This window comes from Mariprofundus sp. KV (genome assembly GCF_013387475.1).
Classification (GTDB): domain Bacteria; phylum Pseudomonadota; class Zetaproteobacteria; order Mariprofundales; family Mariprofundaceae; genus Mariprofundus.
This window is the reverse complement of record NZ_VWNB01000001.1, coordinates 109,189-306,068: the sequence shown is the minus strand read 5'-3', so window position 1 is coordinate 306,068 and position 196,880 is coordinate 109,189. Positions and strand designations below refer to the sequence as shown.

Below are 196,880 nucleotides of genomic sequence, written 5' to 3'. Positions count from 1 at the left end.
CAGAAACGCCTCACGGCGCGTCTTGCGACGCTTGTGATCGTATTCCGCTTCCGCAAAACTCAACTGATCCATAACTCCTCCTGTTCGGAGAAATTATACAGGAATCGACGAGTTATTCAGAGTATCCCTAGATCGAAATAGTAAGGATGTAAGCATCGTAGCAAAAGATATTGTTCAAGAGGCAGATGGATTCCGTGCGGCACAACAAAACGAATTAGATAATCTTATTGAAAAATATAATGAAAACTTAACTAGCCTAGAAGGCAAGTTGGAAATGAAAATCCAAGAAATAGAAACCTTCTATGAAGAAAAGCTGAGAATGATGAAGCCAGTCGATTATTGGGTTAAGCAGCAAGTAGAGCATGCCAAAGAAAGGAAAACTGCTCGTGCCCATACAATTTGGGTTGGCTTGACCGGAGTCGCCGTAGTTTTGGCTTTATATTTTAGTATGTTTGGGCTCGAATTTAAATCAGGAGATCAATGGAGGCTTCTGCCTCTTGGTCTTGTTGCAGTGTTTTTCTATTGGCCAGTTCGACTGTTGGTTCGAAAGTACCTCAGCCATCTGCACATGGAGCAGGATGCTGGTGAGCGAATTGTATTGACCCAAGAATTCCTAGCTATGTCACGCGGCGATGACAACGAGGAGGGAATTGTGTTTTCTTCGGAAGAACGCTTGTTGATTTTAAATTCGCTCTTCAGGCATACGCAAACAGGCATTGTCCGTGATGATGGTTCTCCGCCAAACATTCTTGATTTAATCACTCGCCAGCCGAGGTGATGTCAAATCAGTCGATTGATTGAGTTCTGTCCTGTCACTGGCATGCCTTTAAAGTGACATAAGGGTGACTCACTTTTCTCTATTGTTCACAGCAAGAACGAATGAAAGGAGAGTGACATGACACCTGAAAGATTGAACCCGTCGTCGGCGCGGTTTGAATTTATGAAATGGGTAAGCGAGCGCAATGCGCATATTCCGATGTCGGAGTTGGAGTTTCTGATTGGTATTCCACCGTTTGGTGGCGATGATGATGAGTGGGAGGAGTGCAGCTGGGGCTGAAACAGGCCCTTTATCCTTTCTACAACTGAATAACCCTAATTTGTACCATATTGCTCCGGTATATAAACCGGACTAGAATGGTCGCCTTTAATGGAGGCGGCCTTTTTTGTTGGCCACTTCTCAAGGCTCAGAGCGAGCCTGTTCAGTATTTGAAGGAGTCGCCATGCTCAGATTGACCAAATTGACGGACTACGGAATCCTGCTGATGACACGTATGGTCTCATCCGAGCAGGAGCGTTTTACCGCTGGTGAACTTGCGGAGATTACCCGTATTCCTTCACCGACCGTCAGCAAGATTCTGCAGATGCTGCTGCATGAAGGGCTGCTCGACTCCACACGCGGTGCTAAGGGTGGTTATCGTCTTACTCGCCCGGCCACTGAAATCAATGTACGTGATATTATCAATGTGTTTGAGGGTTCGATTGCCCTGACCGAATGCAATCTCGATGACAGCAGCTGTGACCAGCACGATGTCTGCTCCACCAGCAATAACTGGAAGCGGATCAATCAGGCTGTGCGTCAGGCACTGCAGGATATCTCGCTGGCTGATATGACCGAGCAGGATTTCATCCCGATCTTCCGCCTGCAGCGCGGTATCGCCATCTCGAAGGTGCACTAATGAGTGAAGTGAAAAACAAAGAGAAAGTCGAAATTTCGGCCCAAGAGCATGCATCGCGTGAGTATGAGGCGGGTTTTGTCTCCGATATTGAAGCCGATACCCTGCCACCGGGACTCAATGAAGATGTGGTTCGCCATATCTCAGCGATGAAAGAGGAGCCGGAGTGGCTGCTGAACTGGAGGCTTGAGGCGTTCCGTCACTGGCAAACGATGACTGAGCCGCACTGGGCGCATGTGAGCTATCCGCCGATCGATTATCAGGCGGTCTCCTACTATTCGGCGCCGAAATCGATGAAAGACGGGCCGAAAAGCCTCGATGAAGTGGATCCGAAACTGCTGGAGACCTATGCCAAGCTGGGCATTCCACTGCGTGAGCAGGAGTGGTTGGCCGGTGTTGCTGTGGATGCGGTGTTTGATTCGGTCTCTGTGGCGACAACCTTTAAAGGCAAACTCAAGGATGCCGGTGTGATCTTCTGTCCGATCTCTGAAGCGGTGCGTGATTACCCTGAACTGGTGCAGAAGTATCTCGGCACCGTTGTACCTGCCGGTGACAACTATTTCGCAGCCCTGAATTCAGCGGTGTTTACCGATGGTTCGTTTGTTTATATCCCCAAGGGTGTGCGCTGCCCGATGGAGCTCTCCACCTATTTCCGCATCAATGCGATGAATACAGGCCAGTTCGAACGTACCCTGATTATTGCTGATGAGCGCTCTTACGTCTCTTATCTTGAGGGGTGCACGGCACCACAGCGCGATGAGAATCAGCTGCATGCGGCTGTGGTTGAGCTGGTGGCGATGGATGATGCGCAGATCAAATACTCCACCGTACAGAACTGGTATCCCGGTGATGAGAACGGTATCGGTGGTATCTACAACTTTGTAACCAAACGTGCTGACTGCCGTGGCCATCGTGCCAAGGTGAGCTGGACACAGGTGGAGACAGGCAGTGCCATCACCTGGAAATATCCAAGCTGTGTGTTGCGCGGTGATCACTCGGTGGGTGAGTTTTACTCGGTGGCACTGACCAAAATGTGTCAGCAGGCTGATACCGGCACCAAGATGATCCATATCGGTAAAAACACTCGCAGCACGATTGTATCCAAAGGTATCTCGGCAGGGCGTGGCAATCAGTCCTATCGTGGTCTGGTGAAGATTGGCAAAGATGCCGACAACGCGCGTAACTATACCCAGTGTGATTCACTGCTGATCGGTGACAAATCCGGTGCTCACACCTTCCCCTATGTTGAGGTGAAGAATGCCACGGCTACCATGGAGCATGAGGCGACTACCTCCAAGATTGGCGAAGATCAGCTCTTCTACTGCCAGAGCCGTGGTATCTCCGAAGAGGATGCGGTGAACATGATTGTGAACGGTTTCTGTAAAGATGTATTTAACGAGCTGCCGATGGAGTTCGCCGTAGAAGCGAACCGACTCATGGAAGTCTCTTTAGAAGGTGCGGTCGGATGATCCGCACATGGATGTGCGGCGGGCGTGAGCCCGTAAGCGAAGCAAAACCACGCTTTTGCGTAGCGTTTAAGGCTGAGGGCAGGAGCTCCGAAGCCGTATGGAGAAAGCATGATTAAGATTGAAAATTTACACGTCTCTGTAGGCGGCAAAGAGATCCTGAAGGGGATCAACCTGGAGATCGGCGATGGTGAAGTGCATGCCATCATGGGCCCGAACGGTTCGGGTAAATCGACCCTCTCCAATGTGATTGCCGGTCGTGACGGTTATGAAGTGACCCAGGGTTCAATCACCTACAAAGGTAAAGATCTGCTGGAGATGCGGCCGGAAGAGCGCGCCTGGGAGGGTATCTTCCTTGCTTTTCAGTACCCGGTTGAGATTCCCGGTGTGAACAACACCTACCTGCTGAAAGCAGGTGTGAATGCGCGCCGTAAACATCAGGGCGAGCAGGAGCTCGATGCGATGGAGTTCATGCAGCTGGTCAAAGAGAAGGCCAAGCTGGTTGAGCTTGATCAGTCGTTTCTCTCGCGTGGCGTGAATGAAGGCTTCTCCGGTGGTGAGAAGAAGCGTAACGAGATTTTCCAGATGGCCGTGCTTGAGCCGTCACTGGCGCTGCTTGATGAGACCGACTCTGGCCTTGATATCGATGCTCTGCGTATTGTTGCCAAAGGTGTGAACACCTTGCGTGCGGCGAATCGCTCCATTGTGATGGTGACCCACTACCAGCGCCTGCTTGATTATATTAAACCTGATGTGGTGCATGTACTGGCTGATGGTCAGATCCTTAAATCTGGCGATGCCTCCCTTGCGCTTGAGCTTGAGGAGCGCGGTTATGACTGGGTTCGCGCCGAAGCCCATGTTTAACTTCGGCTTTTCCTCCCATGCTGCGTTGAGCCGCGCCCTGCGCGGTTCACATATTGGCACATATGCTACACTGCTCGGTCACGACTCGCCTTGCCTGGAAGAAAAATCCTCGTTCATCAGGGGCTTCGAAAATGAGTAATGCATTAAATCATATCAGGGAATCGGCCTGGCGCACCTTTGAGGTCGACGGGTTGCCGAGCTCGCGTGATGAGGACTGGAAATATACCGATCTCTCACGCATTGCCGCTGTGCTGGGCGAGTCGTGGTGGAGCGCTGAGGCTGGCGAAGCCGTTTCAGCTGATGATTATCTGATTCCCGACCTTAACGCCTATCGTCTGGTGATCAGTAACGGTGTGGTTGATCTTGCGGCATCTGAAATTCCGGATGCGATTACCATTACGCCGCTGGCAGCACTGTTGCAGGATGATCCCGATGCGGCCGTTGAATTGATGCTGGATGATAGTGATGCCCCGTTTGCCAGTGGTGTTACCGCCTTGAACAGCGCCAGAGCATCCGATGGCTACTGCATCTGCGTTGCAAGCAACGTTAAACTGGATCGGCCACTGCATATACTGCATCTCAGCAGTGGCGGTGCTGCCCATATCAGGACAGGCATCACCATCGGTAACCATGCCGAGCTGGAGATTATTGAACACTTTGCCGGAAGCGATAGCGCGGCAGGAGTGACCAACAGTTTGACTGCGATCCGCCTGGCAGCCGGAGCCAAATGTGAGCACTACCGCCTGCAGCTGGAGAGCGGAAAACAGTGGCATCTTGGCCGTGTAGAAGTGAATCAGAAGGCTGACTCCTCCTATACCTTGCATGCCGTAGAGCTCGGTTCTGCACTCTCGCGTGTGGATGTGGTGGATGATCTCAACGAGCCGGGCGCTGAGTCTGAGCTTAACGGGCTGTTCGTGCTCTCCGGTCGTCAGCATGTGGATCATCACACCCGTGTTGCCCATGAGGCACCGCACTGCAGAAGCCGCGAAAACTATCGCACGGTTCTTGATGGTCGTTCCCATGCTGTATTCAACGGTAAAGTGGTGGTTGCCAAGGGTGCAATTAAAACCGATTCGGCGCAGTCCAATGCCAACCTGTTGCTCTCTAATCGTGCTGAGATTGATACCAAGCCTGAGCTTGAGATCTATAACGATGATGTGAAATGTGCACATGGTGCAACCGTGGGCCAGCTGGACAAAAATCAGCTCTTCTACCTGAAGTCGCGCGGGCTCTCCGAGGAGGAGGCGAAACAGCTGCTCACCTTCGCTTTTGCTGATGAGCTGCTGGCCAAGATGAAGAGCAGGGCTGTGCGCCGCTATATTGAGCGCGCCGCTTTTGCCAAACTTCCGAATCTCTCCGGTCTTGAGGGGATTTTAGTATGATTAATCTTCACCACGAAGGCACGAAGGCACAAAGAGAACATAAAATCATGTTTGTCTCTCCTTTGTGCCTCTGTCTCTTTGTGGTTAAAGAAGGGTTTTATGATGTTTGATATTGAGAAAGTTCGTGCTGATTTTCCTGTGCTGGATCAGCAGTTGTATGGCAAGCCACTGGTCTATCTCGATAACGCGGCGACAACGCAGAAGCCGCAGTGTGTGATTGATGCCATCAGTCACTACTACGAGGCGGATAACGCCAATGTGCATCGTGGTGTGCATACCCTCTCAGAGCGGGCAACCGCAGGCTATGAGGGCGCACGCAAGATCATCGCCGGTTTCTTTAATGCGCGCTGCGAGCGTGAGGTGATCTTCACGCGTGGTGCTACCGAAGCGATCAATCTGGTCGCCTCATCATGGGGCGGGGCCAATGTCAGAGCCGGTGATGAGGTGCTGATCACCCATATGGAGCACCACTCCAACATCGTGCCGTGGCAGATGCTCTGTGAACATGTGGGTGCCACATTGAAAGTGGTGCCAATCAATGCGCAGGGCGAATTGATTATGGAGGCGTTTGAAGAACTGCTCTCTGAGCGCACCAGACTGGTGGGTGTGGTGCACATGTCCAATGCACTGGGTACGATCAATCCGATCAGCACGATCATTGAGAAAGCCCACGCCGTAGGTGCCAAAGTGCTCGTGGATGGTGCACAGGCGGCGGCGCATGTTGCTGTTGATGTGCAGGCATTGGATGTCGATTTCTATGTGACCAGTGCGCATAAGATGTATGGCCCGACCGGTATCGGTGTGTTGATCGCCAAAGAGAGCATCCTCAAAACCATGCCTCCCTATCAGGGTGGTGGCGATATGATTCGTGTGGTCACCTTTGATAAAACCGAGTTTAATGATCTGCCCTACAAATTTGAGGCAGGCACCCCGCATATCTCAGGCGCCATCGGTTTCGGTAGAGCCATTGAGTATATTCAGAGCATCGGCTTTGATGCCATTGAGAAGCGTGAAAAAGAGCTGTTGGCTTATGCCACGGCCAAGGCAGAAGTCTTTGATGGCTTGCGCCAGATTGGTACGGCCAGAGAGAAGGCGTGTGTACTCTCCTTTGTGCTCGATGGTGTGCATCCGCACGATCTGGGTACGATTCTTGATCGTGAAGCTGTGGCGATCCGTGCCGGTCACCACTGCGCGATGCCGGTGATGGACTTCTTCAAGGTGCCGGCTACAGCGCGCGCTTCGTTCTCGCTTTATAACACCGAAGCCGAAGTGGATGCCCTGTTTGCGGCCCTGAAAAAAGCACAGGAGATTTTCGCCTAATGTTTGAACTACGTGACCTATATCAGCAGGTGATCGTTGATCACAACAAGAGTCCACGCAACTTCGGTAAACTGGAGAACTATAACCATGAGGCGGACGGTTATAATCCACTCTGTGGTGATCGGCTGCATGTCTATCTGAATGTGAACAGTGATGGTCTGATCGAGGCGGTCTCCTTTGAAGGCGAGGGGTGTGCGATCTCTGTGGCTTCTGCCTCCTTGATGACAGAAGCGGTAAAGGGCACGCCGCTCTCCGAATTCAGTGCGAAATTTGATATGTTTCAGCACATGGTTACCGCTGATCTTGAAGAGGTACCGGATGAAGAGGTGCTGGGTAAGCTGGCGGTTCTCTCAGGTGTGCGCGAGTTTCCCAGTCGCATTAAATGTGCTGTACTCTGCTGGCATACGCTCAAGTCGGCCGTTACAGATTCCGATGAGGTGGCAAAGACAGAATGAATAGTGCTGGCGATACAATCACAACTACCCGCGATGTCGATGCGATCCTGATTCCGCTCGGCACGCCGGTCACCATACCTGCAGGGGCACTGGTGCTGATCACCCAGGAGCTTGGTGGCAGCTATACCGTTAGTGTGGGCGGCAATCTGGCCCGCATTGAGGGCAAGGATGCCGATGCGCTCGGGCTGGGTGAAACTGATGAGCAGAAAGCGGCCTCGGCTGCGAAAACAGATGAGCACATAGCCGTGGACGGGCCGGTGGATGAACAGGATGTCTGGGCGGTACTGAGAACCTGTTACGATCCGGAGATTCCGGTCAATATTGTCGATCTGGGACTGGTTTACGATGTGCATGTTGTTGAAGATGATGAGGGCGGTAACCATGTCGATATCGTCATGACGCTGACAGCACCGGGTTGCGGTATGGGGCCATTCATTGTTGATGATGTGCGTGCCAAAACACTCTCTGTGGATAATGTCAGCGGTGTTGAGGTGGAGCTGGTCTTTGACCCGGCCTGGGATCGTTCGATGATGTCTGATGAAGCCCGCCTGCAATTAGGCATGTTTTAGCCTCAAGGCACTCTCTTTTACTCCATGCCTGCGTTGCTGCGATGCTCAAATCCTCACGTATGCTTCGATACGCTCCGGTTTTGTGCTTCTCGCGTCTTGGCATGAAGCAAAAGATAGCACCCTAACCTTTGGGTGTTTTACTATCGAACATAGATGCGACGTTGTTACTTTGTAACTAAGGAAGGTTAATCATGGCAGACACTGAAATTCCTATTGTTAAGTCTGTTATTCCTGATCAACCAAAAGGCTGGGCGCCGTTTGCTTTAGGGTTTCGCCCCTTCTTCCTGCTGGCTGGATGGTTCGCGATCCTGTTTATGGCTACCTCACTCGGTGGTTTTGTCACCGGCATCTGGCACTACAACTATTTTGATCTCTCGCTCTGGCACGCCCACGAAATGCTCTTTGGTTTTGCCGTCGCTGTTGTTGCAGGGTTCCTGCTCACAGCAGTGCGCAACTGGACGGGCATTGCTACCCCGAGCGGCTGGCCACTGGCACTACTGGTACTGCTCTGGCTGATTCCCCGCCTTGTTTCAGCGATTCCTATGGCAGCAGAGCTGTTTGCCCTGCTTGATCTGCTGTTTCTTCCAGTACTGGCCGTGGTGATATTCCTGAATCTGAAAAAGGCGAAGCAATCGCGTAACTACCCTCTGCCTGCTCTGCTTCTGCTGCTGGCAGCCAGCAATGCTGGTATCCACCTCGATCAACTTGGCGTGTTTGAAGGTTTGATTACGCCGATGTTACATCTGGCTGTACTGATAACGGTTGCGATTGTGGTGCTGATCGCCGGGCGCGTTTTGCCCTTTTTTATCGGCAAAACTACAGGTGGTCAAACCGGATCGATTCGCATGGTTGAGACTCTGGCGCTGCCTTCGCTGTTGGCTTTTGCAGCAATCAATCTGCTGCTTCCCTTCCCGCTACCGGTTGCCATCGCTGCCATTGCTGTTGCGCTCCTGCACGGCTTGCGTATGCAGCGCTGGTACAGAGCAGGTATATGGCAGGAGCCGATGCTCTGGGTACTCTATCTTGGTTATGGCTGGCTGGTTGCAGGCTTTCTCCTCTATGCAGCTGCGTTGATTCTGGATATCAGCCTTGGTCATGCCCTGCATGGCTGGACTATCGGAACGGTCAGCATGCTTACGCTTGGCATGATGGCACGCGTTGCGCTGGGCCATTCAGGGCGTCCAATCCGGGTGCTGCCGGGCATGCGGCTGGCATTCGGGTTGATGGTTGTCGCAGCTGCTGTCCGGGTTCTGCTGCCGATGTTTAATGGACAATGGCTTGAGATTGCCGTGCTGATCAGTGGCAGCTGCTGGACCGCTGCATTTCTGATTTTTGTGATGCGTTATTCGATGCTACTATTGCGACCACGTCTGGATGGTAAAGAGGGCTGAGCGGGCTTGAAGGCTCGAGCCGCAGGAGGGTGAGATGGCTGAGTGGATTGATGTAGCACAGGAGAGTGAGCTGCCGCCGGGAAGTCGGAAGGTGGTCAGCACCGCTTATGCCGAGGTTGCGGTGTTCAATCTTGATGGTGCCTATTACGCTATTGAGGATGTCTGCAGCCATGATGGCGGTGAGCTGGCCAGTGGTGCCTGTGAGGGTGATCAGATTATCTGTCCGCGCCATGGTGCCCGTTTCTGTATCCGTGATGGTCGTTCATTGACTCCGCCTGCCTATGAGAATATCGACACCTTTCCGGTCCGTGTAGAGAACGGCATGGTGCAGGTTGATCTGGACGACTGATGGCTGCAGCAGATCAACATGTAAAAAAACCGCCATGCCAGAGCTGCCGCTTCTACTTCATTACCTGGGATCAGGCCAAACCGCATGGCTGTCGCGCCTTCGGTTTTAAATCGAGTATTCTGCCCTGCTACGAAGTGCAGGTGGTATCTAACCTCAACTGCCTGAAATTTGAAGCCAAGCCGGGCAGAGGGTGAATCAACTCCTCTGCGCCTCCCTCAGGCAGGGTCGAATATGAAGTCATCATGGCTGGCGAGGGTGAGGACGCCATTCAGAAAAGTAGCAGCATCCGGCCATGAACATCAGGGTGATAGCAACCCTTCAGAGCATAGAGCGCTGACCATCCTTCTGGCTGAGGATGATCCGATCAATCAGCAGGTGGTCAGAGAGATCCTTAACCATAGCCGCTACCAACTGGAGATTGTCAGTGATGGCGCAGAGGCGCTTACGCTGCTGCGTAGTGGTAAACAGATCGATCTTGTTATTCTCGATATCAGGATGCCACAGGTCAGCGGCATTGAGGTGCTCAAGCAGCTGCGTTTGATGGCGTCCCGGGCTTTATTGCCGGTATTGATGCTCACTTCGGAGGCGTTGCCAAGCACCATCAGCGAGTGCATGCAGGCTGGTGCCAGTGATTATCTGATAAAACCTGTAGATGGTGCGCTGCTGCTGGAGAAGATTCGAGAGCATACGGCGCAACCGGGTGATGATGAATCAGCCGTGCTGGATAGCGAAGCTGTAACTGAACAGGATGAGGTTCTCGATGCGTCGGTTATCAACAGCCTCTGCAGGCTGATCACGCAGCCTGAAAAACGCCAAAAGCTGTTTGACGCATTTCAGAGTACAGGTTCAGAGCATCTTGTCCGCCTCAGAGAGGCGGCAGAGCAGGGTGACCGGCATAGCTACCTGATAAGAGTCCACAGTATAAAAGGGCCTGCTGCCACGCTGGGTGTCAGTGGAGTGGTCTCACGCTGTCGGGAAATTGAAGCAGTGGATGAGAACCTGAGCAGTGCCGATATGCTGCGCTTTTGTGCTGAGCTTGAACTCGCCTTTGGCCGGGCTATTGAGGCCCTGAAGTTTCATCTTCTTCTTTCCTGACGGAAAACTTCGACGCACTGCTTTTATAAGGTAAATTACGCGTTATGAGCCATTCTGAGAAAACAACCTATGCCAATGCGGATCAATGGCGGGCGGCCGCAATGGCCCGTTCGCTCACAATCCCTGCCGAGATTTCTGAGCAGCGCCAGCAGGCGGCTGCGTGCCACAATATACAAGAGGGTGTTACAGATAGTGACACACTACTGGATCAACAGCTCTATATCCGGGGTAAAATGGAGCTGGATGAGTATCAGGAGTATCTGCTGTTTAAACACGGACAAGCCGGTTAAGGCACAATATGGCTGAGATCGAATTAAGCCTGATCATCTATGGCCTGTTGGTCGGCCTGGGTGCTGGCTTGATTGGCGGTGTGCTGGCCGGCCTTGCAGGCATTGGTGGCGGCTTGATCTATGTGCCGCTCTTTTATGCTTTTATGCCCTCTCACAGCGAGGGTATGGCGATCTATATTTTTGCCAGCATGGTGGCGGTAGCGATTACAGGCTTTTTTTCAGCGCGTGCCCACTTTCGCCTGGGCCATGTCGACAGCAGCGCAGTATTGCTGCTACTGCCGGGACTGGTGATCGGGGCAGGGCTGGGCCTCTGGAGCACGCTGCAGCTACCTCAGTTCTGGGTGCTGTTGGGACTCTCCGCACTCAACGGCTGGGTGGCTTTCGATTATGGACGACACCTTAAAACAGGGCCGAGGCAGATCCATCTGATGCAGATGCTTGCAGGCCCTATCGGCTATATCTCCGGTCTTCTCGGCATCGGTGGCGGCACGATGCTGGTGCCGCTACTGCGCCGCTTTGTGCATCTCAGACAGGCCGTCGGTAGTTCGGCAATGTGCGGCGTGATCATGGCAATGGGGGCACTACTGCTTAATCTCTCACTGGAGTCCGACTGGCTCAGTTTGATAGAGAACCACTGGCAATTTCTTGTTGCAGCGTGGGCGGGCGTTGTGCTGATTCTTCCCTCGGCATCAGGCTGGTCGGCCAGGCTGCATGATCGTGTGGATGAATCGCTGATGAGGGTTCTGCTTAAAGCGATCTTTGTTTCGTTATCAGCGGCGATGCTGCTGGCCGCGCTGTTGAGTTAACAGACAGCTAAACCAGCGGGCTGCCAGGCCGTTGCCAAGGGATTAACTCTTTTGATTCAATGGCAACCCGCATCACCAGACCGAGGGCGGCCAGCATGGTCACCAGTGCCGAACCACCATAACTGATAAAGGGAAGCGGTAGCCCTACCACCGGCAATAGGCCGGATACCATGCCGATATTGACCGTAATATAGAGCACGAATACCGAGGCAACACCGATACAGATCAGTGAGCCAAAGCGGGTATGGGCACGATAACTGATGATCAGGATGCGGGTGATCAGAATGGTGTAGAGCATAAACAGGAACATTACCGCAATAAAACCGCCCTCTTCCGCCAGAACGGAGAAGATGAAATCGGTATGCTGCTCAGGCAGGAAGTGCAGTCGCCCCTGTGTGCCCTGCAGGAAACCTTTGCCGAACAGGCCGCCGGAACCGATGGCGATGGTCGACTGGATGACGTGGTAACCGGCGCCCAGCGGATCGGATTGCGGATCAAGCAGGGTCAATACACGCTGTTTCTGGTAGTCGTGCATGAAGTGCCAGAGCAGTGGCAGTGATGCCAGTGCCAGGGTGACAGCAAGGCCGAACCAGCGCCACGGCAGGCCAGATGCAATGAGCAGAGCGGTAGCCGCAAACAGCAGCACCAGCGTTGTACCCAGATCTGGCTGGATAATGATCAGTGCAGCCGGTGCAATGGCCAGAGCCAGAGCTACACCGAGATCCTGCAAGGTGTTGGCCTCGCGGCTGGCAAACCAGTTGGCCAATACAAACATCAGCGCCCACTTCATCAATTCCGAGGGTTGCAGGTTCATCACCCCGAGATCGAGCCAGCGGCGTGCACCCATCTGGACATCACCAACCAGCGGCACCAGCGCCAGCAGCAGCAGCGCCAGAATATAAAACGGCCAGCTGGCCAACCCCAGCAAACGCAGTGGAAGCAGACAGAGGATCAGGAACACAGAGAAGCCAACGCCAAGATAGATGATCTGTCGCTTCCATAGCCCTGTATCGCCCTGATAGACGGCGGCATAGAGGGTGATTAGCCCGAGCCCCAGCAGACAGAGGATAGCCGCCAGAAGTATCCAGTCGATACCACGCAGGGCTCTGATCACAGTGCTGCCGCCTGCTCTTTTGCCGCAAGCGTTTGGATGATAGCTGCGGCAACCGGTGCAGCATCACTGCCGCCATGGCCGCCGTGCTCCACGAATACGGCAATCGCCACCTTGGGATTGTCATAGGGAGCGTAACCCATGAACCAGGCGTGATCCTGATGTCGTTTAATAATCTGCTCCTGACTTAGTTTGGTACGTTTCTGGTTATCCTGTGCCATTTTTACCACCTGCGCTGTGCCGGTTTTACCCGCCACCTTCCAGGGTGCGGAAGCCAGCGCTCTGAATGCTGTGCCGCCCGGAGAGGAGACCACACTGCGCATCGCTTTACGGATAGTGTTCAGGTGTTCCGGCTTGACGTCGATCTGATGCTGAATCTCAGCTGGTGAGTCGGCCAGCAGTTGCGGTTTGAGTACCTTGCCGCCGTTGGCAATGGTGGCTGCAAGGCGGGCAATCTGCAGCGGCGTGGTGGTGAGCTGACCCTGGCCAATTGAAGTGATCATGGTTTCTCCACGAAACCAGTGTCTGCGCTTGGATGAACGACTGCTCATCTCCGCCATCATATAGGGTCGATGAGCAGGGATAATGCCGCGTGATTCCGGTGGCAGGTCGATGCCTGTTTTTTCCCCCAGTCCCCACTTCTGGGCAGTGTCACTGATCGCGGCCATGCCAACCTGATCACCAAGCTTGTAGAAATAGACATCACAGGAGTGCACCAGTGCTGAGTGCATGTCGACCTTGCCATGGCCTGTCCGTTTCCAGCAGCGCAGGTTCCGATCTGCCAGCTCGAGATAACCGGGGCACTGGGTTGTACCGGTGGCAAGATTTGCCCGCTGCTCCAGGCCGGCAAGGCCGGTAAGCATTTTAAATGTTGATGCAGGCGGATAAGCAGCCTGTGTGGCTCGGTTAAGCAGGGGTTTGTCCGGGTTGTTCAACCAGGCATCCCACTGCACCGATTCAAGGCCGGTAATAAAGCGGTTGGTATCATAACCCGGCTGGCTGAGCATGCTGATGATTTCACCAGTCTCCACATTCATTACCACAACAGCCCCGGTTCTGTCACCCAGTGCTTCGGATGCTGTTTTCTGCACATCAATATCCAGTGCCAGCTGCAGCTGATTACCCATTACCGATGGTGATCGCTTGATGACGGCGATGCGTCGCCCGCGCGCATCCACCTCCTCCTGCTGCGAGCCGGGAGTGCCGTGCAGGTAACTCTCAAACGATTTCTCAACGCCGGCGCGGCCAATGAATTCGGTAGAAAGGTAGCCTGCATCGAGATCGCTCTGTCGAGCGAGAGAGAGATATCCGATCAGATGGGCTGTTAAACTGCCGTAGGGATAATAGCGATAGCTTCCTGCTTCGACATCGATACCGGAGAAGTGGTGAAGGCGGGCGGCAATGGGTGAGACCTGCTGCCACTGCAGTTTGTCATCGAGCAGTACAGGGCGATCCGGTCGGCTTGATTTGATGCGTTTACGTATGTGGGTAAGTTTTTCGGGGCTCCACTCCAGGGTTTCGGAGAGCGATGCCAGTAGCTCATCAAGTGCATCTACGCGCTCTGGAATCAGCAGTACCCGGTAGGCGATCTTGTTCATTGCAATCCCCGTGCCGTTGGCATCGATGATCTCACCGCGTACCGGTAGCACAGGTACGATATTCAGCCGGTTCTCATCGGCTTGCAGGGCCAGTGCCTCATGCTGCAGCCATTGCAGCTGCAACAGGTGCAGGCTCAGACCACCGAGAAGCAGCGGCGTAATGGCATAGAAAAATAGCATGCGCATATCAAAGCGCTGCCGACTCTCAAGCTGGTTCTTGCGCATAGAGACCGGTTAGCAGGTGCCAGATCGGCACGCAGAGAGCGAGGGTGAGCAGCAGGGCTGTCGCATCCCAGCCCCAGTGAAGCAGGCTGAGAGTGGCAAGTGTCATCAATACAATGCGTTGTGGCAGCCCGGCCCCCAGATGTTGGTCGAAATAGATCATGGCCAGAGGAATAAGGGCAATAACAGCAGAGCTAAGGCCTACTGACCAGTACAGTACCAGATCATGCAGCACAATGCCGGGCAGCACCCATACCCAGTTATGGCGACGGGCCAGAATACCGGCCAGTAGCAGGGCCAGGGCCCAGTCCGGTTGTGTCAGTGATGTGGAGAAGGCGAGGTTGAGGCTGAGTCCCAGCAGCGCCAGCGAGGCAACAGTGAAGCCGATCATGGCGCAGGTGATGGCATGACAGGGGGCTGGTGAAGGTGTGAAGCTACTGCCAGCCAGTTATCGCGTTGCCAGTGTGCAACCGGATCGGCAGAGACTTTCACGAACAGCTCGCCCGGGACAGTTGTGACACTGTTGATGCGGGCTACTGCAATGCCCGGAGGGAAAAGACCGCCCGCGCCACTGGTATAAAGCACCTGTCCGGCACTGAGCAGGAACTCTTCAGGTACAAAGTCGATGGAGAGGCTCTCACCCTGCCCTCGGGCCAGTGCCGCCAGCGAGCTGCCGGGAATGGTGACCGGTACAGCCAGTGATGCATCAAAGATGGTGCGGACTGTGGCATGAGCCTCAGCAGTGCTGTCGACAACGCCGACCAGCCCCTCGCTTGATACGATCACATCATCTTTGGATACGCCATGAACCTGCAACAGAATACGCTGACTCATCGCTTCAGGGCTTCGGCCGCGAACCTTGGCCGCATGCCAGCGATAGCCGGTAATACCTGCAACATCAAGAATACTGCGCAACTGCCGGTTCTCTTCGCGCAGCGAATTGGCCTCCTGAATCAGTGAGGCCTGCTGCTCTGCTTTTTTGCGAAAGGCAAGATAATCGGCCTGCAGAGTCTGCTTCTCCGAGAACCAGAGGCTGAACTCCTGCCACCACTGTACAGGCCTTTGCAGGGCTTCAAGGGCTGGCCAACTGGCCAGCATCGGCCATGATCCGGAGAGGCGTGCAGAGGCAAAGAGAGCCGCAAAAACGATCATGCCAATCAGCCACAGCTTGTAGCGGTGTCTGACTTGTAGCATGAATTACTCCTCGAAGAGGACGCCTCGCATGCGATCGAGTTCATCAAGAACACGGCCACTGCCCAGCACTACACAGTCCAGAGGATTTTCAGCTACGGTCACAGGCAAACCTGTCTCTTCGCGAAGCAGTTGATCAAGGCCTACCAGCAGCGCTCCGCCACCGGTGAGCATGATGCCTTTATCGACAATGTCAGCAGCCAGCTCAGGCGGTGTGCGCTCAAGGCAGACTTTTACGCCCTCAATGATGGCATTCACCGACTCAGTCAGCGCTTCAAGAATTTCAGAATCATCAAGAAGCAGGTTCTTCGGCACGCCATTGATCAGATCGCGGCCTTTGACCTCCATCTCGCGGCGTGTCTCCTGCGGGAATGCACTACCCAGCTGCATCTTGATTCTTTCAGCAGTCGGAGCACCCACCAGCAGGCTATATTTGCGACGCAGATGATTGATGATCGCCTCATCCATCTTATCACCGCCAACACGAACGGAGCGCGAGTAGACGATACCGCCATAGGAGATCACGGCGATCTCACTGGTGCCACCACCAATGTCCACCACCATAGAGCCGGATGCTTCGGTTACAGGCAGCCCTGCACCAATGGCAGCAGCCATAGGTTCTTCGATCAGGTAAACCTCACGAGCTCCTGCCGAGAGCGCAGATTCGCGGATTGCGCGGCGCTCAACCGGTGTGGAGCCGTAAGGCACACAGATGACAATACGTGGATGAATACCCCAGGTGCGGTCATGTACCTTGCGGATAAACTGTTTGAGCATCTCTTCAGTGGTGACAAAATCGGCAATCACACCATCTTTCAATGGGCGGGTGGCCTGGATGCTGTCGGGGGTGCGTCCGAGCATGCGTTTAGCATCGGTACCGACGGCCAGAACCCTGCGGTGCTGACTGCCGCCGCCAATGTGCACGGCCACTACGGATGGCTCATTAAGAACAATGCCTTCACCACGCACATAGATCAGCGTGTTGGCTGTACCCAGGTCGATGGAAATATCACGAGAGAAAATCCCGAACAATCGTTGAAACATAAGAAACGAGCCTCCGAAAACTAAGCATGCGAGCCTAGTTGTTGAAGCAGGGCAGGTAAAGCGGCGTAATGATATAACCCAAAGCTCCATGATAAAAAATAAAATTGATAGTGATGGGGTTGCGATCTCGTACTGACAGGTCTGACAGAGGCATCAGTCTGAAGTGAGATCACTATTTATCCCCTGACAGAAATCTAGATTCAGGTCTGCTTTTGGATGTGCTATTCATCACGCTTTGCTGATCTGTTTTTTCTCTACAGTCAGCCGCTTTTTTCACTTGCGCCCTAATTGCCGACAATATGCAGGAAGATGTTTCTCGTATTGGCATGGGAGTGATGCTCGTAGAGGCAGACGGCCTGCCAGGTTCCCAATACCGGGCGGCCATTTTGTATTGGAATCGAAAGTGAAGGGGAGGTCATGGCCATGCGTGTGTGGTCATGCAGGTCGACCTCATGCAGATCCGCCCTAGCATGTGCCTCGTTGTCGTGATGGCCAGTCATAATCTCCATTCTGTCGCGGTTGCCCGGGGCATTTTTCTCCTGAACACTCAGTGAACAGCCCACATCCGGAGTGAACAGGGCGAGAAGGCCGCCGTCGAAATTGGCCTGATGTACCACCATTTTCAGTGCGCGTGTGAAATCATTAAAGCCCTGCTCATGACATTGAATGGTCAGTGTCTGCTGAAACTGTTTCATTGCTAATCTCCTTGTTCTTACTGCAAGCTCAGAAAAATTGATGCGCAGCACCTGTAATGATCTGCATGATTTATGATAGTCCACCCAGACTTAACAGGCCACTCAGGCAAAATTTACCCATACGGGGGCATGATCACTGGGCCGCTCTCTGGCGCGGTAGTCCGTGGCCACACCGGCAGTAAGCGGCTGCATGGCAGGGGTTACCAGCAGATGATCTATGCGAATCCCCCATTTTCGGCGAAAGGCATTCATGCGGTAATCCCACCAGCTGAACATCGGCGCATCGGGATGAAGTTCGCGCACGCTGTCTCTCAGCCCCAGATTCAGTAGTTGCGCAAAGGCTTCACGCTCCCGCTCAGAGCAGGTGATTTTGCCCTGCCAGCGGCTCGGATCATGCACATCAAAATCACCCGGTGTGATATTGTAATCACCGAGCAGCACCAGTCGGTTGTGGTTGTTTAGCTCACTCTGCAGGTAGGATTTAAAGGCGTCGAGCCAACGGAATTTGTAGGCGAACTTCTCCGAGCCGACCTCCTGCCCATTGGGGATATAGACATTGATGATGCGCACGCCGTTGATGGTTGCAGCCAGTAGTCGGCGCTGCGGATCATCCAGATCGGGGATTTCAGTAACAATATCGCTCGCCTTTTGGCGACTGATGATGGCGACACCGTTGTAGGTTTTCTGACCGGAAAAAACAGCCTGGTAACCGGCCGCTTCAATCTCTGCAGTCGGAAACTTCTCATCAGGAATTTTGGTCTCCTGCAGGGCGATAACATCAGGTTTGAACTCAGCCAGATACTCAAGCAGATGCGGCAGGCGCACGTTAAGAGAGTTCACATTCCAGGTGGTGATTCGCATCGGCTGATCATGAATGAGTTGCATCACAGTCTCAAGAAATAGTGCGAATTATAGTGGCGGCACGCTTTATGCTCATGTTGGATAGCAGTAGTACGATAGATAGATAAACAGTCGTACAACAGATGATAGATAAAACAGCCCGACGATCAGAGGAGAGAGCCATGAAAAGTAGCCGAGCTAAAACCATCGCAGCATCTTTTTCCCGTATCAGTTCTTTTGCCGTTGAGAGTGCAGGCAAGGGTATCTGTATTCATTATCTGGATAACCGCGCCTATTTTGTCCGCGAGGCCTGTTTCTGGGCATTTGCCTTCAGGTTGGGTTATGCCAACCATGAAGAGGGGCAAATAGCCGAGATCGAGGCTGAACTACTCGCCTGAGGCCTTTTCTCTGCCAATAAACAGTCTGCTCAGCCAGAGAAGACCTGCGATCAGCATCGCTGATGAGAGCAGCATACCCATCGTCACAGGCCCAAAGAGGAAGCCCAGCTGCTCATCAGGCTCTCTGAAGTTCTCACAGAAGATGCGTGCAACGGCATAACCGCTGAGGAAGATCGCCACGCGAGCCCCCTCCGGCCAGGCCCTGTTACGAAGCAGCCACAACACAATAAACAGCAGCAGCCCTTCCAGTGCCATCTCATAGAGTTGGCTGGGATGCCTTGGCAGAGGGCCTGCATGTGGGAAAATCACGCCCCATGAGACATCGGTGGTGCGGCCCCATAACTCACCATTAATGAAGTTGCCGATACGTCCGAACATCAAACCCAGCGGCGCAACGGTAAAAAAGCGATCAGCCAGCGCCAGAAACGGCAGATCATGTTTGTTGCAGTACCACCAGCCAGCGATCAGCGGGCCGACCATGCCGCCATGAAACGACATGCCACCCTGCCAGATATAAAATGCCTCAATCGGGTGATCGAGGTAGTAGTCGAAGTTGTAGAACAGTACGTAGGCCAGACGGCCACCGAGGATGACACCGAGAATCAGGGTGGTGAACAGCCCCTCGTAGGCATCGTGACTGACACGTGTTTCCCACAAGCCTGCCTGCTTAAGCTGCAGACGAACCAGATACCAGGTGCCGAAAAAACCGGCGATATACATCAGGCCATACCAGTGAATGGCCAGCGGCCCAAGCTGCAGGGCTACCGGATCAATGCCGCTCCATGTCATGTCAGTAGACCATCCAGAGCAGGACAGCGCCGAGCAGAATGCGATAGATTACAAAAGGGCCCATGCCGATACGCTGCAGATATTTCAGGAAATAGTGAATACAGAGATAAGCCGAGATAGCAGAGAGGCCATAACCGATCAGCAGTTCAAGCAGACCTGCGGCCTGATCAGGCTGCGCGATCCAGTCCCTGATTTTGATGGCGCCAGCCAGAATGATCACCGGGATGGAGAGTAGAAATGAGAAGCGCGCAGCAGTCTCACGGTTGTAACCCATCATCAGCGCAGCTGTCATGGTGATGCCGGAACGCGATGTGCCGGGAATCAGGGCAATGGCCTGCGCTACACCTACGATCATCACATCACGCAGGTTCCACGAGCTTTCTGTTTTGCTATTTTTATCCTCTGTGTCGGCCAGCCAGAGCAGCAGGCCGAAGATGATCGAAGTGGTGCCGATAACGGTCAGTGAACGAAAGTCATTTTCGATCATATCTTTAAACGTTAAACCGAACAGGCCGACCGGAATGGTGGCGAAACCGATCAGCCAGGCCATATAACCATCACGATCAGCAGAGATCGAGCGCTGCTTCACGGTGATGGTAAAGCCGGATGCCATACGCGCCAGATCTGCACGGAAGTAGAAAACCACAGCTGTCAGGGAGCCCAGATGTACTACACAATCAAAGGCCAGCCCCTGATCCGGCCAGCTTGTCAGCAGTGGCACCAGCGCCAGATGTGCTGATGAAGAGATGGGCAGAAACTCGGTGATACCCTGAATCAGCGCGAGGAAAATGGCCTGGATATAGTCAATCGACTCTGTGGCGATGTTTTGCATGGCGGCACTATACGTGATGTTTTTTCGAAACAACACTGCTACGCTAGCCGTATCTAGCAGCAATTAAGAAGGAACTGAAATCATGAGAAAATTCTTCAGTACATTGATGACCTGGCTTGACCGCTTTCGCCGGATTCTGGTCAACGGCTTCTTCCTCCTTTTTATATTGATCTTCATTCTGGCTGTAACAAGCGAGCAGGTCTCTGTACCCAATGATGCAGCGCTGGTGATTAATCCGACGGGTAAAATTGTTGAAGAGCTAGAGCTGCCATCGCCGGCACTGCTGCCCAGCGGCCTGAATGTCTCTGCCCCGAATCAGACCAATCTGCATGATCTCACCGCCTCGATCCGTTTTGCCGCTACCGATCCGCGCATTCGCCTGATGGTGCTTAAGCTGGATCAGATGGAGGCGACCTCGCTGCCCAAGCTGCAGGAGATCAGATCGGCGATTGAAGATTTCAAGAAGAGCGAGAAGATGGTGATCGCCATTGGTCCGAACTATAGCCAGTCGCAATACTACCTGGCCGCCACAGCTGATCAGATCTTTCTCAACCCTCTCGGTGTCGTGGCCATCTCCGGCTTCAGTGTCTACCGCAACTACTTCAAGGATCTGCTGGCCAAACTCAATATCGATGTACAGCTGTTTAAGGCAGGTGAATATAAATCTGCGGTAGAGCCGCTGGTCCGCAATTCGATGTCGGATGCTGATCGCCAGGCCAACAAGCAGGTGATTGATCAGCTCTGGAGTGAGTACAAACAGGATCTGGCGGTCATGCGTAATCTAAAGGCAGAGCGACTGCAGACCGTGCTGGACAGACCCTCCGAATTTCTTGCACAACACAACAACAGCCTTGCTGAGCTGGCCAAAGCAGAGGGACTGGTGGATGCGCTGGCTGATTATGGCGACATTGAGAATTACATCTCCGGGGCTATGGGCCATGAGGCAGGAGAATATCCTTTTATTGAGTTGCAGCACTATATGACAGCAGCCAGCAGCGAAGAGCCGCCTGCTAAAAAGGACCGCATCGGTATTATCACGGCCAGCGGCATGATCCTTGATGGCAAACAGCCACCGGGAACAGTGGGTGGCGATAGTATGGCTGAGTTGCTGGCGCAGGCACGCAAGGATCCCAATATCAGAGCTGTTGTGATTCGTGTCGATAGCCCCGGTGGCAGTGCACAGGCCTCCGAAGTGATTCGTGCCGAGGTCAAACGGCTGCAGGCCAGTCGCAAACCGGTCATTGTATCGATGGGCAGTGTGGCTGCCTCAGGTGGTTACTGGTTATCGGCAACGGCAGATGAGGTCTGGGCCTCCCCGACGACCATTACCGGCTCCATCGGAGCTTTCGGCGTGCTGGCCAATGTTGGCAGGGGTTTGAATGAGCTGGGTATTCATACCGACGGACTGGAAACAACCTCCGTTGCTGCCGGTATTCGTGGTGATCGTGCCCTGCCTGAAGAGTTGAGACGGGTGATGCAGCTCTCCATCGAATTTATCTATCAGCGTTTTCTGCAGGTCGTTGCAGATGGGAGAAAGATGCCAATCGAGAAAGTAGCTGAAGTGGCAGAGGGGCGCGTTTGGAGTGGTAAAGATGCGCTGCGTCTGGGGCTGGTTGATGCCCTAGGCAGCTTTGATGATGCGGTAGCCGCAGCGGCGAGAAGGGCCAATCTGGAGAGTTATAGCAGAGTCTGGATTGAGCAGCCGATGGGTCTGCGTGAGATGTTGTTGGTGAAAATGTTCGGCAATGCCGACAGCTACTTTTCGGGTATCTATTTCGCGCTGGAGCAGAAGCTGCTGGCGCTGACTGGTGTGCATCTGCCTGCGCAATCGCTTCAGCATATGGGGCAACTGGCAGAGATGATCGGCCTCTCTGATCGCCATCCGAGTGTCTTTGCCATCTGCAATGTGGAAGTAACACCCTGAGATAGAAGAATAACTTTCATGGTCTGTTCATCTTTATCTGCGTAACTTGAGCCGCATGTTGATTCGCAAACTGCATATGCGTGGCTTTTCCCGACTGATGGTCGGCCTGTTTGCCATGCAGGTTTTTGCCGCCGGATTCTGCCTGATGGTGCCCGATGCTCACGCCATGCCGATGGCCAGCTCCTCGCAGCAGATGCATGCTGATCACTGCGCCACAACAATGGATATGGTTCAGGGTTCAGGTTCACAACAATCGGCCTGTTCCCACTGCAATACCCCTGATCAGCTGCTGCAGAATCTACACACATCGGTTGATGCCGATCTGCTATTCATCAGTTATATAACCCTTCAACTGAATGAAATCCCTGTGCCTGATCCGACCCTGGGAGTGTTTGCTCGGCCTACAACCGGACCGCCAACAAGCGGCACTATCCTCTATGAGACAACACAACGCATTCTGATTTGATTCCTTTCATTTGACTGTAACGGCACAAGCTGTGTCGCGATCATATTGAAAGGAGTGTAGAACAGATGAATCGAATGAATCCCCTGCTGATGTCAGTAGTGGTAGCGGTGTGGGCGGCTACAGCCATGGCCGCTGAATATGAACTCACTGTTGATGAGAAGATGGTCAGTTTCTCAGGCGAGCAGGCCAGAGCGCTTGCTGTGAATGGCACAATCCCTGCGCCAACCCTCTACTTTAAAGAGGGCGAGGAGGTCGTGATTCGGGTGAGAAACCGCCTGAGTGAGCCGAGCTCTATCCATTGGCATGGCCTGATTATACCATCGGATATGGATGGTGTGCCGGGTTTAAGCTTTGATGGCATCCCACCCGGTAAAAGCTTCACCTATCGCTTCACACCGCAACAGAGTGGTACCTATTGGTATCACAGCCACTCCGGTTTTCAGGAGCAGCAGGGTGTCTATGGCGCCATCATTATTGAGCCTGCTGATCAGTCCGGTTCAGCTGTTGATCGGGACTACATCGTGATGCTTTCGGACTGGACGGATGAAAACCCCAATGATGTGCTCAAACACCTGAAATCAGAATCGGACTACTACAAGAAGCCGCGACGGGATCTGGTCAGTTTTTTCAGCAAGCTTGCTGCAGCTGATGCAGGCCAGCGGCAACAGATGTGGCGTGAACGGCGTGGTTTTGCCCGTATGCGTATGGATCCGAGTGATATCTCTGATGTTACCGGTTATACCTTTCTGATGAACGGGCAGAGCAGCAGAGATAGCTGGCAGGCAGCTGTTCAACCGGGTGAGCGGGTGCGATTGCGCTTTATTAATGCGGCAGCAGCCAGCTACTTCGATGTATCCATCCCTGGCTTAGTGATGTCTGTGGTTGCGGCTGATGGTCAGCAGGTTGAGCCGGTTAGTGTTGATAGCTTCAATATTGCGATTGCCGAGACATATGACGTTATTGTTGAACTCGCTCCGGATTCAGGGCCAAAGGCTTTTACAATCTTTGCACAGGCGATGGATCGCAGCGGTTATGTGCACGGCACACTGAGCACTCAGACAGGGCTGAAAGCCGGTATTCCAGCGATGGACCGGCGAAAAGTGCTGAAGATGGATGATGTGATGCCAGATCATGCCGGACACGGTTCAGCAAACGGAAATCACGCTATGGATCATCACGCAGATCATGATCATCACGCCAAACCTGTGAAGCTTAGTTACAGTGATCTGAAGTCACTGGAAAAAACAGATGGCGATGTAACGCGAGAGCTGACCATTCGACTTACAGGCAATATGGAGCGCTACTTCTGGTCATTTGATGATGTGAAATATGCGATGGCAGAGCCTGTGGAGTTTGAGTTTGGTGAGCGGGTGCGTGTACATCTGGTGAATGAGACGATGATGCACCACCCGATCCATCTGCATGGCTTATGGCAGGTGCTGCAAAATGGGCAGGGGCCCTATGCGCCTAAGCTACACACCATCGATGTGCCGCCGAAACAGACGGTAACAGTAGATGTTCCGGTGGATAATCGCGGTCGCTGGGCTTTTCACTGCCATATTCTTTATCACATGGCCACGGGTATGATGCGTGAAGTGAGGGTGAAATAGTGCGAGCCCTGCTTCTAACGCTTCTTATGCTCCCTTTCCATGCTCAGGCTATGGGTGATCGCCAGCTGTTTTCCAGCGGTTCTGTGGATGTCGATCTGACACGCCTTGGTTCTGAGATCATGGTTGAGTGGGATGGCAACTGGTGGCTTGGTAGTGATTACAACAAAATGGTTATCCGCTCCCGTGGTGAGGTTGGCAGGCAGCTGCATGCTCATCAGGCGCAGCTGCTCTATAGTCGTTATATCAGCCACTTCTGGGATGCCCGAATTGGTATGAGATATGATCAAAAGCCACTGCCGGGATGGCTTGGCGTGGCTGCAGTCGATGGCTTGGCACCCTATGGCATAGAGACAGGTTTCTCACTCTATCTCGGCGGCAAGCAGGCGCTTACAGGCGAGATTGAACTGGCATGGCCGCTGCAATTGACCCAGAAATGGGTGCTGGAGCCCTATGCAGATATCAGCTGGAGCGGACGAGAGTATATCGCTGCTGATGCCGGGGCAGGCATCAATCTGATCAATGCGGGTCTTATATTTCGTTATGAGTTTAATCGTCACATCGCAACCTATATTGATGTTTACTACGCCACCCACACCGGTTCAACGCGTTCACTTAAGCGTGTAGCTGGAGAAGATGTGGAGCGTGGCGGTGTGAAAATTGGCCTGCGTCTGTTTAATTGGTAATAGCAGGTTTTGGAGAGTTAAATTCTGCGGTAGGGTCTGTTCCTGCCGTTATATCTGAGGAGATCGTATGACAAAAACAACCCTTTCAACACCCATCTGGAGACGCTTTTTGCTCGCAGCTGTTGCCGCGCTACTGATGTCGTGCAATGCAAGTGAGCCGGTAATGGCTACAGAAATAACCATGTATAAGGACCCCAATTGCGGCTGCTGTGGAGCGTGGGCCAAGCATCTGCAAGCGGAAGGTTTCGCTGTTACAGAGGTGTTAAGTGATGATATGGATGCGATCAAGGCCAAGTATGGTGTGGCAGCGAAACTGGCCTCCTGCCATACGGCCATTATCGATGGTTATATCATTGAGGGGCATGTGCCTGCTGAAGATATCAAGCGCCTGCTTAAAGAGCGCCCTGCTGTGGTTGGTTTGACCGCGCCGGGTATGCCGATGCAGTCGCCCGGTATGCAGCCAGAGGGTCTGCCGGCGAAAAACTACAATGTTCTGAGTTTTGAAAAAGACGGCAAAACTGCTGTTTATCACGCCTACTAGGGGTCTATTGATGTCATTTCGTATGAAAAGCGGTTCTGTTGCATTGATGCTGGCAATTATGTTGGGGCTCTCTGCCTGTAGTGAAGAGGCCGCTCCGGTCGCCACCAAGGGTGAGAAGATGCCCAACTTCCCGATGATGTCGCTCTCCGGCGAGGTGGTTGATAGTGATAAGCTGTTTGCCGGTAAGGTGGTGGTACTCAATGCCTGGGCGACCTGGTGTCCGCCTTGTCGCAAGGAGATGCCTGATCTGGTCGCACTCTCCAACCTGCTACCTGCCGATAAATTTCTCGTGGTTGGCCTCTCTGTGGATAATAACCTTGAAGATGTGAAGAGGTTTGTTGATGAAGAGCATGTCACCTTCCCGATGTACTGGGATGAGGGCGGCTCCAAGATTGCCAACCGCATTCTCAAATCATTCCGTTTTCCGGAGACCTATATTCTCAATGCTGAAGGTGTGATTGTTGAGAAGGTGGCCGGTGCATTTCCATGGGCTTCACCTGAGATTATCTCCATCCTTAAGGTGATTCAGCGGACAGGTAAGGTTCCGGCTGTCGAGGAGCCTGCCGCGGCACTCTGATGGCATCAGGGATAGGCTGAAAGCTCAGGCTTTGTTTAACTCCTTCCCAGAATCAGCATGGTAATATCATCACTCTGGGTAGCCTGACCGATAAAGGCCTGAATGCGCTCAGTGAGAAAATCCATGCACGCCTCCGGAGTTTCCGGGCACTCGCCTAACCAGGCCAGCAGTCTGCCCGCACCGAGCATAATGTGGTCGCTATTGCGCGCTTCAGTGATGCCGTCGGTATAGAGCAGCACCATCTCTCCTGGCTCCAGTACCAGTCGTGTGAAATCGTAATCGGCATCGAGGATGATGCCTGCCGGTGGGCCTGATGCCTCATCGTGCTGCCAGATACTCTGGTTGAGTATGTGCACCGGAGGAAGGTGCCCGGCATTGGCAATCTCAAGCTCGCCGCTTTTTGCATCGAGAATCATCAAAATCAGGCTGACAAACATGCCGTTTTTGGCTTTTTTGCAGAGCGAAATATTAAAGCGGTTGAGAATGGATGCTGCTGTGCCGCCATGGGTTAGCTCCATGCGCAGATCACTAAGCACCGTGGACATGATCATCGCTGCCGACACACCTTTGCCGGAAATGTCTCCGATCAGATAGGCGGTACGCCCATCCTGCAGCTGAACGGTATCGTAGAAATCTCCGCCCACCTCAAAAGCCGAATTCATATGGTATGCAACCTGATAACCATCGATCTGCGGCATCTCATTGGGCAGGAACGACTCCTGAATGGATTTAGCCAGTTCAAGGTCATGCTGCAGCAGCTGCTGTTGCATGAGTCGCTCATGGATGCGGGCATTGTCGATGGCGATCGCCACCATCTGCACCAGCGACTCCATAAGCCGTTCATCTGCTGCCGTAAAATCACCATCCTCATGGTTAATCACCTGACTGATGCCGATCAGTTTGCCGTGGGCAATCAGCGGCGTGCAGATCATGTTGCGGGTAACAAAGCCTGTTTCACGATCAAATTCGGAGTTGAAGCGGGGGTCTGCATATACGTCGGTGAGGCGTACGGTCTGCAGGTTCTCTGCTGCCCAGCCAGCGATACCGCTGCCTTTGGGCAGGCGGCAGATCTCTCTGAGCTGATCCTCTTTGTCACCGGAGCAGGCGTGAAATACCAGTTCGCCACTCTTCTCATCATAGAGAAAGAGCGAGCAGCTCTCCGCCTGCATCAGTGACTGGGTAATCTCCATGATCTGCTTGAGCAGAGGACCAAGCTTCAGCTCACCGGCTATCAACTGGTTGATCTTCAGAGCAGTACGCAACCGCTCATTATCTTTTCTGAAGTGCTCCAGTAGCTCGGTTTCCCTATCCAATTCCCCTTCCTCTGTATGCCCGTTCTCTGTTCAGTCAAAAAAGTATGATAATACGTTTGTACTGGCTGTGCTATTGCTCACGTTTGCCCGGCCTGATGCGAGCCGGTGTCACACTGCCTTCACAATGGCTGCAGATCAGTTTGGTATCCAGCGGCTGGCCGCAATCGCTATGGATAAGCAGAGCGCCCTGTTCACCCTCGCTGAACAGCCAGCGGTTGCTCCAGCTCTGCATGGCAACCAGTACCGGAAAAAAGTCACGCCCCTTTGCAGTCAGCTGGTATTCAAAGCGTGGCGGCCGTTCCTGATAGGGGACGCGAATGAGCATTTCAGCCTCTACAAGTGAGTTTAAACGCTGTGATAATACCTTTTTGGAGATGCCGAGATGTTTCTGCAGCGCGTCAAAACGCCTGACACCGTAAAAGAGATCCCGTAGAATGAGAAAACTCCAGCGCTCACCTGTGATATCCAGCAGGCGGGTGATGGGGTCCAGTGATGAGGCCGATGATTCGCTGCTCATGGTGTTACTATAGCAGGTTGCAAAAAGAAACCTACTTTTTGATGTTGGTTTATAATAGATACTGACATTCTTACAACGGTAACTAAAGGAGACTTATGAAGGATTTATGAGTTTCCATTGTAAACCAACTGGCGGTCTGGCTGAGATGGATAGGAGGAGAAGCCTTGCGTCGTAGTAACTTACATCTTTTGGCCAAAATGCGCTTCCTCTCAGATCGCAGGCGTTTTGAGCTCTTTCCTCCCTTTTTCCTGATGCGTGCCAAGATAGATGAGCTGGCAGAAGACTGGAGCAGTGTGAGGATTCGCCTGCCGCTGAACTGGTTCTCAGCCAATGCTGCAGGCAATATGTATGGCGGTTATCAGGCCAGTCTGGCCGATCCGATCCCCTCGCTGGCCTGTCTGAAACGCTTCCCCGGTTACCGGGTAGCCACCAAAAAACTTGAGGTAGATTTTATTCGCGTCGGCAGTTCAGACCTTACCCTGCACTTTGATTTTGATGAGGCTCAGTTTCACGAGATCGAAAAAGAGCTGAAAGAGAGCGGTCGCTCCACCCCCACCTTTGAGATGCAGTTCACACGAGAGGATGGAAAGGTCTGCACACGCATCCTCAATACCGTCGCCATTCGCCCGGAAGGGTATGTCGCGCCACATGAGCATCACGATGACTAAGCGTATAGATTTCTATTTCGACTTTATCAGCCCCTACAGCTATCTGGCGGCAACACAGATCCCCGCTTTTGCCGAGAAGCATGCGGTGGAGGTTCATTGGTTGCCACTCAACCTGCCGCGTCTGATGAGCCTCTCCGGCAATGTTTCTCCTGCCACCATTAAGAACAAAGCGATCTACTCCCTGCGTGATCTCAAGCGCTGGGCTTCCTGTTTGGAAGTGCCCTTCAAAATGATCCGACCCGGCACCTTCGACAGCCGCCCTGCCCTGCGTATTGCCGGTGCGCTAAATGGTAATGACCGTATGACATTCTGTCTGGCCATCTTCGAATCGATCTGGTCAGGCTCAATCGATCCAACCGAACCGGATTGGCTGGAGCAGGTTGTCTCTCTAAAAGAGTTGCCCGCAGAGTGGTTGCAACATCAAAATGAAGATTTCGAAGCCAATACACACGCTGCACTCATGGCTGGCGCATTCGGTGTCCCCAGCTTTGTTCTCAAAAAAGAGAGTGGCCGCCCGGAACTCTTCTTCGGTGTTGATCATATGGACTTTCTTTCTCGCGCCTGTGAATGAACCTCAATGAGAGTTTCGGCCAGATGCGGAAGTTGGATTTAGTCAGTCTGTATCCACAAGGTGTGTCGAAACAGGAACCTGAATCATGTTGCCGGACTCAATGAATTTGACAGGAGAGAGGCCCTTTTGTTGGCAGGGGCCGGAGAGGCAGTCGCCGGTTAGTGGGTCGAAATGGGCGAAGTGGACGTGGCAGACAAGCTGTTGGCCATCTTCTGAGAAGAACTGACCGGGCATCCAGTCCAGCGGAGCTCCGGCATGCGGGCAGCTGTTTTTCCAGGCGCGGTACTGGCCTTGATGGCAGATAAGAAAACCCTGTTCGCTGATATCGGCCTGCTCACCATTGGAGAGGCGGACTCTGGCTTTGAGGTCAAAGCAGACAGCTTCGCCTTCGGCCGGTTTCGCAACAGATTGCCACTGTTGTTGGTCGCTCACATCCCCTCCGGAGACTGCCAGGATAAAATAAAACAGGCGGTTACCCGTCGGTAACCGCCTGACACCTCGAGAGAGGTGGAGATCTCTTGCATAACTATTTTAGACGACTCAGCGAGATTGTCAAAGTTACAACACTATCAGACTTCTAACGCACGTTTATATGCGTTGGCAGCATTCTCGAAATCACCTGCTTCACTGTACCAGTGCGCCAGACTCTGCCACGCATCAGAACAGTCGCCGCTTTCAGCCAGCGCAAGCATCTGCTCAAAAGCGAGGCCGTCGAGTTTGGCGGCATGGGCGAGTTCAGCACGCAGCCAGCGCTCAGAGAGGTTCATCTCGCTCTCTTTGCGTGATTCAAGTTTGCGATAGGCGCGCAGCGCATCCTGTTTCTGGCTGCTGAGCAGGGCGTCAGCGATATCGGGAGCATCATGCTTCTCCAGGTGTGCAAACCAGAGACGGGAAGCAGTAGGGGCTTCACCAGAGACTATCAGACCCAGGCCATAAGCCAGCAACACATCGCTATCTTCCGGCAGCAGGCGGTAAGCCTTGCGCAGATAAGTCATAGCCTGCTCAGGCGCTGCTTCCGAGAGTCGGATATAAGCCATGGCAAGGCGTGGTTTTACCGAATGGGATGAGCGGTGTCCCTGCTTCCACTCCTCTTCAAGCAGTGAGACAAGGCCACGCCAATCCTCCTCCTCTTCGGCAATATCAGCTTTGCGGCTGATGGCCAGCGGAGCACCGGGGTGCAGATGCAGCCATGCATCGATATGGGCTTTGCGGGTAGCAAGATCGGGTTTCTGGTGGGCGGATGGATCAGTGGCAATGCGTGCAGCAAGTACCGTGACCAGTGCATCCTTCTGCTCACTGTCTACCTGCTGATCCTTGGCAGGAATAGCCAGCACTTTAAGCATATCCATCGTCCAGTCAGGCAGTACACCCCTGGCACGTTTGATCGATTTAATACCGAAATCACCACGGTTATCGAGCCACTGACTCAAACCTTCACGCAGCTTTTTCTCCCGGCGTTTACGGCTGCCCATGCGAACCGAGCGCCAGAGAGTGCCCGGGCCTGAGAAGATGGCGCCAACAATGGCGCGCAGCAGGCCGATAATAAGCAGCAGTGCAAACAGCGCGATGAGGAATGCACCCTGGCGGGTTTCAAAAATCCAGCCGAAGGCTTCAATGCGGAGATGCTGATCAGCAATGTTGGGGAATGCGATCAGGGCAACAGCGGTTGCCAGTGCGATTATAAGCAGGAGAACAAGGCGCATTAATACTCTCCTTGAGGGGCCTGGGGCCAGAGTCGGGCGCTTTCACGCAGTGTATGCAGATCTTTCCTGATGGCTGCGAAGTTCTCCGGCAGACCAAGATCGGTGGCAGTTTCACTACTCTGCCCATGCATCGCTTTAACCTGCAGCAGAAGCTCAGCATGCAGGCTCTGCCACTCACCATCACTCGGCCACTTCTCAAGTGTCAGAGAACGCGATGCATCGAGAAGCCGTTCCCGCAGAGAGCCGAGGCGACGGGCCTCCTGCGTGGGTGCCTGACGCAGGTGAAACTGTCCGGTAATCCAGGCCAGCCACGGATGTTCAGGGGTTGGGATAATATCTTCATGCACAGGTGTGGTGAGCGTATCAGCCCATTTCTGCAGCGAGGCCTGCCAGTCACGCAGGCTTTGCACTGTGGCACGGGCCAGCGACTGCATCGATTCTGCCTGACTGCGCTGCTCACTGCTCAGTCCCGGCAGCAGCGAGATCTCCTCCCACGCCAGTTGAATTTGGGGTGCCCTGCTGGCCGGATCAGTAATCCAGCGCAGGCGTACCTGCAGGTTCATTCTCTGCTGTTCGATCAGGCCGTGTTGCAGCGAGCGTTGTGACGCTTCCATGCTCTGCAGTTCACTGCGCAGCTGCTCGATGGTTGAGACAAGCGCCTCCGCCTCTGCAGATGCGGCAGCTTTGCTGCTGGCAGCGACAACTTCAGGCTCAGGCTGCGGAGCAGGTTGATAGAGCGGAGCGTTTTCAGGTTCACTGACCACAACTTCAGGCTCAGAGCTCTGCTGGCTGGCAAACTTCGCCTGCAGTGATTCAAGCAGCGGCATTAGCTGACCATTGGCGGCTAGTCCGCCACCGATAATGATAAGAACCAGTATGATAAAACCGGCAAACCTGGCCAGACCACCAGAGGGTTTGTCTTCGCTGGCCGTCGCTTCAGACGGGGCGGCAGAGATGACGATCTCAGCCTCGCTCTTCTTCTCGGACATATCTTTTTCGTTCTCCATTATCCCTTATCTTCCTTCAGCCAGCGTGCCACGTCCAGCGCATGGTAGGAGAGGATCAGATCCGCACCGGCACGTTTAAAGCTTAGCATTGTTTCCAGTACAACGCGCTTCTCATCGATCCAGCCATTGGCTGCAGCAGCTTTCACCATCGCATATTCACCGGAGACATTGTACACCGCCATAGGCACATTGGTCGCATCTTTTACTTCGCGAATGATATCCATATAAGCCAGTCCGGGTTTGACCATCAGCATGTCTGCGCCCTCTTCAATATCGAGCCACGCCTCTTTCAACGCTTCGCGGCGGTTGGCCGGATCCATCTGATAGGTGGCCCGATCACCAAAACTCGGGGTGGAGTCGGCAGCATCGCGGAACGGTCCGAAATAGCCGGAGGCATATTTAACCGCATAGGACATAATAGGAATATTCTTGAAGCCTGCCTCATCCAGCCCGGCGCGGATGGCCGAGATCATGCCGTCCATCATGCCGGAGGGCGCAACAATATCGACACCGGCCCGGGCATAGGAGGCGGCCTCCTTCTGCAGGTTGAGCAGGGTCTCATCGTTATCAACATCTTCGCCATGCAGTACGCCACAGTGGCCGTGATCGGTGTATTCACAGAAGCAGGTATCAGCAATCACACAAGTTTCAGGGCTGGCCGCTTTGGCTGCACGGATCGCCTGCTGCACAATACCATTATCATCCCAGCCGCCGGAGCCGATGGCATCTTTCTCTGCCGGTATGCCGAACAGGATAATGCCCGGAATACCGAGCGCCGCTACTTGCTGAGTCATCTCGCCAACCATAGAGAGCGGAATGCGGGAGACACCCGGCATACTTTTCACTTCACGCGGTGAGTCGATGGTCTCATCAACAAAAATCGGGTAGATAAAATCGTCTGCAGAGAGTGTTGTCTCGCTCACCATTCGGCGCATGGTCGCGCTTCTGCGCAGGCGGCGGGGACGGACAATCAGATCAGGCAGGGACATAAGAGGGCACCTCTTCAGGGATTAGATTCAAAATACTCAGCCAAACCATCGAGCATGGAGTCAAAACTAGCGCTTTTTGCCACAACCTGCACGTGCAAGCCGAGTTGTTCGGTCTCCTCTGCCATGAATTGACTGATAACGACTACGACAGGGCGATTGGCAAGCTCATTGGAATGAATGCGCTGCAGGTAGTGGCGGGCGGTTTTTGTGCTGCCCAGAAGCACGGCATCAATCTGACCAGCGGCTAGCAGGGCAACGGTTTCAGTAGCATCAGCATCAGGACAGACGGTGTTATAGGCTTCTACCATTTTGACAACAGTTCCCTGCTGCTCCAGTGCCTCCGCGAGCTTCTCTCTGCCCTCTTTAGCCCGGAAGAAGAGCAGCTGTGCAGGCAGGCCATGTTCGCTATACGCGGCAATCAAACCATCCTGTGACGCGATCTCCGGGATGATATCAACACTGATATCCAGTGCTGCGAGTGCAGCAGCTGTTCTGTCACCCACTGCGGCAATGCGTTTGCCGGCCAGCGTGCTTTTCAAGGTGCGATTCTGCTCATGACAGAAGCTGGCCAGCGCGAGCACACCATTGGCGCTGGTAAAGAGCAGATCACTGAACTCCGGAAGTATGGCAACACCCTGCTTGAGCGCATCGGTATTCACCTGCAGCTCAAGGCATGGAAAAGGGATCGGTATAGCAGCGCTGGCGCGCACCATCTTCTCGATGCTGCCCAGCTGGTGAGCAGCACGCGTCAGCAGAATGCGTTTACCTTCAAGTGCAGAGGAGTTCATGTGTCTAATCATGCAATAAGTTCGATGGCTTCGCTATGCTGAATTGGTCAAAGACACTGCATTAAGAGAGGCGTATGATGCCATGCTCCACTCAAAACAGTTGCCAAGAATGCTGATCCGTGATGAAATAATAATAGGAAGCTGAAAATGGCAGTGATTAATCCCATGGACGGGTTCTCAAATTAACACTTACATTGAGTGATAAAGACCGGAAATTTCAGTTCTGGCAATCGACATGCAGCCCAGCAGAGAGCTGGTTGCAAGAGGAAGGAAATGGCTACAAAGAAGGTAAAAGAAGAAACCAGAAAAGTTCTCAAGGATATATTTGGCTACGATGAGTTCCGCCCTATGCAGGAGGAGATCATCTGTAACCTGATTGATGGCAAGGATGCCTTTGTGCTGATGCCAACAGGTGGTGGTAAATCGATCTGTTATCAGATCCCGGCTATCATGCGTGAAGGTACGGGTATTGTTGTTTCACCACTGATCTCTCTGATGAAAGATCAGGTGGATGCACTGACCGCCTGCGGTGTCAAAGCCGCCTATTACAACTCATCACTGAAAGCTGCCGATGCCAAGGATGTGCTGGAACGTTTCGAGTCCGGTAATCTTGACCTGCTTTACGTGGCGCCTGAGCGATTGCTCTCCAAGAGTTTTTTGCAGAAGCTGGAGAAGGTGAAGATCTCCATGTTTGCTGTGGATGAGGCGCACTGTGTTTCACAGTGGGGTCACGATTTCCGCCCTGAATATGTGCGCTTGGGTGAGCTGCGTGAAATCTTCCCAGATGTGCCGATGCTGGCGCTGACTGCAACAGCTGATGAGCATACCCGTGAAGATATCAGTGAACGTCTGCAGCTGACTAAAGCACCGCGTTTTGTGGCCAGCTTTGATCGCCCCAATATCCGCTATCTGGTGGCCGAGAAGCGTCAGCCACTGACCCAGATTCTACAGTTCCTGGAGGGCTGGCCTAATGCCTCCGGTGTGATCTACTGCCTGTCGCGTAAACGGGTGGAGGATCTGGCCGTGAATCTGCAGCGCCACGGCATCAGTGCTGCTGCCTACCACGCCGGTATTCCGGGTCGCTCACGTGAAAAGGTGCAGGATGATTTCCTGCGTGACCGTATCAAAGTGATTGTGGCGACCATCGCCTTCGGTATGGGTGTGGATAAACCCAATGTCCGTTTTGTGATCCATCATGATCTGCCGAAAAGTATTGAGTCCTACTACCAGGAGACAGGCCGTGCCGGTCGTGATGGTCTGGAGTCGGAAGCGTTGATGCTCTACGGCTCCGGCGATGTGAATCTGGTACGACGCCTGATTGAGAATGTTGAAAATATCGATCAGCGCCGCGTTGAGGTGCACAAACTCAACAGTATGGTGGCCTTCTCCGAGGCGCTCACCTGTCGTCGTCGCGTGCTGCTCGGTTACTTTGGTGAAGCGCTCGATGAGTCATGTGGCAACTGCGATATCTGCCTTGATCCGCCTGCAACCTATGATGCAACCGAATTTGCTCAGGCTGCACTGGATTGTGTGCGCGAAGTGAAAGGCCACTTCGGCATGGGTTATATTGTCGACGTACTGCGCGGCTCCACCAACGCCCGTATCCGTGAAAACAAGCATGATAAACTCAAGAGTCATGGTACAGGTTCAGACCTGAATGCCGATGAGTGGACCTCTATTCTGCGTCAGCTTGTGCATCACGGTTACTTTATCCAGGACGTTTCCAAGCGTGCCGCCATGCTGGCGACGAAGAAAGCCGAGCATATCGGAATCGGTGATCCGATCATTCTGGCCAAGTATCAGCCGGGTATTAAACGTCAGTTCAAACGTCTGGGTACCCCTCGAGACGAGCCGCTGTTCAAGAAGCTGGTCAAGCTCAGAGAGAGCATTGCCGAGAAAGAGGATCTGCCGCCGCATGTGGTGTTCAGTGATGTGACGCTAACCGAGCTCTCTCAGCGTAAACCGACCGATGATGATGCCATGCGCACCATCAGTGGTGTCGGCCAGCGCAAACTTGAGGCTTATGGCGCTGCGTTCATTAAGCAGATCAAGGAGCATGTCGAGAAGAACGATGGTGCACTGGAGAGCGTGGGTGGTAAGGATATTCCCAAGCTGATTGCCAAAGGGCCGGGCCTGAACGAGACACAGACCTATACCCTGTCGCTGCAGCGCAAGGGTGGCATGTCGATTGATGAGATTGCTGCTGAGCAGGGTGTTAGCCGGGCGACAGTACTCAAGCATTACGTGGCGATTATTCGAGCCGGACAGTATATCGATGTGCCGGGGCTGATTGGCGAAGACTTTGATACGATCATGGCTGAGCTGGATGATGCCGATCCCTACGCATCGCTGACCGAGATTAAACGTGATCTTACTGTCGATCTCGATAACGATGAATTCCGACTGATACTGGCCTGGCGAGAAGCAATCGGCGTCGCATAAGCTGCGATCAGGATTGGCCTATTTGGCGTTAAGCGTCGCTTCTCATGCCTTGATTCGTCTCATTAGAAGCACAAGGAAGCGTTGTAAATCAATAAAAAGCCCGGGTTTCCCGGGCTTTTTTATGCTTATAAAATATCGAGCACACTCTCGGGAGGTCTGCCTATGGCGGCTTTGTCGTCATGGATGACAATCGGGCGCTCAATTACCTTCGGGTAGGATAACATCAGTGCAATAGCCTCGGCACGATCCAGCGATTTACCTTTGATATACTCCCTGTAGTCAGCCTCGCCTTTGCGCATAAGCGCCTCCGGCTCCATATCGAGCATGGTCAGTATCTGATCCAGTTCCGCTGCACTCGGCGGTGTGTTGAGGTATTCGATAACCTCAGGTTCAAAGCCCTGCTCTTTGATCAGAGCAAGTGTCTGCCGTGACTTGCTGCAACGTGGATTATGGTAGATTTTCAGACTCATGGTTTCCCCTTCTATCTATTTATTAAATGGGCACTAAAGCGGCGTATTTGAGCATCAGTCGTTTGATGCCGGCACGTTTGAACTGCACGGATACACGTGATGCATCACCCGAGCCCTCAAGGGAGAGGATGACACCATCGCCGAAGCTCGGATGCATGACACTGCTGCCGATAGTGATGCCGCCGGATGTGGCTGCACTGTTGGTTGCTGCAGGGGCTGGATTCTCCTGGCCGAGAATCTCTGGCGAGAGCTGTTTGATAAAGCGGCTGGGTAGCGGATAGTGCGACTCGCCGAACATGCGGCGCAGTCGGGCTGAGGTGAGCAGCAGATGTTTACGGGCACGGGTGATGCCGACATAAAGCAGTCTGCGCTCCTCTGCGATACCCGATATTCCCTCATCAAGGGCGCGCTGATGCGGCAGCTGCCCCTCCTCAACACCGGGCAGAATGACACAGTCGAACTCCAGCCCCTTGGCGCGGTGCAGACTCATCATGGAGACAGCGTCAGGCTCTTCACTGTTATCGTCGCGATGCATCTCTTCACTGCTCTGCAGAAGGGCTGCCCGATCCATGAACTCCACCGGTGTTAAGCCCAGTGCCATCGACATCTCGATATACTCCTGCAGCGTCCTTATGTTCTCCAGGCGGGAAGCAGCTTCGATCTCTCCGAGCGCCTCGATGCTCTTCAGGTAACCGGACTCCTGCAGTATGAGATTCATGCCGCGATCAGGCATCTCATCCAGGTCATGCTGCAGTGATTGCATCAGGGCGGCGATGGGCTCCACCTTTTTGGCTGCCCCTTCAGCGCCGCCACTGGCGATCAATTGCAGCCAGTCACATGCCCTCAGTCCTGATGATGCAACCATCGCCATCAACTGCTCCTGTCCCTTCAGGCCAAGCCCGCGTTTGGGTCTGTTGCAGATGCGCAGCAGCTGCAGCGCATCGCCGCAGCCGTTCAGCAGTGACCAGTAGGCCAGTGCATCCTTGATCTCCATGCGTTCGAAGAAGCCGACACCGCCGATCATGCGGTAGGGGATTTGCGATTCACGCAGCACCTGCTCCAGCACCAGCGACTGGCGATTGGAGCGGAAGAGGATGGCCATCTCACTCCACGGATAACCGTGGCTGCGCCAGCGATCGAGCTGAGCTGCGATGCGGCGCGCCTCATCGTAATCATCGTTACACACCTTCCACTGCGGCCTATCGCCCTGTTCCAGGGTTGCTTTCAACACTTTTTCATGGCGATCAGCATTTTCACTGATCACCGCATTGGCCAGCTCAAGGATGGCGGCGGAGGAGCGGTAGTTCTCCTCCAGCCGGTGCAGACCTGCACCACTCCAGTGACGTTCGAAATCAAGAATGTGCGAGACATCAGCGCCGCGCCAGCCATAGATGCTCTGATCATCATCACCGACCACGGTCAGATTACGGTGTCCGCTGCAGAGCAGCATCAGCCACTCATGCTGGATCGGGTTGGTATCCTGATACTCATCCACCAGCACATGATCAAAGCGGCTGCGCAGCGCTTCGGCAATATCAGCATGCTCGCGCATCAGCAGCACGACATTGAGAATCAGATCAGAGAAATCCATGCGTTCATGCTGTTTGAGCTGAGCCTGGTACTCAGCGTAGAGCTCGCGCATATCGATACCGTTCCAGCCATGTTCAGGCGCCTGGGACGGAGTCAGCCCTGCATGTTTGCAGTGTTCGATCCAGCCGATCAGGTAGTTGGGGTGCAGCCGATCTGTGGCAATATTGCGTGCTTTCAGCAGCCGTTTGACCAGTGCCTTCTGATCATCGGAGTCGATCACCTGAAAGGAGCGCGGGAAACCGAGCGCATCGGCATAGCGACGCAGAAAGCGCAGAGAGAGTGCATGAAAGGTGCCGGAGGTTACACCGCCACCATCATCACCGATCAGCATGGAGAGGCGCGCCTTAAGCTCGGCTGCGGCTTTGTTGGTAAAGGTGACAGCGAGTATCCGGTGCGGGGCAAAACCACGCTCGGCAATAAGATGGCCAATGCGGTGAACAATGGTGCGCGTTTTACCTGAGCCCGCGCCTGCCAGAATCAGCTGCGGGCCGTCACCTGCAGAGGTTGCCTGCTGCTGGGCGCTGTTTAACTCACTCACGCTCACCCTCCCCGTGTTTGACGATCAGTTTGTGGTAGGTCGAGAAGATGGCGTTGCGGGACAGTATGCCGAGCACCCTTCGCGGATTGTCATCAGCGACCACCGGCATCTGTTCGAACTCCTCGCGATCAAGAATCTGTACGGCATCAAGCAGACTGTCGGATTCACGTACGGTAAGCACCTTGCGATTGGCCACCTCTCCGGCCACTACAACCTGATCCAGTGCAGGGTCAATCAGCCACTGCTGCAGATCGGCAAAGGTAACAATGCCGACCATATCACCGTTATCATCCACCACCTGCACACACCCCTTGCCTGAGCCGGTATAGACCTGTTTCAGCTCCTCCAGCTTGGCATGTTCCGATACGCGGGCAATCGAGCGCCAGGGGATCTGGGTGATCGGTACCGATCTGATCCATGACTGCTCCCTGCCCCAGTGGGTTTCAATGCCGCGCTCCTCCAGCACTTCGGTAAAAACAGAGGCCCGGCCAAAAGAGCGGGTCACCATGGTGGCTACGCTACAGGCGATCATCAGCGGTAGCATGATGTGATAGTCAGCCGTCATCTCAAATACGATCAACATCACCGTCAGCGGTGCCTGCAGGGCAGCTGCCGTTAACGCCCCGCACGCCACCAGTGCATAGGCACCATAACCTTCAGTGTAGGCGGGGGAGATGCTATGGGCGATATCACCGAAGAGCGCACCAACGGTAGCGCCGAGGAAGAGGGCCGGGCCGAACAGCCCACCGGGAAAACCGCCTGCGGCACTCAGAACTACGGCGATCGTTTTGCCGATCAGGATGATGGCCAGAAAAGCAGTTAACGGCAGCGCCACACCAAGCAGTTCAGGGTGGATGCGCTCCAGCAGCATATCCTCGACCACGCCGTAGCCGATCGACATCACCTGAGGAATGGCCAGCCCCATCAGGCCGATGGCGAAGCCGACAGCCGCAGGGCGCAGCTTGCGATTGGGAATCAGGTTGGCCAGCCAGGCACGTGTAGGTGCCATCGATTTGATAAAACCGCTGGCAACCAGGCCGCACAGAGCCCCCATGATCATATAGGCGGGAATCTCCCAGACGCTGATCAGGTGATATTCGGGGACGGTGAAGGCGGGGAAGTTGCCCACCTCGGAGCGGGCAATCACGGTCGCCAGTACTGAGGCAATAACGATCGGACTGAATGTGGCAATGGCGTAATCAGCCAGGATCACTTCAAGGGCGAAAAGCACGCCTGCAATCGGCGTGTTGAATGAGGCGGCAATGGCAGCGGCAACGCCGCAGCCGATAAGGATGCGCAACTGCTGTTCGGAGAGTCCTGCACGCTGGCCGATTTCTGAGGAGATCAGGGCGCCCAGTGCGACGGTCGGCCCCTCTCGCCCAAGACTGGCGCCACTACCGATGGCAATAGCGGAGCCGAAGGTTTCGGTAGCCATCTGATGGCGGTGTACTCTGGCTTTGCTCTCCACCATATCGGCCAGTACGCCTGATACGCCGCGCAGTTCACCACCGGGCAGATAACGCACGGTGATCCAGCCGACCAGCAGGCCACCCACGGTCGGGGCCACCAGATAGATATACCAGGGCAGGGTATCCATCGCTTTTAACCAGGTGCGTTCACCTGTCCAGAAGAGGCTGACCCACTCAATGGCGAAACGCAGCAGCAGTGATGCGTAGCCGGATACGACACCGACAACAACGGCCAGCAGCACAACGTAGAGTATCTCCTGGTTGCGAAGCCAGGTTTTCCACGGTTTGCGATCTGATGTATCCTTTATTGTCATGCGTGTTGGTTACCCTTGCTGTGATATTTTCCGGATAGCCCAACAGTAACAGAAAATGAGCCAAGCTCGATAGTAGAGGGCAGCTCAGCGTTGAAAAAGAGGCGGAGGGGCTTCAGCCGGTGATAGAGGTCAGATCAGGAGGGTTTTTATGCAGCGCTTTTTCAACCTCAATATAGATGGAGTCAAAAGAGATTCTGGCAGGCATGTTCTCGACAACAAAATGGGTGGCAATGTTACAGATTCTGGCCAGGGGCAGACTACTATCCGGATTATGGTGCTCTGCAACCACCTGACAGAGATCATCAGGAAACAGCCACAGACTAAGCAGCTGCTGACCTGCTTCGGCGTGATTGACACCATACAGTTTCTCCTCTGCCTTGATCAGAGCATCGGAGTGCAGATGGCCGAGTTCGCGCTCGAAATAGGAGAAATCGACACGCATGCCCAGAGCAGCCCGACCGATATCGTGCAAAAGTCCGACCATAAAAGCCCGCTCGTGATTGTATTTTTTACCTGTTGGGTCGATCTGATGTGCCAGCTGTTCACAGACCAGCCCCACCGCAAAGGCGTGGCTCCAGAAGGCGCGAATGTTTGCCATGCCGGTGGGTAGAATGATGCCGTACATCAGTGACATGGCGGTAGCGATATGTACGGTCTCTTTGGAGCCGAGTCGGGCGATCGCTTTGGAGAGTTCGCCAATGGCGATGCCGGAAGGGTTATAGGCTGAGGAGTTGGCAAATTTCAGGATCATGACCGTGGTGGCCTGATCACTTCTGATCACTTCAGCCAGATCATCAGCACTGGAGTTGGGATCCTGTGCAATTTTCTGAATTTTGATAAAGCGATCCGGCAGCGAGGGTAGATCCTCACTGAAAGCCAGTAGCTCCATGGTTGATACTCTGTCGAAAACTGCGTCATGCATAGCTTGATCCTCAAGCAAATATATTGCCAATATTAGGGATACTCTGAAAAAGTCAGCGTATCCGTGCAGGCCATGGATGGCCTGCCAAAATCATGCACAGTAAGTGCTCGGTTTTGTGAGCAAAGGCAAAGCCACGCTTTTGCCTTTGCGTACTGAAAAACTACATGGACGTGGTTTTTCAGAGATTCCTTAGCCTGCAAGTTGTATAGCACTGCTACTCAACCACTCGTAGACCGGATATATCATGAACGAGCCGAGCGATAGATCAAGTATCGGTGTGGCAACCAGTAGCGTCAGGCTAATCCATGTCAGCGAATTTCCACCCGGCAGAGGGGGAAGTTTGGGGCTTTTGGCGATGATCTCTCCCATCAGCAGCAGAGGTAGCGGCAGCAGATGCAGAAAGAGCATGCAGAGGTTAAAAAACATCAACACCTTGGCCCACCAGAGGTGCAGCGGCGGCAGGCCGACCGGAGCCTGAGAGGCAAGGCTCCAGGCATAGAGAAGAAAGCCGATAGCGCAGAGCAGCGCGTGGGCGATGAGGCGGGTGGCCGCAGCCTTTAAACCCGGCTTGAGAGGGTTGGGCAGTGCAATGATGACACCACGATGGAAGCAGAGTGCGGTTAAAAACGGAATCCAGCAGCCTCGCCAGGATATGGCATAAAAGGGGTGTGGCAGCCCACCTTTTATCAGTCGGGCTTCGAGCATGGTGACCAGAGTGATCGAAACAAGCACAGGCAGACTGTAGAGAATCAGCTGGCGAACAACGATAGTGAACCACTCATCCATGCTGTTTTACGCTTGTAATCAGAGGGTGGCGATCACGCATGGGGGGCGATGACGGGTTCATGGTTGTAAATGTGGACGAGTCGAATGATTCGCGCAAGCTAAGCCACCGTTTATTCATTCAGCATCTTCCCTTCCCGCCCGCCTGTTTGTTGGACGGTGATTTTATTTTCGCCTGCGATAGGCTGCGCATATGGACGCATACCTTCACTCTTTTATCGCTTATGCCATTGCGGCAAATATCGTTGCAATACCAATGATTCTTCTCGGTAGAAAGTTCTCTCTGCGCTGTCATCCGATTGAGTATGTGATGCTCTACTTCTGCTGGCTGGTGTTTGTTCTGCTGGTTGGATCTGTTTTTGACGACCTCAATCATGCGATGGTCAAGCTGGAGGTGAGCAGCAGTGAATTGAATACGGTATTCGCTATTGCCGGCTTTCTTGCCGGGCTCTCGCTACTACCTAAAATTTTCTTTGCCAAGAAAGAGGCCAATACCGTTCTGATTACCTCATTGACGGCAATTTTTGTGGCGGTGATCTGCTCCAAATTTGTTGTGCTCGCATTTCTGTTTACTTCCGAGGGTGTTTAACGCCATCGCTAACCGACACCTGATGATGGTCTAAGTTGCAGGCATGGTTACCCACGCATCCCTGAATCGCATTCGTCTCTTCTACGCAGCCTATTTTGCCGCCATGGGGCTGGTGCTGCCCTTCTTTCCGGTCTATCTCGATGGTCGAGGCCTTGATGCAGTATTGATCGGTTTCATGACCGGACTCATGGCACTGGCGAAAGTCGTGGCGCCGCCCTGGATCGGGCATCTGCTTGATAGCCGCCCACAGGATCAGGGGCACCGGTTTATTGTCATTGCCTCATGGCTGGCGGCCTTTGCCGCGCTGGTGATTGCGTTTGTGTTTAATGTTTACCTGCTAGCTGTGGTCATTCTACTGTTTGGTGTTTTATGGGCGGCAGTATTGCCGCTTGCCGATGGGCTCTCTGTCTCGGTGTCCGAATTGGAGATGGCCGACTATGGACGTCTGCGTGTCTGGGGTTCGATCGGTTTCGTTGTCGCCTCACTGCTCGGTGGTGTTTGGCTGACGGGTGAGCATGTCGCCAGCTTCCCCTATCTGCTTGCTGCACTGATGGTTGTGCTTGCCGTTGCTGCACGGGGTTTCCCCAGTGTCGAGCAGTTTCATGAACCCGAAAGTGGATTAACCCCATTCCCCAGGGTTTTCTATCTGCTGCTCGCCGTCGCCTTTATCATGCAGATCTCGCATGGTGCCTACTACGGTTTTTTCAGCCTCTATCTGGTCGATGCCGGTTTTTCGGGGTGGCAGATTGGCCTCTACTGGGTGATTGGCGTACTTGCTGAGATCGTTCTGATGTGGCGCTGGTCAAGAGCAGTGCAGCTGCGTGCACCGGCACTGGTATTCAGTATCTGTCTGGCGCTGGCCGCTCTGCGCTGGCTGGGCACAGGTTTAACAACCAATATGGTGCTGCTGGTCGGGTTGCAGCTGTTGCATGCGGCCAGTTTTGCTGCTTTTCATGTCTCTGCCATCGCCTGGGTCAAGAGGATTGCGCCGGATAACCGTCATGCTGCTGCACAAGGACTCTTTTCAGCAGCCGGTTTCGGACTGGGTACTACCATTGGCATCATGGGCTGCGGCCTGATTGTTGGAAGCATGGGATATGCAATGGCCTTTTATCTCTGTGCCGGGGTCGCTGTCATCGGCATACCGCTGGCGCTGATGTTGCCAAAACGTGGTTTCAGAGCCTCTTCAGATTAATTTTGACGGCGTCGATTCAGCCCTTTTTGTGGCTCTGGTCGGGTTTGAACCGGCGCAGGCGATTGGCGTTGCTGACCACGGTAAATGAGGAGAGCGCCATGGCTGCTCCGGCTATCATCGGATTGAGCAGCAGCCCCATGAACGGGAAAAGAACGCCTGCCGCTATCGGAATGCCCAGCGTATTGTAGATAAAGGCACCCAGCAGATTCTGGCGGATGTTGGCCATGGTTGCCCGGGATATCTCAATCGCGGTAAGCACACCCAGCGGAGAGGAGCGCATCAGCGTAATATCCGCACTGGCCATTGCAATATCGGTTCCGGAAGCGATGGCAAAACCGACATCAGCACGGGCCAGGGCTGCAGCATCGTTAATGCCATCACCGACCATGCCAACGATCTCTCCGGCCTGTTGCAGCGCCGCGATCTTTGCATCTTTATCCGCGGGCATCACCTCGGAGATCACATCATCAACACCTACAGCAGTTGCTACGGCAGCTGCTGTAGCGTGGCTGTCGCCAGTCAGCATCACCACACGTAGTCCCTGAGCCTGCAGTCGCGTTACCGCTTCCCTGCTCTCACTGCGGATCGGATCGGATATGGCCATCATACCGATCACCTCTCCATGCTCTGCCAGCAACATGGGGGTGCGCGCCTGTGCGGCAAGTCTGTTCACCTGTTGCTGGATCTCAGTAGTTAGCGTCACGCCGCGCTCTCGCATCAGTCTGAGGCTGCCCAGCAGCAGTTTGCGCCCGTCCACGCTGCCTTCCAGACCGAGCCCGGCATGGGCTTTGAACGCTTCACAGCTGCCAGCTTTTATGCCCTGCCCGGCGGCTGCACTTATGATGGCTGCAGCCAGCGGATGTTCACTGCCCGCTTCAAGTGCAGCGGCAAGGTAGAGCAGCTGCTTCTCATCAGCGGCAATCGCGATGCAGTCGGTAAGCGTGGGTTTGCCAAGCGTCAGGGTGCCGGTTTTATCCATCACGATGGTTGTAAGCTTGCCCGCCCGCTCCAGCGCCTCACCGTTTTTGATCAACACACCATGTTCGGCCGCTTTGCCTACCCCCACCATGATCGACATCGGTGTAGCCAGCCCCAATGCGCAGGGGCAGGCGATAATCAGCACGGTCATCGCCGTAACCATGGCATAGCTGATCTGCGGCTCAGGCCCGAAATAGAACCAGAGCAGAAAGGTGAGCGCAGCAATGAGCAGGATGGCGGGTACAAACACGGCTGCCACCCGATCCACCACCCTGCCGATACGCGGTTTTGAACTCTGTGCCTGCTGTACTGTTGCAACAATGCGGGCAAGCACGGTATCGGCTCCGATCCGTGTCGCCGTAAAGAGAAAACTTCCCCGCCCATTGATGGTGCCACCGACCACCTCATCCCCGACCGCCTTCTCCACCGGCATCGGTTCACCAGTCAGCATCGACTCATCCACCAGTGAATGGCCTTCGCTGAGGTTGCCGTCAACGGCAATCGTTTCCCCCGGGCGCACACGCAGAAGATCACCGATAACCACCGCTTCGAGGGGGAGATCAATCTCTTTTCCATCGCGTACGATGCGGGCTGTTTTGGGGGTTAGCCCCATCAGTCGCCGGATCGCCTCCGAGGTTTTTCCACGCGCCCGCATCTCCAGTGCCTGTCCGAGATTGATCAGGGCGATGATAACCAGTGCTGCCTCAAAATAGATGTGTCGCCCCATCGCAGGCACGGAGCCGGGCCATAGGGTGATGATCATCGAGTAGAGCCATGCCGAGCCGGTGCCGGTGGCAATCAGTGTATCCATATCGAACTGCAGACGGATAAAGCCACGCATGGCACCGCGATAGAAGTGGCGACCTGAATAGATCATCACCGCCAGCGTGAGCAGCCCCAGCACAATCCAGAAGATGTTGGTTGATTCGGTGGAGAGTTGCGGCAGCCAGCCGCTCATGCCTGCGATAAACAGCGGTGCGCCAACGGCTGCGGCAACCATGAACTGTTTGAGCAGTTGTTTGAAACGCAATTGATCGGCGATCTCTCTCTCTGATTCATCGGCGGCTGTGCGAATTTCACGGGCATCGCGTCCGGTTGCCCTGATTGCTGTAATCAGATCGGCAGTCTGCATCGCTCCTTCCACCAGTCCGCTACGCTGGGCCAGATTGACACTGGCATGGGAGACACCGGCCACACTGTTGAGTGCGGCCTCAACCTTGGCGACGCAGCCGGCACAGTTCATGCCATCAATCGCCAGTCGAACTATTTTTCTCTCACTCATTTTGCAATCTTAGTGGAGCAGGGGAAAAGTGCATCTATGAACTTGTTGGTTCTGGAACGTTTGAACAGCTATGAGCATCTCTGAAGGAGAGTGGCAGGGCTTGAGATGGAAGGGGGGGCTGCTCCGGCGGTTCGGATTACGCTTTACCTGAAGCCAGCTGCTCGCGGATGATTCGGCTGGCCGATGAAACTGCCCACGGTTTGCTGATAATAATCTCATGCTGTTCTGCAAGATGTTTGATCATCTCCTGATTGAGGTCATAACCGGTGGAGAAGAGCAGCTTCTGCCCGGGATTGAGCTTGCGGATATCACGGGCGGCATCAACGCCTCCCAGCTCCGGCATCACAATATCGAGAATCACCAGATCAATGGCATCACTCTTCTCTTTGTAGATATTAAGCGCCTGCATGCCGTTACTGGCGGTGATCACCTGATAGCCCAGAGATGAGAGGATATCGGCATAAGCGATAAGCAGCATCTCATCATCGTCGGCCAGCAGGATGGTTTCGCCATGTTCAGACTGTAGCTCTTCGCTCTCCTCATTCATCTCCTGTAGATCACTATGCTTGATTGGCAGGAATACCTGGAAGGTTGAGCCTTCGCCCGGCTGGCTCTTCACCTCTATGACACCACCGTGATCCTTGATGGTGCCGTAGACCATAGCCAGCCCCAGTCCCGTACCTTTGCCGGGATCTTTGGTGGTGAAAAAGGGCTCGAATACCTTACCCAGGTTCTCATGGCTGATGCCTGTGCCGTTATCCGTCACCTCAATCAGGGCAAATTCGTTGCCGGAGAGTTCCGGGTGTTGCTGTTTGAAGGTGAGATCAGATTCATATTGTTTCAGGCTGATGGTAACTTCGGGTTTCTGCGCATCAATGCAGGCATCGCGGGCATTATTGACCAGGTTCATCAGCACCTGCTGCAACTGTGCAGGGCTGGCCATAATGATCATATCCTCATCAGTATGGATCGATTTGAAACTGATATTGGCGGGCACACCCGGCTCAATCAGTTTGCTCGCCTCCTTGAACAGCGATTTGATTGGTGTCGGTGATTTCTCCACCACACCGTGACGGGCGAAGGTGAGCAGATGTTTGATCATATCGGCGGCCTGAGTTCCGAGCACCTCTGCGGTCTGAATCTTCTCTTTTGCCTGCTCCGGTTCAGAATCGATCCTGCGCCGGGCGATATAGAGCGAACCTGTTATACCGGCCAGAAGGTTATTGAAGTCGTGGGCCATGCCGCCAACCAGTGTGCCGAGCGCCTCCATCTTCTGCGCCTGCAGGAACTGCTTCTGCAGCTCTTTTTTATCGGTGATGTCGTGGGCGATGCCCTCTACCGAAAATACGGTGCCGGAATTATTGCTGACCGGTGATTCATTGATCTCCAGCCAGTGGCGGGAGCCATCTTTGGCGAAGATCTCAAGTTCGTAGGAGGGCTGGGTTTTGCCTGCAAGTGCCTGCTCGGTATTTTTGGTCACCGCTTTGTTGATCGGGTGATCCGTCAGATATTGCGCATAGTGGGTTCTAAACTCCTCCTGACTGTAACCGAGCAGATTGGTGATCGATGGACTGACATAGGTGAAGACACCGCTGGCATCATGTTCGTAGAGGAAATATTCGTTGCGCAGATTCTCGACCAGGCGTCTGAAACGGGTCTGGCTCTCCTCTAACGCAGAAGTTCGCTCATCAATCAGCTGCCCCATACGGGCGCGCAGACGATAGAGCTCAAGATGGGTGCGCACCCTGGCCAGCAGCTCCTGGCGCTGAAACGGCTTGGTGACGAAATCGACAGCACCGAGATCAAAGCCTTTGATGTGGCTCTCCAGCTCGACCGAGGCACTGAGGAAGATCACCGGCACATCACGGGTGATCTCATCGGCTTTGAGTTTTCGGATCACCTCAAAGCCATCCATGCCGGGCATGCGGATATCAAGCAGGATAAGCTGCGGCGGTTTGGCAACTGCTGAGTTGAGTGCGAGTTGACCGCTATTGGCCGGACGCACCTGATAACCTTCACCTCGAAGCGTTTCAGTGATCAGCTTCAGGCTGGCCGGGGTATCGTCAACGACAAGAATCTCGGAGGATGCTATCGACAGGCTATCATTTTCAACCATGACCATTCTCCTCCAGTACTTTAAGTATAGCAGAATAATCAAGCTGCCTGTGTAAGTTACGCAAGCTCTCTGCCAATTGCGGGTTGATCGCCTCCACCTCAGGCAGTGTGGCCTCAAATCCATCCATATCCAGCTCCAGAGCACACTGCTGTATCCGCTTTATCAACGCAGCCGGTAGCGCTCTGATAGCGGCAGCAAAGTCATCTTTATCCAGATGCTGCTTCTCTGTGTCAGCAGGCTGCCTGGCATCTTCTCCACCAGGGTAGCTGAATTCGATCTCAATATTGCGCTCGATAGCCTGGAATATCTCTTCAAAGGCGTAGGGTTTTTTGACCAGATCATCACAGCCGGCATCAAACATCTGTTGCCGCTCTTCACGGAAGGCCACGGCGGTAACAGCAATGATCTTCACATCACCCCCTCCCGGCTCCTGACGGATATGACGGGTGGCCTCTTTGCCATCCATGACCGGCATACGTCGATCCATACAGATCAGGTCGGGTTTCCAAGCCTTAAATTGTGCAATGGCCTCTTCACCATTGGCAACCACCAGCGTCTGCAGGCCGGCTTTGCGCAACACACTCTCGAGAATAATGGCATTGGCCGTGTCATCCTCGGCAATCAGCACCTTGATTGCTTTCTGACCGGCAGCCAGCCCGGTTGGCAGACCCTTCGTTGCGGGTGTAATCTCCTCTATTTCAGAGGCTGTCGCCTCTTTCACCCTGATCGAGAAGGTGAAGGTGGAGCCTTCATTGAGTTTGCTCTGCACTTCGATATGACCATCCATCATCTCAATGAACTGTTTGCAGAGGGAGAGCCCCAGCCCTGTGCCCTTCTGATCGATCTTCTCCTCACCCTTCTGCACGATCTGCTCGAAGGGGGCGAACACCTTATCCAGATCTTTGGCTGCGATGCCGATGCCGCTGTCGGTGACGCTGCCGGTGAGAGTGAATTCACCCTGCTCATTTGGCGCTTCAGTTGAGATGTGGAGGCTCACAGCGCCCTGCTCCGTAAATTTGACAGCATTGCTAAGCAGGTTGATAAGAATCTGACGGATTTTTGCGGCATCAGCATAGATAAATTTCGGGTAGTTCGAGTCGGCATCAAGCCCCAGGCTGATGCCCTTGCTGGAGGCACGAACCACCATCATATCAATGGCCTCACGTATCAGCTCATCAAAATTGAAGCTGTCATTCTGCAGGTCGATTTTACCCGCTTCGATCTTGGACATGTCGAGCACATCGTTGATCAAGGTGAGCAGGTGGGCGCCTGAGCGATTGATGGTCTGCAGGTTTGCCTTGCTCGCCTCACTCATAGCCGGATCCATCTGCAGCAGTTGTGAGAAACCGAGAATGGCGTTGAGTGGTGTTCTCAGCTCATGGCTCATATTGGCCAGAAAGATACTCTTGGAGCGGCTGGCCTGTTCGGCACCGGATTTGGCCTGCCTGAGCAGCGCCTCTTTACGGCGCAGTTCACTCTCTTTGGCTTTTCTTATCTTCACCTCATCCTGAAGTTCACTGTTCAGCGTTTCCAGAGCCTGCCTCGCCTCTTCGGTCTGATGGCGCTGAATATTGATATCTTCCATCACACTGATGGCGGCCAATCTCGATTTCTGCAGCGCATCGGTACGCTCTTTTATGATCTCTTCCATCTGATCGCGTGAGGCCATGGAGTCGGTGAGACTGTGTGCCATGCTGTTCAGGCTGGCTGCGACCTCTGCCAGCTCATCTTTTGATCGAAGGCGAATCGGTTCATGAAGATCGCCAGCTGCAAAACGTGAGATGCCTGATTTAAGAATATTCAGAGCGCGTATGATTCTGAGTAGCATCACGCCAGCCAGAAGCACAAGCAGGATGATTGCAGTGGCGGTGATCAACATCGAAGCTGTGCGGATGTTATGCAGCTCCAGAGTATAATGTTCATCAATGATATTGCGCATCGTGGTGGCGTGGGAGATGATCGATTGCACCTGCAACATCGATGCGCGCAGCTCCCGATTAAGACGAACTTGAAAATAGCGGCTGCCCTCGACCTCCTGACCCGCCTTGATCAGCCGCTGCAGCTGCAGCTGCATATCACTCATACTCTTGCGAAGCTGGATGATCGGTTGTTGCGTTCCTTTCACACTTTGAATTTGCGCATCCAGCAACAGCGCTTGCAGCTGTTGATAACTTGTCTGCCACTGCTGTTGCGCTCGCTGCTCTTTAGGCGTTGCGGCAATGTCCGTGGTAAGCATTGAGAGCTGATAGGCTTTACGCTCAATGGTATCGATGGTGTGCTCTGTTGCTATCGATGTCTCCATCACCCGATGGCTCCACTCCTGCAGGCCAAGTGAAGTCACACCGGCCGTGATAAACAGCAGGATAAGCAGTTGCAGGCGATGGCGGATGCTCAAATCATGCTCCTCTTCGCCTACCTGAAGACAGTAATGGCATTGGGTTTGATCTTTTCCAGCCCGTCAAAAACCATCATGCCGAGAAAGTTGGGTGTCTGCTGCCCCTCCTCTCCCGCACGCATCCAGCGGGAGATATCCTCAAGCAGTAGTAGCAGTGTCTGATCCATGCCGAGCCGGAAGCTGTATTGAGGCCAGGCTGCGGCAACAGATGCAACCTCAATGCCCAGCTTATCGGCCACAATGGCCTGTGCCTGTTTGGGCTGCTGCTGAACAAACTGTTCGGCCATCTGCAGTGCACGCACGAATTTTTCAACGATTTGTGGCTGCTGCTGTTGCAGCTCAGGCCTTACAACCACAATATCGAACTGTTTGTAGATGCCCGGCGCAGCAAAGATAAGATGATTGTTTGGCAGTCGCTGGGCGGCCTGACTGATGTAGGGTTCGCGCATCGAGAAGGCATCGATTGTGCCCCACTCCAGTGCAGGAGGAAGCGCTTCGGCTTTGGCAAAGGAGAGTTGGATGTCGGATTCGGAGAGGTTCTGCTCAAGCAGGAAGAGATGCAGGAAGTAGTGCACCGCCGAATCTTTCTGGGTGGCAATGCGCTTGCCAGCGATATCCGCTGCATTTTCGATGCCTGCATCCTTGCGCGCAATCAGGCGGTTGACGTTACTGGCGCTGAAGGTGGAGGCGACGATATTGAACTTCTCGCCACGCAAGGCGGCAGCGGCAATCGGTACCTCGGTTGCAAGAGCGATATCCACCTTGCCCGGCAGCAGCCCTTCGAGCAGGGCACGTTTGCCGCTGGGGTAGCTGCTTAGCTCAACATCCAACCCGCTCTGTTTGAAATAACCCTTTTCTGTAGCCACAAGAACCAGAGAGCTGGAGGGTTGCAGTGGCAGGCCCAGTCGCAGCTTGTCGATGCTTAATGGTTCGGTTTTTTCTGTGCACCCCTGCAGCAGCAGTGGCATGCAGGCCAGCAGCAGAAGCAGGCTCAGCCAGTGATAGTTTATGGTTTCACTTCTCCTGTAGCGCATCCCATACCTCCTTGTAAGGCAACGGCTCACCGAGCTTCCGGCTCAAGCGGTTCACCTCCTGCTTGACCTCGATCACCCGCATTTCGCGTTCAGCCATCAGTTCATTGAATGACTCCAGCCGCTTGTTGGTTTCGTTCAACTTGCCGGTTCGTTCGGCCACCTTCTGCTCCAGTTCGGCATTAAAGCGTTTGATCTCAGCTTCAGCCTCTTTGAGTTCGGTGATGTCGTGCACTGTTCCAACGGAGTAGAGCGCAATCCCTTCCTTATCAAAATTCGTCTCACACTGCTCCTGCACATATTTCACACGGCCATCTGGCATGAGCAGCCGATGCACGGTTTCGTAAGGCTTGCGATTCTGTAGTGACTGATTATAGGCCTTATTGACCATCTCCCGATCATCCGGGTGTATTGCATTGAGAAAGGCCTCATAGGTGGCTTCAAATTGTTGCGGATCAATTTCAAAAATCCGATAAATCTCATCCGACCACTCCAGCTTATTGGACAGTAGATCCAAGCGCCAGTTGCCCAGATGGCCCATGCGCTGTGCATCTGAAAGATTTCGTTCATTGATGGCCAGCGCCTCTTCCGCACGTTTCTTCTCGGCGATATCCCAGGCCAGATCGGCCAGAAAGGTGACTGTTTTCACATCCTCATCGTTGTAATCGCTCTGTTTGTTGCCGGTGCCAAGGATCGCCACGATCTGCTCACCCCGCTGTACAGGTACAACCAGCTCCCTGTTCACTTCGGCATGTCCTTCGGGCATGCCATGTTTATCGGGCAGTGATGCATAATCGTTGTGAATCAATGGCTCCATGTTGCGCAGCGCATCAGCCCAGACGCCGGCATCCGCTACCGGATAGTGCGCTCCTTTTCCCTCTGCCTTGCAGAATTCAGCTTTGGTTCGGGTTGACCAGTTCTGCAGCCAGAGAGTCTCCTGATCCTCTTCGACAAAGTGGAAGAAGCCGATGCAGCTACCGGTCAGCCGTTCCACTTCATTGAGTGTCTCTTCCAGCAGCTCATCCATGCTGTGATCCTGGGCGAATTGAAACAGATGCAGCCGGGCCTGTTCGACACGTTCGATATTTTTACGTTCTGTGATGTCTCGCGCAGAGGCATAAATGCTTGAACCTACAGGATATGAACGCCACTCAAGCCAGCGGTAGCTGCCATCTTTATGACGGTATCTGTTGGAAAAACTCAACACTGGGTTTTGATCAGAGAGCCTGGAGATAGCCTTTAGTGTCCCTTCCAGATCATCGGGATGAATCAGATCAAGAAACTTACGACCCACCAACTCATCCAGAGGATAACCTAGTGTATTCTCCCATTCAGGGTTGAGCTTGCGGAAATGACCATCTGTATCGGCAATGCAAAGCAGGTCCAGTGCCGAGGTGAAAAAGAGATCGAGCTCCTCTTTATTTTTCGAAAGCTCGGCTGTGCGCTCGGCCACAGCCGCTTCCAGTCCGGATTTGGCCTCTACCAGCTCCCTCTCTTTCTCTTTGCGCGTGAGCACCTCTCCTTCAAGGGTGAGGTTGGCTTTGCGCAGGGCGGATTCACTAAGAATCTCGTTCTTCAGGATAAGGGCGGCAAAGTTGAAGAAGGCGGGCAGATGTTCGTGCAGTTCACGCATGTTGATATGCAGGTTTTCCATCTTCAGTACGCCAATGACTTCACTGGCGGCTTTGAGTGGGAATATCCAGGTGTAGGAGTGGGTAAACTCGGGCGTATTCAGCAGCGTCTCTTCAAAGCTCCCCTCGATCTCCTCTGTCTGGCCGCTCTGATAGGCGCGCATGACAGCCTCATCATCAATCTGCGCCAGCTCTCTCTCTTCGCCGAGCACATCCGCATAGTAATATTTTCCGCCCATCTGGTAGTAGAGCTTGAGGTTACTGCCGCCGAGAATATCAACGGTGTTCATCAACAGGTTGTTGACCACGTTGCCCAGCCCACGGTTCTCGCTGATGCGGGTGATCATCTGCATAACCAGCTGATAGTAGGATTTCTCCATGGCCAGCTTCTTCATGCGCTGTTGCAGGCGGCTTAGCTCTTCATCCCTCTCTGGCGCTTGCTCAAGCTCGCTCATCAGTTAGCGACTCTTTAACTTCTTCTGCATGGTTTGATCGAGCGTTGATTCAAGATGCTCCAACCCTACATCCATCCACTGCAGGGGAAGTCCGACAATGGAGGCAACTTCCTGCGCCTCTTCACTGAAATCATCAGAGCAGGGAGTGCGGATGGCGAGGATATATTTGTGCGCCTCCTGAAATACCGAGCGGATCACCTCCGGGTTTTTACCGAACACCATCTCGGTGATCGGACTCCAGCGCTGGGCCCACTCCTCGAGCAGGAAAAAAGCGCCCCGCTCCAGTTCAAGATCAAACAGTTCGCGACCGAGCAGGATATCCACACAGTTCTGGCCGGGTGTACGGAGAGAATTGCCCTTTTCAATAATACGATCCATATCGGGGTGGCAGCAGCCGTAAAAGACGATGGTCTCACGATCAGCCCGTTTGGCCAGCGATCCGGTCAGCCCTTTCTCCAGCTTGCCGATATTGTTGTGCAGGGCGGAGCGCATGAAAGAGGTGTCCATCTGCCAGCTGTTTTTCTCGATCAGGTAGCGGATCTCCTTCTGCAGAATGCCGCATCCGATCAGCAGCAGTCTCTCAGGCTGTTCTGCGTTTTCAGTAACTGCCATATTCATAGGCTGCCTCCAGCATGGCTCTGATATTCTGTTTGGGAATATCATACGGCATCACCAGTGTGCCGAAGAGGAACTTGCCACCCGGCATGCCGGCCTCACACATGCGTTTGACCTCGGCACGGATCTCCTCGCGGCTCCAGCTCACCAGCTTGATGTCGTTGATCACACCGCAGGTGAGCGCACGACCGTTGATGATCTTTTTGGCTTCGGCAATATCATCCTTGGGGCTCAAGTAAAAGACACCGATACCGAGCTCTTTGATCATCATGTCGATCACGTTGTTGAAGGGAGAGCTGCCGCAGTAGTAGACAAGGCCACCGACACCTCCCGGTTCAATATCCATCTTCATCGATGGCAGCGTCAACTCCTTGATCAGCCGCATCGGCATGATGTCGGTTGAACCAAAGGGTTGAGAATAGACCAGTACATCCGCACCGGCTTTGCGGAAGGCATCAATCTCTTTCTGGAAAAACTCCGAGCATTTGGCAATCAACAGATCACGGATATCGGTTGGCCCCATAAGCAGCAGCTCCAGCCACTTGTCCATGCCCATCAGAATAGCAGGCAGGGTGATGCCTGAGGTGAGATAGGCGCAGATCGGCTGTTTACCACCTACCTCGCGCTTAAGGATATTCAGACATTTGAGATTCTCCTCAAAGGCGGGAAGTGCGGAGATATCGTCGGGAATCTCAAGGTTGACGATGTCGTCATAGTTTTTGATGACGTAATCCTCGACATTGGGTGGTCCGCCTTTGGAGAAGGTGATCTTCTCACAACCGAGCAGTTCAGCCTCTTTGCCGACATAGAAGAGACTCCATACGTTGTCGTAGCCATATTTCTCGCGCATCCTCAGCTGCGCTTCGGCGACATGTTCGCCATTTGCGTAATACTCCTGCAGTGATGCGATACCCAGCTCATCTGCACCCTGATCGAGCAGATTGCAGAAGACCGGAATACGGTCGGATTTTTCACCGTTGATGGCTGCAACCAGCCTCTCCATGCCGGTAATCATGAGCGGGACTCCAGAACAAATTTCTTGATCATTTCGCCTGCAGAGATGCCGTTATCAGCCCAGGCATCAGCACCAACAGTTTTGTAGAGATCGTTGTCCCAGCGGAAAGGAGCACCTCCGACAACAAGTTTGATTTTATCCTCAAGTCCGCGCTCTTTAAGGATTTCGCGCACCCGCAGGCAGCCGTTTTCACTGGTGGCGGTGTGCATCATCATCGAGGAGATGGCAATGACCGGGGCATTGATCTCAACGGCTTTATCAACAAAGGTTTCGGGTTTGACGTTTACCCCCAGATCCACCACATCGATCATCATCGAGCGCAGACAGCCGGATACGATGCGTTTGCCGAGTGTATGCATATCGCCAACCGAGGTGCCGATGACAATGGTGCCGAGTGATTCAGGAGGATTCTGGAAGCGCGAGATCATCTCCTCGGTCACTTCCGATGCGATCTGGGCAGCCATGAAATGCTGGGCAAGATTGGCGTCAAAATCCTTGCTGATCGACGCCATCATCGCTTCCATGGCGGGGATAATGACATCAAAGACGATCTGTTCGGGGGTTATGCCATCGGCAAGGGCGCGGTTAATCACCTCAAGGGCTTTGTCGCGATCCGTGTCATAGACCGCTTCGTTATAGTCCTGGATGATCTTATGTTGCATAAGCGCCCCCTGTTGCAGGTGTCAGGGAAGTTCTGCCTGCTCTTAGTTAGTATAGCATACAAGCAATATTAATGCCGTTATATCACAGGGGTTTAAGAAACAGTTTATCAACAAACAGCATATCAAATTCAGCTGCCAGTGACATATTGATCAGCCTGGCCTGTTGCCGCATGCATGCGAGCTCTCTCTTCTTCTCTGGCGCAAGCAGAAGCATCTCACAGCCGCAGAGGGCATGATCACTATGCAGCTCAATGATTTCAGCTTTAACATCGGGAATCAGCCCGATCATCGCCGCATTGCGGCAGTCCAGGCCGCTTCCGAAAGCACCGGTGATGCAGACCCTGTTCAGCATATTTGATTGCAATCCGGACTGTTCAAGAAGATAGGCTATGGCAGCACCCGTGGCCCCTTTGGCGCGCTGGAAGAGATCGATATCCCGGTTTCTGATACGAATCGAGCCGGATCGGTCCAGCGGCATACCCTCTTTGGCAAAGGCCTCTGCCAGACGGCCGACAATGTTGAGCTTGCCCTGCTTTAATAAGCAGGCAATCGCATCGACCAGACCGGAGCCACAGATGCCGATGGCAGCACCGCCACCAAGCACATCAAATTCAAACGCATCCTCGTCTTCACTGCCCGCGCTGATTTTATAAATCGCACCCTGCATCATCGGCATGCCACAGCTTAAACCACTGCCTTCAAAGGCCGGTCCGCCAGCGGCTGATGTGACCCAGAGCCTGCTGCCATCCCAGAGCGCCACCTCCGAGTTGGTACCAAAATCGATCAGAAGTGCTGCATCCTCAGATGCCATCAGATTGGTGGAGAGGATGCCTGCCAGCAGATCTGAGCCGACAAAACCGGCCAGTGGTTGTACCAGTTCAATCGTTGCATCCGCATCCGCGCCCCAGGCTTTTGCCCACGCTTGCGTATGGTCTGGTTCCGGCAGGCAGTCTACCGGTTTCTGCCAGTAATCGAGCTCCAGCAGGTGCTCATAATTTCTGCCGGCAAATAGCGCCAGCATGGCGGTATTGGCCACGATGGTGACTGCTTTGATTGCCGATGTGGGTAAATTGTGTCGCGAAGTGAGAATCTGAACGGCCTCTCCCACGGCATCTCTGGCCAGCTGTGAGAGCTGCTCCGCTTGCTCTGTTGAGCTTTTGGCTGCGGCAAGCCGACTAAGCACATCGGCACCGAATTTCGCTTGTGGATTAAGTTCTGTGATGCCATCAATCCGACTGTTGCTTTCGAGGTTCCAGAGCGTTGCCCGTATCTGTGTGGTACCAAGATCGATGGCCAGGCCGTAGTTCAGTCCATTGATCTGACCGTTGCTCTGACCATGCGCATCCGAAGCGGAGGGCTCTCCGGTGGATGCGCTGCTATCAAGCTCAGCCCAGGCTGTCGGATTGTCAGCCTTGTGAATGCTCAGACTGATATCAGCAAGTGGCTTTACCTGACAGGCCAGTCTGCCACCCTGTTTGATCTCCTCGGCAGTGAGTGTGCTCTGCTCAGAGAGGGAGAGTGGCGAGCAGGCACCGGATTCGATACGCACCATGCAGAGGCCGCATTTGCCCACACCACCACAATGGCTCGGCAGGGTGATGCCGTGTTGATCGAGCAGATCTTTAACAGATGCTGCGCCGGGCTCAAAAGAGATATCCAACTCGTCTTGATCGATGCTGATGTGTAGTTCAGGCATAACCGGTGACTCCTGAGGTTTAGCGGCGCATAGGGTAGTGTAAGCCCAAGCTCCTTTGGTTGTCGATAGATCTGATGCGGAAAGCAAAGCGATTGGCTTTTTAATGAGGAAGGCAGTATCGTGCGCCGGGATTTCTCATCTCTGGAAATGCGCGGTTAGCTCAGCTGGATAGAGTGTCGGCCTCCGAAGCCGAAGGTCACAGGTTCGACTCCTGTACCGCGCGCCATTTTCTTTAGTAAAGCCTCTCACATGCCAATTTTATCAAGATATTTTGCTATCTGTGAAATAGTTCACGCCTGTTTTTCCCCCTTTGATTATAGCATCCGCACCTGCATGGAAGGCTACGTATGAGCCCTCTTTGCGCATCTGATCATGCATTGGATGAGAGGAGGTTATATGCAGATGAATTTTAGCGTTAAGATCATGATCGTACTGACACTGATGGTGATAGCTTATCTCGCCATAGCCCCTACGTTGAACATGTGACAGCTGAGGCTTCAGCGCAGGCGATGAAAGATCACCTTTTTGCATTGAGTGCAGGGTTACTTCTGGTGACGTTTTCTGCTGGTTTTACCTACAACAGTTATGGGCCGACCTCACTGAATCACTGTGCGGATCTGCTTCAGCAGCAGCTCTCGCGTAGCGAACAGCGGCTGCATTACCCCGGTGCAAGCGTGAGCCAGACTGCCGATGATAAGGCATGGGCGCAGTGTGAGCCGATCATCAAAGCGGTGGCTGATCTGAAAATCAGCCATTGAGAGGCAGGTCGATCAGAGTCGCTGCCAGATCGCGAACATGGCGGCCTGGCCGCGATAATTTCCTGACCTGTCCAGCAGATTCCAGACCGTGGCATCCTCAATTTGAAAGCGGCTACCGCTTTTGGCAATACGCACGCCTGAGTAATCATCAATATAACCATTGTCAGTTACCCGTTTAAGCAGCGCATTGCGCTCCTCTTGCACCATTGCTTCTGCCGAAAATCGAGATGGCAGGCAGACAAACTCATCCCACCCCATCTCAAAGAGCTGCTGGGCAGTATGGTTGGCATAATTGATGATCGGATCCTCTTCGCTGCCGTGCGAGAGCAGGGCAAAGGGGGCGTAGTAGAGCCTGCGAGCTGCAATGATCGGATTGGTTTCATCATCCATCAGACCGCAGCCACTCCAGTGGGCCAGACTGTCACTGAGCAGTCGGATGTGATCGATCAGATAGTCGTTTGTGGCGGATGGCAATTCAGGAAGAGGCCTCATCTCAATCTTTCTCCCTGTTGCCCGACAGTAACCAGAAAAGCGTACCCACCATCAGATAACCGATCACAAAGGGCCAGCTGTTGGCAGGGCCGTAGCTGTTGAGTATGGCAAACTGGCCAACCTCATAACCGTGGATGATGCCAGTGCTGCTAAGCAGGGCGGCGGCAAAGGCCCAGTTGGCGGCGATCTTGTATCGGCCATCGAGAAGCGCAACGGTCATTGCAGCCAGCAGCATGGAGGTGAAGATGAAACCGCGCTCAAGCGCGATCATGCCCGCAATCGGAAACTGCATGGCAAGTGTCTCAATGCCGACCCCGCCAATCGAGGTTCCGGCGGCACGCAGCCCACTCTCCAGCATCAACAGACCCCATGCGGCGATAGCCGGAATCAGTCCGACAACCACGGCCGGGGCATGGTGGGAAGGTGTGTCTTTAAATGCCTGTGCCGCAATGATGATGCCGATCCAGAGCAGGATTGCTGCACCCGCCTCTATAGGAATCAGGGCACTGACAAAACCGACCAGCCCGAGTGTGCAGAGCAGGGTAATGACAACACCGTTGGCAATCGAATAACCTGCCCCTGCCCCCATATCCTTCCAGGCGGGATGGCCGATATAGATGGTGGTGGGGAAGCAGCTGCCGAAACAGGCGGCGACAATCGTGCCGATACCGTTGGCGGCCAGTGAAGGTTTTACCGCATAGCAATCACCTGCGGCCTCCGCACTCTCAAGGTTCTGCAGTGAGCCGATCAGATTGAACAGCCCCATCGGCAGAATCACTGCAATGAAACCGATCAGCTCAGGTGATGTGAAGGCTGAGAAAAGCTCGAGCAGTTGTGGGGTTGGCAGATGCAGTGAGATCGAGAAGGCGCCGGAGAGCGCTGCACCATCCATGCGACCCAGACTCCAGGCGAGAAGGGTGCCGACGATCATGGCGGCAAGGCCTGCCGGGATACCACGAGGCAGTGGCAAGCGACCGATATACTGCATAAAGATCAGCGCCAGCGGCGCAAAACCGATCAGCGGATCGGCAAAGATGCGGAAAGCAAAATCCATCGAGATAAAGGTGATGGCGATACCGGCCAGCGTGGCAAGCAGGGCTGCGCGCGGTGTCACCTTTTTAACGCGCGCTCCGATCCATGCACCGGCCAGCTCGATCAGGCCGGAGCCAAGGCAGGCGGCAAGGCCCATCTGCCAGGCCAGTTCAGGATCACCGGTGCTTTTCACCACCGGCAGCATGACAAACAGGACATAGGCAAACAGGGATACGGTATTCACACCATAGGGCAGCGCTGTGGCAGGCTGACCGGTTGCCAGACTCAGCTGTTTGGCCTGCCATGCATAATAGAGGTTGCCGATCAGCAGGCTGATTGCCACACCGGGCAGAATCTTTCCGAACAGTAGTTCTGGAGGGAAACCGAGCAGTTGCGTGCAGAGCACGGTGATCAGAATCAGTTGGATCAGGTTATCAACAAACAGACCGAAGAAACCATCAAGATCTCCGCGCCGCCACCAGCTGAAGCTGTTCATTTCAGCTGCCCGGCGGCGTGGCTTTCAAGGATTGTCATCAGAGGCGAGAGATATCCGCCAGATTGAGGAACAGTGTTCTCAAGCGGGAGAGCAGTGCCAGACGGTTGCCGCGCACCTTCTCATCCTCTGCCATCACCATCACATCATCGAAGAACTGATCTACCGGGCCTCGCAGTTTGGCCAGCTCAGCCAGTGCCGGAGAGATACTCGCTTCAAACGGGCCACTGCTTACTGCGCCACTGAAACCTGCTTCAGCTTCTAGCAGCGCATCAAAGAGAGCCTGTTCCGCAGCTTCAGAGAAGAGTGCTGTTTCAACGACGGAAGGAACGGATTTCGCTTTTTTGAGGATATTGGCAATACGCTTGTTGGCAGCGGCAATGGCCTGCCCCTCTTCCGAGCTTTCAAACCCCATCAGGTGACGGGCAATCAACGCTTCGCGGTAGAGCGGACGTGTTTCCGATGAGTTTACCGCTGCATCCATCGATGTTTTGGAGAAGCCGAGTGCATCACTCTGCCCCAGCAGGCGTTCAATAATAAAGGCGCGCACCTGCTGTTTGGTCTCATCCTGAATGGCAATGGTGACACGCTGCTGATTCCACTGTTTGGCGGCTTCGTTGATCACCTGATCCAGTGTCATCTCAACCGGCTGTGTGGTATCGGCAAGCAGTCTGATCAGGCCGATGGCAGCGCGGCGCAGGCCGAACGGATCGGCACTGGCAGTCGGGATACGACCGAGATGGAAGTAGCCGAGTAGCTTGTCGATGCGCTCAGCAATGGCGATCGCACGCGCTTCCGGAGAATCCGGCAGATCATCCTCGGCTCCTGCTGGCTGGTAGTGCTCAGCAATGGCCTGAGCTACAACCTCGGGCTCGCCATTCATGCGGGCATAGACGCCACCCATATAACCTTGCAGTTCAGGGAATTCATAGACCAGACCTGTGGTGAGGTCAGATTTACAGAGATAGGCGGCACGCTGTGCGGCATCAGCATCTGCACCAATAGCTTTGGCACTGTCGAGTACAAATGAGCGCATGCGGCGCACCTGATCGCCAACCATGCCAAGTCCCTCCTGGAAGGTGACACTGTTAAGTTTCTCAACACGGGCATCGAGTGTTTCAGATGGATCGCGATCAAAATAGAATGCTGCATCAGCCAGTCGGGCATTAACCACGCGGGCATTGCCTTCAGCTACCTTGCTGACATCTTTTGATTCAATATTGGCAACAGCAATAAATTTATTAGAGATGTTGCCTGCACTATCGTGGGTAACAAAACAGCGCTGATGTGCTTTGAGTGTAATGCGGATCGCCTCTTCAGGCAGGCGCAGATAATCACTGCCAAACTCTGCCAGCAGCGGCACTGGCCACTCGGTCAGGTCAGCCACCTCTTCTACCAGTTCATCATCAGCCACCACTTTCAGCCCTTCAGTCTGACAAAGGGTCTGCATGGCGTTGTTGATATGGTTGATGCGATCTTCACGCTTGGCCATCACTTTCTGCTCAGCCAGCCATGTGATCGGATCATTGAGATCCAGTTCACCAACCGAGCCGGAGATACGATGGCCACGGCTCTCGATGCCACTGCTTACGCCGGCATAGGAGAAGGGAATCACCGCATCACCAAGGCGCGCTACAATCCAGCGCACAGGGCGGATGAAGGCATCGTCACGCGTTTCGCCATCGTTCCATTTCATCTGTTTCGGGCTTGGCAGTTTGCGCAAGATATCAGGTAGCGCTTCTCCGAGGATGTCGGTCACATCACGGCCAGCCTTGTGAACAACCGCTTGCATGTAACGTGCTTTGCCATCGCCTTTATCTTCGAGCGAAAAGTCATCAATTGAGAGGCCAGATTTTTTAGCGAAACCTTCAGCTGCACGCGTTGGTTTGCCATCAGCATCAAAGGCTACCTTCTCAGGTGGGCCCCAGATGGTTTCATCACGATCAGGCTGTTTGGCCGGGCAGTCGTTGCTATGCACAAGGATACGGCGCGGTGTGCAGGCGTGTGTCCAGCTATCACTATTGAGTTCAATGCCGTTAGCCTTGAGTAGTCTGTCAACGGCCGTTACCAGATTGTTCTGCAGCTTTTCAGCCAGTCCAGCCGGGATCTCTTCAATGCCGATTTCAATCAGAAGTGGTTGTGTCTTCATGCGTCCACCTCCGCATAGGCACGGGCCACGGTTCTGGCGAGGCCTCGTACGCGTCCGATAAAGCGCTGGCGCTCAGCGACGGAGATTGCACCTCGCGCATCAAGCAGGTTAAACGCATGCGATGCTTTCATCACTTCCTCATAGGCTGGCAGAACCAATCCCTTTTCAGTCAGGCGTTTGCATTCGCCTTCGGCATGATCGAATTGTTTGTGCAACTGATCGGTATCGGCTTCATCGAAGTTGTAGGCAGAGAACTCCACTTCGTTGCGGTGGAATACCTCACCATAGGTGACCTTCTTGCCATCAGGGGTCTCCACCCAGACCAGATCATAGATGTTGTCCACGCCCTGCAGGTACATCGCCATGCGCTCAAGGCCGTAGGTGATTTCACCCGGTGTTTTGGTCAATTCAACACTGCCCACCTGCTGGAAATAGGTGAACTGCGTCACCTCCATGCCGTTGAGCCAGACTTCCCAGCCGAGTCCCCAGGCACCGAGAGTCGGGCTTTCCCAGTCATCTTCGACAAAACGGATATCATGCACTTCAGTATCGATGCCGATCTCATTGAGCGACTGCAGATAGAGATCGAGAATATTCTCCGGCGCAGGTTTTAAAATGACCTGAAACTGGTAGTAGTGCTGCAGTCGGTTGGGGTTTTCACCATAGCGGCCATCGGTAGGGCGACGGCACGGCTGCACATAAGCTGTGTTCCAGTCGTTATCGTCGAGCACACGCAGGAAAGTGGCGGGGTGAAAGGTGCCCGCGCCCATCGATGAGTCGTATGGTTGTTGAACCACGCAGCCTTGTCTGGCCCAAAACTGCTGTAAGGTGAGAATCAAATCCTGAAAAGTTAACACGCTGAGCTCCCTGATAAATTGGCGGCAAGCCTAGCTTCGCTTGCTGCCGCTTGCCAGAAGGCTGTTTTGTGGCGTTATCTGAAAATTTTCTTTTTCACGGCGTAATAGTTTTTGTACTGCAGCTTAAGCCCGGGGATTGGCCCTAGCTCCACCTCAATGTAGTCGAATTTCATGTCGGCGACCTCAATCTGTTTTTGCAGTTCACCGGCCTGGGAGAGGGCAATAATCAGTGCTTTGCCGATACTGTTGTCGCCAAGAGCTTGAAGTGTCTTCTCCATATCCAGTTTGATATCACCATCGTGATAGAAGTGGGGGATAAGTTTTGGCGGGATGCCGAGCTCTACCTCCATCTCAATGAGAATATAACCCGCCTTTTTCAGGTGTGGCAGGGCGTCGTTGAAATCTTTCATGAGTGTTTCGATGGAGAGGTCGGAGCTGAATACCTGCGCAACAGCAGCGGAGGCCGTGATTGAAAATTTCTCCGTAGCCAGATTGATATTGCCCTGTTTCAACTCATCGATCCAGGTGGGGCTGCCACTTTTGATGGTGGCCATCTCAATGGCGCGGATGGTTAGCCCTGCAGTGATAAAGATAAACAGCGCAATGGCAATCTGGCCCCAGAAGATAGCGCGACGTTTGCCTTTTTTATGGGGTCTCGGTTTTATCTGCCTCTGTTTGTTGTCGAGCCGACTTTCTGCTGCACGCTCATCGTGAGATTCATGCCCATGTTTGAGCTGCTGATGTCGCGCTCTGAGGCGATGGACAGCCTCACTCTCCTCATTACTGTGAATGTCGTAGTGATGCCCATGCAGAAGGGGGTGATTCTCGGCCTGTTTGTCATCGGTCTGTTTTGCGTGAGCCCCCTCACCTTCAGGTCTGTTATGCTCCTCAATCGCCATTGCAGCAATCTAAGGTAGCAGCCATAAAATAAAAGGGTCAACAAAACAAAGCGGCGATTCCTGTGGTTTCACCATGAGGTGGCTTGGATTAGTGTGTGCGATATTCGTGAATTTGGGGTGCTGCTTTGAGTACAAGTGATCTGGTTTTCTTTGGTGTCTTTTTCTGGGTGTTGTTTGTGGCAGCCCGGCTGGCTGTGTTTGCCATCAATATCGATATTCAACTGAAGAAGAAGCTCTGGCCGATGATTATCTTCTCTCTGGCAGGCGTGCTGCTGGCGCTGGCGTATGTGCTCAATTTTCCGCCCAAGGGTTACGCCATACTGCTGGTGGCGGTGGCAATTATTGTCTACAGCAACCTTAAAGGTTTCTATTTCTGCGAGTCATGCGGAAAGATGCTGGCCAATAAGAAGATTCTTACCACGGTAGAGGTTTGTGCCAAATGTGGCGGCAAGGTTACGCGCTAACAGATGCCAGCTGAATAGCCGGGGTTAGCGGCGCGAACGCCCACCGCCGCCACGGCTGTTGCGGTTGCCGCCCTGTCTGCCACCGGGTCTGCCTCCGGATTTCGGGCGATCATGCTGCTCGGCCTTATCCTCTTTTTTCAAACCTTCAGCGGTAGCTTCAGGATTGGTCGGCTTGCCGATCTGCAGCATCTCATGCTCGATATGGCAAAGTGGCACCTGGCGGCTGATGTAGGTCTCGATATCGGGCAGGCCAAAGCAGAACCTCTCACATGAGAAGGAGATGGCTGTGCCTTTGGCACCGGCACGGGCGGTACGGCCAATGCGGTGCACATAGTTCTCAGCATCTTCAGGAAGATCATAATTGAATACATGTGATACGCCGTCGATATGCAGGCCGCGACTGGCCACATCGGTGGCGACCAGTAGCTGCAGCTTGCCCTTGGTGAAATCTTCGAGAATGCGTGTGCGTTTCTGCTGACGCACATCGCCAGAGAGTATGCCGACAGAGAAGCCGTAACGGGCCAGATTGCGGGCTACCTTTTCACCGGTACGTTTCTCATTGATAAAGATCATGCCGCGTTTGACATCAGATTCGCGCAGCAGATGCACCAGCAGCGGAAATTTATCTTCCATGCTGGTGTGGTACATCGATTCGGTAATGCCGGAGGCGGTCAGGTCGCCCTCTTCAGCACGCAGCTTCTCTGGCTCATTCATGTGCTCATAGGCCAGCTCCAGTACGCGGTGCGAGAGGGTGGCTGAGAACATCAGGGACTGGCGCTGATCATACTTGGGCAGGCGATGCAGCATGAAGCGCAGATCATTAATAAAGCCGAGGTCAAACATGCGGTCAGCCTCGTCGATAATCAGCATGTCGGCTTTGGAGAGTGAGTAGACCCGTTTCTTCAGATAATCGATCAGGCGACCCGGCGTGCCGATCAGGATATCGACACCGTTATCAAAACCAAGGCGCTGCTTCTCATAATCGACACCGCCGTAGACGGTGTGCAGCTTCAGGCCTGTATGTTTTGCCAGCTTGGCAGCATCATCGGAGATCTGCACGGCCAACTCTCGCGTTGGGGCGATAATCAGTACGCGCGGGTGCTGTTTGTTACGCCCCTGTTTTGGCTCGGTGGTGAGTAGTCGGTTGATGGCGGTGATCAGGAAGGTGGCTGTTTTACCTGTGCCGGTGCGTCCCTGTCCTGCGACATCCTTGCCCTGCAGTGTCATCGGCAGGGCGATCTGCTGAACATCTGTCATCTCCGTAAAACCAAGATCCTGAATGCCTTGAAGCAGCGTTTCAGGGAGGTTGAGTTCGGTAAAAAGGGTCGGTTTGATGACAATGGTCTGTTTCATGGCGGCAACTGTACGCGCTCGGCGATTACCTTGCCACAAATGTTGATGCGATCGGTGCTTCATGATGGACAATTCCACATGCGGCTTGGGATTGCAGTCCTGGATTGTTGCCCCTAGTCTGCCACGCCTGCCGTGGAAACGACGGGCTCATGGCGCAATTGGTTAGCGCTACCGGCTCATAACCGGTTGGTTCCAGGTTCGAGTCCTGGTGAGCCCACCATTTCCAGAGAATAAATATAAAAGACAGGACGTTTATGACACCGACACCCGAAGAGATTGCAGTGATGGTTCGCCAGGGTCTTCCCGATGCAGTCGTGGATGTGCGCCTCTATTCCGGCGACGATCACTTCGAGATGGAGGTTGTCTCTGCGGCCTTTGCAGGTAAATCACGCATCGCCCAGCATAAGATGGTTTATGCGGCGCTGGGTGATCATATGAGAGAGGCGATTCACGCTCTGGCGTTGAAAACCTCAGTTCCCAAGGAGTAAACATGAGCGAAACCGTATTAGAGCAGATTGATCAGGTGATTAAAGGAAATGATATCGTTCTGTTCATGAAGGGCACTCCGGACTTTCCTCAGTGTGGTTTCTCCCAGCGCGTGGGTAGCATCGTATCCAGTTATGGTGTCCCCTTTGCTGCAGTCAACGTGTTGCTCAGCGAAGAGATCCGTCAGGGCATCAAGGATTACTCTGATTGGCCAACCATTCCGCAGCTTTACATCAAGGGTGAATTCATTGGTGGCTGTGATATTGTCTCTGAAATGCAGGAGAATGGAGAGCTGGCTGAACTGCTGGCGCCGCTGAAAAAAGAAGCGTAAGCTCTTCGAACAAGCTTCCGGTCACCTGTTTTGGCTTGTGGTTTTGTGCGATTTGAGTTATAACAAGGATGTTGATGGCACTCTATTTCTATTTCCAACACGACCCTACAAGCGGAGCTTCTCCGCAGCAGCAACCCTACAACCTGAACGGCAAGCAAATGATAGAAGCGGGCATTTTTTAACTGATGGAAACCAAGCTATCCCATAAACTCGGTCAGCGTCTGGCTCTGACGCCGCAACTGACTCAGAGCCTTAAGGTCCTGGCGATGAACTCGATGGAGCTGGAGAACTATCTCGAGGAGTCGATCGAGTGCAATCCGATGCTGGATATGGATCAGGGTTCATTCACTCCTCCGGAATCCGGTGCTCAGGAGCAGCGTGCTATTGAGATGGATGAGCGCGAGCAGTGGAAAGAGCAGGGTGACAACCGTTGGGAGACGCTCTACTCCTCCTCCAGTCGTGACAGCATGCCTGACCGTGAGCAGCTCTGGCAGGGTGAACAGAATCTCGGTGATTCACTGCATGAGCAGGTGGATCGACAGCCGATGAGTGATATCGAGCGCGAACTGGCCCACGCCATGATCGACTCCCTTGATGATGATGGCTATTTCCGCAACGATCCGAATGAATTCGCTGCTGAGATGGCTGAGCAGATGGATGTTGATGGTGAGATGGTTGAAAATGTGCTGACGCAGGTGATTCAGCAACTTGAGCCAGCCGGACTGGGGGCAAGGGATCTTACCGAGTGCCTGCTGATGCAGCTAGATGGCGAATCTGAGGTTGATCTCTGGGTGCAGCGGCTGCTGCTCCATTTTCCGATGGAGCTGTTTGGCTCCGATGCCGACCTGGCCAAAAAAGCGGAGTGCAGTGAGGAGATGATCGCTCAGGCACGCGCCCGTATGCGCCGCCTTGATCCGTTCCCCGGCCACGGCATGCACGGTGATAACAACTATTATATCCGTCCTGAAATTATCTTCCGTCGCACCAGCGGCAATGAGATTGAGGTGGAGGTGCCGGCATCAGGCTGGCGCGGCATTCGTCTCAATGAGCAGTGGCAGGACCATGAGTGGACCGGCAAAGATAAAGATTTTATGAGTCAGGCGATGAAGGAGGCCAAGTGGCTTCTGCATGCACTGGATCAGCGCAGTGAGACGCTGATGAAGGTCGCGCTCTGTCTGGCTCAGCGTCAGCGTGCTTTTCTGGAGTATGGCGTGCTGGGTCTGAAGCCGTTGACACTGCAGGATGTGGCTGAAGAGGTTGGCCTGCATGAATCGACCATTTCACGTGTTACCAATGGAAAGTTTGCAGATACACCGATAGGCATGATCGAACTGCGGCGTTTTTTCTCTGCTGGTCTGCCGACACGTGGCGGTGGTACTATCTCTGTCTATCGTGTGCAGCAGCGTGTGAAAGCGCTGATCGATTCAGAGCCGTTGGGAAGGCCGATCTCGGATCAGGCGATTGCGGATCGTCTGCAGGCCGAGGGGATCGAAATTGCCCGTCGCACTGTGGCCAAGTACAGGGAACAGTTAGGGCTGCCTCCGAGCAGTCAGCGCAGACGTGTCGCTAAAACACGTTAAGGCCTTTTAAAATAACGGCCGACCGATGATCTGAAGAGCAGTTCATCAAGCAACCGGGAGCGAGGCAGCAGGCGCGCTTCCAAAAGTAGAGAATCCATGGAAGGGTTTTCTGCTATATTCAATCCAATGTGGAGGTAACAACCATGCAAGTATCCATTACCGGACGTCATGTAGAACTCACGGAACCGCTTAAGGCGTATGTGGACGACAAACTGCAGCACCTGAAACACTCTTTCGACCATGTCGTAGATGTTCATGTTGTATTGTCGGTAGAGAAGTTTCGCCAGCGTTGTGAAGTCAGCATGCAGGCCAGTGGCATTAATATCCACGGCAGTCACGAGACGGAGGATATGTATGCATCGATTGACGGCGTTGTTGATAAGCTGAATCGTCAGCTCAAACGTTATCGTGCAAAACTTCGCCGCCATCGCGGTGATGCGGCGGGTCGCGAAATCAAGGTCTCCCATAAGGTTCTTGATATGGCCGTCGACAAGGATGAGCTGACTGAAGATCACCAGCCGGAAACCCTGCGTCATGAGCAGATTGATGCCAAACCGATGAGTGTCGATGAGGCAGTGATGCAGCTTGAACTGGGCAGTCGTGACCTGATTTTCTTCACCAATGGTCAGACCGAGCAGTTGAATGCGGTTTACCGTCGTCCTGACGGTGCTCTGAGCTGGATCGAACCTGAAGTCGCTTAATTAAGGAGCTTCTGAGCGTGGATCTGTTAACGCCCGAGCATGTGCTACTCGACTCAGCCGCAGCAAGTAAGCGGGGACTGATTACCGAGATGGCTAACCTGTTGGCCTCCATCGACCCGGATCGGGTGATGGAGGTCGTCATGGCCCGCGAGCATCTTGGCAGTACCGGCATCGGCCATGGTGTTGCCATTCCGCATGGGCGTATGCCTGACCTTCCGATGCCGATTCTGGCGCTGGCAAGGCATCCTGAGGGGGTCGATTTCGACTCCATTGATGGAAAGCCGGTCTATATCGCTGTGATGTTGCTGGTTCCCGATTCGGATGATCGCCAGCATCTTGAACTGTTGGCGCAGCTGGCCAGAACACTGCAGCAGGAGAGCATCAGGCATCAAGTCATGCAGGCTGAGAGCAGTGAAGCAATTGCAGCACTGTTTGCTGATCGTGTAAGGCTGGCCTGATGATTCAGGCCCGCCGGATCACGATTCGTGAGCTGCTGGCCGCACAGGGTGATGCTGCAAAAATGCAACTGGTGGCCGGTGAAGCCGGTCTTGATCGCTATATCGACCACCCGCGTATGCAGAAACCATCACTGGCATTTGCCGGATTTATTGAAAATTTAAGTGATTATCGTCTGCAGGTGATTGGAAAAACCGAGCTGAGTTATCTGGCTACCCGCTCACCTGAAGAGCAGAGGCGCGTTGTCGATGCGGTATTTGATCTGCGCCTTGCCGGCGTAGTGATTACGCGCAATCAGCAGCCCCCTGCGATCATTCTTGAAGCGGCCAGACGTACCGATACGCCGCTGTTGTTGTCTGAATTCCCCAGTTCAACCTTTATGACCAATATGATGCTCTACCTCTCCCATCGGCTGGCTCCGGTGGTCTATCAGCATGGCGTCTATATGGATATCTTCGGACTTGGTGTGCTGATCACCGGCTCCAGCGGTATCGGCAAAAGTGAGGTCGGGCTTGAGTTGATCTGTCGAGGCAATCGACTGATTGCCGATGATATGGTCGAGTTTTCACGAAAAAGCCCTACCGCCCTGGTTGGGCGCAGCCCTGACACCCTGCGATACCATATGGAGATCCGTGGTCTGGGTATCCTCAATATTCGAGACCTCTATGGTGCAGCAGCAATCACCGATGCCAAACGGCTTAGTCTGGTGGTGGAGATGGTGCCGTGGGATCAGGTGGCTGCAGAAGATCGCGTATTGGGTGAAGAGAGTGAGATCAAAATCCTTGAGGTGCCGATTGCCCGCGTTCCGATTCCGATTCGTACCGGCCGTTCGCTGGCCATCCTGATTGAGGTGGCGACACGTAATCAGCTGCTTAAACAGCGCGGCATCTACAGCGGCGAAGCTTTTGTGCAGTCTCTTCAGGAACGTATTCAGAAAGGTGGCTAAATGCTTCTGATCAGCGGGCTCTCCGGAGCAGGTAAAAGCACTGTGTTGCATGCGCTGGAGGATGCCGGATTTTTCTGCACCGATAATCTGCCGCTTGAGATGCTGCGAGACTGGTCGATGATTATGCAGGCACGTAAGCGTCCTGCCGCCGTATGCCTGGATGCACGCAGTGGTTTTACCGCCCAGGCGATCCGCACAACGATTGAAGAGAATCTGGCTGAGGATGAGTGGCAGCTGCTGTTTGTTGAGGCTGAGGATGAGGTGCTGCAGCGCCGCTTCTCAACCGTTAAACGCAGGCACCCCTATCCGGCGGGTGTCGATTTGATGGATTCGATCAGGCAGGAGCGTGAGAGCCTGTTGCCGATCAGAAGTATCGCTGACCTGATTCTTGATAGCAGTCATCTGACCCCTTACGAACTCTCTGAACAGGCTGAACAGTTCTGGCTTAAGCCGGGCTCGAAACGGCACCGCATGAACTGTACGGTGATCTCTTTCAGCTACAAACACGGATTGCCGGCCATGGCTGATATGGTTTTTGATATGCGCTTTCTGCCCAACCCCCACTATCTTCCGGAGCTGGCCCAGCAGACCGGACGTGATGCTGAGGTGATCGCCTTTCTTGAGGGTCGTGATGAGGTGGGAGAAGCATTCGAGAGGGTTCGGCAGTGGCTGGAATTTTCCTGGCCGATGATTCAGAAAGAGAGAAAACAGTATTTTACTATTGCCTTTGGCTGCAGTGGCGGCCGCCACCGCTCCGTGTATATGGCAGAGCGTCTGGCGGACTGGTTAAAGGGCGAAGCGATGGCACTGCCGGTGATCCAGCACCGCGAGCTGGCTATTGTCGAGCGCAGGCATGCCGGTGAAGAGGGAGAAGAGTCATGATCGGAATCGTATTAATCGGCCATGCCTGCATAGCATCAGAGATGCTAAAGGCGCTGGAGTATGTTGTCGGTGAGCAGCCGCTGATTGATGCCATTGATGTGGTGACAGGACAACCGCCGGAGCAGCTCTCCAAGGCTCTGGAAGCACGCATTCGCGCCTGTGATATTGGTGATGGCGTGCTGGTGCTGGCTGATATGTTTGGTGGCACCCCGTGCAATGTGGCAATGGGAACCCTTGCCAAGGGGCATGTTGAGGTGGTCTCCGGATTTAATCTGCCGCTGCTGGTTAAAGCGGCAACGCTGCGCAGCTCGGCAAACGACCTTGCTGCTTTTGCAGAGCAGGTTGTGGAGGCGGGCAGGATGTATATGCGTATCGCTCCGCATACAACCAGGGTGAGGAGTTAGAGCATGGCTGAGCGGCTGATCAGAATTCAAAACAAGCTGGGATTGCATGCGCGTGCATCAGCCAAGCTGGCTACTGAGGCAAGCCGATTTGAGTGCGAAGTGACGCTGGTGAAAGATGAGATCGATGTGAACTGCAAGAGTATTATGGGCATTATGATGTTGGCCGCCTGCAGAGGCACCGAGCTGCTGTTGCGCGCTGAAGGGCGGGATGCGGATGCTGCGCTGGATGCTATCGAAGCGCTGGTCAATGACCGTTTCGGAGAGGGTGAATAGGGGTGCCGGTTACCGAGATGCCATCTGTGCAGCAGAAGCTTCGCCGCGAAGGCAAGGCGACAGCATCAAGCTCCGGCATTGTTATCGGCCACGCACAGAAACTTCGCCATGGCAGGCAGCCGATTCCGGAGCGCTCGATTGAACCCTCAGAGGTTCGCTCAGAGGTTACGCGCCTGCTGGCTGCAATTGATGCGGCACGCTCCGAGGTCGATTTTGAACGCAGTCACCTGTTGAAAACCGGCACCAACGATATGGTGATTATGCTCGATGTGCATCGTATGCTGATTGCCGATCCCGAGCTTCTGAATCGAGCCAGTAACCGCATTGTTGAGAGTCAGATCAATGCCGAGTGGGCACTGCGCAAGGAGATGGATGCGATTCAGCAGACCTTTGAGCAGATCGAAGATGAGTATCTGCGCAACCGCAAGGATGATGTTGAACATGCAGGCAAAAGGATTCTGCGCCACCTTCTGGGCGACCAGCCCGCCAATATGCATGCCAGTCTTGAAGAGGCGAAAAATATCAGTAACGCCATTATCTATATCGGCGAAGATTTCTCTGTTTCCGATATGGTGATGATGTGGCGGCGCGGTGTCGCAGGTGTGGTGATTGAGCAGGGCGGCGTGGATGCGCACAATATTATTGTCGCCCGAGGCATCGGTCTGCCGGCGCTGGTGGGTGCGGTTGGTATCCTCAGAGAGATCGAAGATGGTGACCAACTAATCCTTGATGCTGAACAAGGAATATGGATCCACAATCCCACGCCTGAAGAGGCGGCGGCTTATGCCGCCACCATTGACTCATTCTGGCAGGCTCAGGTGGAGCTGGAGGTCTACGCCGCAGCAGTTTCACAGAGTCTGGATGGGCATCCGCTTAAACTGATGGCCAACATTGAGTTCCCCGAAGAGCTCGATGTTGCCGAGCAGGTCGGCATTGACGGCATCGGCCTCTATCGCAGTGAGTTCCTCTTCCTCAATGCCCCTGAGATACCCGATGAAGCGCAGCAGTTTGAGCAGTATGTCTCTCTTGTTCGTCGCATGGCCGGTAAACCTGTGACCATGCGTCTGCTCGATGTCGGTGGCGACAAGCCGTGGCACTACCACCGTCTGACCTCCAATATCGAAGGCGGCGCCAATCCTGCCATGGGGCTCAGAGGCGTACGCCTGCTGCTGCGCTGGCCCGATATTCTGCGTACGCAGTTGCGGGCGATGCTGCGTGCCGCTGAAGAGGGTGAGGTTCATATCCTTATTCCGATGGTCACCAACTGCGATGAGGTGAACAGGGTACGTGAGATTGCCCTGCAGTGCCGCGAGGAGTTGGGGCTGACCAAGCCGGTCTCTATCGGCACGATGATTGAGGTGCCTGCCAGCGCACTGATTGCCGATGATCTGGCCAAAGTGAGTGATTTCTTCTCCATCGGCACCAACGATCTTATGCAGTACACACTGGCCACGGATCGCACTGATGATGAGGTGGCCGGGCTCTATCAATCCGGCCATCCTGCGATACTGAGATTGATTAAACTTGCTGCAGAAGCAGCCAAAAAAGAGGGTATTCCGATCTCGGTTTGCGGTGAGCTCTCTGCCAAACCGGAGTGGACTGAAACGCTGCTTAATCTGGATATGGATGCGCTGTCGATGAGCCTGAACAAGCTGCTTTTGATTCGCCGCCAGCTTAGCCAGCTAAAATACAATCCAACGCTTTAGTCCCACCAGTTGTGAGCATCTGCACTAGCAGGGTTTAAGCAAACAGTGCTAGTGATCAATTCAACTTTTGCCCAAATGACTCCAGCCGTTTACGCTTCGCCACCCAGAGGTTAACCGGGTCTCATCTGACCCTTATAGCGTTAACAGCCCATTAGGAGAGAAGTATGCGTTTTGATTGGACAGTTGATGAGATTCAAGAGTTGTTTGAGCTGCCGTTCAATGACCTGATGTTCCTGGCACAGCAGGTGCACCGTGGCAACTTCGATGCCAATGAGGTTCAGCTCTCTACCCTGCTCTCCATTAAAACCGGCGGCTGCCCGGAAGATTGTAAATACTGTCCGCAAAGCTCGCGTTACAACACCGATGTTGAATCCGAACTGCTGATGAAAAAGGCGCAGGTGATTGAAGCGGCCAAAGCGGCCAAAGAGAAGGGCGCATCACGTTTCTGTATTGGTGCGGCATGGCGTGAACCAAAAGGTCGCGCTTTTGATCTGGTCTGCGACATGATCTCCGAGATCAAGGAGATGGATATGGAGGCGTGTGCCACACTCGGCATGCTCACCCCCGATCAGGCGCATAAACTCAAAGGTGCAGGCCTGGATTACTACAACCACAACCTCGATTCCGATCCTGAATACTATAAAGAGGTCATTTCAACCCGTACCTATGATGAGCGGCTCGATACCCTGAAGAATGTACGTGCTGAAGGCATGAGTATCTGCTGTGGCGGCATTGTCGGCATGGGCGAGTCACGCCGTCATCGCGCCGGTCTTGTGGCTCAGTTGGCACGCATGAATCCGCATCCTGAGTCTGTGCCGATCAATATGCTGGTGAAGGTTGAGGGCACGCCCGTTGCTGAAGATGAACAGTTTGCAGGCACGCTGGATAACTTCGAATTCATCCGCACCATCGCCGTCTCCCGCATCACCATGCCGGGCTCCCATGTGCGTTTATCTGCAGGTCGTGAAGAGATGAGTGAAGAGATGCAGGCGCTCTGCTTCCTGGCTGGCGCTAACTCTATTTTTTATGGTGAGAAGCTGCTTACCACCGGCAATCAGGAAGCGAGTAACGACCAGAAGCTGTTTGAGAAACTCGGCCTGCGCCCGATGGAGAAACCAACCCCATCGTCCCGCCGCATGGCCAACGCTTAATCCTGTAACAGAGTGATTGTGGCCTCACCCGAGGCCTTGTTGATATTGATCTGCACTTCACAGTGTTCATCCACCTCATCAACAGGTGTCGGATCGTCGGCACAACTGCATCCGGCAATGATCGATTTGTAAAATATCCCCGCCTTCACCCGGATGGATGTGTCCGATTCCTGCACATTGAGAATCATCGCCTGAATATCGTCATCCAACGCAACGCTTCCGTTCCTCAGTCCCTGCTGTAAAGGCAATTCGTTAACCGACAGTTGCTCAATATCACACTTTACCGCAGCCTTGAAATCAGGATTCCCCCATGCCACCACAGCCTGAGAAAACTGGGTCATGGTTTATTCTTCAACTGAAATTGAAAAGCAATGGAGTCTGACAGCATTAGATTCAATTATTTGTATTATTGGTGTTAATTCTGCTGATTTGATCTCCACCATTTAATGAATTGATAATTATCATGGTGGAGATTTCTTGAGCTAGTACATTAGAAAGCCTGTTCATCTCTTTGATAAGGGCCGTTGATGTACTTGTTACCTTAGCAAGCCTTTGAGCAAGCATCGACTTTTCAAAGGAGTATTGGGTCACAATTTCACCTTTGGAGGAATAAGTGCTTTTTCCTTTAATGACAAGGTTAATATGATTTAGTGGTTCTTCCCAAAGATATAATTCGTCAATATGAATAGATAATACATCTTGGGAAGATGCTTCTGAAGTGCAAGTTGAAACATAACATGATGAATGACTGATAGAGTTGGTTTTTAGTGCTGATTCAAAAGTTGTCGAAATAATTTTCCCAAATGGAATGACTATTCTTGTATCAATTAACCCATCCTTTCCGGCTGAACTTGCAGCGATTGTTCCTCCTACTACTCCACCAACAAGCCCTCCGGCTACTGCAACAGGGATAAATTTTGAATAGTCTTGGGTATAACCAATTTGGTTTGATTCTTTTACGTCCCAGAATGCTCCGACTTTATTATCCCATACAGTTTCATTGAATGGCTTTCCAGAAACAACTTCGGTAAATACTAATTTAATGTTTGTGATATCGGTTGATTTTAACTTTTCCGTATATGGCATTATTTCAAGAGGTTTTCGATTTGAGGCGGTAGTGCAAGATGAGGTAGAAATTAGTAATACGATTAGGCTGGTGGCAATAGAAAGTTTTTTAATTTGGTTCACGCTCTTCCCCTAAACTATTTGAACTCTCAAATAGCATACCTTTTCTATAATATTGCATATTATAGACTAATTCTAGAAGCTTGCTTGGGCACAATATGGAGGGGGTGAAAATGGTCAAACATATCGTGATGTGGAAATTGAGGGATAAAGCTGATGCGGCGGAGATCAAAGCGCGGCTGGAGGCTTTGGCTGGCAAGATTCCCGGGTTGATCAAGATTGAGGTCGGGATCGACTTTCTGGAGTCGGAGCAGTCTGCTGATGTTGTCTTATATTCCGAGCTGGAGAGCCGTGAGGCGCTGAATATTTATCAGGCGCATCCTGAACATGTGGCTGTGATTCCGCTGGTTAAGGGTGCAGCCGTTGCCCGCACCGTGGTTGATTACGAAGTCTGATTAATACGGTTAGTTTGCATCAATCTAGTAGTCGGGTTTTCTATGCTGGTGAGCAATCGCGATAACAAAAATATGATCGTGTTCAATTGAATATAGTATTTTGTATGGGAATCGGTGCAGTAGGCATTTCCTGACTTCGCCCTGTTCAGTTGACCATGCTTTGGGGTACTCGGCAATACGGAGGGCTGCTTTTCGTACCTCATCTTTGAACTGTTGTCCCAATCCGGCGAACTCGATTTCGTAAAATCTGGATGCATCATCCAATTCGGATTTCGCGAGAGATGAAAAGATTATCTGCACGGATGATTACCTGAACACATCCTCCATTGGGATGCCTGCAAGTTTACCTTGCCGATAAGCAGCCAGTCGTTTTTCGGCCTCTTCAGCCCAAATGGCATCAAGCTTCGCGTCCGGTTCATCAAGGCTTTTCAATAAGCCTTCAACAACCAGGAAGCGTTCTTCCGGATTAAGGTTTAACGCCTGTTTCAAAACATCTTTACCAGCCATGTATCACCTCACTATGAGCCAATTAGCACATGGTAAATTGCGCCGGAACTCTATTGAAGTCAAATCAATCCTCTTGTGAAAGGCCTTGGATTGTTAGCACCGTGGTCGATTACGAGGTTTAATCCTCGATATTAGGGACGAGGCCTGCGTAGGGTGATCTGAACGCCTCTTCCTGAACTACGGCACGAAGTTTGTCGATGCCCATGCCTTTCAGGCTTGAGGTTGGAATCGGGGCCATACCCATCGCATCAAACATCTCTTTCAGACGTTTGCCGCGTGCATTGCCGGAGAGTTTATCGGCTTTTGTGGCCACTGGCAGCCAGCGCAGGCCTGCTTCATTGAGATATTCAATCAGCTGCATATCTGAATCTTTAGGGCCGTGGCGGATATCGAGCAGTAGTAGCACCAGTTTCAGGTCGGTGTTGGCCATATAACCTTCAATCATGGTGATCCAGCGCTTCTGCTCTTTCTTCGGCGCACGCGCATAACCGTAACCGGGCAGATCCACGACCAGTATCTGGTCATCCACATCAAAGAGGTTGAGCAGACGTGTGCAACCGGGATTCTTTGAGGTTTTCACCAGGCCTTTACGACCGAACAGCGCATTCATCAGTGACGATTTTCCAACATTGGAGTGGCCCGCCACAGCGATCTGCGGCAGATCAATGTCGGGAAACAGTTTCGGATCGGCAACCGATTGCACGAAGGTGGTACTGGGCCAGTGAATGGTTCTACTCATGGGGCTAAGGCTGACGATTGCCTGAAGTTGTAGCAAGCAGAGGTTGCGCCCCAAATAGCCCCACTCTTCGCGCCTTGATTGAATCCATTTGTGACTGCACCGAGCCAGCAGCATGACCTGAAGATTTTGGGGCTGGTGCATTGGTTGCGCATCAGTAAGATTGCCCAAATATTAGGCAGAAAAGCCATGCGCCTTATGGAAGGATTTTTCATTGAACAGAGATAACCACCTTCTCCCGGGATTTAAGCTGGGAAATTATAATATCGACGTGCCGCTGGTGCTGGCACCGATGGCGGGCATTACCGATCTGCCGTTTCGCAAGATATGCAAACGTTTTGGCGTAGGGCTGATGGTGACCGAGATGATTGCATCGCGGGCTGTGGATATGGGACGGGTGCGTACCGAACGTATGGCTGAGATCGGCCCTGATGAGCACCCGATCTCAATTCAGGTTGCCGGTTCCGATCCGCTGTTTGTGGCTGAGGCGGCGCGCTGGGCGGTTGGCCACGGTGCTGATTTTGTTGATATTAATATGGGCTGTCCGGTAAAGAAGATCTGCAAACAGAGTGCCGGCTCAGCCATGCTCAGGGATGAGCCACTGGTGGCACGTGTGCTGGAGGCGGTGGTCAAAGCCGTTGAAGTACCGGTGACCCTGAAGATTCGCACCGGCTGGGATGACTCCTCAAAGAATGTCGAGAATATCGCCCGCATTGCCGAAGAGAGTGGTATCCAGCTGCTCACCGTACATGGGCGCACGCGTGCGCAGATGTTCCATGGCCACGCCAGCTGGGAGGATATCGGTCTGGCCAAGGCGGCCTGTTCGATTCCGGTGATCGGTAATGGTGATATTGTTGATGGCGATTCAGCCAGAGAGATGATCCGCATCTCAAGCTGCGATGGCGTGATGGTCGGGCGAGCTGTGCAGGGTAATCCGTGGGTGCTGGCAGAGGTCTATGCTGCACTCACAGGTGCAGAGAAGCCGGCTGCACCGACTGCAGAAGAGCGCTGGGCTGTTGTGCATGAACATATGCTCAACCTGGCTGAACATCACGGTGTGCAGTTCGCCTCAAAAATGGCCCGTAAACATGTGCTATGGTACAGCAAGGGGTTGCGCGGCTCAGCCGATTTCCGTGGCCATTTCCAGGTGGAGAACGACTGGCAGAAGATGCTGGAGAGTGCCGAGGCCTATTTCCTTGGTTTGGACTCTGACGTGCAGGGAGAGCTGGCGGATGCAGCCTGAATCGATCTCGCTTTCGGCAGTCCCTGTGCCGATGCTTCTGCTTGATAATGAGACACGGGTGGTCGGCTGTAATATACCGGCTCAGGAGGCGCTGGGAAAATCGGCGCGTCGACTGATCGGCCTGCAGGTTTCAGATATCTTCTCGCCCAAAGTGGAGATTGAAAATCTCTTTGCCCGGCTGACCCCCTATAGCAGCGTCTCCGACCATCAGATCTGCATCCTTGCCACCGGCATGCCGGTATCTCTGCATCTGGGTTGTCATGATGCGGGTATCTCCGCGCTGTTTATACCTGAGGCTGCACGCGCCGAAGTGGAGCAGCATGCCAAGCGTCACGAGATGGCTGAAGCGGTGGCCCGCATTGCGCTGGAGATGGCACACGAGGTGAAAAACCCGCTGGCAGCGCTCAGAGGCGCAGCTCAGTGGCTGGCTGAGCAAAAGGATATTTCAGTTAGCAACAGAGAGGCGGTGGCGCAGATGCTGCTTGGTGTGGATCGCATCCGTGATCGTATCGATGCCTTTCTGCAGGTCGGGCCAAGGGCGCAGGTGGCCATGGAGATGACCAATATTCATGCCCTGATTCAGGATGTGATCGTCTATCAGAAGGGTATTCATGTGTATCGCGTGTTTGATCCGAGTCTGCCGGAGACGCTGGTGCATCCGGCCCGACTAAGGCAGGCCTTCGAGAATCTCTGGCAGAACGCTGTCGAGGCGGCTGATTGCAGTATCGAGTGGCAGACGCGTATGGCGCCACTGGTGCATCTGCCGGGCCATAGTGGGCAGGTGATGGAGATTCGCATCACCAATGATGGCCGCATGGTGCCGCAGGAGCTGCGCGAGCGGCTCTTTGATCCCTACGTGACGGGCAAATCGCGTGGCAGTGGTCTGGGGCTGGCGCTGGTGGAGCGGGTAATGGTGGAGCATGGGGGCCGGGTGAGTGTGCGCAGTGCAAACGGGCGCACCACCATGATCCTGCATCTGCCGATAAAACAGTTAGAAGTCCCATTAGAAGAACAGGGTAAGGAGTAGGTGATGCGGGCATTGGTGATTGATGATGATGAAGGAATCCGCTGGATTCTTGATCGTGTCTTGCAGGAGGAGGGGCTGGAAGTAATCCAGGCCGGTACTATCGGCGAAGCTGAAAAGGCGCTGGCTGCACATGAGATCGATATGGCCTTTCTCGATGTCTACCTGCCTGATGGCAACGGTATGGATCTGCTTGCTTCGGGCGTATTTACCATGCCTGTGGTGATGCTGACTGCAGAAACCACCTTCGGTCACGCCGCTGAGGCCTACCGTATCGGTGCAATGGAGTATCTGCCCAAACCGTTTGATCTGGATGAGGTACGTCAGCTGATTCAGCGTGTACGTCCGCAGAAAAGGGTCAAGGCGGCCAAGCCTGCGATCAATGTTCAGCACGATATGATTATCGGGCGCAGTCAGGCGATGCAGAATCTTTTCCGCACCCTCGGGCGTGTGGCAGCCTCTGATCTCACTGTGCTGATTACCGGTGAATCGGGAACAGGTAAAGAGATGGTGGCACGCACGCTGCATGATCGCAGCCAGCGGGCAGATAAGGCCTTTGTTGCCATCAATACCGCCGCGATCCCTGCCGAGCTGTTGGAGTCGGAGCTCTTTGGTCATGAGAAGGGCTCGTTTACCGGTGCTGATAAATTCCGCGAAGGACGTTTTGAACAGGCCGATGGTGGCACCCTGTTTCTCGATGAGATCGGTGATATGCCTGCCGCTCTACAGGCCAAGCTGCTGCGCGTGCTGGAAGAGGGGCGTGTGCAGCGTGTCGGTGGCAGTCACTCTAAAGTGGTCAATGTGCGACTGCTTGCAGCCACCCATCAGCATCTGCCTGAGAAGATATCCAAGGGGGAGTTCAGGGAGGATCTCTACTACCGCCTGAATGTGATTCCGGTACATATCCCTCCGCTGCGTGAGCGACGTGATGATATCAGGGAGTTGGCCAACTTCCTGCTTGATCAGGCGGTGGAAGAGCTCGGTATGGAGGCGCCTATTCTTCTGGATGATGCGGCCGACCTTCTCACCCGCCACGACTGGCCGGGCAATGTGCGCGAGCTGAAAAACGTGATGCGCAGGCTGGCAGTGCTGACACCGGGGGCGAGTATCACCCTCTCAGATGTGGCGCTGGCACTGGGTAATGTTGATAACATGCAGAAGGGGGAAGAGACGCTTTCGGACGCGGTGACCCGCTGCACGCGCCAGTATCTGCATCAGCTCGGTTATGCCAAAGCGATCAATATCTATCAGCATATGCTTGAACAGGTGGAGCCACCACTGCTGATTCTGGCTATGGAACGCTGCAACGGGAATCAGCTGAAAGTCGCTGATATGCTGGGTTTGAATCGCAATACCGTGCGTAAACTGCTGAAAAAATACGATATCGATCCGGCTTATTTTAGATGATTTATTAACACCAAGGCACAAAGACACTAAGGAATAACAGAATATAAAGTTATAACCGTGGCATTCGCTTCAATGAATCCAAACGATTTCGAGCCAGTCTTTCCCTTTTATTCTAAAGGTTCTCTTCGTGCCTTTGTGTCTTCGTGGTTCATGATTGTTTAGATCATATCTGCAACGGCGAGACCGGCGGTGTAACCGGATGACCAGGCCCACTGGAAATTAAAGCCACCCAGATGGCCGGTCACATCGACCACTTCACCGATGAAATAGAGCCCGGGAACCTTCCTGCTCTCCATTGTTTTGGACGAGAGCTCGTTGGTGTCGACACCACCCACAGTCACCTCGGCGGTGCGATAACCTTCGGTACCGTTGGGTTTAAGCCGCCAGTGATGCAGTTGATCTGCCAGCTGCTCAATCTGCCTGTCACTGAGTTGCTGCATGCGGAGATCCTCGATATAGCCACCGGTTAGAAGCTGCACCAGTCGTTTGGGCAGCAGTTCGGCAAGTACTGTCGAGAGTTGCGCCAGCGGTCTGGATAATTTCTTGAGCTTCAGCAGCGTGGTGATCTCCTGCTCAGGTAGCAGATCGATCTCTATCGCATCACCGGGCTGCCAGTAGGATGATATCTGCAGCATGGCCGGGCCTGAGAGGCCACGGTGGGTGAAGAGCATCGCCTCCCTGAACAGCTTACCTCGACAGCGCACTGCGACATCTACTGAGATGCCTGCCAGTGCCTGCAACGCCTCTTTCTCCCTGCCGGTGAAGGTGAAGGGGGCAAGGCCGGCCACCGGTGGAATGATTGTTAACCCGAACTGCTCAGCCAATTTCAGTCCGAAGGCGGTGGCTCCCATCTTGGGGATGGAGAGGCCTCCGGTTGCGATCACCACTCTTTCAGAGTGAAAGAGGCCTCTGTCGGTGACCAGTTCAAAACAGTCGTTTTTTTTCACCGCTGTAATGGTGGTCTGTAGTTGAATCTTCACACCATGTTCGCGACAGGGTTGCAGCAGCATCTCAACAATCTGTCTGGCAGACTCATCGCAGAAGAGCTGGCCATGGTCGCGTTCGTGATAAGCGATGCCAGCCTCTTCCACCATCGTGATAAAATCGGCAGCAGTGAAGCGGGAGAGTGCTGATTTACAGAAGTGGGGGTTGTGCGAAAGGTAGTTGGCGGCCGAAACAGATCGGTTGGTGAAGTTGCTGCGTCCGCCTCCGGAGATAAGAATCTTCTTGCCCACCTTCTCGGCATGGTCGAGCAGCAGCACCGATCTGCCACATGTGGCAGCGGTTCCTGCACACATCAGCCCGGCGGCTCCGGCACCGATCACAATCACATCATATCTGTCCATGCCCCCGATTGTGCCCATCATCGACGTATCATTCATCTGAAATTCAGAAATAGTCTGTAATGATTTGCTCATCCGGTCGTCTAACAGGGCGAACAGGAGGTTTCATGAAACGGATAATTGTATTGGCAATAATGATTATGATGACAATAGTAAACAGCGCACAAGCAGAAGAGAGAGAGACAGCCACCTTTGCGGCAGGCTGCTTCTGGTGCATGGAGCACCCCTTTGACGAACTGCCCGGTGTGATCTCGACCACCTCCGGTTATACCGGCGGTCACAAGGACAATCCGAGTTACGAAGAGGTGTCGGCAGGTTCGACTGGTCATACCGAGGCGATTCAGATTGTCTTTAATCCGGCGCTGGTCAGTTATGAGACGCTGCTGCAGGTCTACTGGCGCAACTCCGATCCGACCACGGCCAACCGGCAGTTCTGTGATGTCGGTTCACAGTATCGCCCAGGTATTTTTTACCACTCTGCGGCACAGCAACAGGCGGCAGAAGCCTCGAAAGTGGGAGTGCAGAAGAACAAGCGGTTCCACGAGGATGTGGTGACTGAGATTAGCGAAGCGACCACCTTCTGGCCTGCTGAGGAGTACCATCAGAACTACTATCTGAGAAATCCGATCCGCTATAAGTTCTACCGCTATAACTGTGGTCGGGATCAGCGACTGCAGCAGCTCTGGGGAGGTGACCATGAATAGACGAGGCTTTCTGCGATTAACTATGGCTGCCGGACTGATTCTGGTGGCGCCGCGTCTGCTTAAGGCAGGCAGTGAGAGGAGTGTTTCGATGATTGAGAAGATTGAAAAAACAGATGCCGAGTGGCGCAATATTTTGACCGCTGCGCAGTATGATGTGCTGCGCAGAGAGGGGACAGAGCGCCCCTTCACCAGCGAACTGAACAAGCAGTATGGGAGAGGTGTTTACCACTGTGCCGGTTGTGATCTGGCGCTCTTCTCATCGGAGACAAAATTCGACAGCGGCACCGGCTGGCCAAGTTTTTATGCGCCGATTGAGGGGCAGATCGAGACCAAACGCGATTTCAAAATGATTCTGCCGCGCACCGAATACCACTGTGCGCGCTGTGGCGGTCATCAGGGGCACGTCTTTAATGACGGGCCTGAGCCAACTGGCCAGCGCTGGTGTAACAACGGCGTCGCCCTGCGCTTTGTTCCGGCATAAGCATGCATCACCAGGAGCAGGAGGCAGAGCGAGGGACGGGTCAATACAACCTTTATCGTTGCTGACGAGACGTAAAACAGTCTGTTTTCAGGTTTTATCATCCTGCTCTTTGTGCTGGAAACAGAGATTTTTCCGGCTTCTCTGAAGGCAGGGAAAATGTCAGACTCCGCTGATGGCTGAATTTGAAGTGAACGTACATAACTACCATGTTGATCTGGGAGCCCGCTCCTATGATATCCATATCGAACCGGGCTGTCTGGATGGGCTGGGCGAGGAGATGGGCAAGCTGTTTGCCAGGCCGACCCGTTGCATGGTGATAAGTAATGTAACGATCGCACCGTTGTATATGAAGCGTGTGCGCAACTCTCTTGAGCAGGCGGGCTGGTCAGTAAGCGAATGCATTCTGCCGGATGGTGAACGTTATAAAACCATGGACAGCTTCGGTTTGATCATGGATGCACTGATGGAGAGTAAGCTTTCGCGTAATGAACCGATTATCGCACTCGGTGGCGGCGTGGTCGGTGATATGACCGGCTTTGCAGCCGCATGTTACCGGCGTGGCATCCCCTTTATTCAGGTGCCAACCACGGTGCTGGCACAGGTGGATTCGAGTGTCGGCGGCAAGACCGCGATCAATCATCCGCATGGCAAAAATATGATTGGTGCCTTCTACCAGCCGAAACTGGTCTGGATTGATCCGAAGGTGCTGGCAACGCTTGATATGCGTGAGATCAGAGCGGGTATCGCTGAAGCGATCAAATATGGTCTGATTCGCGATCCCGACTTCTTTGTCTGGATGCAGCAGAATGAGAGCGCTGCACTTGATCTCGATGCCGATGTGCTGGCGCGCATGATTCACACCTCCTGCCGCCACAAGGCTGAAGTGGTGATGGCCGATGAGACCGAGCAGGGGCAGCGTGCCCTACTCAATCTTGGCCACACCTTTGGCCATGCCATTGAGTCGATGACCCACTACAGCACCTATCTGCATGGTGAAGGAGTGGCCATTGGTACAGTGATGGCTGCACGCCTCTCCGAGCAGCTCGGTTATGCCCCTGAAGGTACGGAAGCTTCGATCCGGGCCTGTTACCAGCGTATCGGCCTGCCGGTGGATGTGCCGGAGTTTTCAGCGGCGCAGTGGCTGGATGCTATGGGGCATGACAAGAAGAATGTCGGTAGTCGAATCCGTTATATTCTGTTGCGTGGTATCGGTGATGCCTTTCTTGCCGAAGATGTCGATCCGGATGCGATCATTCAGCTGATTGACTCCTTTCATCATGAGTGATTATTGCAGGGTCGCAAAGCCTGCTGTTTCGACTATACTGGTAAATAGAGAAGAAGAGGAGAGTGTTACTTTGGCACAGGAGCGCGTGCGATGATGAAAATTCCTGCCATCAACCCGGACCATGAGCATCGTAGTGTGCTGCTGCAGCCTGTGGGCTGTGTGGGGCGGTTGGAAGATGTCGCCAACTGGATTGCCAAACGCCAGGGAAAGCTGCTGCCTGATAATCTGAAACCGGCCATTGTTATCTTTGCAGCCGACCACGGGGTGGCTGCTGCGCTGGCCCATCCTGAGATTGGGCCAACGACTGTTGAACGTCTGCAACACGCAGTTTCGAAGCAATCGGTTATTCGCAAACTGGCTGAAGAGGCGGGCGCTTCACTGACTATTGTTGATATGGGTGTTAAAGGTGAACTCTCGGGCGTAGAGCGTGATGTGGTTCGGGAGTCCGGCTCAGCCGATATCAGGGTCGAGTCGGCAATGAGTGAAGCACAGTATTGGGAAGCAGTTGGTATTGGCGAAGAGCTGGCTGCACGTGCCATCAGCGAAGGTGCGAACCTGCTCACTGCCAGCTCGCTTGTATCCGGTGACCGCATCGCCGTTGCTACCCTTATCTGTGAACTTGCAGGTGTTGCGCCAGAGGAGGCGCTGGAGGCGAGTAGTCACGAAACCTATGCAGAGGAGTTGATGGCTGTAGAGATGGCACTGGATCGCGCTCAGGGCACCTCTTCCCACGATATCCTGCGAGAGGTCGGTGGTATTGAGTTGGCAGCGATGGCCGGATTCTATCGGGCTGCTGCGCGTAAGGGGGTGCCTGTTCTGCTTGATGGTAAGGCATCAGCTGCTGCTGCGCTTGCAGCTGCGGCATGGGATGTGCGTATTGCCGGCTGGATGCTGGCCAGCTTTGTTTCTGAGGATCAGGCCCACCATCTGGCACTTGAGGAGTTGGGGCTTGAGCCTCTGATGCATCTGCAACGCCCGCTGATTGGTGGTAAGGGCGCGGCGCTGTTGATGCCACTGCTGCAATCTTCGCTGGCTCTGCATCGCGGCTTTGCTACAGTCGAAGAGCTTTAAATTCTCCTATACGTTTAACCAACAGCGTCTGATTTGACGCGCTGCTTTGGCTGCGCACGGCCAGATCACTGCAGCGTTTCCCTGCTCAGGGGCTCTGTTGAAACTTACAGAATATTTTTTGAGGTGATATAGATGATGGCATGGACATGGATGGTCTTCGGATTTGCACTGCTGGCGACAGTGACAGGCCTCTACCTCGCACTCCGGCAGAAACGTGCGGTTGCCTCTAACCGAGGTGAAGTGCCGACCCGCTTCGCCGAGAAGGTGTCTCTGGCCGCTCATCAGAAGGCGGCTGATTACACCGCTGCCAAACTGCGATTGGGTTCGATCTCAGGTGTCTGGGGGCTGCTGCTTCTGGTTATCTGGACAGTCGGTGGAGGTCTGGCGTGGCTGGGAGAGTTTTCAGCCTCCTTTGAGCTCTCTGTTGTCTGGAGTGGCGTGCTCTTCATGCTGCTCTTTTTTCTGATCGGCACCCTTATCGATCTTCCGATGGAGCTGTATGGCACCTTTGCTATCGAAGCACGTTTCGGCTTCAATAAAATGACGTTGCCCCTCTTTTTCAGTGATATGGCCAAACAGTTTCTGCTTATGCTGGCAATCGGCACACCGCTGGCGTGGGTGGTTTTGACGCTGATGCAGAGTGCAGGCTCGCTCTGGTGGCTCTACGCCTGGCTCTTCTGGACGGCGTTTATGCTGTTGATGATGTGGGGTTATCCGACATTGATAGCGCCGCTGTTTAACAAGTTCGAACCACTGCCTGAAGGTGAGATGAAGGCGACCATTGAAGCGCTGTTAAAACGTTGTGGTTTTGAGAGTAATGGCCTGTTTGTTATGGATGGCTCCAAACGCTCGAGCCATGGCAATGCCTACTTTACCGGTCTGGGCAACGCCAAGCGCATCGTCTTTTTTGATACCCTGATCAATCAGCTGGAGCCCATCGAGACTGAGGCGGTGCTGGCGCATGAGCTGGGCCATTTTCATCACGGACATGTGAAAAAACGGCTGATCGTTATGGTGTTTACAACGCTGATCGGCTTTGCACTGCTTGGCTGGTTGAGTCAGCAGCCATGGTTTTATGCAGGGTTAGGCATCACGGAGCCATCCAATGCTGCTGCGCTGCTGCTGTTTATGCTGGTGATACCGGCATTCACCTTTTTGCTGACGCCACTGATGAGCTATTTCTCCCGTAAGGATGAGTTTGAGGCCGATGCTTACGCTGTGGCCAACAGCAGTGGTGAAGCACTGGTTTCAGCGCTGGTGAAGATGTATGAGGATAATGCCAGCACCCTGACGCCTGATCCTCTCTACAGTGCCTGGCACGATTCACACCCTCCAGCTCCGATCAGGATTGATCATATCGAGTCGCTACTACCCAGGAGCTAACTGGATGTTGCGTGTTGGAGCACCCCCTGGAAGGCCGAGAAGCCCAGTTTTTAATAACGGAACGGCTGGAAGTTTGTGTCGAATGGTTCGAGTTTAAGCGTGCTGGTTCTCTCTTTGTGCGTACAAAGAACGAACCTGGAAAAATACCACGGATTCATTTCAATAAGGCCTGTAAAAAAAAAGCGCCCCGATTGGGACGCTTTATTAAGAGATTAACAGACTCTTCTCTATCTGTTATTTCTCAACCAGAAAGATATCAACCCGGCGGTTTTTGTTGCGTCCCTCAACGGTAGCATTATCAGCAATAAAGTCCGTGGCACCAAAACCCATAGCATGGATTGCTTCAGCCGGGATGCCTGCTTTTTTGAACTCAGCGGCAATTGCATCAGCACGTGCCTGACTCAGGGCAACCTGAGAATCAAAACTGTGCGCAGAGCGTTGCTTGCCGCTGTAGCCACCGATCGGCTCATCATCACAGTAGCCGCGCACCTCGATTGTCTGTGTGCGGGGCTGAGCGAGAAACTTATTGGAGAGCTCTTTGATGGTGCGTCTGGTTTGGGCCGTTACAGCTGTCTGGCCTGAACGGAATGCAATTCTAACCCATAGCTGCTCTTTGATGGCGGCAGCCGCGGCAGCCGCTTCGGCAGCTTTTTTCTGTTTCAGCGCCTCCAGTTCAGCCTGTTGCTGTTTGAGCTCTTCGCGCAGCGCTGCGGCTTCATCGCGCAGTGCGGCATCACCGCCTGACTCCTCGGCAGCCGGAGCCACCTGCTCAACCTGTTGTGGCCGCTCCTGGGTAATCGGTGTGCCATCGGGGTACGCATCGAAGAGAAATGCATCAATCGCCGCACAGCCTGAGAAGAGCGGTAGCAGCAGGATGGTCAGCGAAATTCTTAGCTTGGACATAATCTTTGTCTCCTGATCTGTTTGTAGAGGAACAGCTCTATTTTGCTTTCAGCGCTTCCAGCTCGGCCTTCTGTTGGTTGATCTCGTTGCGCAGCGCAGCTGCCTCTGCTTTCAGACGCTGGTTATCGTTCTGAATATCGGCATCTGAAACTTGTGTGCCATCACTGGCGCAGCCGGAAAAGAGTGTAAACAAGGCAGCAAGTAAAACGGTTCTTAACATATTAGATCCTCCCACAAATGTGAGAATAGGCCATTCTCAGGAATCCGCAAGACGTTGTATAAAGCGCTTACTCGTAGACAGAACGCAAGCCCTTTAAAAAACGGTCGCCCCGGGTCTGTTGCCCTTCAAGGATGGCATAAGGGTCCTCTCCGAGAGCTTTGACCGATTCATTGGCATAGGCGCGCTTGGTATCTTCTGTCATGCGCTGCCAGTCAGAGGCATCAACAATACCGTCATCGGTCAGATCAAAGCGGGCATCAACGCTTAAACCACCCGCCGCCCAACTGTTGTTAACCAGCACAAAAGCAAAAAGGGTAGCGGCTAACAGAGACGTTTTTGTATCCATAGCTGCTACCCTCCTTATGCTGTTGTATGACTACTTTATCCGGATGCGAACACCCGGGCCACGATTAATAACGGTAGTGGTTTGGCTTGTACGGACCCTCTACAGGTACGCCGATATAGTCAGCCTGTTCCTGCGAAAGCGGGGTCAGGTTCACACCAACCTTGGCAAGATGCAGACGCGCCACCTCTTCGTCCAGTTTCTTCGGCAGGGTGTACACTTCATTCTTGTACTCACCGGTCTGTGTGAACAGCTCGATCTGCGCCAGCGTCTGGTTGGTGAAGGAGTTGGACATCACGAAACTTGGATGGCCCGTGCCACAGCCCAAGTTCACCAGACGACCCTCTGCCAGCAGCGTGATGCGCTTGCCATCAGGGAAGATGATCTGATCCACCTGTGGTTTAACATTGTCCCACTCATATTTCTTCAGACTGGCAACATCGATCTCATTGTCGAAGTGGCCGATGTTGCAGACGATGGACTGATCCTTCATCGCTGCCATGTGGTCGTGGGTGATGACGTGGTAGTTGCCTGTGGTGGTAACAAAGATATCACCCAGGGCGCATGCTTCGTCCATATTTACAACACGGTAGCCTTCCATCGCAGCCTGCAGTGCGCAGATCGGATCGATCTCGGTCACCCAGGTGGTGGCACCCATGCCACGGAACGCCTGTGCACAGCCCTTGCCGACATCACCGTAACCGAGCACGACGCAGATTTTGCCTGCAATCATGACATCGGTTGCGCGCTTGATGCCGTCCAGCAGTGACTCGCGGCAGCCGTAGAGGTTGTCGAATTTGGATTTGGTCACAGAGTCGTTCACGTTGATCGCAGGGAACGGCAGCTCGCCACGCTCGAACATCTGATACAGACGGTGAACACCGGTGGTGGTCTCTTCGGTTACGCCGCGAATCGCATCACGACGGCTGGTGTAGTAGCCGGGCTGCGTGGCCAGACGTTTCTTGATCGATGCGAACAGAGCCACCTCCTCTTCGGAGCCCGGATTATCCAGTACAGATGCATCCTTCTCCGCTTTGGCACCAAGCACCAGCAGGGTCGTGGCGTCGCCACCATCATCAAGGATCATGTTTGGTGTGCCACCGTCATGCCACTCCATGATGTTGTGGCAGAACTCCCAGTACTCATCTAGTGTCTCGCCCTTATGGGCAAAAACCGGAATACCTTCAGCAGCAATGGCTGCAGCAGCGTGGTCCTGTGTAGAGTAGATGTTGCATGATGCCCAGCGCACTTCAGCGCCCAGCGCGGTCAGTGTTTCAATCAACACGCCGGTCTGGATGGTCATATGCAGGCTGCCTGCAATGCGGGCGCCCTTCAGTGGCTGGGATGCCGCATACTTTTCGCGGGTCACCATCAGGCCCGGCATTTCAGTCTCGGCGATGGTCAGCTCTTTGCGACCCCAGGCAATGGTTGCCGGGGACATATCTGCTACTTTGTAATCGGTAAAATCAGACATTCTCATACTCCTATGGCTTGCCCGGCTGCGTTGCAACAAACCGGGCATAAAAATATGAGCACCGTTGAACATTTTTCGACTGAGCCTGGTACCGCTTTGCGGCACTGCAGTGCTCCTCAGTCTGGAAGCAAATCGACCACACAAAGGTGGCCGGTTTGTTTATCCTGGTCAAAGTCGGTTGTGAATCTGCTCCCGCACCTATGGATGGGTGCCAAAACAGAGTGCTTGGCACTCTGTTTTGTGAGCAAAGTCAAAACGACGTTTTTGGCTTTGCGTTAGCCGGGAAATGCACGATGCATTTATCCGGCTTTCAATTAAACCCCGGCGGCAGCCTTGATGGCGTCCACTTTGTCGGTCTTCTCCCAGGTGAAGTCCGGCAGTTCGCGGCCAAAGTGACCGTAAGCAGCGGTCTGTGCGTAGATTGGACGCAGCAGATCAAGTGTCTGCACAATGCCCTTCGGACGCAGATCAAACACTTCACTCACGATATCAGCCAGTCTGCTGTCATCAATCTTGCCTGTGCCGAAGGTGTTGACCATGACAGAGAGAGGGTGTGCTACACCGATAGCATAGGCCACCTGCACTTCGCAGCGGTCAGCAAGGCCGGCAGCAACGATATTCTTGGCAACATAACGCATCATGTAACATGCAGAGCGGTCAACCTTTGTTGGATCTTTACCGGAGAAGGCGCCGCCACCGTGATGGCCGAACCCGCCGTAGGTATCAACGATAATCTTGCGACCGGTTACACCGCAATCGCCTACAGGGCCACCGATCACAAAGCGACCGGTTGGATTGATGTGGTAAGCGGTGCCTGCATGCAGCAGACCGGTATCGCCGAGGATTGGATTGATCACCTCTTCCATGATCGCTTCAGAGAGATCCTTGTGGCTTACATCCGGATTATGCTGGGTGGAGAGTACAACTGCATCAATGGCGACAGGTTTGTAGTTCTCATAACGAACCGTGACCTGTGATTTGGCATCCGGCCGCAGGAAGTTGAGTTTGCCCGACTTGCGAACATCAGCCTGTTTGGCCACCAGCAGATGAGAGAGGTGGATCGGGGTTGGCATCAACACCTCGGTTTCGTTGGTTGCGTATCCGAACATCAGCCCCTGATCGCCTGCACCCTGATCAAGATCGAGTCCTTCTCCGACATTCACGCCCATGGCGATATCAGGCGACTGCTTATCGAGACTGACCAGCACAGAACATGACTCCCAGTCAAAACCCATCGCGGATGAGTTGTAACCGATATCCTTGATCGCACTGCGCACGATATCCTGATAATCGAGTACTGCAGTTGTGGTGATCTCACCGGCAATCAGAGCCAGGCCTGTAGTCACAAGCGTTTCACACGCTACACGTGCATATTTGTCCTGCTCGAGAATGGCATCCAGAACGCTGTCGGAGATGCGGTCAGCAACCTTGTCCGGGTGACCCTCGGAGACCGATTCGGATGTAAATACAAAATTATTGCTCATGAATTTCCTGCCCTGTAGTTGGAGTATAGTTTAAGCCGGGGAAACATTGCGGCGGAGTATAGACGAAACAGAGAAAAGCACAAAACCGTGATTAACTGCGGCTGATGGCGAGCAGCATACCAAGCCCCGTCACTGCGCCTGCAAGCAGCAGTATGCCGGTTCCCGCGTCGCTGGCGAGACTCCAGGCCAGCCAGCCACCACCACCGGCAGAGAGCATCGCGCCGATCAGTGCAGAGAGGCGTGAGGGCTCACTGTTGAAGGTGACCTTGCCCTCCTCAATGCGGGAGAGCACGCCATCAATCTTGGCCGGCAGTCGCATCCAGTCATGCAGCTGGTCACGAATCTCTTCGCCAACGGCTTCAGCCTTGCCGATCGGGCCCATGTGGCGCGTCATCCACTCCGTGATCATCGGCCGTGCCAGCATCCAGATATTGGCCTGATCGGCCAGTTCGCGAGCCACCCCTTCGATCACCACCATCGTCTTCTGCAGCAGCAGCAGTTGTGGTTGCGTCTCCATCTTGAAGCGTTCGGTTACCGCAAACATCGAGAGGAGAAGCTCGGCAATGGAGATGTCACCCAGGGGGCGGTTAAAGATTGGCACGGCGATCTCACGCAGGGCATCCTCAAAGGCGGAGATGTCGGTATTGGCTGGTACATACCCGGCCTCAACATGCACCTCGGCGGCGCGACGGTAATCCTCCTGCAGAAAAGCCAGCAGCATACCGGCAATATAACGGCGCGATTTGATATCAAGTCTGCCCACAATGCCGAAATCGATAAAGATGATGTCGCCGTTATCACCGACAAAGATGTTGCCCGGATGCATATCGGCATGGAAGTAACCATCGGTGAATACCATGCGGAAAAACTGGGTGGCGGCCCGTTCGCACAGTTTCAGGCAGTCATGGCCCGCCGCTTCCAGCTTCGCCTTCTCATCAATCGGGGTGCCGCAGATGCGTTCGGTGGTCAGTACCTCGGTCTGGGTGTAGTCCCACAGTACTTCAGGTACACGTACCCCCTCTACTTCGGCAAAGTTTTCGGCAAAGCGGCTGGCGTGAGCAGCTTCAGCGCGCAGGTTCAGCTCACCACGGATGGTGATCGCGAACTCCTCAATCACCTGTGGTGCTTTCAGGCGATGGTATTCAGGGAAGTAGCGGTGGAAAAGGCTAGCCAGCAGCTTGAGAATTGAGAGATCCGATTCAATGGTGCGGCTGATATGATCACGGCGAACCTTAACGGCCACCTGACGACCATCGGCCAGCTCTGCAAAGTGAACCTGAGCGATAGATGCGGCAGCAACAGGGGTCTCATCAAAGGTCGCATAGACACCATGTTCACCGGTGAGCGGCCTCTTAAAGCTCTGCTCGATAACGCGGCGCACCTTCTCAAACGGCTCCGGAGGTACATCGTCCTGTAGTTTCTTCAGCTCCAGTGCCACCTCAAGCGGCAGTAGATCAACACGTGTGGAGAGCATCTGTCCGAACTTGATAAAGGTGGGGCCAAGCTCCTCCAGTACCAGTCGAATCTGCGTGCCGAGATCCTTGGGCAGGTCATCGCCACGGAAGAGCTGAACCAGCCAGACATAGGGGTAGAACAGGCGCATGCGTACAGCCAGAGCGGCCATGCCGTGACTGGCCAGAATGTGGCCGATGCGCATCAGGCGCAGATTGCGGCGCAGGTTGGAGGGTAGTTTTATCACGCAGGTATTGGCATCAGGCTTCGCTCTTCTCTTCGCAGAGATGCTCTAACCTGTGTTCAGCGCGGGTAACCCGCCCTTTAAGCTTGCTGATCTGATGTGAGAAGCGCTCAACACCTGCCTGCCACTGCTGCAGACGTGCGGCATCAGGGATATCCATCGACTGCAGATTGTTCTGCAACATCTGTTTGGTGCCGTCGGCCAGCTTCTGTTCGGCGGCAACCAGTGCGTGAGCAGCCCTGGCGACACGGGTGCCGAAGAAGTCACCGAATGAGGCGCGCAGCTCGCGCTCCCAATCCAGATCGGCAGCAGCAAACAGCTTCTTAAAACGCAGCATGGCATCGGAGTCGCCGGAGAGTTTCAACACCTGCTGAAAGACCAGTTCATCGGGATCCTCATGGGCAAAACACATGCGGGCAAAGCCTGCAGTGGTACCAGCCAGACGCACATTGGGTTCACCATCAAAGGTGGAGTGAACCCACGCCTTGCCACGTGAAAAACCGAGAAACATGATGGCATTGGTATCAGAGACATGGATGCGGAAAACGCGTCCTTCAAGGTCGGCCAGATAGGGCTTAAGGCTGGCATCACGCGAGAAGACCAGCTCCAGCACTGTGGTCATCACCACACACTGCACCGGTACCGGAATCAGCCTTAATGGTAAAAACATCACACTCATGAGGCTGTTGCCTCATTCATTGATTGATCCGCTCTGCGGCATCCATGCCTCGAGCTTGCATGCAAATTGAAAAACGTGGTTTTCAATTCGCTTACGGGCTCGCATGCGCTTGCCCGCCGCACTTCCATGTGCGGGTTGGTTGTTTCACTCATGATTTGCGCACCCTCCGTGACAGAATCTGCAATTCTCCATACATGGATGTATGGCGGCGCAATGCGCCGTAAGCCATATGAAGACCGCGCTCTTCATATGGCGTTAAAGGACGAAGGCAGGATGCTCCGAGTCCGTGTCTCACAATTTGTATCCACGGTGCAGGGCGACGATGCCGCCGGTGAGGTTATCATATTTGACCAGATCAAATCCGGCTTTGCGGATCAGCTTGGCAAAGCGCTCCTGATCGGGGAAGCGGCGGATCGACTCAACCAGATACTGGTAGGATTCGCGGTCACCGGTGATTTTCTCACCCATCAGCGGGATAACATTGAACGAGTAGGCGTCATAGATCACATCAAGGCCGGGCAGTGTGGGGCGTGAGAACTCCAGGCACATAAACTGGCCGCCGGGTTTAAGGATGCGGTAGAACTCGGCCAGCCCTGCCTCAATATCGAGGAAGTTGCGGATACCGAAGGCGATGGTGACACAGTCAAACGAGTTGTCGGCAAAGGCGAGGCTGGTGCCATCAGACTGGATGCAGTCAGCACGCCCCGGCAGTAGTCCCTCATCAATGACCCGGCGTGCACCTTCAGCGAGCATCGGGCCGTTAAGATCAGTCAGCACAACGCGGCCGGTCGGCCCCATCTTTTTGGCCAGCCCGATGGCGATATCGCCTGAGCCTGCGGCGACATCGAGAACCCTGCTGCCGGCGCCGATGGCTGCTTTGGCAAACATGGTGCGTTTCCAGAGCCGGTGCATGCCACCGCTCATGACGTCGTTCATAATATCGTACTGGCTGGCAACCGAGGAGAATACGCCCATCACGCGGTTGACCTTCTCGCTGCCACTTACAGTCTCAAAGCCGAAGTGGGTCGCAGCTTCCGCAGCACCGGATGTTGTGTTTGTGTCGATGTTTTGATTTCTGTCGTTCATGGGATGCGCATCGTATCAGGCCTTTGCCTACTCTCCAAATAAAGCCTTTATATATATAGGGAAGCTGGCGAATTTCATCTGTTTCTGGTGAGTAAGCTGTGGATAAGTAGTGGATGGATTGTGTGTGTTAAAACACTACAGTTGGTGTGTCGAGATGGCTTGACACCCTAGATATTGTGCCTACACTCGCTGCCAAGATTTCGGTTTCCGGCGCTTTTGCCGGTTTATAGTCGGGGGGGAGTGCATGAGCGCAAACAGTAATGCTTTGAAGGTCGCATCAATTAACGGGGCGCAGCAGAAAGGGGTCGGAGATATCACCTTTCAGCCCGCATCGCTGGATATCTGGGATAAGAAGTATCGCCTCAAGGATAAGTTCCACAACGCTGTTGATGAGGATGTCGAAGCGACTTATGAGCGTGTAGCCAGAGCACTGGCTGCCGTTGAAGATGAAGAGAAGCGTGATGAGTGGTTCGAGAAATTCACATGGGCACTGGCCAACGGCGCGATCCCTGCCGGTCGTATTATGTCCAATGCAGGAGCTGAGGCACACAAGCCTGCGACCAGCACCATCAACTGCACGGTTTCCGGCACCGTTCCCGATTCAATGGATGGTATCCTCTCCATGGTGCATGAGGCGGGGCTGACCCTGAAAGCGGGCTGCGGCATCGGTTATGAGTTCTCCACCCTGCGTCCGAAGGGTGCCTATGTTTCCGGCGCCGGCGCCTACACCTCCGGCCCGCTCAGCTTCATGGATATCTATGACAAGATGTGTTTCACCGTCTCCTCCGCCGGTGGCCGTCGTGGCGCTCAGATGGGTACCTTTGATATCTCTCACCCTGATATTACCGACTTTATCCGTGCCAAACGTGAAGATGGTCGCCTGCGCCAGTTTAATCTCTCCTGCCTGGTTACCCGTGATTTCATGGAGGCGGTGAAGAGTGATGGCGACTGGGATCTTGTCTTCCCGGCCAGCCAGACCGAGATCGATGATCCGGAGACCCGCATCGTCTTTAAACATGTTGCCAATGCACCGAAGGGTTCGGTCAGGGATGACCGTGGTTATGTGGCCTGCAAGGTCTACCGCACCATGAAAGCCCAGCGCCTCTGGGATGTGATCATGGCTTCCACCTACGACTATGCCGAGCCCGGCTTTATCCTTATTGATGAGGTCAATGAGCTGAACAACAACTGGTTCTGTGAAGATGTGCGTGCCACCAACCCGTGTGGTGAGCAGCCACTGCCACCCTATGGTGCCTGCCTGCTCGGTTCTGTGAATCTGACCAAGTTTGTACGCGACCCCTTCACCGATAACGCCCGCTTTGACTGGGAAGCCTACCGCAAGGTGGTCGCTATCTTCACCCGCATGCTCGATAATGTGGTCGATATCAATGGTCTGCCACTGCCCAAACAGCGCGAAGAGATTCTCTCCAAGCGCCGTCATGGCATGGGTTTCCTGGGACTGGGTTCCGCACTGACCATGCTGCGCACGCCATACGGCACGGCTGAGTCGCTCGAGTTTACCGAGAAGATCGCCTATGAGATGGCGCGCACCGGTTTCCAGACAGGTCTTGAGCTGGCTGAAGAGAAGGGTGTCGCCCCGGCTCTCGAGCAGGAGTATGAGGTAACCGCTGAGATGATGTCCAAGCGTCCCGAGATGCTTGATGACGGCATCAAAATCGGCGACAAACTGGCCGGTAAGGTGCTCTGGGGCAAGTACTCCAAATATATGCAGAAGTTCCTCGCCACCGGCAGTGATGAGGACAAGGCGATGATCGAAGCGTTGATTGAGAAGGGGTGCCGCTTTACGCACCACTCATCAATTGCTCCGACCGGCACGATCTCGCTCTCTCTGGCCAACAACGCCTCTAACGGTATTGAGCCGAGTTTTGCACACCACTATGCACGCAACATCATTCGCGAAGGTAAGAAGTCGAAAGAGAAGGTGGATGTGTTCAGCTTTGAGATGCTCGCTTATCGTGAGTTGATCAATCCGGCTGCCATGCCGTTCAGTGATGATGAGGCGACAAAGCTTCCGGACTACTTCATCTCGGCCGATGAGGTTACACCCAAGCAGCATGTCGATATTCAGGCTGCCGCCCAGCGCTGGGTCGATTCGTCGATCTCCAAAACTGCCAACGTACCGACCGATTTCCCGTATGAAGAGTTCAAGGATATCTATCTCTACGCCTACGAGCAGGGGCTTAAAGGCTGCACCACCTTCCGCTTTAATCCTGAAGCCTTCCAGGGCGTACTGGTGAAAGAGGAAGATCTCACCAACACCACCTACAAGTTCAAACTTGAAGATGGCACTGAGATTGAGGCCAAGGGTAATGAAGAGATCGAGTATGATGGTGAGATGCATACCGCAGCCAACCTCTTTGATGCCTTGAAAGAAGGTTATTACGGTAAGTTTTGATGGTTTGAACCGGGATGCGGGCTCCTGCCCGCCCCCTTAAACGGCAAGCGAAAAACGTGGTTTTCCCTTGCCTCACAAAGATGAAAAGCTCCCTTTTCATCTTTGGCGACACATCGTGTGTCGCAGCTATAGAGATATTACAGGTGTTTGGTTTTTCTTTGTGCCTTCGTGTCTCTGTGGTGAGCAAAAAAATCTGTGGGTATTGGCTGGTCCTTCTCTATCTGGTTCATACGGAGTTAAGGGCACCCGCAAATACCGGTCGCAGCGTCCGGGCATGCAAGGCAACCATGGAAATACGCTGCAATATTCAGGGCAGAACCGGAAACGTCTCCGGTTGTGCAGGAGGTAAGTGATGGCTATTAAAATTGAGAGTAAAATCACCGGTTACGAAGTGAAGAAACCCGGAGAAGAGGCGGCGAAAGAGGTGGCAACAGTTCACCATATCGCACCGCTGCTTGAGCGTGACGATATCCTTGAGGGTAGCACCTACAAGATCAAAACGCCGAACTCCGATCACGCCATGTATATCACCATCAATGATGTCATTGTTACCGAGCCGGATGGCTCCTCGCATCGGCGTCCGTTTGAGGTGTTCATCAACTCCAAGAATATGGAGCACTTCATGTGGATCGTGGCGCTTACCCGCATCACCTCTGCAATCTTCCGCAAGGGTGGCGATATCACCTTCCTGGTGGAGGAGCTCAAAGCGGTATTTGATCCGCGCGGCGGCTACTACAAACGTGGCGGCAAATATATGCCATCGATTGTTGCCGAGATCGGTGAGGTGATTCAGCAGCATCTGATCTCCATCGGCATGATGGAGGGCACGCTGAATAACGCCGAATTGCAGGCCAAACGTCAGGAGGCTGAGGCCAAGCTGGGTGCGGATGCGGTTGCTAAAGGACAGCAGTGTGACAAGTGTGGTGCGATGGCGGTTGTAAGGCTCGATAACTGCAACTGCTGCCTGGAGTGCGGCGACTCTAAATGTGGTTGATTGAACGCCAGGGGTGCAAAAAAGGGGGCAGTCGTTAGGGTGCGCCCCTTTTTTAACCCCAACTATCAACCACGAGGGCTTTATGACACCAGATGATTTAAGCATCGATTACGAAGAGGGCGGTATCCTTACCACCAAACAGCTGGATAAAGTGATCCTCAGCAAGGGCGCATGGACCACCATCATGTTCCGCTATGTGAACTGGGAAGCTGCCAAAGAGGAGTATGGTGAGGACAAATTCACCATCCGCCGCTTTCAGAAGCGTAACGGTGAATACACCCCGCGCTCCAAGTTCAATATCACCAACGCCAAGCAGGCCAAGCAGATTGTTGAAGCGCTGCAGGGTTGGATAGACGAGAAATAAGAGATCAATGATCTGATAAGTTGCCGGTGCAAATGGCAAAAGGGGAGCCCATCGGCTCCCCTTTTTTTTGCAGTTTGCTGTGCATCCCCTTTCTGGATTTGCACTATTCGCAAATCGCGAATAGCATATGCCGATGATTCTTAAACCACAGGATATAATTGTTGCACTCAAACTGGTGGCGCTAAAAGGAAAGCCATGGAGTTATGTGCAACTTGCCAATGAACTCTGTATGAGTGCCTCGGAAATTAATGCCGGAGTTAAGCGTGCTATAAGGGCAAGGCTGCTGGTGCAGCTTGGAGAAGATAAGCAGCCGCAACCTAACAGAAAAGCTCTGGAGGAGTTTCTTATTCACGGCGTGAAATACGCATTTCCCCCGGATCATGGTTCCATTGTACGCGGTATGAAAACCTCATACGCCATTTCTCCGATAGCAGATCAACTGATCATGGATGGAGAGTTTCCTCCCGTCTGGCCCTATGCAGAGGGTAAAGAGCGTGGTGTTTCATTTTCTCCGCTCTATCGATCAGTTCCGATGGCTGCAGAGAAAGATGCCGTGCTGTATGAGTTGCTTGCGCTTGTCGATGCCATCAGGGGCGGCCGGGTAAGAGAACGGGAGATCGCAGAAAATCTGTTAATGCAGAGATTGAATGCATGGGCCTGAATCGCGATGTGAATCTGGCGATGATGAGTATCGTTGCTAATCGCCTGGGGGCATTGAAAGAGAAGGTGGTTTTTCTTGGTGGTTGCACAACAGGGCTTCTGATTAGTGATCCTGCAGCAGAAGATGTGCGGGCCACGATTGATGTTGATCTGATAGTAGAGGTGGCAACATACCTCGACTTTCACAGCATTGAATCAGCCATGCGCCATCAGGGTTTCAAGCCCGATGTTGAGAGTGGTATTCATTGCCGCTGGCGCAGCGAAGATATCACTGTGGATCTGATGCCAACTGATGAAGCTATTCTCGGCTTCTCCAATCGTTGGTATAGCAGTGCCATTATCCATGCTGTTGAAGATACACTTCCCGATGGAAGTCAGATAAGACGTGTAACCGCACCCTATTTCATTGCCACCAAAATTGAGGCATTCCATGGGCGGGGACGCGGAGATTTCATCGCCAGCCATGATTTCGAGGATATCGTAACTGTCATTGATGGGCGTGAAGAGCTGTATGATGAGATAGCCAGCAGTGAACAATCGCTACGAGAGTTTATTGCTGCCAGTTTCAGTGCGTGGTCAGAGAATTCCGACCTGTTTATGGCCCTTGCAGGGCAACTACCTCCAGATAGTGAAAGCCAAAAACGGTATGGCCTGCTGGAGCGAAGATTTATGGCATTGGCCTCGATGCAATAACCAGTGCCGGTGCAAATGGCAAAAGGGGAGCCAATCGGCTCCCCTTTTTTTATAAGGTTATGCGCTATTCAGCCGGAGACGAGGATGTTTTTGTTAGCAGCCTTCTTCGCAGCCTTGGCTGCTTTCTTCTCTTTAGGTGATTTGGCCGCCTCTTTCTTTCCTTCTCTGCCGCCTTTCTGTTCTCTGCCCATGATAAACTCCTGATTAATCCACTACACAGTACGCCTGCCTTGCGGATATAGATAGCACTGCCTGTTTGGCAGCAGATCAGAGCTTGCCCGGTCAGCGTGGCGAGGGGGGGAAGCAGGGCATGAAAAGGGGCCCGCGCGGGGCCCCTCTTCATGACTGCAGTTGATTAAACTGGAGCCGGCAACAGGAATCGAACCCGTGGCCTGCTGATTACAAATCAGCTGCTCTACCATCTGAGCTATGCCGGCTGATAACAGGCGTGAATCATATGCAGCCGAAAGGGCTGATCAAGCAGGATTATGCACACGCATGGAAAGCTGGTCGGGTGAAGGGGGCTGTAAATAGGGGGATTTAGCTAATTCTGCTATAATAGTAATATGATGATGGTAGATGGAATCACACTTTACGTCGATCGCCTACCTGCAGTGGTGGTGCCACCGGTCGTTACAGCCGAGATGAGAAACATCGCATCGGTTGAGACCGATGCCGAACCTGTACGCCCCTATGCCGGCACCAGCTGGCAACAGCATCAGAACCCCTTTGACCGCACCCTGCAGGAGTTCTACGACATCCACGGCAAGATGATCCACAAGCTTGCCCTCTCCGGCACCCAACTCAACAAGCTGATCTAATTAATCAGGCATGATGCCATTCCATTTATGGAATGGCTGATTCTATACTCCTATTATTGACCTGAGGCCTGTAGCCTGGATGATGTGATTGGAATTAACTGCTTAGTTATCCAAACAGGAAAATATTATGCCTGATGCTTGGTCTGAAGCTGAAGTTTCAGCAATTGTTGAAGACTACTTTTCAATGCTCGCATTGGAGTTGAAAGGCATTCCCTACAATAAGGCCCAGCATAACCGCGAGCTAGCCCAGCGCCTCAACAATCGCAGCAAAGGTTCGATAGAGATGAAGCATATGAATATCAGTGCCATCATGCATGAGTTAGGCATGCCCGCTATATCCGGCTACAAACCGTTTAGTAACTATCAGAAAAACCTACTGCCGGATGCCGTGCTTGATCGTTTGGCCGCAAATTCCGACCTGACAGTGATAGTCCGCGAAGATGTGAATTCAATTGTTCAAGTTCCAACGGTTGCAGATATTCTGGCCCGCCTTGAAAGTCCGCCGGAGTTAAAAACAGCGACCAAGACAAAAGAGGCTCATGAACCGGCTCGCACATATAAAGTTCGAACAAATTACCTCGAACTGGAGGCGAGCAACAAATCCCTCGGCGATGCCGGAGAACAATTCGCCCTCAACTTTGAACGCGCCCTGCTTATTTCACAGGGGAAAGAGTCGCTGGCTGACAAGATAGAGCATGTCGCCCAAACCGAAGGTGACGGCGCTGGATTCGATATCCGCTCCTACGAAGTAGATGGCTCAGATAGATTCATCGAAGTTAAGACAACAAAATACGGCAGATATTCGCCGTTCTTCCTTTCGGCGAATGAACTGAGATTCTCGGAAATGAATGCGAAGAACTACCACCTGCACCGCATCTTCCAATTCAGGGATGATCCCCGTTTATTTTCACTATCGGGATCAGTAGAGAAAAATTTCAATCTCTCACCGACTGAATACCGCGCCAGCTTAAGCTGACCCTCTCCTGTTCATGCATATTCAAGATCAGGTGCCGCTATACCCGCTAAGGGCTGGTTTGTTGTATGGCTGTAATTCAGGCACAAAAAAACCCGCCAAAAGTGCGCTTCAGTGAGAGGCGAGGCGGGTGTTGATGACCCGCACTATAGAACTGGATTTGTGTCATGGCAATCAAAACAGGCCCCAATGGAGTCGCTTCTCTTTTCCAGCAGCCTTCCATCATGATTCCATAGCCGCAATCGTACGGCACTTGGGGAATGCGGAGCATCCCCAGAATTGATTACCTGCTTCCGGGCCTTTTTTGCTGGTGCGCAGCACCATGTCGCTGCCGCATTTGGGGCAGAGTTTGGCATCCAATTTCTGCACGGCTTCTTTGTTTGCGACGATCTCTTTTACATGGCGGGCATGCTCGATATGGGTTTTGATCGAGGGTTTCAGGCGGCCATCGGCGATCTGGCCGATGATCTGTTGCACTTCGGACTCGGTCAGCAGGATTTTGGTGTGCGATTTGATAAAGCGGATATAACCGCCGCCCTGGGTGACGTTGGCGGGCATCTCGGTTTTGAAGGTGCTGTCGCCGACAAAGACGACTACCGAGATCATCTTCTCATGGGGGAGCCCAAGCGCCGATTCGAGCGTTTTGGTGTGTTTGTAGTTCTGATGCAGTGGGTTCTGGAACCTGTGTTTGGACTTGAAAATCTGCTGCGTCCACTGCTTCTGATGTTCACCGCCGAAAATCCACCCCTTCATGTTCTTGGTCTCCACCACGAAGACGCCGAAGCGGGAGACGATGATGTGGTCGATCTGGGTGGTGCCATCCTCGGTCGGGATGGTGACGTTTTTGATCAGGTGATAATCGTTTTTGTTGAGAAACAGGCGGGCGGCCATATTGACCATCACTTCACCGATGAAGCCTTTGAACCATGCCGATTTGAACAGTGCGGCAAGTACCAACAGCGGGATCGCCCACCAGAAGCTGGAAAAGAGTTGAGAAAACAGAGTGCTGAAATCAATCACAGGCTAATCCGGAGGAGGTGATTAGCTCCAGCTTCCCCATGCATCCATTGCAGCAACAGATCATAATCACTTTTGAAAACATAGATAGCTCCTGTTGCGTGTCTGGGTCAGGCATAAGTTGTATGCGCTGCACACCGCTCCCTCTTGCGCCATCGCTGCGCAAAAGTATAACGGCTACAAAAATATCTGCTGTCCCCCATATGGGGGACAAAAAGAGGATTTTTGCATAGGCTGCCGTCATCATGTTTAACAAGGGGTGAGACTGGATGAGTCTGCAGTTACCTGCATCGTGGAGCAGCCATCTGGCCAGTGAGCTACAGCAGGATTACGCCGTTGATCTCTCTCTGTTTCTGGATGCTGAGCGAGCGGCGGGCAAAACCATCTACCCTGCACAGGAGGATACCTTTGCCGCTTTTGCGGCAACCGCCTTTGCTGATGTGAAGGTGGTGATTCTCGGGCAGGATCCCTACCACGGTGCAGGGCAGGCGCATGGCTTGAGCTTCTCGGTACTGCCGGGGCAGAAAATTCCGCCATCACTGCGCAATATCTACAAAGAGCTACAGTCTGATCTGAATCTTGAAACAGCTGATCACGGCTGCCTCGACGCATGGGCCAGAGCCGGGGTGCTGCTACTCAATGCCACGATGACGGTGGAGCAGAAAAAGCCGGGTTCACATCAGGGGCGAGGCTGGGAGCAGTTTACCGATGCGGTGATCAGATGCTTAAGCGAAAAACGTGAACATATCGTATTTATGCTGTGGGGTAACTTTGCCCAATCCAAGGCGGAGCTGATCGATGCAGATCGCCACCTGATTCTAAAAGCAGCCCACCCCTCACCATTCTCCGCCCATCGCGGTTTTCTCGGCTGCCGCCACTTTTCCAGCGCCAATGCTTATCTCACTGAACATGGAAAGAGCCCCGTCGACTGGTCACTGAACAGCGAACAGCCACAGCTTTCGTTTAATCTCGAATAGACTTATTTGGAGTCACAACCTTCATGAAGGATTGAACACTGTAGCAATCTTTTCAGGGTATACATCTCATCCAGATGACGAAGGCGCTGATGGCAAGGGTGTTCGACGATGGATAGTTGCCGCCCATTTCGTGTTTCATGGCGAATCTTCAGATCTCCGGCATCGGAGAGATCACGAACATGATCGAATATGTCATTGTAATTACCGCCTGTTTCCTGTGCCAGTTGATAAACCGTCATGGCTTTATGTTTTTCGATATATTCAAGAAGCTCAAGCTTTCCCAGCGTTGTTTTTACCATATATGACATCTTCTAATCACTAGCATTGAATGCAAGTTGTTTTCAATCTTCACGAGCTACAGGAGAGCATGGAGCAACCGGCGCGGTTGCGGGCCCACTGCGGGCGTTTGGCAGCAAAGTGCTCGCTCTCAGGCTGTTCATCATAGGGGTGACGCAGCAGCTCAAGCAGCTCGTAGATCATGCTGTTATCCCCTGCTTCAGCCTGGTCGATCGCCAGCTGGGCCAGATAGTTGCGCAGCACATATTTGGGATTCACTGCGTCCATCTGCTGTCGGCGTTGAGCATCTGATAGCGGCTGTGCTTGTATGCGCCGCATATAACTGCGCATCCAGGCGGCAAAGCGGTTGCGGTAATCGGCATCAAGAGCACCGAGGTCGTAATAGGCATCAAGCAGCGGTGCGATCAGTTGATCATTGCTGAGCTGATCAGGATTACTATCAGTGCTGACAGTCCCGAGTTGACGGAAGAAGATGGTCATATCGGTCTCAACCAGCGGCAGGATACTCAGCAGTTCGCGGATCAGGGTTTCATCGTCCTGTACCTCTCCGGTCAGGCCGAGCTTGTTGCGCATCATGACCCGCCAGCCCTTTTCGTAGGTTGATGCATAGCTGGAGATCGCCTGCTGCAGTGGTTCAACCGACTCAATAAGCGGCAGCAGTGCATCGGCCAGACGGGCCAGATTCCATGAGGCGATCTGCGGCTGATTGCCATAGCGATAGCGCTTCATCTCGGCATCGGTGATGTTGGGTGTCCAGCCCGGATCATAACCCTCAAGCCAGCCGTAGGGGCCATAATCGATGGTCAGCCCAAGCACCGACATATTGTCGGTGTTCATCACCCCATGCACAAAACCGACCCGCATCCAGTGCACCATCAGTTCAGCCGTTGAACGGCATACCTCTTCAAACCACGCCAGATAGACCGGGATTGAGGGTTCACCAAGGTGCGGGAAATCGCTGCGGATGGTGTAATCAAGCAGCTCCTTCAGTAGCCCGAGCTCTGCGCGTGAGGCGAGCAGCTGGAAATTACCGAAGCGGATGAAGCTGGGCGCGACTCGACAGAGCACTGCGCCCGGTTCAGGGGCGGCATTGCCATTATAGAGGATATCGCGATTCACCTGTTCACCGCTGGTGATCAGGCTCAGGGCGCGGGTTGTTGGCACCCCCAGATGAAACATCGCTTCACTGCAGAGGAATTCGCGCAGCGAGGAGCGCAGCACGGCAAGGCCATCAGCATTGCGGGAGTATGGGGTCGGCCCGGCCCCTTTGAGCTGCAGGCTCCAGCGCTCACCTTTGGCATTGATCACTTCGCCGAGATTGATAGCGCGCCCGTCGCCCAGCTGTCCGGCCCAGTGGCCGAACTGATGGCCGCCATAACAGCTGGCGTAAGCATCCATGCCGGGAAGCAGCCGGTTGCCGGAGAAGATCTCAGTGAAGCGCTCCGATTCACAACTCAGCGCAGAGAGATCGAGCAATTCAGCGACCTCACTGACGCAGGCCAGCAGTTGCGGGTTGCTTACCGCTGTTGGCAATACCCGCGAATAACAGGCTGAGAATACCTGACGGGGAAAGTTATCCGCTTCAGGGTCGCCGGGCAGGGCGTTGACAAAGCTGTTGTCAAAACGGAGCTGCTCAAGCCTTTTCAAGATCGCAGACCGCTGCTACTCGTTGCGCAGCTGATTGGCGAGATAACCAGCGGTGACATAATCCATGGTGCTGATGTGATCCTTCATCCAGCGGGGCAGCGTAAAGCGCATGAACTGATCAATCGGGCCGATCGCCTGCTCCTGTTTCCAGTTGCTAACCGCCGCTTGCAGCTCCGCCAGGAAGAGGTTGTGGGCATTGCGATGCATCGCATAGGGCGGAAAGTTCGCCTCCAGCATCAGCCGCTCTTCATTGGCGAAATGCGCCTGCGTATGGATCAGCAGTTCATCGAGCTTTTCATCGAGTAGGGCGCGCCTGCTCTTGCCGCTCTCAATCGCCATAATCAGCTCATAGATGGCGTTGATCATCTCCACCTCCTGCAGGTGGACATCATGCATCTCCAGCAGTGGCACTTCGGGGAAATCGGAGGCAGATAACTTCATTGCCCCAGTGTGCCAGATCGGTTGTCATCATGGCAATCGCTGGCATCATTTCATCATCAACGATATTATGGCATCGTACCTGCTATAGTTTGTAAAGGGGCAGCTGTGAATGCATGATCAGGGAGCTCCGGGCAAAAAAATGCAATAAAGGACTGTGGGGTTGGTAGATAGTTGCACGCTTGCCGATAGAAATTACCGTCAAATGGCTGGCACATGGCTCGCCAAAGAAGCGAGGGAGGTTTTATGCTTAAAACATTACAGGGTTGGTGGCGCAGGGAAGAGGGACATCAACAGCTGCCGGAGCTGACGCTGGCCATTACCAAACTGATGGTTGGCATGATGTCGATGGATGGAAAGATCGATGCTGAAGAGCATGCTGAGATCGTCAAAGTACTTGGTGAACATTTCAATCTCTCCGCTGAAGAGAGCGACAAGCTGATTGAGCAGGCTCAGGACACAGAGCGTACAGACCTGCGCATTGAAAATGTCGTGAAGCAGATTGTTGATAACTATAAGGTGGATGAACGCGCTGCTATCCTTGCCAAGCTCTGGCGTGTTGCCATGGCCGATGGCGATATCGCATTCCTTGAAGAGCAGTATATCAATCGCATCTCAGGCCTGATCGGCGTGCCAGCCTGCTCACTGGCGGAGCTGAAAGAGAAGCAGGAGCGACTCTATCCTGATCTCAACCAGTCCAACCGTTATACAAATAATCCTGTCGTGGACTGACACTGCGGCTTTGATTCCACTCCGGATGCAAGGCCCCGAAGTTTGATGCTTCGGGGCCTTTTTTATCTGCTGAACACCCATAACCTTGATATATTAGCATTTCGATATATATTGGGCCGATCCCACCGCATTATCTCTTGTCGATTCAATCTTCGCGATCGTCGAAGTGAGCCTGAGTGATGATGCAGAGTCCAAGGAGTGCCCGATGGCCACAGTCGAGATTACCAAAGAGAATATCAAAGAGGAGGTGGATGGCAGTGCAATCTCCATTCTCGACTTCTGGGCGCCATGGTGTGCACCTTGCAAAGCCTTTGGCCCGACCTTCGAAGCGGTTTCTGAAAATCATCCCGATGTGCTGTTTGGCAAGATCAATACCCAGGAGCAGGAGCAGCTGGGCGCCCATTTCAATATCCGCTCGATTCCCACACTGATGATTATTCGCGAAGGGCTGATGCTCTACTCAGAGCCGGGAGCGCTGGCTGAGAAGGATCTTGAGGCGCTGGTTGCTGAGATCAAAGCGCTGGATATGGCGGAGTTGCATGCTGAAGCGGCCAGACTGAAGGCTGCTCAAGGCTAAGCTTGTTTAAGGGGGCTGCCCCTGACGCTTAATATATTATCGCATTGTTTTTGCCGGAGAAGATTATGAATAGAGCCCTTGTGACAACAGTGCTGCTGCTGATCTCAGCGATGAGCCTGCCTGCCACGCTGTTTGCAGCGCAGTGTGCAGGCAAGCAGGCCACCATCATCGGTACGGAAAAAAAGGATCGTATCACCGGCACTGAGGGTGATGATGTGATTGTCGGACTGGGCGGTGATGACAAGATCAATGGCCTTGGCGGCAATGATCTGATCTGCGGCGGTGATGGCGATGATCAGATCAAGGGCAGCCATGGCAATGACCGGCTCTATGGTGAAGCAGGAAATGATAAGCTGTTCGGTGGCGATGGTGATGATCTTCTCGATGGCGGCAGCGGCAATGACAAGCTGACCGGCGATAAAGGTAACGACGCACTCAAGGGTGGCAGTGGTAAAGATGTCTTAAGTGCCGGTCCCGGTGATGATCTTCTTGAGGGTGGTGATGGCAGGGACACCCTCTACGGTGAGAATGGCGACGACAGGCTGTTTGGCAATGCGGGCAATGACAGGCTCTACGGCTGGTATGGCAACGACAAACTCGATGGCGGCGATGGTGATGATCAACTCTTTGATCGCGACGGGCAGGATGAGATGGATGGCGGCAGTGGTCGTGATGCGTGTCAGGGGTTGTTTGATTTCGGGGCCTTTGATGCAGAGAAGGTGTGGCATGCCGACATCAGGCCGACGCCTGAGTCAGCCACGTGGCGCGGTTGTGAAACGCTTTTCAAATAACAGTATGAGTCGATGCTGCTCATAGATAGCCATTGTCATCTTGATGATGCGCGGTTCGATTCCGATCGGGTCGAAGTTCTGCAACGGGCTCGCAGGGCGGGTGTAGAGCAGATCGTTGTGCCAGCCGTCAGCAGTCGCGGCTGGGTGAAGTTGAAAAACCTTGCTGAGCTCGATAGTCGGATCTATCCGGCCTTCGGCCTGCACCCCTGGTTCTGTGATCAACATCGTGAGGATGACCTTCAACGATTACCCGGCTTTTTAGACGGTGCGGTTGCCGTGGGTGAGTGCGGTCTGGATGCGGGCCTCTGTGATGTTGATATGCAGCTACAATTGCACTGGTTGCGGGCACAGCTGAAGATGGCCCTTAGCTACGATCTGCCGGTGATCGTGCACGCCTACAAAGCGGTGGATGTGGTGATCAGGGAGATCAGATGTTATCCCGGTCTGCGTGGTGTGGTGCACAGCTTCTCCGGCTCCCTGCAGCAGGCTGAACAGTTGATCGATCTCGGTTTCTATCTCGGTTTTGGCGGCTCGGTTACCCATGCGCGGGCAACCCGTCTGCAGGCTGTGGTTAAAGCTGTCGCTGCTGAGAGACTGCTGCTAGAGACCGATGCGCCGGATCAGCCGCCGGCCGGCAGGCGGGGTGAGCGCAACGAACCTGCATTTCTGATCGATATCCTTGCCCATATCGCTACGCTTCGCAGCACAGATAGTCAGGCGTTGGCCGCTACCTGTAATCACAATGCCAGGGAGCTGTTCAGATTATGAGTCAAGCACAGGAGCGTACCGCGATACTCGTTGGTGAGGCCGGATTGGAATATCTTGCCAGCCTGCATATTCTGGTTGTTGGTCTGGGTGGTGTGGGTGGCGCTGCTGTCGAAGCGGTTGCCCGCTCAGGCATTGGCCGTATGACCATTGTTGATCATGATGAGGTGGGGCTCTCCAACATGAACCGGCAGCTGGTCTGTACCCACTCCACGCTGGGGCAGGATAAAGCTACGGCAATGGGGGCGAGGATTCTCGATATCAATCCCGATATGCAGCTCAATGCCCATGTCGGCTTTCTCAGCCCTGAGAATATGGAGTCGTTTCTAGCTGCGGGTGATTTCGATTACGTGATCGACTGCATCGATTCGGTAGCCTGTAAGGCGGTATTGGTGGCTACTTGTCAGAAGCTGGGCATTGCCGTGGCCTCAAGTCTGGGAGCCGGAGGCAGGCTGGATGTGACACGGGCGGAGATCACCACGCTGGATAAAACCTACAACTGTGGTCTGGCGGTCAATCTGCGCCGCAAGCTGCGCCGGGCTGGTGCATCACTGGATTATCCGGTGGTCTTCTCCGGCGAGTTTCCGATCAAACCGCTGCCGCAGGCACCGGTTGGCAAGGACTCGAGCGCACTGCCCAGGGCGGTGAATGGCACGATCTCCTATATGCCGAACCTGTTCGGTTTTATGCTGGCAGGCTTTGTCATCAAACAGTTATTGGATCGACGTGAAAACATAAAATCGAACCACGAATTAACACAAATAAACACGAATAAGAGTGGCAGAGTTTGTGATTAAACAGCTACTTGATCGTCACGAAAAAAGTTAAATGAGTAGAGCTAAAAGGGGTTATTATGTTCGGTTGGAACAGAAAGAAGAAAACTGCATCAGCACGTCACATTCTGGTTGCAGATCTGCAGCAGTGTGAAGCGCTGAAGGCGGAGATTGAGAGCGGTGCCGATTTTGCTGAGGTGGCAAAGCAGTACTCCAGCTGCCCTTCAGGTCAAAAAGGCGGTGATCTCGGAAGCTTCCGTGAGCGCCAGATGGTCAAAGAGTTCAACGAGGTGGTCTTCTCTGCCGAACTGCACAAGGTGCATGGCCCGGTAAAAACACAGTTCGGTTACCATCTGATCGAAATCACCGAGCGCTCTGAATAAGCAGCGATTACAAGGCTTTACAGACCGTGAGTCTTTGCGAGCTGAACCTGCTGTAGTTTCCATGTGCGGTGTCTGCACATGATCTCAACGGCTTCATTGATGTCGTCGGTGACGGTGACCAGCTTGAGATCATTTTTGGAGATGTAACCGGCCTCCAGTACTGTGTTTTCAACCCAGCTGAGCAGATCTTTCCAGAAGGCGTGACCATAAAGTACCAGTGGTAGCGGAAATGCCTTCTGGGTCTGCATCAGGGTCAGTGATTCGAAAAACTCATCGAGTGTTCCAAAGCCACCGGGCATGCAGATGTAACCCATAGAGTATTTAACGAACATCACTTTGCGCACGAAGAAGTAGCGGAAGTTGATCGAGAGGTTCTGGTAGGGGTTAGGGGTCTGCTCCTCCGGCAGGGTGATATTCAGGCCGACCGACTTGCCACCGCCTTCGGCTGCCCCTTTGTTGGCCGCCTCCATGATACCCGGCCCACCGCCGGAGATGACGCCAAAACCCTCTTCAGCCAGTTTTCTGGCGATCTCCACAGTAGCTTCGTAATAGATATCACCGGGTTTGGCTCGGGCAGCCCCGAAGATGGTTACCGAATAGGGGAGCTCATTGAGTGTGTCGATACCTTCAGTGAATTCGCTGATAATTCTGAATATGCGCCACGATTCTGAGCCTTTGAGATCTTCCATATCGTAACCTCCGCTACTTCCATTGTAGAACAGTTGAGCGCTGCAATCGAGCTATTTTTATAGGGTTTTAGCCGCCGCCATGCATGCGGGGAAGAAGAAAACGCAGTGCCTCAAAAAATAGCCAGCGGGTAATCAGGTACATCATCGACATCGCCAGGCAGCTGATGGCAGTTACCTTCAGTTTCTCCATGGTAGTGGTGGCAGGTACAAAAAAGCGGGGTAAAAGGATCATCGCTCCGATAGCGCCACAGCTGAAGCCCTGCAACATAAAGAGAAAATATTTCAGTGAGTTTTCAGTTTCAGCCAGACCGGGGATGGACATGAACTGGGGCATCAGGAACTGGAAGATAATCAGCGGAGCATAGACAAATGGATATTCGATCCACAATAGGCCGGCCTTCTTCTGGCCGAACATATAGATGACACCGGCCAGAATGTTGACTGAAATCAGATAGAGCGTGACCGAGATCATGACGCTGTTCAATCGGTACGCTCCAATGCTGTTCTAGCCATAACCCCTCCCTTGTGCAGATGAAGCACTACTCTCCCTTCTTCTCCTGCTGGCGCATGCATTGATCCACCATCTCCAGCATCTGATAGCCGCTTTTTACTTCCTGACTATTAGAGGACTGCACCATCAGGCTGGCGCACTCATGCAGTTTGGCCAGTACCTCCGGATCTGAACATATCTGATCCAGATCAATGATAATCTCATTTCTCTTAGTCATAGGGCAACGATAGCACGATCCTCTGCAAATACAGAAGCGCTTACACGTTATGCGTAGTTTTTACGCTGGCAATTCACAAGTGTGACAATAGTCTGCGCAGCATGAAAAAGACCACTTTACCCCTGATGACTCTGCTGCTACTTGCCCCCTTTACTGCTTCTTGTGAGGAGACGGCGGGCGGCTGGAAAAATAATATCGAGCTTGGTGCCGTGAAAACCTCGGGTAATACCCGTACCTTTATCGTCAATGCCAAAGGCAAATTTGTGCATGAAGGCATCAAGTTGCGCGATACGATTATGGGCAGCGCCAATAACTCCACCGATAATAACAGGACAACGGCTGAAACTTATGATGCCAGTCTGCAGGAGGACTGGAAAATCACAGAGCGCGACTACCTGTTTATCCGCTACGGTTTTCAGAGTGATCGCTTTGCCGGTTTCAGGCGTCGTACCAGCGAAACCATCGGTTATGGTCGCGATCTGATAAAAACCGACAGTCTGCACTGGAAAGCTGAGATTGGTGGTGGTCTAAGGCAGACCAAGTTCATCAACAACAGCAAGAAAAATGAGGCGATCATGCGTGGCGCCACAGGTCTAAACTGGAAGGTGAGTGACTCTGCCGTGTTTACCCAGGATCTCTCAACTGAAGGCGGAAAAAATGGCTGGGCAACAGAGTCGATCACTGCCCTGCAGCATGCGATCAACTCCCATCTCGCAAGTAAAATCTCTCTGAAAGTGGATCACAACAGTAAGGTGATTGCACCGGTTAAGAGCACCGATATCGAGACTGCTATAACACTGGTTGTGAGTTTCTGAAGCCAGGCAGAATGGTCATAGGGCTTGCGAAGATCTCCCGCTTTTTGAGGCTGCGATAAAAAAATCTAAGCCTGTCTGTTTTTTTGTGAGGAATGTCACGGATTTGTCAAAATTAGGCTGTACACTTTACCACACTGTTAGCAGCAGTAATAAGTGTCCTCAAACACAATAAAAGAAAAGGCGGAGAGTGCAAACTCCGCCTTTTCTTTTGTCTAAATGATGGCTGATTGGTCATCAGACAGCAGAATCTTGCTTAACCGCCTGAAAGCTTTGCCTTATACCCCTCTTTTTCCAGCAGCAGCAGAAGCTTATCCCGATGCTCACCCTGAATTTCAAGGCTGCCGTTCTTGACTGCGCCGCCGGTGCCAAGTGCCGCCTTGAGCTTTTTCATCAGCGTTTTCAGATGACTCTCATCCAGTGGCAGCCCGTCAATAATAGATACGGTTTTGCCACCACGTCCTTTCGACTCCCGACGAATGCGAATGCCCTGCTTGGCAGGGTTAACGATGGCAGGGGCAGTTGGCGGGGCTTTTTTCTTGCGGCTGTTTTTTTTGCCGGTCATGGCTTTTTCAAGCGCTCCGCTCTCTGTGGAGTAGACGAGCCTGCGGTCATTGTTCATCTCTTGCCCCTTACGGTGAACGGGCCGGGTGAGGCCTCTTCAGGGAAGTGCTGATTGATTCAGCATCTTCTCAACTTAACACCTCAATACCAAAGCGGTAAGGATCAACCGGATCGCCGAAGCAGACCGTATGATAACCGCTCTCCAGTGGCACAGTGGTGTCGGATGCACCATATCCCACACGTTTCTCATCGACTTCGCAATAATCACCATACTGCATCAGGTGCAGTTGCAGGCCGTGCTCGTTGTCCGATTCGATGCGGATATGCTGTTCACGCACACGGCGGCTCGATTTGGCCAGACGGATATCGGCCTCCTGATAGTTGCGGAACAGATCTGTGACACTTTGCGGTGGCACATGGGCCCCGAATGTCCAGGGCAGATGTGAGATGGTGCAGGGTTGATTGCAGAGCGCCTGCCTGGAGATACTGTTGAGTCCGACAATTACGGCATGGGCCGGATCCTCGGGCCTGCATTCATCAATCTGTTTCTCATCCACCATGGCACTTTTCAGGCGTGAGAGCAGTGCCGAGAGCACCGGTGTCAGTTTGCTGGCCGGGCCGTTGACCAGTCGGATCAGGGCGCCGCGATCAATCTCTTCAGCATCACAGTCAGTAATGGCTGTGGCCGATGCACTGCGCCTGGTAACCAGTCCGGTAAGTGCCAGTTCACCAATGATTTCACCGGGTCCGACTTTAACCTGAAAGGTGCTGCCATCCTCTTTGTTCTGGTTGATCATGACCCAGCCGTTCTGAATCAGATAAGCAACGAGCCCCTCGTCGCCCTGACTGATCAGGGATTCACCTTTTCTGAAAGAGACAATTTTAGACATGGTGGCTTCCTTTCTGTGCTATATTAATTGCTCACAAAATCAAGCACTTACTGTGCATGATTTTGACTCTCGGCATCGTGTCGATCGCCTAAAGGCGGCGATACCGTCCAATCCGGCTCTCCTTCCGGATTGTGGCAAGCCATCCAAGGCCTGCACGGATACTCTGACTTGTTCAGCGCATCCTTAATAAGCGTGTAACAATGGCTTAGTATGGTTTGCAGCCGCTATTAATCTGTGATCTTTATCGCAATAAAAGTGTATAAAATGGTTGTGGTTGCTGCCGTTAGATGCTGACGGCAGCATCCGCCATCTCATTTAGGCTAGCTTTGACGCGTAAAGGCTGCCGTGTCCCCTGTGGAAGGGGCGCCAGAATCGGATATATTTTGTGTTCGATTTTGTCAGCAGAGGCTAAATCCCACATTTGCCTCTGCTTGCTGAGTTGCTGCCTGAAAACAGCGGTTTGGCCTATCCAATCATTGCCGGAGGCACCATGTCTGCAAAGCAGAAATCGGAAGCTGGTATCACCCATGACGGGCATTTCTTCTCTGAAGAGAGTCTGCATGAGATGCATGACCAGATGCTTTTTATCCGCCGTTTCGAAGAGAAAGCGGGCCAGCTTTATGGCCTGAAAAAGATCGGTGGTTTTTGCCACCTCTGTAATGGTCAGGAGGCGGTCTGCGTCGGTTTGCAACATGCAGCCGAAGCTACCGACTATATGATGACCAGTTACCGTGACCATGGCCATATTCTGGCGCGTGGCTCAGACCCGACAGCGGTTATGGCTGAGTTGCTTGGAAAAGCCGGAGGTATTGTCAAAGGCAAGGGCGGCTCGATGCATATGTTTGATATCGACAAGAACTTTGCCGGCGGTAATGGCATTGTTGGCGAGCAGGTGCCTATCGGGCTCGGGTTCGGCTTCTCCAGCTGGTACAAGGAGGATGGTCGTGTGACCATCTGCATTATGGGCGATGGCGGCATCAATCAGGGTGCGGTCTACGAATCGTTTAATATGGCGGCACTGTGGAAGTTGCCGATCGTATTTCTGGTTGAGAATAACCAGTACGCCATGGGTACATCGCTGGATCGTGCATCGGCAGAGACCCAGCTCTTTAAACGCGGCATCTCATTCAAGATTCCCGGCATGAAGATCGATGGCATGGATGTGCTGGAGTTTGAGAAGAAGATGAGCGAGGCGATGGAGCATGCCCGTTCAGGTAAAGGTCCTATTCTGGTTGAGGCGATGACCTACCGGTATCGCGGTCACTCCATGTCTGATCCGGCCACCTATCGTACCCGTGCCGAGGTGGATGAGTGGCGTTCCGGCCGTGATCCGATTGCCCGTCTGCAGGTTCAGATGATTGAGGCGGGTCTGGCCACTGAAGAGCACTTCAAACAGAAAGATAAGGATATCAAGAAAGAGGTCGCAGCCATTGGCAAGGCGGCTGAAGCGCAGCCCGAACCCGATGCTGCAGAGTTGTGGACTGATATCTACAGTGATCCTATTGAACACGCCTATCCCTACCCCGGAAGTGAGAACTCATGAGCAAGATTACTTATAGAGAAGCGCTGAATCAGGCGATGTGTGAAGAGATGCGACGTGATGATCGCGTTTTCCTGATGGGCGAAGAGGTGGCTGAATATAATGGCGCCTACAAAGTATCCCAGGGCATGCTGGAGAAGTTCGGCCCCAAGCGGGTGATTGATACCCCGATCACCGAGCTCGGTTTTGCCGGTCTTGGCGTGGGTGCCTCAATGGCGGGCCTGCGTCCGGTGATTGAATTTATGACCTGGAACTTTGCCATTCTGGCACTGGATCAGATCGTCAATGCTGCCGCCAAGATGAAGTATATGTCCGGTGGTCAGTACAGCTGTCCGATGGTCTTCCGTGGCGCCGGTGGTTCTGCTGCCCGTGTTGGTGCGCAGCACTCGCAGAGTCTGGAGAACTGGCTGGCCAATGTGCCCGGCCTGAAGGTGGTGATGCCATCCAATCCGGCTGATGCGAAGGGGCTGTTAAAAGCGTCGATCCGTGACAATGATACGGTTGTATTTATCGAAAATGAGATCAACTACGGTGATGTCGGAGAAGTGCCGGATGAGGAGTACATCATTCCTCTGGGTGTCGCCGATGTGAAACGTGTCGGCTCTGATGTCACCATCGTGGCGCACTCACGCATGACCGGTTTTGCGCTTGAGGCGGCCAGAGTGCTGGCCCAGCAGGGTATTGAAGCCGAAGTGATAGACCCGCGTACCATTCGCCCGCTGGATGAGAATACGATCCTCAGATCTGTGGCCAAAACCAACTGCGCTGTAGTGGTTGAAGAGGGGTGGCGCTTTGCCGGTATTGGCGCTGAGATCTCTGCCCGTATTATGGAGCGCGGATTTGATGATCTCGACTCGCCGGTGATTCGTGTGACAGGAAAAGACGTGCCGATGCCGTATGCGGCCAACCTTGAAGCGCTGGCACTGCCAAGTGTGGCAGATATTGTTGAAGCAGCCCGTGTGGCCTGCGGAAAAGCTTGATGGAACTCACCACAGAGACACGAAGGCACAAAGTATTTTCCGTATGCTCTTTGTGCCTCTGTGCCTTAGTGGTAAAAAAATTCGAGGAAAATTATGCCGATTGATCTGTTTATGACTCAGCTCTCGCCAACCATGACCGAAGGTAAAATAGCCCGCTGGTTGAAGAAGGAGGGTGATACCCTGGAATCAGGAGAGATTCTGGCCGAGGTGGAGACCGATAAAGCGACAATGGAGATGGAGGTTGTCGATGAAGGGGTTTTGCACAAAATCCTTTCACCTGCAGGCGCCACTGTCCCTGTCGGCAGTGTGATTGCCGTGATTGCCGAGGAGGGTGAAGAGGTTGCTGCCGATTATGCACCAGCCGCTGGTGATGCTGCTCCGGCCGCAGAAGAGGCGCAGGCTACTGCTGTAGAAGAGGCCCCTGCACCTGTAGCTGAGATTGTTGCTGCACCTGTGGCCCCGGCTCCTGTGGCACGCAAGGGACGTATCAAAGCCAGTCCTCTGGCACGTCGACTGGCCAAACAGAAGGGGATTAATCTGGCGGCCATTGCAGGCACCGGTCCCAATGGCCGTATTACCCGATCAGATGTTGAGAAAGCAGTCAGGCGCGGCATCAATATCGGTGGCGCAACGGCTGCCGTTGTAGCACCTCCGGCGCGTCCGCTGCCTGCCGGTCCGCTTCCATACCATGAGGATGAGTTTGAGCGCGTTGAGAATTCGATGATGCGTAAGGCCATTGCCCGCCGCCTGTCTGAGTCCAAACAGCAGGTGCCACACTTCTATCTGAGTGTGGATGTCAGCATGGATCGTTTGATGGATCTCCGGGCTCAGCTGAATGAAGCTGCTGATGGCGCCTTCAAGCTCAGTGTAAATGATTTTGTTATTAAAGCGGTTGCCAAGGCGCTGGTGGATGTGCCTGCTGCCAACGCCAGCTGGACAGATCGCGATACCCTGCTGCATAAACATGCCCATATCTCGGTGGCGGTGGCTATTGACGGAGGTCTGATCACTCCGGTGATCCGTTTTGCCGAGCAGAAGGGAATTTCCGACATCTCTGCGGAAGTAAAAGAGCTGGCAACCCGTGCACGGGCTGGTGAATTGCAGCCTGAAGAGTATTCAGGTGGCACCTTCTCGATCTCCAATCTTGGTATGTATGGTGTGAAGCAGTTTGCTGCTATTGTAAATCCGCCCGAAGGTGCGATTCTCGCCGTCGGTGGTACTGATGAGCGCGCGGTTGTTGAAAATGGAGCGGTTGTGGTGAGGAAGATGATGACCCTGACCCTCTCCTGTGATCACCGCGTGGTGGATGGTGCTGTGGGTGCTGAGTTCCTGGCAGCCTTGAAGAAACATATCGAGCGCCCTGCCGGAACGCTTATTTAAATACGAACCATGCAAGTGCAAAGAGGCATAAAAACATGATTCGCTCTTCTTTGTGCCTTAGTGTCTCTGTGGTTAATTCTTTATGAGGTTTTATAATGCCGATTGATATTTTTATGACCCAGTTATCGCCAACCATGACCGAAGGGCGCATTGCCCGCTGGTTGAAAAAAGAGGGTGATGAACTCATCTCCGGTGAAGTGATGGCCGAGATTGAGACTGATAAAGCGACCATGGAGATGGAGGTTGTCGATGAGGGAGTGCTGCACAAAATCATCGCCCCTGAAGGCTCTGTTGTCACTGTAGGCGCTCCGATTGCCGTGATTCGTGAGGATGATGAAGAGGTTGCAGATGACTACCGGGCAGAGGGTTCGGCAGCAGATTGTGCTATCGCGATCAGTGAAGAGGTTGAATGTGAGGAGGCAGTTGAGCTGGGTTCAGAATCCGCTCCTGATTTGCATCCGGCATCCATCGCAGCGCATGAAGCGCACGATGCCGAGGAGGCGGAAGCTCTGCATCTGAAAACTGCCGGTCTGTTCAATGCTGATGGCGAGTATGATCTGGTGGTGATTGGCGCCGGCCCCGGCGGTTATGTGGCGGCGATTCGTGCTGCCCAGCTCGGTTTCAAGGTCGCCTGTATCGAGTCGACCCATCTTGGTGGCATCTGCCTGAACTGGGGTTGTATTCCAACCAAAGCGCTGCTGCGTACCGCTGAGGTGATCAATATCATCAAACATAGTGGTGATGCGCTGGGCCTGGGTGTGACTGAGGCCAATCCCGATCTGGAGAAGGCCGTTGCCCGTTCACGTGCCATCTCGGCCAAGCTCAATGGTGGTATCGGCTTCCTGTTCAAGAAGAACAAGATCGAACATATCGAGGGTTACGCGACATTTGAGGCGGATAACCGCTTGATGGTCAAAGATAGTGAAGGCAACTCTAAGCAGGTCACCGCCAAACATGTGATTGTGGCTACCGGTGCGCGTGCGCGTGCATTCCCGGGCATGGATGTCGATAACGAGGTGATCATCACCTACAAACAGGCGCTGGCGCCAACAGCCCTGCCGAAGAAGCTGGTGGTGATAGGCTCCGGAGCCATCGGCATGGAGTTCGCCTACTTCTACAACGCGATGGGTTCTGATGTGACGGTAATCGAAGCGGCGGATCAGATTCTGCCGCTGGAGGATCATGAGATCTCCCGTGTGGTGGAGCGCAGCTTCAAGAAACAGAAGATCAAGATTATTACCGGTGCGATGGTATCGTCGGCGAAAAATGTCGATGGCAAAGCTATCGTAGCGTATGAGTCCAAAGGCAAACAGTTAAGTGTTGAAGGTGATGTCTGTCTGGTTGCTGTTGGCGTGATCGGTAATACCGATGCCATTGGTGCTGAAAATACCGCCATGAAGGTGGAGCGTAACACCATTGCAGTGGATGACTGGTATCGTACCGACCATCCCGGCATCTACGCCATCGGTGACGTGGTTGGTGCCCCTGCACTGGCACACGTGGCCAGCCATGAGGGCATTGTCTGTGTCGAGGCGATTGCCGGGAAACATCCGCATCCTGTTGATTATGGTAATGTACCGGGTTGTACCTACTGCCAGCCACAGGTCGGTTCATGCGGTAAAACAGAGAACGCGTGCAAAGAAGAGGGCATTCCCTACAAAGTGGGCCGCATGCCATACGGCACCAACGGTAAAGCGATGGGTCTGGCTGAGACTGAAGGCATGGTCAAAACCATCTTTCATGCTGAAACCGGTGAGCTGCTGGGTGCGCACATCGTCGGTGCTGAAGCGACCGAGATGATCGTTTCACTCGGTGTCGCCAAAACACTGGAGACTACTGAAGCAGAGTTGGCACACCACATGTTCCCGCATCCAACCCTCTCGGAGATGATCCACGAATCCGTGCTCGATTCCGATGATCGTGCCATTCATATCTAACCTGTCTGATAGATGGTGATAAAAAAGGCTCCTTCGGGAGCCTTTTTTATTGGCTGATTGTCGGATGCTAAGTAAGTAGCACAGCAACGATACCGGTGAGAAAGATGCCGTCGAAGGTGCCTGCGCCGCCGATGGAGGCGACGGGGGTGCCGAGTCTGGAGATATCCTTCATGTGCATCAGATCGGCGCCGATGATCACACCCAGTGTGCCGGTGATGTAGGCCAGTGGTGCGGCATATTCACCGCCGAAGGTGATGGCGATGATGGCGGCGGTGACCGGGGCGACGAGCGGCATCATACCGATACCGATACCGGGAATCGGGCGGCTGGCCAGATAGCAGATGATCGAGCAGAGGCCAGTTGTGAGTAGAAGTGCAGAGGTCGGAATAGGGAAGCGATGAATCAGGCTGGCAGAGAAGACCAGTGGAATCAGACAACCGCCAACATTCACAGCAATCACTGTTTTTCCTTCAAACGGAATCGGAATATGCAGCAGCCCCTGCGGTGTATTGATTTTAATCTCGACTTTCGGCATCTCTGCCTTGATGGAGAGCAGCGGCAGATTCAGCAGGCTGCCCATCAGAGAGAAGAGCAGAAGCAGCATGCCCTGATTAGGGGAGAGTCCGAGCTTTGCAAAGACCAGTGATACCAGTTCCATCTGTACCACGACCAGCAGCAGAGAGATAAGCAGGATGAGCAGCAGCAGGCGGGAGGGGGAGAATGAGTTGCGCATACTTCTATTGTAACAGAAATAGTGCCTTGCCGTGCCTCCTTGTCAGAGCGAAGAGGTCAGGGCTTTGGGACTTCGATATAGGTTGCTACCGGCATATGGCATACCGGGCAGTGATCTTCGGGTAGTTCGGTGACAGTGGTGCCACACGTCTGATTGACGTAGTAGCGTTTGCCACCTGCTGCGCCGAAGGTTGCCAGCACTTTGTTGAAAAGGCGCGCAGTCTGGCTCTGCATCTCTTCGATCAGCTTGCGGTGATGTTTCTCTGCCTCCCAGGCATATTCGATATACTGTTGCGCCTGCTGGTGCCCTTCCGGGGCGATGCGTCGGATATAGCGGGGGTATTGGCTGTTGATCTCTGCCAGTTCTGTGGTTGAGGCATATGCAAGATTGTCATCGGTTGATGCCACTTTGATGGATGAGAGGTCAATGGTGGCAGTTTTGTCGCCGAGGCTTTCGATCAGCGCTTTGAAATGGTCGGCATGGATGGTCTCGGAGAACGCGATGGCTTTAAAGAGATGGGCGATACTGGCATAACCCTCGGCGCTGGCGCGATCTGAGAATAGCTGGAAACGGTGTGCAGCACGCACCTCGATACCGTAGAGCATCTGCATGACAGCCAGAGTTTCACGGTGCTGTTGGGCTGGTTTCTCTGCGGCCAGTACGATATGCGCGTTGCCGGTCAGGGCAAACAGGAGTGCGATGAACAATGTCCATGCAGTGGTGCGGCGCACGGTCTCTTCCATAGACAGGCCATTATACAGCAGGGATTGCCCAATGGTACCCCTTGTCTGTCTCAGGTAAGGCTTATGGTTTCAGATTCTCCAGGCAGTCGAGCGCAGCAAGTTTGTAGCACTCTGCCAGTGTCGGATAGTTGAATACATTGCTGACCAGATCATGCACTGTGCCGTTAAAATGCATCAGTAGCTGGCCGGTATGGATCAGTTCGCTGGCATGTTCACCGGCAATATGGACACCAATCAACTTGTGCGACCTGGCATCCACGATCAGCTTCACCAGACCAATGCTGTCGCCGATAATCTGACCGCGAGCGCTCTCTTTAAAGTTGCCGCGCCCAACCACGTAATCAAGCTTCTCTTTTTTCGCCTCTTTCTCGGTTTTGCCGACCCAGGAGATCTCGGGAATCGCATAAATGGCCATCGGCAGATGCTCGGCCATGGCGTGCGTTTTGCCTGCAAAAGCGTGCAGTACGGCAGCGCGTCCCTGCTCCATGCCGGTTGAGGCCAGCGCAGGCCAGCCGATCAGATCGCCTACGGCATAGATATTGGGGGTGCTGGTCTGAAAATTATCATTCACACTGATCCACCCCTGATCCAGCTCAAGGCCGACCTTTGGTGTGTTCAGACTCTGTGAATTGGGCTCTCGACCCAGCGCATATAGCACTGCCTCGGAGTAGAGCTTTTTGCCCGACTCCAGCAGGGTAAGCGTGCGACCCTCCTCAATACTGATCGCAGCTACGCGCTCCTGCATATGAAACTCAACACCCATATTTTCAAAGGATTCAGCCAGAACGCCAACCACATCTTCACTGAGATAAGCCAGCAGCTGTTCATGTGAATCAACAACAGTGACCTCAACACCGAGAGCAGCAAAGATCGATACGAACTCACAGGCGATGACACCGCCACCCACCACCAGAAGGCTTCTTGGTAGTTTTTTAAGATTGAGGATCGAGGTGGAGTCGAGTACCGTTTTTTTATCAAACGGGATATGCGAGGGGCGACGTGGTCTGGAGCCGGTGGCCAACAGAATAATATCAGCGGTCAGTTGTCTGGAACCACCAGAGCTGTCCATCACCTCCAGCGTATGCGCATCAACAAAGGAGGCTTCACCCGGAATCAGGCTGACCCCCGACTTCAGTAGCCTCTTTACGATCACCGACTCCTGCTGGGTGATGACCATATCCTTGCGTCGTACCGCCTCAGCCATGACACCGTAACGGGCTGTACGGGATGCTTCACGCATACCCTGCGCACCTGTTCTGGAGGCAAGATAGGCAGCTTCACGCAGTGCTTTGCTGGGGATGGTGCCTGTCTGCAGCCCGGCGCCACCGATGCTCGGCTTACGCTCAACAATCGCAGCTTTTTTGCCCATGCGAGCAGCCTGCCAGGCGGCATGTTGACCTGCAGGGCCGGATCCGACGATCAGGATGTCATAATCATACTTCATGGTGCGCTCCTGTCTGGCAGTGTTAAAGCAATATCCCCGGCAGGCCGGGGATATCTCTGTTACTTCATGGGCTGGAACTCAGAAGGATCCTGCTCGGCCATGTGTTCATAGGTGGCCCAGCGCAGATCGGCTGACTCCTGAGCCAGACCCATCAGACGTTCCGCCTCTTCCGGGTGACTGCGCTGCAGTAGTTTGTAGCGCATCTCGGTGTAGGCGTAATCGCGCACCTTCATCGTCGGTGTTGGCGAGTCCAGTACGAATGGGCGCTTGCCAGCCTGACGCAGCATCGGATTGTAGCGAATCAGTGGCCAGTAGCCTGAGGCAACTGCCATATCCTGCTGATTCAGACCCTGCGTCATATCGATGCCGTGTGCGATACAGTGGCTATAGGCAAGGATAATGGATGGGCCGGGATAATCTTCGGCCTCACGCATCGCCAGCAGTGTCTGCTGCGGGTTGGCACCCATAGCAACGCGGGCTACGTAAACATTGCCGTAGGAGATCGCCTGTAGTGCCAGATCCTTCTTGCCGACCGGTTTGCCAGCTGATGCGAACTTCGCAGTGGCACCTATCGGTGTCGATTTCGAAGCCTGACCACCGGTATTGGAGTAGACCTCGGTATCGAGTACCAGCACATTGATATTGCGACCTGATGCCAGCGCATGATCGAGTCCGGCAGAGCCGATATCATAAGCCCAGCCATCACCACCAATCAGCCAGACACTGCGGCGAACCAGATGGTTAACCACGGTGAGCAGGTTCCTGGCACGCGGATCATCTATGCCTTCAAGTACCAGTTTCAACTTCTCAACGCGTTCGCGCTGCTGGGTGATGCCGGAGCCGATGCTCTGGTCAGCATGGATGATCTCATCGATAAATGAGGCATCGAAATATTCACTCAGCCCCTGCAGCTGCTGCTTGGCCATGTGCGTGTGCTGGTCGGCGGCAATGCGCATGCCCAGGCCGAACTCGGCATTGTCCTCGAACAGCGAGTTGGACCAGGCAGGGCCTCTGCCATCCTTGTTCGATGTCCACGGCGTGGCGGGCAGGTTGCCTCCATAGATAGAGGAACAGCCGGTGGCGTTGGCAACCAGCAGACGTGGACCGAAGAGCTGGGTCAGCAGCCTCACATACGGGGTTTCACCACAGCCTGAACATGCACCGGAGAACTCGAACAGTGGCTCAAGGAACTGCGCACCACGAACCGATGAGTAGTCGATGGTGCCGCGATCGTTGTAAGGGAGGGTCTCAAAGAACTCAACATCCTTAATTCCCTGCTCCAGCATCGGCGCTTTTGGCGTCATGTTGATCGCTTTTCTTGATTTGGTTTCATCGGTCAGGTCAAAGGCAGGGCATGCATGTACGCACATTTCACAGCCGGTACAATCCTCCTGATAGATCTCAAGCGTATAGCGGGTTTCAGGGAAGCCGCGGGCTGATACCGGGGCGGAAGGGAAGCCCTCATGGGCATTTTCCAGATGGTCCTCATGGTAGAACTTGGCACGAATGACACTGTGCGGACATACAAATGAGCAGTTGCCGCACTGGATGCAGACATCCGGCTCCCACTTGGGCACGAAGTCGGAGATATTACGCTTCTCCCACTGCGCAGAACCTGAAGGGTAGGTGCCATCCACCGGAATCATGGAGACCGGCAGATCATCACCCTTGCCTGCCAGCATCGGCGCGATCACATTCTGGATAAACTCAGGCGCCTGTGCAGGCACCATCAGATCCATAGCGTGCTGGCTGGTGGCTGTGGTCGGTGTCTCGACCTTGTAGAGGTGATCAAGGGCTGCATCCACCGCTTTAAAGTTCTGTTCAACCACATTCATGCCTTTACGGGCATAGGTCTTCTCAATGGCAACCTTGATCTGGGCAATCGCCTCATCACGCGGCAGTACGCCGGAGAGGGCAAAGAAGCAGGTCTGCATGATGGTGTTGATGCGGCGACCCATGCCTGCATTGCGGGCTACGGTAGAGGCATCAATAACATAGAAATCGATATTTTTATCGATAATGGTCTGCTGCACAGGTTTCGGCAACTCATCCCAGATCAGCGCTGCAGATGTCGGGCTGTTGAGCAGGAACACAGCGTTCTGCGCCGCTTTATCGAGCATATCCACCTGCGAGATAAAGGTGGCTTTATGGCAGGCGATAAAGTTGGCTGAATCGACAAGGTAAGGGGCGCGAATCAGATCGGCACCAAAACGCAGATGGGATACGGTCTGTGAGCCCGCTTTTTTCGAGTCGTAAACAAAATAACCCTGACAGTTCAGCGGCGTGTTCTCACCGATAATCTTGATGCTGTTTTTATTGGCTGAAACGGTGCCATCGGAGCCCAGGCCGAAGAAGAGGGCACGGGTCACATTGGCAGGCTCAATATTAAAGCTCTTGTCATACTCAAGGCTGGTATGGGTCACATCATCATTGATGCCGATGGTGAAGCTGTTTTTCGGCGTCGCTTTGGTCAGCTCATTAAACACAGCTTTGACCATGGCCGGAGTAAACTCTTTGGAGGAGAGGCCGTAGCGGCCACCAACCACCCTTGGCAGGGCAGGCAATTCACCGATCATCACCGATTCGGAGAGTGCAGCCATGACATCCTGATAGAGCGGCTCACCATAGGCGCCCGGCTCTTTGGTACGATCAAGCACAGCGATCTTCTTCACTGTTGCAGGTAGTGCCGCAAGCAGGTGCTGGCGCGAGAACGGACGGAACAGACGCACATTGATCACGCCAAGTTTGGCTCCCTGCGCATTGAGTACCTTGATAGTCTCTTCAACCGTTTCAGTGCCTGAGCCCATGATAATAATCACATGCTCTGCATCGTCTGCACCGAAGTAGTCAAACAGGTGGTACTGGCGACCGGTCAATCCGGCCAGTTGATCCATCGTATCCTGTACGATGCCGGGTACGGCATTGTAGAAGGCGTTGGAGCTTTCACGACCCTGGAAGTAAACGTCCGGATTCTGTGCGGTGCCGCGAATGAATGGATTATCGGGGTTCAGGGCGCGGCGACGATGGGCGAAGACCAGTTCATCATCGATCATCGCTTTGATCTGATCATCGGAGATCAGGCTGATTTTATTGATCTCATGCGAGGTGCGGAAACCGTCGAAGAAGTTCATGAACGGTACGCGCGCCTTCAGCGTCGCGGCATGTGCGATCAGGGCTGCATCATGCGCCTCCTGCACAGAGGCAGATGAGAGCACAGCAAAACCGGTGGAGCGGGCGGCCATCACATCCTGATGGTCACCGAAGATCGAGAGCGCCTGCGTAGCCAGTGAACGGGCTGCAATATGGAATACCGTTGAGGTCAACTCACCGGCAATCTTGTACATGTTGGGGATCATCAGCAGCAGACCCTGCGATGCGGTAAAGGTGGTGGTCAGAGCTCCGGTCTGTAGCGCGCCATGCGCGGTGCCGGCTGCACCACCCTCGGACTGCAGCTCAATGACTTCGGGAACCTGTCCCCAGATGTTGGGTTTACCCTGAGCCGCCCACTGATCGCACAGCTCCGACATATCGGAGGAGGGGGTGATCGGGTAGATCGAGCAGACCTCATTGACCCGGTAGGCGATATGGGCAACAGCGGTGCCGCCATCGCAGGTGATCTGTTTGGCTTTATTCTTCTCAGTCATCGTGTCGTTACCCACCCTTATTCCTGACCTGTGCTTGTAGTCTCTTCCTTGACCATCTCAATGGCATGGCACGGGCACTGCTCAAAACAGGAGGCGCAACCGGTGCATTTGTCGTAGTCATACATATAACGTTTGCCTTTACCCAACTTGATGATCGCATCCTCCGGGCAGGAGCCGTAGCAGCCGTCACACTCAAAACAGTTGCCGCAGGAGAGGCAGCGTTTGGCCTCAAACAGCGCCTCTTTTTCACTGTATCCCTGCAGAATCTCTTCGAAACCGCCCAGACGCTGTTCAGGAGAGAGTTCACCCTGTGACCGTTTTGGTGCTTCGGTGCTGTACCAGAGTTGAAGTTTGTCATGTTCGACAATCGGGTGTTTGGCGGCAGGCTCATAGGCATCACCACGCAGCCAGGCATCGATATAACGGGCCGCTTTTTTACCATGCCCTGTAGCGATAGTGACCGAGCGCTCGCTTGGCACCATATCACCACCGGCAAACACACCGTCTGCTCCGGTCATCATATTCGGGCCAACCACTACCGTGCCATCCCGGTTGAACTCAATGCCTTCCACCTTTTTCAGGAAGCCGGTGTCGGTATCCTGACCTACTGCCATAATCAGGGCATCGGTCTCAAGTGTTTCAGTCTCACCGGTTGGTTGCGGACGACCATTTTCATCGAGCTCCATCACCTCAACGGTCATGGTGGTGCAGTCGATCTCTTTGATGGTGCGCAGCCAGTTGATCTTCACGCCCTCTTCGATTGCTTCATCAGCTTCGAAATCGTGGGCAGGCATGCTGGCGCGATCACGGCGATAGATGATCACCGCCTCTTCAGCACCAAGGCGCTTGGCTGTGCGTGCCGCATCCATGGCAGTGTTGCCGCCGCCATAAACAGCGACCCTGCGACCGAGCTGCAGATCTTCACCATGTTCCACGCTTTTCAGGAAGCTTACCGCATCCATCATCTTGCGGGCATCACGGCTTGGAATCTCAATGTTTTTGCTCAGGTGGGCGCCCACGGCAACGAACACAGCATCAAAGCCGCCCTCAGCTTTGGCTGCTTCGATATCATCGACACGGCAGTCGAGAACGATCTTCGCGCCCATATCCACAACACGCTGAATCTCCTGATTGAGCTCCTTGCGAGGCATGCGGTAAGCAGGAATACCGAAATGGATCATACCACCGGCAAACGGGCCTGCTTCACGGATCTCCACTTCATGGCCAAGGCGAATCAGGTGGTAGGCCGCGGAGAGGCCGGATGGCCCGGCACCGATAATCAGTACGCGTTTGCCACCGGCAGGTGCGGTGAATTCGGGTTTCCACCCCTTCTCCATAGCCAGGTCGCCAAGAAAGCGCTCAACAGCATGAATGCTTACTGTGTCATCTGTGTAGTTGCGATTACAGGCGGTTTCACACGGGTGGTAACAGACACGCCCGTGAATGGCCGGAAAAGGGTTGTTCTCCAGTAGTTTCTGCCAGGCGGCCTCATACTCACCGGCCTGTGCCAGTGCCAGCCAGGCCTGAATATCTTCGCCAGCAGGGCAGGCGTGGTTACATGGGGGCAGGAAATCCATATATACCGGTATACGTGAGCGGTGTGCACCGGTGCCGGTATCATGTTTGGTCAGGTCAAGACTGCCTGTCATGTATTTATTAGAACTCATAGGGCTACTTCTCTCAGTCAGAAATATTCGTCCAGCTATAAAGCGGGAAACTATAATCTAAATTGTTGCGGTTGAGTACTCACAGTTGAGCACTTTTCTCTTTCGGTTCGGTGAACGGGAGTCCGGCCGCCTGCCAGCCCGACCAGTCACCCTGCAGATGAAAAACCTTGCTGAACCCAGCCTCAATCAGGTTGGCCTCAACCATGGAGGCGCGCATGCCGGTAAGGCAGTAGACCACGACAGTTTTATCTTTATATGTTTTGATCTCATGTATGCGGCTCTCTATCTCACGATGGTCGATATGCATCGCGCCCGGGATATAACCTTGCGCATATTCACCGCCAGTACGCACATCCAGAATCAGCGTCTTCTCTCCTTCGCTCAGGCGCTTTAACAGCTGCTGCTGGGTGATGCTGCCAGCCCCGCTATCAAAGGAGCAGGCTGCAAGCAGGCTGAGGATAGATGTCATCAGAATAATCAGGCGTGGTTTCATCATGGTCATCCTTGATCCTAAGGATACTCTGAACAAGTCAGAGTATCCGAGCAGGCTATGGATGGCCTGCCAACATCATGCACTCTAAGTGCTTGATGTTGTTAGCAAAGGAATAATGACACTTTTTCCTTTGCGTGCTGAATACCTACACGGATGTAGTTATTCAGAGTGTCCCTAAATATAACTTTCATTCAACCTTAACATGGCAACCATAACTTTTCTCCACTTTGGAATACAGAACAGGGGGAAAAACATGGAACTTCTGATAGCCGGATTGATCATCTTCTTTGGCATACACCTGATGCCCGCCAGCTCTTCACTGAGGAGTTCACTTCTCAGCAAGCTGGGTGAGAAGGGTTATAAAGCTGTTTTTGCGCTGATCTCCCTGGCTGGCATGGTGCTGATTGTGCTGGGTAAAGGGGCTGCGGATTTTATCGAGATCTATGAGCCGCCAGCATGGGGTATGCATGTGACAGGGCTGCTGATGCTGTTTGCTCTGCTGGCGATGGTCTCATTTATCATTAAATCGAGACTCAGAAAGATCACGCCCCACCCGATGCTCTGGGGTGTCTCCTTCTGGGCGACGGGGCATCTGGTTGCCAATGGCGATCTGGCCTCCTTGCTGCTTTTCGGAAGCTTCCTGCTCTACTCTCAGTTAACCATCATCACGGCTAATCGACGTGGTGCCAGGGTGAGTGATGAGAAGATCTCACTGATGCAGGATGGTGTGGCACTGGTGGTGGCCGCGCTGGCCTATTTTGGCCTGATGATGTTCCATGCCAGCTTTACAGGCATCTCCCTGATCTCCTGAGCCGGTGAACCCTTTTTTCAGGGTTTGATACTGGTGTGCAGTAGCATCTCATACCGGTCAGCGAGATTGCTCCATGAGCGGTGCGTGATATCGAGCTGTTGTGGTTTCGTCTGTAGTTCAATGATTTTTTCGACCATCGCAGAGGCCTCCTGCTCCGGATCTTCCGGATATGAGCCACTAAGGCAGTTGGCCGGAATATATTCCGGATAGGCAAGCCTGTTGGGGGCAACCGGGGTGCAGCCGCAGGCGATCGCCTCCTGCATGGCCAGCCCCTGAAAGTCATGCAGGGCGGTGGAGAAGACGATATCCGATTTCTGCAGTACCTGCAGATAGTCATTACGATCCTCAATATAACCCCAACTGAGAATCTGCGCCTTAAACACCTCTTTTATATGATCAAAGGCTTCCGGCCATCTGCGGAAACGCTGGCCGAGCAGATGGATTCTGAAATCCACGCCTCTGTGCATGAGATCTTTTAACAGCAGGTGTAGTCGATCCGGCCCTTTGTCGTACTCCCAGCGGTGATTCCAGACCAGTATCACAGGCTCATCAGGCGAGCCTTGCTTTTGCCTGAAACAGATATCATCAACAGGAACAGGGAGTTCGCTGCTTTTAGCCTCCAGTGCGGTGATCACGGAGAGCGGCGCGTGATCAGGCATCTTTTTCAGCAGGGCTTTTGCACCATGCAGGAATGTTTTGCGGTTATAGGCTGAGTTGAACAGCAGGCGATCTGCCGCCATGGCACTGTAGATCGAAGTGATCTGCGCTTCAACGCTGCTGTGGGCATGGCCCGATTCGGGGTAGGCGAACTGGTTTTCGTGAAAATAGAGCAGGCTGGGTATAGCTGCCAGATTGGGCTGCAGCCCCTTCAGGGTGGCCAGATCCACCATCGATGTGGCGATGATCAGATCGAATGTTTGCTGCAAGAGATCCTGCTGTTCGGCAATCCAGGAGAGGGCATTGCCACGGATACGCCATGAAAAAAACCTGTCCGGCAGTGTTAACACTGTCCACTGATGTTGCGGCAGGTTGGCAGCAAGACCTAACCGCCACTGCCGGTGGCTGGCGGCATCATAGGCGGAGAGCAACAGGATACGCATGCAGCCATCCTGAATGATGAAGACCTGCCTTCAAAGTTATAATAAGCGAGCTGGCTTGGGCCAGTGAAGGTCGCCTCCATATTAGTTACTCAGCAGCAATCAATGCGACAAATCGATCCAGATGTTTTTTTAAACGTAATCCACGCGGTGGATTTGGCCCTTTGGGGTAAATTCCGACAGAGAGGTTAAGTCCCTTCTTGTTGATTTCGATTATCTCAATGGTATAGAAAAAACCCCAGTGAAACCAACTGGTTCGGGGCTGATCAAAGACGAAACGCGTCGATTCATCAGTGGCGGCCATCAGCTTAATGCCAGCCTCATCTAAACGCTTTGGCATCTCTTCCTCAAAGGTGTTGTGATCCATTTGAAGAGAGATATTATCGATCAGCAGAGGAACGATCTCATCGGGAGTCAATGCCATCTCCTGCTTTCTGGATTGTCGCCAGAGCATCAATCCGATAAACAGTGCCACAATCAGCCAGGGCCATAGGTTGTCCATACTTGAGTCCTCGTTTTATTGAAGCGTGGTCATTGCTTCAGCTTGAGTTGATCTTTTGAACACCTTATCGCCATCCCAGTGAACTTCCATGAGTCGGTGCTGATTGTTGAGCCAATAGGTTGCCTGTGCCGGACCGGATTCTATGAATTTATGCAGGTTCTGATTGTCTGTGTCTTTTCCCGCATAACGGATTACAACATTCTTCTTCAGATGCAGCTCCAATGTCTCGATGAGATTCAAAGATCTGCTGAAGCCTTTTTTAAAGGGCATTTTTTCAATCAATGAAAAGAGCAGAAAATCAGTGGTGGTTGCAGAGGGGATTGCGACATCTGCGGCATCACTCTTCCCTTTTGCAAGAATACCATCATTGGTGTTTTGCGAAGCATCTAGCCTGAAGCCTATTTCCCGCTTAATAAGGGGCGTTCTTTTCTCAGAGGTAATGCTATCACTGGAGATGAGCAGCCATTCGGGCGTCAGGGTATGGTCATCTCGGGAGTGGGTGATGGCTGTATAGATCTGTCGATCACCATCCAACTCGCCCAGCAGCAGTTCATGGGTGAATTCTATGAGCATGGGTTGTTCGCGGTTGCGTTTTTGGCTGGCATGAAAGAAGCCCTTTGTTTTGCCTGCAGCATAAAAGGAGAACCACTGCTCTTCTTCGCCTTGCCTGACCGCCGGTTTCACACTGGCTTTTCCCATGCCAAAGGAGATATTTCGCAGTCCATTGAGCGCAATCTCCTGCTCCAGCTCTGGTGTCAACGTTGTGTGGCTGGTGATCAAGCTGCCGTTACTGCTTACAGTCACCAACACCTTCGCACCCTCCTGCGGATAGTAATAGATGGTGCCTCCCACTCCGGTCTCCTGCCAGGCGTGATCAACGGAATAACAGGTGCCGGTAAAGGTTTGGGGAGTATTCATGCTCAGGGCGCGTTCCAACCTGAATGTTACGCGTTTACGGGTGGAGCGTTTGGTCTTCTCCACCGTCTCGACTTTTTCAACGATAGCGATTGCCTTAATTTGGGAGGCGCGGGCTGCCTCGTCATAATGCTTCGCAGGCATAACCGCATGGGAGGGTGTAACTACAGCGCATTGAAGTGTCATGATGCATGCGAGATAAAGGAGGGTGGAAAATAACTTATTATTGTGAAGGTTCATGCTTTTCTCCTTTCTCTTTAGTAATGGAACCTCGCACTGCAAGGGCATCAAACTCATAGGTCACATCAAGCTCTCTTGGATACATTTTCATCTCACCGGAGAGGAAATCAAGACTGGCAGCCTGCTCTCCATCTCCATCACGCGACCAGGCATAGCGCCTCTTTCCTTCAACGGGTGGAAGGTAGCCTAAAGTATAGAGTGGCATCGGTTTCACACTCCGGTATTCATAGACGACCTGCCCTGCCCCTTCCCGAAAGATGCTCTTATACTCCTCAACAGACGGCAATCGCCAGTCGGAGTAACCACCGGCCTTCTTGTTATTAAGATGCGAAACCCAGCTTTTGGCAAAGAACAGGGTGAGGGCGTCGGGGCCACCAAAGCTCTCCCGAAAAGATCGGCAGCTCTGCTTGTACCAAACGAGGCCGGTTTCAGGGGCTTTCCAGGTCATCTGATGCTGACTGTCCGTAGCCACGGTAAAGAATCCGGCATTTAAACCATTTGCGCTACAGAACAGAAGCGACAGCGTAGTCAGTAAAAAAATAGTTCTCCGTTTCAAACCATGCATTCCTCAGTTGAAGTGCAACAGATATGTTTCACCTATATGAGCGTAATTTCTGTTTCTTATTGGATTTTTATTTTATCGCCCTCTATAATTTATAATATCTCATATTAAGAATATTGCACTGGATAAGCAATCATTCTGCCGGGAGGAATATATGCCCAGAACTGCAGTTCGGAGCAGTTTGTTCACTCATACTTCAGCTCAACCCTGGTGTCAGAAGTCCTACCTATGTGTTTGCCTTTTACTGGGCAGTTTTCTGTTTTTCACTACGCCATTCCTGCATGCCGCCTCCCCGACCATAGTGGAAAGTCCGCCCAGACTAGCGGTGGAATCGCTTGCTCAAATTGAAAAAAACAATCCCGCATTTTCCATACTGTTAGATGCTGAATTTGAAAAAAATTCAATTCGTACCACCGGAAATGATAAGTATATTGTGGCCGCCAAAGATGGCTGGTGGCATATGTATGACCAGAATGGGAAGCAGTTGATCAAACCAGGGAAGTTGAAATTTCTACGGCTTGGCGGATCTGATCACAGCCCGATATTCAACAATCCCCGCTTTGATGATGGATATGGAGCTTATAAAGTGGTGGAGGGCGGAGAGAAGAGGAGTATTTTTATCGACAGTAGTGGCGAACAGGCGATAGGCAAATCATTTCTCAACGCCAGTGCATTCAGCAATGGAGTCGCAAGGGTTCAGGGTGATAATAAAAAGTATTGGTTCATAGACGCCAAGGGCAAGGCTTTGACCTCTGAATATCATGACCTTCATGTCATGGAAGGTGAGCGCGCCTTTTACTCTCCCGACGGAAAATCTTGGGGGCTGATGGACAATCAGTTCAAGGTGATTGTCAAACCAAAGTATAAAAGCGTTAACGGATTTACTGATGATGCACTTTTGACTTCTGTTCAGGATCAAAGTGGTCTATGGGGATATATTGATAAAACCGGAAAGACGGTGATCCCGCCAAGATACACATATGCCAGTTCCAATTTTCATAGTGGCATGGCCTCGGTCAGTCTTGAGCCACAAGGAGACAAACAGACATACTTTTTCATAGATAACAGAGGCAACCCACTGCTTGGCAGTCTCAAGATTTACAGTCCCGCCGACTTTTATGACTCCATTGCCGCTGTTGCTAAGTGGATGGATGTTGAAATCTGTCCGGGAGTGATCAAAAACATGCTTGTACATGGAGCGATCAACACCAAAGGCGAGACAGTGATTCCCTTTGTCTATGAGCGTCTAGCCCCAATATATCCTGGCCAAGCGACCACCCAGGCCTCTTACATAGCCTTTAAGTCTAGTCGAGGTAAATGTAGATACATGAAACATGTGGATCTTGTTGTGGATCGAGAAGGGAATGCTTTTAGCTCAAGCGGTGAACTACCCAGACAAGTCAGCCCTGATGCTCCGTTTTATGAAAAACTAAGCATTAAGAGCGGAAGTACAAAGATTGACGGAAAAAGACGCTATGGTTTGAATTATTATGTTGAAGGTGAAGAAGAGAGGAACTATATCAAGCCTCAATTTGAAAGACTGCGCCATGTTTCAGGGCCTTTTTTCAGCTTTTTGGCAACCACAAAAGAGGGGAAGAGGGAGGGCTTGATAAAGATAGCCGAATTAAGTGGCACTACACCCAATCAAGCGCGTGTTGAACATTTCTTAAACACCCTTAAAGCCAAGGCTGCTCAGATTAACAATGGTCCGGTCATCGCAGAATTTGATCAACTGATCGCCGAAAATAAAAAACTCGGAGAAGAAATAGAACAGTTGAGAGCCAGACTCGATGCAGGAGCTGCACAACTGGCAAAGAAAAAAGAGGCTGGAGGATCAACTCAAGCGGATCTGTCGAAGCTTGATAAGTTGTTTAATCAGCAGAAAGAGCTGGCACTGGCCCATGACAGTAATAACAAACGTATTCGCGAACTGGCTGAAGAGAAAGAGGTGGTACTTTTGAATGCTATCTCAGATTTTTCGAATAAACTGGTCTCCGTAATGAATCGGAAAGAGTGGGGGGCTGCGGATCAGATGATCTCATCATGGAGTCTTTCTGGAGAGTTTGGGTATTGAGCGTGGTTTGTTGCATCTGCTAAAGAGTCACGTTTGGCAGGCTCTCTGCCAAACGTGAAATTGCCAATGGATTTAAGCATGTCTCTACTACAGGCATTGAAAAGCCCTATTCAGTTCGGACAAAAAGATTATTGCCTGTATCCTCGGGGACCATTGCAGGTCATTGCCGTTCCAGTAATATTCCAAGTAAGTTTACCGGCGTTTCTTTTGAATTCATGGATGGCACAAGTTTTCATATGTGCATATGTGGTCCAGCCGCTTCTGTCCGCAGTCCATGAGCCTCCACCAACAACCATTAATTGCATGGTGGAGAAGGTTGATCCGCGATAGCGATAGTTCAAGGGCAGGGTAATATGTGCCCACTTTCCCGGTGCCATTTGCGCCACCTCTGTTAGGCCGGCAGCATAGACATGTAGTCGCATGCCAGACTGATTGTTGATACTGATGACTGTTTCGCCGGCCATTGCATTTGAGTGAAACATCAACATGGCTCCCAATGTCGATAACATAATCCATGCTTTTTTCATCGTTACCTCCTTGCGTTTATCCAGTTCACGCAGCCTTCAGGGCTGCTGCTGATCCCCCGGTAGGTTTTCCTAATCAATGCATGTAATCTATTTTAGCTCGAATTATACTTCAATTCTAGGCCTTACTTATTTTATTTGTGGGTATATACCTCCAATAGCTGACGCATAACTATTGCAGCTGACACCGCGATGATGCGCAATAAAGGTGGGAGTGCTATTTTTTGCACAAGGAAAAGGTCATGAGGCAATGGCCGCGTTCCAGCAAAAAATAGAGGTTATTGTGGCTTTTAAAGGTTTACTCGCGAGAGAAGTGGTTTATGGCACGGCTGGGTTGTTGCTTCTTGTTATGTTCGTATTTTTATATCCAAATTACACCCCGCATCCGCCTCCTTACAATATGTATATGAAGAATGCCTTGAGGTCTTTTTATACGGGTTGCGTGATATTCTGGGAAGAGAATGACAACGATATTTTCTGCGATCAGGAAACTGCTTTTAAACAGCTTTACGGAGAAGATCCTCTTCCGTTGAAAGGAAGAGAGGAGATAGCTATCAACGGTGGAGGTACATCGGCAACCTTTTCTGCCACAGCATCCCATAAAATGAGTTCCAAGAAATTCAGGATTAATGCTCAGGGAGAGGTTGAGGAAAGCCCAGGGTTAAAGCCGGACTAGGGCGATGCAAAAAAGAAATTAGAAGCTTTTAGTGGTAATGGTGGCGAACTACTCTTTCTGCAGGCGTGTCACCAAAGAGTGAGCCTGATTTTTCTGGGAATCAAACCAGGGCTGCTTTTCCGTCTCTCTGATGAAACAGTCTCGATAGGCTGCAACGCCTTCCTCTTCCTGGCGGCGATACTCCTCATAGGCCTTCTGATCCTGACTCTGCGAAGCATGATACTTAGCAAGGGCATCAGCTCCCTTAGCGCGGGAGATGTCCCATTTGCTCTTGCATTGTTGGATGTCGGATATCTCCGTAGATGAGGAGGCATTAATCAGGCGAATCTGCTTTTCCTTTACAACAAAAACAAACAGCTCATTGGGAATGGAGGGAATCGTATCTTGTCCACCGACACCCAGGAATGCCCGTGCGAATGGGGTTCCCTTCGTCCGGTTCACCGGTATTTCCGCATAGAGCATGACTCCGGCGTCCGCATGAAAAACGCGCCGATAAAAATCCTCGTTTCTGGAAATCTCTACTAAGCCCTGCGGGAGTTCCGGATACTGGGCCATGTAGTGTTTAAGAAGACTTTCTGTGGTGACGAAAAGCGTTCCATGGTTGGAGTTGAATCTGAGCCCATCAACTTGGGCGTAGCCGGGTTCAGCCTTAAGAGTCCTGATATTGATATGGCCCTGCCCTGGGAACCCTTCAACCTTGACCGTCCCCACGATGGCTCTTATCTGCTTTTCCAGCTCCGCTAACGCTGGCTGTTCATCAGCGGCTGCTTTTGTTGCAAGCTTTTTGCTGAACATATCGCGTGTTGCAAAATAGTGCTCTTCCAGACTCTGATGCTCGGCGAGCCACTTGTTGCGTAGCCTCTCAGCTTCTCTGATCTCTTCACCGGACATCGTTTGGAGTAGTTCGTGCTCGTATTCACGAGCAAGGTCACTTCCGTTTTGAGCAGCCAGATCAAACCACATGTGAGCCAGAGTTTTGCTCTTCTCCACCCCGCGCCCTTTGCTGTAGTGAAGCCCCAGAGAGAGCTGGGCATAGGCATGGTTCTGCTCGGCAGCTCGCAGGTGCCACTTCATGGCCTTGGCATGGCTTTGCGGCACCCCTAACCCTTCCGAGTAGAGCCCTGCAAGCAGATAGGCTCCCTCAGCGTCTCCCTGTGCTGCTGATTTATGGAACCATTGGGCCGCTTCTTTGTAGTTTTGTGAAACACCACCGCGTGCTTCAATATAGGCCAGCCCAAGATGATTTTGTGCCCGGGCCAAGCCCTGTTCGGCCGATTTCTGAAACCACATCAGGGCCTTCATTGGATCTTGGGGGAGACCAAAACCTCTGGAGTAAAGATAGCCGAGATTGAATTGGCCCACAGCATCACCGGTACCAGCCGCCTTGGCTGTTTCTGCGAGATAGGTAGAAAGTCTCTCATTGTTGTAATGCGAGATGCCGCCATCCTCATAGGGGCCTGAAATGGCTTGAGAGGCAAATAATAATCCAGAGAACAGGGTAGTAAAAAAGCGTCGCATGGTTTGATTATAACCAGCGATTAAATAGATGTCATTCTTGTGGATATAGACTTTCGCGAGCACGTCTTATCAGGCTGGCAGCTGTCATGTGCGAGCCGCACGCGTTCCGACGAGTTCGCGTTATTTGTCGAGTTTGGTGATCTTGGCACCCTCAAAGGTGAGATTGTACATCAGCCCCTTGTTGGAGAAGATGAAGCCGATGATCGGGTCTTTGACTGTGTTGGAGTCGATGTCGCCACCTGCACCGATTGTGACCAGGGCAACGCTGCCATCCACGCCGGCTTTCCAGCCCTCGCTGCTCTTGAAGTCTCTCAGTGCCTGCTTGGTCATGAACATGATGATCTGAGATTTCACCTGGGCACCAAGCTGAAAGCCGATGGATGCGGCTGCTGTGCTGTAATAACCTGTGGTTTTGCCACCCTCAAGCATTGCGCCTTCACCATATTCGCCACCGATACCGATACCGGCCTTGAACACATCAGGGAAAACAAGAATAGCCACGGCTTTATTGGCCAACTCCTTGCCTGATTTTACCTGTGAATAGAAGGTGGTTATGGTCGATTTGACCTTGGCATTGATCTCTGTCTTGCTCGCGGCATCGGCTGTAAGTGGTATGCTGAACAGGCTAAGTGCCAGAAACAGGGCGCTTAATCGAATCGTAACTGCTTTCATAGAGCCTCCTTTATCAGGTTGTTACTGCAACTATAGCAAACTCTGGGGCTGTTTGTCGTGGTCGGGTATGATTTGTATCACGTCTCCGCTTCAATAGAGGGCGAGACGAGCGATCTCCTCACTGCTGAGAGCTACCTGATCAGCCGCTGATACTCTACTGCGATGCAGCGATCCATGATGCAGTCCATGCCAGCATCGGTGGCGATCTTCCAGCTCTCAATATTAATAATGCCCAGTTGCAGCCAGAGGCTTCCTGCTGCGATGGCCACCGCTTGTCGTGCCACCTCCGGCGTAAATTCAGCCCGGCGAAACAGATTAACAATATCCACATGTTCGGGGATAGAGGCGAGGTCGGGATAGACCTGCTGACCGAGAATAGTTTTTGCTGTCGGATGCACAGGGTAGACACGATAACCCTGCTGAATCAGCAATGCGGCAATTTTATGGCTGGTGCGATCCTCTTTGGATGAACAGCCGTAGACAGCGACTGTTTTGGCCTCGCTGAGAATTCGTGTGACGGTTGAATCGTCCGGATTCTGCCAGCTCATCGAGAGTAGATGCTCATGCTACTCGGCAATGATATGAGCGATGATCTTATTCTTGCTGAATGGGCTGGCACCTTTTCTCAGAATGACCTTACCTTTGGTGATATCAGTGAGGTTTTTAACCAGCTGTTCTGCGACAGGTTTGTAACTCTTGGCATAGTAGAAGACGGTGGTCTCTTTGGTCATTTTCATCGATTGGCGCTTTTCCGGAAACTTGGCCTTAAAGCCCGATTTTGCCAGCGTGTCGCCAATACTCTGCTGTAGTGATGAGGCAATATTCTGTGTGAAAATATCCAGATCAGCCAGAGCCTCTGAAGGTTTTGCCTCAGCTGCAACGTCTGCAGGTTGCGGCTTTTCAGCCGTCACAGCCTGTTTGCTCTGTGGCTCTATATCAACAGGAGGGGTCTCGACAGCCAACGGCTGTTGAGTCGCAGGCACCGTGTCTGTAGTCGGAGTTACTGCATTGGCCTGTTCAATGGCAGGGCTCTTATCGGCTGCAGGAGCGCTTTTCACAGCTGCCACCTTGCGTTCTGCTGCAGGTTTGGGTTTGCTCTCAGCTTTTACAGTAGCTTTTTTCTTTGCTGTGGCTTGCGGTTTTTTTGTTACAGTGGAGGGCTGGTTTTTCTTGCTCTCCAGCGCACGGTCGAGCTCCCTGACCTGCTCTTCCAGCTCCTTGATTCGGCGATTGGCTTCGCTGAGTTTGTCACTTAGCTCATCCTTCTCATCCAGCAGTTTGTCCCTGTTTCTGATGGTGAGCTCGGCCTCCACCAGCTGCTGCAGGGTTCTAACCTTCATATCCGCGATATCATTCTTGGCCAGCTGCAGCTGATCTCTGGTGTCTCTTAGTCCGCTTTCGATATCGGCCAGATTGTTCTGACGATAATTTACAATACCGGAGATGAGAACAAGAAGCAGGGCGGTGATGGCAATAAGCATCGGAAATCCGATATCACGAATGGTGTCACTTAGTTGTTTCTGCTCTGACATGACTTTTTCCCCTCTGTTTCAGCACTGTTTCCGGCAAAAAAATAGCCCGGTTTTATCCGGGCCACTCAGTCAATCCGGGGAATTATTTTTTTACAAGATGGATCTCAACACGACGGTTTTTAGCGCGCCCTTCAGCTGTTGCATTATCTGCAGCGAAATTGGTGGCACCAAAACCTTCAGCATGGGTGGAGCTTTGAGGGATGCCTGCACTGACCAGAGCAGAGGCAACATTGTCTGCACGAGCCTGACTCAGCTCCAGATTGCTCTTGTAGGGGTGGCGTGGATTGTGTCTGTTGTGGGCGTAGCCGCCAATAGGTTCATCATCTGTAAAGCCACGCACATCCAGTGACTGAATGCGTGGTTTGGAGAGGAACTTTTCAGCCAGGCGTTTAAGTGCGCTACGAGACTGTCTGGTCAGCTCCATATAACCGGAGCGGAAGGATACGGTGACCCAGAGACGGTCATTGGCGATAGAGCTGCTGCTGGCCATGCCTGCCTGAGCTTCAGCTTCCAGACGTGCCACTTCACCGGCTTTCTGGGCGGCAATCTCCTGCTCAAGCTGCTTGAGCTCCTGACGGAGAGAAGAGATCTCTGTCTCCAGCTGATCATTTTCGGTCATTACATCGCCACGGGTCGATTGGACGGTTTCTGGCCCGAACATAGCCTCAATCGTGCTACACGATGACAACAAAAGTATAAAAGAAAGCAGCAAAAATCTGAACTTCATGTTGGTAAAACTCCCTTGCCCTGAAGCAGCAGTGTAGAGAAGGGATTAATGATCGGCAAGCGCCTCGTTTTTACGCATTTTGTGACGGGATTGCGTGAAAACGGGGGTGCTTTGCTAAAGGCTTGGATTTTCCGGTAAAAAACCACGATACTCAGCGAATTATCCATGAGGGAGACGGAGCTTTATGAGGATTGCAGTTGTACTTTTTTTACTCTTTGCGTTTGCAGGCGGTGCGCAGGCTGAGACGCGATATATCGTTGATCAGGCCAAGTTTCCGATGCGTGCAGGTCAGAGTACAGGCCATAAAATTGTACGGCTGCTGCCCAGTGGTGCAGCTGTGGAGTTGCTGGGGCAGTCGGCCGAAGGTTACTCGCATATCAGGAGCTCGGATGGAAAAGAGGGGTGGATTTTAAGCCGTTATCTGATGAAGGTGCCTGCGGCTCGGGATCGTCTGGAGCAGTTTGAGAAGGAGTTGAGTCAGCTGGGTGAGTTGAAGAAGCAGAAGGTGCTGGCTGAACGGGAGCGAAATCGTCTGCAGTCTGAAAACAGCAACCTTGTGAAAGAGCTGGCACTGTTGAAGGAGACGGCGGCAGAAGCGGCTGAGATGATCGCCGAAAACAGGCTGCTGAAAAGCGAAGCTGAAGCCTCGAAAAAGGAGCTCCTGGAGTTCCGCCAGGAGACCGATGACATTACCAGTAGCGCACATCAGCGCTGGTTTATGCTCGGTGGTGGCGCCATTCTTATCGGAGTTCTGCTCGGGCTGCTGCTTCCCTATGTGCGCCTGCGCAAAAAGAAACGCTGGGGTGGTTATTGATTAGATCTGAACAGGTGCTTCCATGCACCAGTTCAGTACGCAAAGGAAAAAGTGTCACAAAAAGGCAGGAGCCGTTTGGACAGCCTCTGGCGGCTCGAAGAGTAAGTGCCAAGATGGCACGCATCATTTTCCCTTTGCTCACAAAAGCATGCTTAAATGACGCATGATTTTGGCAACCCGTCCGTGGGTTGTATTGTTTTTTAAGTTCCTGTGCTGGTCACTTGAGGAATTCGGGTTAGCATTCGCACATGGCTATTGTAAATCGACGTGCCCGGCACGAATATCACATTCTGGAAACCTATGAGACCGGTATGATCCTGACCGGTCCAGAGGTGAAATCTATCCGCAATGGTCTGGCTAATCTGGCTGAAGCCCACTGCATTGTCCGCAAAGATCGGGTGTTGCTGGTTGGTTGTCATATCAGCCCCTATAAGCCTGCGGCGATGAATAATCCGCACGATCCCACCCGTTCCCGGCAGCTGCTGATGCACAAAAAAGAGGTGGAACGTCTGGTTGGCAAGCTGAAAGAGAAGGGTTTAACGGTGGTGCCGTTAAAGCTCTATTTCAACGAACGCGGTTTTGCCAAGCTGGAGATCGGGCTGGCTCGTGGTAAAAAAATGCACGATAAGCGCCATGATGTGAAAGAGCGTGACGTCAGACGTGATCTGCAGCGCCAGTACAAGGTCTAATTCGGCAGCGGCCCCTTTGTCAGAAAACTCAAACCCCACCTGTCTGCCATTCTCCATGCGAAATAGAGGCGGGCTCATTTGGCATGTAGTGTTCAATGATGTTTAATGTTCTTCTTGGTATGGCCATCATCATGGTTGCCGGTATCATCTGGCGACTGATTCTTGGTGATAGCAGTGCCGAGAGCATCCGCTCTCATCTTGCCAAGGCTGTCTATCAGCTGTTTCTGCCTGCACTTGTGCTGCATGTGCTCTGGCAGGTGCCGGTTGATATCAACATGGTGCGGGTGCCGCTGGTCTCCGCGATCAGTGTTCTGCTATCTCTGCTCGCAGCATTTCTGATCTACTCCAGTGGTCATCTGGTCAGGGCGTTTATGAAGAGTGCCACGCCCAATCGGGCAGTGGGCGCACTGCTTCTGGCCTCCGCTTTTGGTAACTTCTCCTATCTTGGACTACCTGTGCTGACGCAAACCTTTGGTGAGTGGTCGCAGATGGTGGCGATCCAGTTTGATCTTCTGGCCAGTACACCAATCCTGTTTACCGTCGGCATTATGGTGGCCGGTTATTACGGTTCATCCGGAAAAGGCATGCATCCTCTGACCTCACTGCTACAGGTGCCCGCTCTGTGGGCCGCTGTTGGCGCGCTGCTGTTGAGTCTGTTTCAGGTGCCCATGCCAGAGTGGCTGGAGAGGGCGCTGTCAATACTCGGTGCGGCGGTGGTGCCGCTGATGCTGCTCTCTGTGGGTATGGCTCTGCGCTGGCAGGCTGGATGGATTGGCCGCATGCCGGTGCTGTTGCCGGTGGTGCTGATTCAGCTGCTTCTGATGCCGTTGATTGCATGGGGCGCTTCAATCGGCGTTGGGTTGCCGGAAAAATTGCTTGCGCCTGCAGTGATTGAGGGGGCGATGCCAACGATGGTTCTGGGGTTGGTGATCTGTGACCGGTTTAAACTCGATACAACGCTCTACGCAGAGGCGGTGACGGTGACCACGCTGCTCTCACTGCTAACACTACCCTTCTGGCTACAGCTGGTTTCATGATTTTCCAGGCCAAGCGGGATCTCTACTTCGCCTACGGCTCCAATATGTCGAGCCGCAGGTTGCTGGCTCGGGTGCCCTCAGCCAGAGCTCTCGGCATGGCCCGGCTGGATGGTTTTATCTGGTGCTGTAACAAACTGGGCAAGGATGGTTCCGGTAAAGCCAATCTGATGCAGCAGGAGGCGGCACAGGTATACGGCGTATTGTATGAGATTAAATCAAAGCAGTGGAAACAGCTCGATCGTCTGGAGACGGGGTATCAGCGTATTGAGATTGAGGTGGAGCTGGAAGGAGAGAAACGGACGGCATGGAGCTACCAATCCCGGTTGATCACCGCTAATCCTCCCACACCGGAGTACCTCAGCTTTGTTATTGATGGTTTGATTGAGCATAAACTGCCGATGGCGTATGTCAGTGAGCTGCGCCGAGAGGCTGGTCTTTAAGATTCAATAAACGGCAGTGCCAGCACGGCATACCTGATCAGTTTACCTGTTGAAACCAGAATCAGAAATGGGACGATGCCACAACGCATCAGTCCTGCTACCAGGCAGAGTGGGTCACCAACAACCGGCAGCCATGCCAGCAGCAGCGATGGTTTGCCATACCTCTTAAACCACTGTTCAGCTTTTTCAGTCTGTGTCTCAGAGATTCTTAACCAGCGCTTATGCACGGCCTCATTGCCGAGCCGTCCCATGCCATAGGTGATCAGGCTGCCCAGCACATTGCCGAGGGTGGCGATGCAAACCAATGCCACAACATTGCCGCCTTCATTCAGCCGATAGAGCAGCAGCGCTTCCGAACCTCCGGGAAACAGGGTGGAGGAGATCAGGGCGGAGAAAAAGAGAGGCCAGTCCATGCGGCCAGACTAATGGCAGGCATGGATGCAGTGATAGTCTGAATATTAAAATGGATGTTCTCTTCTCCCATGCGGCGTAGAATTTGAAAATGATTTACCTCTACGACGCTCCTCTAGGGCCGATCTCTTACGAGTGGGATGGTGAGCGCTGTCTGCATCTCTGGCTGGATGAGCGTGCGGCCAGTGATATGAGGACTCACAGTGATCCGGTCTCGCACTGGTTGGATGCTTACTTCAGCCGTCAAAACATTCCCCTGCCGCCATTGGCAGAGCCGGCCACTGATTTCCAGATGATGATGCGTGAGGGGCTGTTAAAGGTTCCGGCCGGAGAGGTGCGCACCTATGGCGAGCTTGCCAAAACGCTGCACACATCTGCGCGGGCTATGGGGCAGGCGCTGGGGGCCAATCCTCTGCCTGTCCTGATTCCCTGTCATCGCGTGATCGCAAGCGATGGTCTGGGTGGCTTCGCCTGTGGTCTTGAGTGGAAGAAGAGACTGCTCAAATTTGAACGTGGCTTTTAAGCTGTTAGTGTCCGGAAAAATCTGAAAAACGGAGTAGATATGACCGTAGCAACTGCCCGCCATATTCTGGTGGATACCGAAGAGAAGTGTAATGAACTGAAAGCAGCTATCGAAGGTGGCGCTGATTTTGCTGAAATCGCACGCAATAATTCCAGCTGCCCGTCAGGTCGTAATGGTGGCGATCTGGGCGAATTCGGCCCTGGCATGATGGTTCCCGAATTCGATAAAGTGGTCTTTTCTGCCGAGGTTGGCACCGTGCAGGGGCCGGTTCAGACCCAGTTCGGTTATCACCTTCTGGAAGTTACCAGCCGCAGCTAATTGTATTTGATCTAAGGATACTCTGAACAAGTCAGCGTATCCGAGCAGGCTATGGATGGCCTGCCAACATCATGTACTCTCAGTGCCTGATGTTGTGAGCAAAGGAGTAATGACACTTTTTCCTTTGCGTGCTGAATAGCTACAGGGATGTAGTTATTCAGAGCATTCCTGATATGAAAAGGCGGGGTTTTCCCCGCCTTTTTTATGCGCAACGATTCACGCTTTAAGCATTGAGCGCCTGTTTTTCAGCTGTTGAATAATCTCATCGGCAGGCACCGGCGGGCTGGAGAGGTAGCCGAGCATGCCATCAGAATCATGCTCGCGCAGGAAGCTTAACTGCTCTGTTGTCTCCACGCCTTCGGCTACCACCTGATGGTTGAGGATGTGGCCCATGGCGATGATCGCATTGGCAACCTGACCACTGTCACAGCTTTTCCCGATCTGATTGATGAGTGAGCGGTTCATCTTCAGCTCGTGCACAGGCATGGCTTTCAACGCCTGCAGCGAGAAGAAGCCGGCACCGAAATTATCAATGGTGATTTTCACACCCAGCGCATTGAGCTCATTCATGCTCTGCAGAACGCCAGAGGCGTGTTGCATCAGATCATTTTCGCTGATCTCCAGCTGTAGCATCTCGGCAGGGAGTTTGCTCTCATCAAGAATGGATGCCACCAGCCTGCTGAAATCGGAGTGGCGCAGCTGCTCGGCAGTGATGTTGACCGATACCGGTACAATGGGCAGCCCTGACTCCTGCCATGCTCTGTTCTGCAGGCAGGCATGACGCAGTACCCACTCACCTATAGGCACGATCAGACCTGTTCTGTTGGCCAGCGGCAGAAACTGGTCGGGCAGCACCATGCCTGCATCACCCCGATTCCAGCGCAGCAGGGCGTGGGTGCCGATGATGATACCATCTTTCAGATCCACCTTGGGCTGGTAATAGATCACCAGTTCATGATTGGCGATTGCCTGCCGCAGCGCTTTTTCGAGGATTAATTCTCTATTCAGCTCATCAGGCATGCCATCACTTGAGTCGCGATAGATGCAGTAGCGATTGCGTCCCATCTCCTTGGCCTGATACATGGCATCATCAGCCAGTCGCATGATGGTTTCCGCATCACTCTGCTCAGCGGGTTTAAGGCTGATACCAATACTGACACCAAGCACATAGTGTGTGCCTTTAAGCATCATCGGTTTCCGGATCTGATTGATCACCTTTTCGGCGATCAGGCAGGCAGACTCTTCTGAATCGATTTCACCCAGAATCATGCTGAATTCATCGCCACCAATTCGCGCCACGGTATCGGTCTCACGGATGCAGCTGCGCAGCCTGGTAGCCACCTCGATGAGGGCTTTGTCACCCCACTCATGGCCCAGTTCATCATTGATAGGTTTGAAGTAGTCCAGGTCCATAAACAGGACGGCCATATTGCTCTTGTTGCGGTGCGATTGTGCAATAGCCTGTTTCAAGCGGTCATAATAGAGGCTGCGGTTGGGCAGGCCGGTGAGCAGGTCGGTATAGGCCATCTGCCTGATCTTTGTTTCACTCTGTTTGTTCTGGCTGATATCGGCAATGAAACCGAGAAACTCAACCTCCCCTCTGCTATTCTGCTCAACCCGAATCTCATCACCTACCCAGAAGTAGTGGCCATCTTTGTGCTGGAAACGATATTCAAAGCGATTGCTGCCGCGTTTCAGGCCGCGCTCAAGCTCCGTGTGAACATGTTCAAGATCATCAGGGTGGACGCACTCGAGTCTGAACCCCGGATGGCTGGTGAACGTTTCAGCGTCATAGCCGCACAGCCGTTTAATGTTGTCACTGATAAAGGTTGTCGGGAACTGCTCAGATACCCCGGATGCATATATAACGGCAGAGGTTGATGTGAGAAGAAAATTGAGCCGTTCGTTGGCCATGCGTATCTGAACTTCATTGGCCTTGAGTCGTTGATAGATGGCCTGAAAATCCTGCAGGCGCTGGTTCTCCTGTTTCAGGTCACGAAAGTCTATCCAGTGCTTGATACTATGAACCAGTTCGTGCGCCGAGATGGGCTTTTCAAGGTACTCCACAGCGCCCTGACGCAGCGCCTCGATAGTGTTCTTCTTATCGGCATAGCCGGAGATCATGATGGATGGGCAATCGGGATGGTTCTCGCGAATATAGGCGAGAATATCCAGGCCTGACCGGCCTTCGAGTTGTACATCGAGCAGAGCAAGATCAATGGATGAATCGATCAGGGCAATAGCCTGATCGTACCCTTCGGCACTGCAGGTGAGAAAACCTGCATTCTCCAGAATCTGGACAAATGCTCCCCTTAGTGAGGTCTGGTCTTCAACGATGAGGATTCTGGATTGTTTCAAGCCAGCCCTCCCTGTTTTACAGCTATATTATTAGTTAGAATAACATAAACAACGAAGCTTGTCAGTCTGGTTGCTGCAGGTGACTTATTTTGCCGGGAAATCAATGAATGGAATTTCGATTTCACCATTGACGGTAATACGTACTGTTCCCTCTCCTGCAGAGAGAGAGGGTGCGACTGCATCGGAAGATTTGGCCATCATCGCCATTTCAGATCGATATAACACCGGGCGAGGTGACTGAGAGCTGCTGTTAAGGTGAATGATGCGGAAACTGGCGGCATCCAGCCCGTTGGTCAGTGCTACGGCATTGCTGCGAAATGTTCTGATGGCCTGAAGCCGAAGTGCCTCCTCTGTTTGCAACGAGAGCTGTCGACTTACCCTGAACTGCAGGTTGGAGAGCTGAGCGCCTTCGCCTTCAATCGTCTCCAGCCACTGCGGCACTGCCTCCAGATTACTGCTGGTGATCTCTTCACTCTGGCTCATGCGCCAGGCGGTGCGGATGCGTGGCTGATTTTTCGGATAGTGCCATACCGGCTGCATGTTACGGCTGGTGGTTTTGATCTTCAGCGCGGCCTCTTTTTGCAGACGCTTATGAATCAGGTCGGTGACCCGGTTAACCTGCTGTCGTATAGCGTTGGCATCCTTGCCCTCTTGTTCAACACGGTAGGTGATGACCACCTCATCATTGGGCAGCTCTCTTTCAGCCGTGGCAGAGATAGTGATGCGTGTGCCGGCAGGTTGCGTTGATTCAGCCTGAGCATAGAGAGGCGAGAGGATCAGCAGGGAGAGTATAAGCAGGTAGTGCATGTGGTCAGTATGGAAAAGGTTCTGCCGCTCTGCAAGCGCAATTTATCGCAGCGCCTTCGTGATCCTGTTTCGAAACGTGATCATTCATCCATCTGCAAGGTGTCGGTTCAGGCTTGAATCATCTGCGTGCGGATCGCGATATGGGCCAGCTCAACGGTGTTTTTTACCTTCAGTTTTTCCATGAGATTGGCCCTGTGTACATTTACCGTTTTCGGGCTGATATGCAGGATTTTGCCGATCTCAATCACACTGTTACCTTCGCTGAGCAGAATAAACACCTCAAATTCGCGTGTGGTCAGAATCTCAACCGGCGATTCATTGCCGGATCCGATACTGTACACCATACGCTGGGCGATCTCCGGTGAGACCCATTTATCCCCATTGGCAACAGCGCGCACTGCCTGCGCCAGTTCGTTCGGATCACCCGACTTGCTGAGGTAGCCTCGGGCACCAAGCTGAATGGCATGGGAGACGAATGTCTCATCATCATGCATGCTCATCACCAGTACTCTGGCGCTCTCATTTTTGTTCAGCAGCCTGCGAATGAATGAGAGGCCACCTTCACCGGGCATGGCAATATCAGCTACGATCACATCCGGTTGCAGTGCCAGACACTCCGGATATGCATCTTCACCACAGCTTTTTTCACCGATGATGTGGATGTCATCTTCGGTATCCAGCAGGCGACGAAATCCGGCGCGCACCATGGTGTGATCATCAACAAGATATACTGAAATCATCTGCGCTCCCATGAGTTGTTATAATTAAGGATGCTCTGAATAACTACATCCGTGTAGGTATTCAGCACGCAAAGGAAAAAGTGTCATTGTTACTTTGCTCACAAAATCAAGCACTTAGAGTGCATGATGTTGGCAGGCCATCCATAGCCTGCTCGGATACTCTGACTTTTCAGAGTATCCTTAACTCCGTGCCAGGCTGTAACCTGATTATCGGAAAAAATGGCTAAAAGGTTAATTTTAGCCATTCAGGGTTATTAAAGCAGCCAAATGGAGTTTTGCATAGGTGCCCCGATTTTCATATGGTCTCACCCTATTCATGGAGACGAAGGGGAGTGATGGATCCGCATATCTGGATTGAAACGTTAGGATTGCAGAGACACCCGGAAGGGGGGTGGTACAGAGAGATTTATCGCTCTGCCAGTATGATTCCGCAACAGGGGCTGCCAGCAGCGTTCGATGGGGCTCGTTCTTTCTGCACCAGTATCTATTTTCTGCTTAGTGGAGAGGAGTTTTCTGCCTTTCACCGCATCAGACAGGATGAGTTGTGGCACTTCTATGATGGTGACGGGCTGGTTGTGCATGTGATTGACAAGCGTGGCAGCTATCTAGAAAAGCGGCTGGGGCGAAACCCTGAAAAGGGCGACTCTTTCCAGCAGGTGGTGGAAGCGGGCGACTGGTTCGGGGCAAGTGTGCCATGCGGTGGTTTTGCTCTGGTTGGCTGCACGGTGGCTCCGGGTTTTGAGTTTGCCGATTTCGAGATGCCAACGCGTCAGCATCTGTTGTCACTGTATCCGCAACATCAGACTCTCATTAAGAAGCTGACGCGTTAGGCGATGCAGCCTCTTTCCGCTGTTGTCCCTTTTCTGTTTCGTGGCAGGGATTTTTTTGTTAAACGTGATGACCTTATCGATCCGCTACTCAGCGGCAATAAATACCGTAAACTCTACACGCTGATTCAAACGCCAGCTCGAAGGTATCGCAGGATTGTCTCTTACGGTGGTACGCAGTCCAATGCCATGCTCTCCATTGCAGCACTTTGCGACCAAAAAGGATGGGACTTTCACTATACCTGCAAGCCGGTGCCGGAACATCTTAAGTCCAGTCCGACCGGGAATTTGAAGTTGGCACTGGGGCTCGGTATGCAGCTGCACGAAGTGGAGCATAAACAGTTTGATGCGGCCATTGCATCACTCGGCACACCTACTGAGGCAGCTACACTGTTTGTGCCGCAAGGTGGTGCCGATCCGATCGCTCAGGCTGGAATCAATGTGTTAGCAAGGGAGATAAAGGCGTGGCAGCAGGCGCAGGGTATTGAGACGCTGCATGTGGTTACACCCTCAGGAACGGGAACAACCGCCTTTTATCTTGCTCATGCCCTGCCCGATGTGGCTGTGTTGACTACCGCATGCGTTGGCGACAGGGATTATCTGATCCGGCAGATGCGCATGTTGGGGGAGCTGCCCCGCAACCTGCGTATCCTGGAAAATGAGAAGAAGCATCATTTCGCCAGACCCTATGCGGAGTTTCTCGCTTTATACCGGGAGTTGAAAGAGGCGGGTATCGAGTTTGATCTGATCTACGGCGCTAATATGTGGCACACGTTGCTGCAAAATATTGATGCTATCGAAGGCGCTATACTCTATGTTCATAGCGGCGGCCTGATGGGCAATGAGACGATGCTGGATCGCTATCGCCATAAGGGCCTGTGATTGCAGTGGGGATTCGCTAGTCTGCGCTCCGAAGTGAAGTTGTTTCAGGAGTCGGATGTGAAGTTTGTCGGAGCCCATACCAGTGCAGCAGGAGGCGTTGAAAATGCGCCAATCAGAGCGATGGAGATCGGGGCCAGTGCCTTTGCGCTGTTCACCAAGAATCAGCGCCAGTGGGTGGCCAAACCACTGACCGATGAGAGTATCTCTGCCTTTAAGGCCAATCTGGAAAAAGCGGGTATCCTGCCAAAACATGTGCTGCCACATGACAGTTACCTGATTAATCTGGGTCATCCTGAAGAGGAGGCTTTGGCAAAATCGCGCCATGCTTTTCTTGATGAGCTGCAACGCTGTGAGAAGCTGGGGCTTCCGCTACTCAATTTTCATCCCGGTTCACATCTGAAGAAGATCTCTGAAGAGGAGTGCCTGAAGCGCATTGCCGAATCGATCAACTGGGCGCTGGATCAAACTGAAGGTGTGACCGCAGTGATTGAGAATACCAGTGGTCAGGGCAGTAATATGGGGTTCCGTTTCGAGCATCTGGCCGCGATTATTGATGGCGTTGAAGATAAAACGCGTGTGGGTGTCTGCCTTGATACCTGCCACACCTTTACCGCCGGTTACGATATGCGCGCACCTGAAGATTGTGAGAGGACTTTTTCTGAGTTTGATGCAGTGGTTGGCTTTAACTATCTGCGTGGGATGCACCTCAATGGCTCCAAGGCGGCCTTTGCATCACGTGTGGATCGCCACCACTCACTCACGCAGGGGGAGCTGGGGCTGGAGGTATTCCGCTTCATTATGAACAGTGAGCACTTCAACGATATCCCGATGGTGCTGGAGACGATTGATGAGACCATTTGGCCCGAAGAGATTCAGCTGCTCTACTCGTTGATTGAGTAGTTGCGCCTCAGCCGCAATCATGCAGCGTTATTCGTCACTCATTTAGTGTTCTAAGCGTCGCTCCTGGTGTCTTGCCTGAGTACGCCTGAGCCACAACCAGGAGCAGGGTGCATACTGCTGCTTTCTTTCGCTGACCTTGTGCGAATTTCCGACTAGCGTATCGGCCTATGAACGATATCTCTCCATCCATTCAAACTGTAACTATTATTGGAGCCGGACTGGCCGGTTCAGAAGCGGCATGGCAGCTGGCCAGACGCGGCGTGCCGGTGCGCCTGCATGAGATGCGGCCGGTGAAGATGACACCGGCCCACAACACCGGCAACTGTGCCGAGCTGGTCTGCTCCAACACATTCAGAGCCGATCACCTTGAGAATGCGGTGGGCCTGCTGCATGAAGAGATGCGACGCATGGATTCGCTGATTATGGATTGTGGCGACAAATCCCGCATTCCTGCCGGTACTGCGTTGGCGGTGGATCGCGAGCAGTTCTCCGAGATGGTCACCGCAGCGTTGCGTGCCGAGCCACTGATCGAATTTATTGAGGGAGAGGTGACCGAGATTCCTGCCGAGGGGCTGGTGTTGATCGCCTCCGGCCCCCTGACCTCCGATGGCCTCTACGATGAGATTCAGAAGCTTACAGGTGTGGATCGCCTCTGCTTTTTTGATGCCATTGCGCCGGTGCTTGATGCTGAATCGATCAATATGGATATCTGCTACTGGAAAAACCGTTATGACAAAAATGTCGAAGAGGGTGAGGCCGGTGATTATCTCAACTGCCCGATGAATGCCGAGCAGTACAAGGCCTTTATTGCTGAGCTGGTCAGTGCCGAGAAGGTGGCTTGCAAAGATTTTGAGGATATCCCCTTTTTCGAAGGCTGCATGCCGATCGAGGAGATGGCCGAGCGTGGTGAGGATACGCCCCGTTTCGGGCCGATGAAACCGGTTGGGCTGGATCATCCGGAAACCGGTGAGAAGGCGTATGCTGTGGTGCAGCTCAGGCGTGATAATCGCATGGGTTCCCTGCTGAATATGGTCGGCTTCCAGACCAAGATGACCTATGGCGAGCAGAAACGCGTTTTTACCATGATCCCGGGTCTTGAAAACGCCGAGTTCTTCCGTCTCGGTTCACTGCATCGCAACACCTTTATCAAATCGCCCGATCTGCTGGATGGCACGCTGCGTCTGAAATCTGATCCGCGCGTGCTCTTTGCCGGTCAGATCACCGGTGTGGAGGGTTATGTGGAGTCAGCCTCTATGGGGTTGATGGCAGGCCGTTTCCTGGCAGCCCTGGCGCATGGTGAAGAGCCAGAAGCGCCACCGGAGAATACGGCGCATGGTGCGCTTCTGGCCCATATTTCGCAGACCCGAAGCGCGGATTTTCAGCCGATGAATATCAATTTCGGTCTGCTGCCGCCGGGCAAAAAACGCGAAGGCAAGCGTCGCTTCTCAAGGGCAGAGCGCAGGCGTTCGGTCTCTGATCTCGCACTGGCCGCACTGGATGCATGGTTAAATCCCTCCTCCTAGCGCTGCTTGTTTTTCTGCTTCCGCTATCCGCTACGGCACGGGATATCGGCGAAGCAGAGTTGCAACAGATTGCCGGATTGATTTTCCACAATGAGTGCGCAGCCAGAGAGAGCTGTCTGACATCGTGGAATGAGGGAGAGCAGTTCGCCTCTCTCGGCATTGGCCACTTCATCTGGTATCCGGCAGGTAGCGAAAAGCCTTTCAGCGAAAGTTTTCCTGCACTGCTGCTCTTTATGGAGCAGCAGGGTGTTACCTTGCCGGGTTGGCTGAGTGATCATCCGACTCGGCCAAATCCGTGGCCGGATCGATCCCATTTTATGGCAGCCTCACAATCAGCAAGCCTTTCTGAATTGCGTCAGTTGCTCATCGAGACAAAATCAGTACAGGCGCAGTTTATGCTGTTGCGCTTTGAGCAGGCTCTTCCTGATCTTCTGGCGGGGCTGAATGGCGACCGGGAGCAACATATTCGCAAGCAGTTTGAGCGGGTGGCGAAATCTCCTATGGGCATGTATGCCCTGATCGACTACGTCAATTTCAAGGGGGAAGGCAGCAATCCCAAAGAGCGCTATCACGGCAAGGGCTGGGGGTTGTTGCAGGTATTGGAGCATATGCAGGGCCGCGATGCGGGGCTAGAGGCTATTGAAGCCTTTGCTGATTCAGCAGATATGATGCTGACCCGGCGTGTATCGCTTTCACCAGCCGAACGCAACGAATCCCGCTGGCTGTCCGGTTGGCGTAAACGCCTCTCTACCTATGTGGCCGAGGCTCGGGCACTGTTGGAGCAGGCCGAGTAATTGTATAAGACTGTTTGTCCGGAAGGGTAAGTGTTTCTGGTCTATGAGATTGTTTTTTCTTTGTGCCTTCGTGTCTTAGTGGTTCGTTGCTGTTTTCAGAGCAGTCGGGGATGTAGGTCTTCGGCAATGCGGATCAGTTGCTGTTTCACCCAGGCTGGGCCGGGTTTGTGCTTCTGCTCGAACGACAGGCGCTCCAGCTCTCTGAGGGCGGGAATCAGAATGTCGAGCTGGCGTGGCAGGTAGGTAAGCATCGACTGCAACACCTGCTCGCGGATATCCCACTGCAGCTTGCCGGCACTGTTGCCAAGGATCTGCAGCAGTCCCTCATCATCCTGTGGTGGACTTAATGTAACACTCTCCATAGCCAGCAGCCGTGATGAGAGCTCCGGTGGCAGCAGTTGAATATTGCCGCGCCAGGCGATAATCACAGGCCGTTGCAGATCGCGGGCCCGCTCAAGGCAGTGGAAGAGTGCCAGTGCAGCGGCTTGGGGCAGATCACCAGCCTCGATATCAATCATCCAGTGGCTTCTGACTTCGAGTCGTTTGACCCACTGCTGTGCCAGTGCCCAGCTTGCATCCAGTGCCTGTGTTGCATCGATGGAGAGCAGGGCGATGCTGGGGTGATCTGCACTGATAGTGCGCAGCAGGTGCGTTTTACCTGCTGCAGATTCGGAGTTCAGCCAGATGCGGCCGCCATGCACGGTCCACAGCGCCAGACGATTGCAGGCATCCTCAACACCTTCATGGCGAAACCAGTTGTGGTAGTCATAGCTCACCGGCAGCGGTAGCTGCAGGCGCAGTTGATTTTTCCCCATCAGGCAGCGTCTTCGTCAGTGACCGCTTTACGCATCCAGACCACCATATATTGAACGCCTGAGATGCAGGTGAAGGCGAAGGTAGTCCAGATCACTGCCTGATAGAAAAGTTCAGCCGGGAGCTGCCAGGCCATATCGGCGAGCACTGTCAGCACCAGTGTGATCTGCAGTACCGTGGTGATCTTGGAACTCATGGTGGGTTGCATCTCCAGTTTGCCAGTGACCACCTCATAAGCGATAGCACCGACCATGATCACCAGATCGCGGAAGACCACAGCCAGAAAGAGGAACAGCGGGATCTCATTGATGAAGAAGAGGGTCACGATGGTGCTCAGCAGCATCAGTTTGTCGGCCAGCGGATCCATGAATGCGCCGACAATACTGCGCTGATTGAAGTGACGGGCGATGGCGCCATCAAGCATGTCGGTGATGCCGGCGATGCCCATCAGCACCAGTGCAAACGCAGCCTCGCCCTCCATGATCGCAAAGACAATAAAGGGGGTAATGACGATGCGGGCCAGCGTCAGAATATTGGGGATGTTGAGGATGCGATCGTTCACGGATGAAGGTCTGTAGTTAGCGTGCCACCCACCCTTCGATGGTTGGTGAGAGCGTTAATCCTCTGCGTTTGAACCAGTGGGCGAGCCACTGATCATCGGCACCACGCAGTTGCAGGCGATACTGTTGACCATCCCGGTTCACCTGCTTCAGTGAGAGATCGAGAATGCGAGGATCGCGTCGTAGCTCCTCTTCAAAGAGTACCTGTTCAGGCAGTGATGCCTGCCGCTCGATGGTGAGGGTCAGGAATGCCTTGTGCGGGTCAGCGGTGTTTTCAGTTGCTAATACAGGCGCTTGGGCTGTCTCTGCCGGGGTTGCATTGGAGGCGTAGGCATCACGCGCCTGCAGCATGATCTCGGAGAGCCACGGTTTTAGCTGTCTGAACGGGTCACCTGTCGTGACAGTGCGGGTTTCTGAGAGCTCTCCCAGCCTGGATGTGCCGCGCACGCTCAGGGTAATCTGTCTGCTATCGAGCCAGCGCCAGTGCAGTACCAGCGACTCACTGCCGCCTTCAAGGCCATAACCCCATGCTGAAGCAGTTTCCGCTGCGTACTCCTGCAGCATGGCGGCAGATTCAGGCATCGAACGACCAGAGGCGTTGGTGAGCTGTACAGAGAGAATCCAGTTGGGCTGCTCTGGAATATGGGCAATGTCGTTCTTCTTCAGGAATGATAAAACGCGGCGCTGGTTAAAGGTGACCGAGACACCGTTTTCAACCGGAGTGGCGCGCTGCAGGAAGAGTACGGCTTTGGTGTTGCTGGGGATCTTTCCCCGCTCGGCTTGCAAGACGATGCGCTGCCAGAGCTGCGGCAGTGCCAGATCGGCGACACTGCGGATGTTGCTATGCAGATACTCAACCGTCTGCCCCTTCTCATCATCAGCAAGAATTTCGATCTGCATGCGGGCATCACTGGCTGCCTGGGCGGTAAGAGGAAGCAGGAGAAAAAGCAGGAGGGGTAGTAGCCGTCTTATCATTTCACAATCCGCAGGTGGCCTTTTTTACGCTCTTTTGGCGCCTCATTCGAAACATTGGCATCTTTTGAGCCACCGCCATTGATCACTGTGATGGTTGAGATGACCACCTTCTCATCGCTGTCAGGTTCCGGCGCTGCGGCCTGCATCTCATCACTGACATCGGCCGCAAGCTCTTCATCGGAGATATTGCTGCGAACCGCTTTAACGATGGCTCTGATCATCTCCGGCACGCAGTCGTCCCAGATAATGCCCTGCTCCAGATCCCCTTCAGGCAGGTAGGCTGCCCAGATCTTGCACATCGGGATTTTGCAGGGGTAGGAGACTCCGGAAAATGAGAAGTTGGATTCAAGGAAATCTTCCCGGATATGGATCATCTGAGGCATGCGGGCGTTGAGTACCAGACGCAGGGCCGGATCCCCCTTGAGTGAAGCTGGAATATCCACATCATCACTGGTGGCATCCACGACAATATAGATGCGGCCATGTTCAGCGAAATATGCCCGCAGCTGTTTGGCTTTGGCGGCATCTGCGAAGCTTAAGCTCATATCAGTTCCTTGGTGTCCATTGTCTCCCAACGCTAGCGGTAATCGAGCAAAGATAAAATACGGAGTGGCCCTGTAAGCCGGGTTCTGTCTCTCCAGTTCGTTCCCGAAGGGGAGGAGACGGTCATTCATCTAGGCCTGCCGTTACCGGCAGGCTCAAGCAGCCTACCCGAGAGCAAACGTGGGCCACGCTTGGCGCTCTCCTATTTGGCCTTGCTGCAGGCGGGGTTTACCATGCCCCGTTCTGTTACCAGATCGGGCGGTGCGCTCTTACCGCACCTTTTCACCCTTACCAGCGGCTCCCGAAGGCGCGGCTGGCGGTCTAAGTCTCTGTGGCACTTTCCTCGAGGTCGCCCTCACCGGCCGTTAACCGGCGCCTTGCCCTGTGCAGCCCGGACTTTCCTCGGTGGATGCAAGCACCCAACGCGACCGTCCAGACCACTCCGTGCGGGGAAGTGTAACCGTGTGTCTCATATAGTCACGAAACCAGCATGTTTTATAATGGTGACAGGTTTCAAGGTGCTGCATCTTGTTGCTGTGTAAAATGTCAGGTGACAATGTTTTTTGAATCTGCCATTTTGCGCTGCGGTTTAATTCACATTCACGGGGAATAATATCATGAAAAAGCTTATTTTTATGTTCACACTGCTCATCGCAGCCTCATTTGCAGTCGCACCGGCCACCTATGCAGGAAGCCACGGCCATGACTCCAAGTCTGCGTCAGATAGCAAATCCAAGGGCGATAAGCCTAGCAAAGACGACAAGAGCAAAGATGATAAGAGTAAAGATGATAAGAGTAAAGACGACAAGAGCCACGATAAAGGCCACAGCAAACACTGATTTTTTTATTATTGAAAAAGCCCGGCCTTCGTGCCGGGCTTTTTTTTGTTCTGACAGCTGGTAAACATGGGCATAACTCCCCGTGAAGCAGGTCCCCCTGTTATCCTCAGGCTTGCGTCCGGGCGGGGGTGACTTATCGTTCCGCTCATGAATGATTCTACTACCAACCCGATCCTTAAAGGGATCACTGCCGAACTTCCACTTTTTGATCAGATCAAACCTGAATATGTTCTGCCTGCTATTGATGCCGAGCTTGAGCGAGCCCGAGAGATAGTCGCCGGACTGACCGATGTTTCCGATCCTGACTGGGATTCGCTGATGCTGCCGCTTGAGCAGATTGAGGAGTCTCTGGGGCGCGTATGGGGGCCGATTGGCCATCTCAACGCAGTCTGTGATTCTGAAGAGCTGCGCCCGATCTACCAGCAGGGTGTGGCGAAGGTGACCGAGTGGTCGAGTGAGCTGGCCCAGAATGAGGCGCTCTATGCGGCGATCCGTAAGGTGGCTGATCGGGATGATTTTGCTGAGCTGTCGCAGGAGCGCAAGCAGGTGATTGAACACGCCTTGCGTGATTTCAAGCTCTCCGGTGCTGAGCTTGAGGGTGATGCCAAAGCGCGCTTTAAAGCCATTCAGATGAAACTCTCTGAGTTGACCACGGCATTCGGGCAGCATGTGCTTGATGCCACGCAGGCCTTTGAGCTGCATATTACCGATGCGGCGGATGTGGCCGGACTGCCGGAATCTATTCTCGCCTCTGCTGCACAGCGTGCCACGCAGGCAGAGAAAGAGGGTGGCTGGCTGATTACCCTTGATGCACCCTCCTATGTGCCGTTTATGCAGTTTGCCGAGAAGCGGCAGCTGCGGGAGACCATGTATCGTGAATATGTGACCCGCGCCTCAAGCGGTGAGCTGGATAATACGCCGGTGATTGTTGAGATCCTTGCTCTGCGTGCCGAGGCGGCATCGCTGCTCGGTTTTGAGCACTACGCCGCATCATCGCTGGCGACCAAGATGGCTGGAGATGTGGATGAGGTGACCGGTTTCCTGCGCGAGCTGGCAGCCAAAAGCAGACCGATTGCCGAGCAGGAGTTTGCTGAACTGCAGGCCTTTGCCGCTGCAGAGCTGGGGCTGGATGATCTGCAGGCCTGGGATGTCTCCTATGCTGCTGAGAGGCTGCGTCTGAAAACCTATGCGATTTCACAGGAGGAGCTTAAGCCCTATTTCCCTGAAAAGAGTGTTGTGAACGGTATGTTCGGGCTGGTGGAGAAGCTCTACGGTATCTCAATCCGTGAGAATGAGAACGTGCCGAAATGGCATGAGAGTGTGCGCTACTTTGAACTGTTCGATAGCAGTGAAAAGAAGATCGCTGCCTTCTATCTCGATCCCTATGCGCGAGCCCATAAACGTGGTGGTGCATGGATGGATGAGTGCATTGTGCGATGGCGCAAACCCGATGGCTCCCTGCAGCTGCCGGTGGCCTATCTGGTCTGCAACTTCGATGCGCCGGTTGGTGAAAAACCAGCGCTGTGGACCCATGATGAGGTGACCACGCTGTTCCATGAGTTCGGTCATGGCCTGCACCATATGCTGACCACAGTGAATGAGCTGGGTGTCTCCGGTATTCGCGGTGTGCCGTGGGATGCTGTGGAGCTGCCGAGTCAGTTTATGGAGAACTTCTGCTGGGAGCGGCAGGTGGTAGACCTCTTTGCCAGACATTACCAGACAGGCGAAGCACTGCCGGATGCGCTGTTTGATAAGATGCTTGCGGCGAAGAATTTCCAGTCTGCGATGATCATGTTGCGCCAGATTGAGTTTGCACTGTTCGATGTGCTGCTGCATAGCGAGTATGACCCGGCAGGTGGTGAGTCGGTGCAGCAGCTGCTGGATCGGGTGCGCAGTGAGGTGGCAGTGATCTCCCCACCATCGTTCAATCGATTCCAGAACAGTTTTAGCCATATTTTTGCCGGTGGTTATGCGGCGGGTTACTACTCATACAAATGGGCAGAGGTGCTCTCGGCAGATGTCTATGCCACCTTTGAAGAGGAGGGGGTACTCAATGCCGGGACTGCAGCCCGGCTGCGTAAGGAGCTGCTCAGTATCGGCGGCAGCAAGGAGATTATGGATGGCTTCGTGGCCTTCCGTGGTCGTAAGCCGAGTGTGGATGCGCTGCTGCGTCACTCCGGCCTGGCCGGAAATTAAGGAGAGTTATCATGAGTGATCAGGTTACGATTACAGATATTAAAATGCCATTTATGTCGATGGTTGTGTTTATGGTGAAAATGGCGATCGCTTCAGTTCCCGCTTTTATCATCCTGTCGATTATCGGTTCGATCACCTTCGCCCTGATGGGTGCAACCTTCGGATCGATCGAGAGCTATTTCGGCCCCAGGCAGTTTTAGTGATGGGTAACGAGAGTTATCGCGAACAGGCGCTAAAACTCTACCCATGGGTATGCGGCCGTTGTGGGCGTGACTTTGCAGGTAAACAGTTGAAAGAGCTGACTGTGCATCACCGGGATCATAACCACAGTAATAATCCACCCGATGGCAGCAACTGGGAGCTGCTCTGCATCTACTGTCACGATAATGAGCATCAGCGGTATATGGAGGCTGATGCGCATGGTGATATCAAACGGGAAGAGTCCAGTGGTTCAAGCTTTAAAGGGCTGGCAGGGCTGGCTGCGTTGTTAAAAGAGAAAGAGTAACCATCAAAATAATACTTGACTTATTTAGTTGGTTTCTATATCTTGATTCCATCACTTGACTCGGAAGTTAATAGGAGGTCTTGATATGAATGAAACGCATGATGGTATGGTAGGCGCAGGATTGGGAGCAGCATTTGGTGGGTCAGCACTGGCATTCTGGGCTGCAGTTGTGCTGTTATAACCTGAAATTTATTACAATTTGGATGAAAGCCCCGCATTGTCGGGGCTTTTTTTATGCCTCTTTAGCACGCTCTTCCGGCTCAATATCAGGGCCGAGCAGGACTGAGATCCACTGCGTATCTTCGTTCGCTTCCAGAGCGAGTTTGACAATCATGGTCAGTGGAACCGAGAGCAGCATGCCGACCGGACCGAGAATCCAGCCCCAGAAGACCAGTGAAACAAAAACGATCAGGGTGGAGAGACCAACACCTTTGCCCATAAAGCGTGGTTCAATGACATTACCCATGACCAGATTCACAACGATGAAGCCGAGTCCGGTCAGCAGCGCATCACCAACGCCAAGTTGCACCAGCGCCAGCAGCACTGCAGGGATGGCGGCAATAATCGAGCCGATATTGGGAACGAAATTGAACAGAAATGCCACCAGTCCCCAGAGGATGGCGTGATCCACACCCAGCAGAGAGAGCCAGAGGGTGATGCATGTGCCGGTGGCCATGCTGACCCAGCTCTTGATCGCCAGATAGGAGTTCACACTGCTCAGGAATTTTTCGATACCAGTGGTGGATGGAGCCCTGTCACCGATTGCGCGCCATTTGTGTGGCAGAGCCGCTGCTTCAATAAGCAGGAAGATGACGGTCAGTACAATTAGGAAGGTGTTGGCCAGTGCGTTGCCGAATCCGGAGAGCAGATTGCCTGCCATGCCAAGCGCTACTGAGGGGTCAAAGCGATCATGTAACATCTGTGTGTTAAGATGGATCCCGTAGCCGGAGAGCCAGCTTATCAGAGATGCGACCTGATCATTCAGGCGAGCCTGATAGGTGGGAAGGTTGGTTGAGAAATCGGCAATGGAGGCGCCGACAAAGATGCCGAGCAGGGTTCCGAGCAGGATCAGTGTCATGGCGATGGTCAGCACCGATATGGTTGCCGAGAGGCCACGATCAGTCAGCCACTTCAGTGGTGGCAGGCAGATAATGGCGAGAAAAGCGGCAAGCAGGAATGGCACCAGCATGTCGGTAGCGGCCTGCATGCCTGCAACCACAACGACAAATGCGGCAGCGGGGATCAGAATATTCATGCTGTTGCGTGAATCCATAGGTTATTGATAGTCGACCAGACGCGGGTCATCAAGGTCAAATGCGGTTTCGCCGGAAGCGAACATAAGTTTAAGATAGGGCAGACAGCCTTCACATTCAACGCCACATGCGGTGGCTTTCTGTGCGGCTTCAAGATTCTCAAAGCCTTTCAACTGCTCGAATGTTTTGCTGATGCATTCGCAGCGATTGACCTTTTCATCACACATCGTGCTTCTCCTGTTGCTGGTCTGAATTCGGATACTGGCTCAACTCACCTTGAAACGGCAAGCGCAGCATATAGATGAGATTATGGGTGGGGGCCTGCTGCGTTGCTTCCAGGCCGATAGTCATCTTCTCATGCCCGAGTTCGGGTTGCTCCTGCCACGTGCCAAACAGCCGGTCCCATATGCTGAGGTTAAAACCGAAATTGCTGTCGGTCTCACTCCGGATGACCGAGTGGTGAATGCGATGTACATCTGGAGTCACCAACAGCAGTCGCATCAGAGCATCCAGCTTTTTCGGCAATCTGATGTTGCCATGATTGAACATCGCCATGCCGTTGAGAATAATCTCGAAGATTAGAACCGCAGCAGCAGGGGCGCCGAGTACGATCACAAACGAGAGCTTGATCAGCATCGAGAGCAGAATCTCAATCGGGTGAAAGCGCAGGCCGGTGGTGACATCAATCTCACAGTCGGCGTGATGCACCCTGTGCAGTCGCCACAGTAGTGGCACTGCATGGAAAACAAGATGCTGGCAGTAGATGATCAGATCCAGAACAATAACCGAGATGGCAATCTCTGCGCTGACAGGCAGGTCGATGACATTGAATAGACCAATTTCGTTTGCTTCAGCCCAGAGCGCAGCACCCACAGCCCCGGCAGGAAAGAGCAGGCGCACAAGCAGGATATCAATGACGATAATAGCGAGATTGGCTGGCCAGCGACGGTAGCCAAAGCGCAGTGGCCGACGCGGTGCCAGCGCCTGTGCCAGAGCCATGCAGCCAAAGATGGTTAAAAAAGTGGTTAGCCTGAGGGTCGGTTCATCCATAGCAGGAGTCTGAATGAAAAGCGTTCAGTGGCAAGGTTAGTGCACATTCCGGCGTGCAAATTCCCCTTGGTGATGGTGGTCATAGTAACTAGCCTGTGGCTGGATGTTATAGTTGGCAGATCAAAATGTGAGATATGCCGGTTAATCTGCTAAGCTTGCAATGAGCGGCTGATACCGGATAAGAACGTTGGAGCCGATGTGCTTCCGGGTGATACAAAGTGTGTATCATGAACCAAACAGTTTACGTTTTACGGAGGATTAAGAGATGAAAAGAGTAATGTTGTTGATGGTGGCCGTCAGTTTTGGTCTGGTCGGATGTGCAAGCAATCCGGATGACCCAAACAGGCATACCAAAGAGAAGGCCGCGATGGGTGCTGCCATTGGCGCGATTGCCGGTGCAGTGATTGGCCATCAGAGTGATCACTCCGGTGGTGCGCTGCGCGGAGCGTTGATTGGTGGTGCCGCAGGTGGCGTGTTGGGTGCCGGTGCAGGTCGCTATATGGATAATCAGGAGGCGGAGTTCAAACGCGTGCTGGCAGATGAGCGCCGTGCCAATCAGATTGAGATTGAGCGACTGCAGAACGAGAACCTGAAGATCACCATGAACTCTGAAGTTTCATTCGCTTATAACTCTGCGCAGCTGACACCTGCATTCCACTCATCGCTGGATAAGGTGGCTGATATTCTGGCGCGCTACCCACGTACTACCATCAAGATTACCGGTCATACCGACAGTCGCGGCTCTGCCGAGTACAACCAGCAGCTCTCTGTGCAGCGTGCACAGGCCGTTGCCTGGTATATCTCTGACCGTGGTGTTGACTCAAGGCGTGTAATTACCGATGGCCGTGGAGAGATGCAGCCGCGTGCAAGTAATGAGACTGAGGCGGGCAGACAGCTCAACCGTCGTGTCGAGATGCTGATCGTTCCTGATTCTGATATTCAGTAAATCTCCGAACAACGAAAAGCCCGGCCGATGGTCGGGCTTTTCTGCTTTTGAGGAGGGGGTGTGATGGGAAAATTACTTCGTAATCTGCTGCTGTTTATCACGCTGCTGGCCCTTCTGCTGTGGGCGGCACCGCAGTTGATACCCTCCGAAACACTTAAACGTGTTGTTGAGGCGCAGATAACCAGGGCTGTCGGTATGCCTGTTGAGGTTGCTGATGTCTCCTTCCGACTGCTCCCATCTGCGCAGGTACATGTGATGGATCTGCAGCTGGGTAAAGCTGCTGATCACGCTCCGATGCTGCATGCTGGCTCGGGTAGCGCTTCTCTTGAACTGATGCCGCTGCTCAGTGGCGAACTGCAGTTGAACGGCATCGACTTCACAGTATTGGCGATCCGGATCCCTCAATACAATGGTTCAGGGAGTCGGCTGCTGCATATCAACAGGATGAGCGGCCAGCTTCACCTGAATCTCAACCGTAGCAGACTAAAAGGGGTTAAGGCCGAACTCTATGGCGGGGAGGTGAACCTGGATGCAGAGATTAGTCGTGCAGGCAATGGCTCTGTTGTGATCACAGGCCGGGCAAAGGGGCATGCTGTTGAGGTTGGCAGGCTGCTTGCCGATCTCGGTTCCCATCATCAGTTGAGCGGTGCTCTAAGTGCCGAACTGGATCTCACCGCTGGTGGCACCTCTGCGATGGCGCTGTTACAGGGGCTTCAGGTTGATGGTCCTGTGCGCATGCGTTCCGGCAAGGTGATGTTGAATGGCATCACCGCAGGATATGATCTGATTCGATTTAACCTGCAAACACGGGGTATGAACCACAGTCTCAGCAGCATTGAAGCCTTCTCCCCGCTGATCAATGCAACCGGAGATATCCTGGTAACAGGTAACTACAGATTAAGTGGCAGGCTGCAGGCTGCAGGTATGCCGGGGCTCGCAGGTGAGGCACTGGTGGGCGGTACCGTTGATCAGCCACAGCTGATTCCCGTAGCTGCTCCTGCCGCGCCCGGCATGGGACTACATCAAGCTTATTAAGTTATAAAAGTGTCATGAATTCGACACGCTTGTGATCTTTTGCTGGTATAATGGTTGAGGCTGACATACAGTGCGTTCCGCAGAACATAGTTTTTGGTGGTTTTTCTAGGCCGATTCGGAAGTTTCTTCTTGATTTCTCTTAAGTAAAATCTCATCTAAATAACGTTTATGCAATATTTAAATTAGATTAATCGAGGATTTTTAAAATGGCAACAGGTACAGTAAAGTGGTTCAATGACTCTAAAGGTTTTGGTTTTATCGCACAGGATGACGGCGGTGACGACGTATTCGTTCACTTCTCAGCAATCCAGGGTGATGGCTTCAAATCTTTGGCAGAAGGCCAGAAAGTAGAATTCGAAGTTGAAGATGGACAGAAGGGCCCACAGGCTCGTAACGTTTACCCTCAGTAAGAATAACCAAAAATTAGTTTTCACTAATTACTTAAGCACCTCGCCTCGGCGGGGTGCTTTTTTTTGTGCCTTTTGGCTGCCGGGAATGGGGTGTGACGGTTCTAGCCCTGCTGTTGTAGCAGGGGTCCGTTACACCTTTAGGTAGCGGGGTGGAATGTTGCCGGGCTGCCGGATTGATCAGCGTTAGCCGCTGAAGGCTCCAAGGTTACGCAAGCGCTCCGCCCGACTCTTCAGTAATTTATCTAGCGGAGTATTAAGCAGCTCATCCAGAGATTTCTCCAGCAGGTCGCCCATCAGTTCAGCAGCCTCTTCGATATTGCGGTGGGCTCCCTCTTTCGGCTCAGGGATAATCGCATCAATAAGACCGAGTGATTGCAGATCCAGCGCGGTGGGTTTGAGTGCTTCTGCCGCTTCATCGGCATGGGCGCGGTCGCGCCAGAGAATGGCGGCGCAACCTTCAGGCGAGATCACCGAGTAGGTGGAGAACTGCTGCATATACATGCGGTCACCCACGCCGATGGCCAGTGCGCCACCGGAGCCGCCTTCACCGATGACAGTGCAGATTACAGGCACTTTCAGTGCAGCAAGCTCCTGCAGGTTGCGGGCAATCGCCTCACTCTGGCCGCGCTCCTCAGCATCAATGCCGGGCCATGCACCGGCAGTGTCGATGAAGGTCAGTACAGGAATTTCAAAACGTTCAGCCAGTTTGAACAGGCGCAGTGCTTTGCGGTAACCCTCAGGCCTTGGCATGCCGAAATTGCGTTTGATCTTCTCTTTGGTGTCACGCCCCTTCTGGTGTCCAACCACGACAATACTCTTGCCGCGGAAGTTGGCGAGACCGCCGACTATGGCGCCATCATCGGAGAAGGCGCGGTCGCCGTGCAACTCCTGAAAGTCATCAAACATATGCGGGATATAATCGAGGATGTAGGGGCGGTCAGGGTGGCGGGAGAGCTGGCAGATCTGGGCGCGAGTCGCCTTGCTGTAGATCTGCTCTACCAGTTTGTCTTTTTTGCCATTCAGACGCTCGACCTCTTCGGCAATATTCACACCGGAGTCTTTTCCCATACCCGAGAGATCATCAATTTTAGATGTCAGTTCTGCAATCGGGCGTTCAAATTCAAGATAGCTGTTGGCCATATAATCCTCTCTTATCCTCTGCGTGCCTGCTGCTTGCGTGGTGGTTGCCACGGTTTGCAGCGCAGGCGAATCGATTCCGTGCCGAAGCGGGCATCGAGTTGATCCCGAACCGCATCGCTCCAGCTGATGCAGGGGCCGGTAATCAATTGCGCAAGACTAGCGTCTGCAAGCCGTACATGGAATGCAAGCCTTGCACTGCCACCTGTAGCCATCGATTTTAGTCGTGCCAGTGTCATTTCATCCCAGGCGATACTGGCTGTAGATATCTGAATCTCATGCACCAGTTCCGGCAGAATGGTATCGACTGTGGTGATTGCTTCGGCAATCAATACCGGATCCTCTTTGGAGGTGTCCACCTTGGCTGCAACCAGTAGCGGTTTGTCAGAGCTTAGCAGTTCGGCGACTTCGGCATAGAGCTTGGCGAAGACAATCATCTCCGCCTGCCCGTGCAGATCTTCAACCTGCACAAAGGCCATGGTGCCACTGCGTCCATTGTAGGGGCGGATGCTGGAGATACCGACCGGAACCACCACCTGACTCTCATGCTGGCGCTGGCCGAGCTCGGCAAGATTACAGTCACCCAGCCCCTGACTTCTGTTGAGGTAGGCCTCAAGCGGATGGCCGGTGAGGTAGAAGCCGAGCACTTCGCGTTCGGCCTGCAGCTGTTCACCGGCATTCCACGAGGGCAGTAGCGGGAAGCCGCCATCACCGGCTTGCGGTTCAGCCACCTCAAACAGGGTGGACTGGTTGGAGGCGTACTCCTTGCGTTTGCGGCTAAGCTGCTCCAATACCTCTGACAACCCTTCAAGTGCAGCCCGCTGGTTAGGAATCAGGCCGGATAGTGCCGCAGCTTTAATCAGTGCTTCAAGAATGCGTTTGTTGAGCGTGCGTGCGGGTGAGCGCATGATCATATCTTCAAAGCTTTCAAATTTGCCGTCGGCCCTGCGTACGGCAATCACTTCCCGGAGTGCCGCCTCTCCCACCCCTTTGATGGCGCCCAGGCCGTAGCGAATCGCTTCACCCTCCGGCCTGAACTCCCAGTCCGACTCATTGATATGTGGTGGCAATATCTCAATGCCCATGTTGCGGCAGTCGGTCACCAGTGTGGCTACCTTATCGGTGTTGCCCATATCACAGGAGAGTGTGGCGGCCATGAAGGCCTGCGGGTAGTGCGCTTTCAGGTAGGCGGTCTGATAGGAGATCAGCGCGTAAGCGGCAGAGTGAGATTTATTAAAGCCGTAACCGGCAAATTTCTCCATCAGATCGAAGATCTGCTCCGCTTTGTCGAGCGGCACCTTCAGCTTTTCGGCACCATCCATGAAGATCTGGCGCTGTTCGGCCATCTCGGATGCTTTCTTTTTACCCATAGCGCGACGCAGCATATCCGCCTGACCGAGCGTATATCCGGCCAGTACCTGGGCGATCTGCATCACCTGCTCCTGATAGAGAATAACGCCGTTGGTCTCCTGCAGAATCTTCTTCAGCTGCGGCACCGGATAGACGATCGCCTGACGGCCGTGTTTACACTCGATAAAGGTGTCCACCATGCCCGACTCCAGCGGGCCGGGACGATACAGTGCCACCAGTGCAATGATATCTTCAAAGCAGTCGGGCAGCAGGCGGGTTAAGAGATCGCGCATACCCGATGACTCCACCTGGAACACGGCGCCGGTCTGGCCGCGCTGCATCAGCCTGAATGTGGCGGCATCATCCATCGGGATGGTTTCGATGTTAAAGGCCTGCGCTTCAGGGCGCTGGTCATACTGTTTGATCAGTTTGCAGGCGATATCGATCACCGTCAGCGTTTTCAGGCCGAGGAAGTCGAACTTGATCAGTCCCATCTTCTCGCTGTTGCCCATATCCCACTGGACAACCTTGCCCTCTTCACCGGCCACCTTGAACAGAGGTGCGGTCTCATCAAGATTCTGGCGGCCGATAATTACACCGGCAGCATGCTTGCCTGCGTTGCGATGGCACCCCTCAAGGCGCAGCGCCAGCTCAAACAGACGTGCTACCTCATCATCGTCATCCACCATCTTGGCCAGTTTCGGCTCATCAACCAGCGCTTTCTCCAGTGTCATCTTCAGATCGTTGGGGATCAGCTTGGCGATCAGGTTGACCTTGGAGAGCTCCATGCCGAGTACACGCCCGACATCGCGGACTACTGCTTTGGCCTTCATCTTTCCGAAGGTGATGATCTGAGAAACCTTCTCTTCGCCATACTTCTCGGTGACATAGCGGATCACCTCTTCGCGGCGGCTCATGCAGAAGTCGATATCGAAATCGGGCATCGATACACGTTCAGGGTTGAGGAATCGCTCGAACAGCAGGCCATACTTGATCGGATCAAGATCGGTAATTTTCAGCACATAGGCGACCAGCGAGCCGGCACCCGAGCCTCGGCCGGGGCCAACCGGGATACCGTGGTTTTTAGCCCAGAGGATAAAGTCCGATACGATCAGGAAGTAACCGGGGAAACCCATCTTCTCAATGATATCAAGCTCGAACTCAAGGCGTTGATTGTAGACCTCACGATCCGCTTCGGGTTCACCGTGCAGAATTGTTGGCCAGCGCAGCTCAAGTCCTTCACGGGATTGCTGGCGCATATAGGCGTTGAGATCCATATCTTCAGGTGGCTGGAAATCGGGTAGCTGATAGTTGTAAAAGCGCAGGTCGACATTACAGCGATTGGCAATGTGGAGGCTGTTTTCAAGGGCTTCCGGGATATCCGAGAAGAGATCCTGCATCTCCTCATACGATTTGATGTAGTGCTCAGGTGTGAAGATGCCGGAGACATCATCATTGAGCGTGCGGTTTTGCTGCAGTGCCAGTATCGCCTCAAACGAGTTGAAATCATCACGTTCAAGAAAGTGGCTGTTGTTACTGGCAACCAGCGGGATGTCGAGTTCATGGGCAATCTCGATCACCTGACGGTTCACCTCTTCCTGACCACTGCTGCCGTGGCGCTGAATCTCGAGGAAGAAGCAGTGTTCGTGGAACATCTCTTTGTAGGCGCGGGCGGCAGCTTTGGCCCCCTTGCGATCACCCTTCTGCAGCAGCTGCTCTACCTCGCCATTCCAGCCGGAGGAGAGGGCAATCAGGCCATCGCTGTACTGGTCCAGCATCGGTTTGCCGACCCGTGGTTTATAGTAGAAGCCGTCGATGTAGGAGATGGAGATCAGTTTGAGCAGATTCTTCCAACCCTGATTATTGCGTGCCAGCAGCACCATCTGCGGGAAACGCGGGCCGCGCGGCCCCTCCGAAACACGTTTGGTATGATCATCACAGAGGAATACTTCACAGCCCATGATCGGCTTGATACCCATCTGCATCGCTTTGGAGTAGAACTCAATAGCACCGAACAGGTTGCCATAATCGGTCAGGGCAACGGCAGGCTGCTTGAGCTCCGCCACCCTCTTGAGCATATCGCCTACACGTGTGGTTGCCCCCAGCAGTGAGAAATCGGAGTGGTTATGAAGATGGGCAAAAGGAGCAAAACGCATTCCGCGAGTTTAGCCACGCGATAGAGATTTTGCACCCGTCCAGTTAGGGGGAGGGAGGATAATCGGGGCTTCTCTCCTGCTTCACTTTTTTGACCACCAGCGCCGCTTCTACAAGCACCCAGCCGGCCAGCATAAAGATGGCCGCACCAACGGCTGCAACCGTCCACTGCTCTTTAGCAATGGCACCGAAGATTCCCATCACCATGCCGGCAATGGTGGCACCGAGTACCAGCAGCATCGGTAGCAGGGTGTAGAGGATCGGTTTTTTCTTACGGTAGAGATAGATGGTGACGGTGAGCAGGGTGAGTCCGGCAAGGATCTGATTGGTGGTGCCAAACAGCGTCCAGAGGAAGAGTCCTGCAGGTTTGCCATCTACCTTGAAGAAGGCGAAGAAGCCGATGGCAGCAACAGCCAGAAAAGTGGCCAGATAGCGGTTGCCCAGCGCTTTCACACCGATGGTCTGACCGATCTCCTCGAGATTAAAACGCAGCAGTCGTGCGCCGGTATCGACACTGGTCATGGCGAAACCGACCACCACCACGGAGATAAATGCGGCGGCGTAGTCGAGTGGCACACCGAGCTGATGGATGAAGTTGGCATTGCCCTGAATGAAGATGCCGAGCTTCTGATGCAGGCCGACCGCTTTGTCCCATGAGCCGTAAAAGGACTCCCAGTCAGCACGTGATGAGAAGGCTCCGGCTGTGGTGGCCAGTACAGCCAGCAGTGCCAGCAGCGATTCACCGATCATGCCGACATAACCGATAAACGGCGCATCACTCTCTCTGTTCAGCTGTTTGGAGGTGGTGCCGGAGGCGACCAGACCGTGGAAGCCGGAGACTGCACCGCAGGCGATGACAATAAACAGGAATGGCAGCAGTGGCGGAGCACCGACCGGATTGGGGTTGATGGCCGGTGCCGCCCAGTCGGGATCAAGCAGGAAGAAACCGGCCAGCATGGCAAAGATCGCCAGATAGAGCAGCAGTGAGTTTAGAAAATCGCGCGGCTGCAGAAGCAGCCAGACCGGCAGTACACTGGCGATAAAGGCGTAGACCAGCAGTGCCCAGGTCCAGTCTCCTGCTGTAAAGCCGGTGATCGGCATATCCAGTCCGATCCAGGTGGTCAGCAGCATCAGCACAAAGCCGAGCCCGATCATCGGCCAGAGCGGCATGTTCTTTTTATAAACGAGGAAGCCGATCACCATGGCGATCAGCATCAGCGAGTAGGTCGGGAAGATCGCTTCTGGATGTGACGTTTTCGGAATGTTGGCGAGATCCGGAGCAGCGAAGAGGCCTGAGATCACCAGTACAAATACGCCCATAGCCAGCGCTACGAGGAAGAAGATCACCAGCAGAAACAGCAGGCGGGTGCGTGGACTGATCACATCACGGGCAATGGTGCCGACACTCTGCCCCTTGTGCCGGATCGAGAGCACAAGTGCGGAGAAATCGTGCACGGCACCGACCAGCAGCGTGCCAAACACCACCCAGCAGAGGGCAGGAACCCAGCCCCAGATCACCGCAATGGCAGGCCCGAGCATCGGTGCAAGACCGGCAATGGAGGCGTAGTGGTGGCCAAAGAGGATGAATTTATTGGCAGGGACGTAATCGACATCATCACGCATGGTATGCGCGGGGGTCTCGTTGCTATCATCGAGTTCAAACACCTTTCTGGCCAGAATCCGTTTGGCATAAAAGTGGAAGAAGATGAGGTAGAGGCAGAGTACTGTGATGGCCATGACAACTGGTGTCATTCGTGATCCTCCCGATAATCTCATATTCATGATGCTTGGTTGAAGCAGAGCACGACGCTACCCTAGCCCCCACGCTGGACAAGAGGAGATTAGATGCGAGTTATATTAGTGGCAACCCTGTTGGTGATGTTGTCTGCCTGCCAGCAGCAGGATGAGCTTACGCTTGCCGAACCGCTCAACCCCAGCCCTGTGGTGGCGACGGTGAATGGCATCACGATCCATGAATCGGACATCGATCTTGAGCTGGCGCTGCTGCCCGATGAGATGAACCGCTACCGCAACGATGTGCACACCCGCGCCCATATTCTGCGCTCATTGATCCGTCGCCACGCCATCAGTCAGAAGGCCAGGAAGATGGGGCTTGATCTCGATCCTGCTACACGCCAGCGCATCGAAAATGCCAGTCGTCAGATTCTTATCGAGGCAGCCCGGCAGTGGCAGCTGGCGCATATGGAGAAGATTCAGGAGAGTGATATTACCGCCTACTACAAGCAGCACCTTGCCGAGTTTGCGGTGCCTGAACAGGTGCATGCCCGCCATATTCTCGTTGCTACACATAAGCAGGCGCTGGCCATCATTAAAAAGTTGCGCAACAAAGGTGATTTCGCCGCACTGGCTGCCAGTGAGTCGCTGGATGACAGCAACAGATCACGTGGTGGTGATCTCAACTGGTTTCAGCGCGGTGTGATGGTTAAAGCCTTTGATGATGTCGCTTTTGAACTGAAGGAGAATGGCATCAGCCAACCGGTTAAAACCCGTTTTGGCTGGCACGTGATTGAACTGCTCGGGCGCCGTGCAGCCATGCAGAAACCACTGGATGAGGTGCGCCACGAGATCATCAGTATTCTGGAGAAAAACCAGCTTGATCGCTGGTATGAAAGCGTTGAGAAAGAGTCACGCATCAAGGTGCTCGATCCAGCCTATCAGTAATGCATTCTCACACACTGTATTGGTCGAAATTATTCCGTGAATCTATTTGCTTCTATTCAATTTCAGAGAGGGCATAGATCACAACAGCATTCTCTTTGCCCTTTACTTTAACCTCATCCAATTTAGTTACTTGTAAATGAGAGGAGATTTCAGGGTTTTCACTTCTGGATAACAGCTTCCGGATCTGGTTGAGTGTAAATTCAGTGATGATGATGTCGGTATCATAGTTGCGAGTCAGAGCCTCAACGCGTGCTCCTAAGTTTACCGCATCACCAATCACGGTGTAGTCCATTTTCATCTTTTCAGACCCAATGTTGCCGACAACCATTTCACCTGTATTGATGCCGATTCCGATGCCGAGTACAGCTCGCCCCTCCGTGCGCCACTTTATTTGCAACTCATGCAGTCGCCGCATCATCGCCAGAGCACATCCCACGGCCAGTTCAGCGTGATTTTTCTGCGCTACAGGAGCCCCCCAGAAAGCCATAATCTCATCGCCAACAAACTTATCCAGAGTTCCATCCCATGCCATGATCACCTCAGTCATCGCAGAGAGGAATTCGTTCAGGGCTTCAACAACCTCCTCCGGCTCATGGTTCTCCGAGAATGTTGTGAAACTGCGTACATCGGAAAAGAGAACTGTGATGTTTTTTCTTGCGCCGCCCAGTTTTGCCATCTCGGGGTGATCTATTAATTCTGTGACTATCTTTTCGGTCGTATATTTGGAGAAGGTATTGCGAATCTGCCTGGCCAGGCGCTCTTCTGTAAAAAAGCGGTATGTTGTTAATGTCGTATAGAGAATACTTAGCGTCAGTGCAGGTACAACGACATGTACCCAGATATTATGGGCGACAAAGGCGTACTGCGTTAATCCCAGGTAGACGATAAGAAGAAAGCCGAAAAACAGGCCGCTAGCAAATGCACCGAAGTAGGGAACAACAAGTGCCATAATGAAGGCAAAGCAAATAATGGCGACGATATCTATTAGTGTGGTTAGCTCCTCTTTCACCAGATAGTTCAGGCTGAGAATATTCTCAACCACTGTTGCTTGCTTCTCTACACCTGCGAGTTCAGTAAAAGGAGTGACATGGATATCACCAGTGCCAAGAGCCGTGGCTCCGACCAGCACTATTTTACCTTGCAGTTCAGTGGCTGGAATAGTGTCTGCAAGGATATCGATGGCCGAATAGGTGGTGAATTTTCCGCGTTTACCAGGATAGTTGATCAGAATGCGCCCGGAAATGTCTGTAGGCAGATCAATCTTCTCCCCCATGATGATTCGGTCGCCCGTGATCACCTTCACATCCTGCTGCCTCAGACCTTTAAACTTCCTTGCAATTTCCAGTCCAAAAGAAGGATAAATATCAGCCCCCATTTTGACGTAAAGAGGCTCCCAGCGAATGGCGCCATCCTGATCGTAGAGCGAATAGACATGGCCAATGGCTGCAGCCACCTCTGCCAATCCCTCAAATGGTGTCAGCGCGGTCTGAGCCAACACAGGCTTGTATGCTGGCCCGGGTTTGCTCAGCATGAATGCATGCCAGGTCATATATCCCGGAAGCTGAACGTTCGCTTTACTATCAATCGATGCCATGGCTTCAAATACATGCGGGGCAAAGGCCAGTACAACATTTCCTGCCTTGTTGACCGCAGCAATGAGTGAGGCATCAACATTGTTGATTTGCTCCATAGCTTGAAGTTCGCCAAGAAAGTTTTTATCCACCGATGCCAGTCTTTGGTATGATCTGTTAAGTTCGCGTAATGACTCCAGCCCCTTGCTCACCTCCGGAAGCTGGTAGAGGTAGTCAATGCCGATCACTTTTGGTTGCATTGAGGTGAGCTTGTCGATCAGTGTAGCCATATACCCACGTGTCCAGACATTCAGTGCGAACTGTTCCAGTGTCTTATCATCAATAGCGACAATGACAATATCCGGCCTGACGGACCGCTCACCCCGCAGCAGCGTGCGAATGTCGAAAGTTTTGGATTCCAGGTAGTCGACAAACATCGGCGGTGTGACAGTTACAAAGATGGCCGTGGCAACTATAAGTGAGGCCAGTAGAAAATAGGGGCCTTTATGTTTAACGACGCGCATACCGTAGTCTCATGCTCATTGCGGGCAGATCAGAAGCTGTCATCGCATTTGTTTATGGTCATGCCGATATCCCTCAGGAGCGGACAAGCTTCGTCCGTTTATTGCTTGACGCATTAAAAATCGCGTACAAAAGCAAGCTTGCCATATGTTCTCTGAAACTGATACAGATCGATATTTGACCAGTTCTTAATATGACCAAAGACAATGCGTGGTGCAAACCCCTTCATGTTCAGTGTCAGCGGGATCAGGCCGACTTCTACTGACTGCTTTTTCTCCCTTCGGCGCTCTGCGAAGAACGGGTCTCTGCCCGCATAGCGGGTCTCCAGATAATTCAGCATCACTGATGCTGTTACCCGTAAGGGTAGCTCCAGAGATAACCCCAGCTTGGCCCCAGATGAGATGAAGTTATAAATTTCATCGTGAGTCTTGTTGCGTCCGATACTTGCGCCGGTGCTCCAGACCAGGCCGCTGGGCATTGCTTTGGTCATGTCAACTGTGAGCCACTGTTGCCAGCCGTTACGAAGCGGATAGTCAGGATAGCGCAACTGCTTGCTCTCCAGTGCCGGGTTGAATGTCCAACCTGATGTTGTGCGATAAATATCTGATATGCGGAATGCCGCTCCGTCAAACAGGTTGTGTCCGCCATAAAAGGAGGCGTGTCCGCCGGCTTCGAAAGAGAGCGAATGCGCTGGACTCCACTGCTTTGTCCAGCCGGCGAAAGCCATTAGATAGGTCAGGTTGTACTGATTAGCCGAGGGGTAGTTTTGATGCTGGAGAACGGCTCGCAGGCTGAACTGGCGTGCATCGCCAAAGCGATACTGCCCTTGCCAGTTAAGGCCGAGGCCTTTGCCGCTTCTCTTGCGTGCAGTTGGGCTAAGGATAAAACGACGGCCACCGATGATCACTACCTCACTGGCGGTGGCCTGATTGATGTTGTTGTCTCCAAGAACCTCAAACGAGAGGGTCTGGCTGAAGGTCAGTCTGTCGATCTGATCGAGGAACAACAATACATTGGCACGCACACTCTCCGGAAGTCCGGGCTCACCCAGTACCCGTTGAAAATGGTGCTGCGCGGCTTCGGTATCGCCGTTCATGAGCAGGGCGCGAGCTAGATCAAGGCGTATACGTAAAACCGAGGGGTCACGCTCAAGCATTGCCCGGTAAAAGAGGATTACGCTATTCCAGTCGCTGCGCAATTCAGCCAGTTTGCCCGCAACAAACAGAGCCTGCATCGGTGGTGCAGGTTGTTTCAGTAGCTCTGCCACGATCAGAGCAGCCATGTCCAGTTTTCTCTCAATCAGCAGTTGTGTCGCTACCTGTGCTAGTTCCTCGGGAGTTGCCTGAGTGTTTTCTGATGATGCGACTACAGGTAGTGTGTTTGCACCGGTAGTCTCGGCGACAGTGGTGAAAGAGGTGAGTAAGAGGCCAAGGATCGCCGCTAACCGAAAAAGCATCGATGCCCTTGAAAGTTCGCCCCTCAGCTCCACTTAGGTTTATTGGCCAACAAACACGCCATGCATTCGGCCAACTGGGCCAGTGGCTTGTGATGCGGTAAATGCACCTCCGATATTGGCAGGAACATTGGCACCGCCTGTCGCAGGTGCTTTGGTGGCAGGGCCGAAGAAGCCACCATTTGCTGTTCCGGTAAAACCACTACCAACATTGACAACACCAACAGTGAAGGTGTTGCCGGTAATTGTTCCCGGGGCTGCAGGCACCATATTCAGGTCATAGTTAGGATTGGCCACATTGGCGCCATAGAGTCCACCACCAAGATTGGCGTTGGTGATGGTGCCTGTGGTTGCAAAGTTGGTGATCTGATTTGTGCCGAAATCGGCTGTCACATTCAAGGTAGAGTTGAAGCGGAAGTCATGATCAATCAGAGCGGCAGTTGAATAGATCCAGCCCTGAGCTACACCGGTATAGGTGCCGGTACCAGCGGCTGGGATCGATGCTAGCGGTGTTAGTGTGCCAGTGACACCGGAGCCGGCGAGCCAGTCATCCAGATTGAGTTGCACCCCCCAGTGGAATAGAGATACATATTGATACGCTACGATCGGTAGCCCCTCAATCTGATTTAGAATAACAGAGTTGGGGCCTGCACCTAGAGCGGCGGGGGTATCTGTGGCGGCGCCGCCTAGAGCAAGTTCATTGGCCGCGACCGGTGTATTGAATGTGTAGCTGAAAGGACCGTTGTTGGTGCCGCCGGGAACGTTATGGGTGCCAGCGATGGTAACGCTGGTGATGTTGCCGCCAGCATCGCGAGTAACAGTCACAACATGATTGGCATCCGGGCCACTTGCCGCGCCCAGGGGAGAGGCAGCAACATTCCACTGCTGCATGACATAAACAGAGTCTTCCAATGTAACAGTGCCAGTAGGGGCAGGAATGGCTCCGGCTGGGGTGTTGCTGGAAGCGACGGCGCCAACAGCCACTGCGCCAAGGGCGGCTACACCCAGAGCTGTCGTGGTAGCGCTTATGGTGGCTCCCTCTGCAGCTGCGACCTCCACCGCTCCAGTACCCTGTGCAGGCGCCGACTCTATAGGGGCGGCAGGTGTCATCTCTGTGGCCTCCAGCAGTTGTTCAAGGACTTCGGGATCTGTTGCTGTCGGGGTGGAGGGTGGGGTCCCCTCTGTGACATCAACAGTTTGCCCCGCTGCGCACATCTCTGTTCCGGCCACGCCTGCGTTGATGTTCCTGATCTCCACCATGCCGTCATGGCAGACAAATCGGGTTGAAAGACCTTTGACGATCGTGAAGAAATCGGTGCCACGGGCTGCTGCAACAGCAGTGGGGGTGACAACTTCGAAATGGGGGTTTTCGGAAATATCATGATGAACGATGGCGCGAAGCGTGCCCCGGAGTATCTTTAAAGATCCATCTTTCAATTTGCTGTTGTCGAACATGAACTTTGTAATTTCAACCTGTGATGAGGAGGCTATTCGAAGTTCCGTTTTATCCACGAAAGTTACTTGAGCTCGAGACCTTTCCAGCGTTGTTACAAGATCCTTAATCTCAACGCCACTGCCGATCTTTGCGTCGATGGGATTGGCTGCACCTTTTTTTAGGTGATTCACCTTATTGATGGTTGCAGAAAATGCTCCTACAGAATTCATTTGGGCAAGTTGCCCATCATCTACGAATGTAATTTGATCGGCAGCCAGAACAGCATTGCAGCAAGAGACAGTAGCCACCATGACCAGAGGCAGGATGATTTTGTGATTCGAATGCCTACGAAAAGAGATCAAGAACCATTCCTCCTATGTGCAACAACTATCACGAAGACTTAAAAATAGTTCACCCATACTGGATAAGTTATAGACTGTAATTGCCAGATTGACCACGCTGGTCAGCAACATTCATCTTTGCTAGGAAGCATATACTTTACTTTCTGTGTGTGCTATAGCTTATGGGTATACAGTCGTTTGTGGGATTTTCAGGAGGTTGCTGTGTTTGAAGAGATTTCAAGTAAAGAAGCTAAGCAGACACTGATGTTTATTTTTGATGCAGCAGTAGACATTGAGATGGAGAAGGATCAAACCATATTTGTAGAGAAGGTCCTTAAGCATGCCCGGCGGATTTTTGAGGCCCCTGCTGGCAGTATCGCTTTTGTAGACGGTGATTTCCTTGACTTTTTGTCGTTTCAAAATGATGAAATCGACACTAGTTCCATATCAAGGGATCAAAATGGGGATGATCTGAGAATACCTCTAAATCACAGTAGTATTGCTGGCCACGTAGCTATGGCCGGTGAACTGCTTCAGGTTGATGACCCCTATCATCTGTCAGAATCTGTGCCATATAAATTTGATGGTTCCATAGACAAATTAAGCGGCTTTAAGACGGAATCAATATTAGCGATTCCTTTGCGACATCCGACCGAAGGAATTATCGGCGCTTTGGAAATCATCAATCCAAAAGAGGAGCTTGTTCATGAGCTAAATCTGGGGATAGCGAAAAGTTTTGCAGTGATGTCGGCTGTTAGCATCATCAATATGAGACTACAGGAGTCCCTGAGGAAAGCATATTTAGAGACGCTTGCACGTCTTGGGTATGCTGCAGAGTACAAGGATGAGGACACCTTCAAGCACATTCAAAGAATTAGATACAGTTCAAAAATACTTGGCAGGGAGCTTGGGCTTTCGATAGAAGAGCAGGAGGGTCTATTCCATGCTTCCGCTATGCATGATGTTGGCAAGGTGGGCATTCCTGATGCTATTTTAGGTAAAAACGGCAAGCTGGATGCTGATGAGTGGGTGAAAATGAAATCCCACTCGAACAAAGGCGCCTCAATACTCAGAGGTTCAGATACTGAGATTCTTAAACTGAGTGAAGAAATTGCATTGCACCACCATGAAAAGTGGAATGGCAACGGTTACCCGGATGGATTGAAGGGCGAGGAGATCCCCTTGGCGGCTAGGATCGTTGCTGTTGCCGATGTGTTCGATGCTCTGGTCAATGAGAGGCCGTACAAAAAAGCCTGGCCATTACAGGATGCACTTTCGCTTATAAAGAATGAAAAAGGGGCGCATTTTGACCCGCAGGTTGTAGATGCATTTTTTAACTGCCTGGATGAAATTCTGGAGATTCAGGAAGAGCATCAGTAGGCTAAACAAGTAAACGCTTTTCTGTAAACAAGAGACATAACGGTATTTGCTAATGATCGACCATTGTGTCGATTCGACAATCAGGGCTTCTTAGATTTGTGTCAAAATGATCTCAGCCAAGGCTTGAATGTGGCTCTCTCCATCATTGAGTGCCGGGATATAACGGTAGGTTTTGCCACCGGCCTCAAGGAAGATATCTCGGTTCTCCATGCCGATCTCCTCAATGGTCTCCAGGCAATCTGCCGGGAAACCGGGACAGATCACATCCACACTCTCAACACCCTCCTTGCCCCAGCGCTCCAGTGTTTCATCGGTGTAGGGCTGAACCCACGGCTCTTTGCCGAAGCGGGATTGAAATGACATCTGCAGTTGGGTCTCATCCAGCCCCAGCGCCTCGCGCAGCAGGCGGGTGGTTTTGCGGCAGTGGCAGGGATAGGGGTCACCGTTGTTAAAATAGGAATCGGGAATGCCGTGGTAGGAGAGCAGTAGTCGCTCTGCCTGCCCGTGCTCCTGCCAGTGGTTGCGAACACTCTCTGCCAGCGCTTCGATATAGGCAGGATAGTCGTGGTAGGCATCGATAAATTGCAACTGCGGTACACGCCGCCACGTTTTTAGGGCTTCAGCTACGGCATCAAAGGTGGAGCCTGAGGTGGTGGCGGAGTATTGCGGATAGAGTGGCAGCACAACGATGCTACTGCAGTTCTTCTCTCGCAGCGCTTCAAGACCACTGCGGATCGATGGGTTGCCGTAGCGCATGGCCAGCTCAACATGCAGCGGCTGCGCAATGTGCTCGCGCAGTGCGGCCTCCAGTTTTTCACGCTGGCGTTTACCAGTGGCGAGCAGAGGTGAGCCCTCAGCACTCCACACCTTGGCGTAGAGTGCTGCCGATCTGGCCGGGCGGGTATTAAGAATGATGCCGTTAAGAATCAGCCACCAGAGCCAGCGCGGCTGCTCAACCACACGCGGATCCCAGAGGAACTCCCTGAGATAGGTGCGCACCGCCGCCGTGGTGGGTGCATCAGGTGTGCCGAGGTTAGTCAGCAGGATACCGACGGCAGGCTCCTGTTTATGTTCAAATGTCTGTTTGGCACTGTATGGCATGAATGCATCCCTTCTCATCTCAGTAACGAATGGAAAATCTCTCCCAGCTATCCGGCAGTGTCGATGGTGAAAATTCGACATGCTCAACACTGGCATGAGTCGGGCCGTGATGCAGCCACTGTTTCATCAGGGTTATCTGAGGCTCAGGGCCGGCGATACAGGCCTCAACATCGCCATCAGGCAGATTGCGCACCCAGCCGTGCAGGCCAAGACGATTGGCCTCGAGTTGTGTGTAGTGGCGAAAACAGACGCCCTGCACGCGACCACGAATGCGGGCCAGCAGACAGATGCGATTCAGAGGGTGTTGGGCCACAGGATGGTATCTTTTGCCTGTTCATCTGTCTCAGGGTGATCGGTGGAGTAGTGCAGACCACGCGACTCAAGGCGCTGCTGGGCACTGGTAATAATCAACTCCGCGATCAGTTCGAGATTGCGCAGCTCCAGCAGATCCTGACTGACCGGATGTTTCCAGTAGTAGCTGGCGATCTCTTCACGGATCAGATAGAGGCGGCGCTTGGCGCGGCGCAGGCGCTCATCAGAGCGCACAATGCCAACGTAGTGAGACATCGTGGCGCGAATCTCATCCCAGTTCTGCTTGATCTGGATGCGCTCGGTCTCCGGCACAATGCCGCTATCATCCCAGGCGGGGATGGGCGGCAGCGGTTTGGCTTCACGCTTTATAATATCGGTGGCACAGAACTCAGCCATCACCAGACACTCCAGCAGCGAGTTGCTGGCCAGTCGGTTGGCGCCATGCAGTCCTGTGCAGGCGGTCTCGCCGATGGCGTAGAGTGAATCAATCTCGGTGCGGCCGTGGATATCGGCCTTGATGCCGCCGCAGATATAGTGTGCAGCCGGAACGACGGGGATCGGCTGTGTGGTGATATCCAGCCCCAGTTTCAGCAGCCGTTCATGAATATTGGGGAAATGTTCGAGCAGCTGCGTGCGGCCGATAGGGCGGGCATCAAGATACATGCAGTCGACGCCCTGTTTTTTGATCTCATAATCGATAGCGCGGGCGACAATGTCGCGAGGGGCAAGTTCACCGCGTTTATCATAATCAAAAACAAAGCGTCGCCCTTCGCTATCAACCAGATAGGCACCCTCGCCGCGCAGCGCCTCGGAGAGCAGCATGTTCGAGCCCTGACGGTGAAACAGGCAGGTGGGATGAAACTGGATGAACTCAAGATTCATCACCGGAGCTCCGGCGCGCCAGGCCATGGCGATGCCGTCGCCGGAAGCAGCGTGCGGGTTGGAGGTGTAGAGGTAGACTTTGCCTGCACCTCCGGTGGCAAGGATGGTCTGTTGCGCCTCAATGGTCAGCACATGCCCCTCAGGGGTCAATACATAGGCTCCAAGGCAGCGATTATCAATGCCGTGGCCGATTCTGCGCGTGGTGATCAGGTCAATGGCGGTATGCTGCTCCAGCCTGCGCACATTGGGGTGCGGTGCCACCTTGGAGAGCAGCGCTTCACCGATGGCGCGTCCGGTTGCATCCTGGGAGTGGGCGATGCGACGGCTGCTGTGTCCCCCCTCCTGTGTCAGGTGCAAGGTTCCATTTTCATGGTCAAAGCGGGTGCCGATGGCGATCAGCTCTTCGATAATATCAGTGCCGCGCTCAATGATGGCCTGTACCACATCAGGATGGCAGAGGCCGCCGCCGGCCTCCAGTGTGTCTTTGACATGTGAGGCGACCGAGTCGCTGCCGGAGAGCACACCGGCGATGCCGCCCTGTGCATTCCAGGTGCTGGAGTCCTCAAACGAACCTTTGTTGACGATGATGACACTGCCATGTTCAGCCAGACGGCGGGCAGCCAGCAGGCCGGCAGCGCCGCTGCCGATAATCAGGTAGTCCGCCTTAAGGCGCTTTTTGCCGCTTTCCATGGCGGCCAACCCTACGCCGGATTTCTTCTCAGGCTACATTTAGCGCTTTGGGGCAGGGGTAATTTGTGCATCGGGCAGGGGATGGCAATCTGTGAATGGATTAGTATAAGATACGCCGCTCTGATGCGTTTGCCGTGTCAGGATGAGGCAGGAGTTATATTGGAGCAGCAGGTAACCGTGATTCAGACAGATGGTAACAGTGCGACTGTGCGTGGTCGTCGTGCCTCTGCCTGCGGTGATTGTGCGGGTAAGGCCTCCTGCTCAACGATGGGCTCCTGGCGGGAGCGGCTGATTGATCTGCATGTGAAAAATACAATCGGAGCAGAAGTTGGTGATGAGGTACTGCTGGAGGTGCCCGATGGGCTGCTCCTGAAGGTGGCATTCCGCATCTATGCACTGCCAATGCTGGTGTTTGTGCTGACAGGCGCAGTCGTGGCCTGGTTGGCCGGGCAGATGGGTTGGCCAGCGCAGGAGTTGCTCGCTGCTTTGGCGGCATTGATCTCTGTGCCGGTAACCTATCTGCTGCTGTTGCGTGGTAGCAACAGCGCAAAAGCTGATCTGGATGTACGCATGCTGCGTATCGTAAACCATGGCGGATGCCATATCCCGATCCGGCCGGTTTAGTAATATCTTCATCTTTTATTCATCTGGGGGGCTTAAAAAGCGCCCTGACTATTTATCAAAGGAGTACTACTTGCACTATTTCAGACCATTGATTCCGATGTTATTGATTGCTGTTACATGGGCGCTGCCCGCACAGGCTATGCCGGAAAGTTTTGCCGATCTGGCTGCCGAGCAGGCCGATGCCGTTGTTAATATCAGTACTACCCAGCATGCCAAACAGGCTCAGCAGGGTGGCCTTCCGCCCGGTTTTGGTGGCCCTCAGGGCACACCTTTTGATGACTTCTTTAACGATTTCTTCCGCAACATGCCTCGCCAGCAGCAGGAGAAGCATGCTCTGGGTACAGGCTTTGTGATCTCGGCTGATGGTTATGTGGTGACCAACAACCATGTGGTTGATGGTGCAGATGAAGTGGTTGTGAAGATGCGCGACGGTACTGAGTTGCAGGCCAAGATCATCGGTACCGACTCCAAACTGGATGTGGCACTGCTCAAGGTGAAGGGCAAAAATCTTAAGACAGTAAAAATCGGCAACTCCGATGTGTTGCGTGTGGGTGACTGGGTGGTTGCTATCGGTAACCCGTTCGGTCTCTCCCAGACTGTCACTGCAGGTATTGTATCAGCCAAAGGACGTGTGATCGGTTCCGGCCCCTATGATGATTTCATTCAGACCGATGCTGCGATTAACCCCGGCAACTCCGGCGGGCCGCTGTTTAACAGCAAAGGCGAACTGGTCGGCATCAATACCGCTATCTACTCACGCAGTGGTGGTAACAACGGTATCGGTTTTGCCATTCCGATTAACCTTGCCAAACCGATTCTTGATGAGCTGAAAGAGAAGGGGCATGTGACCCGCGCCCGGCTCGGTGTACATATCACCGATGTTGATAAAGAGACCATGAAGGCACTCGGACTGAAAGATCGTCACGGCGCACTGGTGCCGCAGGTTGAAGCCGGATCGGCCGCCGACAAGGCGGGTATTCGTGCCGGTGATGTGATTATTTCGATTGATGGTGAGTTGATCCGTAAAGCCCATGATCTGCCGATCCGTGTGGCTCGCCACACTCCTGGTGACAAGGTGAAGGTCGGCATTATTCGCGATGGTAAACAGAAGGTTCTGAGTGTTACCGTTGAAGCGATGCCGGATGATCAGGTGGCACGTGGTGATCAGCCTAAGCAGGATAGCTCCAACGTGCGTCTGGGTATGGTGGTGGAGAACCTCTCTGCTGATATGGCAGCCAGACTGCGTACGCGTGTGAAAACCGGTGTTGTGGTGCAGCAGGTACAGCAGGGTATGCCAGCCGCCAATGCAGGCATTCAGCGCGGTGATGTGATCTTCCGTATTAACGGCAAGGATCTGCCTGATATGAAAACCTTCTCCAAACTGGCTAAAACCTTTAAACATGGAGAGGTGCTGCGTGTGATGATGGATCGGCGTGGGGATCAGGTCTTTGCACTGGTGAAATTGCCGCAAAAGAGCGATTAAGGTTTCAGGCGATGAGTCTGCCGCATATCCAGCTGATGACACGGCGTAACTGCTGCCTTTGCGATGATGCTAAGGCTGTGCTTGAAGTCAGTGCAGCAGAGGGCCTCTGCAGCTGGGAGGCGGTGGATGTCGATCGTGATAAAGCACTGCTTGTGCGTTTCGGGCTGGATGTGCCGGTGCTGGTGCTTGATGGCGCGGTGCTCTTTAAACATCGGGTCACTCAGGATAGTCTGACCTCTGCATTGGCCGGATTGGACTGAAACATGGATGTTGTAAGGTGGAAAAGATGAAGTATCGCTGGCTGCTGGTATTGCTGATTATGGGGGTGATCGGATCAACGGTCTGGCTCGGCATGCCCAAGGCGCCGGCAGCGGTTCGTATCAGCGAGGCCGGTTCCGGCTTCAGGCTGCCTGATCTGCAGGGAACGATGCAATCGCTTCCCAAAGGTGAGGTGGTGCTGCTCAACTTCTGGGCAACCTGGTGTCCGCCATGCCGCAAAGAGATCCCCTCGATGCTGGAGCTGCATGAGAAGTTTGCGGCTCAGGGGTTGAAGGTGGTCGCTGTCTCTGTGGATCAGAGCCGTGATCAGCTGAGCAGCTTTGTGCGTGAGCAGAAGATGTCATTTCAGGTGCTGCACGATGCCGACACGCTTGTTTCGCAGGGTTATGGGGTGTTCCGCTTTCCGGAGTCATTCCTGATCGATAAACAGGGGAAGGTTCGCTACCATCTGCTCGGTGCAGTGGACTGGATGTCACCACCGCTGCTGAAAACGATTGAGGGGATGCTGGCTGAGCCTGCCATCCATACGTACGGGAGCAGTAGTGGAGAGCTTGAAAACAACGGCTGAATCAGAAGCTATAGATCAACGCATCACCCATCTTCGCACAGAAATCCGAGAACATAACTACCGCTACTACACACTCGATGCACCGCAAATCACGGATGCCGAGTATGATCGTCTGCTGCGTGAGCTTGAGTCGCTTGAAGCTGAATCCGGTGCACCTGTTCCCGATGATTCACCCACCCGCATTGTCGGTGCACCACCCTCTACAACCTTCACCAGTCGCAAACATGGCGAATCACTGCTCTCGCTTGCCAACGCCTTTGATGAGGCTGAGATAGAGGCGTTTGTCGCACGTGCCGTTGACGGTCTGGGCCGGGATGACCTCTCCTTTATTGCTGAGCCGAAAGTGGACGGGCTGGCAGTTAATCTGCGTTATGAGCATGGGGCTCTTACCATTGCCGCAACACGTGGCGATGGCATCAGTGGTGAGGATGTGACCGATAATGTGCGCACCATTGCCGGTATCCCCTGGCATCTGAAAACAGAACAACCCGATGCACTGCCTGCAGTTCTGGAGGTGCGTGGCGAAGTTTATATGTCCAAAGCGGCCTTTGCCGCACTCAATGAGGTTCGCGACGCTGAAGGTGAGGCGCCCTTTGCCAACCCGCGCAATGCGGCGGCGGGCTCGCTGCGGCAACTCGATGCGCGTATCACCGCCAAACGAAAGCTGGCCTTTTTTGCCTACGGTGTTGGCCTTGGCGGCAGGGCGCTGGCAGATAGCCAGTCTGAACTTCTGCAGAAGCTGCAGAGCTTCGGCTTTGCGATTCAACAGACAGAGATGGCCGACACTCTGCCTGCCCTGCTCTCTGCCTATCAAAAGCTGCTGCAAAAGCGACCGGATCTGCCTTATGAGATTGATGGCCTGGTCTGCAAACTGGATAGCTTTGAACTGCAGGATCGGCTCGGTGCAGTTGCCCGCTCACCGCGCTGGGCGATTGCCTACAAGTTTCCGGCTGAAGAGGTCACGACTACGGTTCGTGATGTGATCTGGCAGGTGGGGCGCACAGGTGTCATTACCCCGGTGGCTGATATGCAGCCGGTGAGTGTGGGTGGTGTCGTGGTGTCACGGGCCACGCTGCATAATATTGATGAGATGCAGCGCAAAGCGGTCTATGCCGGTGCCACGGTGGTCGTGCGCAGGGCCGGTGACGTGATTCCCGAAGTGGTGCGCACACTCAATATCGATGAGTCGGCTGAAAAACCTGTCATACCTACGCACTGTCCGGTCTGTGCAGCATCGGTTTTCAGGATTGAGGGTGAGGTTGCGATTCGCTGCAGTGGCGGTCTCTCCTGTTCCGCCCAGCTTAAGGAGCGGTTGCGCCACTTTGTCTCGCGTGGGGCGATGGATGTTGAGGGTATGGGGGATAAGCTGGTAGCCCGACTGGTGGATGAGGGCAAGCTGCAGAATATCGCTGATATCTATGAATTTGATTATCGAGAACTTACCGACTGGTCCGGACTCGGAGAGAAGAAGATCGCCAACATCCAGAGCGCACTGGAGGCGAGTAAACAGCGGCCGCTGGCCCGTTTTCTGCATGCGCTCGGCATTCGCCATGTCGGTAGTGCAACCGGGGCTTCACTTGCGACCTACTTTGGTGATCTTGATGCGGTGATGGAAGCCGATGAGGCGTCGCTTCTGGCTGTACCTGATATTGGCCCGGAAGTGGCGGCCAGTATCCGCAGCTTTTTTGCCGAAGCGCACAATCGTGATGTGATACACAGATTGCTGGCTGCAGGTGTTCAGCCTGCCGCCGAGTCTGTTGCAGCGACAGATCATCCGCTAGCAGGAAAAACGGTGGTGTTGACCGGCAGTTTTGCCTCGGTGAACAGGCGTCATGCACAGGAGAAGTTGCGCAGCTTTGGCGCTAAACCGACAGGTTCTGTGTCAGCAAAAACCGATCTTCTTATTGCCGGTGAGAAGGCCGGTTCCAAGCTTGGTAAGGCACGCGAGCTGGGTATTGAGGTTGCCGGAGAGGAAGAGCTCCTGACCTGGTTAAATTGGTAGCAGGCTTGCTTAACACTGTTTTAATCATTAAATTGGCACTCTTGCATGCCGAGTGCTAAGGATTTCAAATCGATTTGGAGGTGATTTTCAGGTGGTAGCAACAACAGCAGAGATGACAAGTCTGGCTCTTTTTTCGCGTGATATGCGTAAAGTGGAGCGCCTCGACCGTGAGGAGGAGATTCGTCTGGCCCGCTTGTGGCATGACCATGAAGATCGCGATGCAGCACGCCAGTTGGTGGTTGCCAACCTCAGTGGTGTGGCTGCTATTGCCCGTGAGTACCGTCATTTTGGTCTGCCTGAGATGGATCTTATTCAGGAAGGCACGATGGGGCTGATGCATGCGGTAAAACGCTTTGACCCGGATAAGGGTTTCCGTCTGATGACCTACGCATCATGGTGGGTACGCGCTTCGATTCACGACTACATTCTCAGCTCATGGAGCATTGTTAAGCTTGGTACCAACAAGTTGCAGCGCCGCGTTTTTGCAGGTCTGCAGAAGGCCAAGAATGCGATTGCCGCACTTGATGGTGGTAGCAGGGCTGATGAGGTGGGTGCTGATTACGGACTTAGCGGTGGCGAGTATCAGGAGGCTGCCAACGCATTTTTGCAGCGCGATGTCTCACTCGATGCCGAGTATGATGAGGGTGATGCGCTGGTGCATGGCCTGCCCTCTGATAGCGCAACGCCCGAAGAGATCACGATGCAAAGCAACTGGGAGGATCATCGCAAGAGCGCCCTCTACAGTGCCATGAACACGCTCTCTGATCGTGATCGCCTGATTGTCGAGCGTCGGCATATCTCCGAAGAGCCTGCAACGCTGAAAGACCTTGCTGAAGAGTTCGGCGTATCGATTGAGCGGGTACGTCAGCTGGAAGCGCGGGCGATGAAAAAACTCAAAGAGGCCGTGGTTCACTAATCACACGATCGGGTTTAACTATTTTCAGAGGCAGTCTTTCGGGACTGCCTCTTTTCTTTCGGGCCTATAGCCATCATCATCCGCATCTGAGTTTTTCAGGCAAAAAAGCCTTTTCGGGAGTGATAGCAGGTGTCAGAGCGTTACGAAGCAGAGCAGATTGAAGCAAAATGGCAGCAGCGATGGATCGATGCGGATATCGATAGCACCTGCGATGATCCGGATGACGCACGTGAGAGTTACTACTGTCTGGTGATGTTCCCCTACCCCTCGGGTAACCTGCATATGGGCCATGTGCGCAACTACTGTCTGGGTGATGCCGTGGCACGCTATAAGCGTATGAATGGCTTTAATGTACTGCATCCGATTGGCTGGGATGCATTCGGGCTGCCGGCTGAGAATGCGGCGATCAAGCATCACCGTCCACCGGCTGAGTGGACTTATGCCAATATCGATCAGATGCGCACACAGCTTAAACGTCTCGGCCTCTCCTACGACTGGTCGCGTGAGATTGCCACCTGCCGTCCTGAGTATTACCGCTGGGAGCAGTGGCTGTTTACCCGTCTGATGGAGAAGGGGCTGGCCTATCAGGCTGATGCCGAGGTGAACTGGTGTGATCCATGCCATACCGTGCTGGCCAATGAACAGGTGGTTGATGGTGTCTGTTGGCGCTGTGATACCCCGGTCATCAAGAAGAATCTGAAACAGTGGTTTATCCGCATCACCGATTATGCCGAGGAGCTGCTTGCCGATCTTGATAAACTGAGCGGCTGGCCTGAGAAGGTTGTCGGCATGCAGCGCAACTGGATTGGCAAATCCAGTGGTGCCGAGGTCTCTTTCCGTCTTGAGGGCTCAGATGAGACGCTGGATATCTTTACCACTCGCCCCGACACCCTGATGGGCGTGACCTACATGGCCGTGGCCGCAGCCCATCCCTTGGCGCAGAAGGCCGCTGAAAGCAGTTTGGATCTGGCTAAATTTATTGATGAGTGCAGCAGAATATCCACCAAAGAGGCGGATATCGAAACGATGGAGAAGCGCGGCATGCCAACCGGCTTTAATGCCGTGCATCCGATAACCGGCGCTTCGGTGCCGGTCTGGGTCGCCAACTTTGTCCTGATGGGTTACGGCACAGGTGCAGTGATGAGCGTGCCAGCACACGATGAGCGCGATCACGCCTTTGCGAAGAAGTATGATCTGCCGATCAAGCAGGTGATTAAACCTGTTGAAGGTGATTGGGATATTGACGCAGCCGCCTTTACCGAAGCTGGTGAACTGGTGAATTCGGCGCAGTTTGATGGTTCCGATTCAGTTGCTGCCAAACAGAGTATTACCCAGTGGTTGAGCGAGCAGGGCAAAGGTTGTGAGCGGGTTCAGTATCGACTGCGTGACTGGCTGGTCTCCCGTCAGCGCTACTGGGGTGCGCCGATTCCGGTGATTCACTGTGATGATTGCGGCGCGGTGCCGGTGCCGGATGATCAGCTGCCTGTTGAGCTGCCAACCCATCTGCAACCAACCGGAGGCGCTTCACCGCTGGTGGATTGCCATGACTTTAAACATGCCGACTGCCCCAAATGTGGCAAGCCGTCTGTGCGTGAGCTTGATACCTTCGACACATTTATGGAGTCCTCCTGGTATATGAACCGCTATACATCGCCACGCTGTGATACAGCGATGGTTGAGAGCAGTGCAATGCAGCGCTGGGCGCCTGTGGATCAGTATATCGGTGGTGTGGAGCATGCCGTGCTACATCTGCTCTATGCCCGTTTTTATCACAAGCTGATGCGTGATGCCGGTCTGTTCAGCACTGAACAGGGCGGTGATGAGCCGTTCAGGAATCTGCTTACGCAGGGGATGGTGCTCAAAGATGGCACCAAGATGAGCAAGTCCAAAGGCAATACTGTTGATCCCAAGGCGATTATTGAGCGCTTCGGCGCTGATACTGCGCGTCTGTTCACCCTGTTTGCCGCACCGCCTGAGAAGGAGCTGGAGTGGAATGATGCAGGTGTTGAGGGTGGTCATCGCTTCCTTAAGCGCGTCTGGCGTCTGCTGGAGAAGCTCAAGGAGCAGCATGACGGCGAGGATGATGCTGCAGCCGTGAAAGCGCTGCGTTTTACCATTCACTCAACCATCCAGCGTGTCACGCACGCCTTTGAGCATGGCTTTGCCTTTAATGTGGCTATTGCCGCATTGATGGAGCTCTCCAATGCGCTGCAGGCCTTTGAGCCGAAAGGGGAAGCTGGCAGTGCAGCCTGTCGCGAGGGCATTGAGGTTCTGGCCACGATGCTGGCGCCGTTTGTACCGCACTTTGCCTGCGAAATCGGTGAGGCTATCGGTATGCGCGAGATGGCTATTGTCAGTCAGTGGCCGTCGGTGGATGAGAGCGCGCTTGAGCAGAATGAGATTACCATCGCGGTTCAGGTGCAGGGTAAACGGCGTGGCGAGATTACCATTGCCAAAGATGCCGGTCAGGATGAGGCGATGGCTGCGGCCAGAGCCGATGCCTCAATCGCCAAGTGGCTGGAGAATATGCAGGTGGTTAAAGTGATTCTGGTGCCGGGACGGCTGTTGAATGTGGTGGTGAAACCGGCATGAGAAAGCTATTGCTGCCGTCATTGATGACAGCCGCACTGCTGTTATCCGCATGCGGTTATCATCTGGTGGGGCACGGTGATAGTGAGGGCGCCATCACTGCGGATGTGAAAACAGTGTCGCTGATAGTGCGCGGAGAGAGTGATCGCCAGTTTATAGCCAACCTGAAGCAGCGTTTGAGCTCTGATAAGTATGCACTGATTGAGCCCAGGGATGTGGTTGATCAGCAGGGGCATGCCAATCTGAATGTGAGCATTGCTCCGCTTCGCTTTACACCATCTGCCTACGATGCGGCTGGTGTGGCGACCCAGTACCATATGACCTTCTCCGGCTCGCTGGCGCTAGAGCGGGATGGCAAAAGCAGCTGGCAGAGTGGTCTGATCCAGACGCAGGGTGATGTCTATGTGGCCGGAGGCCCAACCAGTATCGAAGCATCTCGTGAGCGGATGCTCCGTGACCTGCGCAAGCAGTGGTTGCAGGATGCGCTGGGTCGTTTGCGATCCGGGTTCTGAAGCAACATGCAGGTTAAAGCGGTGAATCTCCCGTGCGCCTGAGCCCGGCCCGGTTGTTGCCGGCTGAATGTAACGCTTACTACCTGCACGGCGAGGATGAGGATGCCATCTTTGAGGCGGCCGAAGCGCTGCTGGCTGAAGGGGCTGAGGATGCTGTGCGCATCCGCGTTGATATCAATGAGTTGGCACGGGTGGAGAGTGAATCCCGAAACAGAGGACTGTTCGGCTCCTCGGTCTGCTTTGCTCTGGTGCGTAATGCCCAGTCAGCCAACCCCAAACAGAGTGAACATCTGCTTAAGCTTGCCACATCCGTTTCTACAACGAATCGACTGATCATCTGCGCACCGGGTGTCGACTGGAAAAAAGCCATGCATAAAAAGATGAAGGCTGAAAAGGCGGTTGCCGAGTGCGAATTCAGTCGCCCCGATGAGGCTGCTTTTGCACGCTGGCTGGAGGCTGAGATCAGAAAGAGTGGCCTCAAGGTAGCACCGGATGCGGTTGTCTGGATGAGTGAGCGGCTCTCCGGGATGCGTCTGGCAGCCAGGCAGATGATTCAGCGCCTGAGCTGGTACGATAGCGGCGAGGGGCGTGAACTCGGACTGGATGTGGTGGCAGAGCTGCTCGGTGAGCGTGCGCCGGGGGCACTGGAGGAGTGGTGTCATGCCGTGGCGATGCGTAGCCCTGAGGCATTGAGGCTGGTGCGGCAACTGTTGAAAGAGCAGCAGGTGGCTGAAGTGCAGATGATCTCCTGGCTGGGGACACGTATGCAGCAGTTGCTGATGTACCGCTGGTATCAGTCGCAACGGGATCGCAATGCACTTATGGCGGCCAAGGTATTTGGCGATGCCCGCAGCAAGGTTCCTGATGAGTCGCGGGCCTGGAAGGGCAGTGAACTCGCACTTGCCGTGCAGCGCATCATCCGTGCAGAGAAGCTGGTGAAAGGTGCGACCATTGAAGATCGTCCGGTAGTGATTGAGCGCCTGACCCTTGATCTGGTTGCAGCGGGACGACTGCAGCCATGAAGCAGCAAGAGGAGTGGCTGGCATTTGAGCGTCAGCATGTCTGGCACCCCTACGCTTCGATGATCAATCCGGCACAGGTCTATCCGGTCATGCGGGCAGCCGGTGTTGAGCTGGAGTTTGAGGATGGCAGATCTGTCATCGATGGTATGTCTTCGTGGTGGTCTGCCATCCACGGTTATAACGTGCCGGAGCTCAATCGTGCGGCAGAGCAGCAGCTGCAACAGATGGCGCATGTGATGTTCGGTGGTTTGACTCACCGGCCAGCCGCCGATCTGGCCAGTAAGCTTCTCGAGATTGCACCTGAGAATATGGCCCATATCTTCTTTGCCGATTCCGGTTCGGTATCGGTAGAGGTAGCGATCAAGATGGCGCTGCAGTACTGGCAGGCTAAGGGTTCGCCTGAAAAACAGCGGCTGCTGACCATTCGCAACGGCTATCATGGTGACACCTTCGGTGCGATGAGTGTCTGCGACCCTGAGTCGGGTATGCATCATCTCTTCTCCGGTGTGCTGGCCCAGCAGCTGTTTGCCGAAGCACCCACAGCCGGCAGTGATGCGCAGTGGGATGTTGCGCAGCTGGCATCACTGCAGTCGAGAATCAGAACCCATCATCATGAGCTGGCGGCGGTGATACTTGAACCGATTGTGCAGGGCGCCGGTGGTATGCGTTTCTATGCCCCTGAATTCTTGAGGCAGGTGCGCAGGCTCTGTGATGAGTACGATCTGCTGCTGATCCTTGATGAGATTGCTACGGGGTTCGGACGTACCGGCACCATGTTCGCTTCTGAACAGGCGGGAGTTCATCCTGATATTATGTGTGTCGGTAAAGCGTTGACCGGCGGTTATATGAGTCTGGCAGCCACGCTCTGCTCGGCAAAGGTGTGTGAGGGCATTCACAGCGATGGCTCAGGGGTGCTGATGCACGGGCCAACCTTTATGGCCAATCCACTGGCCTGTGCCGTGGCCAATGCCAGTCTCGATCTGCTGCTGGCCTCGCCCTGGCAGCAGCGTGTGGCGGCTATTGAGGCACAGTTGGAGGCGGAGCTTGCTGGCTGTCGAGAGCTGCCGGGTGTGGCCGATGTGCGCATTAAAGGGGCAATCGGTGTGATCGAGATGCAGGATGCAGTGGATGTGCCGTCGGTGCAGGTCTCACTGATAGAGCGGGGTGTCTGGCTGCGGCCGTTCGGCAAACTGATCTATACCATGCCACCCTTTGTTATCTCATCTGCACAGCTGAGTCGTGTCACCGCTGCGATGACCTCTGCCTGTACGCTGTTTGACTCAAAATAGCGGCCGGGAGTAGGCTGTTCCGATGGCTGTTACCTTAGGTCTTATGTTCCGGGTTGATACCTCCCCGCCTGCGGTTGCTATTCCACCGCAGTCTCAGTCTGCGCCATTCAATAACAGTCTGATTATCGATGCCCAGGCTGTAAAAGAGCCTGCAATCACGACCCGCTCAGGTCAGATGTTTCGCGGCATGCCCTCCCGCACTGCTGATATGATGCAACTCCTTCAGCAACAACAGCAGCAACAGCCTCTAACCTATAACCAGAAAGGTGGTGCTCCTCTGCCTGCTGCCGGTGGTCTGTTGCTCGATACCTACGCCTGATTATTTATCTGTGAGCAGTCAACTTCACAGTCGCAATCATGATCGCGATGCGGTCGGTATGCGCTACGTCTATCCGGTCATCTCACGCCGGGCCGGTGGCGTCTCGGTTGGCATCAACCTCAACCCCAATAACGCCTGCAACTGGCACTGTACCTACTGCCAGGTGCCCGGTCTTAAGCGCGGCGTAGCACCCGAGATTGATCTGGAGCTATTGCGCAGAGAGCTATCTACGCTACTCGATGAGATACTTAACGGTGATTTTATGCTTCAGCGAGTGGCTGAAGGCAGTCGCCAGCTCTGTGATATTGCCATTTCAGGCAATGGTGAGCCGACCAGTTGCCGGGCCTTTGATGCCGTGGTCGAGGTGATTCTCGCGGTGATGTCCGAGTTCTCCCTTTCCGTGCCACTGCGCCTGATCAGTAACGGCTCCTATCTGCACAAGGCAGATGTGCAGCGCGGTTTAAGATTGATGGCAGCTTGCAATGGTGAGGTGTGGGTTAAAGTCGATGCTGTCAGTAGTGAGGCTATTCTGCGTATCAATGGCATCAAACTCGATGCGGCACGCCTGCGCAAACAGGTCGAGGCGGTGGCGCTGCTCTGCCCGACATGGATTCAAACCTGTCTGATGGCCTGGGATGAGCAACCGCCAGCCGAGGCGGAGATGCAACGTTATATCGAGTTTCTTGCGCAGCTGCAGCGTGATGGTGTTCCTCTCTGTGGTGTGCTGCTTTACGGTCTGGCACGCCCATCACTACAGGCTGAGGCAAAACATCTGAAGCCGCTTGATGCGGGCTGGATGGAGATGGTGGCGGCAAGAATCGAAGCCAGTGGCCTGAAAGTTAAACTCTCTCTCTGAAAAAGCTTTTCACTACGAAAGCATAAGGTGAATCTGCCCGGCGGGCGAAGAGATAAACAGAGTATACGAAGTAAGAATTAATAGGAGTACAATCTGTCCCTTACGCGGCTGAGCAGACAAAATTCAGGAACCCGTGATATTTCTGTTTCTTTCTCAGCGTCCTTCGTGTCCTTTGTGGTAAAAAAATATTTTAAAAATCGTCCAGTCGATCTTCCAGTGCATCAACATCAACACGCATTTTTCCGCGTCCTTCGCCCTGAACAAGCAGACCATCTTTTTTCAGCTGACTGATGGCACGAGAGATGGTTTCACGGCTGGTTGAGAGCTGGTCGGCCAGCAGTTGATGGGTGGGCAGGATGGTGGAGTAGCAGTCATCCTCATCCGGCTGACTGAATCGTTTACAGTGATCCACCAGATAGGCGTAGAGGCGATGCGGCACATCCATGCTGCTGATGCGCTCAAGCACACGGCTGGTGCGGCGCAGGCGTGATGCCAGTTCTTTAAGGATTTTCAGTGTAATGGCCGGCTGCTCAAGCAGCAGAGAGGTCAGGTCACGCCTGCGGATATGAGCGAACTTGGAGTCCTCCATGGTGGTGACAGTGGCTGATCGCGGCTCCTCATCCAGCAGTGAGAGTTCACCGAAAAATGAACCTCTCTCAAGCAGGGCCAGAACCACTTCACGACCTTCGGCAGAGTAGGTGGAGATTTTTACCTCCCCTTTAAGTATCACATACATCGAGTCGCCGAGATCGAACTCCTGAAAGACGATGTTTTTCTTGGGTATATCAAGACTGTTGGCAAGTGATGTGACCGCTCTCAACTCATCCTCATCGAGCTCGGCAAATAGCGGTACCTTTCTTAACATCTCAATCATTTCCATCATTTTCTCCATAGCGCATCAGTGCTACCGGCCAGGTGGCGACCATGCACTGTCCCAGATGTGATTTCATTTGTTCTAATGCCTGATTGATTTTATCGGTTGTATCAATGGCTTCTACAAGAATGGGAAGATCGGCGGAGAGATCGAGAAATGAGGTGGAACGAATGCCGTGCTCACCCAGACCTTCAATGCCGCGCAGCACCGAAACACCGCGCAGTCCTGCGTTTTTGCACAGGGAAAGAATGGCTTCCGTTGCCGGTTTGCCATCGATTCTGGACGATTCAGTTAAATAAATGCGCAGGCACAGACCCTCAGTCATGTGATTGCCTCCTCTTCCGCGAACCAGTCTGTATTATGTGACGTCGGGTTACAAGAGGAATGGATACAAGAAAAAGGGTTATTTCGCTTCGCAGAGAATGCTGAACATATTGTACGCCTCCCTCTCATGCCTGAGTGGCGCTGGTGCTATTACTCCTTCACCGGGATGTTCAGCTACCACGTACCATGTTTTGCCATTCGGCGTGCAGGCCAGACGTACACTGCCATATTTTTCAGACTGACCGGACTGGATGATGCAGAGCGTTGCTTTGCGCGGTGTGCGGCTGCTGCCTTTGGCTTTTAACACTTCAATGGTGACTCGCTGAATCGGCGTCTCTTCAACACTCTGTTCACTCTCATCGGATCGGGTGGCCTGCGCTGTCATATTGTCGCTCCTGCATCTGTCGTGCTGCATGGTTGCAGACGGGAGTGGCACTCTACACATCATCTTCCGTCGCGTATGTTTCATTTGATGATGAGGATGGCATTCATCGCTGTATCGTTTAAGCTGCAGCGATGAGCAGAGATCTCTGGCTGATTTTTTATATGACCTACGGCGTGGCTGCACTGTTGTTGCTGGCCATACTGATTCGCGGACTGGTAAAAAAACATCCGATGAAAAAGAT

Annotated in this window: 203 protein-coding genes, 3 tRNA genes, 1 other RNA gene and 1 riboswitch (1 of these 208 running past the window's edge); of the genes, 106 read left to right on the top strand and 101 right to left on the bottom strand. The window is 53.3% G+C overall.

Annotated elements, in window-relative coordinates; all coding sequences use genetic code 11:
- Window positions 1-70 precede the first annotated feature (70 nt).
- The 15 genes from F3F93_RS01670 (at window position 71) to F3F93_RS01600 (ending at window position 11,660) form a co-directional block, all read left to right on the top strand.
- Complete coding sequence (locus F3F93_RS01670) at window positions 71-778, top strand: DUF6161 domain-containing protein (protein WP_347239162.1); 708 nt, start codon at window positions 71-73, stop codon at window positions 776-778.
- Between the two features lie 117 nt (window positions 779-895).
- Entirely contained in the window at window positions 896-1,057 is a 162-nt protein-coding gene (locus tag F3F93_RS01665; RefSeq protein WP_176957410.1) for a hypothetical protein, read from the top strand.
- 163 nt (window positions 1,058-1,220) lie between these two features.
- Window positions 1,221-1,676 carry an SUF system Fe-S cluster assembly regulator gene (locus tag F3F93_RS01660; RefSeq protein WP_176957409.1) on the top strand — a complete coding sequence of 152 codons (456 nt, stop codon included), beginning with the start codon at window positions 1,221-1,223 and terminating at the stop codon, window positions 1,674-1,676.
- A complete protein-coding gene (gene sufB / locus F3F93_RS01655) occupies window positions 1,676-3,142 on the top strand; it encodes a Fe-S cluster assembly protein SufB (protein WP_176957408.1) in 1,467 nt (488 codons plus the stop codon). Before F3F93_RS01660 ends, sufB begins: the two co-directional genes overlap by 1 nt.
- Before the next feature lie 108 nt (window positions 3,143-3,250).
- Window positions 3,251-4,003 (top strand): Fe-S cluster assembly ATPase SufC, encoded by a 753-nt coding sequence (gene sufC, locus F3F93_RS01650; RefSeq protein WP_176957407.1) that lies wholly within the window; start codon window positions 3,251-3,253, stop codon window positions 4,001-4,003.
- 131 nt (window positions 4,004-4,134) lie between these two features.
- Entirely contained in the window at window positions 4,135-5,385 is a 1,251-nt protein-coding gene (gene sufD / locus F3F93_RS01645) for a Fe-S cluster assembly protein SufD (RefSeq protein WP_176957406.1), read from the top strand.
- A 102-nt stretch (window positions 5,386-5,487) separates the two neighbouring features.
- The gene (locus F3F93_RS01640) at window positions 5,488-6,705 is read left to right on the top strand and encodes a cysteine desulfurase (protein WP_176957432.1); all 1,218 of its coding nucleotides are present in this window, start codon (window positions 5,488-5,490) and stop codon (window positions 6,703-6,705) included.
- Window positions 6,705-7,160: a Fe-S cluster assembly sulfur transfer protein SufU gene (sufU, locus tag F3F93_RS01635; protein ID WP_176957405.1), complete on the top strand. Its 456-nt coding sequence runs from the start codon at window positions 6,705-6,707 to the stop codon at window positions 7,158-7,160. The genes F3F93_RS01640 and sufU overlap by 1 nt, the downstream gene beginning before the upstream one ends.
- The gene (gene sufT, locus F3F93_RS01630) at window positions 7,157-7,729 is read left to right on the top strand and encodes a putative Fe-S cluster assembly protein SufT (protein WP_176957404.1); all 573 of its coding nucleotides are present in this window, start codon (window positions 7,157-7,159) and stop codon (window positions 7,727-7,729) included. Before sufU ends, sufT begins: the two co-directional genes overlap by 4 nt.
- 191 nt (window positions 7,730-7,920) lie before the next feature.
- Window positions 7,921-9,120: an NnrS family protein gene (locus F3F93_RS01625; RefSeq protein ID WP_176957403.1), complete on the top strand. Its 1,200-nt coding sequence runs from the start codon at window positions 7,921-7,923 to the stop codon at window positions 9,118-9,120.
- 34 nt (window positions 9,121-9,154) lie between these two features.
- Window positions 9,155-9,469 (top strand): non-heme iron oxygenase ferredoxin subunit, encoded by a 315-nt coding sequence (locus F3F93_RS01620; RefSeq protein ID WP_176957402.1) that lies wholly within the window; start codon window positions 9,155-9,157, stop codon window positions 9,467-9,469.
- On the top strand, window positions 9,469-9,663 hold the full coding sequence (locus F3F93_RS01615; RefSeq protein WP_176957401.1) for a uracil-DNA glycosylase: 195 nt from the start codon (window positions 9,469-9,471) through the stop codon (window positions 9,661-9,663). The genes F3F93_RS01620 and F3F93_RS01615 overlap by 1 nt, the downstream gene beginning before the upstream one ends.
- 37 nt (window positions 9,664-9,700) lie before the next feature.
- A complete protein-coding gene (locus F3F93_RS01610; RefSeq protein WP_176957400.1) occupies window positions 9,701-10,564 on the top strand; it encodes a response regulator in 864 nt (287 codons plus the stop codon).
- 44 nt (window positions 10,565-10,608) lie between these two features.
- On the top strand, window positions 10,609-10,854 hold the full coding sequence (locus F3F93_RS01605) for a hypothetical protein (RefSeq protein ID WP_176957399.1): 246 nt from the start codon (window positions 10,609-10,611) through the stop codon (window positions 10,852-10,854).
- Between the two features lie 8 nt (window positions 10,855-10,862).
- On the top strand, window positions 10,863-11,660 hold the full coding sequence (locus F3F93_RS01600) for a sulfite exporter TauE/SafE family protein (protein ID WP_176957398.1): 798 nt from the start codon (window positions 10,863-10,865) through the stop codon (window positions 11,658-11,660).
- 7 nt (window positions 11,661-11,667) lie between these two features.
- Here the strand turns inward: F3F93_RS01600 and rodA are convergent, their stop codons facing one another.
- From rodA to xth, 7 genes are all read right to left on the bottom strand, one after another.
- Window positions 11,668-12,774, bottom strand: coding sequence for a rod shape-determining protein RodA (gene rodA / locus F3F93_RS01595; RefSeq protein WP_347239158.1), 1,107 nt, complete (start codon window positions 12,772-12,774; stop codon window positions 11,668-11,670).
- A complete protein-coding gene (mrdA, locus tag F3F93_RS01590; RefSeq protein WP_176957397.1) occupies window positions 12,771-14,594 on the bottom strand; it encodes a penicillin-binding protein 2 in 1,824 nt (607 codons plus the stop codon). Before mrdA ends, rodA begins: the two co-directional genes overlap by 4 nt.
- Window positions 14,575-14,982 carry a hypothetical protein gene (locus F3F93_RS01585; RefSeq protein WP_176957396.1) on the bottom strand — a complete coding sequence of 136 codons (408 nt, stop codon included), beginning with the start codon at window positions 14,980-14,982 and terminating at the stop codon, window positions 14,575-14,577. Before F3F93_RS01585 ends, mrdA begins: the two co-directional genes overlap by 20 nt.
- A complete protein-coding gene (mreC, locus tag F3F93_RS01580) occupies window positions 14,979-15,785 on the bottom strand; it encodes a rod shape-determining protein MreC (RefSeq protein ID WP_176957395.1) in 807 nt (268 codons plus the stop codon). Before mreC ends, F3F93_RS01585 begins: the two co-directional genes overlap by 4 nt.
- Window positions 15,786-15,788: 3 nt before the next feature.
- Complete coding sequence (locus tag F3F93_RS01575) at window positions 15,789-16,826, bottom strand: rod shape-determining protein (protein ID WP_176957394.1); 1,038 nt, start codon at window positions 16,824-16,826, stop codon at window positions 15,789-15,791.
- A 284-nt stretch (window positions 16,827-17,110) separates the two neighbouring features.
- Window positions 17,111-17,521 carry a secondary thiamine-phosphate synthase enzyme YjbQ gene (locus tag F3F93_RS01570; RefSeq protein ID WP_176957393.1) on the bottom strand — a complete coding sequence of 137 codons (411 nt, stop codon included), beginning with the start codon at window positions 17,519-17,521 and terminating at the stop codon, window positions 17,111-17,113.
- A 102-nt stretch (window positions 17,522-17,623) separates the two neighbouring features.
- The gene (xth, locus tag F3F93_RS01565) at window positions 17,624-18,382 is read right to left on the bottom strand and encodes an exodeoxyribonuclease III (RefSeq protein WP_176957430.1); all 759 of its coding nucleotides are present in this window, start codon (window positions 18,380-18,382) and stop codon (window positions 17,624-17,626) included.
- 161 nt (window positions 18,383-18,543) lie between these two features.
- On the opposite strand from xth, the gene F3F93_RS01560 reads away from it, so the two are divergent.
- Window positions 18,544-18,759, top strand: a complete 216-nt coding sequence (locus F3F93_RS01560; RefSeq protein WP_176957392.1) for a hypothetical protein — start codon at window positions 18,544-18,546, stop codon at window positions 18,757-18,759.
- Here the strand turns inward: F3F93_RS01560 and lgt are convergent.
- The gene (gene lgt, locus F3F93_RS01555) at window positions 18,748-19,548 is read right to left on the bottom strand and encodes a prolipoprotein diacylglyceryl transferase (protein ID WP_176957391.1); all 801 of its coding nucleotides are present in this window, start codon (window positions 19,546-19,548) and stop codon (window positions 18,748-18,750) included. The genes F3F93_RS01560 and lgt overlap by 12 nt on opposite strands.
- A gap of 1 nt (window position 19,549) precedes the next feature.
- Entirely contained in the window at window positions 19,550-20,380 is an 831-nt protein-coding gene (locus F3F93_RS01550) for an undecaprenyl-diphosphate phosphatase (protein WP_194334925.1), read from the bottom strand.
- Between the two features lie 82 nt (window positions 20,381-20,462).
- On the opposite strand from F3F93_RS01550, the gene sppA reads away from it, so the two are divergent.
- From sppA to F3F93_RS01520, 6 genes are all read left to right on the top strand, one after another.
- Window positions 20,463-22,304, top strand: coding sequence for a signal peptide peptidase SppA (gene sppA / locus F3F93_RS01545; protein WP_176957390.1), 1,842 nt, complete (start codon window positions 20,463-20,465; stop codon window positions 22,302-22,304).
- A gap of 55 nt (window positions 22,305-22,359) precedes the next feature.
- Window positions 22,360-22,770, top strand: a complete 411-nt coding sequence (locus F3F93_RS01540) for a hypothetical protein (RefSeq protein ID WP_176957389.1) — start codon at window positions 22,360-22,362, stop codon at window positions 22,768-22,770.
- A gap of 65 nt (window positions 22,771-22,835) precedes the next feature.
- Window positions 22,836-24,380: a multicopper oxidase domain-containing protein gene (locus F3F93_RS01535; protein ID WP_176957388.1), complete on the top strand. Its 1,545-nt coding sequence runs from the start codon at window positions 22,836-22,838 to the stop codon at window positions 24,378-24,380.
- Between the two features lie 50 nt (window positions 24,381-24,430).
- Window positions 24,431-25,063 carry a copper resistance protein B gene (locus F3F93_RS01530; protein WP_176957387.1) on the top strand — a complete coding sequence of 211 codons (633 nt, stop codon included), beginning with the start codon at window positions 24,431-24,433 and terminating at the stop codon, window positions 25,061-25,063.
- Window positions 25,064-25,130: 67 nt separating this feature from the next.
- Complete coding sequence (locus F3F93_RS01525) at window positions 25,131-25,604, top strand: DUF411 domain-containing protein (RefSeq protein ID WP_176957386.1); 474 nt, start codon at window positions 25,131-25,133, stop codon at window positions 25,602-25,604.
- 10 nt (window positions 25,605-25,614) lie between these two features.
- Window positions 25,615-26,181: a TlpA disulfide reductase family protein gene (locus tag F3F93_RS01520; protein WP_176957385.1), complete on the top strand. Its 567-nt coding sequence runs from the start codon at window positions 25,615-25,617 to the stop codon at window positions 26,179-26,181.
- A gap of 35 nt (window positions 26,182-26,216) precedes the next feature.
- On the opposite strand, the gene F3F93_RS01515 is transcribed toward F3F93_RS01520, so the two are convergent.
- Window positions 26,217-27,494 (bottom strand): GAF domain-containing SpoIIE family protein phosphatase, encoded by a 1,278-nt coding sequence (locus F3F93_RS01515; protein WP_206675350.1) that lies wholly within the window; start codon window positions 27,492-27,494, stop codon window positions 26,217-26,219.
- A gap of 70 nt (window positions 27,495-27,564) precedes the next feature.
- Window positions 27,565-28,011 (bottom strand): helix-turn-helix domain-containing protein, encoded by a 447-nt coding sequence (locus tag F3F93_RS01510; protein WP_176957384.1) that lies wholly within the window; start codon window positions 28,009-28,011, stop codon window positions 27,565-27,567.
- A gap of 164 nt (window positions 28,012-28,175) precedes the next feature.
- On the opposite strand from F3F93_RS01510, the gene F3F93_RS01505 reads away from it, so the two are divergent.
- Together F3F93_RS01505 and F3F93_RS01500 are read left to right on the top strand one after the other, a co-directional pair.
- Complete coding sequence (locus F3F93_RS01505; RefSeq protein WP_241696877.1) at window positions 28,176-28,679, top strand: PaaI family thioesterase; 504 nt, start codon at window positions 28,176-28,178, stop codon at window positions 28,677-28,679.
- Window positions 28,672-29,250, top strand: a complete 579-nt coding sequence (locus F3F93_RS01500; protein ID WP_176957383.1) for a 2-hydroxychromene-2-carboxylate isomerase — start codon at window positions 28,672-28,674, stop codon at window positions 29,248-29,250. Before F3F93_RS01505 ends, F3F93_RS01500 begins: the two co-directional genes overlap by 8 nt.
- Window positions 29,251-29,292: 42 nt before the next feature.
- Here F3F93_RS01500 and F3F93_RS01495 read toward each other — a convergent pair whose 3' ends face one another.
- The 5 genes from F3F93_RS01495 to F3F93_RS01475 form a co-directional block, all read right to left on the bottom strand.
- Window positions 29,293-29,682 (bottom strand): Rieske 2Fe-2S domain-containing protein, encoded by a 390-nt coding sequence (locus tag F3F93_RS01495; protein WP_176957382.1) that lies wholly within the window; start codon window positions 29,680-29,682, stop codon window positions 29,293-29,295.
- A gap of 137 nt (window positions 29,683-29,819) precedes the next feature.
- Complete coding sequence (locus F3F93_RS01490; protein ID WP_176957381.1) at window positions 29,820-30,953, bottom strand: hypothetical protein; 1,134 nt, start codon at window positions 30,951-30,953, stop codon at window positions 29,820-29,822.
- Window positions 30,953-31,960, bottom strand: a complete 1,008-nt coding sequence (locus F3F93_RS01485; RefSeq protein WP_176957380.1) for a hypothetical protein — start codon at window positions 31,958-31,960, stop codon at window positions 30,953-30,955. Before F3F93_RS01485 ends, F3F93_RS01490 begins: the two co-directional genes overlap by 1 nt.
- Window positions 31,960-32,949, bottom strand: coding sequence for a porphobilinogen synthase (gene hemB, locus F3F93_RS01480; protein WP_176957379.1), 990 nt, complete (start codon window positions 32,947-32,949; stop codon window positions 31,960-31,962). The genes F3F93_RS01485 and hemB overlap by 1 nt, the downstream gene beginning before the upstream one ends.
- 14 nt (window positions 32,950-32,963) lie before the next feature.
- Window positions 32,964-33,737: a uroporphyrinogen-III synthase gene (locus tag F3F93_RS01475; protein ID WP_176957378.1), complete on the bottom strand. Its 774-nt coding sequence runs from the start codon at window positions 33,735-33,737 to the stop codon at window positions 32,964-32,966.
- A gap of 273 nt (window positions 33,738-34,010) precedes the next feature.
- On the opposite strand from F3F93_RS01475, the gene recQ reads away from it, so the two are divergent.
- Window positions 34,011-36,179 (top strand): DNA helicase RecQ, encoded by a 2,169-nt coding sequence (recQ, locus tag F3F93_RS01470; RefSeq protein WP_176957377.1) that lies wholly within the window; start codon window positions 34,011-34,013, stop codon window positions 36,177-36,179.
- A 125-nt stretch (window positions 36,180-36,304) separates the two neighbouring features.
- Here recQ and arsC read toward each other — a convergent pair whose 3' ends face one another.
- The 5 genes from arsC to F3F93_RS01445 all read right to left on the bottom strand — a co-directional run bounded on the left by arsC (window position 36,305) and on the right by F3F93_RS01445 (window position 42,268).
- Window positions 36,305-36,649 carry an arsenate reductase (glutaredoxin) gene (arsC, locus tag F3F93_RS01465; protein WP_176957376.1) on the bottom strand — a complete coding sequence of 115 codons (345 nt, stop codon included), beginning with the start codon at window positions 36,647-36,649 and terminating at the stop codon, window positions 36,305-36,307.
- Window positions 36,650-36,671: 22 nt separating this feature from the next.
- Window positions 36,672-38,777, bottom strand: a complete 2,106-nt coding sequence (locus F3F93_RS12695) for a UvrD-helicase domain-containing protein (protein ID WP_176957375.1) — start codon at window positions 38,775-38,777, stop codon at window positions 36,672-36,674.
- Entirely contained in the window at window positions 38,770-40,560 is a 1,791-nt protein-coding gene (locus F3F93_RS01455; RefSeq protein WP_176957374.1) for a chloride channel protein, read from the bottom strand. The genes F3F93_RS12695 and F3F93_RS01455 overlap by 8 nt, the downstream gene beginning before the upstream one ends.
- Window positions 40,561-40,672: 112 nt before the next feature.
- A complete protein-coding gene (locus F3F93_RS01450) occupies window positions 40,673-41,482 on the bottom strand; it encodes an HDOD domain-containing protein (protein ID WP_176957373.1) in 810 nt (269 codons plus the stop codon).
- Window positions 41,483-41,671: 189 nt separating this feature from the next.
- Window positions 41,672-42,268 (bottom strand): hypothetical protein, encoded by a 597-nt coding sequence (locus F3F93_RS01445; RefSeq protein ID WP_176957372.1) that lies wholly within the window; start codon window positions 42,266-42,268, stop codon window positions 41,672-41,674.
- Window positions 42,269-42,458: 190 nt separating this feature from the next.
- On the opposite strand from F3F93_RS01445, the gene F3F93_RS01440 reads away from it, so the two are divergent.
- A complete protein-coding gene (locus tag F3F93_RS01440; RefSeq protein WP_176957371.1) occupies window positions 42,459-42,854 on the top strand; it encodes a hypothetical protein in 396 nt (131 codons plus the stop codon).
- A 43-nt stretch (window positions 42,855-42,897) separates the two neighbouring features.
- The gene (locus tag F3F93_RS01435) at window positions 42,898-44,049 is read left to right on the top strand and encodes an MFS transporter (protein ID WP_176957370.1); all 1,152 of its coding nucleotides are present in this window, start codon (window positions 42,898-42,900) and stop codon (window positions 44,047-44,049) included.
- Window positions 44,050-44,065: 16 nt separating this feature from the next.
- On the opposite strand, the gene F3F93_RS01430 is transcribed toward F3F93_RS01435, so the two are convergent.
- The 9 genes from F3F93_RS01430 to F3F93_RS01390 all read right to left on the bottom strand — a co-directional run bounded on the left by F3F93_RS01430 (window position 44,066) and on the right by F3F93_RS01390 (window position 57,925).
- Entirely contained in the window at window positions 44,066-46,309 is a 2,244-nt protein-coding gene (locus F3F93_RS01430; RefSeq protein WP_176957369.1) for a heavy metal translocating P-type ATPase, read from the bottom strand.
- Between the two features lie 136 nt (window positions 46,310-46,445).
- On the bottom strand, window positions 46,446-48,425 hold the full coding sequence (locus F3F93_RS01425) for a response regulator (RefSeq protein ID WP_176957368.1): 1,980 nt from the start codon (window positions 48,423-48,425) through the stop codon (window positions 46,446-46,448).
- Window positions 48,418-50,820 (bottom strand): ATP-binding protein, encoded by a 2,403-nt coding sequence (locus F3F93_RS01420; protein ID WP_176957367.1) that lies wholly within the window; start codon window positions 50,818-50,820, stop codon window positions 48,418-48,420. Before F3F93_RS01420 ends, F3F93_RS01425 begins: the two co-directional genes overlap by 8 nt.
- A 17-nt stretch (window positions 50,821-50,837) precedes the next feature.
- Window positions 50,838-51,854, bottom strand: a complete 1,017-nt coding sequence (locus F3F93_RS01415; RefSeq protein WP_176957366.1) for an ABC transporter substrate-binding protein — start codon at window positions 51,852-51,854, stop codon at window positions 50,838-50,840.
- On the bottom strand, window positions 51,835-53,937 hold the full coding sequence (locus F3F93_RS01410) for a PAS domain-containing protein (protein WP_176957365.1): 2,103 nt from the start codon (window positions 53,935-53,937) through the stop codon (window positions 51,835-51,837). The genes F3F93_RS01415 and F3F93_RS01410 overlap by 20 nt, the downstream gene beginning before the upstream one ends.
- Before the next feature lie 3 nt (window positions 53,938-53,940).
- On the bottom strand, window positions 53,941-54,549 hold the full coding sequence (locus F3F93_RS01405; RefSeq protein WP_176957364.1) for a DUF1638 domain-containing protein: 609 nt from the start codon (window positions 54,547-54,549) through the stop codon (window positions 53,941-53,943).
- Complete coding sequence (locus tag F3F93_RS01400; RefSeq protein ID WP_176957363.1) at window positions 54,536-55,567, bottom strand: uroporphyrinogen decarboxylase family protein; 1,032 nt, start codon at window positions 55,565-55,567, stop codon at window positions 54,536-54,538. The genes F3F93_RS01405 and F3F93_RS01400 overlap by 14 nt, the downstream gene beginning before the upstream one ends.
- Entirely contained in the window at window positions 55,564-56,229 is a 666-nt protein-coding gene (locus tag F3F93_RS01395) for a cobalamin-dependent protein (RefSeq protein WP_176957362.1), read from the bottom strand. The genes F3F93_RS01400 and F3F93_RS01395 overlap by 4 nt, the downstream gene beginning before the upstream one ends.
- Window positions 56,230-56,311: 82 nt before the next feature.
- Window positions 56,312-57,925 carry an ASKHA domain-containing protein gene (locus F3F93_RS01390; protein ID WP_176957361.1) on the bottom strand — a complete coding sequence of 538 codons (1,614 nt, stop codon included), beginning with the start codon at window positions 57,923-57,925 and terminating at the stop codon, window positions 56,312-56,314.
- A 149-nt stretch (window positions 57,926-58,074) separates the two neighbouring features.
- Between F3F93_RS01390 and F3F93_RS01385 the strand changes: the two genes are divergently transcribed.
- Window positions 58,075-58,151, top strand: a tRNA-Arg gene (locus F3F93_RS01385).
- Between the two features lie 256 nt (window positions 58,152-58,407).
- The gene (locus F3F93_RS01380; protein ID WP_176957360.1) at window positions 58,408-58,683 is read left to right on the top strand and encodes a hypothetical protein; all 276 of its coding nucleotides are present in this window, start codon (window positions 58,408-58,410) and stop codon (window positions 58,681-58,683) included.
- Between the two features lie 12 nt (window positions 58,684-58,695).
- Here F3F93_RS01380 and F3F93_RS01375 read toward each other — a convergent pair whose 3' ends face one another.
- The 5 genes from F3F93_RS01375 to F3F93_RS01355 form a co-directional block, all read right to left on the bottom strand.
- Complete coding sequence (locus tag F3F93_RS01375; RefSeq protein ID WP_176957359.1) at window positions 58,696-59,175, bottom strand: MEKHLA domain-containing protein; 480 nt, start codon at window positions 59,173-59,175, stop codon at window positions 58,696-58,698.
- Window position 59,176: 1 nt separating this feature from the next.
- A complete protein-coding gene (locus F3F93_RS01370) occupies window positions 59,177-60,703 on the bottom strand; it encodes an NCS2 family permease (RefSeq protein WP_176957358.1) in 1,527 nt (508 codons plus the stop codon).
- A gap of 37 nt (window positions 60,704-60,740) precedes the next feature.
- A complete protein-coding gene (glyS, locus tag F3F93_RS01365) occupies window positions 60,741-62,849 on the bottom strand; it encodes a glycine--tRNA ligase subunit beta (protein WP_176957357.1) in 2,109 nt (702 codons plus the stop codon).
- Window positions 62,846-63,706: a glycine--tRNA ligase subunit alpha gene (locus tag F3F93_RS01360; RefSeq protein WP_176957356.1), complete on the bottom strand. Its 861-nt coding sequence runs from the start codon at window positions 63,704-63,706 to the stop codon at window positions 62,846-62,848. The genes glyS and F3F93_RS01360 overlap by 4 nt, the downstream gene beginning before the upstream one ends.
- Before the next feature lie 74 nt (window positions 63,707-63,780).
- The gene (locus F3F93_RS01355; RefSeq protein ID WP_176957355.1) at window positions 63,781-64,605 is read right to left on the bottom strand and encodes a hypothetical protein; all 825 of its coding nucleotides are present in this window, start codon (window positions 64,603-64,605) and stop codon (window positions 63,781-63,783) included.
- A 125-nt stretch (window positions 64,606-64,730) separates the two neighbouring features.
- On the opposite strand from F3F93_RS01355, the gene F3F93_RS01350 reads away from it, so the two are divergent.
- Entirely contained in the window at window positions 64,731-65,069 is a 339-nt protein-coding gene (locus F3F93_RS01350) for a hypothetical protein (protein WP_176957354.1), read from the top strand.
- Between the two features lie 24 nt (window positions 65,070-65,093).
- Here F3F93_RS01350 and F3F93_RS01345 read toward each other — a convergent pair whose 3' ends face one another.
- Window positions 65,094-66,422, bottom strand: a complete 1,329-nt coding sequence (locus F3F93_RS01345) for a DEAD/DEAH box helicase (protein ID WP_176957353.1) — start codon at window positions 66,420-66,422, stop codon at window positions 65,094-65,096.
- Between the two features lie 143 nt (window positions 66,423-66,565).
- Here F3F93_RS01345 and F3F93_RS01340 point away from each other — a divergent pair.
- The 12 genes from F3F93_RS01340 to bioB all read left to right on the top strand — a co-directional run bounded on the left by F3F93_RS01340 (window position 66,566) and on the right by bioB (window position 75,338).
- Window positions 66,566-66,642 (top strand) — tRNA-Ile (locus F3F93_RS01340).
- 34 nt (window positions 66,643-66,676) lie between these two features.
- Entirely contained in the window at window positions 66,677-66,910 is a 234-nt protein-coding gene (locus F3F93_RS01335; protein ID WP_176957352.1) for a BolA family protein, read from the top strand.
- A gap of 2 nt (window positions 66,911-66,912) precedes the next feature.
- Complete coding sequence (grxD, locus tag F3F93_RS01330; protein ID WP_176957351.1) at window positions 66,913-67,239, top strand: Grx4 family monothiol glutaredoxin; 327 nt, start codon at window positions 66,913-66,915, stop codon at window positions 67,237-67,239.
- A gap of 185 nt (window positions 67,240-67,424) precedes the next feature.
- Window positions 67,425-68,819, top strand: a complete 1,395-nt coding sequence (rpoN, locus tag F3F93_RS01325; RefSeq protein WP_176957350.1) for an RNA polymerase factor sigma-54 — start codon at window positions 67,425-67,427, stop codon at window positions 68,817-68,819.
- 143 nt (window positions 68,820-68,962) lie between these two features.
- The gene (gene raiA / locus F3F93_RS01320) at window positions 68,963-69,520 is read left to right on the top strand and encodes a ribosome-associated translation inhibitor RaiA (protein WP_176957349.1); all 558 of its coding nucleotides are present in this window, start codon (window positions 68,963-68,965) and stop codon (window positions 69,518-69,520) included.
- A gap of 17 nt (window positions 69,521-69,537) precedes the next feature.
- Window positions 69,538-69,978: a PTS sugar transporter subunit IIA gene (locus F3F93_RS01315; RefSeq protein ID WP_176957348.1), complete on the top strand. Its 441-nt coding sequence runs from the start codon at window positions 69,538-69,540 to the stop codon at window positions 69,976-69,978.
- Complete coding sequence (hprK, locus tag F3F93_RS01310) at window positions 69,978-70,922, top strand: HPr(Ser) kinase/phosphatase (protein ID WP_176957347.1); 945 nt, start codon at window positions 69,978-69,980, stop codon at window positions 70,920-70,922. Before F3F93_RS01315 ends, hprK begins: the two co-directional genes overlap by 1 nt.
- On the top strand, window positions 70,923-71,804 hold the full coding sequence (gene rapZ, locus F3F93_RS01305) for an RNase adapter RapZ (protein ID WP_176957346.1): 882 nt from the start codon (window positions 70,923-70,925) through the stop codon (window positions 71,802-71,804).
- Window positions 71,801-72,208 (top strand): PTS sugar transporter subunit IIA, encoded by a 408-nt coding sequence (locus F3F93_RS01300; protein ID WP_176957345.1) that lies wholly within the window; start codon window positions 71,801-71,803, stop codon window positions 72,206-72,208. The genes rapZ and F3F93_RS01300 overlap by 4 nt, the downstream gene beginning before the upstream one ends.
- A gap of 3 nt (window positions 72,209-72,211) precedes the next feature.
- Complete coding sequence (locus F3F93_RS01295) at window positions 72,212-72,481, top strand: HPr family phosphocarrier protein (RefSeq protein WP_176957344.1); 270 nt, start codon at window positions 72,212-72,214, stop codon at window positions 72,479-72,481.
- A 17-nt stretch (window positions 72,482-72,498) separates the two neighbouring features.
- A complete protein-coding gene (gene ptsP, locus F3F93_RS01290) occupies window positions 72,499-74,187 on the top strand; it encodes a phosphoenolpyruvate--protein phosphotransferase (RefSeq protein ID WP_176957343.1) in 1,689 nt (562 codons plus the stop codon).
- Window positions 74,188-74,351: 164 nt separating this feature from the next.
- On the top strand, window positions 74,352-75,338 hold the full coding sequence (gene bioB / locus F3F93_RS01285) for a biotin synthase BioB (RefSeq protein WP_176957342.1): 987 nt from the start codon (window positions 74,352-74,354) through the stop codon (window positions 75,336-75,338).
- Here the strand turns inward: bioB and F3F93_RS01280 are convergent.
- Together F3F93_RS01280 and F3F93_RS01275 are read right to left on the bottom strand one after the other, a co-directional pair.
- The gene (locus F3F93_RS01280) at window positions 75,335-75,679 is read right to left on the bottom strand and encodes a hypothetical protein (RefSeq protein ID WP_176957341.1); all 345 of its coding nucleotides are present in this window, start codon (window positions 75,677-75,679) and stop codon (window positions 75,335-75,337) included. The two genes, bioB and F3F93_RS01280, sit on opposite strands and share 4 nt — an antisense overlap.
- Window positions 75,680-75,731: 52 nt before the next feature.
- Window positions 75,732-76,526 (bottom strand): hypothetical protein, encoded by a 795-nt coding sequence (locus tag F3F93_RS01275; RefSeq protein ID WP_176957340.1) that lies wholly within the window; start codon window positions 76,524-76,526, stop codon window positions 75,732-75,734.
- A 110-nt stretch (window positions 76,527-76,636) separates the two neighbouring features.
- Here F3F93_RS01275 and F3F93_RS01270 point away from each other — a divergent pair, with 110 nt between their 5' ends.
- A complete protein-coding gene (locus F3F93_RS01270; RefSeq protein WP_176957339.1) occupies window positions 76,637-76,918 on the top strand; it encodes a Dabb family protein in 282 nt (93 codons plus the stop codon).
- A 24-nt stretch (window positions 76,919-76,942) separates the two neighbouring features.
- On the opposite strand, the gene F3F93_RS12690 is transcribed toward F3F93_RS01270, so the two are convergent.
- The 3 genes from F3F93_RS12690 to yihA all read right to left on the bottom strand — a co-directional run bounded on the left by F3F93_RS12690 (window position 76,943) and on the right by yihA (window position 78,164).
- Complete coding sequence (locus tag F3F93_RS12690) at window positions 76,943-77,218, bottom strand: type II toxin-antitoxin system RelE/ParE family toxin (RefSeq protein ID WP_176957338.1); 276 nt, start codon at window positions 77,216-77,218, stop codon at window positions 76,943-76,945.
- A gap of 6 nt (window positions 77,219-77,224) precedes the next feature.
- Entirely contained in the window at window positions 77,225-77,425 is a 201-nt protein-coding gene (locus tag F3F93_RS01260; RefSeq protein WP_176957337.1) for an addiction module protein, read from the bottom strand.
- Between the two features lie 118 nt (window positions 77,426-77,543).
- Window positions 77,544-78,164 carry a ribosome biogenesis GTP-binding protein YihA/YsxC gene (gene yihA / locus F3F93_RS01255; RefSeq protein WP_176957336.1) on the bottom strand — a complete coding sequence of 207 codons (621 nt, stop codon included), beginning with the start codon at window positions 78,162-78,164 and terminating at the stop codon, window positions 77,544-77,546.
- Between the two features lie 211 nt (window positions 78,165-78,375).
- Here yihA and dusB point away from each other — a divergent pair, with 211 nt between their 5' ends.
- The 3 genes from dusB to F3F93_RS01240 are packed head-to-tail and all read left to right on the top strand — an operon-like array spanning window position 78,376 to window position 81,835.
- Window positions 78,376-79,404 (top strand): tRNA dihydrouridine synthase DusB, encoded by a 1,029-nt coding sequence (gene dusB / locus F3F93_RS01250; RefSeq protein WP_176957335.1) that lies wholly within the window; start codon window positions 78,376-78,378, stop codon window positions 79,402-79,404.
- Window positions 79,394-80,431, top strand: a complete 1,038-nt coding sequence (locus F3F93_RS01245; RefSeq protein WP_176957334.1) for an ATP-binding protein — start codon at window positions 79,394-79,396, stop codon at window positions 80,429-80,431. Before dusB ends, F3F93_RS01245 begins: the two co-directional genes overlap by 11 nt.
- 3 nt (window positions 80,432-80,434) lie before the next feature.
- Window positions 80,435-81,835, top strand: coding sequence for a sigma-54 dependent transcriptional regulator (locus F3F93_RS01240; protein ID WP_176957333.1), 1,401 nt, complete (start codon window positions 80,435-80,437; stop codon window positions 81,833-81,835).
- 158 nt (window positions 81,836-81,993) lie between these two features.
- Here the strand turns inward: F3F93_RS01240 and F3F93_RS01235 are convergent, their stop codons facing one another.
- Window positions 81,994-83,253 carry an NAD(P)/FAD-dependent oxidoreductase gene (locus tag F3F93_RS01235; RefSeq protein WP_277816480.1) on the bottom strand — a complete coding sequence of 420 codons (1,260 nt, stop codon included), beginning with the start codon at window positions 83,251-83,253 and terminating at the stop codon, window positions 81,994-81,996.
- Window positions 83,254-83,285: 32 nt separating this feature from the next.
- Between F3F93_RS01235 and msrA the strand changes: the two genes are divergently transcribed.
- The 5 genes from msrA (at window position 83,286) to F3F93_RS01210 (ending at window position 88,102) form a co-directional block, all read left to right on the top strand.
- Window positions 83,286-83,882 (top strand): peptide-methionine (S)-S-oxide reductase MsrA, encoded by a 597-nt coding sequence (msrA, locus tag F3F93_RS01230; protein ID WP_176957331.1) that lies wholly within the window; start codon window positions 83,286-83,288, stop codon window positions 83,880-83,882.
- The gene (gene msrB / locus F3F93_RS01225) at window positions 83,875-84,363 is read left to right on the top strand and encodes a peptide-methionine (R)-S-oxide reductase MsrB (protein WP_176957330.1); all 489 of its coding nucleotides are present in this window, start codon (window positions 83,875-83,877) and stop codon (window positions 84,361-84,363) included. Before msrA ends, msrB begins: the two co-directional genes overlap by 8 nt.
- 172 nt (window positions 84,364-84,535) lie before the next feature.
- A complete protein-coding gene (gene aroB, locus F3F93_RS01220) occupies window positions 84,536-85,648 on the top strand; it encodes a 3-dehydroquinate synthase (protein ID WP_176957329.1) in 1,113 nt (370 codons plus the stop codon).
- Window positions 85,649-85,738: 90 nt separating this feature from the next.
- Entirely contained in the window at window positions 85,739-86,719 is a 981-nt protein-coding gene (locus F3F93_RS01215) for a nicotinate-nucleotide--dimethylbenzimidazole phosphoribosyltransferase (protein ID WP_241696875.1), read from the top strand.
- 132 nt (window positions 86,720-86,851) lie between these two features.
- Window positions 86,852-88,102, top strand: coding sequence for a M48 family metallopeptidase (locus tag F3F93_RS01210; protein WP_176957328.1), 1,251 nt, complete (start codon window positions 86,852-86,854; stop codon window positions 88,100-88,102).
- A 234-nt stretch (window positions 88,103-88,336) separates the two neighbouring features.
- On the opposite strand, the gene F3F93_RS01205 is transcribed toward F3F93_RS01210, so the two are convergent.
- From F3F93_RS01205 to ubiE, 8 genes are all read right to left on the bottom strand, one after another.
- Window positions 88,337-89,005 carry an OmpA family protein gene (locus tag F3F93_RS01205; RefSeq protein WP_176957327.1) on the bottom strand — a complete coding sequence of 223 codons (669 nt, stop codon included), beginning with the start codon at window positions 89,003-89,005 and terminating at the stop codon, window positions 88,337-88,339.
- Between the two features lie 37 nt (window positions 89,006-89,042).
- On the bottom strand, window positions 89,043-89,225 hold the full coding sequence (locus F3F93_RS01200) for an S-adenosyl-L-homocysteine hydrolase (RefSeq protein ID WP_176957113.1): 183 nt from the start codon (window positions 89,223-89,225) through the stop codon (window positions 89,043-89,045).
- A gap of 67 nt (window positions 89,226-89,292) precedes the next feature.
- Window positions 89,293-89,571, bottom strand: coding sequence for a hypothetical protein (locus F3F93_RS01195; protein ID WP_176957326.1), 279 nt, complete (start codon window positions 89,569-89,571; stop codon window positions 89,293-89,295).
- 64 nt (window positions 89,572-89,635) lie between these two features.
- A complete protein-coding gene (gene ahcY, locus F3F93_RS01190; RefSeq protein WP_176957325.1) occupies window positions 89,636-91,042 on the bottom strand; it encodes an adenosylhomocysteinase in 1,407 nt (468 codons plus the stop codon).
- A gap of 49 nt (window positions 91,043-91,091) precedes the next feature.
- Window positions 91,092-91,166, bottom strand: a riboswitch (S-adenosyl-L-homocysteine riboswitch).
- A 190-nt stretch (window positions 91,167-91,356) separates the two neighbouring features.
- Window positions 91,357-92,526 (bottom strand): methionine adenosyltransferase, encoded by a 1,170-nt coding sequence (metK, locus tag F3F93_RS01185; protein ID WP_176957324.1) that lies wholly within the window; start codon window positions 92,524-92,526, stop codon window positions 91,357-91,359.
- Window positions 92,527-92,617: 91 nt separating this feature from the next.
- Window positions 92,618-94,225 carry a 2-polyprenylphenol 6-hydroxylase gene (gene ubiB, locus F3F93_RS01180; protein ID WP_347239153.1) on the bottom strand — a complete coding sequence of 536 codons (1,608 nt, stop codon included), beginning with the start codon at window positions 94,223-94,225 and terminating at the stop codon, window positions 92,618-92,620.
- 13 nt (window positions 94,226-94,238) lie between these two features.
- Window positions 94,239-94,901 (bottom strand): SCP2 sterol-binding domain-containing protein, encoded by a 663-nt coding sequence (locus F3F93_RS01175; protein WP_176957323.1) that lies wholly within the window; start codon window positions 94,899-94,901, stop codon window positions 94,239-94,241.
- 291 nt (window positions 94,902-95,192) lie between these two features.
- On the bottom strand, window positions 95,193-95,987 hold the full coding sequence (gene ubiE / locus F3F93_RS01170; RefSeq protein ID WP_176957322.1) for a bifunctional demethylmenaquinone methyltransferase/2-methoxy-6-polyprenyl-1,4-benzoquinol methylase UbiE: 795 nt from the start codon (window positions 95,985-95,987) through the stop codon (window positions 95,193-95,195).
- Between the two features lie 244 nt (window positions 95,988-96,231).
- Here ubiE and F3F93_RS01165 point away from each other — a divergent pair, with 244 nt between their 5' ends.
- From F3F93_RS01165 to F3F93_RS01145, 5 genes are all read left to right on the top strand, one after another.
- Window positions 96,232-98,403 (top strand): adenosylcobalamin-dependent ribonucleoside-diphosphate reductase, encoded by a 2,172-nt coding sequence (locus tag F3F93_RS01165; RefSeq protein ID WP_176957321.1) that lies wholly within the window; start codon window positions 96,232-96,234, stop codon window positions 98,401-98,403.
- Window positions 98,404-98,755: 352 nt separating this feature from the next.
- A complete protein-coding gene (locus F3F93_RS01160; RefSeq protein ID WP_176957320.1) occupies window positions 98,756-99,397 on the top strand; it encodes a TSCPD domain-containing protein in 642 nt (213 codons plus the stop codon).
- 82 nt (window positions 99,398-99,479) lie between these two features.
- Window positions 99,480-99,761, top strand: a complete 282-nt coding sequence (locus F3F93_RS01155) for a hypothetical protein (RefSeq protein ID WP_176957319.1) — start codon at window positions 99,480-99,482, stop codon at window positions 99,759-99,761.
- A gap of 133 nt (window positions 99,762-99,894) precedes the next feature.
- Complete coding sequence (locus F3F93_RS01150) at window positions 99,895-100,422, top strand: hypothetical protein (RefSeq protein ID WP_176957318.1); 528 nt, start codon at window positions 99,895-99,897, stop codon at window positions 100,420-100,422.
- Complete coding sequence (locus F3F93_RS01145; RefSeq protein WP_176957317.1) at window positions 100,413-101,114, top strand: hypothetical protein; 702 nt, start codon at window positions 100,413-100,415, stop codon at window positions 101,112-101,114. Before F3F93_RS01150 ends, F3F93_RS01145 begins: the two co-directional genes overlap by 10 nt.
- A gap of 68 nt (window positions 101,115-101,182) precedes the next feature.
- Here F3F93_RS01145 and F3F93_RS12520 read toward each other — a convergent pair whose 3' ends face one another.
- Together F3F93_RS12520 and F3F93_RS01140 are read right to left on the bottom strand one after the other, a co-directional pair.
- Window positions 101,183-101,305, bottom strand: coding sequence for a hypothetical protein (locus F3F93_RS12520; RefSeq protein WP_277816479.1), 123 nt, complete (start codon window positions 101,303-101,305; stop codon window positions 101,183-101,185).
- 170 nt (window positions 101,306-101,475) lie between these two features.
- Window positions 101,476-101,551, bottom strand: a tRNA-Thr gene (locus F3F93_RS01140).
- Window positions 101,552-101,680: 129 nt separating this feature from the next.
- On the opposite strand from F3F93_RS01140, the gene F3F93_RS01135 reads away from it, so the two are divergent.
- Both F3F93_RS01135 and F3F93_RS01130 read left to right on the top strand, forming a co-directional pair.
- On the top strand, window positions 101,681-101,935 hold the full coding sequence (locus F3F93_RS01135; protein WP_176957316.1) for a hypothetical protein: 255 nt from the start codon (window positions 101,681-101,683) through the stop codon (window positions 101,933-101,935).
- Between the two features lie 127 nt (window positions 101,936-102,062).
- Window positions 102,063-102,911 (top strand): DUF3883 domain-containing protein, encoded by an 849-nt coding sequence (locus F3F93_RS01130; protein ID WP_176957315.1) that lies wholly within the window; start codon window positions 102,063-102,065, stop codon window positions 102,909-102,911.
- A 219-nt stretch (window positions 102,912-103,130) separates the two neighbouring features.
- On the opposite strand, the gene F3F93_RS01125 is transcribed toward F3F93_RS01130, so the two are convergent.
- Window positions 103,131-103,925, bottom strand: coding sequence for an NERD domain-containing protein (locus F3F93_RS01125; RefSeq protein ID WP_176957424.1), 795 nt, complete (start codon window positions 103,923-103,925; stop codon window positions 103,131-103,133).
- Between the two features lie 269 nt (window positions 103,926-104,194).
- On the opposite strand from F3F93_RS01125, the gene ung reads away from it, so the two are divergent.
- On the top strand, window positions 104,195-104,902 hold the full coding sequence (gene ung / locus F3F93_RS01120; protein WP_176957314.1) for a uracil-DNA glycosylase: 708 nt from the start codon (window positions 104,195-104,197) through the stop codon (window positions 104,900-104,902).
- 2 nt (window positions 104,903-104,904) lie between these two features.
- Here the strand turns inward: ung and F3F93_RS01115 are convergent, their stop codons facing one another.
- From F3F93_RS01115 to F3F93_RS01105, 3 genes are read right to left on the bottom strand one after another with little or no spacing between them, the layout of a single operon-like run.
- The gene (locus tag F3F93_RS01115) at window positions 104,905-105,210 is read right to left on the bottom strand and encodes a hypothetical protein (RefSeq protein ID WP_176957313.1); all 306 of its coding nucleotides are present in this window, start codon (window positions 105,208-105,210) and stop codon (window positions 104,905-104,907) included.
- 40 nt (window positions 105,211-105,250) lie between these two features.
- Window positions 105,251-106,846: a protein adenylyltransferase SelO gene (locus tag F3F93_RS01110; protein WP_194334923.1), complete on the bottom strand. Its 1,596-nt coding sequence runs from the start codon at window positions 106,844-106,846 to the stop codon at window positions 105,251-105,253.
- Between the two features lie 15 nt (window positions 106,847-106,861).
- A complete protein-coding gene (locus F3F93_RS01105) occupies window positions 106,862-107,287 on the bottom strand; it encodes a hemerythrin family protein (RefSeq protein WP_176957312.1) in 426 nt (141 codons plus the stop codon).
- Between the two features lie 243 nt (window positions 107,288-107,530).
- Between F3F93_RS01105 and F3F93_RS01100 the strand changes: the two genes are divergently transcribed.
- From F3F93_RS01100 to F3F93_RS01075, 6 genes are all read left to right on the top strand, one after another.
- Entirely contained in the window at window positions 107,531-108,016 is a 486-nt protein-coding gene (locus tag F3F93_RS01100; RefSeq protein WP_176957311.1) for a TerB family tellurite resistance protein, read from the top strand.
- 166 nt (window positions 108,017-108,182) lie between these two features.
- Complete coding sequence (locus F3F93_RS01095; protein ID WP_206675348.1) at window positions 108,183-108,593, top strand: thioredoxin family protein; 411 nt, start codon at window positions 108,183-108,185, stop codon at window positions 108,591-108,593.
- Window positions 108,594-108,658: 65 nt separating this feature from the next.
- Window positions 108,659-109,384, top strand: a complete 726-nt coding sequence (locus F3F93_RS01090; protein ID WP_176957310.1) for a calcium-binding protein — start codon at window positions 108,659-108,661, stop codon at window positions 109,382-109,384.
- 12 nt (window positions 109,385-109,396) lie between these two features.
- A complete protein-coding gene (locus F3F93_RS01085) occupies window positions 109,397-110,152 on the top strand; it encodes a TatD family hydrolase (RefSeq protein WP_176957309.1) in 756 nt (251 codons plus the stop codon).
- Entirely contained in the window at window positions 110,149-110,946 is a 798-nt protein-coding gene (locus F3F93_RS01080; RefSeq protein ID WP_176957308.1) for a tRNA threonylcarbamoyladenosine dehydratase, read from the top strand. Before F3F93_RS01085 ends, F3F93_RS01080 begins: the two co-directional genes overlap by 4 nt.
- A gap of 56 nt (window positions 110,947-111,002) precedes the next feature.
- Window positions 111,003-111,305 carry a peptidylprolyl isomerase gene (locus tag F3F93_RS01075; protein WP_176957307.1) on the top strand — a complete coding sequence of 101 codons (303 nt, stop codon included), beginning with the start codon at window positions 111,003-111,005 and terminating at the stop codon, window positions 111,303-111,305.
- A 17-nt stretch (window positions 111,306-111,322) separates the two neighbouring features.
- Here F3F93_RS01075 and F3F93_RS01070 read toward each other — a convergent pair whose 3' ends face one another.
- The 3 genes from F3F93_RS01070 to F3F93_RS01060 all read right to left on the bottom strand — a co-directional run bounded on the left by F3F93_RS01070 (window position 111,323) and on the right by F3F93_RS01060 (window position 112,722).
- Window positions 111,323-111,994: a TIGR00730 family Rossman fold protein gene (locus tag F3F93_RS01070; RefSeq protein ID WP_176957306.1), complete on the bottom strand. Its 672-nt coding sequence runs from the start codon at window positions 111,992-111,994 to the stop codon at window positions 111,323-111,325.
- Between the two features lie 67 nt (window positions 111,995-112,061).
- A complete protein-coding gene (locus tag F3F93_RS01065) occupies window positions 112,062-112,478 on the bottom strand; it encodes a hypothetical protein (protein ID WP_176957305.1) in 417 nt (138 codons plus the stop codon).
- A gap of 55 nt (window positions 112,479-112,533) precedes the next feature.
- A complete protein-coding gene (locus F3F93_RS01060; RefSeq protein ID WP_176957304.1) occupies window positions 112,534-112,722 on the bottom strand; it encodes a hypothetical protein in 189 nt (62 codons plus the stop codon).
- A 101-nt stretch (window positions 112,723-112,823) separates the two neighbouring features.
- Between F3F93_RS01060 and F3F93_RS01055 the strand changes: the two genes are divergently transcribed.
- The gene (locus F3F93_RS01055) at window positions 112,824-113,537 is read left to right on the top strand and encodes a DUF481 domain-containing protein (protein ID WP_176957303.1); all 714 of its coding nucleotides are present in this window, start codon (window positions 112,824-112,826) and stop codon (window positions 113,535-113,537) included.
- Window positions 113,538-113,790: 253 nt separating this feature from the next.
- On the opposite strand, the gene F3F93_RS01050 is transcribed toward F3F93_RS01055, so the two are convergent.
- Together F3F93_RS01050 and F3F93_RS01045 are read right to left on the bottom strand one after the other, a co-directional pair.
- Window positions 113,791-114,156 (bottom strand): translation initiation factor, encoded by a 366-nt coding sequence (locus F3F93_RS01050; protein WP_176957302.1) that lies wholly within the window; start codon window positions 114,154-114,156, stop codon window positions 113,791-113,793.
- Between the two features lie 70 nt (window positions 114,157-114,226).
- The gene (locus tag F3F93_RS01045) at window positions 114,227-114,988 is read right to left on the bottom strand and encodes a cyclic nucleotide-binding domain-containing protein (RefSeq protein WP_176957301.1); all 762 of its coding nucleotides are present in this window, start codon (window positions 114,986-114,988) and stop codon (window positions 114,227-114,229) included.
- 421 nt (window positions 114,989-115,409) lie between these two features.
- Here F3F93_RS01045 and pdhA point away from each other — a divergent pair, with 421 nt between their 5' ends.
- The 4 genes from pdhA (at window position 115,410) to lpdA (ending at window position 120,825) form a co-directional block, all read left to right on the top strand.
- A complete protein-coding gene (gene pdhA / locus F3F93_RS01040; protein WP_241696874.1) occupies window positions 115,410-116,531 on the top strand; it encodes a pyruvate dehydrogenase (acetyl-transferring) E1 component subunit alpha in 1,122 nt (373 codons plus the stop codon).
- Entirely contained in the window at window positions 116,528-117,508 is a 981-nt protein-coding gene (locus F3F93_RS01035) for a pyruvate dehydrogenase complex E1 component subunit beta (RefSeq protein WP_176957300.1), read from the top strand. Before pdhA ends, F3F93_RS01035 begins: the two co-directional genes overlap by 4 nt.
- 93 nt (window positions 117,509-117,601) lie before the next feature.
- Window positions 117,602-118,888 (top strand): pyruvate dehydrogenase complex dihydrolipoamide acetyltransferase, encoded by a 1,287-nt coding sequence (locus F3F93_RS01030; RefSeq protein ID WP_176957299.1) that lies wholly within the window; start codon window positions 117,602-117,604, stop codon window positions 118,886-118,888.
- 95 nt (window positions 118,889-118,983) lie between these two features.
- The gene (lpdA, locus tag F3F93_RS01025; RefSeq protein WP_176957298.1) at window positions 118,984-120,825 is read left to right on the top strand and encodes a dihydrolipoyl dehydrogenase; all 1,842 of its coding nucleotides are present in this window, start codon (window positions 118,984-118,986) and stop codon (window positions 120,823-120,825) included.
- 67 nt (window positions 120,826-120,892) lie between these two features.
- Here lpdA and F3F93_RS01020 read toward each other — a convergent pair whose 3' ends face one another.
- The 6 genes from F3F93_RS01020 to F3F93_RS00995 form a co-directional block, all read right to left on the bottom strand.
- Complete coding sequence (locus F3F93_RS01020) at window positions 120,893-121,558, bottom strand: DUF1614 domain-containing protein (RefSeq protein WP_176957297.1); 666 nt, start codon at window positions 121,556-121,558, stop codon at window positions 120,893-120,895.
- Between the two features lie 56 nt (window positions 121,559-121,614).
- Entirely contained in the window at window positions 121,615-122,301 is a 687-nt protein-coding gene (locus F3F93_RS01015) for a rubrerythrin family protein (protein ID WP_176957296.1), read from the bottom strand.
- A gap of 61 nt (window positions 122,302-122,362) precedes the next feature.
- The gene (sthA, locus tag F3F93_RS01010; RefSeq protein ID WP_176957295.1) at window positions 122,363-123,745 is read right to left on the bottom strand and encodes a Si-specific NAD(P)(+) transhydrogenase; all 1,383 of its coding nucleotides are present in this window, start codon (window positions 123,743-123,745) and stop codon (window positions 122,363-122,365) included.
- 59 nt (window positions 123,746-123,804) lie between these two features.
- Complete coding sequence (gene nifJ / locus F3F93_RS01005) at window positions 123,805-127,389, bottom strand: pyruvate:ferredoxin (flavodoxin) oxidoreductase (protein WP_176957294.1); 3,585 nt, start codon at window positions 127,387-127,389, stop codon at window positions 123,805-123,807.
- A 17-nt stretch (window positions 127,390-127,406) separates the two neighbouring features.
- Window positions 127,407-129,056, bottom strand: a complete 1,650-nt coding sequence (locus F3F93_RS01000; RefSeq protein WP_176957293.1) for an NAD(P)-binding protein — start codon at window positions 129,054-129,056, stop codon at window positions 127,407-127,409.
- Window positions 129,057-129,135: 79 nt separating this feature from the next.
- Window positions 129,136-129,552: a rhodanese-like domain-containing protein gene (locus F3F93_RS00995; protein WP_176957292.1), complete on the bottom strand. Its 417-nt coding sequence runs from the start codon at window positions 129,550-129,552 to the stop codon at window positions 129,136-129,138.
- 250 nt (window positions 129,553-129,802) lie between these two features.
- Between F3F93_RS00995 and F3F93_RS00990 the strand changes: the two genes are divergently transcribed.
- The gene (locus F3F93_RS00990) at window positions 129,803-130,360 is read left to right on the top strand and encodes an NnrU family protein (protein WP_176957291.1); all 558 of its coding nucleotides are present in this window, start codon (window positions 129,803-129,805) and stop codon (window positions 130,358-130,360) included.
- 17 nt (window positions 130,361-130,377) lie between these two features.
- Here F3F93_RS00990 and F3F93_RS00985 read toward each other — a convergent pair whose 3' ends face one another.
- The 4 genes from F3F93_RS00985 to F3F93_RS00970 all read right to left on the bottom strand — a co-directional run bounded on the left by F3F93_RS00985 (window position 130,378) and on the right by F3F93_RS00970 (window position 133,586).
- Complete coding sequence (locus F3F93_RS00985) at window positions 130,378-131,460, bottom strand: DUF3524 domain-containing protein (protein WP_176957290.1); 1,083 nt, start codon at window positions 131,458-131,460, stop codon at window positions 130,378-130,380.
- An 85-nt stretch (window positions 131,461-131,545) separates the two neighbouring features.
- A complete protein-coding gene (locus F3F93_RS00980; protein WP_176957289.1) occupies window positions 131,546-131,959 on the bottom strand; it encodes a hypothetical protein in 414 nt (137 codons plus the stop codon).
- Window positions 131,960-131,974: 15 nt separating this feature from the next.
- Window positions 131,975-133,114 carry a hypothetical protein gene (locus tag F3F93_RS00975; RefSeq protein ID WP_176957288.1) on the bottom strand — a complete coding sequence of 380 codons (1,140 nt, stop codon included), beginning with the start codon at window positions 133,112-133,114 and terminating at the stop codon, window positions 131,975-131,977.
- Window positions 133,098-133,586, bottom strand: a complete 489-nt coding sequence (locus F3F93_RS00970; RefSeq protein ID WP_176957287.1) for a DUF1566 domain-containing protein — start codon at window positions 133,584-133,586, stop codon at window positions 133,098-133,100. The genes F3F93_RS00975 and F3F93_RS00970 overlap by 17 nt, the downstream gene beginning before the upstream one ends.
- A gap of 415 nt (window positions 133,587-134,001) precedes the next feature.
- Between F3F93_RS00970 and F3F93_RS00965 the strand changes: the two genes are divergently transcribed.
- Complete coding sequence (locus F3F93_RS00965) at window positions 134,002-135,750, top strand: WG repeat-containing protein (RefSeq protein ID WP_176957286.1); 1,749 nt, start codon at window positions 134,002-134,004, stop codon at window positions 135,748-135,750.
- Between the two features lie 128 nt (window positions 135,751-135,878).
- Here the strand turns inward: F3F93_RS00965 and F3F93_RS00960 are convergent, their stop codons facing one another.
- Window positions 135,879-136,277: a hypothetical protein gene (locus F3F93_RS00960; RefSeq protein WP_176957285.1), complete on the bottom strand. Its 399-nt coding sequence runs from the start codon at window positions 136,275-136,277 to the stop codon at window positions 135,879-135,881.
- A gap of 205 nt (window positions 136,278-136,482) precedes the next feature.
- Here F3F93_RS00960 and F3F93_RS00955 point away from each other — a divergent pair, with 205 nt between their 5' ends.
- Window positions 136,483-136,950 (top strand): hypothetical protein, encoded by a 468-nt coding sequence (locus tag F3F93_RS00955; protein WP_176957284.1) that lies wholly within the window; start codon window positions 136,483-136,485, stop codon window positions 136,948-136,950.
- 48 nt (window positions 136,951-136,998) lie between these two features.
- Here the strand turns inward: F3F93_RS00955 and F3F93_RS00950 are convergent, their stop codons facing one another.
- The 5 genes from F3F93_RS00950 to F3F93_RS00930 all read right to left on the bottom strand — a co-directional run bounded on the left by F3F93_RS00950 (window position 136,999) and on the right by F3F93_RS00930 (window position 141,333).
- Window positions 136,999-138,468: a tetratricopeptide repeat protein gene (locus tag F3F93_RS00950; protein WP_176957283.1), complete on the bottom strand. Its 1,470-nt coding sequence runs from the start codon at window positions 138,466-138,468 to the stop codon at window positions 136,999-137,001.
- A 120-nt stretch (window positions 138,469-138,588) separates the two neighbouring features.
- Window positions 138,589-139,140, bottom strand: coding sequence for a YSC84-related protein (locus F3F93_RS00945; RefSeq protein ID WP_176957282.1), 552 nt, complete (start codon window positions 139,138-139,140; stop codon window positions 138,589-138,591).
- A 131-nt stretch (window positions 139,141-139,271) separates the two neighbouring features.
- Window positions 139,272-139,688, bottom strand: coding sequence for a CoA-binding protein (locus F3F93_RS00940; RefSeq protein WP_176957281.1), 417 nt, complete (start codon window positions 139,686-139,688; stop codon window positions 139,272-139,274).
- A gap of 18 nt (window positions 139,689-139,706) precedes the next feature.
- A complete protein-coding gene (locus F3F93_RS00935; protein ID WP_176957280.1) occupies window positions 139,707-140,672 on the bottom strand; it encodes a hypothetical protein in 966 nt (321 codons plus the stop codon).
- Window positions 140,673-140,754: 82 nt separating this feature from the next.
- Window positions 140,755-141,333 carry an OmpA family protein gene (locus tag F3F93_RS00930; protein WP_241696873.1) on the bottom strand — a complete coding sequence of 193 codons (579 nt, stop codon included), beginning with the start codon at window positions 141,331-141,333 and terminating at the stop codon, window positions 140,755-140,757.
- A 250-nt stretch (window positions 141,334-141,583) separates the two neighbouring features.
- Between F3F93_RS00930 and F3F93_RS00925 the strand changes: the two genes are divergently transcribed.
- The 4 genes from F3F93_RS00925 (at window position 141,584) to F3F93_RS00910 (ending at window position 144,379) form a co-directional block, all read left to right on the top strand.
- On the top strand, window positions 141,584-142,213 hold the full coding sequence (locus tag F3F93_RS00925) for a TIGR04211 family SH3 domain-containing protein (RefSeq protein ID WP_176957278.1): 630 nt from the start codon (window positions 141,584-141,586) through the stop codon (window positions 142,211-142,213).
- A 248-nt stretch (window positions 142,214-142,461) separates the two neighbouring features.
- The gene (gene smpB, locus F3F93_RS00920; protein ID WP_176957277.1) at window positions 142,462-142,902 is read left to right on the top strand and encodes an SsrA-binding protein SmpB; all 441 of its coding nucleotides are present in this window, start codon (window positions 142,462-142,464) and stop codon (window positions 142,900-142,902) included.
- 98 nt (window positions 142,903-143,000) lie between these two features.
- On the top strand, window positions 143,001-143,939 hold the full coding sequence (locus F3F93_RS00915) for an AEC family transporter (protein WP_176957276.1): 939 nt from the start codon (window positions 143,001-143,003) through the stop codon (window positions 143,937-143,939).
- Window positions 143,936-144,379, top strand: coding sequence for a gamma-glutamylcyclotransferase family protein (locus F3F93_RS00910; protein WP_176957275.1), 444 nt, complete (start codon window positions 143,936-143,938; stop codon window positions 144,377-144,379). Before F3F93_RS00915 ends, F3F93_RS00910 begins: the two co-directional genes overlap by 4 nt.
- On the opposite strand, the gene F3F93_RS00905 is transcribed toward F3F93_RS00910, so the two are convergent.
- On the bottom strand, window positions 144,376-144,792 hold the full coding sequence (locus F3F93_RS00905; protein ID WP_176957274.1) for a YqaA family protein: 417 nt from the start codon (window positions 144,790-144,792) through the stop codon (window positions 144,376-144,378). The two genes, F3F93_RS00910 and F3F93_RS00905, sit on opposite strands and share 4 nt — an antisense overlap.
- Before the next feature lie 89 nt (window positions 144,793-144,881).
- Between F3F93_RS00905 and F3F93_RS00900 the strand changes: the two genes are divergently transcribed.
- The gene (locus F3F93_RS00900) at window positions 144,882-145,313 is read left to right on the top strand and encodes a methylated-DNA--[protein]-cysteine S-methyltransferase (protein WP_241696872.1); all 432 of its coding nucleotides are present in this window, start codon (window positions 144,882-144,884) and stop codon (window positions 145,311-145,313) included.
- Window positions 145,314-145,352: 39 nt separating this feature from the next.
- Entirely contained in the window at window positions 145,353-145,631 is a 279-nt protein-coding gene (locus F3F93_RS00895; RefSeq protein ID WP_176957272.1) for a peptidylprolyl isomerase, read from the top strand.
- A gap of 216 nt (window positions 145,632-145,847) precedes the next feature.
- Here F3F93_RS00895 and F3F93_RS00890 read toward each other — a convergent pair whose 3' ends face one another.
- The 3 genes from F3F93_RS00890 to F3F93_RS00880 all read right to left on the bottom strand — a co-directional run bounded on the left by F3F93_RS00890 (window position 145,848) and on the right by F3F93_RS00880 (window position 149,536).
- The gene (locus tag F3F93_RS00890) at window positions 145,848-147,989 is read right to left on the bottom strand and encodes an EAL domain-containing protein (protein WP_176957271.1); all 2,142 of its coding nucleotides are present in this window, start codon (window positions 147,987-147,989) and stop codon (window positions 145,848-145,850) included.
- Between the two features lie 84 nt (window positions 147,990-148,073).
- Window positions 148,074-148,796, bottom strand: a complete 723-nt coding sequence (locus F3F93_RS00885; protein ID WP_176957270.1) for an SIMPL domain-containing protein — start codon at window positions 148,794-148,796, stop codon at window positions 148,074-148,076.
- A 107-nt stretch (window positions 148,797-148,903) separates the two neighbouring features.
- Complete coding sequence (locus F3F93_RS00880) at window positions 148,904-149,536, bottom strand: response regulator transcription factor (RefSeq protein ID WP_176957269.1); 633 nt, start codon at window positions 149,534-149,536, stop codon at window positions 148,904-148,906.
- 335 nt (window positions 149,537-149,871) lie between these two features.
- Here F3F93_RS00880 and F3F93_RS00875 point away from each other — a divergent pair, with 335 nt between their 5' ends.
- The 5 genes from F3F93_RS00875 (at window position 149,872) to F3F93_RS00855 (ending at window position 154,462) form a co-directional block, all read left to right on the top strand.
- A complete protein-coding gene (locus F3F93_RS00875) occupies window positions 149,872-150,366 on the top strand; it encodes a cupin domain-containing protein (protein ID WP_176957268.1) in 495 nt (164 codons plus the stop codon).
- 3 nt (window positions 150,367-150,369) lie between these two features.
- Entirely contained in the window at window positions 150,370-151,245 is an 876-nt protein-coding gene (locus F3F93_RS00870; protein WP_176957267.1) for a pyridoxal-phosphate dependent enzyme, read from the top strand.
- A gap of 57 nt (window positions 151,246-151,302) precedes the next feature.
- Window positions 151,303-152,145 (top strand): deoxyribonuclease IV, encoded by an 843-nt coding sequence (gene nfo, locus F3F93_RS00865; protein WP_176957266.1) that lies wholly within the window; start codon window positions 151,303-151,305, stop codon window positions 152,143-152,145.
- A gap of 167 nt (window positions 152,146-152,312) precedes the next feature.
- A complete protein-coding gene (gene trmFO / locus F3F93_RS00860; RefSeq protein WP_176957265.1) occupies window positions 152,313-153,668 on the top strand; it encodes a methylenetetrahydrofolate--tRNA-(uracil(54)-C(5))-methyltransferase (FADH(2)-oxidizing) TrmFO in 1,356 nt (451 codons plus the stop codon).
- Window positions 153,647-154,462 (top strand): hypothetical protein, encoded by an 816-nt coding sequence (locus tag F3F93_RS00855; RefSeq protein WP_176957264.1) that lies wholly within the window; start codon window positions 153,647-153,649, stop codon window positions 154,460-154,462. The genes trmFO and F3F93_RS00855 overlap by 22 nt, the downstream gene beginning before the upstream one ends.
- A gap of 95 nt (window positions 154,463-154,557) precedes the next feature.
- On the opposite strand, the gene F3F93_RS00850 is transcribed toward F3F93_RS00855, so the two are convergent.
- The 5 genes from F3F93_RS00850 to rnpB all read right to left on the bottom strand — a co-directional run bounded on the left by F3F93_RS00850 (window position 154,558) and on the right by rnpB (window position 157,797).
- Window positions 154,558-155,277, bottom strand: coding sequence for a hypothetical protein (locus F3F93_RS00850; RefSeq protein WP_241696871.1), 720 nt, complete (start codon window positions 155,275-155,277; stop codon window positions 154,558-154,560).
- Entirely contained in the window at window positions 155,277-155,837 is a 561-nt protein-coding gene (locus F3F93_RS00845; RefSeq protein ID WP_176957263.1) for a CDP-alcohol phosphatidyltransferase family protein, read from the bottom strand. Before F3F93_RS00845 ends, F3F93_RS00850 begins: the two co-directional genes overlap by 1 nt.
- A gap of 16 nt (window positions 155,838-155,853) precedes the next feature.
- Window positions 155,854-156,810 (bottom strand): hypothetical protein, encoded by a 957-nt coding sequence (locus F3F93_RS00840; RefSeq protein ID WP_176957262.1) that lies wholly within the window; start codon window positions 156,808-156,810, stop codon window positions 155,854-155,856.
- On the bottom strand, window positions 156,807-157,355 hold the full coding sequence (locus F3F93_RS00835; RefSeq protein WP_176957261.1) for a ClpXP protease specificity-enhancing factor SspB: 549 nt from the start codon (window positions 157,353-157,355) through the stop codon (window positions 156,807-156,809). Before F3F93_RS00835 ends, F3F93_RS00840 begins: the two co-directional genes overlap by 4 nt.
- Window positions 157,356-157,412: 57 nt before the next feature.
- An RNA gene (gene rnpB / locus F3F93_RS00830) (RNase P RNA component class A) lies at window positions 157,413-157,797 on the bottom strand.
- 173 nt (window positions 157,798-157,970) lie between these two features.
- Here rnpB and F3F93_RS00825 point away from each other — a divergent pair.
- The 4 genes from F3F93_RS00825 to F3F93_RS00810 all read left to right on the top strand — a co-directional run bounded on the left by F3F93_RS00825 (window position 157,971) and on the right by F3F93_RS00810 (window position 160,893).
- The gene (locus F3F93_RS00825) at window positions 157,971-158,192 is read left to right on the top strand and encodes a hypothetical protein (RefSeq protein ID WP_176957260.1); all 222 of its coding nucleotides are present in this window, start codon (window positions 157,971-157,973) and stop codon (window positions 158,190-158,192) included.
- Between the two features lie 147 nt (window positions 158,193-158,339).
- Complete coding sequence (locus F3F93_RS00820) at window positions 158,340-160,388, top strand: M3 family metallopeptidase (protein WP_176957259.1); 2,049 nt, start codon at window positions 158,340-158,342, stop codon at window positions 160,386-160,388.
- Window positions 160,389-160,399: 11 nt separating this feature from the next.
- Window positions 160,400-160,588, top strand: a complete 189-nt coding sequence (locus F3F93_RS00815) for a hypothetical protein (RefSeq protein WP_176957258.1) — start codon at window positions 160,400-160,402, stop codon at window positions 160,586-160,588.
- A gap of 2 nt (window positions 160,589-160,590) precedes the next feature.
- The gene (locus F3F93_RS00810) at window positions 160,591-160,893 is read left to right on the top strand and encodes a YajD family HNH nuclease (protein ID WP_176957257.1); all 303 of its coding nucleotides are present in this window, start codon (window positions 160,591-160,593) and stop codon (window positions 160,891-160,893) included.
- 232 nt (window positions 160,894-161,125) lie between these two features.
- Here F3F93_RS00810 and F3F93_RS00805 read toward each other — a convergent pair whose 3' ends face one another.
- Genes F3F93_RS00805 through F3F93_RS00795 form a run of 3 tightly spaced genes read right to left on the bottom strand, consistent with a single transcriptional unit; the run spans window position 161,126 to window position 163,196 of the window.
- The gene (locus F3F93_RS00805; protein ID WP_176957256.1) at window positions 161,126-162,166 is read right to left on the bottom strand and encodes an AI-2E family transporter; all 1,041 of its coding nucleotides are present in this window, start codon (window positions 162,164-162,166) and stop codon (window positions 161,126-161,128) included.
- Window positions 162,167-162,169: 3 nt separating this feature from the next.
- Window positions 162,170-162,373 (bottom strand): hypothetical protein, encoded by a 204-nt coding sequence (locus tag F3F93_RS00800; RefSeq protein ID WP_176957255.1) that lies wholly within the window; start codon window positions 162,371-162,373, stop codon window positions 162,170-162,172.
- Window positions 162,366-163,196 carry a sterol desaturase family protein gene (locus F3F93_RS00795; protein WP_176957254.1) on the bottom strand — a complete coding sequence of 277 codons (831 nt, stop codon included), beginning with the start codon at window positions 163,194-163,196 and terminating at the stop codon, window positions 162,366-162,368. The genes F3F93_RS00800 and F3F93_RS00795 overlap by 8 nt, the downstream gene beginning before the upstream one ends.
- Window positions 163,197-163,461: 265 nt before the next feature.
- On the opposite strand from F3F93_RS00795, the gene F3F93_RS00790 reads away from it, so the two are divergent.
- The 3 genes from F3F93_RS00790 (at window position 163,462) to F3F93_RS00780 (ending at window position 165,587) form a co-directional block, all read left to right on the top strand.
- The gene (locus F3F93_RS00790) at window positions 163,462-164,142 is read left to right on the top strand and encodes an OmpA family protein (RefSeq protein ID WP_176957253.1); all 681 of its coding nucleotides are present in this window, start codon (window positions 163,462-163,464) and stop codon (window positions 164,140-164,142) included.
- A gap of 63 nt (window positions 164,143-164,205) precedes the next feature.
- Window positions 164,206-165,177 carry an AsmA family protein gene (locus tag F3F93_RS00785; RefSeq protein ID WP_176957252.1) on the top strand — a complete coding sequence of 324 codons (972 nt, stop codon included), beginning with the start codon at window positions 164,206-164,208 and terminating at the stop codon, window positions 165,175-165,177.
- A 206-nt stretch (window positions 165,178-165,383) separates the two neighbouring features.
- Window positions 165,384-165,587: a cold-shock protein gene (locus tag F3F93_RS00780; RefSeq protein WP_176957251.1), complete on the top strand. Its 204-nt coding sequence runs from the start codon at window positions 165,384-165,386 to the stop codon at window positions 165,585-165,587.
- Window positions 165,588-165,770: 183 nt separating this feature from the next.
- On the opposite strand, the gene F3F93_RS00775 is transcribed toward F3F93_RS00780, so the two are convergent.
- The 3 genes from F3F93_RS00775 to F3F93_RS00765 are packed head-to-tail and all read right to left on the bottom strand — an operon-like array spanning window position 165,771 to window position 171,980.
- Window positions 165,771-166,727: an acetyl-CoA carboxylase carboxyltransferase subunit alpha gene (locus tag F3F93_RS00775; protein ID WP_176957250.1), complete on the bottom strand. Its 957-nt coding sequence runs from the start codon at window positions 166,725-166,727 to the stop codon at window positions 165,771-165,773.
- Between the two features lie 11 nt (window positions 166,728-166,738).
- Window positions 166,739-170,230, bottom strand: a complete 3,492-nt coding sequence (gene dnaE, locus F3F93_RS00770) for a DNA polymerase III subunit alpha (protein WP_176957249.1) — start codon at window positions 170,228-170,230, stop codon at window positions 166,739-166,741.
- 43 nt (window positions 170,231-170,273) lie between these two features.
- A complete protein-coding gene (locus F3F93_RS00765; RefSeq protein ID WP_176957248.1) occupies window positions 170,274-171,980 on the bottom strand; it encodes a carbon starvation protein A in 1,707 nt (568 codons plus the stop codon).
- Window positions 171,981-172,073: 93 nt separating this feature from the next.
- Between F3F93_RS00765 and F3F93_RS12385 the strand changes: the two genes are divergently transcribed.
- Window positions 172,074-172,910, top strand: coding sequence for a peptidylprolyl isomerase (locus F3F93_RS12385; protein ID WP_176957247.1), 837 nt, complete (start codon window positions 172,074-172,076; stop codon window positions 172,908-172,910).
- Window positions 172,911-172,962: 52 nt separating this feature from the next.
- Here the strand turns inward: F3F93_RS12385 and F3F93_RS00755 are convergent, their stop codons facing one another.
- The 3 genes from F3F93_RS00755 to F3F93_RS00745 all read right to left on the bottom strand — a co-directional run bounded on the left by F3F93_RS00755 (window position 172,963) and on the right by F3F93_RS00745 (window position 178,121).
- Entirely contained in the window at window positions 172,963-175,005 is a 2,043-nt protein-coding gene (locus tag F3F93_RS00755) for an adenylate/guanylate cyclase domain-containing protein (protein ID WP_176957246.1), read from the bottom strand.
- Between the two features lie 113 nt (window positions 175,006-175,118).
- Window positions 175,119-176,459 carry a porin family protein gene (locus F3F93_RS00750; RefSeq protein WP_176957245.1) on the bottom strand — a complete coding sequence of 447 codons (1,341 nt, stop codon included), beginning with the start codon at window positions 176,457-176,459 and terminating at the stop codon, window positions 175,119-175,121.
- Window positions 176,460-176,498: 39 nt separating this feature from the next.
- Window positions 176,499-178,121 (bottom strand): FecR domain-containing protein, encoded by a 1,623-nt coding sequence (locus F3F93_RS00745; protein ID WP_176957244.1) that lies wholly within the window; start codon window positions 178,119-178,121, stop codon window positions 176,499-176,501.
- Window positions 178,122-178,454: 333 nt separating this feature from the next.
- On the opposite strand from F3F93_RS00745, the gene F3F93_RS12685 reads away from it, so the two are divergent.
- Complete coding sequence (locus F3F93_RS12685; RefSeq protein WP_176957243.1) at window positions 178,455-179,612, top strand: HD domain-containing phosphohydrolase; 1,158 nt, start codon at window positions 178,455-178,457, stop codon at window positions 179,610-179,612.
- Between the two features lie 90 nt (window positions 179,613-179,702).
- Here the strand turns inward: F3F93_RS12685 and hemH are convergent, their stop codons facing one another.
- The 3 genes from hemH to nadB are packed head-to-tail and all read right to left on the bottom strand — an operon-like array spanning window position 179,703 to window position 182,597.
- A complete protein-coding gene (hemH, locus tag F3F93_RS00735) occupies window positions 179,703-180,713 on the bottom strand; it encodes a ferrochelatase (protein WP_176957242.1) in 1,011 nt (336 codons plus the stop codon).
- A 19-nt stretch (window positions 180,714-180,732) separates the two neighbouring features.
- Window positions 180,733-181,026: an acylphosphatase gene (locus tag F3F93_RS00730; RefSeq protein WP_176957241.1), complete on the bottom strand. Its 294-nt coding sequence runs from the start codon at window positions 181,024-181,026 to the stop codon at window positions 180,733-180,735.
- Window positions 181,008-182,597: an L-aspartate oxidase gene (gene nadB / locus F3F93_RS00725; protein ID WP_176957240.1), complete on the bottom strand. Its 1,590-nt coding sequence runs from the start codon at window positions 182,595-182,597 to the stop codon at window positions 181,008-181,010. Before nadB ends, F3F93_RS00730 begins: the two co-directional genes overlap by 19 nt.
- A 159-nt stretch (window positions 182,598-182,756) precedes the next feature.
- On the opposite strand from nadB, the gene F3F93_RS00720 reads away from it, so the two are divergent.
- The 12 genes from F3F93_RS00720 to F3F93_RS00665 all read left to right on the top strand — a co-directional run bounded on the left by F3F93_RS00720 (window position 182,757) and on the right by F3F93_RS00665 (window position 195,056).
- Window positions 182,757-183,221, top strand: coding sequence for a SoxR reducing system RseC family protein (locus tag F3F93_RS00720; RefSeq protein ID WP_176957239.1), 465 nt, complete (start codon window positions 182,757-182,759; stop codon window positions 183,219-183,221).
- A 70-nt stretch (window positions 183,222-183,291) separates the two neighbouring features.
- Entirely contained in the window at window positions 183,292-184,704 is a 1,413-nt protein-coding gene (locus tag F3F93_RS00715) for a DegQ family serine endoprotease (RefSeq protein ID WP_241696870.1), read from the top strand.
- A gap of 11 nt (window positions 184,705-184,715) precedes the next feature.
- Window positions 184,716-184,964, top strand: a complete 249-nt coding sequence (locus F3F93_RS00710; RefSeq protein ID WP_176957238.1) for a glutaredoxin family protein — start codon at window positions 184,716-184,718, stop codon at window positions 184,962-184,964.
- Window positions 184,965-184,990: 26 nt separating this feature from the next.
- Complete coding sequence (locus F3F93_RS00705) at window positions 184,991-185,551, top strand: TlpA disulfide reductase family protein (protein ID WP_176957237.1); 561 nt, start codon at window positions 184,991-184,993, stop codon at window positions 185,549-185,551.
- Entirely contained in the window at window positions 185,535-187,553 is a 2,019-nt protein-coding gene (ligA, locus tag F3F93_RS00700) for an NAD-dependent DNA ligase LigA (RefSeq protein WP_176957236.1), read from the top strand. Before F3F93_RS00705 ends, ligA begins: the two co-directional genes overlap by 17 nt.
- A gap of 91 nt (window positions 187,554-187,644) precedes the next feature.
- Entirely contained in the window at window positions 187,645-188,469 is an 825-nt protein-coding gene (locus tag F3F93_RS00695) for an RNA polymerase factor sigma-32 (protein ID WP_347239152.1), read from the top strand.
- A 129-nt stretch (window positions 188,470-188,598) separates the two neighbouring features.
- Window positions 188,599-191,061 (top strand): leucine--tRNA ligase, encoded by a 2,463-nt coding sequence (gene leuS, locus F3F93_RS00690; RefSeq protein WP_176957235.1) that lies wholly within the window; start codon window positions 188,599-188,601, stop codon window positions 191,059-191,061.
- Window positions 191,058-191,570 carry an adenosylmethionine-8-amino-7-oxononanoate aminotransferase gene (locus F3F93_RS00685; RefSeq protein ID WP_176957234.1) on the top strand — a complete coding sequence of 171 codons (513 nt, stop codon included), beginning with the start codon at window positions 191,058-191,060 and terminating at the stop codon, window positions 191,568-191,570. Before leuS ends, F3F93_RS00685 begins: the two co-directional genes overlap by 4 nt.
- 32 nt (window positions 191,571-191,602) lie before the next feature.
- Window positions 191,603-192,592: a DNA polymerase III subunit delta gene (gene holA / locus F3F93_RS00680; protein WP_176957233.1), complete on the top strand. Its 990-nt coding sequence runs from the start codon at window positions 191,603-191,605 to the stop codon at window positions 192,590-192,592.
- Window positions 192,589-193,881, top strand: coding sequence for an adenosylmethionine--8-amino-7-oxononanoate transaminase (bioA, locus tag F3F93_RS00675; protein WP_176957232.1), 1,293 nt, complete (start codon window positions 192,589-192,591; stop codon window positions 193,879-193,881). The genes holA and bioA overlap by 4 nt, the downstream gene beginning before the upstream one ends.
- A gap of 22 nt (window positions 193,882-193,903) precedes the next feature.
- Window positions 193,904-194,200 carry a hypothetical protein gene (locus F3F93_RS00670; protein ID WP_176957231.1) on the top strand — a complete coding sequence of 99 codons (297 nt, stop codon included), beginning with the start codon at window positions 193,904-193,906 and terminating at the stop codon, window positions 194,198-194,200.
- A gap of 10 nt (window positions 194,201-194,210) precedes the next feature.
- On the top strand, window positions 194,211-195,056 hold the full coding sequence (locus F3F93_RS00665) for a radical SAM protein (RefSeq protein WP_176957230.1): 846 nt from the start codon (window positions 194,211-194,213) through the stop codon (window positions 195,054-195,056).
- Between the two features lie 190 nt (window positions 195,057-195,246).
- Here the strand turns inward: F3F93_RS00665 and F3F93_RS00660 are convergent, their stop codons facing one another.
- The 3 genes from F3F93_RS00660 to F3F93_RS00650 all read right to left on the bottom strand — a co-directional run bounded on the left by F3F93_RS00660 (window position 195,247) and on the right by F3F93_RS00650 (window position 196,639).
- On the bottom strand, window positions 195,247-195,936 hold the full coding sequence (locus F3F93_RS00660) for a Crp/Fnr family transcriptional regulator (protein WP_241696869.1): 690 nt from the start codon (window positions 195,934-195,936) through the stop codon (window positions 195,247-195,249).
- A complete protein-coding gene (locus tag F3F93_RS00655; protein ID WP_176957229.1) occupies window positions 195,923-196,255 on the bottom strand; it encodes a DUF190 domain-containing protein in 333 nt (110 codons plus the stop codon). The genes F3F93_RS00660 and F3F93_RS00655 overlap by 14 nt, the downstream gene beginning before the upstream one ends.
- Window positions 196,256-196,333: 78 nt before the next feature.
- Window positions 196,334-196,639: a hypothetical protein gene (locus tag F3F93_RS00650; protein WP_176957228.1), complete on the bottom strand. Its 306-nt coding sequence runs from the start codon at window positions 196,637-196,639 to the stop codon at window positions 196,334-196,336.
- Between the two features lie 131 nt (window positions 196,640-196,770).
- Between F3F93_RS00650 and F3F93_RS00645 the strand changes: the two genes are divergently transcribed.
- Window positions 196,771-196,880: the 5' portion of a hypothetical protein gene (locus F3F93_RS00645; RefSeq protein WP_176957227.1), read on the top strand. Its footprint extends 100 nt past the window's final position; only the first 110 of its 210 coding nucleotides appear in the window; its start codon is at window positions 196,771-196,773; its stop codon lies off the right edge, out of view.

Bases quoted from the DNA above. Each gene is read 5' to 3' on its own strand.
- F3F93_RS01665 (WP_176957410.1), top strand. From the start codon at position 896: ATGACACCTGAAAGATTGAACCCGTCGTCGGCGCGGTTTGAATTTATG.
- F3F93_RS01660 (WP_176957409.1), top strand. From the start codon at position 1,221: ATGCTCAGATTGACCAAATTGACGGACTACGGAATCCTGCTGATGACA.
- sufB (WP_176957408.1), top strand. From the start codon at position 1,676: ATGAGTGAAGTGAAAAACAAAGAGAAAGTCGAAATTTCGGCCCAAGAG.
- sufC (WP_176957407.1), top strand. From the start codon at position 3,251: ATGATTAAGATTGAAAATTTACACGTCTCTGTAGGCGGCAAAGAGATC.
- sufD (WP_176957406.1), top strand. From the start codon at position 4,135: ATGAGTAATGCATTAAATCATATCAGGGAATCGGCCTGGCGCACCTTT.
- F3F93_RS01640 (WP_176957432.1), top strand. From the start codon at position 5,488: ATGTTTGATATTGAGAAAGTTCGTGCTGATTTTCCTGTGCTGGATCAG.
- sufU (WP_176957405.1), top strand. From the start codon at position 6,705: ATGTTTGAACTACGTGACCTATATCAGCAGGTGATCGTTGATCACAAC.
- sufT (WP_176957404.1), top strand. From the start codon at position 7,157: ATGAATAGTGCTGGCGATACAATCACAACTACCCGCGATGTCGATGCG.
- F3F93_RS01625 (WP_176957403.1), top strand. From the start codon at position 7,921: ATGGCAGACACTGAAATTCCTATTGTTAAGTCTGTTATTCCTGATCAA.
- F3F93_RS01620 (WP_176957402.1), top strand. From the start codon at position 9,155: ATGGCTGAGTGGATTGATGTAGCACAGGAGAGTGAGCTGCCGCCGGGA.
- F3F93_RS01615 (WP_176957401.1), top strand. From the start codon at position 9,469: ATGGCTGCAGCAGATCAACATGTAAAAAAACCGCCATGCCAGAGCTGC.
- F3F93_RS01610 (WP_176957400.1), top strand. From the start codon at position 9,701: ATGAAGTCATCATGGCTGGCGAGGGTGAGGACGCCATTCAGAAAAGTA.
- F3F93_RS01605 (WP_176957399.1), top strand. From the start codon at position 10,609: ATGAGCCATTCTGAGAAAACAACCTATGCCAATGCGGATCAATGGCGG.
- F3F93_RS01600 (WP_176957398.1), top strand. From the start codon at position 10,863: ATGGCTGAGATCGAATTAAGCCTGATCATCTATGGCCTGTTGGTCGGC.
- mrdA (WP_176957397.1), bottom strand. From the start codon at position 14,594: ATGCGCAAGAACCAGCTTGAGAGTCGGCAGCGCTTTGATATGCGCATG.
- F3F93_RS01585 (WP_176957396.1), bottom strand. From the start codon at position 14,982: ATGATCGGCTTCACTGTTGCCTCGCTGGCGCTGCTGGGACTCAGCCTC.
- mreC (WP_176957395.1), bottom strand. From the start codon at position 15,785: ATGCTACAAGTCAGACACCGCTACAAGCTGTGGCTGATTGGCATGATC.
- F3F93_RS01575 (WP_176957394.1), bottom strand. From the start codon at position 16,826: ATGTTTCAACGATTGTTCGGGATTTTCTCTCGTGATATTTCCATCGAC.
- F3F93_RS01570 (WP_176957393.1), bottom strand. From the start codon at position 17,521: ATGAAACAGTTTCAGCAGACACTGACCATTCAATGTCATGAGCAGGGC.
- xth (WP_176957430.1), bottom strand. From the start codon at position 18,382: ATGCGAATCACCACCTGGAATGTGAACTCTCTTAACGTGCGCCTGCCG.
- F3F93_RS01560 (WP_176957392.1), top strand. From the start codon at position 18,544: ATGAAAAGTAGCCGAGCTAAAACCATCGCAGCATCTTTTTCCCGTATC.
- lgt (WP_176957391.1), bottom strand. From the start codon at position 19,548: ATGACATGGAGCGGCATTGATCCGGTAGCCCTGCAGCTTGGGCCGCTG.
- F3F93_RS01550 (WP_194334925.1), bottom strand. From the start codon at position 20,380: ATGCAAAACATCGCCACAGAGTCGATTGACTATATCCAGGCCATTTTC.
- sppA (WP_176957390.1), top strand. From the start codon at position 20,463: ATGAGAAAATTCTTCAGTACATTGATGACCTGGCTTGACCGCTTTCGC.
- F3F93_RS01540 (WP_176957389.1), top strand. From the start codon at position 22,360: ATGTTGATTCGCAAACTGCATATGCGTGGCTTTTCCCGACTGATGGTC.
- F3F93_RS01535 (WP_176957388.1), top strand. From the start codon at position 22,836: ATGAATCGAATGAATCCCCTGCTGATGTCAGTAGTGGTAGCGGTGTGG.
- F3F93_RS01530 (WP_176957387.1), top strand. From the start codon at position 24,431: ATGGGTGATCGCCAGCTGTTTTCCAGCGGTTCTGTGGATGTCGATCTG.
- F3F93_RS01525 (WP_176957386.1), top strand. From the start codon at position 25,131: ATGACAAAAACAACCCTTTCAACACCCATCTGGAGACGCTTTTTGCTC.
- F3F93_RS01520 (WP_176957385.1), top strand. From the start codon at position 25,615: ATGTCATTTCGTATGAAAAGCGGTTCTGTTGCATTGATGCTGGCAATT.
- F3F93_RS01510 (WP_176957384.1), bottom strand. From the start codon at position 28,011: ATGAGCAGCGAATCATCGGCCTCATCACTGGACCCCATCACCCGCCTG.
- F3F93_RS01500 (WP_176957383.1), top strand. From the start codon at position 28,672: ATGACTAAGCGTATAGATTTCTATTTCGACTTTATCAGCCCCTACAGC.
- F3F93_RS01490 (WP_176957381.1), bottom strand. From the start codon at position 30,953: ATGCGCCTTGTTCTCCTGCTTATAATCGCACTGGCAACCGCTGTTGCC.
- F3F93_RS01485 (WP_176957380.1), bottom strand. From the start codon at position 31,960: ATGGAGAACGAAAAAGATATGTCCGAGAAGAAGAGCGAGGCTGAGATC.
- hemB (WP_176957379.1), bottom strand. From the start codon at position 32,949: ATGTCCCTGCCTGATCTGATTGTCCGTCCCCGCCGCCTGCGCAGAAGC.
- F3F93_RS01475 (WP_176957378.1), bottom strand. From the start codon at position 33,737: ATGAACTCCTCTGCACTTGAAGGTAAACGCATTCTGCTGACGCGTGCT.
- recQ (WP_176957377.1), top strand. From the start codon at position 34,011: ATGGCTACAAAGAAGGTAAAAGAAGAAACCAGAAAAGTTCTCAAGGAT.
- arsC (WP_176957376.1), bottom strand. From the start codon at position 36,649: ATGAGTCTGAAAATCTACCATAATCCACGTTGCAGCAAGTCACGGCAG.
- F3F93_RS01455 (WP_176957374.1), bottom strand. From the start codon at position 40,560: ATGACAATAAAGGATACATCAGATCGCAAACCGTGGAAAACCTGGCTT.
- F3F93_RS01450 (WP_176957373.1), bottom strand. From the start codon at position 41,482: ATGCATGACGCAGTTTTCGACAGAGTATCAACCATGGAGCTACTGGCT.
- F3F93_RS01445 (WP_176957372.1), bottom strand. From the start codon at position 42,268: ATGGATGAGTGGTTCACTATCGTTGTTCGCCAGCTGATTCTCTACAGT.
- F3F93_RS01440 (WP_176957371.1), top strand. From the start codon at position 42,459: ATGGACGCATACCTTCACTCTTTTATCGCTTATGCCATTGCGGCAAAT.
- F3F93_RS01435 (WP_176957370.1), top strand. From the start codon at position 42,898: ATGGTTACCCACGCATCCCTGAATCGCATTCGTCTCTTCTACGCAGCC.
- F3F93_RS01430 (WP_176957369.1), bottom strand. From the start codon at position 46,309: ATGAGTGAGAGAAAAATAGTTCGACTGGCGATTGATGGCATGAACTGT.
- F3F93_RS01425 (WP_176957368.1), bottom strand. From the start codon at position 48,425: ATGGTTGAAAATGATAGCCTGTCGATAGCATCCTCCGAGATTCTTGTC.
- F3F93_RS01415 (WP_176957366.1), bottom strand. From the start codon at position 51,854: ATGCGCTACAGGAGAAGTGAAACCATAAACTATCACTGGCTGAGCCTG.
- F3F93_RS01410 (WP_176957365.1), bottom strand. From the start codon at position 53,937: ATGAGCGAGCTTGAGCAAGCGCCAGAGAGGGATGAAGAGCTAAGCCGC.
- F3F93_RS01405 (WP_176957364.1), bottom strand. From the start codon at position 54,549: ATGGCAGTTACTGAAAACGCAGAACAGCCTGAGAGACTGCTGCTGATC.
- F3F93_RS01400 (WP_176957363.1), bottom strand. From the start codon at position 55,567: ATGATTACCGGCATGGAGAGGCTGGTTGCAGCCATCAACGGTGAAAAA.
- F3F93_RS01395 (WP_176957362.1), bottom strand. From the start codon at position 56,229: ATGCAACATAAGATCATCCAGGACTATAACGAAGCGGTCTATGACACG.
- F3F93_RS01390 (WP_176957361.1), bottom strand. From the start codon at position 57,925: ATGCCTGAACTACACATCAGCATCGATCAAGACGAGTTGGATATCTCT.
- F3F93_RS01375 (WP_176957359.1), bottom strand. From the start codon at position 59,175: ATGAGGCCTCTTCCTGAATTGCCATCCGCCACAAACGACTATCTGATC.
- F3F93_RS01370 (WP_176957358.1), bottom strand. From the start codon at position 60,703: ATGAACAGCTTCAGCTGGTGGCGGCGCGGAGATCTTGATGGTTTCTTC.
- glyS (WP_176957357.1), bottom strand. From the start codon at position 62,849: ATGAAGACACAACCACTTCTGATTGAAATCGGCATTGAAGAGATCCCG.
- F3F93_RS01355 (WP_176957355.1), bottom strand. From the start codon at position 64,605: ATGGCGATTGAGGAGCATAACAGACCTGAAGGTGAGGGGGCTCACGCA.
- F3F93_RS01345 (WP_176957353.1), bottom strand. From the start codon at position 66,422: ATGAAACAGACCATTGTCATCAAACCGACCCTTTTTACCGAACTCAAC.
- F3F93_RS01335 (WP_176957352.1), top strand. From the start codon at position 66,677: ATGACACCGACACCCGAAGAGATTGCAGTGATGGTTCGCCAGGGTCTT.
- grxD (WP_176957351.1), top strand. From the start codon at position 66,913: ATGAGCGAAACCGTATTAGAGCAGATTGATCAGGTGATTAAAGGAAAT.
- rpoN (WP_176957350.1), top strand. From the start codon at position 67,425: ATGGAAACCAAGCTATCCCATAAACTCGGTCAGCGTCTGGCTCTGACG.
- raiA (WP_176957349.1), top strand. From the start codon at position 68,963: ATGCAAGTATCCATTACCGGACGTCATGTAGAACTCACGGAACCGCTT.
- hprK (WP_176957347.1), top strand. From the start codon at position 69,978: ATGATTCAGGCCCGCCGGATCACGATTCGTGAGCTGCTGGCCGCACAG.
- rapZ (WP_176957346.1), top strand. From the start codon at position 70,923: ATGCTTCTGATCAGCGGGCTCTCCGGAGCAGGTAAAAGCACTGTGTTG.
- F3F93_RS01300 (WP_176957345.1), top strand. From the start codon at position 71,801: ATGATCGGAATCGTATTAATCGGCCATGCCTGCATAGCATCAGAGATG.
- F3F93_RS01295 (WP_176957344.1), top strand. From the start codon at position 72,212: ATGGCTGAGCGGCTGATCAGAATTCAAAACAAGCTGGGATTGCATGCG.
- ptsP (WP_176957343.1), top strand. From the start codon at position 72,499: ATGCCATCTGTGCAGCAGAAGCTTCGCCGCGAAGGCAAGGCGACAGCA.
- bioB (WP_176957342.1), top strand. From the start codon at position 74,352: ATGCGTTTTGATTGGACAGTTGATGAGATTCAAGAGTTGTTTGAGCTG.
- F3F93_RS01280 (WP_176957341.1), bottom strand. From the start codon at position 75,679: ATGACCCAGTTTTCTCAGGCTGTGGTGGCATGGGGGAATCCTGATTTC.
- F3F93_RS01270 (WP_176957339.1), top strand. From the start codon at position 76,637: ATGGTCAAACATATCGTGATGTGGAAATTGAGGGATAAAGCTGATGCG.
- F3F93_RS01260 (WP_176957337.1), bottom strand. From the start codon at position 77,425: ATGGCTGGTAAAGATGTTTTGAAACAGGCGTTAAACCTTAATCCGGAA.
- yihA (WP_176957336.1), bottom strand. From the start codon at position 78,164: ATGAGTAGAACCATTCACTGGCCCAGTACCACCTTCGTGCAATCGGTT.
- F3F93_RS01245 (WP_176957334.1), top strand. From the start codon at position 79,394: ATGCAGCCTGAATCGATCTCGCTTTCGGCAGTCCCTGTGCCGATGCTT.
- F3F93_RS01240 (WP_176957333.1), top strand. From the start codon at position 80,435: ATGCGGGCATTGGTGATTGATGATGATGAAGGAATCCGCTGGATTCTT.
- F3F93_RS01235 (WP_277816480.1), bottom strand. From the start codon at position 83,253: ATGAGCAAATCATTACAGACTATTTCTGAATTTCAGATGAATGATACG.
- msrA (WP_176957331.1), top strand. From the start codon at position 83,286: ATGAAACGGATAATTGTATTGGCAATAATGATTATGATGACAATAGTA.
- msrB (WP_176957330.1), top strand. From the start codon at position 83,875: ATGAATAGACGAGGCTTTCTGCGATTAACTATGGCTGCCGGACTGATT.
- aroB (WP_176957329.1), top strand. From the start codon at position 84,536: ATGGCTGAATTTGAAGTGAACGTACATAACTACCATGTTGATCTGGGA.
- F3F93_RS01215 (WP_241696875.1), top strand. From the start codon at position 85,739: ATGATGAAAATTCCTGCCATCAACCCGGACCATGAGCATCGTAGTGTG.
- F3F93_RS01210 (WP_176957328.1), top strand. From the start codon at position 86,852: ATGATGGCATGGACATGGATGGTCTTCGGATTTGCACTGCTGGCGACA.
- F3F93_RS01205 (WP_176957327.1), bottom strand. From the start codon at position 89,005: ATGTCCAAGCTAAGAATTTCGCTGACCATCCTGCTGCTACCGCTCTTC.
- F3F93_RS01200 (WP_176957113.1), bottom strand. From the start codon at position 89,225: ATGTTAAGAACCGTTTTACTTGCTGCCTTGTTTACACTCTTTTCCGGC.
- F3F93_RS01195 (WP_176957326.1), bottom strand. From the start codon at position 89,571: ATGGATACAAAAACGTCTCTGTTAGCCGCTACCCTTTTTGCTTTTGTG.
- ahcY (WP_176957325.1), bottom strand. From the start codon at position 91,042: ATGTCTGATTTTACCGATTACAAAGTAGCAGATATGTCCCCGGCAACC.
- metK (WP_176957324.1), bottom strand. From the start codon at position 92,526: ATGAGCAATAATTTTGTATTTACATCCGAATCGGTCTCCGAGGGTCAC.
- F3F93_RS01175 (WP_176957323.1), bottom strand. From the start codon at position 94,901: ATGAGTGTGATGTTTTTACCATTAAGGCTGATTCCGGTACCGGTGCAG.
- ubiE (WP_176957322.1), bottom strand. From the start codon at position 95,987: ATGAACGACAGAAATCAAAACATCGACACAAACACAACATCCGGTGCT.
- F3F93_RS01165 (WP_176957321.1), top strand. From the start codon at position 96,232: ATGAGCGCAAACAGTAATGCTTTGAAGGTCGCATCAATTAACGGGGCG.
- F3F93_RS01160 (WP_176957320.1), top strand. From the start codon at position 98,756: ATGGCTATTAAAATTGAGAGTAAAATCACCGGTTACGAAGTGAAGAAA.
- F3F93_RS01155 (WP_176957319.1), top strand. From the start codon at position 99,480: ATGACACCAGATGATTTAAGCATCGATTACGAAGAGGGCGGTATCCTT.
- F3F93_RS01150 (WP_176957318.1), top strand. From the start codon at position 99,895: ATGATTCTTAAACCACAGGATATAATTGTTGCACTCAAACTGGTGGCG.
- F3F93_RS01145 (WP_176957317.1), top strand. From the start codon at position 100,413: ATGGGCCTGAATCGCGATGTGAATCTGGCGATGATGAGTATCGTTGCT.
- F3F93_RS12520 (WP_277816479.1), bottom strand. From the start codon at position 101,305: ATGGGCAGAGAACAGAAAGGCGGCAGAGAAGGAAAGAAAGAGGCGGCC.
- F3F93_RS01135 (WP_176957316.1), top strand. From the start codon at position 101,681: ATGATGATGGTAGATGGAATCACACTTTACGTCGATCGCCTACCTGCA.
- F3F93_RS01130 (WP_176957315.1), top strand. From the start codon at position 102,063: ATGCCTGATGCTTGGTCTGAAGCTGAAGTTTCAGCAATTGTTGAAGAC.
- ung (WP_176957314.1), top strand. From the start codon at position 104,195: ATGAGTCTGCAGTTACCTGCATCGTGGAGCAGCCATCTGGCCAGTGAG.
- F3F93_RS01115 (WP_176957313.1), bottom strand. From the start codon at position 105,210: ATGTCATATATGGTAAAAACAACGCTGGGAAAGCTTGAGCTTCTTGAA.
- F3F93_RS01105 (WP_176957312.1), bottom strand. From the start codon at position 107,287: ATGAAGTTATCTGCCTCCGATTTCCCCGAAGTGCCACTGCTGGAGATG.
- F3F93_RS01100 (WP_176957311.1), top strand. From the start codon at position 107,531: ATGCTTAAAACATTACAGGGTTGGTGGCGCAGGGAAGAGGGACATCAA.
- F3F93_RS01090 (WP_176957310.1), top strand. From the start codon at position 108,659: ATGAATAGAGCCCTTGTGACAACAGTGCTGCTGCTGATCTCAGCGATG.
- F3F93_RS01085 (WP_176957309.1), top strand. From the start codon at position 109,397: ATGCTGCTCATAGATAGCCATTGTCATCTTGATGATGCGCGGTTCGAT.
- F3F93_RS01080 (WP_176957308.1), top strand. From the start codon at position 110,149: ATGAGTCAAGCACAGGAGCGTACCGCGATACTCGTTGGTGAGGCCGGA.
- F3F93_RS01075 (WP_176957307.1), top strand. From the start codon at position 111,003: ATGTTCGGTTGGAACAGAAAGAAGAAAACTGCATCAGCACGTCACATT.
- F3F93_RS01070 (WP_176957306.1), bottom strand. From the start codon at position 111,994: ATGGAAGATCTCAAAGGCTCAGAATCGTGGCGCATATTCAGAATTATC.
- F3F93_RS01060 (WP_176957304.1), bottom strand. From the start codon at position 112,722: ATGACTAAGAGAAATGAGATTATCATTGATCTGGATCAGATATGTTCA.
- F3F93_RS01055 (WP_176957303.1), top strand. From the start codon at position 112,824: ATGAAAAAGACCACTTTACCCCTGATGACTCTGCTGCTACTTGCCCCC.
- F3F93_RS01050 (WP_176957302.1), bottom strand. From the start codon at position 114,156: ATGAACAATGACCGCAGGCTCGTCTACTCCACAGAGAGCGGAGCGCTT.
- F3F93_RS01045 (WP_176957301.1), bottom strand. From the start codon at position 114,988: ATGTCTAAAATTGTCTCTTTCAGAAAAGGTGAATCCCTGATCAGTCAG.
- F3F93_RS01035 (WP_176957300.1), top strand. From the start codon at position 116,528: ATGAGCAAGATTACTTATAGAGAAGCGCTGAATCAGGCGATGTGTGAA.
- F3F93_RS01030 (WP_176957299.1), top strand. From the start codon at position 117,602: ATGCCGATTGATCTGTTTATGACTCAGCTCTCGCCAACCATGACCGAA.
- lpdA (WP_176957298.1), top strand. From the start codon at position 118,984: ATGCCGATTGATATTTTTATGACCCAGTTATCGCCAACCATGACCGAA.
- F3F93_RS01020 (WP_176957297.1), bottom strand. From the start codon at position 121,558: ATGCGCAACTCATTCTCCCCCTCCCGCCTGCTGCTGCTCATCCTGCTT.
- F3F93_RS01015 (WP_176957296.1), bottom strand. From the start codon at position 122,301: ATGGAAGAGACCGTGCGCCGCACCACTGCATGGACATTGTTCATCGCA.
- sthA (WP_176957295.1), bottom strand. From the start codon at position 123,745: ATGAAGTATGATTATGACATCCTGATCGTCGGATCCGGCCCTGCAGGT.
- nifJ (WP_176957294.1), bottom strand. From the start codon at position 127,389: ATGACTGAGAAGAATAAAGCCAAACAGATCACCTGCGATGGCGGCACC.
- F3F93_RS01000 (WP_176957293.1), bottom strand. From the start codon at position 129,056: ATGAGTTCTAATAAATACATGACAGGCAGTCTTGACCTGACCAAACAT.
- F3F93_RS00995 (WP_176957292.1), bottom strand. From the start codon at position 129,552: ATGATGAAACCACGCCTGATTATTCTGATGACATCTATCCTCAGCCTG.
- F3F93_RS00990 (WP_176957291.1), top strand. From the start codon at position 129,803: ATGGAACTTCTGATAGCCGGATTGATCATCTTCTTTGGCATACACCTG.
- F3F93_RS00985 (WP_176957290.1), bottom strand. From the start codon at position 131,460: ATGCGTATCCTGTTGCTCTCCGCCTATGATGCCGCCAGCCACCGGCAG.
- F3F93_RS00980 (WP_176957289.1), bottom strand. From the start codon at position 131,959: ATGGACAACCTATGGCCCTGGCTGATTGTGGCACTGTTTATCGGATTG.
- F3F93_RS00975 (WP_176957288.1), bottom strand. From the start codon at position 133,114: ATGAACCTTCACAATAATAAGTTATTTTCCACCCTCCTTTATCTCGCA.
- F3F93_RS00960 (WP_176957285.1), bottom strand. From the start codon at position 136,277: ATGAAAAAAGCATGGATTATGTTATCGACATTGGGAGCCATGTTGATG.
- F3F93_RS00950 (WP_176957283.1), bottom strand. From the start codon at position 138,468: ATGCGACGCTTTTTTACTACCCTGTTCTCTGGATTATTATTTGCCTCT.
- F3F93_RS00945 (WP_176957282.1), bottom strand. From the start codon at position 139,140: ATGAAAGCAGTTACGATTCGATTAAGCGCCCTGTTTCTGGCACTTAGC.
- F3F93_RS00940 (WP_176957281.1), bottom strand. From the start codon at position 139,688: ATGAGCTGGCAGAATCCGGACGATTCAACCGTCACACGAATTCTCAGC.
- F3F93_RS00935 (WP_176957280.1), bottom strand. From the start codon at position 140,672: ATGTCAGAGCAGAAACAACTAAGTGACACCATTCGTGATATCGGATTT.
- F3F93_RS00930 (WP_241696873.1), bottom strand. From the start codon at position 141,333: ATGTTCGGGCCAGAAACCGTCCAATCGACCCGTGGCGATGTAATGACC.
- F3F93_RS00925 (WP_176957278.1), top strand. From the start codon at position 141,584: ATGAGGATTGCAGTTGTACTTTTTTTACTCTTTGCGTTTGCAGGCGGT.
- smpB (WP_176957277.1), top strand. From the start codon at position 142,462: ATGGCTATTGTAAATCGACGTGCCCGGCACGAATATCACATTCTGGAA.
- F3F93_RS00915 (WP_176957276.1), top strand. From the start codon at position 143,001: ATGTTTAATGTTCTTCTTGGTATGGCCATCATCATGGTTGCCGGTATC.
- F3F93_RS00910 (WP_176957275.1), top strand. From the start codon at position 143,936: ATGATTTTCCAGGCCAAGCGGGATCTCTACTTCGCCTACGGCTCCAAT.
- F3F93_RS00905 (WP_176957274.1), bottom strand. From the start codon at position 144,792: ATGGACTGGCCTCTCTTTTTCTCCGCCCTGATCTCCTCCACCCTGTTT.
- F3F93_RS00900 (WP_241696872.1), top strand. From the start codon at position 144,882: ATGATTTACCTCTACGACGCTCCTCTAGGGCCGATCTCTTACGAGTGG.
- F3F93_RS00895 (WP_176957272.1), top strand. From the start codon at position 145,353: ATGACCGTAGCAACTGCCCGCCATATTCTGGTGGATACCGAAGAGAAG.
- F3F93_RS00885 (WP_176957270.1), bottom strand. From the start codon at position 148,796: ATGCACTACCTGCTTATACTCTCCCTGCTGATCCTCTCGCCTCTCTAT.
- F3F93_RS00880 (WP_176957269.1), bottom strand. From the start codon at position 149,536: ATGATTTCAGTATATCTTGTTGATGATCACACCATGGTGCGCGCCGGA.
- F3F93_RS00875 (WP_176957268.1), top strand. From the start codon at position 149,872: ATGGATCCGCATATCTGGATTGAAACGTTAGGATTGCAGAGACACCCG.
- F3F93_RS00870 (WP_176957267.1), top strand. From the start codon at position 150,370: ATGCAGCCTCTTTCCGCTGTTGTCCCTTTTCTGTTTCGTGGCAGGGAT.
- trmFO (WP_176957265.1), top strand. From the start codon at position 152,313: ATGAACGATATCTCTCCATCCATTCAAACTGTAACTATTATTGGAGCC.
- F3F93_RS00855 (WP_176957264.1), top strand. From the start codon at position 153,647: ATGGTTAAATCCCTCCTCCTAGCGCTGCTTGTTTTTCTGCTTCCGCTA.
- F3F93_RS00850 (WP_241696871.1), bottom strand. From the start codon at position 155,277: ATGGGGAAAAATCAACTGCGCCTGCAGCTACCGCTGCCGGTGAGCTAT.
- F3F93_RS00840 (WP_176957262.1), bottom strand. From the start codon at position 156,810: ATGATAAGACGGCTACTACCCCTCCTGCTTTTTCTCCTGCTTCCTCTT.
- F3F93_RS00835 (WP_176957261.1), bottom strand. From the start codon at position 157,355: ATGAGCTTAAGCTTCGCAGATGCCGCCAAAGCCAAACAGCTGCGGGCA.
- F3F93_RS00825 (WP_176957260.1), top strand. From the start codon at position 157,971: ATGAAAAAGCTTATTTTTATGTTCACACTGCTCATCGCAGCCTCATTT.
- F3F93_RS00820 (WP_176957259.1), top strand. From the start codon at position 158,340: ATGAATGATTCTACTACCAACCCGATCCTTAAAGGGATCACTGCCGAA.
- F3F93_RS00815 (WP_176957258.1), top strand. From the start codon at position 160,400: ATGAGTGATCAGGTTACGATTACAGATATTAAAATGCCATTTATGTCG.
- F3F93_RS00810 (WP_176957257.1), top strand. From the start codon at position 160,591: ATGGGTAACGAGAGTTATCGCGAACAGGCGCTAAAACTCTACCCATGG.
- F3F93_RS00805 (WP_176957256.1), bottom strand. From the start codon at position 162,166: ATGGATTCACGCAACAGCATGAATATTCTGATCCCCGCTGCCGCATTT.
- F3F93_RS00800 (WP_176957255.1), bottom strand. From the start codon at position 162,373: ATGTGTGATGAAAAGGTCAATCGCTGCGAATGCATCAGCAAAACATTC.
- F3F93_RS00795 (WP_176957254.1), bottom strand. From the start codon at position 163,196: ATGGATGAACCGACCCTCAGGCTAACCACTTTTTTAACCATCTTTGGC.
- F3F93_RS00790 (WP_176957253.1), top strand. From the start codon at position 163,462: ATGAAAAGAGTAATGTTGTTGATGGTGGCCGTCAGTTTTGGTCTGGTC.
- F3F93_RS00785 (WP_176957252.1), top strand. From the start codon at position 164,206: ATGGGAAAATTACTTCGTAATCTGCTGCTGTTTATCACGCTGCTGGCC.
- F3F93_RS00780 (WP_176957251.1), top strand. From the start codon at position 165,384: ATGGCAACAGGTACAGTAAAGTGGTTCAATGACTCTAAAGGTTTTGGT.
- F3F93_RS00775 (WP_176957250.1), bottom strand. From the start codon at position 166,727: ATGGCCAACAGCTATCTTGAATTTGAACGCCCGATTGCAGAACTGACA.
- dnaE (WP_176957249.1), bottom strand. From the start codon at position 170,230: ATGCGTTTTGCTCCTTTTGCCCATCTTCATAACCACTCCGATTTCTCA.
- F3F93_RS00765 (WP_176957248.1), bottom strand. From the start codon at position 171,980: ATGACACCAGTTGTCATGGCCATCACAGTACTCTGCCTCTACCTCATC.
- F3F93_RS12385 (WP_176957247.1), top strand. From the start codon at position 172,074: ATGCGAGTTATATTAGTGGCAACCCTGTTGGTGATGTTGTCTGCCTGC.
- F3F93_RS00755 (WP_176957246.1), bottom strand. From the start codon at position 175,005: ATGCGCGTCGTTAAACATAAAGGCCCCTATTTTCTACTGGCCTCACTT.
- F3F93_RS00750 (WP_176957245.1), bottom strand. From the start codon at position 176,459: ATGCTTTTTCGGTTAGCGGCGATCCTTGGCCTCTTACTCACCTCTTTC.
- F3F93_RS00745 (WP_176957244.1), bottom strand. From the start codon at position 178,121: ATGAATTCTGTAGGAGCATTTTCTGCAACCATCAATAAGGTGAATCAC.
- hemH (WP_176957242.1), bottom strand. From the start codon at position 180,713: ATGCCATACAGTGCCAAACAGACATTTGAACATAAACAGGAGCCTGCC.
- nadB (WP_176957240.1), bottom strand. From the start codon at position 182,597: ATGGAAAGCGGCAAAAAGCGCCTTAAGGCGGACTACCTGATTATCGGC.
- F3F93_RS00710 (WP_176957238.1), top strand. From the start codon at position 184,716: ATGAGTCTGCCGCATATCCAGCTGATGACACGGCGTAACTGCTGCCTT.
- F3F93_RS00705 (WP_176957237.1), top strand. From the start codon at position 184,991: ATGAAGTATCGCTGGCTGCTGGTATTGCTGATTATGGGGGTGATCGGA.
- F3F93_RS00685 (WP_176957234.1), top strand. From the start codon at position 191,058: ATGAGAAAGCTATTGCTGCCGTCATTGATGACAGCCGCACTGCTGTTA.
- bioA (WP_176957232.1), top strand. From the start codon at position 192,589: ATGAAGCAGCAAGAGGAGTGGCTGGCATTTGAGCGTCAGCATGTCTGG.
- F3F93_RS00670 (WP_176957231.1), top strand. From the start codon at position 193,904: ATGGCTGTTACCTTAGGTCTTATGTTCCGGGTTGATACCTCCCCGCCT.
- F3F93_RS00660 (WP_241696869.1), bottom strand. From the start codon at position 195,936: ATGGAAATGATTGAGATGTTAAGAAAGGTACCGCTATTTGCCGAGCTC.
- F3F93_RS00655 (WP_176957229.1), bottom strand. From the start codon at position 196,255: ATGACTGAGGGTCTGTGCCTGCGCATTTATTTAACTGAATCGTCCAGA.
- F3F93_RS00650 (WP_176957228.1), bottom strand. From the start codon at position 196,639: ATGACAGCGCAGGCCACCCGATCCGATGAGAGTGAACAGAGTGTTGAA.